The organism is Amycolatopsis sp. NPDC026612 (genome assembly GCF_040638285.1).
In the GTDB taxonomy this organism is placed as follows: domain Bacteria; phylum Actinomycetota; class Actinomycetes; order Mycobacteriales; family Pseudonocardiaceae; genus Amycolatopsis.
The window spans coordinates 57,672-270,154 of record NZ_JBEZYB010000007.1; the positions used below are offsets into that span (position 1 = coordinate 57,672).

The following is a 212,483-nucleotide window of genomic DNA, read 5'->3' on the forward strand; positions in this document are numbered from 1 at the left end:
CCACCGGCCCGTCCCGGCTGCAGCTGGACACGACGGGGCCGGGCACGCTCGCGGTGATCGTCAACGGCGCGGCCCCGATCGCGGTCACCGCACCGGCGGCGATCCCGGTGCCGCTGACCGCGGGCGCCAACACGATCAAGGTCTCCGGGACGACGGACCTCGACCGGATCGCCGTGGCGCCGATGCCGCCGGAGTCGTCCACGCCGAAGACGACGTTGACCGTGCAGCCCGCCGGCGTGCAATGGGTTTCACCGGGACAACAGTCCCTGACCATCACCGCGTCGCTGCGGCTGGACGTCGACGACCCGATCGACCAGGTGTCGCTGGCCCCGGTCGTCCCGGCGGGCTGGACGGTCACCGGCGGCCCGGCGACGGCGTCCGCCCTGGGGCTCGGCCAGGTGCTGAGCGGCTCGTGGACGGTGACCGCCCCGGCGGCCCAGGACGTGAGCATCCCGGTGACGGCGTCCTTCCGGACGCTCGGGCGCGCGAAGTCGGTGAGCAAGCCGGTGCAGGTCAAGCCACGGCCCGCGGACCGCGTGTTCATGCGCGAAGCGGAGGACTCGGCGAACGACATCGGCGACGCCGGCGTCACCGGCTGCTCGCCGTGCTCGGGCGGGCAGAAGGTGCGCAACATCGGCCCGGGAGCGGCGGTGACCTTCCCCGGCGTCACGGTGCCCGCGGCGGGCCGGTACACCTTGTACCTGGACTTCACCGTCAACGGCGACCGGTCGTACTTCGTGTCGGCGAACGGCGGCCCGCCGGCCGAGGTGAAGGTCAGCGGCGCCGGGAACAGCACCCCGTACACCACTTCGGTCCCGGTGACGCTGACCGCGGGCGCCAACACGATCCGGATCGGCAACGACCGCGCCGGCGCCCCGGACCTGGACCGGATTTCACTGGGTCAGCTCGCGCAGACACGCGAAAATGCCCTGCGCTGACGTCCCCCGACCGGGGAAGATCGGCGGTATGGAAGAGGCACTGAACCGCCGGCCACCGCGCCCACCGGTGGGCGCGGTGGTCGACCGTGACGGCCCGGTGGTGCGAACCCACTACGGCACCCACGGCGAGGTGAGTCACGGGCCGCTGCCCGAATGGGACCTCGAAGCGCTGGTGTCCCGGCAGATCGAGGCCTTCGCGCAACGCCACGAGCCGGTGCTCTGGCCGGTCTACGGCGACGCCCGGCTCGCCGAGGCCCTGCTCGCCGCCGGCTTCGCGGCGGAGCCGGAACGCACGGTCCTCAGCTGTCCGATCGGGACGGACCCCACGACGCTCCCCGTGGTCGGCCACGACTGGGCCGGGCACCGGCGGGTCGCGGAGCTGGCCGCGAAGACCGGCCCGCACCGCCGCCCGTTCTCGGAGTTCCTCGCCGACTCCGCCTACTTGGACCAGTCGGCCGCGGTCGTCCTCGACGGCGATCGCGCCGCCTGGCTCGAACAGTCCGGGGAGTTCATGGTGGTCGGCGGGGTCACCGACCCCCGCTTCGCCGCCACGCTCGTCGCCCACGACTGGCGGCTCGCCCGACCGCACCGGGGGGTGCGGTTCCTGCTCGCGGAAGCCACCGGCGACCTGCGGGACGCGTTCGAAGCCGCCGGGATGCGCGCGGTCACCACGGTCACCCGCTACCACCTGACCCCGCCCGGCGAACCGGCGCGGACCCGGCCGGTTCGGCAGCTGTTCTCCGAGCCGGAGTACGACGACATCTGGTCCCGCTTCGAGGAGCGGTTCGCCTTCCGGCCCGACACGCAGGAGTTCCCCGGCATCACCGAACCGGCGCACTCGGCGACCTGGCGCCTCGGCGCACTCGACGACCCGCGGCTCGACGGCATCGTCCACAAGGGACTCCGCGCGTCCGTCAAGCCCGGCGAGGAGCTGTACTGGCTCGACTGGCAGCACGCCGGCTACCGCTTCGACCCCGCCCGGGTCGACGGCGCCGGACCCCGCTGGCCCGGCGCCGTCATCCCGAACGGCGACTACTACAGCTACCTGACCGGCGACCTCCGGCTGGGCACCTTCGGGCACCCGTGGGAGGCGACGATCTGCGTCTTCGGCGACCTGCTCACGCGGATCGACGCCGAGCTGACCGCGGCGCTCGGCCGGCCGATCCGGCGGTCAGAAGCCTGACGTGCCGTTCGGCGTACCCAGCCCGGTCGGCCCGTCGTACCCGGCACCCGCCGTGCACAGGTAGCTGCCACCGCAGCTGCCGTTCGAGCCCGACGTCACGTCGTACAGGCCGCTGGTGTGCGCGTACGGGTACGACCCCGACGTCACCGAGTTGCCCGCCAGCGCGTACACGCTCGCGATCACCGGGGACGACAGGCTCGTGCCGCCGACCTGCACCCAGCCGTCCGCACCCTGGGCCAGGCCCAGCGACAGCAGGAAGTCGCACCACGACGAGCTGCCGCAGCTGTTGTACGTGTCGTACACCCCGAGCCCGGTGGCCGGGTCCGCGACCGCCGAGACGTCCGCGACCGTCCTCTTCGCACACCCGGCGTCGTGCTGCCAGGCCGGTTTCGCCTCCAGGGCCGAACACCCGCTGCCGCTGCCGTTCCACGCCGTTTCGGTCCAGCCGCGGGTGGTCGTCGCCGCCTTCTTCAGCGTCGTGCCGCCGACCGCCGTCACGTACGGCGAAGACGCCGGCCAGCTGACGCCGTAGCCCGAGTCACCCGAGGAAGCCGTGACCGCGATGCCCGGGTGGTTCAGGTGCGCGTCCGCGGCGAGGATCGTCGAATCCTCGGCGCCGCCGTAGCTGTTGGAGATCGCCACCACGCCCGGCGTCGCCGCGGCCGTGTCGACCGCCGTCATCAGCGGGTCGGTGTCCGGGGAATTGGCTTCCACCAGCAGGATGTGGCAGTCCGGGCAGGTCGCCGACACCGCGTCGAGGTCCAGGCTGATTTCCTCGGCCCAGCCGTAGTCGGGTGCCGGGAGCGGGCTCGCCGCGCCGTTCTGGTTGACCTTCTTGAAGCAGCCGTTGGCCGTCGTGCACGGCGAAAGGCCGCGCGCGGAGCGGAACTTGGCCAGGTCGGCCTCCGCGGTCGGCGCGTCCTGAGCGTCCACAATGGCCACTGTGCGGCCGTTCGCGTGCAGCCCGCCGAGGTGGTACGCGGCCTGGATCTCGACCGGCCCGTAGCCGACCGGGGTCGAGACGACCAGCGGGCCGTTGCCGTTCGGCGACCGGATCGCCTTGCCGAGGCAGTGCAGCTTGCCCGAGGTGGCGCAGCCGAAGTTCACGATGCCGCCGCTCTGCAGCGGCGCGGCTTCGGCGGTCGAGGTCGCGGCCACCGTCAGCGGGGCCGCGAGGAGGGAGAGGACGACGAGGGACCGGAACAACCGTCGAGGCACCATGGCCTACTCCTCGGTAGGGGGTGGCAGGGGATCGTCGCATCTCACCTCGGACGAGGTCACCCGACGGAAGAAGGTTCATCGGTTCAGTCATTCGCCCATCGGGTCGCCAACCCGACGAACAGCTACGAACCGCTTCACCCGTTCGCGCATTGGTCCAGACAAGTGTTACCCAACCGTGATGAACAGGCCGCTGAGCGGGAGCTACTTTGTTGCGACTGGCAACAAATTGCCTCGTGGATCCCCAACGGCGGAGGTGTCACGGCGTGAACCGGACCTTGGACAAGCTACGACGACGCGGCCCGGTGCTCGCGCTCGTCGCCTCGGCACTGCTGGTGGCGGCCGGGCTGACCGCCCCGGCCGCCCTCGCGGCCGACGACTACACCCAGAGCGTCAGCCAGCCCAGCTCGACGCAGGTGCAGATCACCTTCACCCCGACGACCCCCGCGCTGTACGTGGACATCCACTACACCGGCGTGCCGGGCGTCGGCCAGCAGAACGTCCGGATGACCAACGGTTCCGGCACCTGGCGCACCACCGTCAACGGCGTGAGCAGCGGAAACGTCCTCGACTACTGGTTCACCTACGAGAAGAGCGGGCCGCAGTACGACACCCCGCACTTCAGCTACACCGTGGGCGGTGGCGGCACGACGACGGTCGCCGCGCCGACGTTCAGCCCACCCGGCGGCACCTACGCCAGCGCCCAGACGGTGACGATCAGCAGCGCCACCGCGGGCGCCACCATCCGGTACACGGTGGACGGCTCGACCCCGACCGCGTCCTCGACGCTCTACAGCGGACCGATCAGCGTCCCGGACTCCCGCACGGTCAACGCGATCGCGCTCAAATCGGGTTCGACGACGTCCCCGGTGTCGAGCGCGAGCTACACGATCGGCACCCAGGCCGGCTGCCCCACGCAGTCCGACACCCCGAACTTCGGGCCGAACGTGCGGATCTTCGACCCCGGCATGTCCGCGGCGACCATCCAGGCGCAGCTGGACACCGACTTCAACAACCAGAAGGACACGCTGACCGCGCAGTTCGCGGACCGGCGCGTCGCCCACCTGTTCAAGCCGGGCACCTACTCGGGCGTGCACGACAACGTCGGCTTCTACACCTCGGTCGCCGGCCTCGGGCAGAACCCGGGCGACGTCCTGATCAACGGCGACGTCACCGTCGACGCCTTCAACGCCTCCGACAACGGCGTGGCGCTGCAGAACTTCTGGCGCTCGGCGGAGAACCTGGCGGTCAACCCCTCCGGTGGCCAGGAACGCTGGGCGGTCGCGCAGGCCGCGCCGTTCCGCCGGATGGACGTCCGCGGCGGGCTGCAGCTGTACCCGGCGAGCTACGGCTACGCCAGCGGCGGCTACATCGCCGACACGAAGGTGGCCGGTCAGGCGGCGTCGATCTCCCAGCAGCAGTGGTACACCCGCGACTCGGCGCTCGGCAGCTGGAACGGCGGCGTGTGGAACATGGTCTTCTCCGGCACCAGCGGCGCGCCGGCGACCACGTTCCCGAACCCGCCCGAGACCACGCTGGCCACGACGCCGGTCTCCCGTGACGTGCCCTACCTCTACGTCGACGGCACCGGCAAGTACCGCGTCTTCCTGCCTTCGCTGCGCACGAACGCGTCCGGCCCCAGCTGGGCGAGCGGCAGCACGCCGGGTACGTCGGCGCCGATGAGCCAGTTCTACGTCGTCAAGGCGGGCGACACGGCCGCGTCGATCAACAACGCGCTCGCCGCGGGCTGCAACCTGTTCTTCACGCCGGGCATCTACCACCTGAACCAGACGCTCAACGTGACCCGCGCGAACACCACCGTCCTCGGCATCGGTTACCCGACGCTGGTGCCGGACAACGGCGTCAACGCGATGCAGGTGTCCGATGTGGACGGCGTCCGGCTCAAGGGCCTGCTCTTCGACGCCGGCACGACGAACTCGCAGGCGCTGCTGACGGTGGGCCAGTCGGGCTCGTCGGCTTCGCACGCCGGAAACCCGACGACGGTCCAGGACGTGTTCTTCCGGATCGGCGGCCAGCTCGCCGGCAAGGCGACGAACAGCCTGATCGTCAACAGCGCCAACACGGTCATCGACCACATCTGGGCCTGGCGCGCCGACCACGGCAACGCGGGCACGGTCGGCTGGGGCACGAACACGGCCGACACGGGTCTCGTGGTGAACGGCGCGAACGTGCTGGCCACCGGCCTGTTCGTCGAGCACTACCAGAAGTACCAGGTGATCTGGAACGGCCAGGGCGGGAAGACGATCTTCTTCCAGAACGAGATGCCCTACGACGTGCCGAACCAGGCGTCGTGGAACGCCCCATCGGGTGTCGCCGGGTACGCCGCGTACAAGGTCGGGGCGAACGTGACGTCCCATGAGGCCTGGGGCCTCGGGAGTTACTGCTTCTTCGACACGAACCCGGCGGTGTCCAGCTACCACGCGTTCGAGGTGCCGAACAACGCCGGCGTGCGGTTCCACAGCCTGCTGACGGTGTCGCTCAACTACCGCGGCACGATCACGCACGTCATCAACGACACCGGCGGCGTCACGCCTTCGGGCACGGTGCCGGTCAACGTGGTCAGCTACCCGTAACCCGAGTGCTCGGCGGCGTCAGGCGAGGTGCCACACCGCGTCGGCGCCGTCGAGCAACTCCCGGTCGAGCCCGACGTAGCCGCGTTCGGGCTGGGTGTCGGTGCGCTTGCGGCCGGTGGGGACGCCGGCCAGCTTCCAGGTCTCCGTACCGCGCTGCAGCAGGCCTTCGTAGGTGTCCGGCTCCGGCTCGCCGAGGCCGAGGGCCTCGCTGTGGCCGAGGCTCCCGGCGACGAAGGCGTACCGGTCGCCGAGCAGGGACGCGACGATCGCGCCCGCGCCGGACCCCGAGCGTTGCAGGTGGCTGTTGTGCGCGAACACCAGTGTCCGGCCACGGTCGGCCTCGACGGCCCGGATGTCCAGCAGGTTCTCGGCCATGAGCACCGCCCGCATACCTGCGAGCCGCGCGATCCTCGTGTCCCGGTCGCCGGGTTCGGCCGATGCCGCGTGGTAGCGCAGCAGGCCGCGCCCGGCCGTGGCGTGCACCTTGGCCCGCTCCCAGCCGTCGCGGTCCGCGGTGCGCCGGGGTGCCTGGCCGTGGAGTGCGACGAGCAGGTCGTCCGCGATGACACGCAGCTCGCGGGCCTCGGCAGTGGCGCCGGGCGACTCGGCCGGGTCGAGGATCGCTTCCCGGCGGCTCCACCGCTCGTCGTCGCCGGCCAGTGCCGCGATGTCGGCGACGAGACCGAGGTAGTCACGGGCGTGCTCGAGGTAGGCGCGCGGGCTGGGAGCGCTGAACATCTCGGTGGGGGCGTCGAAACCGTGCCAGGTCAGCGGTTCACCGGCGCTCTCGTTGTACTGGCGCAGCCAGGCCAGCAGCTGCCGGTTGGCGTCCACTTCGCCCAGGCCGTGCGAAAACCCGCCGTCGAGCGCGGCCACGCGGTCGGTCTCCAGCGCGATCGACCGGAACCCGTGCGCGGCGAGCTGGGCGAAGAGGTCGTTGCGGAGCCACGCGCAAGCCGGTTCGAAGTGCGTCGGCTCGCCCAGGGCGAGCAGTTCGGCGGTGCAGTCGGTGAGGTCCATGTGGTTGAATCGTATCCTTGAAGACTCGGTTGAGACCTGCTGACCTCGCCCGTGAGCACGGCATCTCCACGCAGGCGGTCCGCAACTACGAGCGCGACGGCTTCCTGCCCTCTGCGGCACGCACCGAGAGCGGGTACCGGGTTTACACCGAAGTGCACGCGGCGGCGCTGCGCGCGTTCCTCGCCCTGGTCGTGGCCTACGGACACGCGACGGCGGGCGGGATCATGCACGCCGTGCACGCCGACGACGTCGAGCGCGCGCTGACGCTCGTCGACCGCGGACACGCCCAGCTGACCCGCGACCGCGAAACCCTCAACGCGGTCCGCACGGCGATCGGCTCCCTGCCGGTCGCGGCGATCCCGGAACCGGCCACGGCCGGCTGGTCGGTCGGCGAACTGGCCCGCCGCCTCGGCGTCACCGCCGCGACCGTCCGCGCGTGGGAACGCGCGGGCATCCTCGGGCCAGGGCGCAACCCGGCCACCGGCCACCGGGTCTTCCGCACGGCCGACATCCGCGACGCCGAGCTGGCCCACCTGCTCCGCCGCGGCGGCCACCCCCTGGACCACATCGCGACGGTGGTCGGCCAGGTCCGCACCGCGGGCGGCACCGAGCCGCTGGCCCAAGCCCTCGCCACCTGGCAGGGCAGGCTCACCGCCCGTGGCCTGGCGATGCTCGACGCGGCCGCCCGGCTCAGCGCGTACCTGGCCTCACGGCCGTGAGCGCGGGTGCAGCCGGTCGTACTCGTGCGCGGCCGAGCGCTGGGTGCGCACCGGCAGCACGTTTTCCTCGTCCTCGTCGTCGACGTCGTTGAGCCCGAGCTGCACGGCCAGCCGGATCTGCTCGCGGTTTTCGCGGACGACGGCGGAGAAGAAGTCGTCGATCCGCGGATCGAGCAGGACCTCGAGCAGCACGCGGAAGGAGGTGTCGACGCACGCGCGCACGATCTCGTCGTGGAAGGGCAGCCGCTTGAGCTTCCCGAGCTGCGGGTCCGCGGCGATCTTCTCGGCGATGATCGAGCGCAGCTCGTCCTTGTGGGCCCCGAGCGACTTGGCGAGGTTCTCGGGGTAGTTGCCGGTTTCCAGCACCTTGACGACCTCGTCGAGCACCGCGACGGTGATCGGTTTCTTGATGGCCTTCACGATCGGCTCGGACAGCTTGTCGACGAGCCGGTAGGTGAACTGCTCGCCGACGGCCCGGTCCGCGGCCCGCCCGATCCGGACGAGCAGCAGCACGACGCTGACGAACTTGTGCGCGACCATCGCGGGGTGCGCGACCGGGATCATGGCGAAGAGCTCGTACCAATTCCGGACGAGGAACTTCCTGGCCCACCGCCGTTTCCGCCACCGCCACAGGAATTCGAGGAGGAACACCCCGCAGATCCCGCAGTCGACGGCGAAGATCACGAGCCCGGCGTCCCGCGACGGCGGGCTGAGCACCATGAACCCCAGCAACCCGACCGACCCGGCGGCGAGCACGAGCATGATCCAGTCGTCGGCGCGCACGTTCCCGGGCAGCACCCCGCTGTTGAGCTCGGGTTCACGGGCGTCGCGAAGGGTGACCATGCCCGATGATGGCACGGACGGCCCTGATCAGCCGGTCCGCCTCAGGTGCGCCGCAGCCTCCTTGCACGAACAGCGAAGAGCGTCGTCGCCGCTGCCGCCGAGATCAGCAACGCCGCGGCGGACGCCGACCACCACGGCCAGTCGTGCGTCCACAGGCTGTCCGCCGGAACGGACGGCCCGTTCTGCCGGACATCCACCGTGGACGCCCCCGCCGCGTACCCCCACCGCGACGGCGCCAGCCACGACAGCTGGGCGAGAACGGGCCGGCCGGTCACCGGGATCATCCCGCCGCACAGCACCAGCTGGGCCATCACCGTCACGACCAGCACGGGTGTCGTCTGCTCGGTCGAGCGCACGAGAGCCGACCCAAGCAGGCTGAACAGGCAGGAGGCCAGCGAGGTCAGCCAGACCGCGACCGCGAGCTCGGCCGCCGGGCGCGGGAGCAGCACCGCGGAAACCGGCCCGGGCTTGACCGCCGTGACGACCCCGACGAGCACCGCGGACTGGATGGCGGCGACCAGTGTGAACACAGCCGCCTTGGCGAGGGCGTACGCCTCCGGCCGCAGCCCGACCGCGCGTTCGCGCAGGAAGATCGCGCGTTCGGCGACGGCTTCCCGTGCCGACGCCGCCGCACCCATGAACGCCGCGCCGACGAAGACCAGCACGAGCATCTGCGCGGCCTCCGTCGGGTGCTCCGGCGCGGACGGCCGCAGTCCTTCGTGTCCGGGCACCGCCAGCGCGAGGACGGCCAGCACGACCGGGACCAGCAGGAGGAACAGGGCGTAGCCCGGATCCGCGAGGATCAGCCGCAGGTGCCGGGCGGCCAGTGTGCCGGCCTGGTGCCACAACGCGGCGCGGACCGGCGGTGGTGTGACGGCCGCCTGCGGCGTGACCGCGGGCCCGGCGGGGGCGGGCCGGTGCGGTGGCGCGGTCCCGGAGATCACGCGCTGGAAGATCTCCGCCCAGTCGGCGGTGCCGAACCGCGCCCGCAGTTCCGCGGGCCGCCCGCTGAACACCGGGACTCCGCCGGGAGCCAGCAGCAGTACGAGATCGCAGTCGTCGAGGTTGGTGACGTTGTGCGTGACCACCACGACCGTCCGGCCGGCGTCGGCCAGCTCCCGGAGCCTGCCCATGATCTGCCGGTCGAGGGCGGGGTCCAGCCCGGAGGTCGGCTCGTCGAGCATCAGCAGTGACGGGGCGGTCAGCAGTTCGAGCGCGATCGACACGCGCTTGCGCTGGCCGCCGGACAGCCGGTGGATCGGCGTGCCCGCGTGCTCGCCGAGCCCGACTTCGGCCAGTGTCTCGGCCACGCGCCGCCGCCGGGCCGCCGCGCCGGTGTCGTCCGGCAACCGGAGCCGGGCCGCGTAGCTCAGCGCACTGCGCGCGTTCAGCCGGTGGTGGACCACGTCGTCCTGGGGCACCACCCCGATCCGCCGGGCGACCGCCGACCGCTGCCGGTGCATGTCGTACCCGTCGTAGGTGATCCGCCCGGTGCTCGGCGCGAGTTCGCCGGAAAGCACTTTCAGCAGCGTGGACTTCCCCGCGCCTGACGGTCCGACCACGGCGACCAGCTGCCCGGGACGCAGGTCGAGCGAGACCCCCGACAGCAGCGACCGGCCCCCGACGGCGAAGCCGACGTCCTCCGCCACCAGTCGCGTCCGTTCCCCGCCGGTCGCGATCAGGTGCTCGCCCTCGACCCTGAGGTCCGTGGCCCCCACCGTGATCCGGTCCCCGTCGGCGATGGGGGCCCGCCCGGCGACCGGGATGCCGTTGACGAGCGTCGGGTTCCGGCTGCCGAGGTCGGTCAGCCGCCACGCCCCGCCGACGCGTTCCAGCCGGGCGTGGCGCCGGGAGACCTGCACGTCCCCCAGCACGATGTCGTTGTCGGTGGCCCGGCCGATGGTGATCCGGACCCGGTTGCCGATCCACACGCCGGTCAGCCGGTCGTGCTCGGCGTCGACGTCGGGACTTCGCCCGGCAGTCCCAGCAGTTCCGCGGTCCCGAGGACGAGGTAGCTGCTGCGGCAGCAGATGGACCGGTTGCCGGAGACGCCTTCCCACTGGATCCGCAGCCGGAGCACGCCGCTGATGTCGAGGTCGACCGGGACCGGGGTGCCGTAAGGCACGGGCTTGTTGAAGACCTCCCGGCCGTCGGCGAAGACCTCCAGCTGCACCTTCAGCGTCGAATCGACGGCGTTGTCGTCGATGCCCGCGGTGGCGGTGAACCGGCGGAACCCCTTCGAGATGTTGTACTCGACGCCACGTGTGTCGCTGTCCGCCGACACCTCGATGCCGACCGCGTGCAGGTAGCTCTTGCCGGCGATGTTGGCGTTCTGGACGCCGCTGCTCCACTCACCGGCCGCAGGACGGCCGGAATCGAGGTAGACCAGCTGCGCCTGCCGGGCGACCGTCAGCTTCACCGGGCCGCCGATGGCCGCGCCGGCCGCCGGATCCTGCGCGATCACCGTGCCGTCGGCGGCGGTCGCGTCGATCTTGTCCTCCGTGGTCACCTGGATGCCCGGCAGCGCGTCCTGGGCGTCCGCGAGCTTCTTGCCCGCGACGTTCGGCATCACGGTCGGTTTCGCCGTCGTGGTGACCGCCGGCGAGTCGCTGGTGGACGCCACCACCGGCGCGGCCGTGGTCGGGGCAGCGGTGGTTTCGGCGGCGGTGCTCGTGTTCGGCGACGGCCGGAACACGAACCACCCGCCGAAGAGCAGGGCCAGTACGACGAACAGGGTCAGCGCGACCAAGCCGCGACGGCGTTTGCGGGGAGCCATGGTTCCTCCGGCCGCCAAGCCCGGCGGTGTGGTCGCGAGTGGTCTGGGCGGTGGGGCCGCGGGCACGCCGAGCACGGTTTCGGTGCCCAGGCCGGGTTCGCTGAGGGACACCGGCTGCGGCGGCGTGGTGAGCGGGAGGACGAGCGGGGAGCTCATCAGCTCCAGCACCAGCCCGTCGAGGATCGTCGCGACCTGCTGTGCCGATTCGGGCCGGTCCGCCGGCCGCTTGGCCATCAGCCAGGCGAGCACGTCCCACAGCTGGTCGGGCACCCCGGCAGGCCGGCCGGGCAGCGCGGTTTCGTGCAACCGGATCACGGCGAACGTCGACTGGCCGGCGAACGGCGTGACCCCGCAGCACAGCTCGTACAACAGGACGCCGAGCGAATACAGATCCGACGCCGGGGTCGCTTCGAGGCCCTTGCCCAGTTCCGGCGCGAGGTACTGCGGCGTCCCGACCAGCAGCGACCGGCGACCCAGATCGGTGGCGGTGACCAGCCGCGAAATGCCGAAGTCCGTCAGGCGCGGCACGGTCCCGTCCATCAGGACGTTCTCCGGTTTGACGTCGCGGTGCACGACCCCGGCCTGGTGCACCGCCGCGAGCGCGGCCGCCACGCCGGCGCCGATGCGGGCGACTTCGGCGGGGAGCAACGTTTTCTCGGCAGCGAGCCGGGCGCGCAGGTCGCCGCCGGCGACCAGGTCCATCACGATCGCCACGGTCTCGCCTTCGACGACCAGGTCGTGCACGCCCACCAGGTTCGGGTGCCGCAGACCGACCAGAATGGACCGCTCCTGCAGGAATCGCGCCACCAGTTCGGGGTCCTCGACGAGCTCGTCCTTCAGCACCTTGCAGGCGTAGGCGTTCCCCCGCTCGTCGGAGCCGGTGAAGACGCGGCCCATCGCACCCTGGCCCAGCAGCTCCCCCAGCCGGTACCGGCTGCCCAACGGCTTCTCCATAGCCCATCCTCCGCGCTTTCATTTCCCGATCGACGTCCCTGAAAATCATTCCGGAACCGGATTGTGTTACGCCCCGAATTGATACCGTGACAATCGAACGAGAAAGAGGACAAAAATACGACAGATTCAGTCCGGCTCGGGTTTTTTCTTCCCGAAAAGGGCGTCGAGGTGGGGGAAGAGCTGCCAGACGAACACCGGGAGGTTCATCAGTGCCCGGGTGACCCCGGCCCGGTTGCGGAGTTCGGACCGCCAGCCGAGGCATTCGCCGATCCGCCGCTCCGCCTCGACGACGAGCGGGACGGCTTCCTCCTTGCGGCCGGTCAGCGCGAGTGAAATGCCGAGATCGAGCTGGGTCGCCATGGTGTCGGGGTGGTTCGGCCCGATCGACGTCCGTTGCCTGCCCAGCAGCGGCCGCAGGATGCCGGCGACCTCTTCGTACTGCTTGAGCTGGGCGTGCGCCTGCGCGGTCGAATAGCACAGCCAGTGGTGGAGCGGGTGGTGGTCCCCGAAGACGTCCCGCACCGGCGGATCGAGCGCGGCGAATTCCCGCAGCGCCCGCTTCGGGCGGCCGCGCGTGACGGACGCGCGGGCGCACCGGACACCGGCCGCGAGGGTCAAGGGGCTCTCGGGGCCCAAGAGCCCGGCCAGGCTGTCGCGGGCGGACCGCAGGTGCACTTCCAGCGAGTCCCAGCCCTCGTCGTGCACTTTGAGCTCGGTGAGCTCCAGTGTCATCTCCGCTTCGGCGTGCACGCCGATCGCCTCCAGCCGCAGCGGGTGGCGCTCGTGGTCGGGCGAGTCGTGTTCGTGGATGATCGCTTCGGCGATCGTCCGCGCCTGCTTGACGTCGCCGGTGATGATCCGCAGCCGGGCCAGTTCGAGCCGCGCCCGCGAGTCCGGATCGCCGGTACCGAGGAGTTCGAGGGCTTCCCGGAACCGCCCGCGCATCCGGCGTCCCACCGCCATGAACACCCGGGCCTCGGCCTGCTCCACAGCCGGTAGCGCGTCCGGGATGTGGTCCGGCCAAACGGGATCCGCTTCCGGGTACCGGCCCGACTGGTCCAGCGCGCGAGCGGTCGTCAGCCGGGCGCGGAACGCGTCCAGCGGGTCGGGGGCGCGGGTGAGCGGCCCGCAGACGGCGGCTGCGTGCTCGAACTCACCGGACTCGAGCAGCACCGCGGCGGCGGCGATCCGGTCGGTCGCCGGCGTTGCGTCCGCGGCCAGGATCTCCTCCGCCGCGGACCGCGCCGCGACGATGTCGCCCTCCCGGCGGAACCAATCGAGCCCGATCCGCCGCAACCGGGCTCGCTGCGCCGCGGGCACGCACACGTGCTGGGCCAGCGCCGCGGCGTGCTGGTGGAGGTGGCCGGTGCCGGCCGCCAGTTCGAGGACCGCCGTTGCGCTGCGGCGGGTCAGCTCGTCGTCGACACCGGCGGCGTCGCCGACCAGGGCGTGCACGTCCCACCCGGCTTCGAGGTGGGTCAGCAATGCCCGCTGGGCCAGCTCGGCGACGGCGTCGGCGACCGGTTCGCCCGGCAGCACCCGGCGCACCAGCTCCGGCGGCACGGGTGCACGGGAGATCGCCGCCGCGATCCGCAGGATCCGCCGCGCGGTCGGCGAGCAGCCGCCGACCGCCTGGCGCAGGACGTCGACGACGCTGCCCTTCACCGAATCGAGGACGTCCGCGAAGCCCGTCTCGTCGATCGCGCCCCGCCGATCGCGCAGCGTGGCGACGGCGCTCGTGAGGACGAGGGGATGCCCACCGCACCGCTCGACGAGCCGGCGCACGGCGGCGAGCGCGCCGGGTGCGGTGGATCCGACGACCTCCGTGTACAGCGCGGCCCCTTCGTCCTCGGTCAGGCCGGCCAGCTCCACGACCGGCGCCGGCCAGTCCGGGTTGCCCGTCCTCGTCGTCAGAACCGTCCGGACGAAGGACGTCGGCATGACGAACTCGTCGAGCTCTCCGGCGGACAGCTCCGACGGGACGTCGTCGACGATCCACAGCTGCGACCGCTGTTCGGCTTCGACGCGGCGCGCAATGCGCGTCTTCACCTCGGCGGGCGGCAGACCGGTGACGTCGGCGCCGAGTTCGGCGGCGATCTGGCGGAGGCCCGAATGGAAGCGCGTCGGCACGCCGGCCGGGTCGTCCTGCCCGAACAAGCCGAGCCACCGCACGCCGCCCGGGAACGCGTCCCGGAAGAGGAAGGCGTACTGCTCGGCGAGGCTGGTCTTCCCGAGACCGGCGAAGCCCCGCACCACCACCAGCGCCGAAGACGTACGAGGCGTGGCGGGCGGCAGCTCGCGGGAATGGAGGGCGCTGTGGATCTGCCAGAGTGCCTGGTACCGGCCGACGAACCGCCGCGGCCGCAGCAGCCGGGGCAGCATCGGCGCAGTGCTGCGCACCGCGCCCAGCGGCACACCCGCTGCCCAGACCATCTCGGCGACCCGGCCGGCGATGCGGACGCGATCCCGCTCGTCCCGAGGGCGGCCGAAGTACGCGGCGTCCTGCAGTTCCACGGGTGCGATGTGGTTCCCGTCGGGTTCGGGGTTGACCACGAGCACCCGCTGCCGGGGGTCGCCGGCCGCCTGGGCCGCGAGAAAGGCCGAGGTCAGTTCCCACTGGCAGGCATACCGCGTCGGAAATCGCCGCGAGTAGTAGGCGAGCAGGACCGTCGACGAAGCCAAAGCGGCGTCGAGGCCTTCCGTGATGCCTTCGAACTCGCGGATTTCCTCGCTGTCCCGGAAGACTCGCAACCCGGCGGCCCGCAACGCACGCTCGAGCGCGAGCACCTCGTCGATGTCCGACCAGGTGAAACTGAGAAAGACGTCGTAGGACCCCATCACACCACCTCAGTGCGCCAACGTGCGGAGTTTCATGTTCGGCGACGAGCCGCACGCGTAGGTGGCGTTCTGCAGGATGAACGGGTCACCCGCCCGGTCGGCGTGGCCGGCCGCGAGGTACAGCTCTTTCACCACCGCCATCTGGGTGGCAGGATCGGCGCGCAGGAACTCGGTGCAGGTCGAGTCGGCGTCCAACGACGTGCCGGTCTGCGTTCCGCTGCCGCCGAACACGACCTTCGCCCCCAGCCCCAAAGCGATGAGGGCGACGATGGCGACCGCCGCCACGGGGAGACCGCCGAAGCTGGTCTTGCTCGTGCGCCGGCTCCGGTCGACGCTCAGGTCCCGGCCTGCCCCGTAGCTGTCCCGGCCCGACGTCTGGCGGAAGCCGCCGGACGTGGTGACCGACTGGTCGAGGCAGGCGGTGACCTCCCGGTGGAACACGTCGTTCGTGAGCTCGCGGGCAACACACTGCGTCAGGGCGTCGCGGTTCGCCGTCGACGCCGGGTGCTGCCGGAAATCCCGGACGGCTTCGGTCTGGCCCGCGCGGGCCAGCCGTCCGGACACGAGGTCGAAGAGCCGGTCCGCGGCTTCTTCCGCGCGACCGCTCAACGTGCCCGACAACAGCTCGGCCAAGAGCACCGTCACTTGCTTGGCGAGGTCCGCATGGGACATGGTTGCCTGCTTTCGTCGAAGTGGAGGAGTCACCGGCACCCCGCCGGTGCCTCGATGGAGCGCGTCCGCGGCTTGAACACGTTCGGCTTCCCGCAGCGCGATCACCTCGTCGAGCAGTGACTCGAGCTGCTCCAGCAGCGAAGCGGCCGGTGCGTCGCCCGCGTCCTCCACCGCGAGGAAGCGACGCCAGCTCGGCCCGCAGCGCCTCGGGCGTGTCATCGGGACGGGACGCGGCGGGTGGCGCCGCGTGACGGATTCGCGTGCCGTACGCGACAACCGCCGATGTCGACGGAACAATGATTTCCGTTACAGCCGGGTGATCTCCTGGATAATTCCGTTATCCACCGACCGGCAACGGATACCACCCAGTCGCCGAAGCCACTCGAGCTGTTACCGGCGAAGTACCGCTTGATCGGATCGTCACCATTACAGAATGGTGACCGCGAACCGGAAAAGACGCCATTCGGTCAAGGCCGGACGAAGGCATTGAAGTGTCGCGTTTTTGTCATGTTTTAACCGAGACGCCACCCGCCCCGATACGGCATCGTGGACGGTGGCGGTCAAGGCGAGGAGGAGTATGGAGCGCACACGGCTCAGCCGGTCCGCTCCGTCTCCCGGGGATGCGGTGGCTGGTAGCTCAAGAAGCGGGCTGCCAGCCCACACCGTAGGACCTCGCGGGCCGCAGGTCACGGAAACCGGTGCGCACCTCGCCCGCGTTGTCGAGGAAGAGCGGCTTGCGCGCCGTCAGCGGGTCCTCGGCGTCCTTGGAGAACTCGCCGTCGATGCGCCAGACGCGCAGCGGTGGCTTCCGCCGATCGAACCGGACGTTGAGGTCGAAACTCTGGCACGGGAATTCCGGCGTGCAGCAGTAGAAGGGCGCCGGCAGCTCGTCCACCCGGGTGCGGAAGAAGAACTCGTGTTCGTCCCCGGCGTCGAGCGGCTGCGGCGGACGCAGACTGAAGGCGACCCGGGTGGAACTGACCATCCGCACGGAATGCACCTCGCCGCCGGCGACCACGTCAATGCCGAGGCCCGACAGGTCCGGCCGGCCGCTCGTGCTGGCGGGCCGGGCAAGGGAGATCGCGTGCTCGACGTCAGCGAGCCCGGCGACGTGGCTGACCACCCTGCGGGTCTCGAAGACCTCGGCGGCGGCCGTGCCGGTCAGGGTGAGCCGGACGGCGAGGGCCGACGTGTGCCACGGGTCGTCCTGGCTGATGGCAGAGCTGCCCCCGTACAGCACCGGCTCTCCGTACGCGGCCTCGGCGATCAGGTAGATCACGTCGTCGGCGCGACGCTGCATCGTGCGCACGTTGCGGTCGGCTCCCGTGCCGAGCAGTTCGAGGCGCTGGGTGTAGCGCTCGTTCGCGCCGGTGCCGAAACCCAGGACGATCCGCGCCGTTCGCCGGTGCGATTCGGGCAGCTTCTCGATCAACCGGCGAAGCGTCTCGACGACCTTCCCGCGAACCGTTCCCGGGGTGTCCTCGTCGTCGACACCGCACACTTCGCGCAACTGTTCGCCGACGAGAGCGGGCAAGGTCTTCGCTTGGATGCCCAGCCCCTTGCGAAGAAGTTTCAGCTCCACTGAGAGAGCGTTGATCTTCGCTTCGGCCGCCTCCTGAGCCAAGCCGCACCTCCGTCTTGGTCGTTGCGGGGAAGTCTACCCAGCTCCCGCCGCGGCGCACGACGCCGTCGCCCGTTTCCCGGCCGTTTCCGGGCCCGGAAACAGCGCAGGTCACCGGTTTCCACCGAGAGGCAACGGGAAACGTCTACCGCCGGGAAATTCGCCGGGTCAAGCTTGCTTCGTCGAAATCCTTCGGCAGTCAAGGAACTCGCCGCACGAAAGCGGCGGCGAAGCGATCCGGAAAGGGTGAACGCGATGCACACGCACCTCATCATCGTGCTCGGCCAGCTGGTCTCCCTGCTGGGCTGACCACTTACGTGCCGGCGGTCCCGGGCCGCCGGCCGGCCTTCCCCCCGTTCGCCGAATACAGGATGATCGGCCCATGCCGGACTTTGGAGCGGAATTGAAGCGTCGACGGACGTCGGTCGGCATGTCACTCACCGGGCTCGCGGCCTCCGTGCATTTCACCAAGGGCTACCTGAGCAAGGTGGAGAACGGCAAGGTCCGGGTGAACCGGGACCTGGCCAAGGCGTGCGACCAGGCACTGAACGCCGGCGGAGAACTGCTCGCCCTCGTCGCGGAATCGACATTGACCGCGCGCCGGCGCGCCGGCGGCATAGCCGGGTTGCCGGACATCGGCCGGTACTTCGTCGGCCGCGAAACCGAACTCAAAGCGCTTTCCGCGCTGCTCCTCGGCCCGGACGACGCCCGGGTCGGCGTGGTGCACGGGATGGCGGGAGCCGGCAAGACGGCACTGGTCGTCGCCGCCGCCCGGCAGGTCATGGGCACCTTCCCGGACGGCTGCCTCTTCTTCGACCTCCGGGGCCACACCCCCGGGGCCGTCGAGCTTTCGCCCGGCGACGCCCTGCACCGGCTGCTGCGGCTGCTGGACGTCTCGGCCGACCAGCTCGCCGCCGACGAAGACGGGCTGGCCAACCTGGTCCGTGACCAGCTGCGCGGGCGGCGGATGCTCCTCGTGCTGGACAACGTCCGGTCGGCCGAGCAGATCCGGGCCATCGCCGGCGGCGAGACGCCGTCCCGGATCCTGGTGACCAGCCGGGGCCGGCTGCCCGCGCTCGACGACGCCTGGCACTTCCCCGTCGGGGTACTGCCGCTCGACGACGCCGTGCACCTCCTCCGGTCCGTCGCCGGCGACCACGCACCGGCCGACGACGAGGTGGCGACCGAGATCGTCCGGTGCTGCGGGCAGCTGCCGCTCGCGGTGCGCATCGTGGCCGCCCGGTTCATCGCCGGCGGGTGGACCGCGACGAAGCTGCGCGACCGGCTGGCCGACGAGACCACCCGGCTCGGCGCCCTCGAGGACGATGAGCGGAGCGTCGCCAGCGCCTTCGCCGTGTCGTACGAAGCGTTGCCCGGCGACCAGCGGCGGCTGCTGGGTCTGCTCGCCCTGCACCCCGCGGCCGCCGCGGAAACCGGCGCCGTCGAGGCGCTCGCCGGGCTCGGCCCGGGTGAAGCGGACCGGCTGGTGGACCGGCTGCACGACGCGAACTTGGTCGTCCGCGACGAGCGCGGCTACGTCGAGCTTCACGACCTGATGCGCACCTTCGCGGCGAAGCACGCCCTGCCCCGAGTCGAGCCGGAAGACAGCGACGCCGCCGTACGCAGGCTGGTCGAGCACCTCGTCGCGATGACCGTGGCGGCCGACGAGCTCGTCGAGCCTTACCGGTTCCGCCCGGACACCGGTCTGCCGGCACCTTCCGCCGTGCCCTTCTCCGACGCGGACAGCGCCCTCGCCTGGCTGGGCGTGCAGTGGCCGACGCTCGCCGACATCGTCGATTCCGCCGCCCGGCACCAGCTTCACGACCGCTGCTGGCAGCTCGCGTTCGTGCTCCGCGCGTTCTTCTTCCGCGAGAAGCTGTTCGAGCCCTGGATCCGGACGCACGAGCGGGCGTTGGAAGCCGCGCGAACGGCCGGCAACCCGAGCGCGACGGGCATGATCCTCAACAACCTGGGCATGGCGTACATCGAGTCGGGCCGCCCCGACGCCGCAGTCCGCTTCCACCAGCAGGCCCAGGAGCAGTTCGCACTGGCCCGCGACGACCGTGGCGCGATCGACGCGCTCTCCAGCCTGGCCTGGGCCCGCCTGTACCGCGGCGAAGCCGACTCCGCGCTCGCCGACCTGACTACGGTGCTGGGCGGCTACCGCCGGACGGGCCGCATCCGGAACGTGGCAATCGCCCTGCGCGGCATTGCGCTCGCCTTGGTCACCCTCGGCCGGTTTCCCGAGGCGCTGGCCGCCGCCCGGGAATCGGCCGAGCTCGCCCAGCTGCCGGTGGAGCGGGCGATGTCGGCCAACTGCGAGGCCTGGGTGCGGTTTCGCGCCGGCGAGTGGGACGAGGCCGAGCGCTGCTACCACCGCGCGGCCGAGGTGGCTGACGACGCGGGGAGTGAGTACGAGCGGGCTCGGGCATTGACGGGCTTGGGGAACACGGCGGCCGAGCGCCACGACCGGCCGGCGGCGGCTCGCTGGTGGGCGGAGGCCGCCGCGTACCGGGTGTCCCTCGACCCCGCCGTGCTCGGCGAGGCCGAATACCGCACCGCGTTCGCCGCAGGAACGAAATGATCAGAAGACGATGAAGAAGATGAGCCGCTTCGCTTGCCAGGTCCAGATCCGCCAGGCGTAGCGAAGGGCCAGGGCCGCCAGCCCGAGGCCGACCAGCCCGGAGAGGACCGAGCCGTTCGCCAGCTGGACGAATCCGCCGATGGTCAGCAGGACGGTCCACGCCGACCACAACAGGCCGTACCCGGCGCGCTTGCCCTCGCTGTACGGCCGGAGTTCGGCCGAGCCCGGGACCCGGCCCGCGGATGACTGCGGTTCCGCACTCATGATTTCTCCTTTCGGGGGTGGAATCGTGCTCACCGGAAGGTGAGCTCGAGATCTTTCAATTTGTCGTCCGAATGTGTCCGGCAATAACCGAGCAGGTCGCTCCGGTAGCGCGGAGCGACGATCCTCCCCGTCGCGTCGACGTGGTCGCGTGTGGGCGTTCCCCAGAGGGCGGCCAGATCCAGCTGTTCGGCCTCGCCGAGACTGAGGTACTTCTCGCAGGTCACGTCCAACGGGTCGGGGGTGCAAGCGGCCACGACTGCGCCCGTCAACACGATCACCACCGTGACGAGTGAAATCCTCGCATTCATCATTTCCTCGATTCTCCAAGCAACTCCAAGAATGGACATCACATTCATGGAAGCCAGTCGCCAACGCGACGAAATGTGTTGCGCGCGAATTCACATTGTTGCCCTTCCGTCACGTTCGGCAGCTACCGCGCAGCGAGGCGGCTCGTTTCTTGCCGTCCGGAAATGGGCCAAAAACTGGACACTTGTCGGCCACCCGGCCCACAGCGGTAGCGAAGGCGCCCTTCGCAGCGATCATCCACGGGAAAGCCGAAACCGTGGTGAGGGTGCCGCCATGACTACGCATTGAGCTCCGCAGACCGGCGAAGCTGCAGTGCCCGGCCGGTGCCACCGGACCGGGCCACCGCCGGAGTTTCCCCGTGGAAGCCGTTTCCAGCAACGGGAAACGACTTGTCCACCCCACCCCTCAGCAGACACCATCAATGCAGACCGCGATTTCGCGGACATCCGAGAAATTGATCTACCCCATTACGGGGAAATCGCGAGGAGCCTGCCATGATGGTCGTCTGTTCCGTTTCCGCCCTCCTTCGCACGGCCCTGTTCGTCGTCACGCTCGCGCTGGTCGCCGGCGTGACCCTGGCCGGACCCGCCGCGCCGTCGACCACGCCCGGCCCCGGCGCCGTGGTGTCGACCGCCACCGCGGAACCCGTCACGCAGTGACGCCCGTCAGGGCTTGTCCGGCCCCAGGTGCTCGACCAGCCGGGCCAGCTGGTCGGCGTACTGCCGGACGAATTCGGGCGAGCCGCCGTCGGTCCCGGTCAGTCCGTCCACCACGTGCGGCAGCGTCACCGGGGCCATCGCCGCCGCCATCAGCAGCACCGTCAGGCACGCCGGGTCGACCCAGTCCGGCAGGCGGCCGGCGGCTTTCAGCGCCGAGATCTGCTCCACCGTGCCCACCAGGCGCTGCGTGCGCGGCGCGTGGTCGGGGTCGGTGTCCGGGCCGTCGTACTCCAGGCCCGACCACGCCAGCAGCCGGACGCCGTCACGGCTGGCGAGTGCCTCCAGCGCCATCCGCCGCACCTGTTCGGACAGGGGCAGGTCCGGAGCCATCAGCTCGCTCTGCCGCTCCCCCCACCCCTCCGACATCGCCCGGTACAGGCCCTCTTTGCCCTCGAAGTAGTACGAGATCAGCTGCTGGTTGACCCCGGCCCGCGCCGCGATCGCCGCGATCCGGGCCCCGGCGTACCCCTTCGCCGCGAACTCCGCGGCCGCCGCCTCCAGGATCAGCCGGCGGGTCCGTTCCGGATCCCGTTGGCGCTCTTGGGGCTTCGGCGAACGGCGGGGCTTCGGCGCGGTCACGTCGCGACTATACGTCAACCAACCGCTTGACTCTGCGGAACAGAAGGTTGACGCACGGGCAGCGCCGCCGTCAGGAGGAGCGCCAGTACGAGGACTCCGGCGCTGACCGCGAGCGCTCCCGCCGTCGCGGCTGCGGAACCGCCGTCGAGCCGGGTGAAGAAGATGGTACCGGACAAGGCGATCCCGGTCGCCGTGCCGAGCTGGACCGTGGTGTTCACGATCCCGGACGCCGCACCGGCCTGCTCCGGCCGGATCCGCGCCATCGACGCGCCGAACAGCGCGTTCAGCACCGCCCCCATGCCGAGACCGACGGCGATCACGGGCATCAGCAGCACCCAGCCGCGCAACGCGGGCCCCGACCACGACACCAGCACCGCGAGCACCACCAGACCGGCCAGCAGTACCGCGACGGCGCCCGCGGTGAACGACCGCCCGAGCTTCGGGGCGAGGCGCATGGCCAGGACGTTGCCCGCGACGATGCCGAGCGTCGACGGCGCGAACGTCAAAGCCGCTTCCCACGGCGAGAAGCCGAGCCCGAGCTGCAGGTGCAGGGTCAGGACGAAGAACACGCCGACCGCGGTGTTGACGCACAGGAGAACCGCCTGGCTGCCGGCGAGCTGCCGCACCAGGTCCGGCGGGAGCAGCGGTTCACCACCTCGGCGGAACTGAAGCCGCTGGTGCCACGCGAACCCGCCGAACAGCGGGACGGCGGCGGCCAGGAGCACGATCGACCACGCCGGCCAGCCCAGCTCGCGCCCCTGCACCAGCGGGAAGAACACCGCGAACAACGCGGCCGTCAGCAGCGCCAGCCCGCCCGGGTCCATGCGGTGGCGGACGAAGCCCGGCCGGCCCGGCATGGTCACCAGGGCGCCGGCCAGCGCGAGCACCCCGATGGGCAGGTTCACCAGGAAGATCGCCCGCCAGCCGGTCCCGAACAGGTCGGCCTCGGTCAGCGCCCCGCCCAGCAGCGGCCCGGCGAGCCCGCCGAGCGGGAACGCCGCCGCGTACCAGGTCATCGCCCGGGGCCGCTCCCGCTCGTCGAACTCCGCGTGGACGAACGACAGGACCTGCGGCACCATCAGCCCGGATCCGGCGCCCTGCACCACGCGCGCGGCGATCAGCACGCCGACGTGCCCGGCGAGCCCGGCGGCGAGCGAGGCGGCCGTGAACACGACCATGCCCGCGACGAACAGCTTCTTCGTCCCGTGGCGGTCACCCAGCCGTCCGCCGGTGATCAGCGTGAGGGCGAACCCCAGCGCGTAGCCGGCCGAGATCCACTGCAGTGCGGACTCGCCGGTGCCGAGTTCACGCCGGATGGTCGGCAGGGCCACGGCGACGATCTGGTTGTCGATCATGTCCACCAGCACCGCGAGCACCACGACCGCCAGTGCCCACCACCTGAGCGCGTGCTTCTCCACGACGTACCCCTTCTCCCCGCAGCGACCGTGACGCAGCCATGGTCAACCAAGCAGACGACTCTGTCAACTAAACGTTTGATTGAGTCCGCCGGGCATTGGAGAGAGGGGAAGGTCAGCCTTCAAGCACCTCCCGGAGTTTCTTGGCGAAAGGCCTCCGGCTGACCGGCGTAGCCGAACTCGCCACCGAGGAAACCGCCGTGGTGGCCGGGGAACACGATCGCCTCCTGCCCGAGCAGTCCGGCGGTGCCGACCGCGGCACGCCCGGTGAAGACCTCGCGCGACTCCTCGCCGACGGCGACGACGATGCGCGTCGGCGCCGCGGCCAGCGCCTCGACGTCGGGCCGGTAGGTGGTCACCGCCAGGGAGCGGTCGGTCAGCAGCGGGTCGTCACGACTGCCGTCGTCGGCGGCAGGCAGGCCGAACCGCACCGGGTCCGCCGGCGGAAGCGCGAAATAGGCGTCGGTGAATTCGCCCTGCCACGACGTCATCGCCATGAACGCCGCCATCCCGGCGCCGAAGCCCTTGGCCTGTTAGGCATCCCGCACCGCTTGGCCGGCGCGCTCGGCCGCGGCGGCATCCGGGAGCGCCCCGATGAGCGGCGGCTCGTGGACGACCAGCGTGCTGACATCACCGGGGTGGGCGGTGACCAGCGCGAGCGTGGCGACCGCGCCACCGCTGCTGCCGAACACTTGACCACGGTGCGGTCGGGGAAGTGCGACACCAGCGTGCCGAACCCGTCGGCGGTCATGGGTTGCCCGGCCATGAGCAGGGGTGGCCGCGGGCTCTCGGCGGGCGCCGGCCCGTGGACGTCGTAGACGATGTCGGCTTCCGGTGTTTCCAGCGTATGCGTTGCGGCCACGGTTCCTCCCGTTCAGGTTCTGTTCGGGACACTGGACCGGGGCACCGACAGTTTGCCGATGCGACGATCCGCGCGGTCAAGGCGCGATGGTGCTCGGAGACCCGCCCGGGAGTCGAACCCGGCACCGGCGGCTTTGCAGGCCGCCCCATGACCGTCATGACACGGGTCGTGCGGTGGTGCAGTCGTGCGGTGGTGCGGTCGCGCGCCGTGGTGTCGATCCACGTTGGCGAGGCTTATGAGGCCCCGCTGGTTGCCGAACCGCGCGCGTGAGTGGCCGACCGGACTCGCACCGGCTTCACCCGGGGCCACAGCCCGGGGCCTCGTCTCCTTCGGCATCGGCCACGGTGGAAGACGTGGGTGTCGAACCCACCGAGGCGATCTTGCAAGGATCACCCGCGCTCCGGCGCGTCTCCCGTGGGAGCCGGCGCGCCCCCCTCGGCACGTCGGCTGGTGCCCCCGGCAGGAGTCGAACCTGCGACCTGCGGCTTCGGAAGCCGCTGCTCTGTCCACTGAGCCACGGAGGCGCACTCGCGTCGCCCGCACTGTTGCGGCCGAGACAAGCGCAGGGAAAACAGCATCTGGAAAGAATTGCGGCACAGAAAAGGAGAAAGCCGCCCGGATCGGTTTCCCGAGGGCGGCTCCCGTGCCATGACGCGGACTACGTCACGGCGCAGAGCCGGGAAGGTGGTGCCGCACGCAGGAACCCATGGACACGCAGGCGGCGACAGTGGCGGCGGTGCACCACTCTTCTCGCAGCTGCATGTGCATCATGATCACTCCTGTGGTTTCTTTCGTCTGGAACCATCCTCAGGCACCGGTCCGAGCGCGTCAACGCATTTAGCGGCGCCCGGAACCGGGCGAGCCGGATCGCCCCCGCAGGCCGGACGGCCGCGTGCACCGCGGCCGCCCGGTTGTCCGCTCGCCGACGTCGAGGGGCCGCGCGTGGCCCCGTCGGTCATCCGGGGTGGCCGGCAGGCGGCTCCGGTCCCGACGAAAGTATGGCAACGTCAATTTCTGATTCGTCCCTTTTACGGGTCACCGTCAGGAGATGGCCGGTTGATTCGTGCTCCATTCGGCGGCTTTTCCGGCAGTCCTGCCCGGCAAGATCACGGCACCGTCCGAAGGTGGCTATCCACACGGGACCGCGCCATGTAGACAGTGGACTCCCCGTTCACATGCATCTCTCTGGGAGGGATCGTGTCCCGTTCACCCCGAAGAATCCTCGCTGTCGCCGGACTCGCGGCGCTGGCACTGACCACCCCCGCCGTCACGGCAACGGCTGTCGCCGCGCCGGCGGCGGCCGCCGTCCACCCGACCTCGCGCGTCTGCGCCACGGTCGCAAAACCAGGTATGGCAACGTGTTTCGCGGAACGCCAGACCGACACCATGCACGCCCTGCTCGCACCGAACGCCCTGCCGGGCGGCTTCGGCCCGTCCGGCCTGCGCAGCGCCTACAACCTGACCGCGAGCGGCAGCTCGTCCGCCACAGTGGCCATTGTGGACTCCAACGACGACCCCAACGCCGAAGCCGACCTCGCCACCTACCGCTCCACCTACGGGCTACCGGCTTGCACCACCGCGAACGGCTGCTTCAAGAAGGTCAACGAGAACGGCCAGAGCAGTCCGCTGCCGACCGCCGACAGCGGCTGGGCCGGCGAGATCTCCCTCGACGTCGACATGGTCTCCGCCATCTGCCCGAACTGTCACATCCTGCTCGTCGAGGCGAGCCAGCCGAGCACGGCCGACCTCGGCACCGCCGTGAACACCGCCGTGTCGCTGGGCGCCAAGTACGTGTCCAACAGCTACGGCGGCAGTGAGGACGGCAGCGAAGCCGGCTACGACTCGAGCTACTTCCACCACCCGGGTGTCGCGATCACCGCGAGCACCGGTGACTCCGGTTACGGCATCAGCTATCCGGCCTCCTCGCAGTACGTCACCGCCGTCGGCGGCACTTCGCTGACCCAGGGTGGCGGCACCCGCGGCTGGACCGAGACTGCGTGGAGCAGCGCGGGCAGCGGCTGCTCGGCCAGCGTGGCCAAGCCGTCGTTCCAGAACGTCACCACCGGCTGCAGCAAGCGCGCCAACGCCGATGTCTCGGCCGTGGCCGACCCGCAGACCGGTGTCGCGGTGTACCAGACCTACGGCGGCAGCGGCTGGGCCGTCTACGGCGGCACCAGCGCCTCGTCGCCGATCATCGCCTCGGTCTACGCCCTCGCCGGCAACCCCGGCGCGTCCGACACCCCGGCCGCGTATCCCTACTCCCACACCGGAAACCTCAACGACGTGACCTCCGGCAGCAACGGCAGCTGCTCGGTCGCGGTGCTGTGCAAGGCCGGCGCGGGCTGGGACGGCCCCACCGGGCTCGGCACCCCCAACGGCACCGCGGCCTTCACCTCCGGCGGTTCCGGCCCCGGCCCGGTCACCGCGAACAACCCCGGCAGCCAGAGCGGCACCGTCGGCACCGCGGCGAGCCTGCAGCTGTCGGCCTCCGGCGGCAGCGGCGGCTACACCTGGACCGCCTCCGGCCTCCCCGCGGGGCTCTCCATCAGCTCCGCCGGCCTGATCTCCGGCACCCCGACCACAGCCGGCACCTCCTCGGTGACCGCGACCGCGAAGGACTCCACCGGCGCGACCGCGAGCACCACGTTCAGCTGGACGATCAACCCCACCGGCGGCAGTGGCTGCTCCGGCCAGCAGCTGGGCAACCCCGGCTTCGAAACCGGCACCAGCCCCTGGACCGCGTCCACCGGCATCATCACCACCTCCGCCGACGGTGAAGCCCCGCACACCGGCAGCTACCTGGCCTACCTCAACGGCTACGGCAGCACCCACACCGACACCGTGTCCCAGTCGGTGAGCATCCCCGCCGGTTGCCACGCCACGCTGACCTACTACCTGCACGTCGACTCCGCCGAGACGACCACGTCGTCGGCGTACGACAAGCTGACCGTCAAGGCCGGTTCGACCACGCTGGCGACGTACTCGAACCTCAACAAGGCCACCGGCTACCAGCAGCGCACCGTCGACGTCTCGGCTTTCGCCGGGCAGACGGTGACGCTGACCTTCACCGGCACCGAAGACTCGTCCCTGCAGACCTCGTTCTGCATCGACGACACCGCACTGACCCTGAGCTGACGGCTTCCGGGAATCGCCGGGATCTTTCCGGCCACAGCAGTTCCGCCTCGACGGCCGCTGCCTGACCGTTCCACCTCGAAGGGCCCGCCGGAGCACCCCTCCGGCGGGCCCTTCCGTCGTGCGCCGGTTCGCAAGAAAGTTCTGCGTGCCGGTACACGGATCCTGCGCGGCGGCAGTCTTCATAGTGATGGCTGACTACGAGGACTTCGTCCGGGCGCAGCTGCCGCGGTTGCTGCGCTACGCGACGATGCTGACCGGGGAGCGGGAACAGGCCGCTGACCTGGTGCAGGACGTGCTGGTCAAGGTGTACCGGCGGTGGTCGCGGATCAGCGACGCCGAGCACCCCGACCGTTATGTCCTGCGGATGGTGACCAACGGCTACCTGTCCTGGCGGCGCAGCGGGTCGGCGCGGCTGATCGCCGTGGGCGACCCGCCGGACGAGGCGCGGCCGGACGACTTCGCGTCGGACCACGCGGCACGCGAGGACATGTGGCAGCGCCTGGCGCGGTTGCCCCGGCGTCAGCGCGCGGTCGTGGTGCTCCGGTACTACGAGCAGCTCGCCGACGCCGACATCGCCGACCTGCTCGGCTGCGCCCAGGCCACCGTGCGGGCCCACGCCCGCAAAGCCCTGACCACCCTGCGACACGGCCTGAACATCGACCGGATGGCTCAGGCGAAGGAGAGCTGATGGACATCGAGAACCTGATCAAGGACACCTTCACCGCCCACGAGCCCGACGCCCCCGACAGCGACCAGGTGCTGGCGGCCACGCGTCAGCGCATCGACCGCAGGCGTGCCGTGGTGAGCCGTCCGCTCGCGGCCGCCGCCGGGGTGGTCCTGCTCGCACTGGCCGCGGTCGCCGCCGTCGCGCTGAACCGGCCCGCGTCCGACACCCAGGTGGCCACGGGCGCCGGCCAGGCCGGCGCTCCGGCCGCCGTCAAGGCACCGGACAAGGCGGCCATCGCGGAGCTGACCATGCCCTACTCGCTCGGCTGGCTACCGCCGGGCAAGGCCGACCACCTCGTGCGCCGGATCAACATCGGTGGCAGCGCGGCGAACCCCGACAAGCCGGTGTACGACGGCGAGTACATGCTGACCGTGACGTCCGGGCGTCAGGTCCTGCTCGTGGACGTGCAGGAAATGCGGATGATGCCGATCGGGCAGGCCGCCTTCAAGTCCGGTCCGGGCCGGCCCGTCACCATCGGCGGGCGCGCCGGCGTGGAGAGCTCGCACTCCGACGGCCCGGGCGGCTACGAGGTGTACCTGACTCACCCCGATGGCGGCTCGTTGTACGTCAACGTGGCCGCGCAGCCGGGCAGCACGGCGTCGGCGCAGCAGCTGATCGACGCGGGCCGCCGCGTCGCGGAGAACGTCACCTTCCCGGGCACCACCACCGTCGCCCCGGTGTTCGGCCTCGGCAAGCTGCCCGACGGCCTGCGGATGTGCACGTTCGACGTCGAGAAGGGCGGCCCGAGCGGTCCGCGCACGAGCTACTCGGTGGGCACGTGCAGCACCATGCCGCCGGTCCAGGTGCGCCTCGACGAGGCCGGCCAGGTGCGCGGCACCGCTGGGCAACCGGTCCAGGGACACGCGACCCGCTACCTCGACGAGAACGGTTACCGCACGCTCTGGATCCTCAAGGCCGTCCACGACGCGCCGATCGCCGTCGCGGGCACCAGCGCGCAGGCGGACCTGTACAGCATCGCCGACCACCTCGTCCTGCCCCGCTGAGGTGCCGTGGGTCCTCTTCGGACACGACCGGGGAGGACCCGCGGTGCGCGGTCAAATCTGCGCTGCGGGAAGCCCGAGAGCCGCGACGAGCTGAGGGACGCGGTAGCTCGCGCCGTCAGCTTGGCGGGGCTGGAAGTCATACACGTCGGACTGCCAGCTTTCGGAGTCTGGTAGCAGTAAGCGATCTCCCGCTCGGTCGGTGCCAGGAGACTGCCCGGCGCCGCGGCCTCCAGGGCGCTGGGTGCCCCGGCACCCAGCGATCGGTCACGACCCCCTCTCACCCGTACATACGAGACGGGGCCGGCAGACCGTTGCATGATCGCCGCCGAAGCTCGTCCGGTTCGAGTCGGAGCGGTCTTACCGGGGCTGCATCGCGTCGTAGAGAGCCCCTGCGATGACCTTGACCCTGTCCTTGCAGGTCAGTCCGTCTTCGCGCGCCGCCTTCCAGTCGTCGATCCCGGCCTTGAACGTCGCGTTGCTGTCCAGGACGAGCAAGTCACACGACTGCCCGCTGCCGGCCGGTCCCCACGCCGCACGCTCCCCCAGGTGTGTTGCCGGGTCCAGCACGTAGCCGGCCGACGAGGTCTGGACGTCGAATCCGGCGCGCTGCCGCTGCACGGTGTTCACTTCCACGTCGAGGTGAACCGTCACAGCGCCGGCCGGGTCGGTGAAGGTGCACAACCAGCCCTTGCTGCCCTGCAGCGGCGTATCGGAGCTCTTCGGCGGCAGGTCCCCCACCCGGCGGGCGACGTCGTCGCAGCCGGCCAGCGGCGCGGACCCGTACTTGCCGTCGACCGTGTCGTCGCCGCTGCCGCGGTTGAGCAGCACGAACACTCCCACGGCGACGCCGACCACCACGACCACGCCGACGGCCACAATGGCGATGATCCAGCCGGCGCGAACGCTGCGCTTCGGAGGTGGCGGACCTCCGCGCCCGTACTGCGGGTACCCGTGCGGGGTCGGTGCGCTCACAGCTGGGCCTCCCCGGTCACAGGTTGACCGCCTGCGGCCACTGGCCACCGGGCAGCCGGGGGTCGTTCATCAGTCCCTTGGCATCGCGGACGCCGGCCAGCGTGCCCATCAGCCGGGTGGCGATCTCGGCCAACCGGTTGATGCCGTTGGTGACGAGGCCCCCGATGGCGCCGGCCAGATCCTTGACGGCGAAGGGGATTTCGACGACGGTGGCGCCTTCGAGGCCGGCCGTGACCAGCGCCCCGAGGAAGTCGGCGACGATCTTCACCAGACCGGTCATGAACTCGACGTTGAGCTTGGCGATGTTCATCAGCCAGCTGCTGATCGCATCCGCCTTGCCGCCTTGGCCGCCGATCGCCTCCACCGCATCACGCTGGGTCTTGGCCCGGTTCCGGTACTCGGTCGCGGCCGCGCCCTCCCAGTAAGCGAGATTGGGGTCGGCGGGGGCTTCGACCGAGCCGACCACGGCGGAGACGTCCTTCTGCACGTGGTCCTGCCAGTTGAAGCTATGGATGATCAGCGACACGACCGGCGTGTGGTGTTCGACGGCGTACCGCACCAGCTTCACGACCTTGTCCAGGCCGTCCCGGATCTTCTGGAGTGCGTCGGAGATCCAGATCAGCGCCGGGCCGAGGACGTACTTCCAGTCGTTGATGTGGTCGACCGCGGCGTTGTACTTGTCGATGATCTTGTGGACTTCGCCCTCGATCCTGGCGAACATGTCCTCGAGGGGGCCGGTGTAGGCCTCGGGGCCCGCTGGTGTGGTCATGGCTACTGTGGTGCCGTTCCGTAGATCTTCTTCAGATCGATTTCGGTGACTTCCTCGGCCAGCTCGTACATCCGAGCCGTCTTCTGCAGCGCGTCGTCGATCTGGTCGAACTCGAGGATGCCCCCGTCCACGGCCTTTTCCACGTAGGAGCGAAGGGATTCGTAGGTGTCGCTCAGCAGCGACGCGTTGAACGCTTCCGTGGCCAGCGTGAGCGGATCGCCGACGAAGAACGCCGCTGGTCCCAGTGTCGCGTTCTTCACGACGGGGTTCACGCCGCCCAGGGTGTCGGCGAGGCCCCGCCACTTCGTTCCCTCGGCACGTACCGCCGAGGTGATGACCTTGTAGCCAACCATCGTGAGGCCCCTAATCGTCGTAACGGAACTCGAACACGTCCTCGTCGTCCGGTGGCGGCTGCCGGGCGGAGCGCGACGGTGCCTGAGCAGCGGACGTGGCCAAACCGGCTGCGGCGAACATCTGGAGGAAGTCCAGCCCGAGCCGATCCGAGCCGGCGTTCGCGAGCACGTCGACCGAGCCGGTCACCCCGGTGGGATTGCCCCCTCGCAGGTGCAGCACGAAGTACCCGCGCGGACTCCGGATGTCACCGGCCATCGGAGTCGCCCGGCTCGCCTCGAGCCGATGGATGCGTTCCAGCTGCGCGTCGACGTCGGCCATTCGCGCGCGGATGGCGGCGATCCATTCCTCGTACGGCAGGGATTCGTCGAGGACAGGGATCTGCTCAACGGGGTGAGCGGCGGCCGGCTCCGTGGCGTTGGCGAGTTCGACGACCGTGGCGCGCTGAACGGCTGTCACGTAGGTCTGGAACAGCACCCCGGCGAGCTGGGCGGCCGGAATCCGCGCTACCCAGCTGTGCCGGACGTCGACGTTGACCAACCTGCGTTGCGGATCGACCACGACCCTGACGGTGCCGCTCGAGTCCCGGGCTTCGTACCCGGCGGCGAGTTCGACTCGCTCACCACCGGGCTGCAGCAGCTCGTTCAGCTGCGCGTCCGCAACAGCGACATCGGGTACACCAAGCTCCGCGAGCACGACGTGGTCAAGACTGAACGCCAACGGCCCTCCCCTGGTCGCCATGGCCGGCTACACCGCCGCGAGGACGATACCGGGAGGAAGAATCCACCGCAGGGTTTCAGCCATAAGAGTGAGTCGAAGGACGCGTTCCACCGGCGGTCACTTTCCGAAGATCATGCGGTGCCCGCGCGCGGTGTCCATGTACTCGCGGACCCGGTGGATGAGGCCGTCCCGGAGCTCGAAGACCAGGCAGTAGTCGTTGGCGTAGTGGTTGCCGTCGGCCAGAATCGCCGTCATGGTTTCCTCGACGACCACCCGCGCACCATCGGCGTGGAAGCCGTGAAATGTGACCAAGACATCGCGCACGAACAACCGGGTGAAATCCTCGGCAAGGAAGTGCGCGATCGCTTTCCTGCCCACCATGTGGCTCGGGACATCCAGCGCGATCGCCGTGGCGTTCCCCGGCGGGGCGAGCCATTCGGCGTCCTCGGTGAAGACCGCAGCGATTTGATCGGCATCGTGACTGGCAAACGCCCGCCATGCGCTCTGGACGATGGCGCGACTGTCTTGTGACATACCGCGACGCTAGGCGGACACCGCACGCCGCGCTGGCAGCTTTCCGCCGTCATCACCGACTACGGTCGGCGACCTGCGCGCCCCCTCCGCAACGCGCAGGTTGCGGTGCATCCGGACGGTGTTGGAGAGGAACAGGTCGCGGGTGCCACTGCGGAGGAAGGTGGCCGCTCTCCGGTGTCGCCGACCGTTCCGTGCCCTTCTTCCGGACGGTCGCGGAATCACCGGTGCTCGTCGCGCGCGCGAGAGCCGTCATGTCCGAACTTCAGGGAGCGCTGGCCGAGGAGCTCGACCGCGACCCGACCTTCGAGGGCGACGCGACATTGCTCGCCGCGTTCTTCATCGCCGGCTACAGCGCGACACTGGTGGAGACCGCCCGCCGCCGCATCGCAGGCGAACCGGCGACCACCGTCGGGCAGGACCACCGCGCGCGCCTCGATCGGCTGTTCACCGCGCTGCGCAACGGCGTCGGCCCCGCCTCGTAGCGGCGCCCACCCGCGCCAGACGCCGGATGTCTACGACTGCCCGGCCTGCGGTTGGTCGTCGTCTGATCAATCCCCGACGAGGGAGAATCCGATGACCACACCCGCCGAGACGGTGATCTTGCCGGGGGTCAGGTCACCCTCGCCACCGCCTGCCCCGGATTGGGCATGGCTGCGGGAGGTGTTCGGCATCTGCTCGGAGTCGATGTCCTGGATGTGGATGACCGGGCCGAGCCGTACTCCTGCGGCGCGTGCGTACAGATCCGCCTTCTCTCGACCGGCGGTTACCGCGGCCTCACGTGCCTGCGCCCGCAGCTGCTTCTTGCCCCTCACGTCAAATTCGACCCCGTCGACCTGGTTCGCCCCGGCCTCGACCACGTCGACCAGGACCGTCTCCAGGAGCTCGAGCTCACGCAGCTCGATCACGAATGAGGCGGCACACTCATAGCCGATGAACTTGCGCTCGTTGCCGGTGAAGCCCCAACTCGATTTCAGGTTCAGCCGCGAGGTGGATACGGCCGTGTCGGGAATCGCGTGTCCGCGTAGCACCTCTCGGACCTGGTTGACCCCGGTGCGGGTGACCTCGAACGCCTCGGCGGGCGTCGGCCGGGTCTGCTTGATCGCCACCCGCAGCCGGGCCAGATCCGGGGCGGCATCCACGCTCGCCGCGCCGAACACCGAGGCACCCCACGGCCTGTCTATGGACTGAGTACCGTTCATTCCCCTATCCAACCAGGACGTCCCGTGGCCCGAGCTGCTCGGCTACGACGGCCCCGAACCCGCGTGGTCGTGACACCCTCGCAGACCGGTCGCTCGCTTGGGGGTGGCGCTGGCCCCGTCCAAGTTCTTGGATCAGTGGGTGACCTTCGCCATCGGCATATTCGACCTGTTCACCTACACGATCTCCGGTTCGATCTATTTGGCGTTCCTCGGCTACCTGGTAGTCAGGCTGCACTGGGTCGATATCGGCGCGCTCGCCGGCACACCGGTGCCGACGTTGATCGTTTTCGTGCTGCTGAGCTACCTGCTCGGATACGTGGCCTACCCGGTCGGCGCGGTGGTGAACCGGGTCGTACCGCGCAGGCGTGAGCGGCATCCACGCCAGGAGTTCCTCCGTCGTGTGCCGACGGCGCAGGACCGGGACTACGTCCAGGCCGATCCTTTCCTCCTGTTGTCCGCACTGCAGCTCCACGACAAGGACGCCGCGGCCGAGGTGACCCGGCTGCGCGCCAGTGGCCTCATGCTGCGTAACTGCGCGCCCCCGCTGGCGTTGGGGTTCGTCGCCGCGATCGTCGAGTTGTTCCTCAGCCGTACCCCGGCGATGGCGGCCGGATGTGCGGTGCTCCTGGCGGTCGGGTTCTTCTCGTTGATCGTGCAGGCACGACGTCTTTCGCACTGGGCGCGCATGAAGACGTTGGAACTCTGCTTCTGGCTTCCTGACATCGATGAGAGATACCGCGTGGACAGGAATGCCGGCGGGGGCTCGTCGCCGAACAACGAGTAGCGCAGGACCAGGTCCGGGGTGCCACCGGCTGGACGAACCGCGGGTAACCGGCTTTCGGCTCGTGCTGGTCCAAGATCACGATGGCCCAGCGCTACCAGCACGTGCCCGACGAGGCATCGCCACGCAGCTCGGCGGGCTGCTCTGGCAGGCACAGGGAGTCTCCCGAGAACGGAGACTCCCTGGTCAGAGCTGAGCCGCCAAGGGGGCTCGAACCCCTGACCTTCTGTTTACAAGCTGTCCGGTCCGCCGTTCACGTCAGTCCGCAGGTCACTGATCTCCTGGTCAAAGCGCGATCGAGTACCGGGACGGCCGACGCCGGACTGAGACGAACGAGACGACATATGAGACGCGGCCACTCCATCCCGAAGGCTCCGGGCGAGCGAGGGCCCCCAGGTCGGGAGCCCTACATGCTAGAGCACTCCACCACCTGTCCCATTGCGACTCACGGGCTCAGGAAGTCGCCTCAAGCCATCGATATATTCGTTTATAGTCATCTATTTCCCGAACCTTGACTCCTGGTAACGAAATATCAGCCACGGCCCCGACTGCAGGAAGACGCTGGTTTATCCAGTCTCTTTCCCTACGGGTGAGCATAGGAACATTGACAACCAGGGCATCATCTTCGCGACGCAGCTCTGCCAATTCTTCAAACCTACAGGAGTCCAACGTCTCTCGGAAATCGTCAGATCCCACTACGCCGACGATCATCTGCATCTTCGCCGCGTCTTGGTAGCGGAGATTGAGGATCTGGTTCCAATTTGTACCATCCCCGCGACTCGACATCGTTTCCGAGATAGCCGAATTTAAAACTTCCCACTGCACCTCAGCCATCCCCCAACCCCCCAGGCGACTCTCGGTCATCCTGAGCGGGACACGGTCAGGACCGATAGCAGAGTTCAACGCTTCGACACGTTCACCCAGATGAACCGGATGCGCATTCACAGTGACAGCTAGTACACTTCCAGGAATCAACACACGCAGCAGCATCTCAACATCTCGGATCACCTCTTTATTCAAGGTGTCCGTATAGTCAAGCCACACTATAGATAGCCGAGACCAGTCTAGGGTCGGCAAGATATCCGAAGAGGTTCCAGAGAGAATATCAATGCCATTGAAAGGTCGGTTCCATTCATACCTTTCAATATGAACGTCTCGCTCAATGCTAACCATGCTCTCGATACCCAAACTGCGGTGAGCCATATCAAAGTCAATGAACTCAAGGGCACCGAATCCGACGTACTGATAATCCGCGAAGGCCGCGATCACTTTAAGGTGACGTAACGACTCGAAGAAGACTCTTCGCACAACGGTTTTCGACGGCCTAGACTCATACGACATCGTCGCCATTATTCCTCTACTTCTCTCTCGTAGAAGTAGTCGAATGTTCGACGCCCAACGTCCGCCGCAGAGGTTGCGTCGGTCAAGTCAAATACCTCGCGATATCGGTCTAGTTCTACGTCGTACTGAACCTTTTGAGTTGATCGTCGCCTAGGGATCGGTCTAGGCAGTCTCCTCGGCGAGGGTGCATGCAAAGCTGACTGCGAGGGTAAGTCATCTAACGGTACGGGCTTAGCCTTACTCAACGCCGCAGAGATTGGCGTTTCGTCAAGGTCTTCACCAGACTCCCGCTCATTCTTCAAGCGGTTAAGTGCAGAGACAACTTGACCAAGGCTAACCTTGATCTCTGACTGAACGCGGCGCCACACCCGCGAATCCTGGTCAACGCCGGTCTTCGTCGTGTTCCACGGAAGAAGGTCTGGCTTTGAAGCACTCAGGTAAACGTAGCCGCGAAATCGCCGATATTGCGGGTGATAAGCTGGCGCCGGATCCCCCCACCCCGTCAGACTAGTTCTATCCGCGAATATCAACAACCGATCATTGCAAAAAATCCACCAACCAGCATCATTTCCCCCCTTGAATTCCTCCGCATCGCCATCGTCAGCATTTTCATTGGAGCCTGACGCGGCAATACCCGCCACAATACGGACCAGTACGTCGCCGCCGTCCACGGTGACGACAAAACGCCTATTGATCGGCGAGAACTCGGCACCCGAAAGCAGTGCTTGACTGCTAGGCCTAAGAACCTCTCCATTCAAGGTCATTTTGAGACCCTGACTAAGGATACTTTGATGACGAAGGCGTAACTGCTCTTTTAGCTGGCTGCCAATGCGCGAGTTAGCAAAATCCTCACGCACGGTTTCATGCAACTCGGAGACACGAATTGTAGTTCCCACGCCACCTTCGGCAGGATTATACTTCTCGTCGACCGAGCTCATCTTGAATTGCCAGTCAGAATTCTCATCTTCCAGCCAGTCGCTAACATTGACAGGCAATGAAAAAGCCGTGGATGAGGTCCTTGATTCGACCTCGAAGTTGTTGCCCAGCTTGAACAGGGCACGCTTCATGCCGACGCCAAATTGCCCAACAGACCCTTCGACACCGTCGTAGTCCTTCGGTCGCCCGAACCGAAAGGCATAGTGCCGAGCAATGTTTAGATCAATACCGCCGCAATCATCCTTAATTTCGAATCTTTCAGGAAGGACCGTCAATTCGATTGAGTGCTTGCTTAGGTTTCCTGGCGAAGTGGCTCGAGCTCCGTCTACAGAGTTGTCAACCAAATCGATAACGGCCGGTATAAGCTCGATATCTCTGATGAGCATCGACACAAACAGTCGTTTGTCTGCGCCTGCCTCGACCTTGTAAGGGTCTTCACCTGGCCCGGTCATGCACTCCCCGCCCCGTAGCTCGCCGACGAACCCAACTATGCTCTCACCGATCGAGGTCGTTTGGAATATCTTCCACCGAAGAGGCGTGGCGCCTTGGCTCCGAGTGGCCTGGTGTGCGATCGTCAGGAGCGACGCCGCGACCACCCTGGCCTGCGGCCCCGCAGGAAGGCAAACACGTGAGGCTGGGTTCGACGAGGCCGATCGTCGTCGATGTGTTCGCCGGCGCAGGGGGACTGAGCCTCGGCTTTGAGCAGGCCGGTTTTGACGTCGTAGCAGCCATCGAGTACGACCCGACTCACGCGATGGTGCACAAGTACAACTTTCCGGATACGGAAATCCTGTGCAGAGACGTCCGGGGGATCACTGCAGCAGACGTCTACGCGGCAGCGAGTCGAGGCGCCTCCAGGATGAGAGCCGTTCGAACCACGCTAGATACGATCGATGTTTTGATCGGCGGTCCATCCTGTCAAGGATTTTCAAGCATGGGCCGCAGGCAAGATGATGACGAACGCAACGACCTTTTGATGCATTTTTCACGCCTTGTGTGCGAGGTGCGTCCGCGAGCTTTTGTTCTTGAAAACGTACCAGGACTACTTGAGCCTCGCTTTGCAGATTTCCGCAATTCCGTATTCAAGAAGTTGCGCAACGCCGGCTATCATCTGACGGGAACCGATAAGTGGGTTGACGCTAGCGACTTTGGCGTCCCTCAAGTTCGCAAGAGGGTCTTAGTCTTCGGTTCACTGGAATCAGAAATTCCCGAGCTGCTCCCCACCCCCACAGTCCGCAAAATGACAGTACGTGATGCTTTCGACGGGTTACCTGAGATCGAAGCATACGACGATCTACTAAAGACGGATTCTGCTGCCTTGAACGCTGAAGACGTTCGACGCCGTATCGGTACCACATCTGCGTACGCGGCCAATCTTGCAGATATATCTGCCGTCGAAAACCTGGGGCGACCAAGGCTGTGGGACCACGAGCTTTTGACAAATTCACTCCGCACCGTTCATACCCCAGAGATCATAAAGAGGTTCGCCTCGACACAGCCTGGCAGCGTCGAGGCAATTAGCCGATTCTACCGCCTGTCACTAGATTCACCCTCGCGAACACTGCGCGCAGGCACCGGACGCGAGCGAGGAGCACACACCTCTCCACGGCCTATCCACCCGACACTTCCCCGGGTTATCACCGTGCGCGAAGCTGCTCGCCTGCACGGCTACCCGGACTGGTTTCGTATGTCGGGCACCAACTGGCATGGACATCGGCAGATCGGCAACAGCGTGCCGCCGCCGCTCGCAAAGGCCGCAGGCGATCTTGTTATTCGTTCACTGGGTCATCGTCCACGCAGGTTAAAGGCGAAGCGTCCACTAGGTGACTCGCTGTGGCTTTACGTCCGCCCAGACGAGGCCGCAAACCTCGTCGATGCACGCACGGCAGAACTCCCACCCATGCGAATTCGCAAGGAGAGCAAGAAGAAGATGGCCGCGCAACATTAACGGAAAGCTACGGTGCCTGACCAGTGGAAACACCGCTGACGAGCGTCCCCGTGGGGCACATGTGAGGCGGTGACGCCGCCTGGTCCCCTCCACCGCGGCGCGTCGCCATCGTCACCCCCATCCGGACGGCGATACTTGCCCGATGGCACTCGCAGCGCTCATCGTGTCGATCTTCGCCCTACTGGCCGCCGGAGCCAGCGCGTACTACGGACGCCAGCAGGCCGCCGCCGCGAAGGCAGCGGCGGACTCCGCGGCCGTCTCCGCAGAGGCAGCGGCAGAGACAGCGCGACTCGACAAGGACCGGCGACACGAGGAGCGCACGCCTAAGGTGAGCCCGGGCGAGCTGCAGAGCCATAACGGTGGAGCCTGGCACGTTCTGCACTTTCGCCTTCAGGAGTCTCCTCCTCTCGCGAGGATCGAAGCCGAGATTGTCGACAGCAGAGGCTTCTACTTCCGGTCTGGCATGAACGGCACATCTCCTCAAGGTCGCCCCTTGGCCGCCTTCTACTTACCCACCTTCGACAGCTCTCCCGACCGAGACCAGCTAACAACGGGGGACGCGGTCTACTGGGTAATCGATTTGGACGAGGAACGAGGAACCAAGCTACATATCCGACTGACTTGCATCGCACCGGATGGCGACCAATGGACCATTCATCGTGAAATATCGGTACCGCCGAGAGCGCGAATTATTGCATAGCCTGAAGGCAAGCCATGATCGAACGCATGTCATCAACAACGAGCGGAGAACTTGATTCGAACAACTCCCGCTTACCCGACTTATTTGCAAGCGCGACAGGTGCCACTCCCCCAGCCAACGCCACTTCAATGTCCGTTGCCGAGTCGCCAATGAACACCGCATCGCCCGGCTGCACGTGAGCGCCCATCAGAGCCTGCTGAAGCGTGTACTGGTGCGGCTTCATCAGCTCCGGCCTTCCATAAGGACGACCAACGACCGGCGCCACATCGGTCATCAATCCGGCCGTGAGCAGGAATCTGGCGATAGCCTCCGGAGAGTTGTTACTTAGCACACCAACCGATTTCCCTGCATTCAACGCGGCCCGCATCGACTCAAGACCGCCAGGAGTCGGCGTCGCAATGTCGACCGCTTCCAACTCGGCACGCACCAACTCGAACTCAATCGCCTGAACGACATCCTGACCGAATCGAGCCGACTCTTGAAGAACTCGCAACGGGTCATCCGAGTCAACGCGCTCGCCTAGAATTTGCTCAAGCCGACGCGCAATGGTTGCTGCGGGCAATCCCGCGAATACGTCGCAGATGGGACCGTCGAAGTCAAACAGGATCAGCTTGGCGCTGGCAAGCGTCTCGCGAAGATCGGTCACTAATTCTCCACATCCTTAGCTACCGAATTCCACACACTGTCGAACCACTTCTGCGCCTGGTCGACGTACTGCGATTCAATCGCGTCAGGGTCCTCGGACTTTGCGTAGTGGAACAGCACCGCGTCCTTACCCATGGGGTCGAAGATCTCGACAGGCTCTCCCCCGATGGCCACCGAGTGCTGAAGCACGGGGTAAAACCCGAAGAAGGCTTCAGCCTGGTTCAGCAGGAACAGCTTGAAGAGTGGCGGCGAGTGGTAGGTCCGGACCTGCGCCGACGCCGACTCGACCAAGCCCAGCGCAGCGAGCTCTTGCACCGTGTCCACGACCCCCTGCGTAGATCGCTGCACGATGCGCTCAGCACGCTTGCGGACGTCCGGCGAGTCCACGCCGTCGGGCGCGAGCGCCGGTAGCCCGAGCGGCTTCGACAGGTCGGGCAGCAGGATGCGAACCTGCAAGCTTTCTGGCTGGAGCCGGCCGGAGCGCACCTTGTCCAGCGGCTCGCTGATGACACCCTGCAAGGTCTCCCCCGAGAACCCGGCGAAGTCGATCGCAACTGCCCCACTCTCGAAGACGGCCTCTACGTGCGGCCTGAGACCGACGGACCGCTCCGTGCGCTGACGCACGAACGAGCCCTTCCCCTGCCGCGAAATGACCAGCCCCTCATCCCGAAGGAGGCCAACTGCCTTCTGGGCAGTCATCGGCGCCACGCCGTACTGCGACGCCAGGTCTGTGTACGAGGGCAGCCGGTCGCCCGGCCGCAACTTGCCGGTGACGATCGCGGCTTTGAGAACCGCTGCTACCTGCTGAAACGGGGGACGAGCGTCGTCCGGGTCGAGGGCATCCATGCGCACAGCATAGCTGTCACCCTGCTAGCCCAACTAGGTGAATGTGCGCACTTCTCTAGCTCTACTAGCTGAGTTAGGTTGACTCCACTAGCAGAGCTATGTGAGTCTTTGGTGGTCGCAACGACAGACCATCAGAAGGGCTTCCGATGAACTCCGCACGAATCACCAACCGCACCGCCTGGGCCGCCGTTGACGGCGTTCCTGCTGGTCAGGGCTACTACCCGGACGGACTTGACGAGTCGGCCATTGACGCGCTGCTCGCCGAGGTCGAGCAGGAGCTGACCGGCGCGACGACCGTCGCCGAAGTCCGTACCCGGCACGCCTTCACCGATTCCCAGCACGCCCACCGCACCCGCCGGCGCACCGACCGCGCGGCGCTGCGAGTGCTGCCGGTCCGGCTGGACATCTCCGCTGTGACCCGAGGGGAGGCGGCGTGAGCGGGCAGAACGACTCCGGCGCGTGGCACCGCGAGCTACAGCGCCAGCAGGAACAGATCCAGCGCAAGCAGCGCGAAACCCAGGGAGGCAACCGATGACCGTCCTCGCCGTGACCACCACGCCCTGCCCGTGCAGCAAGGGCAACCCGCCTTGCCCGGGTTGCGGATGGCCGACCAACGCCAACGGCAACTGCTTCAACGACAACTGCTGGAACGCCAACAGCAAACGCCACGACGGCATCGGCCGATGACCGAAGGAGAGCGACCCATGACCTACCCCGACGCGATGCCGCACGTCCACGTGGCTCACGAACAGGCCCGCGCCGAACTGGGCAAGGCCGACACCAAGGTCACCACGCTGCTCGGGCTGGTCGGACTGGCCTTCTCCGGCGTGGTGGCGCTGACCACCCGCCAGACCTCGGTACCGGCGACGGTCGGACTGTGGCTGGCCGCCGTGCCGATCTTCGCTGCCGTGCTGGTCCTGCTGTCGGCCGTGCGGCCCGGGCTCACCCAGTTCCCCACGCCGGGCACCTGGCTGGACGCCGCCTACAACGGGCCGGGCGCGCTGCTGGAAGCCGGGAGCGTCCCGGTCTCCACCACCCTCGCCGTCGACACCGTCCTGTTGGGCGGGATCGCGGTCCGCAAGTACCGGCAGATCTCCACCGCGATGGGACTGCTGGTGGCCGGGCTGTCGCTGCTGGCAGTCGCACTGCTGCTGGCGGTGCTGACATGACCGCCCGGCACGGCCCATGCGCCGTATCCGCCGTTTCTGACCCCAGCCTGGGCGGCTCGAACCGCCAAGAACGCTCCGACCAGGCCGGGACTCCCCACCACCACTCACATGGCGACTCGGAGAGGTTTCCCATGGTAGGCACCACCGCCGCGCCCGGCGCGGGACATTACAAGGACATTGCCGGGGGTGCGGCATGACCGCACGCACGACGCTCCGCCGCCGGATCACCGCGCGGCTGGTCCCGGCCACCAACGTCCCCGCCGCCGGCTGGCACGTGGTCCGGGTGGCGCTGACCTACCGGGTGTCCGACCCGTTCGCCGTGGCCGTCGAGATCCCGACCACCCCGGCGCCGGTGACGTGGCTGCTGTCGCGGGAGCTGCTGGCCGACGGGCTGGACGCCTGCTGCGGGATCGGAGACGTCCAGGTCGAGCCTGACCCGCTCGGTGACGAGGCGACGTGGATCGAGCTGCGTGACCCGTCCGGCCGGATCGGCCCGGCGCTGCTGCGGTTCTGCCGCGCCGACCTCGAACGATTCCTGGACAACACCGACGCGATGGTCCCGGCCGGCACCGAAGCCACCCGGATCAACTGGACCCGCGAACTCGAGCTGCTGGCCGGGGGTGAGGTGGCGTGAGCACCAAGAACCTGTCCCCGCGGGCGATCGAGCGGCTGGCGATGCGCCGGTTCACCGACCACACCGGACGGACCTGGGCCAAGGCCACTGCCACCGAACGCCGCCAGTGGCTGACCGACGAAGAGCCGGTCATCCGCGCGGAGCACGGCATCGCGCCGGACGCGGTGTGGCACGGCGGCGACTGGCAGGCCCCCGGGCAAGCCGACCTGTTCCCCCTTCCCGACGACGCTGCGGAGGTGGCGTGATGAACACCCAAGTCCTGATGGTCCTCGGTGGACTCGCGCTGGTCGGCACGCTGTCGGTGTGGCGGGCCGGCCGCAAGTCCGCCACCAAGTCCCTGCGCGGTGTCCGCGAGGTCACCCGCATGACCGCCAACCTGGTCCGGCTGGTGCTGTGCACGGCGGTCATCGCGTTCGTCCAGTGGCTCATCGTCGTCAAGATCGGCAACACCACGGCCACGTGGATCACGCTCATCGTCCCGGCCCTGCTCGCCGCCAACACGATCGTGCGGCTGATGGCCATCACCGAGATCGTCACGCACCACGGGGGTGGTCGCCGATGACCAGCACAGAAATCACCACAACGTCGGCCGACGCGCGCCACCAGCCGCTGACCGGGGCCGACAAGCTCGCCCAAGACGCCGCCACCGCCGCGAAGGTCCGCCGGCTGTCCAACCACCCCGACGTGGTCGCGCTGCGAGTGGAGAAAGTCCGCACCCAGATCGACGCCGTGATCTGGCTCGGGATCTTCCTCGGACTGGCCTTCACCATGGTCAACGTCCAGTCGTTCGCCGCCGCCGGGGCGGCCACCTGGTCCGCCGGGTGGCTGGCCGGATGGCTGCTGGACCCCATGGTGTCGCTGGTGCTGGTCGCGGTGCTGCGGGCGGAGCAGGTGACCGCCCGGTACCAGGTCGAGACAGGGGCGTGGGCGCATCGGACGAAGTGGTTCGCGTTCCTCGCGACCTACGTCATGAACACCTGGACGGCCTGGCAGCACGGCGACGTGGCCGGGGTCGTCTTGCACTCGGTGCCGCCGGTGCTGGTGTTCCTCGCGGCGGAGACCGCGCCCGTGCTGCGGGACAAGCTCACCGAGGCCGTCATGGCCGCCGCCAATGTCGCGTTCACCGGGCAAGCCGACCCGGCCCCCACCGCCGCCCCGGCCGACGTCCCGGCGGAGCCCGCCAGCGACACGGCGGACGCCTCGCCGGCCAAACCGGCCCCGGCTCCGCCGCGCCGCCGTCCGGCCGCCCGCAAGGCCACCGCCAAGCCCGCCCGCAAGCTGCGGGGGGACTACCTGGCCGAGGCCCGCGCGGCGTGGGCTCCGGGAATCGAGATCACCCCGGCCTGGGTCCGCTCGGTGTGCCCGGACATCTCGCGCGGCACGAGCAAGAACGTCGCTGACGACCTGACCGCCGAAACCACCACCCGCCCGGCCGTCGCGCCGGTGCCCGCCGACCAGCCGACCACCAGTGACGAGAGGGAGGCCGCCTGATGTCCACCACCGCCGACCACACGCCCGACCCGATGAACGGCCACGACCCCGAAGGGCTTCCCTCCGTGAACAGCACCCCGGAACCGTCCACGAACACCCCGGCCGACGCGACCGTGAACACCAGCGGCAGCGACGCCGTGAACACCGACCCGGCGGCCACCGACACCGCCACCACCCGCGCCGGGAACGTCGTCCCGATCCGCCCGGACACCGCCCGCACCGCTGAGGAGATCCCGGAGCAGGACCGGTTCGCCGACGCCGGCACCGCGCTCGACGGCGCGGACGTCGAGGCCGCCGACGCCAGCGGGCAGGCCGTGCCGCTCAAGCCGGTGGACCCGGTCGACACGAAACCGTCGTGGTGGGAGACCGTCTCCGACGCCACCGCCCGCCCGCTGGTCGCCAAGTGGCTCACGTCGGCGGAGGAGTTCAAGGCGCGGGCGCGGTTCCTGGTCCGCTACGCCGCCCACACCTTCGCGTTCCACGCACTGCGGGTGCCCGTGTACGTCCCGGCCGCGCTGGTCCGGGCGCCCGGTGCGCTGTGCCGGCTGACCGCCCGGGTGGGCCGGTGGGTGTACGACGCGGAGTCCAAGCCCGTGCGCATGAACGCCCGCGACCGCAACGACGCGGACGTGTACATGAAGCTGCGGCAGGCCCGCAACGAGACCGTGCGCCGCCGCTCCGCCCCGGTCATGGTCGCCATGCTGGTGCTGATCGCGACGGTGTACCTGTGCCTCACGTTCGTGACGCCGTTCTGGAACTGGACGTTGCTGCTGACCACGCTCACGGCCGTGGGCTGGTGGGGCGCCCCGCCGGACAAGCCGGTGGCCGGCCGCGCGGTGGACGCGGTCAAGACGCCCAAGCTCACGTCGGCGATGATCGAGGACGCGCTGTGCTCCCTCGGGATCGGCGGGCTCAACCAGGCCATCGCCAAGGGCAAGCGCATCGAGTTCCCGAACCCGATCGCCCGTGACGGCGACGGCTGGCGCGCCGACATCGACTTGCCGCTGGGGGTCACCGCCGGGGACATCATCGCCAAGCGGCAGGAGCTGTCCTCCGCGCTGCGCCGACAGATCGGGTGCGTGTGGCCGGAAGGGGACGCGAAGGTCCACGAAGGACGGCTGGTGCTGTGGGTCGGAGACCGCGACATGTCCAAGACCACGCAGAAGCCGTGGCCGCTGGCCAAGCCGGGCGCGACGGTCGACCTGTTCAAGGCTCAGCCGTTCGGCACCGACCAGCGCGGCCAGTGGCTGACCGTGACCCTGATGTTCGCCTCCATGATCATCGGTGCGGTGCCGCGCATGGGCAAGACCGTCACCCTGCGGGAACTGCTGCTCATCGCCGCTCTGGACCCGCGTGCGGTGCTCTACAGCTACGACCTCAAAGGCACCGGTGACCTGGCCGCCCTGGCGCCGGTCTCGCACGGCTACGGCGTCGGCGACGACCCCGACGACGTCGAGCGCATGGTGGTCGAGATGCGCGAGCTCCGCGAGGAGATGCGCCGCCGGATCAAGGTGATCCGCAACCTGCCGGAGTCGGTGTGCCCGGACAACAAGGTCACCCCGGAACTGGCTGCCCGCAAGGACCTCGGGCTCGCGCCGATCGTCGTCGGGGTGGACGAGTGCCAGATCTGGTTCGAGCACCCCGAACACGGCGACGAGCTGGAAGAGATCTGCACCGACCTGGTCAAGCGCGGCCCGGCGCTGGGCGTCATCGCCATCCTGGCCACCCAGCGCCCGGACGCGAAGTCGCTGCCCACCGGCATCTCCGCCAACGCCATCCTCCGCTACTGCCTGAAAGTCCAGGGCCACACCGAAAACGACATGGTGCTGGGCACCGGGCAGCACCGCAACGGCGTCCGGGCAACGATGTTCGCCCGCACCGACCTCGGCATCGGCTACCTCGCCGGGGAAGGCGACGACGCCAAGATCGTGAAGTCGGTGTACAAGGACGCCACCGAGGCCAAGAAGATCGTGGCCGGAGCCCGCGCCCGCCGCGAGGCCCTCGGCAACATCACCGGCTACGCCGCCGGGGTCGAGGTCGACGTGGAGGCCGCCCGGCTGGACCCGCTGGCCGACGCCATCGCGGTGTTCGAGCGCGGCGAGGACAAGCTGTGGTCGGAGACCATCGTGGCCCGGCTCGCCGAGCTACGGCCCGGCCAGTACCGGGGCTGGACCGCGCAGAACCTCGCCACCGCGCTCAAGCCGAAGGGCGTCAAGCCCAAGCAGGTGTGGAGCACCGACCCCGCCACGGGCAAGGGCGCCAACCGCAACGGCTACACCCGCGACGCCCTCACCATCGCCAAGACCAACGGAGCGTAACCGAACCGACGGCTAGGGGCGGTGGCCGTCCTAGGCTCCGCCGCCCCTAGACCTAGACCCCTCCTCTAGACCCCCGCAACGGCGTGACCAGCACCCTAGGCACCTAGACCTGTCCCGCGCCGACCAGCGGAAACACCGGAAATCCCGGGCTAGCCGCCAGCACCGCAGGCCCTAGCCCTGACCGACGACACCCTGAACCCGTCACGTTATGTGACCGACGTGAGGACCCCTCTTGAGCACGCACACCGACCCGCAGCCCGACCCGGAACCGCCCGCCGCCGTCGCCGTCCCGTTCCGCGAGTACCGCGCCCTGGTGCTCGACGCCGCCGCCTGGCGGCACCTCAACACCAGCCCGCACGTGGCGGAGCTGCTCGCCGAATGGGTCGAGTGGGACCGCCGCCGCACCACCCGCGAGACCTCGAACGCGGTGAGCGCAGCGGGGGACTGGCGGGCCATCGCCGCCGCGCCAACGTATGACGAGCTCGCCCGCCGCCGCGCCGTCGCCACCCGGCCGGCCCTGACCCCGCACCAGATTCGCGCACAGGCCGCCGCGTCGTGGGCGCGGGTTGACGCCTGGATCGCCAGCCGGGAGGCGGCATGACCACCGTGGACGGTGCCCTGACGATCGGGTCGTTGTTCTCCGGCTACGGCGGTCTGTGCGAACTCGCCGTCGCGCCGCTGCTCGGTGGCCGGGTGGTCTGGCACTGCGACATCGACCCCGCCGCGTCGAAGGTGCTCGCGCATCACTGGCCGGACACGCCGAACCTCGGGGACATCACCAAAGCCGACTTCTCCACCGTCCCGGCCGTGCAGATCCTGACCGGCGGGTTCCCCTGCACCGACGTGTCCAACGCCGGACGGCAGGCCGGCATCCGACCCGGCACCCGCTCCGGGCTGTGGTCGGTGATGCGCCACGCCACCGCCGTGCTGCGCCCCGAGCTCGTGCTCATCGAGAACGTGAGAGGACTGCTGCATGCCCCCGCCCATAGCGACGTGGAACCCTGCCCGTGGTGTCTGGGAGACGACCGTGGTGTCCCTGCTCTGCGGGCACTCGGAGCCGTACTCGCCGACCTGGCCGACCTCGGGTACGACGCGGCATGGTGTGGCCTACCCGCTTCCGCCGTGGGAGCCCCGCACACCCGCTACCGCATCTTCATCGCTGCTGCCGACACCCGACGCCACCCACGGCCGCAAGACCACGCGGACCTCGGTACTGCTGCCCGGCGTGGTCGAGCAGTTGCTACCGACCCCGACCGTGTCCGACACCAACGGTCCGGGCAGGCACGGGGACGGTGGGTTGGACCTGCGGACGGCGGTGACGCTGCTGCCCGCGGCAGCGTCCCGGCTCCGGCCGGGTGGGGCGAGTACGAGCCCGCCATCCGCCGATGGGAGCACCTGACCGGGCAGCCCGCGCCGGTCCCGACCGTGCCCGGACGGCGGGGCAACGCCGTCCTCAACCCGGCCCTGCCGGAATGGATGATGGGTCTTCCTGCGGGCCACATCACCGCCGTCTCCGGCTTGTCCCGCGCGGACATGCTCCGCCTCGCCGGCAACGGCGTCGTCCCCCGGCAAGCCGCCGCCGCGCTCGCCCATCTCCTGCCGCTGCTCGGCATCACCACCCTCGCCCTCGCCCCGACGGCCGCGGCCTGATTGACCATAGGTAGGGAGATCCACCGATGACCACCGTGGACAGCACCGTGTCGGCGATCGACTCCGCCATCGGCGAACCGGCCCGCGAGGGCACTTGCTGCCAGTGCGGACGTTCCCTCGCCGACTCGCCCTCCGAGGACTTCTGCACCGAGAACTGCCAGACGATCTGGCGCGCCGAGCACACCACCGTCCTGCCCGGACACGAAGTGCTGGACCGGGTCACCGCGTTCATCGCCCGGTACAACGCCTTCCCGTCCAAGCACTGCGCGCCCATGCTCGCCCTCTGGTACGCGCACACCCACGCCGCGGACCACTTCTACGTCACCCCGCGGCTGATCCTGTCCAGTGTCGAGCCGGGCAGCGGGAAGACGCGGGTGCTGGAAGTCGCTCAGTTCCTGGTCCGGGCACCGGAGATGACCATCTCCGCCACCACGGCCGCGCTGTTCCGGATGGTCAACGAGGGACCGATCACCATCCTGTTCGACGAAGTGGACACGATCTTCAACCCGAAGAACGGCGGCAACACCGAGGACCTGCGCGGCCTGCTCAACGCCGGCTACAAGCGCTCCGCCACCATCGCCCGCTGCGTCGGCGACGCCAAGGCCATGAAGGTCCAACGCTTCCCGGTCTACGCCCCGGCCGCGCTCGCCGGCATTGCCGGGAACATGCCTGACACCATCACCACCCGCGCCATCACCGTCCACATGCAACGGCGTCGCGAAGACGAAGAGGTCGCCGAGTTCTGGGAAGAGGAGGTAGAGGCTGAGGCGGCGCCGCTACGGGAACAGCTCGCCGCGTGGGTGGCCACCGTCACCGACAAGGTCGCCAAGGGCCGCCCGACCATGCCCGAAGGCGTCCGCGACCGGGCGGCGGAGATCTGGCGACCGTTGGTCGCCATCGCCGACGCCGCGGGCGGAGACTGGCCGGACACGGCGCGGGCGGCCTGCACTCACTTCGTCGCCGTCGCCGCGGCCGACCGCAACGGCGGTGGGCTGCGCATCCGGCTGCTTTCGGACCTGCGGGACCTGTTCACCGCCCGGGGCGTCGACGAGTTGCCGAGCGCGGAGATCATCGACGCACTGTGCGCGCTGGACGAAGCGCCCTGGGCCGACTTGAGCGGCAGGCCGCTCGACTCCCGCCGGCTGGCCAAGGAGCTCAAGCCCTACGGCGTCACGTCGAAGAACATCCGCCAACCCGGCGGTGCCGTCCCGAAGGGCTACGCCGTGTCCGGGCCGGGCGGACTCGCCGACGCGTGGAGCCGCTACCTGCCTGCAAGCGCTACGTCCGCTACAGCCGCTACGTCGCAGGTCACGGGCGTAGCGGATACGAGGGGTGTAGCGGACGCATCCGCTACAGCGGCCACGTCGCCTGCTGCCCGTAGCGGATAGAGCCGCTACACCCGCCGTATCCGCTACGCCTCTGACCAGGCATGTAGCGGCTGTAGCGGATGTAGCGGACCAGTCCAGCCATCCCCGTAGCGCTTCCGAGCGCTACGCACCCAACGGAGGAGCCCATGCGCATCACCGCCACCCGCACCGCCACCCGAAGGGCTCACACCACAGATGGCTACCGCCAACGAACTCACCCAGCTTGCCGCCACCCTCGCGAAGCTCGCCGAATCCCTCGCCACGAGTGAAGCCGAACCACCACCCGCGCCAGTCCGGCAAATGCCCGAACGCGTCCTGCTGACTGTCGAGGAGGCCGCGGAACGGCTCGGGATCGGCCGAACCCTGGCCTTCCGTCTGGTCAAGACCGGCCAGCTCGAATCCGTACAGATCAGCCGCCTTCGCCGCGTCCCTGCCTCTGCCGTGCGCGAGTTTGCAGAACGCCTCGTGACGGACTCCGCCGCCCAGAACCCAGCCGCCTGACCGAAGGGAACCAACATGCCTCGACGCAATCGCCCGGAAGGCACCCGCGCTCCCAATGGGGCCAGCAGCATCTACCTCGGCAATGACGGCTACTGGCACGGCCGCGTGACCGTTGGCGTCAAGGACAACGGCAAGCCCGACCGCCGGCACGTCCAGGCGAAGACGGAAGCGGGGGTGACGAAGAAGGTCCGGCAGCTCGAACGCGCTCGGGACGCCGGATCGCTTGAGAAGACCGGGCCGGACTGGACAGTCGAACGGTGGTTGCTGCATTGGTTCGAAACCATCGCCCTGCCCTCGGTCCGTTACAAGACACAGACCTACTACCGGACGGCAATCAGCAAGTACCTGATCCCCGGCATCGGCGCCCACAAGCTCAAGAAGCTTGAGTCGGAGCACATCGAGAAGTTGTACGCACGTCTGCGGAAGGAAGGCGCCAAGTCGGCCACCCTGCAACAGGTTCACATCACGCTGCGCGCTGCACTGAACGAAGCGGATCGGCGGGACCGCCTCGGCAAGAACCCCATTAGCGCCGTCAGGTCTCCCAAGATCGACGAGACCGAGATCGACCCGCTCACCGTCGCCGACGCGAAGGCGATCTTCGCGTCAACGCGGACGCTGCGGAACGGTGCGCGTTGGGCCGTCGCGCTCGCGCTCGGACTGAGGCAGGGCGAGGCCCTTGGTTTGAAGTGGACCGATCTTCAAGTCGAGTGGCACCACGGATGCGGGGAGCCGCGCTGCGCCGCGCGCACGCCGCAAGAATGCCCGAGCGCGCACGTCACCGGGCTGCTGGTCGTCCGCCGTGCCCTGCAGCGTCAAACCTGGCAGCACGGTTGCGGCGAACGACCCTGCGGCCGCAAGCGCGGCGCTGACTGCCCCCAGCGGCACAGCGGTGGGCTGGTGATGGTCGAGCCGAAGTCCCGCGCCGGCCGACGGGTGGTCAGCGTGCCACCCCCGCTCGTGCTGGCTCTGCTCGCGCACAGGGAACAGCAGGAGGCCGAACGGCAGATTGCCGCCGACCTGTGGCACGACGGGCAGTGGGTCTTCGCGCAGCCCACCGGCAAGCCCACCGACCCGCGGGCGGACTACGGCGAGTGGAAGGCCGTCCTCAAGGCCGCCGGCGTCCGGGAAGCGCGCCTGCACGACGCTCGCCACACGGCAGCGACGTTCCTGCTCGTGCTCGGGGTCGGTGAGCGAGCCGTCATGGACGTCATGGGCTGGTCCAAGATCACGATGGCCCAGCGCTACCAGCACGTGCCCGACGAGGTCCGGCGTGGCATCGCCACGCAGCTCGGTGGGCTGCTCTGGCAGGCACCGGGAGACGACGACGGAGAGCCGCCGACGGCCGCGCTCGTACCCGCGTAGATCGCCGAATGAGACTGGAACTGAGACGGAAGACGACCAGGGAGTCTCTCGAAAACGGAGACTCCCTGGTCAGAGCTGAGCCGCCAAGGGGGCTCGAACCCCTGACCTTCTGTTTACAAGACAGATGCTCTACCAGCTGAGCTATAGCGGCCTGGCGCCGAAGCGCCACTCACAGTCTATCGGGCCGCCCCCATGATCCGGTCGGGAGGCAGGATTGCCTGCTCCAGGCCACCATGGGGCAACGTGGTGGACGCCACTCCATGATCCGTGCAACGGTCGAAGCGCGGCTGTCGATGGTCCGGGAGGAGTAGAGCGAGGAGGTGGATCGATCATGAAGATCAGCGAGCGCACCAACGGGGGCAGGGCGACCAGATGGCCGCTCCTCGAACCCCCTGAGCAAGCGCTGCGGCCGCGCACGCATCGGCCGAACCTCCTCAAGCGGCGTCCGTGGCACGTTCTCGAAGCGCCCACCGGTGAACTGCCCGCCGTCGACGCCGACGAGGCCATGGGGCCGCGGCTGCCCGATGAGGCCACCGTCAACTTCGTGCTCGACCTCTCCCTGCGCATCGGGGAGGTCCAGATGGCCAGCGGCGCCGGCGCGTCCGACGTCACCGCGACCATCATCGCCATCGCCGGCGCGCTCGGGCTGCCGCACTGCGAGGTCGACGTCATCTTCACGTCGATCACCGTGACCTGCCACCGCGGGACCGACCTCTCGCCGATCACCGCACTGCGGGTCGTGCGGAGCCGGAGCCTCGACTACACCCGGCTGACCGAGACCGAGAAGCTCGTCCGCAAGATCGTCCGCGGGCACATGGGCGCCGAGCAGGCGCAGACCGGGCTGGAGCGGATCACCTCGGCGCCGCACCCGTACCCGCGCTGGGTGGCGACGCTGTCCTGGGGCGGCGTCGCCGCGTTCGTCACCATCCTGCTCGGCGGCGGGTTCGACATCGCGCTCGTCGCGTTCGTCATCAGCGGCGTCATCGACCGGGTCGGCCGGGTCGTGAACCGCTACGGGCTGCCGTTCTTCTTCCAGCAGGTGATCGGTGGCCTGGTCGCGACGCTGTCGGCGATGGTCATCGTCAGCAGCAACGTCCTGACCACCGACAAGCCGACGCTGGTCGTCGCGGCCGCGGTCACCGTGCTGCTGTCCGGGCTGTCCACCGTCTCGGCGGTGCAGGACGCCATCACCGGCTACAACGTCACCGCCGCCGGCCGCACCATGGAGACCGCGCTGATGTCGGCCGGCCTGATCGCCGGCGTGGTGCTCGCGCTGCGGATCGCCGTCATGCTCGGCCTGCCGCGCACCCCGCTGCCCGAGGTGTCCGGGTCGACGCCGCAGCAGCTGCCGCTGGTCGTGCTCGGCGGGGCGGGCGCCGCCGCGTGCTTCGCGCTCGCGAGCTACGCGAAGATGCGCGCCATGCTGGTCGCGGCGGCCGCGGGGGCCATCGGCGCCGCCGTCTACGGCTCGCTCATGCTGGCCCGGCTGGACGGCGTCAGCTCGTCCGCGGTGGCCGCGACGCTGGTCGGCTTCTGCGGTGGCGTGCTCGCGCGACGGCTCGGCGTTACTCCACTGGTGGTCGCCGTGTCCGGGATCACTCCGCTGCTTCCGGGCCTGTCGACCTACCGTGGTCTCTACCAGATCGGGGTCGAGCCGAGCGGCAACATCTCGACGCTCATGACGGCCGTCGCAATCGGGCTTGCGCTGGCAGCGGGCGTGGTACTCGGGGAGTGGCTCGCCCAGCCGGTCCGCACCGGCCTGGGCAGGCTCGAGCGGCGGTTCGCCGGACCACGCATGGCTGGTCCGCTCGAACCGACCGAACGAAGCTTGGAGTAACACGGCGGTCACCGGCTGTTCATCGCTCACGCGATAGGGTTTCACTCTGGGGCCGCGACCCAGGACGCGAGGAGCAAACAGCTGTGAGTGACCAGAAGGAGCACGGGAACCAGGCCGATTTCGTCGTGGTGGCGAACCGGCTACCGGTGGACCTCGAACGCACGGCCGAAGGCGAACGCCGCTGGACGGCCAGCCCGGGCGGGCTGGTGTCGGCGCTGGAGCCGTTCCTGCGGTCGAGGAAGGGCGCCTGGGTCGGCTGGCCGGGCGTGCCCGACGTCGACGTCGAGGAATTCGACGACGACGGCCTGGTGCTGCACCCGGTTTCGTTGAGCGCCGACGAAGTCCGCGACTACTACGAAGGTTTCTCCAACGCGACGCTCTGGCCGCTCTACCACGACGTCGTCGAGCGCCCGGTGTTCGACCGCGCCTGGTGGAACAGCTACGTCAAGGTGAACCGCCGGTTCGCCCAGGCCAGCGCCGAGGTCGCCGCCCCCGGCGCGACCGTGTGGATCCAGGACTACCAGCTCCAGCTGGTGCCGGCCATGCTGCGGGAACTGAGACCGGACCTGCGCATCGGCTTCTTCCTGCACATCCCGTTCCCGCCGGTCGAGCTGTTCATGCAGATGCCGTGGCGCGCCGCGATCATCCGCGGCCTCACCGGCGCCGACCTGGTCGGCTTCCACCGCCCCGGCGGGGCCCAGAACTTCCTCTGGCTGTGCCGCCAGCTGATCGGCCTCGAATCGACGCGCGGCGCGGTCGGCGTCCGGTCGCGGCCGGGCACCATGCAGGTCGGCGACCGGACCGTGCGGGTCGGCGCCTTCCCGATCTCCATCGACGCCGCCGGGCTCGACACCCTCGCCCGCACCAAGGGCGTCCAGGAGCGGGCGGCGCAGCTGCGGCGCGACCTGGGGAACCCCAAGACGGTCATGCTCGGCGTCGACCGGCTCGACTACACCAAGGGCATCGACCTGCGGTTGCAGGCGCTGCACGAGCTGCTGCACGAGGGCCGGTTGCAGCCGGACGACGTCACGTTCGTCCAGCTGGCCACCCCGAGCCGCGAGCGCGTCGAGCACTACCAGCGGATGCGCGGCGAGATCGAGCAGATGGTCGGGCGGATCAACGGCGAGTTTTCCCGCGTCGGTCACCCGGTGGTGCACTACCTGCACCAGTCGGTGGACCGCACCGAGCTGGCCGGGTTCTTCTCCGCGGCGGACGTCATGGTGGTGACACCGCTGCGTGACGGCATGAACCTGGTCTGCAAGGAGTACGTCGCCGCCCGGCACGACCTGGGTGGCGCACTCGTGCTCAGCGAGTTCGCCGGCGCGGCCGCGGAGCTCTCTAGCGCATTCCTCGTGAACCCCCACGACCTGGACGGGGTTAAGGACGCACTAGTGGCTGCCATTACGCTCGACCCGGCAGAGGGCCGACGCCGGATGCGCGCCATGCGTCGCCAGGTCCTCACGCACGATGTCGATCGTTGGGCGCGCTCGTTCTTGCAAGCGTTGGGTGCCGAGGGGGTCGACTGATCGTCCCGACCCATTGCACGAGCTCCTGAGGAGGAGTGTTGACTGCCGAGGCCCTGCCCGCCGAGCTGAGGCGTGCGATCGTCCAGATCGCCCGCACGCCGCGTCTGCTGGTCGCCTGCGACTACGACGGCACGCTGGCACCCATCACGCTCAACCCGGACGAGGCACGCCCGCTGCCGGAGTCCGTCGGGGCCCTCAGATCGCTCGCCGGTCTGCACGAGACCACCACCGCCGTCATCTCCGGTCGCGCGCTGCGTGACCTCGCCACGCTCTCGCGGCTGCCGGCCGAGGTGAACCTCGTCGGCAGCCACGGCTCCGAGTTCGACATCGGCTTCATCCACGCCCTCGACGAGAAGGCGCGGGAGCTGCACCGGCGGCTGGAGTCCGAGCTCGAACAACTGGTGCTGGACGTCCCGGGCGTGTCGCTCGAGGTCAAGCCGGCCAGCATCGCGGTGCACGTGCGCCGCGCCGAGCACGAGGCGGGCCGCCGGGTGCTCGCGGCCGTCCACTCCGGACCGTCCACGTGGGAAGGCGTGTCGACCACCGACGGCAAGGAGGTGGTCGAGCTGGCGGTCGTCCAGACGGACAAGGGCCGCGCGCTGGACATCCTGCGCCACCAGGTCGGCGCCACGGCGGCGATCTTCCTCGGCGACGACGTCACCGACGAGAAGGCGTTCGCCCGGCTGTCCGGCCCGGACCTGGGCATCAAGGTCGGCGACGGCGAGACCCTCGCCGCGTTCCGCGTGCCCGACACCGTGGACGTCGCGCTGGTGCTCGGCTTCCTCCTCGAGGAGCGCCGAAACTGGCTGTACGGCGAGTCGGCGCCGCCGATCGAGCGGCTGTCGATGCTGGCCAACGAGCGCTCGGTCGCGCTGCTCACCCCGGACGCCAAGCTGACCTGGCTCTGCCACCCCGGGCCGGACGCGCCCGCGGTGTTCGCCGACCTGCTCGGCGGCGAGGGCGCGGGCCACTTCTCCATCAAGCCGCACCGCAACGGCCTCCCGCTCGGCCAGCGCTACCTGCCGAACACGATGACGGTCGAGACGCGCTGGTCGCGCCTGCTCGTCACCGACTACCTCGAGCCGGAGAGCGCGCCCCACCGCACGGACCTGGTCCGGGTGATCTCCGGTGAGGCGGCGGCGAGCGTCAAGTTCGCCCCGCGCCCCGAGTTCGGCGGCGTGCCGGTGAAGCTGGAGATCACCGACGGCGGGGTGCGGGTGCTCGGCACCTCGGAGCCGTTCGTGCTGTACTCGCCCGGCGTCGAGTGGACCATCACCTCCGACGGCCTCCACGACACCGCGACCGCGCTCGTGCAGCCGACGCCGGCCCAGCCGGTCTTGCTGGAGCTGCGCTGCGGCACCACGGACCTCGGCGCGCACGAACTGTCCGAAGTGGAACGCCGGGACCGCGCGGGCCGCTACTGGAGCGACTGGACGTCGAAGCTGCAGCTCCCGGCGGTGCAGACCGACCTGGTGCGGCGCTCGGCCCTGACGCTGCGCGGGCTGGTCAACACCGACACCGGCGGGGTGCTCGCCGCGGCGACGTCGTCGCTGCCGGAGGAGATCGGCGGCGTCCGCAACTGGGACTACCGCTACTGCTGGATCCGCGACGCCGCGATGACCGTGCGGGAGCTCGTGCACCTGGGCTCGATCGAGGAGGCCGAGGGCTACCTGCGGTGGCTGCACGGCGTGCTCGCCACGCTGGCCGGCCCGGAGCGGCTGCACCCGCTGTACACCCTGGCCGGCAGCGTCATCGGTGCCGAAGCGGTCATCGAATCGCTGCCCGGTTACGCCGGTTCACGCCCGGTCCGGGTCGGCAACCTGGCGAACCACCAGGTGCAGCTGGACGTCTTCGGCCCGGTCGTCGAGCTCGTGCAGACCCTGGCCGCGGCGCGCGGCGAGCTGCGCGACGAGGACTGGCAGATGGTGCGCGCGATGGCGGAGGCCGTGACGCGGCGCTGGAACGAGCCGGACCACGGGATCTGGGAGGAGCGGCACGTGCCGCGCCACCGGGTCTACTCGCGGGTCATGTGCTGGGTGACGATCGACCGCGCGATCAAGCTGGGCGAGCAGTACAGCCGGGAGATCCCGGGCAACTGGCCCGGCCTGCGCGAGGAGATCAAGACCGACGTCCTCACGCACGGCTGGAACGACGAGGTCCAGGCGTTCACCACGGCCTACGACGGCACGGACCTGGACGCGGCGTCGCTGTTCGTCGGGCTCACCGGGCTGATCGACCCGGCCGACGAGCGCTTCCAGCAGACGGTGACCGCGATCGAGGCGGAGCTGCGCAGTGGGTCCACTGTGTACCGATACCGCCGCGACGACGGCCTGCCGGGCGGCGAGGGTGGTTTCCACATCTGCGCGGCGTGGCTGATCGAGGCGTACCTGCTCACCGGGCGGCGCACCGAGGCCCAGGAGCTGTTCGACCAGATCGTCGCGGCGGCCGGTCCGACCGGTCTGCTGCCGGAGCAGTACGACCCGATCGCGGAACGGTCCCTCGGCAACCACCCGCAGGCGTATTCCCACATCGGGCTCATCCGGTGCGCCAACTTGCTGGCGGCCAGTTAGCCCTTTCGGTCCGAATCTTCGTGAAGGCCGCCTTGAGGAACTCCGAGTTCCTTATGGTGGCCTTCACGGCGTTCGGAGGTGAGCTGGGTGCAGGGGACGTTCGGGCAGGTCGAGTTCGTGCCGCTGCCGCCCCGGTTCGCCGGCCGGGTGCGCTGGGGCTCGGTGGTCGTCGGGTGCTCGATGATCGCCGGGATGGTGCTGCTGTTCGGGCTCACGACGTTCCTGCAGGGTGTCGTCCACGGCCACGCCTTCCCGGAGACGCTGCTCGGCAAGGCCGCGGCGGTGCTGCCGCCGCTGGGTGTGGTGGCGATCGCGGTGCTGGTGCTTTCGTCCCGGCGATGCCTGCGCGGTGACTACCTGGTCGTGGCGAGCGCCGCGTCCGCTCGCCACGCGCTGCTGTTCACCTACGTGCTGACGCTGGCGCTGATCCTCGGGTCCTTCGCGGTGCCGATCGTGTTCCGGGTGTGGCGCGACACCTCGTCCCTGCAGGCGCCCGACCTGCTCACGACGTTCTCGACGCTCGCGTTCGCCACCACCGGCTTCCTGGCCGGGATGGTCTACGTGCGGCCGTCCGTGCAGACGCTCCGGAAGTACAGCGACCACCCGATCTGGTAACTCCGCTTCCGCCCCTGTCCGGCCTGGGTCACGCTGTGCCCGCACTTGCACAGATTTCTTTGCACAATTTTCTCTGCACGACTACTGTGGAGTCATGACCAGCGCTCCACCACCGGAAGAGCTCGACCCGGACGCCCTCAAGGCCGTCACGCACCCGCTGCGCCGCCGGATCCTCGGCGTCTTGGCGGCGGGCCCGGCGACAGCCACGAAACTCGCCAAGGCCTTGGGCGAGAACACCGGCGCGACCAGCTACCACCTGCGGGAACTGGCCCGGTTCGGGTTCGTCGAGGACGCCCCGGAGCTCGCGCGGGGTAAGGAACGGTGGTGGCGGACGCGGCCGCGGGACATCCGCTGGCCGCGCCGCAGCGAGCAGAGCGCCGAATCCCGGGCGCTGTTCGACGACATGCAGCGGCAGGGGTTCGAGGACGACCTCGAAAAGCTCAACCGGTTCGCGGAAAAGCGCGCGGAGCTGCCCGGCGGCTGGCCGGACGCACTGCTCTTCGCACGCGGCGCCACCTGGCTCACCGAAGAGGAAGTGCAGCAGCTTTGGCAGGACTACATGGAGCTGTTCCGCCGGTACTGGCGCACCGAGGACGACCGGTCACCGGAAGCGCGGCGCGTGCTCGTGCGCTGGCTCGCGTTCCCGGATCCAGGGGAATGACATGACACCAGGGGGTTTGGCATGCGAAGAGGGGTTCTACTGGCCGGGGTGATCCTGGCGGTCACGGCGTTGGCGCCACCGGCGTCGGCGGCCGACGTGACCAATGAAGACGTGACGTTCCAGAACGGCGGGATGACCTTGCACGGCACCGTCGTCGCTCCACCCGGCGGAACGAAACTGCCGGGGCTGGTGATGATCCACGGCTCGGGGGAACACCTCCGGGACGACTACCGGTTCGAAGCGGAAGCCTTTGCGCGGCAAGGGATCGCGACACTGATCTACGACAAGCGCACCGACGGCTATTCGCAGTTCGAGCGCTCGTACTCCACCCTTGCGGACGACGCACTCGCGGCGGTCGAGGCCCTGCGCAAGCGCCCGGAGGTCGATCCCGCACGGGTGGGCGTCTGGGGGTTGAGCGAAGGCGGCTGGGTGGCGCCACTGGCCGCTTCTCGCTCGTCGGACGTCGCTTTCGTCGTGACGCTGGGCGCGAACGGCGTCCAGCCGCCACGGCAGCAGGCGTGGGCGATCGAGAACCAGTTGCGGCGCTTGGGAATGGACGGCTCGATCGTGCGGATGGCGTCATCGACGATGATGCGCCAGCTCGTCGGTGGCGGGGTGTTCCCGGAGGCGCACCACGACCCCGTGCCGGTGCTGAAGAGCCTGCGGCAGCCGGTGCTCGGCCTGTGGGGCGCGAAGGACGTCCTGACGCCACCGGGCGAGGCGGTCCGGATCTTCCGGGCGTCACTGGCCCGGTACACGCTGCGGGTCTTCCCGGACGCCCAGCACCAGCTGCGGCGCACGACGGACGGGTTCGACAAGCTGCCCGGGTACGCGCCGGGTTACCTGGAGCTGGTGGGCAGCTGGGTGAACCACCCGCCCACCGGCTCCAGCGCCGACGCCCCGCCGGCGCAGGACCGGGCGAGCGTGGAGATCACGCCGTTGAGCTGGTACGAGGCAACCTGGCTCCAGCTCGCCGTACTGGCGCTGCTGCTGGCGGCGTTCGCCTCGTACCCGCTGCTCCGGCGACGCGGCGGTGGAGCGCGGCCGGCGCGCTGGCTGGCGGCGACGGGACTGCTCACCGTGCTCGGCTTGCTGGTCGTCGACGTGCTCATCCAGGTGACCATGGGCAAGGGGCTGGGGCCGGTCGTCGCGGGTCGTCCGCTGCCGTGGCCGGCGCTCCAGCTGCTCTCGCTCGGCACGGTGGTGGCCACGATCGGCACGGCGGTGGCGTGGTGGCGGAACCGCGGCCTCCGGCTCGGCGTGCTGCTCGCCGGCGGCGTCCTGTTCGTCCCGTGGGCGCTGTACTGGGGGCTGTTGGGCCTCTGACGTACGTTCGTCCGTGAACGCACGTGGGGGCTGCGGGCAACTGGGGGCATGCAGGTGATCCACGAGGGCTCGGAGCTCTGGGGGCAGGACCGCCCGGACCTGGGCGGACCCGAGCCGGGGCCGGCGTTCGGGCGGCTGTTCGACGCCCACGCGCCGCAGCTGCGCCGGTACCTGGCCCGCCGGGTCGGGCCCGAACCGGCGAACGACCTCGTCGCCGAGACGTTCCTGGTGGCGTTGCGCCGGCGCGAGAGCTACCGGCCGGAGCTGGGCACGGCCCGGTCGTGGCTCTACGGCATCGCCACCAACCTGCTGCGCCACCACGTGCGGTCCGAGATGCGTGGCCTGCAGGCCACGGCCAGGCTGGCGCGGGCCGGCGAAACCAGCCACGTGGGCCACGACGGCCGGGTCGCCGAACAGGTCGACGCCCAGGTGCGCGCGGCGCAGCTGGCCGGCGCGCTCGCCCGGCTCAGCCCGGCCGACCGCGACACGCTGCTGCTGGTGTCGTGGGCCGGGCTGGAGCCGGCCGAGGTCGCCGAAGCCCTCGGCATCCCCCCGGGTACGGTCCGGTCCCGGTTGCACCGGATCAGACGCTGGCTCAGGACGAACGCCCCGGCCCAAGAGGAGGTGCAGGACCTTGCGTGAAGACAACGTCCGGAAGATCTGGTCCGAAGCCGAACTCGACGCGGCGCTCGCGGACCTGAACAGCGACGAAGAAGCGGACGACGGGCTGGCCTTCGCCCGCGCGACCCTGATGGCGGCGGCCGGCGGCGAGGAAGCGCCACCCGTCGAGCCGCGGCGGTCCGGGACGTGGCGGTGGCTCGCGGTCGCCGCGGCCGTCGTCACCCTGGTCGGCGGCCTCGGCGTCGCCGCTGCCCGGTGGACGCCGGACGCACCGGAGCCGTCCCGGCCCGCCGCTGCGCTCGTGGACCTCGACCGCCCGCTCGCCCCGGGCGAGTTCCGCTACTCGCAGACGCTCGACTGGACGTACGAGCCCACCAGCGGGTCCACGTCCAGGCTCCAGCGGCGGGTCGAGCTGTGGATCCCGGCCGACCCCACCGGCGTGTGGCACCGGCGCACGACCTTGACGGCTGGGCAGCACTTCGTCGACGGCAGCGATCCCGAGCCCGTCGACGAGTACGGCCCGGGCGGTGTGTTCCCCGGCCATCCCGACTTTTCGGGGCAGGACAAGCCGACCTGGAACACGCCGTTCGCGAACTGGCTGAGCCCCGACGCGGCGTTCGTCGCCTCGCTCGTCCCCGACCGGGCCAAGCTGGCCAAGCGGCTGCGGTACGACACGATCGGCGTCAAAGACTCCGAGCGCGGCCGGGTGCACACCGCCACGGAAGCGCTCGACATGGTCCGGAGCGCGCTGGAGATCGGCCTGCTGCGGCCGGATGTCCGGTTCGCGCTGCGCGACGCGCTCGCCGAAGTCCCCGGCATCGGGGTCGTCCCCGGGTCGACGACCCCGGACGGCCGGGCGGCCACCGTGTACCTGGACCTCAAGCTGAACCTGCGGCTGTTCCTCGACCCGGTGACCGCGCGGCTGCTGGCCGCGGACACGGCACCGAGCCAGGGGATCACCCGCAGCAACGAGGTGCCGAGGAGCACGACCCCGGTTGCGCCGAGCTTGCAGAGCGCGCCGAACACCTTGACCACGCTGCGCCCCCTCTCACCGCAGCAGCGCCTGGACGCGGAGTACTCCTACGCCATCACGCGGACCTCGGGGTGATCAGCGCGCGTGACTGGCGGCGTTCAGCGCGTCCGCGACGTTCGCCACCTCCAGCACCCGGATCCCGGCGGGCGGCTTGCCCGAGTCCGGCGGCACCAGCGCGTACGTGAACCCGAGCCGGGCCGCCTCCGCCAGGCGGCGGCCCACGCTCGGCACGCGCCGGATCTCCCCCGCCAGCCCGACCTCGCCCACCGACACCAGCCGTGGCGAAAGGGCGACGTCTTCGAAGCTCGACGTCAGCGCCAGCACCAGCGCCAGGTCGATCCCCGGCTCGGTGATCTTCATGCCGCCGACCGTGGCCGTGTAGACGTCCTTGTCGCCGAGCTTCAGCCCGCCGCGCTTCTCCAGCACCGCCAGGACCATCGCCACCCGCGCGGAGTCGAGGCCGCTGACCGCGCGCCGCGGCTGGGGCGCCGACGTCGACGACACCAGCGCCTGGACCTCGCCCAGCAGCGGCCGCTTGCCCTCCATCGACACGGTGATCGCCGTGCCCGGCACCGGCTCCGCCGTGCGGCTGATGAACAGCCCCGACGGGTCCGGCACCCCGACGATGCCTTCTTCCTGCAGCTCGAAGCAGCCGATCTCGTCGGACGCGCCGAAGCGGTTCTTGATCCCGCGGAGCATCCGCAGCGTCGAGTGCTTGTCGCCCTCGAACTGCAGCACGACGTCGACGAGGTGCTCGAGCACGCGGGGGCCGGCCACCGAGCCGTCCTTCGTGACGTGGCCCACGAGGACCACCGCCAGCCCGCGCTCCTTCGCCAGCGCGACCAGCCCGGACGTGACGGCGCGAACCTGCGTCACGCCGCCGGGTGAGCCGTCGACCTGCGGGGACGCCATGGTCTGCACCGAGTCGACGATCAGCACCCCCGGCTTGACGTCGTCGACGTGCCCGAGGATGGCCGAAAGGTCGCTCTCGGCGGCCAGGTACATCCGGTCGTGGACGTTGCCCGTTCGCTCGGCGCGTAACCGGACCTGCCCGGCGGACTCCTCGCCCGTGACGTACAGGGAGCGGTCGACCGTCTTCGCCCACTGGTAGGCGACCTCGAGCAGCAGAGTCGACTTGCCGACCCCCGGCTCACCCGCGAGCAGCACCACCACACCCGGGACCAGGCCACCGCCGAGCACCCGGTCGAGCTCCGAGACGCCGGTGCGGCGAGCCCGCGCCGCTTCGACGTCGACCTCGCCGATGGGCCGCGCGGGCGCGCTCGGCGCCCCGGCGGCGACGCGCTGGATGGCCGGCTTGACCGGCGCGCCGCGCTCCTCGAGCGTGCCCCACTCCTGGCACTCCGGACAGCGGCCGAGCCACTTGGCCGCTTCGTAGCCGCAACTTCCGCAGCGGTAGGTGGTCCCCTTCTTCACCCCGCGAGGCTATCGGCGACCACCGACAAAACCGGGGACCTACCCCTTGTCGTGCGCCGGCGCCGCCACCGGCAGCTCGACGGTGACCGGGCCGGCGTTCTTGAAGACGAACGTGACCTTGATGACCTGGCCCGGCCAGAGCGGCTGCTTCAGTGCGGGGAGCGTCACAGTGGCCTGGCCGACCTTCTCGGGCGCGGTGGGCGTCGCGGCCGGGCCGGACGACGGGACCTCGGAGGTGGCCGTCGCGGTGAGGTGGCCCGGGCTGTTGGTGGCCGAGCTGCTGCCGGCCGGGGTGCCCGGGGACGTCGGAGCGCTCGAGGAAGAGGAGGGCGCGCCGGAGGAGGTGGGCTGCACCTCGTTCGTGGACTCGACGGCGTTGTCCGGGCCGATCACCAGGGAGTGCGCCGCGACGACGACCTTCGAGCCACCGATGGTCGCCTGGGCACCGTCTTCGGTGGTCACGGAGACGAGCGAGTCGTCCTGGGCGTCCCGGTTCACGATCGTCAGGGTCAGCGCGGGGGTCGCGCCGGCCGGGTAGCCCGGGCCGGACGTCGGGTACTGGACCGCGGCGTTGCGCAGGTCGATGTTCCGGACCTGGGCGTGCGTGCCGTTGACCGCGGCCTGCTGCGTCGCGGTCTGGGTGATCTGACCGGCTCCGCACCCGGCGAGCACGAGCGCGCCACCGAGGGCCAGCGCGGCCGCGCCGGACACCCGGCGATTCTGCAGCCTCACGTCGCAGTCCTTCCCTTTTCACGGCCTTTTCCCCGCGAAGACTAGCCGGGCGCGATCACCCGGGCAGAACCGGTCTGCGTTGCCACGGCGCCACGACCAAGATCAACCGTCCACAAAGGATTTCCCGGCCTGTGACGAAACGCTTCCCCGCTACCTGCGTGAGCACGGGGGTTCGACGTTTGTCAACCCCCGCCCAGGCCGCTGACCTGCGAGGACGAGTCCGGCCCGCTAGGTGGGCCCTGGCGGCCCGTGCTAGGATGGAGTCAGCGAAAGGGGCAGAGGACACATGGTTTTCAAGGTCGGAGAGACCGTCGTCTACCCGCACCACGGTGCCGCACTCATCGAAGCCATCGAGACCCGTGTGATCAAGGGCGAGGAAAAGAAGTACCTCGTCCTGAAGGTCGCGCAAGGGGATCTCACGGTTCGCGTGCCCGCAGACAACGCCGAGATCGTCGGCGTTCGCGATGTCGTCGGGCAAGAAGGACTGGACAAGGTCTTCGACGTTCTGCGTGCTCCGCACACCGAGGAGCCAACGAACTGGTCTCGTCGGTACAAGGCCAACCTCGAGAAGCTCGCCTCCGGCGATGTGAACAAGGTGGCCGAAGTGGTGCGCGACCTCTGGCGGCGAGAGAAGGACCGCGGACTTTCAGCCGGCGAGAAGCGCATGCTGGCGAAGGCGCGGCAAATTCTGGTCAGCGAGCTCGCGCTCGCGGAGGGCACCGACGAGGACAAGGCTGAGGTCCTCCTCGACGAAGTTCTGGAAACCGCGACGGTCTGAGAACCTTATTCAGCCGTCGGCCGGCGCAAAAGTCACCGCAAGCAGGCGACCTGCGGTCCGTGGCGCCGTCCTGACCAGAATAAGGTTCTGAGCCCAGGGCATCCGCCCGGTGGGCGGGTGCCTCTACGATCGCGTACCGATGAACGTCGTCGCGATCGTGACCGTCGCACATCATGCCTCCGACGGGGAGTCAGCTCTCACGCCGGTCCATGGTGAGGCGCTACTCACGCACACCGTGCGGGGGCTGCTCGACGTGCCGGAAATCTCCTCGGTACTCGTGGTGGCCCCCCAGCGGTGTGCTTCGTCGTTTTCCGAGGCGGTTCGCGGCCTCGGCTCAACCGTCGTCTCCGGCTCACTCAGGCAGGCCTTCGCCGCCGTCGAGCCGGGACTTTCCCGTGACTCAGTTGTACTCCTCCATGACGCTCTGCGTGCCTTCATTCCTGCGCACACGGTGCGTGACGTCATCAGCGCGGTCCGCGACGGCGCTCCCATCGCGGTGCCGGTGCTCCCGATGGCCGACACGGTGAAGGTGACCGACGCCGCTTCGCTGATCGTCGGCACCGAAGACCGGTCGCGGCTGCGCACGCTCCAGACGCCGATCGGCTACACGCTCGCGGCCTTCCGGTCGGCCGAGCCCTGGGACGTCGCCGGCGCGGCGACGGTCCCCGGCCACCCGGACGCGATGCGCGTCACGAGCGGTTTCGAACTGTCACTGGCCGAGGCGATCGCGGCGGCACCGAAGAACGAGGAGACGCTGTGAGGATCGGCAACGGGGTGGACGTGCACCCCATCGAGGCGGGCCGCGAGTGCTGGATGGCGGGCCTGGAGTGGCCGGACGCCGACGGCTGCGCCGGCCACTCCGACGGCGACGTCGCGGCCCACGCGCTGTGCGACGCTCTGCTGTCGGCCGCCGGCCTAGGCGACCTGGGCGCGGTGTTCGGCACGGGCGACCCGCGGATGAACGGCGCGCACGGCACCGACATGCTCGCCGAGGTCCGCGGCCTGATCGAGGCGGCGGGCTGGCGCGTCGGGAACGCCACGGTCCAGATCGTGGGCAACGCGCCCCGGGTCGGCAAGCGGCGCGACGAGGCCCAGAAGGTGCTCTCGGAGGCGGTGGGCGGCCCGGTGAGCGTCTCGGGCACGACGTCCGACGGGCTGGGGCTGACCGGACGCGGCGAAGGCATCGCCGCCTTCGCGACCGCGCTGCTGCTCGCGGCGGAATAGGTCCACGCCGGCGCCGGTTCGGCGTGAGATGGCCCTCACTCTTCCGGACGCCGTCCGCGCACTGATCGACGGCAAGAACTTCGCGACGGTCGCCACCCTCGACCCGGACGGCAGCCCCCAGACGTCCGTCGTCTGGGTGAGCCTCGACGACGGCGAGCTCGTCTTCAGCGCGACCGAGGACCGCCGGAAGGTCCGCAACCTGCGGCGCGACCCGCGCATCGGCGTCTCGATCACCGACGCGGAGAACCCGTACCGGCACACGCAGCTGCGCGGCACCGTGACGATCACCCCCGACCCGGGCAAGACGCTCCCGAAGGCGCTGAGCCACAAGTACCTCGGCCAGGATCCGCCGCCCGAGAGCGCCGACGTCGAGCGCGTCGTCGTCCGGCTGCACGTCGGGAAAATCGCGGGCAACGTGAAATAGGGTCCGGACCATGGGTGTCACTTTCAACGAGGCCACGAAGGCCCTCTTCGACGGCAAGAACTTCCCGGTGGTCGCCACCATCAACGCCGACGGCTCGGTGCAGACCTCCGTCGTCTGGGCGAAGCGGGACGGCGACACCGTCCTCTTCGCCACCGTCCGCGGACGGCTCAAGGAGCGGAACCTGCAGCGAGACCCGCGGGTCTCGCTGTCGGTGTTCGACCTCGAGGACCCGCTGAAGTACGTGGAGGTCCGCGGCCGCGCCGAGATCACCGACGAAGGCGGCCGGGAGCTCATCGACGAGCTCTCGAACAAGTACGACGGCAAGGACTTCCGCCCCGAACCGCCGGAGGTCGTCCGCGTGGTCGTGCGCGTGGTGCCGGACAAGATCACCGGTTACGCCGCGTGACGTGACGCGGGTCGCGGGCGCCGCTGCGGTGCCCGCGACCTCGCTAGGCTGACTCCCATGACGATCAGGGCGGTGTTGTTCGACTTCTCCGGCACGCTGTTCCGGCTGGAGCAGGACGAGTCTTGGCTCACCGAAGTGACCGATCACGACGGCGAGCCGCTCGACATCGAGGCGCAGACCGAGCTGATGCGCCGGATGACCGCCCCGGTCGGGCAGGTCGTCGAGCTCGACGCCGAGCACCAGCACGCCTGGCAGCACCGGGACCGCGATCCGGAACTGCACCGGAAGGTGTACCTCGAGGTGCTCAACAAGTCGGGGGTGCCGCAGCCCGAGCAGGCCGTCGCCCTGTACGACCGGCTCATCGATCCCAGCCAGTGGACGCCGTACCCGGACACGGAAGCGGCGCTCAAGGCCGCCGCCGAGCGGGGCCTCAAGGTGGCCGTGCTCAGCAACATCGCCTTCGACATCCGGCCGGCCTTCACCGCCCGCGGGTGGGACGCCTACGTCGACGAGTTCGTGCTGTCCTTCGAGGTCGGCGCGGTCAAGCCGGAGCTGGAGATCTTCCGCACGGCCGTCCGGAGCCTCGGCGTGCCGGCTACGGAAACGCTGATGGTCGGCGACAGCGAGGAGGCCGACGGCGGCGCCCGCGCGCTCGGCTGCGAGTTCGCGCTGGTCGACCCGCTGCCGACCGCCGACCGGCCGGATGCCCTGCTCACGGCACTGCGCGGCTTCGGCGTGGGCTGACCGCCTGCGACGCGGCTCACGCCGACCCGTACCCTTTCAGGGTGGCCCTTCACCTTTTCGACACAGCGACCCGGAGCGTACGGGAGTTCCACCCCGTCCGTAGCGGAACGGCGTCGATCTACGTGTGTGGCGCCACCGTGCAGGGCGTTCCCCACATCGGGCACATCCGCGGCGCGCTGAACTACGACGTGCTGCGGCGCTGGCTGGTCCACAGTGGACTCGACGTGCTGCTCGTCCGCAACGTCACGGACATCGACGACAAGATCCTGACCAAGGCCGCCGAGCACGAGCGGCCCTGGTGGGAGTGGGCCGCCACGCACGAGCGCGCCTTCGAGGCCGCGTACGAGCAGCTGGGCTGCCTGCCCCCGTCGATCAACCCGCGCGCGACCGGGCACGTCACCCAGATGGTCGAGCTGATGGAACGCCTCATCGAGAGCGGCCACGGCTACGTCGCGGACGGCGACGTCTACTTCTCGGTGAAGTCGTTCGACGACTACGGCAAACTCTCCGGCCAGGTGCTGGAGGACGTCCAGCAGGGCGAGACGCCGACGCGCGGCAAGCGCGACCCGCGTGACTTCACCATGTGGAAGAGCGCGAAGCCGGGCGAGCCGTCGTGGCCGACGCCGTGGGGGCCGGGCCGGCCGGGCTGGCACCTCGAGTGCTCGGCGATGGCAACGGCGTACCTCGGCGCGGAGTTCGACATCCACGGCGGCGGGATCGACCTGATCTTCCCCCACCACGAGAACGAGCGCGCCCAGTCGAACGCGGCCGGTGACGGCTTCGCCCGCTACTGGCTGCACAACGCCTGGGTGACCATGGCCGGCGAGAAGATGGCGAAGTCGCTGGGCAACACCGTGTCGATCCCGGCGATGCTCGAGCGCTACCGGGCGCCGGAGCTGCGGTACTACCTCGTGCAGCCGCACTACCGCTCGAACATCGAGTACTCCGACGCGGCGGTCTCCGAGGCCGCGCAGGGCTACCGGCGGATCGAGACGTTCCTGCGCCGGGCCGCGGCCACCGGCGACGTCACGATCGGCTCGCTCCCGGCGGGGTTCGTCACCGCGCTCGACGACGACCTGGCCACCCCGCAGGCGTTCGCCGTGGTGCACACCACGGTGCGGGACGGTAACGCCGCCCTCGACGCGGGCGACACCTCCAAGGCACTCGAATTCGCCGCGGCCGTCCGCGCGATGACCGACGTGCTCGGTCTCGACCCGCTGTCCGCGCGCTGGTCCGAGGCGGGCGGTTCCGACACGCCCACCAAGCAGGCGCTGGCCGAACTCGTCGCAGGGCTGCTGGCCGAGCGCCAGCAGGCCAGGGCCGAGAAGGACTTCGCCCGCGCGGACGCCGCCCGTGACCGCCTCCACCAGGCGGGCATCGTGGTGGAGGACACCCCCAACGGTCCGCAGTGGACAGTCAAGTCGGACTGATTTCGCACCAACGCAAGGAAACTTTCACCATGGCAGGCAACTCGCGGCGCCAGGGCGCGATCCGCAAGACGGGCACCAAGAAGGGTGCCGTCGTCGGCTCGGGCGGTCAGCGCCGCAAGGCGCTCGAAGGCAAGGGCCCGACCCCGAAGGCGGAGGACCGCCCCGGGCACAAGGCGTACCGCTCGAACAACGCCGCGACCAAGCGCGACCAGGCGCGGCAGAAGAAGGCCGACAAGCCGGAGCTGATCGCCGGGCGCAACCCGGTGGTCGAGGCGCTGCGCGCGGACGTCCCGGCGACGGCGTTGTACGTCGCGCTGAACATCGAGGTCGACGACCGCGTGAACGACGCCGTCCGGCTGGCGGGCGACAAGGGCATCTCGATCCTGGAGATCCCGCGCGAGGAGCTGGACCGCAAGACGAACCGGGCCATGCACCAGGGTCTGGGTCTGCAGGTCCCGCCGTTCGAGTACGCCCACCCGGACGAACTGATGGCGGCGGCCCGCAACTCGGGCGAGGTACCGCTGTTCGTCGCGCTCGACGGCGTCACCGATCCGCGGAACCTGGGTGCGGTGATCCGCTCGGCGGCCGCGTTCGGTGCCCACGGCGTGCTGCTGCCGGAGCGGCGCAGCGCGGGCATGACGGCGGTGGCGTGGCGGACGAGCGCCGGCACGGCGGCGAAGCTGCCGATCGCGGTGGCGACGAACCTGACGCGGCAGCTCAAGGCGTGGGCGAACGACGGCCTGATGCTGGTCGGCCTGGACGCCGACGGTTCGGTCGGCATCGACCAGCTGGAGCTGGCGGCCGACCCGCTGGTCATCGTGCTGGGCTCGGAGGGCCGCGGTCTGTCGCGCCTGGTCCGCGAGACGTGCGACGCGACGGTGTCGATCCCGATGGCGGCCGGTGTGGAGTCGCTCAACGCCTCGGTGGCGGCCGGCGTGCTGCTCGCCGAGGTGGCGCGGCGGCGCCGGGCCGCCGGCCGGGTCTGAGTCCCGCGCACCACCCGGTCGGGTTAAGGTCACCCTCGGATAAACCCGAGGGGACCTGACCGCCGATGTCGTTCGTTTCGCCGCTCTTCCTGTGGTACTTCCTGCCGGCGGTGCTCATCGCCGTGCTGGTGTGTCCACGGAGCTGGCGCAACGGGATCATCGCGGTCGGCAGCCTGCTGTTCTACACGATCGGCGCCGGCGGATTCGTTTTCCTGCTGCTCGGCTGCATGGTCGTCAACTTCCTGGCCGGGCCGCTGCTGGCGCCGAGCCCGTGGGACGTCCACGGCGTGCGCCGGCGGCGGATCCTCGTCGCCGTGGTCTCGCTCGACGTCGCGGTGCTGCTGATCTGGAAGTACGCCGGGTTCGCCACGCAGCAGATCGCCGCTGTCGCGCACTGGTTCGGCGGCAGCGTGCCCGTCGCGAGCCTGGTGGTGCCGATCGGCATCTCGTTCTACACGTTCCACCACATCTCGTACGTGGTCGACATCTACCGCGGCGAGCGGCAGGCGCTGCGGAACCCGGTGTCGTTCGCCGCGTACATCGCGATGTTCCCGCAGCTGGTGGCCGGCCCGATCGTGCGGTACCGCGAGATCGCCGACCAGCTGCCGCAGCTGCGTTCGCACCGGCTCGACGACATCGCGGCGGGCTTCCCCCGGTTCGCGCTCGGGCTGTGCAAGAAGACGATCATCGCCGACTCGCTGAGCCCGCTGGTCGAGGCGTGCTTCAAGGTGCCCGCCGACCAGATGACGTTCGCGACGGCCTGGCTCGGCGCGATCGGCTACACCCTCCAGCTGTTCTTCGATTTTTCGGGCTATTCGGACATGGCGATCGGCCTCGGCCGCATGCTGGGCTTCCGCCTGCCGGAGAACTTCGCGCGGCCGTACTCATCGGTGACGATCACGGAGTTCTGGCGCCGCTGGCACATGAGCTTGAGCCGCTGGTTCCGCGACTACGTGTACATCCCCCTGGGCGGCAACCGCCACGGCGCGGGCCGCACGTACCGCAACCTCTGCACAGTGTTCGTGCTGACCGGCTTCTGGCACGGCGCGCAGTGGACGTTCCTGGTGTGGGGCTGCTACCACGGCGCGCTACTGGTGATCGAGCGCCGTTTCGGCTTGGACCTGGATCCGGCGGTCCGCTGGAAGCGCTACCTCCGCCGGGCCCTGACGATGCTGCTGGTGGTGGTCGGCTGGGTGTTCTTCCGATCCCCGGACCTGGGCCACGCACTGTCGATGCTGGGCCACATGCTGCTCCCCGACTTCAACGGCCTCGGCGCAGGCGTCGAGCAGGCGTTCACGAACCAGCGCCTGGTCCTGATGCTGGCGGCGCTGACGGTGTTCCTGCTGCCGGCCCACCCGGTGACGGGCCCCCTGCTGGAGTCGTCCCGCAGCCGCCCGGCCACGGCCCTGCGCATCGGCGTGATGACGGTGGGCCTGCTGTACGCGGCGATCCTGATCGCGACGGGAACGTTCAGCCCGTTCTTGTACTACCAGTTCTGATCCACCCGGCGGCGGCGCTCCGAACTCGATCACCCGATCAGTACGCGGGGGAGTCACCCGTGAAAACCTGACCCCGTGTTGACCACGCGGTACCTCTTCCTCACCCGCCACGGTGAAGCGGGGCCGGCCGGGAGACTCACCGAAGCCGGGCAGCGACAAGCCGTTCTGCTCGGCCGGCGGCTGCGGGATGTCCCCGTCACCTCGATCCACCACGGTCCCCTTCCGCGCGCCGCCGAGACCGCCCGGCTGATCGCCACCCAGCTTCCGGGCGTTCCTCTCCACGTCGACGACGCGGCGGACGACTTCGTCCCCTACACGCCGAAGCGCGAGGAACTCCCCGAGACCTCCGGCGATCTGCTGCTCGCCTTCGCGCGGCAGTTCCCACCCGCCGACGAAGAGCTCGCCGCCGAAGCCGAACGGCGGTTCAGCGGGCCCGTGCCGGGGGCCGAGGCGCGGTACCAAGTGCTCGTCACGCACAACTTCCTCGTCGGGTGGCTCGTTCGCGCCGCGCAGGACGCGCCGCCGTGGCGGTGGCTCACCTTCAGCCACGCCCACGCCGGGCTCACCGTCCTCCAGTACCCGCCGGGGCGGCCCGCCTCGCTGCTGACCTACAACGACCTGAGCCACCTGCCCGCCGAACTGCGCTGGACCGGCTTCCCTCCCGACTTCTACGTTCCGTAATCGGCAAACGCGGAGCGTGGCCACGCGGAAAATCCGTCTCGCCCGAATGGCCGAACCTGTCAGGATGCGCGGATGAGTCCCGTTCCGCGGCCCACCTCCGATCGGCTGAGCGATTACCTCGCCGCCGACGCCGTCGTCGATCACCGGCACCCGTCGATCCGCGCGCTGCTCGACAGCTTGCGGCCCGCCGGTAACGATTCCGTCGAACGTGCGAAAACCGCGTTCCGCTTCGTGCGGGACGAGGTCGAGCACGTCATCGACGCCGGGGATCCACGGGTCACCTGGCGGGCGTCGGACGTCCTGCGCGAGCGCGTCGGGATCTGCTACGCGAAGGCCCACCTGCTCGCCGCTTTGCTGCGGGCGCAAGGGATCCCGGCCGGCTTCTGCTACCAGGAACTGTCCGCGCTGCACGGGCTGAATGCCGTGTACCTGCACGGCAAGTGGGCACGGCTCGACGCCCGCGGCAACCGCACGGGCGCCTCCGGCGAGTTTTCGCTCGAGGAGGAAAAACTGGCCTGGCCGGTGGACGCGGCTCGCGGCGAGCGCGACCACCCGGAGATCCACCCGGCGCCCGCCCCGGTCGTCGTGGATTTCCTGATGACCGCCGCACCCGGGCCCCGCTGGTACGAAAAGGGGCTGCCGCACACAGTTTGATCATGTTTTCCGCTATTTCCGGAAAATCAGTCAACACGGTGAATTATTGCCCAGAGTGACGCCTGTCCGTCAGCTCTGTCCCCCGAACTTCTTATATCGCACACCCCCAGAGGCGCGTAAAGTGACTCCCCGCGCTCGAACAGACACTTTACGCATTCGTCCGTTCGGGTGGTTCGAGGGAGGTGAAGCACGTGGCCGCGGCTGGCGGACGCCTCCGCCGTACCCCACTGCAAGAGATCTTCTGGACCAGGACGAGCCTGCTCCTCACGGTGCTCCTCGTGGTCGCCGGCCTGAGCCTGTGGATCGCCGGCCTGATGGAACCCGGCACCGGGAAGAACCTGGTGACGTCGTTGGGCACCGGCACCCTGATCTCCGCGATCGTCGGGTTCGGCCAGACGCTGATCACCGCCAGCGCCTCGCAGCGGGCGCTGGTGACCCCGGTGATCGAGGAGAGCCGGCGCGCCCTCGAAGACCTCAGCGCCGAATACCGGGCGCTGAACAAGGAGTTCTTCCCCACCGACGTCTTCGAGGCGACCACCGACCCCGATCCCGCGTTCAACCGCGCGCTGATGGCCGATCTCGACGCGACCCGGCAGTACTTCTTCCGCGGTTTCTCCGGGCGGCACGCGGCCGCCCGGCTGTTGCTTTCCCGCACCGAACGGGAACTGCGGGCCGTCATCGCCGATCCGCGCGACGCGAGCTCGATCAGCGGGCGCGCCCGGTACCTGTTGCGCCGCGAGGCCGCCGACGTCGACTACGAACAGATCCAGACCCGGCTCGACGAAGAGATCCGGATCGGGCTCGTCGGCCTCTTCCTGGCGCGCAGCCGATGTGCGCAGGTCGACATCACCGTGGTCGCCGACCCGCCGCTGGACCGGCTCGAAATGTTCGACGACAGCGTGTGGGTGTCGCTCTACAGCGACGTCCGCGGCGCCACGAAGCTGTACCCGCGGTCCCTGCGATTCACCGAAGGCTCCTTCCTCTACAACATGGAACGCGCCGAATTCGTGCGCGTCTCGCAATCCCGGACCGGCCGCCACTTCCGCATCACGTCCGCGACGACGCGGACGGATTTCCTGGCGCTGTTCGAGAAGATCACCGGATCCCCGTTGTCCGAGGAGCAGTTCCGCGAGCTGGAGGGCAAGTTCCACGCCTTCCGCGCGGAGTTCTCCGCAGTCGCCGAGCTAGGGAGCTGACCTTGCTCACCCGCCTGTCCCCCCTCTCCGAACTGGCCACGCGCCTGCGCACGGCCAGGTTCCCGCTCGCCGCGGACTGGCGCGCGGTCGACGGCTGGTTCCGGCCGTGGGCCACCGAGCCCGGGTTACGGGACGAGCTGCGCACGCAGCTGCGCACGCTGTCCGCCGCGCAGGCGGCCAAGGTGCTGCGCTCGTCACGGGAAACGACCACCCACTTCGCCTGGTGCCTGCTCGATTCGCCGGCCGACCCGTTCTCCTTCTGGCTGCACGAATACAAGGCGCAGCAGGATTGGCGGGAGGGGTACGCGGATTCCGTGCACAACCACAGGTACCACTTCTGCACCACGATTCTCCGTGGTGCCTACCTGCACGAGCGGTACGAGACGACGATCGACGCAGGAACCGGCCTGATCTCGTCCGCGCGGTTGCGCCGCCGGACGCGGTGCGCGGCCGGGGTGTGCGCCACCATGCTGGCCGACGAATTCCACCGGATCCCGGAGGCGGCCACCGGAACGATGACTTTCCTCGTGAAATCACGCCCCGTGAGCAGTTTCAGTTTGTCTTTCGACCCGGCCAGCGGAATCGGCCATCGTCACGTTCCGGTAGAGGACCGATTGGGGGACTTGGCCGACCGCATCTAGCTACACACCGGCGTCAGCGGCGCTTACCATTACTCCACCCGTCTGAACCCCACGGCCGGGATGGGAGAGGTGTATGCGCACGCAGGAAGGCACGATCGACCACGCCATTGTCGACGCCGTCGTCGGTGCCGTCGAAAGAAGGGTCCACCGGCTCTGCCGGCAGCACGCCGACCGGCTGCCGTTCCACGGCTGGCACCACGTCAATTTCGTCCGCACGAAGGCGGCCGGTTTCGCCCGGCACAACGGGGCCGACCCCGCGGTGGTGGAAGTGGCCGCGCTGGTGCACGACGTCAACTACCTGGTGCTCCGGAACTCGCCCGCCGCCGCGGGGCAGAGCCTGCGGCTCGAAATCCTCGCCGAGTGCGGCGTCTCCGCGCCCATCGCTCGGTGGATCGACGAGATCATCGACGAGGCGGAAATGGCCACGCGCGGCCGGGACATTTCCCTGGAAGCGCAGGCCCTGAGCGACGCGGACACGTTGTTCAAGGCGCTGCCGGTGACGCCGGTGGTGCTGGCGCACCGGTACCTGCGCGAAAACGGGCTGAGCCTGCGCGAACTGGCGCACAAGATCGTCGGCGAGCAGTGCGACGTCCACGACGAGGGGTACTACTTCTACAACCCGGAGGCGGCCGCGACGTACTCGCGGTGGGCGACGGCGAACCTGCAGCTGTGGCGGTGCATCAAGGAGGCGGTCGACGACCCGACGGTGGTCGAACTGCTGGACGCGGTCGCTTCCTAACCCTGCCCGTAACCGCGCAACCGCTCGACGACGTTGGCGACCTCGGGCGCCGGCAGCAGGCTGGGCCGGCCGGCGCTCTGCGCGAGCAGCCACACGCGGCAGGCCCATTCGAGCTGCTGGGCGCGGTGGTAGGCGGCCTCGAGGCCGTCGCCGTAGGTGAGGGTGCCGTGGTTGGCCAGCAGGCAGCCACGGCGCCCTTCCAGCGCTTCCAGCACGGCGGCGGCGAGTTCCGGCGTGCCGTAGGTGGCGTAGCGCGCGACGCGCACCGACGGGCCGATCGTGGCGACGATGTAGTGGATCGGCGGCACCTCGCGCACGAGCGTCGACACGGCGGTGGCGTGCGGCGAGTGCGTGTGGACGACGGCGGTCACCGGCTCACCGTCCGGGTCCCGGACGTCCCAGTACACGGACAGGTGCATCGGCAGCTCGCTGGTCGGCTTGAGCGAGCCGTCGACCACCGCACCCCCGAGATCGACGACCGGGATGTCGGCCGGGGTCAGGCTCGAGTAGGCGACGCCGGTCGGGGTGACGGCGACGAGATCGCCAGCCCGCAGGGAGACGTTCCCGGACGTGCCGACGACCAGGCCGTCACCGACCATCCGGCGCGCGTAGGCGCAGACGGCGGCCCGCTCGGCCTCGAGGATCATGCGCGGGGTCCCGTCTCGTGAGCTCACGCCCACCACTCTGGTCCACGCGCAGCCCCCACGCGTCCCGGGGGGTCTCCCTGTCCGGTCTATCGGCCCTGGGCTGCACCGCCGGAAATCTGTGGACAACCCGAGCCGATGTGGATGACTAGGCCTTCGCCGGAGCCTTCGCAGCCGACGCGGCCGGGACCGGCGTGGGCTTCCGGTCCCCGTTCGAGGGAGCCTCCTCGACCGGGGCCAGCAAGCGCATCGCCTCCTGGACGGCCACGTCCGTCGCCGCGATCCGCTCGGCGACCTTCGACCGCAGGTCCAGGGCCAGTTTCCGGTTCTGGTCGGCCGTGGCCTGCTGCTCCTTCGCCGAAGCCAGCGCCGCCTCCGTCTCGTTCTTCTTGCGCGCGAACTCCTCCTCGAAGTCCTTCTTCCGCCGGGCCAGCTCGGCCGACGCCACCCGGTCCGCCTCGGCGCGGGCGGCCGCCGCCTCGGCCTCGGCCTTGGTGTCCGCTTCCTTGCGGGCGCGCTCGGCCGCCGCGGCCAGCTCGACCCTCTTCGCGCCCGCCGCCACGTTCAGCTTCTCGATTTCGCTCTTCGCCTCCGACAGCAAGCGCGCACGCTCCTCCTCCGCGTCCTTCGCCAGCTTGTCGGCCGTGCGGCGGGTCTCGTGCGCGTACTTGTCCGCCTGCTCGCGGGTGGACGCCGCGTCGGCTTCGGCGGCCGAACGCAGGTCGGCGATCTCCTCCTCGGCGAGCTGCATCATCATCCGGACGCGCTCGGCCATCGCGCCCGCGCCGGACGGGCTCGAGCTCATCCTGGCCAGCGCGGCCTTCGTCTCGGCCAGCTCCTTCTGCGCGTACGAGAGGGCCTTCGTGAGGTCCGAGGACGTCGCGACGGCGTCGTCCCGGTTGCGGGACGTCTCGCGAAGCTCCTTGTTCAGCTCGGCGAGACGCTCGTCGACCTGGCGCTGGTTGTAGCCGCGGACACCCACGGCGAACTGGGCTGTCTTCGGAGCGGGCTGGGGCTTCTCAGGCGCGACCATCGGGCCACCTTAATGAGCCGGGGTCCGTGGAGACGTACCGCCAAACGGATGCATCACGAATTCGGGAACCCCCGGTGACGCATGGCATCGTGACCGCAGTTGACCAGCGGTTGACGCGCGAAGGCCACTGTGGACATCCCGGCCGTCCGCACGGACGCCCGCGTACACCAGCCGGTACGGTTTCGATCTCGGCACGGCGAGGGAGGTCGGAATGGACGCTGTCCTGCACGACCTCGCCCTGCACTGGCCCCTGTACGCGGCGATGCCGTTCGTCGCGGCGCTGATCGGGTACGTGACCAAGCGCGTCGCCATCGAAATGATGTTCCGGCCGCTGGACTTCATCGGGATCCCGCCGCTGCTCGGCTGGCAGGGCGTCGTCCCGAAGCACGGCGGGCGGATGGCCGCGGTCGCGACCGAGCTGCTGACGGCGAACCTGCTCGACCTGAAAGAGGTCTTCGGGCGGATCGACCCGGTGATCATCACGAGCGAGCTGGAACAACCGCTGCTGCGGGCGGTCGGCCACACCGCGCGCGAGGTGCTGGCCGAGCACCACCCGCGGCTGTGGGAGGTGCTGCCGACGCTCGCGCAGGAGATGCTGATCAAGCAGGTCCAGGCCTCGGCGCCGCGGCTGGTGCGGGACTTCCTCGACGACGTCCGCGAGAACCTCGACGAGGTGCTGGACGTCCAGCACATGACCGTGCAGCAGCTGACCCGCGACCGCGCGCTGCTGGTGCGGCTGATCCGCGAGACGTCCCGCCCGGAGATGGCGTTCATCGCGCGGATGGGGGTCTACTTCGGCTTCGGGCTGGGCCTGGTCCAGACGATCGTCTGGGCGTTCACGCGCGAGCCGTGGGTGCTGCCGCTCTTCGGCGGGGTCATCGGGCTGTGCACGGACTGGCTGGCGATCAAGCTGATCTTCGTCCCGCGCGAGCCGGTCCGCGTGGGCCGGGTGATCCTGCAGGGCAAGTTCCAGCGCCGCCGGGCCGAGGTGGCGCGGCAGTACGGCGAGCTGATCGCGACCGAGGTCCTGACGGTCCGGAACCTCCTGGACGCGGTCCTGCGCGGCCCCCGCGCCGACCGGCTGGCGGCACTGGTCGAGCACCTCGTTTCGGAGACGGTCGACGCGCAGGTGCCGCTGGCCCGGACGGTGGGCGGCACGCGCCTGCGGGAGATGAAGCACGCCGCCGCGGTGAAGGCGCTGGCGCAGCTGCCCGACACGGCGCGGTACGCCGAGGGCTACCTGACCGAGGCGATGGACGTCGCGAAGGTCATCGAGCAGCGGATGCTGGCCTTGACGCCGCTGGAGTTCGAAGGGCTGTTGCGGCCGGCGTTCCGGCAGGACGAGTGGAAGCTGGTCGCCGTCGGCGGGGTGATCGGGTTCCTGGTCGGGGAGCTGCAGGTCCTGCTGATGCTCGGCTGAGAAGCGGCACTTTCACGTGAAAGCTACGGTTTGCGTCACAAAGCGTAGCTTTCACGTGAAAGTGCCGCCTCAGACTGCGGCGGCGAGGTCGGGGGCCGGGTCCACCGACCGGACCCGGCTCCGGCGGTCGCGCTGCCAGGCGAGGACCCGGCACACCACGTAGATCAAGAACGAAATCGCCGTCACGAACGCACTCACCGGCAGGCCGGGGGCCAGCGAGAGCACGATCCCGCCGATGGCCGACACCTCGGCGAACACGACCGAGAGCACCGTGGCCTTCCACGGCGAGGCCGTCACGCGGGCGGCGGCCGCGGCGGGCGTCACCATCAGCGCCACCACCAGCAGCGAGCCGACCACCTTCACGCTCAACGCCGTCGAGACCCCCACCAGCAGCGCGAACACCACCGTCAGCGTCTTCACCGGGACCCCGCGCGCCACCGCCACGTTCCGATCCACCGACGCGAACAGCAGCGGCCGGTACACCAGCGCCAGCACCGCCAGCACCACCGCCGACGACGCCACGAACAACGTCAGGTTCGTCGAGTCGATCGTGATGATCTGGCCGGTGAGGATGCCGAACTTGTTCCCGGAGCGTCCTTTGTAGAACGACAGGAACAGCACGCCCATGCCGAGGCCGAACGAGAGGATCACGCCGATCACCGAGTCGCGGTCGGCGTCGCGCGCGCCGAGGATGCCCAGCAGCAGGGCCGCCACCACCGCGCCGATCAACGCGCCGTACTCGACGCCGATGCCGAGCAGCAACGCCGCCGCGCCGCCGGTGAACGCCAGCTCCGACGTGCCGTGCACGGCGAACGACATCCGCCGCATCACGATCAGCGGGCCGAGCACGCCGGCCACCAGGCCGAGGATCGCGGCCGCGAGCAGCGCCGTCTGCACGCCGTCGAGCTCGGTGATCAGTTCCCAGGTCTTGCCGAAGTCGAACAGATCCAAGACTCAGCCCACTTGTTCTTCGACGTCGTGTTCGTGGTGGTGCGGCTCCCCCTCGCACAACGCGCTCTGCGCGCCCGCGATGTGGATCTGGCCGCCGACCTTGAGCACCTCGACACGGGTGCCGTACAGCTGCGAAAGCGTCTCGGTGGTCATGACCTCGTCCGGTTTGCCGATCCGGAACTGGCCGTTGACCAGGTACAACACACGGTCGACGAACGGCAGCACCGGGTTGATCTCGTGCGTCACGAACAGCACGGCCGTGCCCGCCGACTGTCGCCGCTCGTCGATCAGCTCGCTGATCGCGCGCTGGTGCGCGAGGTCGAGTGACAGCAGCGGCTCGTCGCACAGCAGCACCTCGGGGTCGCCGACCAGGGCCTGCGCCACCCGCAGCCGCTGCTGCTCGCCACCGGACAACCGGCCGACGGGCTGTTTCGCGTACCGCGTGGCCCCCACCGCTTCGATCGCTTCGGAAACCCGGCGGCGGCGTGCCGCCATGCCGGCCAGCCCGAAACCCCAGCGGTGCCCGTCGAGGCCCAGCCCGACCAGGTCGACGCCGCGCAGCGTCAGCGACTCGTCGATCGCGCGCTGCTGCGGGATGTAGCCGATCTTGCGGTTCGCGCCGCCCGGGCGGCCGCCCGCGATCTCGACCGAGCCCGCCGACAGGTCCTGCATGCCGAGCAGCGCCTTGAGGAAGCTGCTCTTGCCGGAACCGTTCGGGCCGAGCACGGCGAGGAACTCCCCCGGCTCGACGACGAGCTCCAGCCCGGACCAGAGGGTGCGGGCGCCGAACGCGAGTCCCGCGCCACGGACCCGGACCGCGGGCCGTACGTCGTCCGATACGGGTGACATGGCTACTTCAACGCCCCAGCCAGCTCGTCGACTTCCCCGGTCATCCAGCCAATGTAGTCCGTCACACCCGCGGGAAGCGTTTCGGTCACGTCCACCACGCCGATACCGGCGGCCTTCGCCTGCGCGACGACGTCCTGGGTCAGCGGCGTCACCGTCTGCGCGTTGTTGATCAGGGCCTTGACCTGCTTGGTCGCGATGAGCTGCCGGTAGGCGCCGACGGCGTCGGCCGGGACGTCGGTGTCGTTCTCCACCGCGTCCGAGAACGCCTTCGGCGTCGCGTCGGTGATCTTCGCGCTCGCCAGCAGGTAGTGCGCGACCGGCTCGGTGACGACGACCTTCGTGCCCGGGCGGGTGGCGCCGAGCTCGCCGAGCCGCTTCTCGAGCGCGTCGACCTTCGCCTTGAACGCGGTCGCGTTGGCGTCGAACTGCTGCTTCGCCGCCGGCCGGAGCTCGCCGAGCCGGGCCGCGAGCTGGTCGGCGACCTTGCCGACGCCCGGCAGGTCGTACCAGACGTGCTCGTTCTCGTCGCCGGTCGCGGCGATGTCGTAGGCGACGAGCTTCTTGGCGTCGCCCGCCTGGCCGGTGAGCTTGCCGAAGAACTCGTCGTAGCCGCCGCCGTTGGACAGCAGCAGCTGCGCGCCCTTCGCCGCGAGCGCGTCGTCCGCCGTCGTCTCGTACGAGTGCGGGTCGGCCGACGGGTCGTGGATGATCGACTTGACCGCCACCTGGTCGCCGCCGACGGCGCTGACCACGCTGCCCCAGACGTCGGTCGACGCGACGACCTCGATCTTGCCGTCGCTGCCCGCCTGCGCGCCGCCGCCGTCGGAGGAGGTCCCGCCGGAGCACGCGGCCAAAGCGAACACGGACAGGGCCGAAGCGGCGGCGAGCACGCTCCTGGTGCGGCGGGAACTCATCTGAAGAACTCTCCCTGAAGGACACTGAACTGCTAATGGAAACCGTTGTCAGATTCACCTTACCCCATCCGGATGACTTTCTGTCCAGCAGCTGCCGCTTTGGTGTATGCACCTCCGCGCATGCGGATCGAGACATCGACCACGCGGAGTGTCTCTTCAGGAAACCGATCTGAACCGTTACGGTTTGCTGATGGGACGTCCTATTCGCACCCGGAGGCAGGCGACACTGGCGTCGCTCGCGGCGGAGCTCGGTGTGTCCAGGACCACGGTGTCCAACGCCTACAACCGGCCGGACCAGCTGTCCCCGGAACTGCGCCGCCGGGTCCTCGAGACCGCGCGGCGGCTCGGCTACCCCGGACCCGACCCCGTCGCCCGCTCCCTGCGCACGCGCCGGGCGGGTGCGGTCGGCCTGCTGCTCACCGAGAACCTCTCCTACGCCTTCCGCGACCCCGCCGCCGTCGGCGTGCTCGAAGGACTGGCCCTGGCCTGCGAAGACGCCGGCGTCGGCCTGCACCTCGTGCCGGCCAGCCCGGGCCGCGAAGACGTCGCCGCGGTGCACCGCGCGGGCGTCGACGGCTTCGTCGTCTACTCCGTGCCGGACGACGACCCGCACCTGGCCGCCGTGCTGGAGCGGCCGGTGCCGACGGTGATCATCGACCAGCCGAGCATCGAGGGCATCGACCGCGTCGGCCCGGACGACGCCGCCGCGGTCGGCAAGATCGCCGAGCACCTGGTCTCCCTCGGGCACCGGCAGGTCGGCGTGATCTGCATGCGGCTGGCCCGCGAACGCAACGACGACTTCGTCTCCGCGACGCGCCAGAGCGGCGCGCACTTCCACGTGCAGCGCACCCGGCTGGAGGCGCTGGCTGCCGCGTTCTCGGCGGCGGGCGTCGACTGGGCGGGTGTCCCGGTGGTCGAGCGGTTCGACCACACGGTGGACGACGGCGCGTCCGCGGCCCGCCAGCTGCTGGACGCGTACCCGCAGATCACGGCGGTGATCTGCACCTCGGACATCCTCGCGCTCGGCACCATGGCCGAGGCCGAGCGGCGCGGGCTGCGGGTGCCGCAGGACCTCACCGTCACCGGCTTCGACGGCATCGCCGAAGCCGAGCGGATCGGCCTCACCACGGTCCACCAGCCGGTCCTGGAGAAGGGCAAGACGGCCGGGCGGCTGCTGCTCAGCTCGGGTGAGCGCAGCGCGCCCAAGACGATCACCCTGCCGACCGAGCTGCGCATCGGGCGGACGTCGGCGCCGCCGCGGACGGTCGAGGAGCCGTGGTTCGGGGGCTGACCTCGTGACATTGCTCGTACTACGTTGCCCAGTGACATTGCCCGTACCGCGTTGCTCAACGGGGCACTGACCCGGTCAAATGGAGGGGTACGCCCGCGCCGCGGGGCCACTGGCCGGAAGGTGACCGATGACCTCGATCGACGTACTGCTCAAGCGCAACCAGGAACTCGGCGAGGTCACGCCCGGTGACCGGTCGTCCCCGAAGCCGTCACTGCAGGTGGCCGTCCTGACCTGCATGGACGCCCGGATCCGGGTGTTCGAGCTGTTCGGCCTGCTGCAGGGCGAGTCGCACGTCCTCCGCAACGCCGGCGGCGTGGTGACCGACGACATGATCCGCTCGCTGGCCCTTTCGCAGCGCAAGCTCGGCACCCGCGAGGTGCTGATCGTCCAGCACACCGAGTGCGGCCTCTCGATGGTCACCGAGGACGACTTCAAGGACGAGCTCGAGAGCGACACCGGGCTGCGGCCGACGTGGTCGGTCGAGGCGTTCCGCAACGTCGAGAACAGCGTCCGGACGTCGGTGGAGCGGGTGCGGCGCAGCGCCTACCTGCCGCACACGGAGAACGTCCGCGGCTTCGTCTACGACGTGAAGACCGGGAAGCTCACCGAGGTCCAGTAGGCTATCGTTCCCATTCAGATGTTCTGGACATCCGAATGGGAAGAGCATGCGCATCCTCTTTGCCGGGCTCGCGTCGGCCGGCCACACGTACCCGATGGTCCCGCTCGCGCTCGCGGCGCGGGACATCGGGCACGAAGTGCACTTCGCCGCCGGTGAGCACGTCCACCCGCCGCTGCGGCGGCTCGGGCTCAACCCGTTCCGGCCCGCGGATTCGTTCTACGAGATCTACGCCGAGGATCTCGAGCCGGACCTGGCGCGGCTGCGGCCGGACCTGGTCGTGCACGGGTGGGGCGTCCCGGAGGTGGCCGTCGCGGCGCGGCGCGCCGGGATCCCGGCGCTCTGGCACGGGTTCGGCCGGATGTTCCCGCGCGACATCGGGTTCGAGCGCCCCGACGGCGGCGTGCACCTCGACATCTGCCCGCCGTCGTTGCAGGAGGCGGACTTCCTCGCGACCGCCGGGCGCATCCCCCTGCGTCCCGTTCCGTTCTCCGAGCCGGGCGACTTCCGGGGGCCGCTGATCTACCTGACCCTCGGCACCGCCTTCGGCACCCCGGAGGTGCTCACGACGGCAATCCGGGGGCTGGCCCCCCTCGGCGTGCCCCTCGTGGTGGCCACCGGACGGGTGCCTCCCGAAGACCTCGGCCCCGTGCCGGACCACGTCACCCTGCGGGCCTGGGTGCCGCAGGCGGCGGTGGTGCCGCACGCCGATCTCGTCGTGCACCACGGCGGCAGCGGCACCACGCTCGGCGCGCTCGCCGCCGGCGTCCCGCAGCTGGTCCTGCCCCAGGGCGCCGACCAGTTCGCCAACGCCGAAACGCTCCTCGCCGCGGGTGCCGCACTGCGTCTCCTGCCCGGCGAACTGAGCGCGGACGCCGTGACCGAACAGGCCGGGAAAGCGCCTTCCCTCCGCGACGCGGCCCATGCGCTGGCCGAGGAGATCGCCGCCATGCCCGCTCCGGAGGAAGTGGCGCGCGAGCGCCTGGCCGAGGTGAAGTAGCCTCCCCGCGTGGCTGTGGACGCTGACGTACTGCTCGACTGGTTCTCCACGCACGGCCGGGACCTGCCATGGCGCGAGCCTGCCTGCTCGGCCTGGGGCGTCCTGGTCAGCGAAATCATGCTGCAGCAGACGCCGGTCGCGCGCGTGCAGCCGATCTGGCACGAGTGGATGGCGCGCTGGCCGGTGCCCTCGGCGCTGGCCGCGTCATCCCAGGGCGAGGTCGTCCGGGCGTGGGGCAAGCTCGGATACCCGCGGCGCGCCCTGCGGCTCCACGAGGCCGCCGGGGTCATCGCCGAGGAGCACGGGGACATCGTTCCGTCCGATGTGGACACTCTGCTCGCGTTGCCCGGCATCGGCGCCTACACCGCGCGCGCCGTCGCCGCGTTCGCCTACGGGCGCCGCGCGCCGGTGGTCGACACGAACGTCCGGCGGGTCGTCGCGCGGGCGGTACACGGGGCCGGTGACGCCGGACCCGCGTCCAACACCCGGGACATGGCCGACGTCGAGGCGCTGCTGCCTGCCGAAGACGCGCCGGCCGCGAAGTTCTCCGCCGCGATCATGGAACTCGGCGCGCTGATCTGCACCGCGCGCGCCCCGAAATGCGCCGATTGCCCGATCTACGCCGACTGCGCGTGGCAGCACGCCGGGCGACCCGAGTACGCCGGGCCGGCCAAGCCGGTGCAGCGGTACGCGGGCACCGACCGGTACGTCCGCGGGCGGCTGCTCGACGTGCTGCGCGGCACCGAAGGCCCGGTCGACAAGGCCCGCCTCGACCTCGTCTGGCACGACGTCGGCCAGCGCGACCGCTGCCTGGACTCCCTGCTGGTCGACGGCCTGCTCGAGCAGACCCGCGACGGCCTCTTCGCCCTCCCAGGTGAACACTAACGCGCTACAACCAAAGTTGGTCAATAGTTGTCATTGGCGCGTTCCGGAGTTACCGTTTCACGTATGGTCACTGTTGACCGCCGGACCCTGCTCAAGGCGGGGGTGACCGCGACCGCGGCCGGCGCACTGGGGATGACGACCACGGGGACGGCCACGGCGGCCGTGCCTGCTCCGACGATCCACCCGACGTCCGAGTGGGGCGCCCGGCCCGCCACGGGCACGATCGTGGTGGAGAACCACAAGCCGACGTACATCGTCGTGCACCACGCGGTCGACCCGCCGATGAACGACGACTTCTCGCTGGCGCGCGCGTTCTACGTCTCGCGGTTCATCCAGAACCTGCACATGGACAAGAACGGCTGGATCGACAGCGGCCAGCAGTTCACGAACAGCCGCGGCGGGTACCTCACCGAAGGCAGGCACCGCAGCCTGGAGATCCTGCGCGGCGGCACGCGGCACGTGCAGGGCGCGAACGTCGGGAACCACAACAGCGAGGTCATCGGCATCGAGAACGAAGGCCTGTACAGCACGGTGGACGTGCCGCCGGCGCTGTGGAACTCGCTGGTGTCGCTCGTCGCCTACATCGCGCACCAGTACGGCATCGCCCCGGAGTTCATCAAGGGCCACCGCGACTTCAACTCGACCGAGTGTCCCGGCCAGGTGCTCTACAACCGGCTGCCCGAACTGCGGACCGCCGTCGGCCGCGTCCTCGGCGTCGCGGTGGCGCGTTCCGAGGCCGGGTGGCCGCTGCTCAAGCCGGGCGACACGGGCAAGAAGGTCCAGCTGGCGCAGCAGTTCCTGCGCGCGTCCGGCTTCGGCGTACCCGCCGACGGCGTGTTCGGGCAGTCCACAAAGGACGCGGTGACCGCGTTGTCCGTTCAGGCCGGTTTGCCGCGCGACACTTGCCGGGCCGCGCGCGCGGCCGGCGAAACCGGCTTCCTCGGCGCGGACGTCTGGCCCCTGATCGTCCCGTCCGGCCGCTCGACGGCGGCCTGGCGAGCGGACCTCGCCCGCACCTGACAAAGCGGCACTTTCACGTGAAAGTGCCGCCCCCAGGTGGGCGCTTTCACGTGAAAGCTACGGCGAGGGGGTCGGTGCGCCGGGCTCAACGGCGCGCACGGTGCACCGTCCCTCTCGCCGTCAGCGGGCCAGGACCTGGGAGAGGAAGGCTTCGACGGCGCCGCGGTAGGTCTCCGGGGCCTCGTCGTGCGGCAGGTGGGCCGTGCCCGGCACCACGAGGTGGCGAGCGCCCGGGACCCGGCCGGCGACGAGCGCCTGCTGGCCCGGCGGCATCGCCGTGTGCTCGCCCTCGACCAGCAGCAACGGGCAGCGGATCGCCTCGACCACGGACCAGTAGTCCCGGCGGCCCCATTCGGCGGCGATGACGTACAGGTCCTCGAGGTCCGCGACCAGGTGGAAGCCGTCCTCGCGTTCCTCGACGCAGTCCGCGAAGTACTCGCCCGCGTCGCCGAAGAACTCCCGGACGTGGTCGAGCGACTTGAACGGGACCGGCCAGCTCTCGAAGTACCCGCGCCAGGTCTCCACGGTCCGGCCGCGCTGGTCCGGCGCGAAGTCCTCGGACACGACCGCGCGCACCAGCTCCGGGTACCGCGCGGCGGTCGCCCACGCGTGCAGGCCACCCATCGAGTGCCCGATCAGCACCGCCGGGCCCGCGTCGAGCGTCCGCAGCGCTTCGGCGATGTCGTCGGCGAAGCGCTCGGTCGTCCACGGCCCGACGCGCGGCCCGTTGCCGTGGCCCCGCGCGTCCAGGCCGTACACCGCGCCGTAGGGCCGGAGCCACTCCGCGACCCGCCACCACGTCCGCGCCCGGCCCATCAGGCCGTGCAGCAGAACGATCGGCACACCGCTGCCGCCGAAACAGAGCACGGGGCCACCTAACCACAAAACCCCTGGTGCGGAACGTGACGAAGTGATCGCAATCCATCACCTATGGTGGTTGGCATGCGCCGCCGACTCACCGCCCTCGCCGTCAGCGCCGCGGTGATCCTCGCCGCGGCGTGCGGTGGTGACGCCGTCACGGCGGCGCCCCCACCGCCGCCCCTGCACCCGCTTCCGGGCGCGTCCGGGGCCGGCGATCCGTACTACCCGGACGACGGCAACGGCGGTTACGACGCCCTCGGCTACCAGGTCGACGTCAGGTACGACCCCCCGAGCGGGCACCTCGACGGCGACACGACGGTGACCGCGAAGGCCACCCAGGACCTGAGCCGGTTCGACCTCGACCTGCGGGGACTGGACGTGCACCGCGTCGAGATCGACGGCAAGCCGGCGCGGTTCAGCCGCGAGAAGGCGTTCGAGCTGGTCGTCACACCGCCGGAACCGATCCGGGCCGGGACGGCCTTCCGCACGCGGGTGACCTACGGCGGCGACCCGGCGAAGACCCCGCGCGACGGCGGCAGCGAGAACGGCTGGAAGCACTCGGCCGACGGCGGCGCCTACATGGTCGGCGAGCCGCACTCGGCGGCGTTCTGGTACCCGGTGAACGAGACCCCGCGCGACAAGGCCACCTTCACGCTCACCGCGCACGTCCCGGCCGGGTGGACCGTCGTCTCCAACGGCCGTGAAGGCCCGCCGGGCACCTGGACCGAGGCCAACCCGGTCGCGAGCTACCTGACCACGATCGCCATCGGCAAGTTCGGTGTCGACAGGTCGACATTGCCGGACGGCACCCCGGTGGTCTCGGCGTACGCGCCGGGCGCCGAAGCCCGCCGCGCGATCGGCGACCGCCTGCCGGAGGTGCTCGGCTTCCTGGCCACCAAGTTCGGGCCGTACCCGCAGTCGGCGGCGGGCGGCATCTTCCTGAACGAGGACGTCCCCTTTTCGCTCGAGACGCAGACCCGGCCGACGTACGCGAAGTGGGCCGACCTGCCGACGCTGGTGCACGAGAACGCCCACCAGTGGTTCGGCGACTCGGTGTCGCTGCGGGACTGGTCCGATGTCTGCCTGAACGAGTGCTTCGCGTCGTACTCGCAGTGGCTGTGGGCCGAGCGCGAGGGTCAGAACCTGGACGACCGCTACCGCGCGGCCATCGAGATCACCCACGCCAGCACCGACTTCTGGGCGCAGAAGCTGGTCGGTATGGGTCAGGGGCACGAGTTCGAAGGCGTCTACAACAAGGGCATCCTGGCGCTGCACGCCCTGCGCCGCGAAATCGGCGACCCCGCGTTCGGCCGGCTGCTGCGCGAGTGGCCGTCCCGGTTCCGCCACGGCAACGCGACCTGGAGCGACTTCGAGGCGATGGCGACGCGGATCGACGGCAAGAACCTGCGGCCGTTCTTCGACACCTGGTTCCGCGGCACGAAGCTCCCGGCCGACGCCGACCTCTTCCCCGGCTCACTGCGTAGCTGAACTGCCCAGCAACGACCGCGTCAGCGCACTCCGCGCGTTCTTCATCTCCCGCAAGGCCGTCGTCAGCTCCAAGTCGCCGATGACGACGTCCTCGTCCGGACGCGCGCCCAGTGCCCGCAACGACGCTCGCCGCATGAGTTCCTTCGCGAACGATGCCGTGATCCCCGCGGTCGCCTCGACGATCGGGCCGAGGTCCGCCGTCAGCTCCAGACCACGCGAGTACAGGCGAAGCAGTGCTTCGCGCCCGGCCGCGTCCGGCAGCGGGATCTCGACCGCGAGGTCGACGCGGCCCGGGCGGTCCGCGAGAGCCTTCTCCAGCTCGCCGGCCCGGTTGGTGGTGAGCAGGAACGTGACGTCGGCGTCGCCGCCCACGCCGTCCATCGCGTCGAGCAGGGTGAACAGCAGCGGCTGGACCATCGGCCCGTAGCTGCGGTCCTGCGCGATCAGATCGACGTCCTCGAGCACGACCACGCTCGGCTGCAGCCGGCGTGCCAGCTCCGCGGCCTTGCCCACGAGCTTCATCGCCGTGCCGGTCAGGATGATCACCGTGGTGTCCGGCAGGCGGCCCATCAGGTAGCGGACCGTGTGCGTCTTGCCGGTGCCGGGCAGGCCGTGCAGCAGCAGCCCGCGCTTGAGGTGCTGGCCCGCGGCCAGCAACCGCTCTCCGTGTTCGGCGATGCCGATCGTGTGCCGCTCGATCGCGTCGAGCACACCGTCCGGCAGCACGACCTCCTCGCCGGTCAGCCTCGGCCGCGGCAGGAACGTGAGCAGCTCGTTGCCGCGGTGCTCGCTGGTGCCGAAGGCCAGCACCTGCCCCCGCAGGAGGTCGTGCTCGGCCATCAGCCGCTCGACGCGGTCGCGCACTTCGGTGGCCGTCGCCCGCGACGTCGCGAGGACCTCCAGCCGGCACTGCTCGAGCCCCCACTGCGGGGTCGCGCCGCGGATGGCGAGCAGCACCGGCTCGCCGCCCGGCGCGCTCGTGCCGACCAGCCCCAGCTGGACGGCTTCGGTCGCGTCGTCCGGACCGGTCGCCGTCGTCGTGTAGTCCACCGCGCCGAGTTCGTACATCCCTTGCCTGCGCGCGATGGCGAGCATCCCGATCAGGTCTTCGTGCGTGCGCTGGCCGCCCGCGATGCCGAACCACGCCACGGCCGTGCCGTGCTCGGCGAGGTAGGCGTCGACCCCGCGCTGGATGTTGGCGTGCTCCCACATCGGCCAGTTGCGGGTGACGACCACCACCTCCGGCAGCGGTGCCCCCAGGTGCCCGGTCACGCGCCCGATCAGTTCGTTCTTCTGACCGCCCGCCACCTCGTCGGCGGTGGCACGGACGATCCGGGCGATATCGGTGGCGAGGTCGCGCTCGATGCTCCCCATGTCTCCCACAGTGGCACGGATCACACCCGGCAGCCAACTAGTCTGGAGCCATGAGTGTCGTGAAGATCAACGCGATCGAGGTTCCCGAGGGTGCCGGACCCGAGCTGGAGAAGCGGTTCGCCGCCCGCATGCACGCGGTCGACCAGCAGCCGGGTTTCCTCGGGTTCGAACTGCTGCGGCCGGTTTCCGGCGAGACGCGCTACTTCGTGTACACGAAGTGGGAGACCGAGGAGCACTACCAGGCGTGGGCGACGGGCGGCCCGGCCGCGGCGGCGCACTCGGGCGAGCGGGCCAAGCCCGTGTCCACCGGGGCGAACCTCCTGGAGTTCGAGGTCGTCCTCGGCTCGAAGCCGGGTGAGTGAGCTCGCCAGGGCCGCGGAGCTCCTGGACAGCGCCGGCGCGCTCCTGATCTGCGCCGGCGCCGGCATGGGCGTCGACTCCGGCCTGCCCGATTTCCGTGGCGGAGAAGGGTTTTGGCGCGCGTATCCGCCGTACGCCCGGCTCGGGCTGCGGTTCGAGGAGCTCGCCGACCCACGACACTTCGCCGACGACCCCGAGCTGGCCTGGGGTTTCTACGGCCACCGGCTGCAGCTGTACCGGAACACGGTGCCACACGACGGTTTCCGGCTGCTCCTCTCGCTGGGCGCGGAACTGCCCGGCGGCGTCCGGGCCTTCACGTCCAACGTGGACGGCCAGTTCCAGCGGGCGGGCTTCGGGTTCGTCGCCGAGGCGCACGGCTCGATCCACCACCTGCAGTGCCTCGCCGGCTGCTCGCCGGACATCTGGCCGGCTGACGGCGTCACCGTGTCGATCGACCCGGAAACGATGCGCGCGGTGCCGCCGCTGCCGTCGTGCCCCCGCTGCGGCGGGCTCGCACGGCCCAACATCCTGATGTTCGGCGACCACGACTGGGTACCGGACCGCAGCCAGGCCCAGCTCGACGAGCTGACGGCGTGGCGCCGGACGGCCCGCGACCTCGTGGTCGTGGAGCTGGGCGCGGGACAGGCGGTCCCGACGGTCCGCCGCTACGCCGAACTGGCCAGCGCGGCGACCGGGGCGTTGATCCGCATCAACCCGCGAGAACCGGAGATCCGCCACGGCCGCGGGGTGTCGATCGCGGCCGGCGCCCTCGAAACGCTCACGACGCTGGCCGCAGCCAGAGATCGCGGTTCCCGGCGATGAGCACCCGGCCGTCGGCCAGGGTCGCCGCCACCCGCACCGGGGATTCGGAGCAGCCCAGCTCCCCACGCTGCCAGCCCTGGCCGGCCCGGACCAGCACGGACGAACAGTAACGCCGGTTCTGCTTGTCCTGCAGTGGTTCGGTATCCTGCCCGGCCAGCACCGGAGTGCCGTGCGCGTCCAGCGTGCCCGCCACGATCCCGCCGGGACCCGGAGTATCCACTGTGGACCACGCGCCCGGCTTGCCGGTGAGCACGAACGGTTTCCGCGAGAAGCCGTTCGAGACCTCCCCGTAGAGCAACCACTGCCCGCCGACGGGCAGGATCCCGTACACCAGCGTTTCATCCGGCGACGGCGTCGGCAGCTCCGACACCGTCCAGCTGCCGCCGCTGTCGTGGGACGCCCAGATCTGCAGGTGCGGTCCGGAGAACCCGGCGGCGAGCAGTTCCGGCCCGGCCGCCGCCACCGACCAGGGCCCGTTAGCGCCGTCCACCCCGGCGGTGACCGGCATGACGACCGTGCGTTCCGTCTCGCCTTCGTTGTCCGACACCCACGCCACCGGCCGGGTCGTCCGCCCGTCGAGGAACGCCGTGCCGACGGCCACGAGGTTGCCGCCCGAACGCGCCAACGCCGTCGTTTCGCGCTGACCGCGCAGGTCACCGAGCTCGGTGACCGTGCCGTCGGCGTCCCGGCGGGCGAACTTCGAGTGGACGCCGATCACCGAGCCGGCCGGCCCGGGCACCGACGCCACCGCGGGCAGGCCACCGCCGCGCCAGCCGCCCCTGATCGCTTCCGGGCCGGATCCGCCGGTGCCGACGCCAGGGTCGATCCGCAACGTCGTGCAGCCCGCGTCGCCGGTCCAGTTCGCGTTGACATCGCGGTAGCCGTTCGAATAGTTGCCGAGGCCCAGCACGCACCCGCCCACCGGAACCAGGGCCTTCAGCCCGACGTTCGAGGCCACCCAGTCGCCGTCGGCCGGGAACTGCACCGCGCCGGCGTGCGCCGCGAAGCCGAGGGCACTCCTCGGGCCGTCCGCCGTCGAGGCCGCGGGCTCCCCGCAGGCGGCGGCGACGAGCAGGACCAGGGCAAGCGGCACGAGTCTTCGCATACCGGTCAGCTTGCCAGCGAACCGTTCACGGCAGGCGGACTTCGGCGAAGACGGCCCGATGATCGCTGTCCGGGACGTCGAACACCCGGTAGTCCAGCACTGCCGCCCGGTTGTCCACCACGACGTGGTCGATCGTCACCACCGGCAGCGAGGACGGCCACGTCGGAGTCAGCCCCTCGCCGCGCTCCTCCGCCGCGTCGCGGTAGCCGCGGGCCAGCACCGTGCGGAACGCCACGTGGTCCAGCGTCGCGTTGAAGTCGCCGGCCAGGATGCGGAGGCCGTGCTCGCCCGCCGGGCGCGAGAGGTCCTTGATCTCGCGCTCCCACTGCGGGGTGTCGACGTCCGGGGAGATCGGGTGGACGGCGACGATCTCCACCACCACGCCGTCGCCGAGGTCGGCCTCGGCGCCCGGCTGCTTGGCCGCCGAGTCACCGGACAGGTTGACCTCCTTCAGCGGGAAGCGCGACACGATCCCCGAGCCGAACGCGCCGGGCGCGGGATGCAGCACCCGGTACGGCAGCAGGTCGAACAGCCCGGCCGCGGTGAGCCGGTCGACGACGCGCGGGGTCATCTCGACCAGGTTGAGCACGTCGATCCGCTGCTCGCGCACCAGGTTGACGACGGCCTTCGCGTCCGCCTGGCCGTAGAGCAGGTTCGAAGAGAGGACGCGCAGGGTCTTGCCGTGCAGGTCGCGCTGGTCGCTCGCCGACAGCCGCGGGACGACGAGGACGGCCAGCGCGATCGCCAGCACCAGCGCGACCCCGCCGATCCACCACCGCCGCAGCGCCAGCGCGACGCCGCCGAGCAGCAGCCCCGCGGCCGCCGCGTACGGCGTCAGCGACAACGCGATGAGGGTGTACCAGTCACCGTCGAAGCCGATCAAACGCAGCGCCGCCAGCACCGCCAGAGGCACCACCGGCACCACCAGCAGGCCTGTGACCAGCGGATTCTTCCGCCGGGACCGCGTCTCTTCCGCAAGCACCATGCTGCCGAGTATGCCCAGCCCGGCGCCGCGCGGCCCGGGCTCCGACAAGTCCTCCACAAGATCTCCACCAGCGGCTGCCAGCCGCTGACAGCGCGCTGTGCGCGGGCTACCAGCGCGGCCGTCCAGAGTTCAGCTCAACGCGACAGCAAAGGAGGACGCCCATGTCGCACGCGATCCAGGCCGAGGGCCTGGTCAAACACTTCGGGGACACCAAGGCGCTGGACGGGGTGGACCTCGAGGTCCCGTTCGGCCAGGTGGTCGGGGTGCTCGGGCCGAACGGCGCGGGCAAGACGACCGCCGTCCGGATCCTGGCGACCCTGATGAAACCGGACGCCGGGAGAGCCACGGTCGGCGGCTACGACGTGGTCGCGGACCCGGTGCGGGTCCGCAGCCTGATCGGGCTGACCGGGCAGTACGCGTCGGTCGACGAGGACCTCAACGGCCTCGAGAACCTCGTCCTCATCGGACGGCTGTACGGCCATTCCCGCGCCCAGGCCAAGGCGCGGGCCACCGAGCTGCTCGAGCGGTTCGAGCTGACCAAGGCGGCCAAGCGGCCGATCCGGACGTACTCCGGCGGCATGCGGCGGCGGATCGACCTGGCGGCCAGCCTCGTCGGCCGGCCCGAGGTGCTCTACCTCGACGAGCCGACCACCGGGCTCGACCCGCACGCCCGCAACGAAGTCTGGGACGTCGTCCGCGGCCTCGTCGCCGAGGGCGCGACGGTGCTGCTGACCACGCAGTACCTGGAGGAGGCCGATCAGCTGGCCGACAAGATCACCGTGTTCGACCACGGCCGGGTCGTCGCCGACGGCCGGGCCGACGAGCTGAAGCGCCGCGTCGGCGGGCAGACGCTGCAGGTGCGGCCGACCCGGCTGTCCGACATGGACGCCGTCAACCGGATCCTCGGTGACCTCTCCGGCGTCCGGCCGACCCGCGACGACGGGAGCGGACTGCTGACCGCCCCGGTCAACGACCCGGTGCTGCTGTCCACTTTGGTCCGCAAGCTGGACGAAGCCGGGATCACCGCGGACGAGCTGGCGCTGCGGCTGCCCAGCCTCGACGAGGTGTTCCTCGCCCTGACCGGGCACCCCGCCGACGAGTCCACCGAAGACACCACCCGCGACCTCGAAGGGAGCCTGGCATGACGACGCTGGCCCTCGACCGCCCGGCCCCGCCGCGGCACATCAGCCCCGGCAAGGGGTTCCAGCACGCGCTTTCGCTGGCGTGGCGCGGGATCCTGAAGATCCGCAAGAACCCCGAGCAGCTCGCCGACGTCACGCTGATGCCCATCATCTTCCTGGTGATGTTCGTCTACCTGTTCGGCGGCGCGCTGTCCGGCTCGACCGACGCCTACCTGCAGATGGTCGTGCCCGGCATCATGGTCATGAACATCCTGCAGGCGTGCCTCACGGTGGGGACGAACCTCAACACCGACGTCAGCAAGGGCGTGTTCGACCGGTTCCGCAGCATGCCGATCGCCCGCTCGGCGCCCCTGATCGGCGCGGTGCTGGCGGATGTCGTCCGGTACGTGGTGTGCCTGACGGTGCTGATGGTCGTGGCGACGATCATGGGCTACCGGATCGCCACCAGCCCCGGCGAATTCGCGGTGGCGATCCTGCTCGCGCTGGCGTTCGGGCTGTGCTTCTGCTGGAGCTCGGTGCTCGTCGGCATGCTCATGAAGTCGCCGGGCTCGGCGCAGGCGCTGATGTTCGTCTTCATCATGCCGCTGACGTTCGGCAGCAACGTGTTCGTGCAGACGTCCACCATGCCGGGCTGGCTGCGGGCGTGGGCGGACATCAGCCCGGTCAGCCTGATGGCGAACGCGCTGCGCGGCCTGATGAACGGCGGCGCCGTCGCCGGCCCGCTGGCCGGGGCGCTGGCCTGGATGGCCGGTGCCGTAATCGTGTTCTTCCCGCTGGCCACCTGGGCCTACCGCCGGCGGGTGTGAGGCGCGGACGCACGGGGGTGAGTCGCGCCAGGGGACGCTGAAGGGCATCTTCTTCGCATCAGCTGCGGGGAAGGTGCCCTTCAGCGCGTTCAGCCGAGGTCCGTCAGGAGCCAGGCGATCGCGTCCTCCTTGGACACCGCCCGGCCCTGTTCGTAACGGGTGTCGTAGTCCGGGAGCGCCACGCGGAGGTCGGCGATGAGCGCCCGCACCTCGGGACTGCCGAGGTCCAGCCGCCCGCGGACGACAGCGGACGCGGCGAGCAGCCGGACCGCCGTCTCGAACCGGCCTTGCCCCGCGCGGATCATCGCCAGCCGTTCCACCACCCCAGCCATGTCCGGCATGTCGCCGCGCTGGTTCGTCGCCCGGATCGCGATGGCGATGTGCGGTACGGCCTCGTCGATGCGGTCCTGGGCCATCAGGATCCTGGCCTCGAACGCGTGTATCCACTCGTCGCCGATCCCGCCGGGGAACCAGTCGTCGCCACCGAGCGCGGCGACGCGGTCCAGCAGCGCCCGCGCTCCGACCGGCTCGCCCGTGCGCAACAGCAGCTCGATCCGGCCGAACATCAGCATGGCGCGCTGCTGCGGGTTCGTGATGCTCTGGCCGTAGCGCTCCGCCGCCTCCTGGTCGCGCCAGGCACCGGCGAAGTCCCCGGCCCGCGCGCGTTCGACGGCCAGCCGCCACCAGTGCTGCACGGCGTCCTCGTGCGACCGCAGCTCCATCGAGAGCGCCAGGCCCCGCTGGTAGATCTCGATGGCCTTCGCGCTCTCGCCGTCCTGGGACAGCGCATAGCCCTTGAAGCTCAGCGTCATGGCGATGCCCCAGCGGTCGCCGATCGCCTCGAACCCGGCGTGGGCCAGGTCGCGTGCCCGGTCGGCGCCCTCGACGTCACCCTCGTCGTCGAGCAGGAAGCTGTCCACCCAGTACCCGCCGGCGCGGGTCCACGGGTCCGGGTGTTGTTCGGCCCGGCGCACCTCCCGGATGGCGACCTCGCGATTGCCGCCGAGGAAGGCCAGCATCGGCAGGGCCACCGCGAGCCCCGGGTAGCGGTCCACCGCGCCGGTGCGCACGCAGTCGTCGACCAGCGCCACGATTTCGGTCCGGTCCGCTCGCACCGGGATCGTGTCCATGAGGTACAGGAGTGCCCGGTAGGCGGCGTTGACCTGGGCGGGCAGCCGGTCGCCGAACCCGAGGGTGTCGCGGATCAGGCTGCCGACCCGGCCACCCTGGCCGAGAATGGTGAAGTACCAGAACATCCCGTCCAGCAGGGCGATCGCGTTGTCCACATCGGACATCTCGATCGCACCGCGCAGGGCCGCGATCATGTTCGCGCTCTCGGCTTCGAACGCGTCGATCGCCGTCAGCTGCTCGGCGGTGCGCAGGACCGGCTCCAGCCGCTGGGCGAACTCGGCGTAGTAGGACGCCATCACCCGGCGCGCCCGGTCGTGTTCGCCCGACTCCACCAGCCGCTCGGTGGCGTACGCCCGCAGCGTCTCGAGCATCCGGTACCGCGGCTCACCGTTCCCGGCGTCCACGGTGTCCACTATGGACTTCTCGACGAGGCTGCCGAGCACGTACGGCACGTCGGCGGCGGGTAGCCGCTCGTCCGCGCAGACGGCTTCGATCGACTTCAGCTCGGCGCCGCCGGTGAACACCGCGAGCCGCCGGGCCAGCACCAGCTCGGCCTCGGTCAGCAGGTCCCAGCTCCACTCGACGACCGCGCGCAGCGTCCGCTGCCGCGGCAGGGCCGTGCGGCTGCCCGAGGTGAGCAGCCGGAAGCGGTCGCCGAGCCGTCCGGCGATCTGGGTCACGGTCATCGACCGCAGCCGCGCCGCGGCCAGCTCCAGCGCCAGCGGCATCCCGTCGAGCCGGCGGCAGATCTCCCCGACCTGGTCCACAGTGGACTCGTCCAGCACGAAGTCGGGCCGGACGGCGGCCGCCCGGTCGAGGAACAGCCGGGTCGAGTCGAGTTCGGCGGCCTCCGCGGGCGCGGCGCGTTCCGCGGGCACCGGCAGCGGGCCGAGCGGGCACAGCGCCTCCCCGGTGATCGCCAGCGGCTCGCGGCTGGTCGCCAGTATCCGCAGCTTCGGCACCCGGTGCAGCAGTTCGTCGGCCAGCCGGGCGGCGGCGTCGACGACGTGCTCGCAGTTGTCCAGCACCAGCAGCGCTTCCCCGCCACCGAGCACCTCGACGGCCTGTCCCACCGGGTCCGGCTGGCGGCGGTGGACCTCGGTCTCCGTGCGGATGTCACGGACCTCGAGCGCACCGAGCAGCGCGCCGGCGACGTCGCCGGGGTCACGGACGCCGGCGAGCGCGGCGAACCAGACGCGGCCCTGCTGGTGCGCCGGGTGCCGCGACGCGGCTTCGGTGGCGAGCCGGGTCTTGCCCGCCCCGCCCGGACCGGCCAGGGTGACCAGCCGGGCGCCGCCGAGCAGCTCGGCCAGCAGCTTGAGCTCGTCGTCGCGGCCGATGAACGTGGTCAGCCGGGTCGGCAGGCGGTCGGCCACCGGTGACGGCGGCGCGAACTCGCCGCGCAGCGCGGCGACGTGGATCTCCTGCAGTTCCGCCGAGGGATCGACGCCGAGCTGATCGGCCAGCGTGCGGCGCAGCCCGGCGTAGACGCCCAGCGCTTCCGACTGCCGTCCGGCGGCGCACAACGCGCGGATCCGCAGCCCGGCAAGCCGTTCGCGCAGCGGGTCGGCGTCGGCCGCCGCGGTCAGGTCGGCCAGGACACCGGCGTGCTCGCCCAGCCGGATCAGGGCTTCGAACCGGTCTTCGGCCGCCTCGGCCCGCAGTTCGGTGAGCCGCCGGGCCGGTGCCGGCGCGAACGGCGCGTCGAGGACGTCGGCGAGCGCGGCGCCTTGCCACAGCGCGAGGGCCTCGGTGAGCAGGTCGGCGGCGTGGGCGTCGCGGCCCGCGGTCAGCTCGCGGCGGCCTTCCGCGGCCAGCCGTTCGAACCGCTCGGCGTCGACGTCGACGGCCGCCAGCGCGAGCCGGTAGCCCCCCGGCCCGGATTCGACGGCCACCGGCAGTGCCTTGCGCAGCCGCGAGACCAGTGACTGCAGGGCATTGGCCGCGTCCGCCGGTGGTTCGGCACCCCAGAGCCCGTCGACCAGCGCGTCGGCCGGGACGGCGCGCCCGGCGTCGAGCGCGAGCCTGGCCAGGAGCATGCGGAGGCGGGCGCCGCCGATGTCGATCGGCGTGCCGTCGTCTTCCGCCGCCCGCAGCGGGCCCAGCAGCGCAACGCGCATGTGTCCAGCTTTCCAGACGGCGGGGCAACGACGGGCCGGGGCGACGGAAGTGCTGATTATCCGGACAAATGCGACGCAGTCTCCCGGAGCGCCCGTTGGTGGCGATACGTTGCGGGCGAGGTCCACCTGACACGGACAGGAGCGTTCATGAGGGGACAAAAACCGGTCGTGGTGGCGGCCGCCGTGGTCGCCAGTCTCTGCCTCGGCGCCGGCGTCGCCGCCGCGGGCGAAGGCTGGGGCCCGGCAAAACCCGGCAGCGACGGCGCGGGCGACAGCTACTACCCGCAGGACGGCAACGGCGGCTACGACGTCGCCGACTACAACCTCAAGGTCACCTACGACCCGGCGTCGCACCAGCTCACCGGGAACCAGGAGATCTCCGCGCGGGCGACGCAGTCGCTCAGCTCGTTCGACCTGGACCTGCGCGGCCTGACCGTCGACTCGGTGAAGGTCGACGGCCGCGACGCGAAGTTCGCGCGGACCGGGGACCACGAGCTGGTCATCACGCCGTCGCGGGCGCTGTGGCGGAGCCAGCACTTCAAGGTCAAGATCGCTTATCACGGCGTGCCCGCGGCGATCAGCGACCCGTCGCTCGGCGACAACGGCTGGCAGTACGCCAAGGCGGGCGGCGCGTTCGTCGCCGGCGAGCCGAAGTCGGCCACCACCTGGTACCCGGTCAACGACACCCCGCTCGACAAGGCCACGTTCCACCTGGCGATCACCGTGCCCGACGAGTGGGGCGTGATCGCCAACGGCCGCGAACGCGGCTCGGTCAAGGCGCCGGGCGGCACCACGCACGTGTGGGCCGAGGAAACGCCGATCGTGCCGTACATGACGACGGTCGCGATCGACAAGTGGACCTTCGACCGCCAGAAGCGCAAGGACGGCACCCCGATCGTCAGCGCGTTCGCCCCGGGCGTGCCCGACTCGACGAAGCAGGCCGAGGCGCGGCTGCCGGAGATCCTCGATTTCCTCGAGTCGAAGTTCGGCAAGTACCCGATCGACGCGGCGGGCGGCATCTTCCTCAACGAGCAGATCGGCTTCTCGCTGGAGACGATGAGCCGGCCGATCTACTCCGCGGGCTGGGCCGGCACGGTGCCGACGATCGTCCACGAGAACGCCCACCAGTGGTACGGCGACTCGGTGGCGGTCGCGCACTGGCGCGACGTCTGCCTCAACGAGTGCTTCGCCTCCTACGCCACCTGGCTGTGGGACGAGGCGAAGGAAGGCGTCGACCTGAACACGCAGTACGCCGGCAACGTCAAGAAGGCGTCGGCGAGGTTCTGGGACGGCAAGCTCTACGACATGGGTGCCGGCAACGAGTTCACGTACGTGTACTCGAAGGGCCCGATGATGCTGCACGCGCTGCGCAACTACATCGGGGAAGCGGCGTTCGGCTTCGTGCTGAAGACGTGGCCGTCGCTGCACCGCGACGGGAACGCGAGCATGCAGGAGTTCCAGTGTTACACCGAACTCGTCGCGCACCGGAGCCTCAAGGGCTTCTTCGACGCGTGGGTGTACGGCACCGGCAAGCCCGCTGACCAGTACCTCTACCCGGGTGGGCTCAAGCCCGCTGCTTGATCGTCCGTGAAGGCCACCTCGAGGAACGTAAAGTTCCGGAGGTGGCCTTCACGGCTTTCGGGAGGACGGCATGGCCAGGGTGCTGATGACGGGGTTCGCGCCGTTCGGCGGCGAGTCGGTGAACCCGTCGTGGCAGGCGGTTTCGCTGCTCGCCGCGCGCCGGGACGACGTCGCCGCGGTCGAACTGCCCTGCGAGTTCGCGGCGTCGCTGCCCGCGCTGCGGCGGGCTCTCCGCGAGCACCGGCCGGCACTCGTGATCTGCGTCGGCCAGGCGGGCGGCCGGTCCGAGGTGACCCCGGAGCGGGTCGCGATCAACCTGATCGACGCCCGCATCCCGGACAACGCCGGCGCGCAGCCGGTGGACGCCCCGGTCGTCCCGGACGGCCCGGCGGCCTACTTCGGGACCCTGCCGGTGAAGGCGTGCGTGGCGGCGATCCGCGCCGCGGGCGTGCCCGCGGCGGTCTCCCACACCGCCGGGACGTACGTGTGCAACCAGGTCTTCTACGGCCTGATGCACCTGCTGGCCACGGAATTCCCGGGCGTGCGCGGCGGTTTCGTGCACGTCCCCTTCAGCCCCGAGCAGGTCGCGGCCGCCGGCGAGTCCGCACCCTCGTTGAGCGTGCCCCGGATCGCGGGCGCGCTGGAAGTCCTGGCGGACACGGCGTCGGCGGTCACCGAGGACCTGGCGATCAGCGCGGGCACCGAGCATTGAGCAGCGACCGCGACGTCTGGGCGAGGCCGGGAGCGGTGCTGACCGTCGGCGTCACGGCCCTGCTGACCGGCGCGGGCATCGGCGCGTTCGCGCACGTGGTCAGCACGTACATGAACCGGACCTGCGCGGCCGAGCGCGCGATCTACCCCGAAAGCATGTGCGGCCTGGGGGCGATCTTCTGGGTTCCGGCGCTCGTCGTGGGCACGGCGCTGTTCGCCGGCTTCGCGCTGTGGCCGGTGCTGTCCATCGCCGGCATCGAGCCGCGACGCCGGGTGCTGACCGGGGCGTTTCTGCTGCCGGTCGTCCTCGTCGAACCGTTAGGCGCCGCCGCGTCGGTCCACGCGCCGCCGGTCCTGGTCACGGCCCTCGCGTTCGGGATCCTGCAAGCGTGGATCGCCTTCGCCGCGGGGGCGCGGTTGACCCGCACCTAACCGCCGCGGCCGGTGAGCTCGACGAACGCCGCCGGGCCCGGGACGTTGTGGTGGATCGTCAGATCCGCGACGCGGTCGCCGGGCAGGCCCGGGGTGAAGCTGACCACCAGCGTGCACCGCCGCCCCGGCGCGACGTCGTGGCCGACGCACGCGCTCGCGTCCACCGCGAAGTCCGGGCTGTCCACCTCGATCCCGCTGACCCGCAGCGCGCTCGCGCCCACGCTGCGGACCGCCACCACGCAGGTCGTCGTCGTGTGCACGGGTGCCGCGCCGCACGGGACCGCCTCCGGCACGATCACCCGGGCATCGGCGGCCGCTTCCGGCACGCCGGGGAACGTCGCCGGGCGCCCCCGCACGAGGTCGAGCACGGTCACCCCGGTCACCGTCAGGACCAGCGCGCCCGCCGCCAGCAGCACGATCGCGATCGCCTTGATGCCGCGGGCGCTGCCGTCCTTGGCGGTGAACCCGCCGGCCGCCAGCACCGTGACCACCAGCGTCGAAACCAGCGTCGCGTCCGGGCCGGCCCCGATCGCGGCCGGGACGAGCGTGCCGAGCAGCGACGCCCCCACCGTGACCGCGAATCCGGTCCAGGAAAAGCGTTTCGCGTCGCGCAACCGGCTCCGCACGGTCGGCGCGCGAGGTTCGGTGATTGTGCTCATGCAGGGAGGAGCAGCGAAGACGGCCCGCACGGACGAGATTCGCCCGTTCGGCGGCATGCGGGTCGACCAGACCTGGTCAGCCGTCAGGCCGGCTTGAGCTCGCGGGTGAAGAAGGCGATCAGGTCCTGGTTGGGACGGGCCTCGCGCGCCCTGAAGAGCGCGAACGCCCGGCGGCCGTCCGCGCCGAAGAGCACGATCGACGAGGACATGCCGGGGCCGGCGACGTACTTGCCGTGCAGCCCGCCGCCGTCCCAGGTGCCGCGCTCGACGACGCTGCCGGGGGTCGGCAGCTTCGCGATCGGCCCGAACTCTTCGACGGTCTCGCCCTGGTAGTAGCTGACGCTGCCGCCGGTGACGTCGCAGATGACCGCGACCTGGGCGCGCAGCAGCTGGCCGATGTGGTCGATGGCCCTGCAAGTGCCCCGGTCCGGGACCGAACCGGCCAGCGAACGCAGGCAGGGGGTGAAGCCCGCCTGGTCGCGCTGCGCCGTCGTCGTGCAGTCCACTGTGGACTGAGCCGATTCGCTTCTGCTCGCGAGGAGGATCACGACGGCCGTCGTGATCGCGACCACCACGAGCACCGCGAGCGCGATGAGCAGCGCCTTGTTCCTCTTGCGCGGCTTGGGTTGTGGCGGCTGCGGCGGCGCGTACGGCCGGACGGCCTGCTGCCAGGGTTGCGGCCGCGGCGGCGTCACGGTCGGGCGGACGGGCGCGAACGCGGGCAGGGTGAGATCGGTGGTGGCACCCAGCGGAACGTGGTGCAGTCCGAACGCGACGGCCGTCTCGGGCTGGTCCTGCGTGGTCGGCACGACGCCGAGCTGCCGGCCGAGCAGGGCGGCCAGCAGCGGCATCCGGCTCGGTCCGCCGACGAGGTAGACACCGGCGAGCTGCGCGGGACTCAGCCCGGCCCGGCCGATCGTCGCGGCGAGCAGTTCGGCGCTGCGCAGCAGGCTGGGCCGCACGAGCGCTTCGAGCTCGTCCCGGCTGACGAGGACGTCGCCGAACGGCTCGGGCATCGGCACGTGGGTCCGCGCGTGCCGCGAGAGGCTTTCCTTGGCGTCGCGGACGTCCTGCAGCAGGGCCCGCCGGGAGCGGCGGTCGGCGGTGGTCTGCGGGCGCAGGAGGCGTTGCCACTGCGCCGGATCGGCGTGCGAGACCGAGCGGCCGATGTGGACGAGCAAGGCCTGGTCGATGTCGAGGCTGCCGAGGTCGGGCAGGCCGTCCTCGGCGAGCACGGTGAAGCCCTGCTGCGTCACGCCGACGACGGCGCAGTCGAAGGTGCCGGCACCGAGGTCGTAGACGCCGATGGGCCCCCTGGCCCGGCCCCCCAGGCTCGCGTAGTGCGCGGCGGCGGCCACCGGCTCGGGGATCAGCCGGACGTCGGCGAGCCCGGCCTTCACCGCGGCGGCCCGGAGGACTTCCTGCCGGTCGGCGCCCCAGCCGGCGGGGTGCGCGATCCGCGTCTGCGCGGGCGGACGGCCCAGCTGCCGTCCGGCTTCCTCGCCGACCCGGCGCAGAACCGCGGCGAAGGCGTCGGCGATGGCGATGTCGGCCTGGCCGAGCGTCAAGTGGCCTTCGTCGATGCGCCGCTTGGGGTTGGGTTCGAACCGGCTGGGATCGAGCCGCGCCCGCCGCTCGGCGTCCTGCCCGACGACGAGCAGGCCGTCATCGTTGACGTAGACGGCGGAAGACATGGTGGCGGACCCATCGACCTCGATGGCCCGCGGCCCGCGGCCGAAGGCGGAGAGGACACCGACCGTGCTGGACGTCCCGAAGTCGATCGACAGCACGTCCACAGCGGTCCCCTCCCAAGCCCGCGGGCATCGTCTCACGGGCGAGAGGCGCCGCTTCCCTCAGGCAGAGTCCCGTTCGGCGGCCGAGACGGTGCCGCCCCTCCGCCGCGCCGGCTCGGTCTGGCTGCCTCACGAAGCCGAGCCAGGCGAAAGCCCAGCACGCCGAAAGGGCGGCTCCCGCAGTGGGGAACCGCCCTTCCGGCGTTACTCAGGCGAACCGAGATCACTCGCCTTCGGCTTCGCCGCCCTGCTCCTCGTGACCGGCGCCGATGCTCACCGGCGGGGCATCCGGGATGGACGACGGACGGCGCTCACCGCGGAAGGTGAACTTCGCCTGGTCGTCCTTGTCCTCCGGGTTGCCGCTCCAGCCCTCGACGTCGACCAGGATGATCTGGCCGGGCTCGACCTCGCCGAAGAGGATCTTCTCCGACAGCTGGTCCTCGATCTCCCGCTGGATCGTGCGACGCAGCGGGCGGGCGCCGAGGACGGGGTCGAAGCCGCGCTTGGCCAGGAGGGCCTTGGCCTTCCCGGTCAGCTCCAGCTCCATGTCCTTGGCCTTGAGCTGCTTCTCCACGCGGCCGATCATCAGGTCGACCATCATGATGATCTGGTCCTGCGTCAGCTGGTGGAACACGATGATGTCATCGATCCGGTTCAGGAACTCCGGGCGGAAATGCTTCTTCATTTCCTCGTTGACCTTCTGCTTCATCTTCTCGTACCGGGTGCCGGTGTCGTTGGACCCGGCGAACCCGAGCGAGACGGACTTCGAGATGTCCGAGGTGCCCAGGTTGGACGTGAAGATGAGGACCGTGTTCTTGAAGTCGACCGTGCGACCCTGACCGTCGGTCAGGCGGCCGTCTTCCAGCACCTGCAGGAGCGTGTTGTAGATCTCCTGGTGCGCCTTCTCGATCTCGTCGAACAGGACCACCGAGAACGGCTTGCGCCGCACCTTCTCGGTCAGCTGGCCGCCCTCTTCGTAGCCAACGTAGCCCGGAGGGGCACCGAAGAGCCGCGAAGCGGTGTAGCGGTCGTGGAACTCGCCCATGTCGATCTGGATGAGCGCGTCGTCCTCGCCGAACAGGAACGCCGCCAGCGCCTTGGAGAGCTCGGTCTTACCGACACCGGACGGGCCGGCGAAGATGAACGAGCCCGACGGGCGCTTCGGGTCCTTCAGACCGGCCCGCGTACGGCGGATCGCCTGCGAGACGGCCTTGACCGCGTCCTCCTGGCCGATGATGCGCTTGTGGAGCTCGTCCTCCATGCGCAGCAGCCGGGTGGTCTCCTCCTCGGTCAGCTTGAACACCGGGATGCCGGTCCAGTTGGCCAGCACCTCCGCGATCTGCTCGTCGTCGACCTCGGCGACGACGTCGAGGTCGCCGTCCTTCCACTGCTTCTCCCGCTCGCCCTTCTGGCCGAGGAGGGTCTTCTCCTCGTCACGCAGGCGGGCGGCCCGCTCGAAGTCCTGCGCGTCGATCGCGGACTCCTTGTCGCGGCGGACGTTCGCGATCTTCTCGTCGAACTCGCGCAGGTCCGGCGGCGCGGTCATCCGCCGGATGCGCATCCGGGCGCCGGCCTCGTCGATCAGGTCGATCGCCTTGTCCGGGAGGAACCGGTCGTTGATGTACCGGTCCGCCAGGGTCGCGGCGGCGACCAGCGCCGAGTCGGTGATCGAGACGCGGTGGTGCGCCTCGTACCGGTCACGCAGGCCCTTCAGGATCTCGATCGTGTGCTCCAGCGACGGCTCGCCGACCTGGATCGGCTGGAACCGGCGCTCGAGGGCGGCGTCCTTCTCGATGTACTTGCGGTACTCCTCGAGCGTGGTCGCGCCGATCGTCTGCAGCTCACCGCGGGCGAGCATCGGCTTCAGGATCGAAGCCGCGTCGATCGCACCCTCGGCGGCACCCGCCCCGACCAGCGTGTGCAGCTCGTCGATGAACAGGATGATGTCGCCGCGGGTCTTGATCTCCTTGAGCACCTTCTTCAGGCGCTCTTCGAAGTCACCGCGGTAGCGGGAGCCGGCGACCAGGGAGCCCAGGTCCAGCGTGTAGAGCTGCTTGTCCTTGAGCGTCTCGGGCACCTCGCCCTTGACGATGCTCTGCGCGAGGCCCTCGACGACGGCGGTCTTGCCGACGCCGGGCTCGCCGATGAGCACCGGGTTGTTCTTGGTCCGGCGGGACAGCACCTGCATGACCCGCTCGATCTCCTTGCCGCGCCCGATGACCGGGTCGAGCTTGCCCTCGCGGGCGAGCACGGTCATGTTGCGGCCGAACTGGTCGAGGACCAGCGACGACGACGGGGTGCCCTCACCGCGGCCGGAACCGGTTTCGGTGGACTCCTTGCCGCCCTGGTAGCCCGAGAGCAGCTGCAGCACCTGCTGGCGGACCCGGTTGAGGTCCGCTCCCAGCTTGACCAGGACCTGCGCGGCGACGCCCTCGCCCTCGCGGATCAGGCCGAGCAGGATGTGCTCGGTGCCGATGTAGTTGTGGCCGAGCTGCAGCGCTTCGCGCAGTGACAGCTCCAGCACCTTCTTGGCGCGCGGCGTGAACGGGATGTGCCCGCTCGGCGCCTGCTGGCCCTGGCCGATGATCTCTTCGACCTGCTGGCGCACGCCCTCCAGGGCGATGCCCAGTGACTCCAGTGCCTTGGCGGCGACACCCTCACCCTCGTGGATCAGACCCAGGAGGATGTGCTCGGTGCCGATGTAGTTGTGGTTGAGCATCCTGGCTTCTTCTTGAGCCAGCACAACCACCCGCCTCGCGCGGTCGGTGAACCTTTCAAACATGTGCACTCCCTCGACTGCTGCGCCGGCGGCTCGTTGTCCATCGTGCTTTCACCGCGATGGATTCAGCACCGTGAGACCACTCTAGTAGCCAACTCGTCGCGCTGGCGTACCACTACGGCTGTTCGCGGTCTTTCCCGCACCCGGACGTGGGGTCTTCCGGATGCTTCCATCATCAGGTTGCCCTGCACCTTTACGTCAAGCACAACGTGCGAACGGCCACGTGGATTCCGCCATCCGCGCGGTGTCCGCTCACCGCGAACAGTCCGCAAGCTGGGAGTGCCGGCCGGGGCGGCCACCCGATTGGCGGAGAGCCCGGCACCGTGTAAGGTTAGGCAGGCCTAATCCACTACGGCGCTTCGAGGAGGGCCGCGGTTGAACCAGCAGCGGTCGTTCCGTGACGCACGTGAGGTCGGCGACGGCCTCGCGTCGTCGTTGCGGCGGGTCTCCGGCCTGCAGGAGCGCAGTGAGCTGCGCCGGGACGTCCCGGTGGGCTGGATCCGCTGCTCGGAGCTGCTGGAGACGCCCGCGTACTTCGACGAGTGGCGCGGCCTCCTCGGCGACTGGCTGCTGCGCGAGCACGACGCGACACCGTCCAGCACGACCGCCAGCTGGGTACTGACGTGGTACCTGCACGTACCGGCGTACGTCGGCGCGCTGCTGCTGCACCACGAGCGGCGTGTGCCGTCGCTGAAGCCGGCGGAGCTGGCGTTCCGCCTGGCCGACGACCGCCCGCACCCGGACGGCATGGCGGTGCTGGGTGACGCGTTCCACTGCCTCCCGACGGACCCCGGCTCGGCCCGCCCGGAGGCCACGGTGGTCCGGGACGAGCGGGCGCTGGCGGCGGTCCTGCGGGCCCGCTACCTGGCCCACGCGGCCCAGTTCGTCCGGGCGTACGCGCCGGTCAGCAGGCTGGGCCGCCGCACGCTCTGGGCCGCGGCCACGGATGCGCTGGAGAACTCGCTGTGGTGGGCGGGCCGCCAGGGCGGAACCCCGGAAGCGGAGGGCGCGGGCGTCGCGGACGCGGCCCTGGTGCTCGACGCGCGGTACCCACCGCTGACGTCGGCCTCGACGTTGCGCCTGGCGGAGGGCCCGGACGGCCACCGCGAGTGGACGCGCCGCCGCGAGAGCTGCTGCTTTTCGTACCTGCTCCCGTCGTCGCCGGAGTGCGACGGCTGCCCCCGCACCTGCCCGCGGTAGCGGACGGCCCCGCAACGGCCTGGTCTCGCCGTGGACAGCCGGGTCAGGCCTTCCAGGCCGGGTCCCGCCCGGCCGTACCCAGCGCCCGCTCCAGCGGCGAAGCATCGGCGGCCACCTCGACCGCCGGCCCGTACACCCCGGCGGACCGCGCCCGCTCGCCCATCGCCACCGCCGACTCGTGCACCACGGCCGCCGCCTCGGGAGCACAGCCGAACTCCTGGCCGCTCGCCTTGGCCAGGTCCCAGCCGTGCAGGACGAACTCGCCCAGGACCATCGCGCCGACCACCGCCGACGGCATCGGGGCCGCGCCCAGTGCGGTCGTGCCGGTCCACGCCGAGGGTGTCCCGAACACCTCCACGAGGGTCTCCGTCTGCTTCTCCAGTGCCGCGCGCCAGTCGCCGGTCACCAGCGCCGCCTCCGCCTCGCCGGCGGCCGGGGCGGGCGGGTCCTCGCGCCGTCCGGCGGCGATGAGCCACGGGCCCCAGTACAGAAGGTGGTTGAGCAGCCCGCGGACGTCGTACCCGGCGCACGGCGTGGGTGCGGTCAGGTCGGGGACCGCGTGGGCGACCCGGAGGAATCCGGCCGCGGCGGGGCGCAGCAACTCGGCAGTCATGCGGTGATCCAACCCTGCCGGCCGCGAAGCGTCTTGAAGGAACGCGACAGCTACGGTGGGCTGGTGACGCACCGGATCCCGCGCGGCATCGTGGCCGAGGCGACCGCGCGCACGATGTTCACGCTGACCCGGCACCCACCCGCGCCCGAACTCGCAGAATTCGTCGAATACCACTGGGTCCTGCGCTGGGACCGGCGCGGCAAACCGCCGTACGAGCAGCGGGTGCTGCCGAACCTCGCGGTGCACGTGACGTTCTTCCCCGGCGCCTCCGGCGTCCACGGCCCGGCCCGCGACGTCTTTTTCCACCGTCTGGAGGGCCGCGTCCAGGGTTTGGGTGCGCGATTCCGGCCGGGCACCTTCCGCGCGTTCCTCGGCGGCCCGGTGCGTGACATCGCCGACCGGGCTGTCCCGCTCACGGACGTTTTCGGACCGGCGGCCGCGGCGGCCGCGGAATCGGTGCGCACGGCCGACGACGACGCGCATATGGTCCATGCGGTCGACAACTTGCTGATCGCAAATCCTGTGAAGCTGTCGCCGGCCGCGCGGGAGGCAGCGGATGCGGTGGAAACAATCGCACGGGATCCGGGAATTACCCGGGTGGCGCAACTGTGTGCCGATACTGGACTAACCACCCGGTCTGTCCAGCGGGTGTTCGCCGAACACGTCGGCTGTCCGCCCAAGTGGGCGATCCGGATATACCGGCTCAATGACGCAGCGCAGCGACTCGTCACGGAAGGACAACCCGATTACGCCGGTCTGGCGGTTCGACTGGGCTATAGCGACCAGTCGCACTTCATCCGCGATTTCCGGACGGTGACCGGTCAGTCGCCCGCCGAGTACGCCCGAACAGCGCGAACCGTCCCCGCGGCGCCCGAACGGGCACCGGACAGCAATCGGACATGAAGAAAGCCGCCGGGCGAAAATTCGCCCGGCGGCCACCGCTGGAAACCCCGCGTCCACCAGATTGGCCACGCCCCACCGACGCACGGATAACTGCTGGTCAGCGACCCGCCGCCGACCACTCACGCGGCCGGTGTGAACAATCTTCAGTTTTTCTTGTGGTAAGCCTCGACGACCTCGGAGGGGATACGGCCGCGGTCGGAAACCGCGTAACCGTTCTTGCGCGCCCACGATCGGATGGCCTGGTTCTGCTCACGGTCGACGGCGGCCGGGCGAGCGGGGCCCTTACCCGCGACCGGGCGAACCGAAGCGCGCTTGCGACCGCCCGCACGACGAGCGTGCTCCACATACTGAGCGAGCGCGTCCCGCAGCTCCTCGGCGTTTTCCGAGGAGAGATCGATCTGGTAGCTGACTCCGTCCAAACCGAACTCGACGGTCTCTTCCGCCTCACTGCCGTCGAGGTCGTCGACCAGCGAGACGAGCACCTTCTGTGCCATCCGATTCCTCCTGCGGGGCTTACTCAATGATCTGGTACGGGGATCTGGTACGGGGCGAGCCCCGGGACAGAAGACTTTGTCTAGAACATTAGTACCCGCTTCGGGAGTGCAGCGCAAATCTCATATCCATAACCGGTCGCTATCCTCACACGGCCGGGTTATTCAGGTCGTACCAGCGGGAAGAGGATCGTCTCCCGGATACCGAGACCGGTCAGCGCCATGAGCAGCCGGTCGATCCCCATTCCGACACCGCCGCTCGGCGGCATTCCGTACTCCAGGGCACGGAGGAAATCCTCGTCCAGCCGCATGGCTTCGCTATCGCCCTGTGCGGCCAGCAGGGACTGTTCGGTGAGGCGTTCCCGTTCGACGACCGGATCGACCAGCTCGGAGTATCCGGTGGCGAGTTCGAATCCGCGCACGTAGAGGTCCCACTTCTCGGCCACACCGGCCCGGGAGCGGTGCTGCCTCGTCAATGGCGAGGTCTCCAGCGGAAAATCACGGACAAACGTCGGGGCGTGGAGGTGATCTCCGACGAGGTGCTCCCACAGTTCCTCCACGAGCTTCCCGTGCCCCAGCTTCGGGTCCACTTCCAGGCCCCTGGCCTGCGCGAATCCGAGCAGCTTGGCCGCGGGCGTCTCCGGCGTCACCTCTTCGCCGAGGGAATCGGACAACGACTCGTACATTCCGAGTGTGGTCCATTCGCCGGACAGGTCGTAGTCCGAACCGTCCGGCAGCGTGACGACCAGAGAGTCCAGCACCGACTGCGCGGCCTCCTGGATCAGCTGCCGCGTCATCACCGCGTTCGTGTCGTACGTGGCGTAGGCCTCGTAGTACTCGAGCATCGCGAACTCCGGCGAGTGCGACGAGTCGCTGCCCTCGTTCCGGAAGTTGCGGTTGATCTCGAAAACCTTCTCGATGCCGCCGACGACGCAGCGCTTGAGGTAGAGCTCCGGCGCGATCCGCAGGAAGAGTTCCATGTCGAACGCGTTGGAATGCGTGACGAAGGGACGGGCCGCGGCGCCGCCGTGCAGCGACTGCAGCATCGGCGTCTCGACCTCGGTGAATCCGCGGCGGTGGAACGACTCCCGCAGCGACCGGACGACGCCGGCCCGCGTGCGCACGACGTCCCGCGCGCGCGGGCGCATGATGAGGTCGACGTAGCGCTGGCGGATCCGCGTTTCCTCGGCCAGCTCCTTGTGGGCGGTCGGCAGCGGGCGCAGCGCCTTCGACGTGATGCGCCACGCGTCGGCCATCACGGACAGCTCGCCGCGCTTGGACGTGATGACCTCGCCCTGCACGAACACGTGGTCGCCGAGGTCGACGTCGGACTTCCACGCCGCCAGCGCGTCCTCGCCGACCTTCGCCAGGCTGATCATCGCCTGCAGTTCGGTGCCGTCGCCCTCGCGGAGGCTCGCGAAGCACAGTTTGCCCGTATTGCGCAGGAACATCACCCGGCCGGTGACGCCGACCTGCTCGCCCGTGGCGGTGTCGGCGGGCAGCCCGGAATGCGCCGCGCGCACTTCGGCGAGCGAGTGCGTCCGAGGTACCTCCACCGGGTAAGGATCGATACCCTCCGCGAGGATCCGGTCGCGCTTCTCCCGGCGCACCCGCATCTGCTCGGGCAGTTCGTCTTCGGCGGGCTCGCTGGTGGAAGCGGGGTTTTCGGTCATGGCCATAGCGTACGAACCCCGCTGCGCGCTACGCCAACCGGATTACCGATCCGGCCGAAAGCAGGCGGACACGGTCCGGCGCCAACCCGCTTACGGGCACCCGTTCCGCCGTGACTGCCGGCCGGATCGGTAACGATCGGCGCAGTACCTTTCCCCTTTCGCCGATTAACCTGGGACGGGTGAGCGAACCCACTCCCGGCCTCCGTGCGCAGCAGGCTTCTTCCTTCGGCGCCCGCGCCGCCGCGTACGCCCGGCACCGGCCCGATTACCCCCGGGAAGCGATCGAGTGGGGCCTTTCCGGGGCCGGCGGAACGCCGCGCCGGGTGCTCGATCTCGGCGCCGGAACCGGCAAACTCACCCTCGGCCTGGCCGCGCTCGGGCTCGACGTCACCGCGGTCGAACCCGACCCGGAAATGCGCGCGCAACTCGAGCGGACCGTGCCGTCGGCGAGGTCACTGGCGGGGCGGGCGGAGCAGATCCCGGTGCCGGACGCCGGCGTGGACGCGGTTTTCATCGGCCAGGCGTTCCACTGGTTCGACGTCCCCGCGGCAATGACGGAGATCGGCCGCGTACTGCGCCCAGGTGGCGTGTGCGTGCCGATGTGGAACTACGAAGACGAATCGGTGCCGTGGGTCGCCGAGTTCACCGAACTGGCCCGCGACGGCGGCCGCCGTCCGGCGAGCGTCGAAGATATGCGCGGGGCGACGCACCCGGCGTTCGAGCCGTTCGAAAGCGCTCGGTTTCGCCATGCGCAACGGCGCACCGCGGAGAGCCTGCTGGAAACGATCGCGACGTATTCACTCGTGATCGTCTCGGCCCCGGAGGAGTCGGCGGCGGTGCTGGGCCGGCTCCGGCGGTTCCTGACCACGAATCCGGCCACGGCGGACGGCGAGTTCGACCTGCCGTTGATCACCTGGGCACTGCGCGCCCGGCGGCGGTGAGCAGCTCAAGAACGGATGTTGCGCTCGTAAACCAGCCGCAGCCCGAGCAGGGTCAGATCCGGCACGTGCTCGGTGATCGTCTCGGACTCGCCGATCACCAGCGGCGCCAGGCCGCCCGTCGCCAGCACCGCCACCGGTTCCGTGCCGCCCGGGGACAGCTCCCGGACGATCCGGCGCACCAGCCCGTCCACCTGACCCGCGAAGCCGTACAGGATCCCCGACTGCAGGCACTCCACCGTGTTCTTGCCGATCACCGACCGCGGCGGGACCAGTTCGACCTTCCGCAGCGCCGCCGCGCGCGCCGCCAGGGCGTCCACCGAAATCTCGATGCCCGGGGCGAACGCGCCGCCCAGGAACTCGCCGCGGGCCGAGATCGCGTCCACGTTCGTCGACGTGCCGAAGTCGACCACCACGCACGCGGTGCCGCTGTGGAGGTGGTGCGCGGCCAAGGTGTTCGCCAGCCGGTCCGCGCCCACCTCCTTCGGGTTGTCCACCAGCAGCGCCACGCCGGTGCGCACGCCCGGCTCGACCACGATCTTCGGCACCCCGTCGTAGTACCGGCCGAGCATCACCCGCAGCTCGCGCAGCACCGCCGGCACCGTCGACAACGCGCTGATCCCGGACACGGCGTCCGCGTGCGGGCCGAGCAGCCCGCGGACCGTCAACGCCAGCTCGTCGGCCGTGCTGCGCGCGTCCGTCCGCATCCGCCAGTCACCGACCAGCGTGCTACCGGACCACAGCCCCAGGACGATGTTCGTGTTGCCGACGTCGACGGTGAGCAGCAAGCCTGTCAGCTTTCCGCGTGCAGCAACGCGTCGAGGCGACGGGCGTCCGCCGTCTCGGCGACCGGGAAGACGGCTGTCTCCTCGTCCGGCGGCAGGGTCACCGTGCCGGACAGCAACCCGGACCCTTCCGGCGCGTAACCCGGATCGGTGTGCCGGTGGACGATCCGGTTGTCCGCGTCGACGAACACCACGCGTGGTTCGTACGTCGCCGCTTCGGCGTCGTCCATCTGGCCGTACGAAATCAGGATGACCAGGTCACCCGGGTGCACCAGGTGGGCCGCGGCGCCGTTGATGCCGAGCACCCCGCTGCCCCGCTCACCCTTGATGACGTAGGTCTCCAGCCGCGCCCCGTTGGTGACGTCCACAATGGACACCTGTTCCCCCGGCAGCAGGTCCGCGGCCTCCATCAGGTCTTCGTCGACCGTCACCGAACCGACGTAGTGCAGGTCGGCCTGGGTGACGGTGACTCGGTGGATCTTCGACTTGAGCATCGTGCGGTACATCGTGGACTCCTATTCCCCTGCGTCCCACTCCGGGCGTGCTGGGTGCTCCACCGAAGCGCCGAGCAACACCGGAACGTTGTCGATCAGCCGGGTACTCCCCACCCGAGCCGCGATCAACAGTCGTGCTTCACCATCGACGGGCGCCGGCCCGAGGTCGGTTCCCCTCAACTCCAGGTAATCCACCTCGACCGCGGGACGCGCGGCGAGGGTCTTCCACGCGGTCTCGAGGACCGCTTCGGCACCGTCCCGGCCGACGAACGCGCCCGCGGTGAGCGCAGCCGACAGGACGATGGCGTCTTCCCGCTGCTCGGGCGTCAGGTAGACGTTGCGCGACGACAACGCGAGCCCGTCCCGCTCCCGCACCGTCGGCACCCCGATGACGCGCGTGTCGATGTTCAGGTCACGCACCATCCGCTTGATCAGCACCAGCTGCTGGTAGTCCTTTTCGCCGAAGAAGGCGTAGTCCGGGCGCAGCAGGTTGAACAGCTTCGCCACGACGGTGAGCACGCCCGCGAAGTGGCCGGGCCGGGCGGCGCCCTCGAGCTGGTCGCCGAGCGGGCCGGGGTGCACGGTGACCGTGGCGCCCTCGGCGTAGAGGGCGTCGGCGGCCGGGGTGAACGCGATTTCGACGCGGTCCTCGCCGAGCACGGCGAGGTCGGCCTCCAGCGGGCGCGGGTACGCCTCGAAGTCCTCGCCCGCGCCGAACTGCAGCGGGTTCACGAAGATCGAGGTGGCCACGACGGTGTTCGGCAGCCGCTTCGCACGGCGGATCAGCTCACGGTGCCCGGCGTGCAGGGCGCCCATGGTCGGCACGAGGGCCAGCTTGCGGCCGACGCCGTGCAGAGCCCGGCTGACCTGGCTCATCTGCTCGGGCGCCGCGAAGGTGTTCAACGTGCCGCGACTGAATTTCGGTGTAGTCACTGGTCTTGGTGCCCTTCGGCGGAATCGTCGAGGAGTTCGGTGAGGTCTTCGGCGGCCGCGGTGTCCAGCAGCCCGGCAGCCGTCGAACGCGCCACCGTGCGCTTGGCCAGCGCCCGGTAGGCCGGCGCCACATCCGGCGCCCGGTCCGCCAGCACCGCGAGGTGCTTGCGGACAGTGCCGAGATCGCCACGCGCGACCGGGCCGGTGAGGGCGCGGTCGCCGTGTCGCAGCACATTATCCAACGCCGCCGAAAGCAGTGGTGCCACCAGGCGTTCGGATTGCCCGATTCCGGCTTGGCGCAACAGGTCGGCGCAGTCGGCGACCAGTGCCATCAGGTGATTCGCGCCGTGGGCCAACGCAGCGTGGTAGAGCGCTCGCGCGGAGTCGGGGATCCGCACCGGCTCCGCACCCATCTCGACGGCCAGTGCTTCGCCGACGTGCCACGCCGCCTCGTCGTCCTCGGCCGCCGTGACGCCGATGCTGCACGCCGCCAGCCGCTCGAGGTCCTCCGCGCGGCCGGTGAACGTCATCACCGGGTGCAGGGCGAGCGGCAGGGCGCCGGCGTCGGCGACGGGGGCCAGCACGTCGATGCCGTGCGCGCCGGAGGTGTGCACGACGATCTGCCCGGGCCGCAGCGACTCGGTGGCGACGAGCCCGCGCACCATCCCGGCCAGCGCGTCGTCGGGGAGGGCGAGCAGCACCAGGTCCGCCAGCCGCACGGTTTCGTCGGGCGGCAGGAGGGGCACGTCGGGAAGGAGGCGTTCGGCTCGGGCCAGCGACGAAGCGGACAAGCCGGACGCGGCGACCACCGTGTGCCCCGCCCGGGCCAGCGCGGCACCGAGCACGCTGCCCACCCGGCCGGCGGAAACGACACCGACCGCGAGGCGAGCTGGCCTCATCATGGCGCGCGCCTGTGGACGCTCATGGTTCGCAGACTCCCTCTGCTCTCGTTCCAGTCCCGCTCCGGGTACCGGACGACGGCGCGAGACTAACTCGGGCAGGCAGGCGCCGTTGAGCCCGGGTGACCAGCTTCACCCGGACCGGTTCACCCGCGGCCGGCCTCGTCGGCGAGGCGCGTCGCCTCGGCGCGTGCGGCTTTCAACGTGCGCAGCAGCTCCTGCTGGCGTTGCCGGTCGGTGTCGCTGGTGAGCTGGTGCCGGTCGAGGAACGCCAGCTCCGTCACGCTCGCCTGGTACACGGCGACGGCGCGGGCAGCCCGTTTCCCGGACTGGCGTTTCGCCTGGCGGCGCCAGGCCCGGCGGCCGGGCAGGCTGGCCAGCAGGTCGACCTCCGACGGCGCGATCCAGCGCGCCGCGGCCATGTGCGGCAGGGCGGCGGCGATGATCCGCTGCTCCCGTTTCCGCTGCAGGACGACCAGGTAGACCACACCGAAGAACAGCGGCAGCATGATCAGGAAGTAGACGGTGAGGAACTTCGACCCGCCGAGCAGCGCGGCGCTGTTCCACAGAGCGTGCAGGCAGACGGCGGCGAGGTAGCCGGCGATCGGCGCGACGATCTTCAGCGCCTTGGTGGTCGTCCGCGCGGCGATGCCGATCCCGATGCCGGTGAGCACCGCGAACAGCGGGTGCGTGAACGGCGCGAGCACGCCACGCAGGAAGAACGCCGTGATGACGCCCTGGCTGTGCCCATCGCCGAAGCCGTAGTCGGCGAACGCGCGGCCGAAGTAGTAGATGTTCTCGGTGAAGGCGAACCCGGCGGCGCTGAACCCGGCGTAGACGACACCGTCCACGACGCCGTCGAACTCGCTGGAGCGCCGCCAGAGGATGAGCAGCACGAAGAGCGCCTTCGCGGCCTCCTCGACGACGGGAGCGGAGACGAGCGCGGCGAGCGTGTTGCCGTTGCCGGTGCCGAGCAGCTCGTCCCCGACGGCCTCGGCGGTGGTGTTGATGAGCAGTGCGGTGATCGTCGCGATGCAGGCGCCCCAGGCGAAGGCGAGGAGGAGGAACTTCGCGGGCTCGGGCTCCCACCGGTCGACCCAGAGAAAGCCCGCGACAACGCCGGCGACCGGCACGAGCGCGGCCAGCACCCCGATGGTGACGGCGAGTGGGCCGACCCGCGCGGTGACGAGCCCGAACAGGAAGAGGCCGCACAGGGCCACCACGATCAGCCCGAGCACCGGCAGCAACACGGTGACCCGGCGGGGCCGCCGTCCGCGATCCAGCCCCGTCGCGGGCGAGAGGGTTCCGCTCACAGCGGGTCACCCTACGCAGCGCGCAGAAGGACCGGAATGCCGCCTCAGCTCTCGCACGGCGGCGCCGGGTTCACCTGGGTACTACGGCCGCCGGTCCTCGCGCGCACCTGTGCCCGCCCGGTGCGGCAAGCCGCTGACCGGCGCTCCACCCAGGCTCAGGCTCAGTCCTCCGCGCGCCTGCGTCGACGCGGCGTCGCGCCGGTGCCGCCGTTTGCCGCCAGCAGCTCGCTCACCGAGCGGCCCGCCGCGTGCGAACCGCTGCCCGGTGCGGGCTCGGCCGCGCGACGGCCGTTGTGGGCGCCGTTGTGGGCGCCGTTGTGACCGTTGCCGTTCTGCTGCTCGACGTCCGCCGGGTCGACCGGGGTCATGTTGCGGCGGGACATCGAGGCCCGTTCGGCGACCATGCCTTCCCAGGCCGGCGGCTCGCCGTCCGGGCGACGGCGGCGGCCGGAGCCCGGTGGCTCCGGCGCGGGCACCGCGGGCAGCTGCTGCGAGTCGTCCGGCTTGCGGCGACGGCCACCGGATCCACCCTGGAAGTTGCGGACCGACTCCGGCAACGTCGGGTTCGCCGTCGGCGCGGCGGCCTGGGCGGCCTCCGCGGGCGCACGGTGCGAACCGTGCCGGGACGGCGGCGGCTCCTCGAGGATCGGCGACATGTCGGCCCGCGAGAACTGCTCCAGCCGCGACGGACGACGGCCGTCGGCGGCCGGGACCGGCGTGGTCGGCGGCACCACCGGGGGCAGGTCGGTGCGCGACGGCTGCCGCGGCGCCGGGTTGCTGCTCGGCACCGGCGTCGTCGGCGGGACGACCGGCGGGAGGTTGGTCCGGGACGCCGTGGCGTCCCGGGGCATCGGCGGCGGAGCCTGCTTCGGCTCGGGCGGCTTCGGCCGGTTAGGCCGCTGACGCTCGGCGAAGTCGTCGCGGTTCTGGAAGGCCGCGCTCAGGTCCTTGACCGGCCGGATGTCCGACCGCGACATTTCGGACGGCTTCGGCGGCGGCGGAGCCGCCGGACGGCCCGGTGCCGGTCGCGGCGGTTCAGGGGCCTTGCGAGGGTCGGGACGCCCGCCGTTCGGCTGGCCACCGTTCAGCTGGCCGCCACCGTTCAGCTGGCCTCCGCCGTTCGGCTGGCCGCCGACGCGGGGGATGTCCGGCCGGGACATTTCCACCCGCGGGATGTCCGGGCGCGACATCTCCACCCGCGGGATGTCCGAACGCGACATCTCGACGCGCGGAATGTCCGGGCGCGACATCTCCACCCGCGGGATATCGGGCCGCGACACCTCCACCCGGGGAATGTCCGAACGCGACATCTCCACCCGCGGGATATCCGGGCGCGACATCTCGACGCGCGGGATATCCGGGCGCGACATCTCGACGCGCGGAAGGTCCGAACGCGACATCTCGGCCCGCGGGGTCTCCGGCCGTGACGCCTCGACCCGCGGAAGGTCCGAACGGGACACCTCGGCGGGCCGCATCATCGGGCGGGACATCTCCGCCCGGCGCGCGGGCGGCGGCTCGGGACGGCGGATCTCCGTCTTCGGCTCCGGCGGGCGGCGGATCTCGGTGTTCGGGTCCGCCGGACGCCGGATCTCGGTCTTGGGCTCGGGGGGCCGCGGCGTGTCCCGGCGCTGCGGCTCGGCCGCGGCCTCCGGACGGCGCTCGGGCGGTGTCATGGCGACTTCGTCGGGCTTCGGCAAGCGCATCGGCTGCGACTCGGCCTGGCGGCGCGCCGCCTCGGCCCGCAGCTCGGCGGCCTTCAGCTCGCGCTGCGCGGCGTTCAGCGCCGGGTCCACCGGCGGCACCGGCGGACGGCGCTCGCTCAGCGGCTTCGGCCGGGCCATCTGCTGGGTGCTCTGCACGGAGACGTTCGCCGGAACCTTCGGGGCAGGCTTGCCGCCGAAGCCCTTCCCCTTGCCGAGGCCCTTGCCGTTCGCGGGCTTCCCGCCCGAGGCCTTGCGGCGGCGCTCGTCGAGGACGCGGTCGATCAGCTCGGTCGGCCGCTCGCCGCCCTCGACCACCGGCTTCTTCCCGGCCATCAGCTGGGCGGGCTTCTTCTTCGGCCCGCCGTCGGGGATCATCCGGTTCTCGTCGGACACCTTGCGCATCCGGGTCGCCTGCGCGGTCAGCGCGACGCGTTCGAGCAGCACCTCGCCGCCGAACAGTGACTGGAGACTGTCGCGTAGCGCGGACACCTCGGCGCGCAGCGCCTCCAGCTCCTCGCGTCCCTTGGAGTCGGCCACAGAGCTTTTCTCCGCCTCCATCTCCAGCTCGTACTCACGCCGGGCCGCGATCTCGCGTTCCAGCTCCAATTCGTACACAGCCTGCGCCTCGGCGACCGCGTCCTCGCTCTGTGCCGCGTGCTTGCGGTACTTCACGGCGAGGAAAGCGCCGATCAGGGCAGCCCAGAGGGCCGCGACGATCCCGAGCCGGAGATAGCGGAGATCGTCGCTGAGCACCAGTGCGAGAGTGGCTCCGATAGCGAGGAAAAAGCCGACGACGAGCCACGGCCTGCCCAGTAGGCGGCCGCGCGAGTCGTCACCCACGCCGGTCATGACTGACACCGTACCTGCTCGTAATCCGAACGAGACCTACTCGGTCCAGCGAGCGGTGTGATTCCAGCGCTAACCGGTCGTCCCGCGGGTGTGCTCGCGATCGTGGTCGCGGGGGGTCCGGCAGCAGTGTTCGAGCCACAAACCCGCTGCTACCAGGGCCGCGGCGGACACCACGCCGACGACCGCGGCGCGGGTGTCGAGCACCGCGGCGACGAGTTCGTCACGTCGGGGAAAAAGATAGGCGAGCGCGGCCAGCCAAGCGCCGGCCATGAACGCTCCGCCCAGTGACGAAGCCTTGGCGAGGGCCACCGATCGGGCGACCCCGATCGCGGCAACGAGGCGGCCGTTCTTGATCCGCGACCGGATCGAGAACGCCAGCCCGACCTCGATCACGGCCAAGACGGCGAAGGTGACGCCGGCGAGCAGCGGCAGCTGCGGCAGCGAACCGTAGGCCGTCTGGAAGAGCAGGTAACCGAGAACCAGACCGAGCAGCCCGGCCACCACGAGGTCACGGGGCCGAGTGAAGTGCATGCCTCGAATCGTACCGTGAAAGAGTTGACTCTCCACCGACTGGAGAGTTCATCATGCGTCTTGTGGGCACCACCGCAACCTTCACCATCGGCGAGCTGTCCCGGCGGACCGGCCTGCCGGTCAAGACGATCCGCTTCTACTCGGACGAAGGCCTCCTGCCGCCGACCGAGCGGACGGACGCCGGCTACCGGCTCTACGACGCGGCGGCGATGGCCCGCCTGGAGCTGGTCCGCACGCTGCGGGAGCTGGGTCTCGGCCTGGCCGAGGTCTCCGCCGCCTTGAGCCAGTCGACGACCGTCGGCGAGCTGGCGGTCCGGCACGTCGAGGCGCTCGACGAGCAGATCCGGCGGCTGCGGCTGCGCCGGGCGGTGCTGCGCGCGGTGGCCAAGCGCAATTCCGAACTGGAGGAAGTGAACCTGATGAACCGTCTCGCGTCGATGTCCGACGAGGAGCGCAAGCGGCTGGTCGACGAGTTCTGGGACGAGATGGTCGCCGGGCTCGACGTCGACCAGGAGTTCTACCGGCGGATGCGCTCGGGTAAGCCGGAGCTGCCCGACGACCCGTCGCCCGAGCAGCTCGAGGCCTGGATCGAGTTCGCCGAGCTGATCCAGGACCCGGACTTCCGGACCTTGATCCGCGGGATGAGCGAAACCCAGGCGCAGCAGATCAAGGACGGCGAGTTCCAGCAGCCGGCCGAGGCCTGGCGGACTCACTGGACGTCCTGGATCACCCGCGCTCAGGAAGCTCTGGACGCCGGGGAAAGCCCCACGTCGGAGCGGGGGCAAGCGCTTGCGGCCGACATCGCGGCGGCGTCCGCGCGCCCCGGCCAGGACGCGGAGCCGGCCTCGTTCCGCCGCGAACTCGCCGACCGTTTCGCCGCGAGCGGAGACGCGCGCGCCGAGCGCTACTGGCAGCTGCTGGCGACCATCAACGGCTGGCCGCCGGTCCCGACCACCCAGCCCGCCGTCGGTTTCATGATCGCGGCCTTGCGCGGCTGAGCGCACGAGGACGGCAGCTCGGCGACGGACCGGGGGTGAGCGGTAACAGCCACCTCCGGTTCACCGATATGTCGCCTTCGCGTCAGCGCAGGGCGAGATCGGTGCGGCGGACCGTGGCGAGCTCCGCGGCCGGGCGGGCCCGCAGCAGCGCCGCGATCGGGCCGTGGCCCGGCAGTACCGCGTCCGGGGCGATCTCCGCCCACGGCACCAGCACGCTCGCGCGGTCCGGCGTGCCCGGATGGGGCAGCAGCAGCTCCGGGTCCTCGGAGGTCACGCCGTCCACGGTGACCACGTCGACGTCGAGGGTGCGCGGGCCCCAGCGCAGGTCGCGGACCCGGCCGGCGGCCTGCTCGGCGGCCTGGCCGGTGCGCAGCCACGCCCAGTGGTCGCGCGCCGGGTCGTCGACGACGCACACGGCGTTCAGGAAGTCCGGCTGGTCCTCGACGCCCCACGCCTTGGTCTCGTACACGCTCGACACGGCGACCAGCGCCGGCCGCACCGCGTCCAGCGCCAGTCGCAGGAACCCCAGCCGGTCGCCCAGGTTGGACCCGAGCGAGAGCACCGCACGGCTCACCGGTCGCGCCGGACCGTGACGGCCACGTCGTCGAAGCTCAGCGGAATCGGCGCGGACGGCTTGTGCACCGTCACCTCGACCGCGCTCAGGCGCTCGTCCCGCAGCACTTCACCGGCGATCTTGCCCGCGACGCTCTCGATCAGGTCGTACGGCTCGCCCGCGACGATCCCCGCCGCCAGCTCGGCCAGCTCGCCGTAGTGCAGGGTCTTGGTCAGGTCGTCCGACGCGGCGGCCGGCCCGAGGTCCAGCCACACCGTGACGTCGACGACGAACTCCTGGCCGTCCCGCTTCTCGTGCTCGAACACGCCGTGGTGCCCGAACACGCGCAGGCCGGTCAGCGTGATCCGGTCAGCCATCCGTCCTCCAAGCGGCGGCCACCGCGACCGCGTCCAGCGACGCCCCGACCTCGTGCACGCGCACGCCCCACGCACCGGCCGCCGCAGCGAGCGCGGAGATCGCGGCGGTGGCGTCCTCCCGGCCGTCCGGCGGCCGCGGGGTGCCGTCCTTCCCGGACAGCAGACGACCGAGGAACCTTTTGCGCGAGGCGCCGACGAGCACCGGGAAACCGAGGGAAAGCAACGAGTCCAGCCCGCGCAGCAACGCCCAGTCGTGCTCGGCGTTCTTCGCGAACCCGAGCCCGGGGTCCAGCACGATGGCGTTCTCGGCGACCCCGGCCGCGAGCGCCTCGTCCACTCTGGACAGCAGTTCGGTGCGCACGTCCGCCACCACGTCTTCGTACTTCGCGAGCGCCTGCATGTCCTGGCTGTGCCCGCGCCAGTGCATCAGCACCCAGGGCACCCCGGCCTCGGCCGCGACCCGCGCCATGGCCGGATCGGCCAGCCCACCGGAGACGTCGTTGATCACCTTCGCGCCGGCTTCGAGCGCGGCCGTGGCGACGGCGGCCCGCGTGGTGTCGACCGACAGCGCGACGCCTTCGGCGGCGAGCGTCTTGATCACCGGCAAGACGCGCTGCAGTTCGGTGGCGGCGTCCACCCGGGACGCCCCGGGCCGCGTCGACTCGCCGCCGACGTCGATCAGGTCGGCGCCCCGCGCCCACATCTCGTGGGCGTGCTCCAGCGCCTGGTCGAACCCGAGGTACCGCCCACCGTCCGAAAAGGAATCGGGCGTCACGTTCAGCACGCCCATCACGACGCACCGGCCGGGCGCGGGAAGCCCCACGCTCACCGGCGCGCCTTGATGAGGTCGAGCGCCTCCGCCCGGGACGACGGCGAGTTCTTCAGCTGGCCCCGCACCGCCGAGGTGGTGGTGCGGGCGCCGGGCTTGCGGATCCCGCGCATGGCCATGCAGAGGTGCTCGGCTTCGATCACGACGATCACGCCCCGCGGCTCCAGCTTCCGCACGAGGGCGTCGGCCACCTGGGAGGTCAGGCGTTCCTGGACCTGGGGGCGCTTGGCGTAGAGGTCGACCAGGCGGGCGAGCTTGGAGAGCCCGGTGACCTTCCCGGCCGCGTTCGGGATGTAGCCGACATGGGCGACACCGTGGAATGGCACTAAATGGTGTTCGCACTGGCTGTACATCGGGATGTCCGTGACCAGCACCAGCTCTTCGTGCGACTCGTCGAACGTGCGGTCCAGCACCGAGTCCGGCTCGGTGTACAGCCCGGCGAACATCTCCTTGTACGCGCGGGCGACCCGGGCGGGGGTGTCCTTGAGACCTTCCCGCTCCGGGTCTTCGCCGCAGGCCAAGAGGAGCTCGCGGATCGCCTTCTCCGCCCGGTCGTGATCGAAGACCGGGCGGAGGGCGTCACTGGGGCTTGTCTGGTCCGTCCACGTCACGACGCTCCCCCTCGCTCTGCTGGTTGCCGGCTTGGTCGGCGAACCAGCCATGCTCACGAGGGCGTTCGTCACCACCGGGCCGCCACGACTGGCCCGGCTGTCCGCCCGGCGAGGTCGCGGGCGTCCAGCCCGGAGGGGCACCGTAGTTCGGCGGGCCGCTCTGGCCTGCCGGGCCGCCCGGCTGGCCGCCGTAGTTCTGCGGCCAGTGCGCCGAGCCGTTGGGACCACCGTTCGGGCCGCTGTGGGGACGGCCGCCGTTCGGGTAGGCGCCCGGCTGCGGCGGGGCGTACGGGTTCGCGTTCGGGTCGACCGGGGACGGCGACGGGTACGGCGGTCCGCCCGGCAGGTCGCCCGCGCCCTGCGCGGTGCCGACCGGGGTCGGCTCCGGCTTCAGGACCGGCTTCTCCTTCTCCGGCGGCGGCCACGGCTCGCCGCGCTCCATCGCCAGCTCGCCCGGGGTCTTGATCGGCGGCTTGTCCGACGGCGTCCGCTCACCGAACTCGTTGAACACGGTGATGTGCGGGCGCTTCTCGACCGTCGCGAAGATCCGCTCCAGGTCCTTGCGGGTCAGCGTCTCCTTCTCGAGGAGCTCGATGACCAGCTCGTCGAGCACGTCGCGGTAGGTGTTGAGCACGTGCCACGCCTCGGTGTGCGCCGTCTCGATGAGCTTGCGCACCTCCTCGTCGATCTCGTGCGCCACCTCGAGCGAGTAGTCCGCCTGCCGTCCGGCCGACCGGCCGAGGAACGGGTCACCCTGCTCCTGGCCGTACTTGACCGCGCCGAGGCGGGCGCTCATGCCGTACTCGGTGACCATCGCGCGGGCGATCTTCGTCGCCTGCTCGATGTCGGACGAGGCACCGGTGGTGGGCTCGTGGAAGACGAGCTCCTCCGCCGTGCGGCCACCCATCGCGAAGACCAGCCGCCCGATCATCTCGGAGCGGGTCATCAGGTCCTTGTCGTCCTCCGGGACGAGCAGCGCGTGCCCACCCGTGCGGCCGCGCGGCAGGATCGTCAGCTTGTAGACCGGTTCGATGTCCGGCATCGCCCACGCGGCGAGCGCGTGCCCGCCCTCGTGGTAGGCCGTGATCTTCTTCTCCTTCTCGGAGATGATCCGGCTCTTGCGGGCCGGGCCGCCGACGACGCGGTCGACGGACTCTTCGAGCTCGACGTCGCTGATCACGTGCCCGTTCTTGCGGGCGGTGAGCAGCGCGGCCTCGTTCAGGACGTTGGCCAGGTCGGCGCCGGACATGCCGACGGTCCGCTTGGCCAAGCTGCCCAGGTCGGTGCCCTGAGCGATCGGCTTGCCCTTGGCGTGCACCTCGAGGATCGCGCGACGGCCGCGCATGTCGGGCGCGGACACCGGGATCTGCCGGTCGAACCGGCCGGGACGCAGCAGCGCCGGGTCGAGGATGTCGGGCCGGTTGGTGGCCGCGATCAGGATGATCCCGCCACGGGCGTCGAAGCCGTCCATCTCGACGAGCAGCTGGTTCAGCGTCTGCTCGCGCTCGTCGTGCCCGCCGCCGAGGCCGGCGCCGCGCTGGCGGCCGACCGCGTCGATCTCGTCGACGAAGATGATGCACGGCGCGTTCTGCTTGGCCTGTTCGAACAGGTCGCGGACGCGCGAAGCACCGACACCGACGAACATCTCGACGAAGTCCGAGCCGGAGATCGTGTAGAACGGCACGCCCGCCTCGCCGGCGACGGCTCGGGCGAGCAACGTCTTACCGGTACCGGGCGGCCCGTAGAGCAGCACGCCCTTCGGGATCTTCGCGCCGAGCGCCTGGTAGCGCGCCGGGTTCTGCAGGAAGTCCTTGATCTCGTACAGCTCTTCGACGGCCTCGTCGGCACCCGCGACGTCCCCGAAGGTCGTCTTGGGCATGTCCTTGTTCAGCTGCTTGGCCTTGGACTTGCCGAAGTTGAGGACGCGGTTGCCGCCGCCCTGGGCGTTGTTCATCATCCACATCAGCAGGCCCAGGATGAGGGCGAGCGGGATGGCGAAGATGAGGATCTGCGTCAGCACGCCCTGCTGGGTCACCTTGGTGGTGAACTTGGCCCCGGCGTCGCCATTCTTCGCGGCCAGCAGCTTGTCGTAGATCTCAAGCGCCGCGTTGGCCGGGTACTGCGAAATGATCTGGGTGGTCTGCTGCCCGTCGACGTCGATCGGCTTCGAGAGGAGCAGCTTGACCTGCTGTTCCTTGTCCTCGAGGCTGGCTTCCTTGACGTTGTTCGAGGTGATCTGGGAGTTCGCCACCGAGATGGGTGCCTGGGTGTACCCACGATCACTGTCGAAGATCGTGTTGTACGCGAACAACGCCAGCAACCCCGCGACGATCCACAGCAGTGGGTTCCTGAGCACGCTCTTCCGGTTCATACGACTCGGCCCTGGTGGCCTCGACCCTCCCTGGTTGGGCGGCTCCTGTGATACCCGCCATCACGATCTTGACAACCCGTGGTGCCTGAACACCTGCTCATCAGGGTACCGTCCGCTGCCGCGTTCATCCCCTGTGAGCCTCTCGCAGGTCAACGGGCGATACCGTCCCCGGGTTCCCGGCCGGTGTCCGCGCCGGTCACGCTATCGCGTGCCCTCCGACACACTGCTCACCATCTCGCCCAGCCGGATCCGCAGCGTCGCCGGGTCGGCGGGGGCGACCGTGACCCACTCCCTGCCGTCCGTACCTGCGCGGGAGAGGCTCAGGTAGCGCCCGGTCGCGGTGTCGAACCAGGCCAGCACGCGGGACCGTTGCTTGGTCCCGACCGGCGACCGGCTGTTCGCTGCCAGCTGACCGCCTCGCTGCCGCGGCTGCCCGGCGATGCGGCCGTACGCCTCGCGCGGATCGGCCGTGAGGCGTTCGCTCAGCGGCGTCCGGCGCGTCCGGCCCCGCCGTTTGTCTTCTTCCTCACCCGGCGACGACGGCAGCGGCACCCGGATCGGCGCGGTGTGCAGGGCGTCGTCCAGCGGGAGCGTGAGCGACGCCTCGCTACCGCGTGGCGCGGCGGGCAGCACCCCGACGACGGCCGAGACCAGGCCGTCCGGCGGGACGTCCCGCAGCCAGATCCCGTCGGCGTCCTGGATCGCGAGCACGCCCTTGGTCTCGTCGGCCGCCGCGAGCACGCCGACCGTGGGGGTCTGGAACTGCGGGATGTGCAGCGCGTCGATGGTCAGCGGGGCGAAGGCCAGCAGGTGCAGGGCATCCTCGAACGGCGGCGCGAGCCTGCCGCGTGGGTCGCGGATGCCGCGCGCCTTCAGCTCGACGTCGGTGCGGTGACGCAGCGAGACGCGTTCGTTCTCCGTTGCGCCGTGCGACCGGATGATCAGCGGGTAGGGCAGCTCCCCGACCTGCGCCGACTCCCAGAGGAAGTCGAACGCCAATGGCGAGAAGAACTCTTGCATCATCACTCTCCCGAATCGGACTCTCGCTCAGCGTAGCCCGCACCACCGACAAAACCGGAGCGTTCCGGTGGCGGGCTGGGCACGTCCGAAGAACCCGGACCGATCCTCCCAGAGGCCGGCCGGGCTCGGCACGACGGTTCGGCACGTTCGGCAGGAACCGCCCACCGGGAGCCGAAACCCTGGTCGTCAGACCGGGCTGGTCGTCGCGGCTCCCGCGAGCATCTCGCCGAGGAGGTGGCGCAGCGTGGCGGCGTCGGCGGGGGCGATCGTGATCCAGTCCCGGCCGTCGTGGCCGCGGGTGCCCCTGGTGAGGTAGCGGCCGGTCTCGGTGTCGAACCAGCCCAGTACGGGCGTGCGGGTGCGTCCGCCCAGCCGGTTCCGGGCGTTGGCACCGATCTGGCCGCCGCGCAGCCGCGGCTGCGCGAGCAGCCGGGCCAGCGCCTTGCGGTCCTCGTCGGCCGAAACGCGTTCGCCGCCGTTGCCGCGTCGCTGCCGGAAGTCGCCGCCGGGGGTGCCCACCAGCTGATCCCGCGGCACCGTGATCGACTTCTCGCTGCCGCGCGGGGCACCCGGCAGCAACGAGACGATCGCGCCGGCGAGCCCGTCGGACGGGCACGGCTGCAGGTGCAGGCCGCGGGTGTCCTGCACGGCCAGCAGGCCCTGGTCGCCCAGCACGCCGGCGACCGCGAGCAGCGGTTCGGCGTCCGGGGCGATCAGCTGGACGGCGTCCAGGCTCAGGTCGGGCGTGGCCAGCACGCCGAAGTAGTCCTCCATGTGCGGCTCGGGCCGGCCGCGGCCGTCGGCGAGACCGCGCGCGGTGAGCCCCTCCAACGTGCGGCGGCGCAGCACCGCCCGCTCGTCGACGGTCGCGCCGTGGGAACGGATGCGCAGCGGGTACGGCAGCTCACCCAGCCCGGCGGACTCCCACAGGAAGTCCACCTCGACCGGGGTGAGCAGCTCAGCGTTCGGCATCGAGCCACCCCCAGGAAGGGACGAGCCGGGCGCGCGGCGCGCGCCCGGCTGCTGTCAGCGGTCTTCGTCGTCCGCGGACCACGCGCCGATGACCGGCGGCGGGGTCGCCTGGTTCGCTCCGAAGGCCTCGTCCGGGTCCGCCTCGATGAGGAAGGACGCGTGCGTGTGCTCCTCGTCCTGCTCGCCCTGGGCACCGCGCGGCGCCATGCCGCCCATGCCCGGGCTCATCGGCGGCGGCGTCTGCCCGCCGATGGTGCCCGCGGACGAGACGAGGCCCGGCTGCGGGCCCTGCGCCGAAGCGGCGCTCTGGCCCTGCCCTTCGGCCGAGGCCAAGGTCGTCTCGTTCTCGGCCTTCGCGCCGGACTTGCTGCCCTTGCCCAGCGCGCGGGACGCCAGCGCGCCGAGGCCGCCGGCGGCACCCCCGATGCCGAGGCCCATGCCGACCTTGCCGAGCGGGTTGGTGCCGCTGCCGGCGGGCTGAGCGCTGCCCGAGCCGACGTGGCCCGCGCCGGTGCCGGTGCCGGCTCCCGCGACCGTGCCGCCGGGTGCGTCGCTGCCGAGTGCCGCCGCGTCCTGGCCGAAGCCCGCACCCGCGACGCCGCCGTGTCCGCCGTTCGGGCCGACGCCGGCGTGCTGCGCGTCGAACGCGCCGCCGTGGCCGCCGAAGCCCGTGCCGTTCGCGGCGAAGACCGCGCCGCCCGCGCCCGGCAGGCTGCTCACCGAACCCATGCTGCCGACGGAGTTCACCGCGCCGAACGACACGGAGTTGTGCGACGCCGTCGGCTTCATGCCGAGCGACTCCGGGCCGAAGCTCGGGGTCGAGCTGTCGATCTCGCTCATCGCCTGCGTGTAGGCGTTGAACATCGCGACCTGCTGCGCCTTGACGTCGTCGGCCGCGTCGGACTGCACCTTCTGGTCGGCGAGCATCGCCGCCGGGCCGCCGGCCAGCGCGGCCGCCATGGCCTGCTTCGGGTCGAACTTCTTCGGCGGCGGCATCTGCTTGACCGCCGCGGCCGCCGTGGACTGCCGGTGGAGCCGGTCGGACATCGTGTGCGCGGCCTCGGAGGCCTGCGAACCGGAGTTCGCGATCGCCACGAGCGCGCCCTGCGCACCCGCGGCACCCTTGCCGACCCACGCGTTGCCCAGCTCGGCGATCGCGTTGTACAGGTGGTCCGACGCCTGCTTCAGCTCGGTACCGTGGTGCGCCCACACCTGCCCGGTCGCGTCCGCCGTGCCGGGCTCGTTGTTGTCGCGCGCGGCGTGGTAGAGCTCATCGCTCTCCTGGGCGTTCCAGTTCGGCGGGTTGGCGATCGCGCGGTCGTCGCCGACGTCGAAGCCGTCGGACCGGCCGCGGGCGTTCTCGACGATGTTCTGCGACGCCGAATTGTCACCGAGCGAGACCAGCGAGCCCGGACCAGCAGGGCCCGGAGTGGTCGTCGACGGCTGGTCGCTTTGGTTCGGAGCCATGACTACGAGTTCCCCTCTGGACTCAGGCGTTGCGGAACGGGTCGGCCGCGGCCTGGTCGATCTCGTGGTACCGGGCCATCGCCGTGACGATGCCCTCTTCGGCGGCGGAGTACTGGTCGAGCAGGTTCTTCAGCGCGGCGGCGTAGGAGTCGCCGCCACCGTCCGCGCGCTGCACGAACTTCGCGGCGATCGCGTGGCCGACCGGGTTGTCGCCGAGCTGCGGCGGCTGGGCGAGCGTGCCCGCGCCGGCGAGCAGGGCTTCGACCGCATCCTTGCCGGTGCGGATCTTGTTCAGCACGGTCTGCGCGGCGTCGGGGTCGATCCCGACCTGACCCGCCGCGGCCGCGGCCTTGAAGGCGTTCGCATCGGCAGCGCTGCTGTTCCCCATCTGAGCTCTCTCCCGTTCCCCCGACCCGGTCACCGCGGGCACGACTTGGTCTTCGCATAGGTTAACGCACGTGATCAGAGCCTATGACGCAATCGGCGAAGCCGGGGTTCCGCAAATCCGGTAGTTGCGGTGAACGGTCGGCTCAGGAGGCGTACACCTTCGGGTCGAGGGTGCCGATGTAGGGCAGGTCCCGGTACCGCTCGGCGTAGTCGAGGCCGTAGCCGACGACGAACTCGTTCGGGATGTCGAAGCCGATGTACTTCACCGGCACGTCCACCTTCACCGCTTCCGGCTTGCGCAGCAGCGAAACGACCTCGAGCGACGCGGGGTTGCGGCTGGCGAGGTTCTTCAGCAGCCACGACAGCGTCAGGCCCGAGTCGACGATGTCTTCGACGATCAGGACGTCGCGGCCCGCGATGTCGCGATCGAGGTCCTTGAGGATGCGGACGACGCCGGACGACGAGGTCGCCGACCCGTACGAGGACACGGCCATGAATTCCAGCTGCGTCGGCAACGGCAGCGCACGGGCGAAGTCGGTCATGAACATGACCGCACCCTTCAGGACGCCCACCAGCAGGAGTTCGCCCTGCCCGTTGGCCGGGTAGTCGGCAGCGATCTGCTCCGACAACTCCGCGATCTTGTCCTGGATCTGCTGCTCGGTGACGAGCACGGAGGCGATTTCGCCCTCGTACACGGGTCATTCCCCTCGGGTGGTGGGTTGGGAGATGACGCAGAGCCTGCCACGTGCCCGGCGCGCTTCCAAGTTGCCCGGCAACCAGACACCGCCTTGACCACGCCACCGGGCGACGAGCCCGTCGACCGCGCGGAGGTGCGCGTCAGTGAGCTCGCGCACACCCGATTGCAGCAGCCACCTGCGAAGAACCCGCCGCCGCAGTGCCGCGGGTTCGGCCGCGAGCACGGCGGCTTCCAGTCCTTCGGAGCCGCCCACGCGGGTGAAGATCAGGTCCGCCAGTGTGTCCAACGCCTCGTTGTCCTCACGCAGCTGCGCGGCCGTGCGGGCCAGTGCGGCGGCCACTCCGCCGTTGAGGACGTCTTCCAGGAGCGGCAGGACTTCGGTGCGCAGCCGGACGCGCGTGAAGCGCGGCTCGGCGTTGTGCGGGTCGTCCCACGGCTCGACGCCGAGCTCGGCGCACGCCGCCCGGGTGGTCGTCCGCGGGACGGCGAGCAGCGGCCGTCCCCACGGCGGGTCGTGCGGCCGCATCCCGGCGACGCTGCGCGGGCCGGAGCCGCGGCCGAGCCCGAGCAGGACCGTTTCCGCCTGGTCGTCGAGGGTGTGGCCGAGCAGCACGAGGCCGTGGCCGGCCAGCGACCGGTAGCGGGCCTTGCGCGCGGCGGCTTCCGGGCCGCCCGGGCCGGTCACGTCGGCCTGGCGCACCTCGGCTTCGTCGACGCCGAGCGACTTCGCCGCGGCCGCCGCGTCGAGCGCGATCTTGGCCGAACCCTCCTGCAGGCCGTGGTCGACGACCAGCGCGCGGACGACGTGCCCCCGGTGGTGCCCGACGTGCGCGGCCGCCTCGGCCAGCGCGAGGGAATCGGCGCCGCCGGAGACCGCGACGCAGAGCTCGGCCGGCACCTCGACCGTCTCCAGGAAGCCGCGCACGGCCCGGCGGACGGCCGCGACCGCCTGCCCGGTCATCCGTGCAGGCGCCGGACCCACGCGGCCGGGTCGGCGATCTCGGCCCGTGACGGCAGGGTGTTCGGCGACCGCCAGACGGCGTTGAAGCCGTCCATGCCGACGGCGTCCACGACGTGCTTCGTGAACTTCGCGCCTTCTTCGTACTGACGGATCTTCGCGTCGACGCCGAGCAGCGCCCGCAGCAGCCGGTCGAAGACGCCGCCGCCCTTGCGCCGGGCGGTGAACCGCGCGCGGATCGTGTCGACACTCGGCACGACCTGCGGCCCGACGGCGTCCATCACGTAGTCGGCGTGCCCCTCCAGGAGCGTCGAGAGCGCGAGCAGCCTGTCGAACACCGCGCGTTCCTTCGGTGACTGGAGCAGCTCGGCGAGGTTCAGCTTCGGACCCTGTTTGATCGCGTCCGGCAGCCTGCCGACCAGGTCGGCCAGGCTGTCGGTGCCGCCGCCCGCGAGGCCGGAGACGAGCCGCTCGACCTCGTCGGCGAAGTAGTCGCGCAGCCACTTGACCGCGGTGAACTGGAGCCGGTGGGTGCATTCGTGCAGGCAGACCCAGAGCCGGAAGTCGTGGCCGGGCACGTCCATCGCCTGCTCGGCGGCGACGACGTTCGGCGCCACCAGCAGCAGCGTGCCGGCGCGCTCGGGACCGCCGAAGGGGTCGTACTGGCCGAGGACGCGGCTGGCGAGGAACGCGAGCACCAGCCCGGTCTGCACGCCGGCGCCGCCGGCCAGGATCGGGCCGAGCGGGCCGCCCTGCTGCGGCAGCGCCCGCCCGGTCAGCGCGTCCAGCCCGGCCGCGGCGGACCGGACCCAGCCGGGGCGGTCGACGACTTCGCCGGGCAGCAGCGGCAGGTCGAGACCCAGGTTCGTCAGCTGCCGCACGTGCCCTTCGGCCTCGACGGTCAGCTCGCGCAGGTCGGTGACGGCCTCATCGGCCCGTTCGCGCGGCACCTGCGGACCGCCGCGCACCAGCAACGCGCCGGTCTGCGCGGCGATCGCCCAGTCGACCATGGGCCGGGTCTGCGTTTCCTGACTCACCCTTCCGACGCTACCTGCCCGGTGTCGGTTTCCGGCCACGATCTTCGTACGGTTCGGCGTCCGCCGCTACGCGCAGCCGCACTTGCGGAGGCTCGTCGCGAGGGCGTCGATGGCGTCGCGGCCGGGTTCGGTGTCGGAGCCGTTGGACATGAACGCGAACACCAGCACCCGGCCGTCCTGGTCGAGGACCAGCCCGGCGAGGGTGTTCACGCCGGTGAGCGTGCCCGTCTTGGCCCGCACCCAGCCCCGGCCCGCCTGCGATGCCGGCGTGTCGAACCGCTTGTCGGCGAGGGTGCCCGAGCCACCGGCCACCGGGAGGCCGGCCAGCACGGGGCGCAGCTTCGCCGTGCCCGGGTTCTTGCCCTCCGGGGCCGCCGCGGCCGCCAGGAGCTGGGTCAGCAGCCGCGCGGGGATGCGGTTCTGCGACGAGATGCCGCTGCCGTCGGAGAGCGTGACACCCGAGACGTCGAAGCCGTGGTCCTTCAGGACCTTGATCGTCGCCTTGGCGCCGCCGGCGTAGCTGGCTTCTTCACCGTTCGCGAGCGCGACCTGCCGGGCGATCGCCTCGGCGAGGACGTCGTCGGACAGCACCATCAGGTCGGACACCAGCTCGGTCAGCGGGGCCGACTTGACCTCGCCGACCACCTTCGCGTCCTTGGGCGCGGTCGCCTGGCCCCCCGCCGAAGCACCCAGCTTCGAGGCGATCGTCGACGCGAGCGCGCTGCCCGCGTTCGCCGTGCGCTGCGAGTTGTTGTCCTTGGCGTTGATGCGGCCGCCGTCGGCCATCACCGGGGACATCTGCGTCGCGTACGTCGACGGCGCGTCGCCCGCTTCCCAGCCCGGCGCGGTCGTCGGTCCCTTGAACAGCGTCAGGTCGACCTGCACCTTCTTGACGCCCGGCACCGCCTTCTTGACCTGCGCGACGAGGTCGTCGACGTGCGCACCGCCCGGGTACAGCGGGGAGTCGGTGCCCAGCGGCAGGCTGGTGAGCGTCGTGTCGCCGCCGCCGACCAGGATCACCGTGCCCGGGTCGGTGCCCTGCACGATCTTCGTCGAAAGCCGCAGGTCGTGATCCAGCGAGAGCAGCGCGGCCGCGGACGTGAGCACCTTCGTCGTCGACGCGGGTGTCACCGGCGTCGACGAGCTGTGGTCCCACAGCACGGTGCCGGTCACCGGGTCGGTCACGCTGCCGGTGAGCTGCCCGAGCGCGCTGTTCCCGGCCGCCGAGGCCAGCGCGGACTTGACGCCGTTCGCGGTCGGCGCCGTCCCGGACGTGGCAGGCCCCTGCAGCTGACGCGTGGCCGCGACCGGCGACGGCGCGTCGCCCTTGGGCGCGTTCGGCGCCCACGGCAGGCTCAGCCGGTTCGCCACCTTCGGCGTCGCCGCGGCGACCCCGGCCCCGGCCAGCACCAGGAGGACGACCACGGCGAGCGCGATCAGCTTGCCCTTGCGCCGCTTCTTCGGCGGCCCGTCGGTGGACGACGCCTCGGCCGCGGGCGGCGCCGGGGGCTCGGCGGGCGGTGGCTGGTCGGTCCGGGCCGGTTCGTTCCGGGGCTGGGGCTGCTGCTGGAAGACGCCGGGGAACTGGCTGGGCCGCTCGATCCCGACGGTCGCCTCGGCGTCGAACCGCTGCCCGTCCGGTTCGATCCGCTGCGGCCGGGCCAGCGACCCGGCGGACGCCGACGGCACCACCCCGCGCGGCGGCTCCGGCGGCAGCCCGGGACGGCGGTCACCCGGTTCGGCCGGACGGTCGCCGGCGCGGTCCTCCCGCAGCTCGATGCGCTGACTCCAGGGTGCGTCGGTGCGCTGCTCCGGCGGGGCCTCTTCGCGCGGAGGCTGTGCTCCCCCGCGGTTCAGCTGCTCGTCACGGCGCTGCTGCTCCGCACGCCAGTGCTGCAGCTCTTCACGCCACTGCTGCTGCGGCTCCTCCGGCTGCTCCGGAGGCCGGACCGGGCGCTCGACCGGCACCACCGGCGTCCGCTTCACCTCGATGTACTGGGTGCTCTCCTCGGCCGGCGCCGGCGCGGCCGGTTTCGGCTCGGGCTGCTCGACCTGGATGTACTGGGTGCCCTCTTCCGCGGGTGGTGGCTGCGTCGACACCGGCGGCTGCTGCTTCGGCTTGCGGCTGCCGAGCCGGTCGGCGAGGTCCTGCTTGGCCGGGGTCGGGGGCTCGGGCGCCGCCGCGGTCTCCGGCTCCTCCGCGGGCGCGTTGAGGCCGGGGACCGGCTCGGGCGGGACGTTCGGCGCGAACCACGATCCCTTCGGGGGCTCACTGCCTGTGACCTTGGGCACGCTCGCGCGATTCCCGCCGCTCTCCGGCGGGTCGGGCAGCGACATCGGGGTGGTCTTCCGCACGCCGGACGACGAGCGGTCTTCGTCCGACGAAGGCCACATCGGCTGATCGTTTTCCGGCACCCACCACTCCTTCTCACCTGCCCCGAGAGGGGCCAAGCTCACATGCCGCGTGGCCGACATCGATGCGGCCCCGCTGCAGGGCGTAGTCCACACTAGGAGACGTCAAGACAGTCATGAAGGTTGCCGCCCGCGACGCGGGGAGGTGACATCCGGGGCCCGGATCCGAGAAGAAGCAGCGAGGACGGCGTGGAGTTCGACGTCACGATCGAAATCCCCAAAGGGGAGCGCAACAAGTACGAGGTCGACCACAAGACCGGCCGCATCAAGCTGGACCGGACCCTGTTCACGGCCACGCAGTACCCAGCCGACTACGGCTTCATCGACGACACCCTCGGCCAGGACGGCGACCCGCTCGACGTGCTCGTCCTCGTCCAGGAGCCGACGTTCCCGGGCTGCCTGATCCGCTGCCGCGCGATCGGCATGTTCCGGATGACCGACGAGAAGGGCCCGGACGACAAGGTCCTCGCGGTGCCCAGCGCCGACCCGCGCCTGGAGCACCTGCGCGACATCCACCACCTGAACGAGTTCCACAAGCTGGAGATCCAGCACTTCTTCGAGGTCTACAAGGACCTGGAGCCCGGCAAGAGCGTCGAAGGTTCGTCCTGGGTCGGCCGCGCCGAGGCCGAGGCCGAGATCGCCCGGTCGTACGAGCGCGAGACCGACCGCCTGGCCAAGGAAGCGGCCAACGGCGGCTCGGCCCACTAGCCCGCACGGAAAAGGCCCCCTCGGGATCTCCCGAGGGGGCCTTTGACAACCGGGGCTTCGCCCCAGGTCGGGGGCTCCGCCACCCGGAGCCCCCGTAACACTTCATTTCCCGTGGTCAGTGCGCCAGGGCCAGCGCCGGAGCGGCGTCGGCCTCGGCGTCCGCGCGCTGCTCCATCGCCGACTTGTCCGACAGCGGCTTCTCCTTGAGGAACCAGACCAGCGCGAAGCCGACGGTCAGCACGATCCCGCCGACCAGGAACACCGTGCTCATCGACTCGGCGAAGCCCTGCAGGATGGGCCGGGCCAGCGTCGGGTCGAGGGTGGACAGGAACGACGTGTCGTTGACGTCCAGCCCGCTCTGCAGCTGCTTCGCGAACTCCGGGTGCTGCGCCAGCGCCGCCGTGTAGGCCGGCGTGGTCATCGCCGAGCGGATGGCGTTCGCGATCCGGTCGCCGACCGTGCCGAACAGGATCGACAGGAACACCGCGGTGCCCGCCGTGCCGCCGATCTGCCGGAAGAAGGTCGCCGCCGAGGTGGCGACGCCGATGTCCTGCGGACGGACGTCGTTGGTCGCGGCCAGCACCAGCGTCTGCATCGAGGCCCCGAGGCCGAGGCCGATCACGAAGGCGATCACCATGACCAGGGCCAGCGAGGTGTCGACGGTGATCGTCGACAGCGCGAACAGCGCCGCCGCCATCAAGCCGATCCCGGCCACCGCGAACATCTTGTACCGGCCGGTCCGGGAGATCACCACGCCGCTGCCGAGGCTCGCGATCATGATGCCGAGCGTCAGCGGAAGCATCTGGAGGCCGGCCTGGGTCGGCGTCGCGCCCTTGACGATCTGCAGGTACAGCGGCAGCGACATCATCGCGCCGAACATTCCGGCGCCCTGCACGACGGTGACGATCGTCGACATCCGGAACACGGACCGCCGGAACAGGCGCAGCGGCAGCAGGGCCGCGTCGCCCATCCGGCGTTCGATCCACACGAAGGCAGTCACACCCAGTGCGCCGACGACGTACATCGCGATCGAAGCGGCGGAGCCCCAGCCCCACTCGCGGCCCTGCTCGGCGACGACCAGCAGCGGCACCAGGCCCACGGCCAGCGCCACGGCGCCCCAGTAGTCGACCTTCTGGTCGACGCGGGTGTGCGGGAGGTTCAGCACCTTGGTGACGACGACCAGCGCGGCGAGCGCGATCGGGACGTTGACCAGGAAGACCCAGCGCCAGCCGGTGATGCCGGCGAAGGTGTCGATGCCGGCGAAGAACCCGCCGACGACCGGGCCGGCGACGCTCGAGATGCCGAAGACCGCCATGAAGTAACCCTGGTACTTGCTGCGCTCCCGCGGCGCGGTGATGTCGGTGATGATCGCCAGCGCCAGCGACATCAGGCCACCGGCACCGAGGCCCTGGAAGGCGCGGAACGCGGCGAGCTCGTACATCGACGTCGCCATGCCGCTGGCCAGCGAGCCGACCAGGAAGAGCGAGATCGCCGTCAGGTACATGGGCTTGCGGCCGTAGAGGTCGGACAGCTTGCCGTACAGCGGCGTCGAGAGCGTGGCGGTGATGAGGTACGCCGTGGTGGCCCAGGCCTGCAGGGACAGGCCGTGGAGCTCGTCGGCGATGGTGCGCATCGAGCTCGACACGATGGTCTGGTCGAGTGCGGCGAGGAACATGCCGAGCATCAGCCCGGACAGGACGGTGAGGATCTGGCGGTGAGTCAGTTTGCCGTTCGTCGCGGCTGCTCCTTCCGCCGTGGTGGTGTCGCTCATGGTGGTCTCCCTCGGGAAGTCTCCGCGTAGTTGCTTGTACCGCTCAACTACTTGCCTGAGCCAAGTATTCCTCGGGAAGCTTGTACTGTGCAATCAAATATTGTGTGAGCCGGGTCTCCTCGCCGCTTGACGGCTCGCGCGAGCACGGTGACCTCGGCGGACGGGACGTCGAGGCCGGTCACGAAGCCGTAGAGGCTGGAGAGCGTCGCGGAAGCGGCCGGGCGGTCGCTGACCGCGGTGCTCGGGGAAGTCGCGGCGGTGCGGAACCTCGGGCCGACGTCGTGGCAGGTCGCAGACGTCGCCGCCGGCCGGCTGGACCTGTTCTGGCAGTACGGCCGCGACGCGGCCAACCGAGCCGGCGCCGCCCTGATCGCGCGGGAGGCCGGCGCGGTCGTCACCGCCGCCGGCGGCGCCCCGTGGACGCCGTCGGCCGGCAGCTTCGTCGCGACCGCACCGGCCCTGCACGCGCTGGTGCTCGACGCGCTGGCTCAGGCGGAGTAGCCCGGGATGGGGAACGGCGCCAGGAACTCGCGGATCTCCGCGGCGATCGTGTCCAGCGCGGACTCGTCGTCGGCGGCCGCCGCGGTGATCGTGCGGTCGATCCACGCCGCCACCTCGACCTGGTGCTCCGGCCGGAGGCCGCGGGTCGTGATCGCGGACGTGCCAAGGCGGATACCGGACGGGTCGAACGGCTTGCGCGGGTCGAACGGCACCGTGTTGTAGTTCAGCTCGATGCCCGCGCGGTCGAGGGCCTGCGCGGCCGGCTTGCCCGCGACCCCCTTGTTCGTCAGGTCGATCAGCAGCAGGTGGTTGTCCGTGCCGCCGGACACGAGGTCGTAACCGCAGGCCAGCAGCGCGTCGGTCAGCGCGCGGGCGTTCGCGACGATCCGGTGCGCGTACTCGCTGAAGTCCGGGCGCTGCGCTTCGCCGAGCGCGACGGCGATCGCCGCGGTCGTGTGGTTGTGCGGACCGCCCTGCAGCCCGGGGAACACCGCCTTGTCGACGGCCTTGGCGTGGTCGGCGTCGGAGAGGATCATCGCGCCGCGCGGGCCGCGCAGGGTCTTGTGGGTGGTCGTCGTGATCACCTGCGCGTGCCCGACCGGCGACGGGTGCGCGCCGCCCGCAACCAACCCGGCGATGTGCGCGATGTCGGCGACCAGCACCGCGTCCACCTCGGCGGCGATCTCGGCGAACGCCGGGAAGTCGATCGTGCGCGGGATCGCCGTGCCACCGGCGAAGATCAGCTTCGGCCGGTGCTGCCGGGCGAGGTCGCGTACCTGGTCGAGGTCGACGCGGCCGGTCTCCTTGGCGACGCCGTACCGCACCGGCGTGAACCACTTGCCGGTGGCGGACACGCTCCAGCCGTGCGTGAGGTGGCCGCCGTCCGGCAGCGCCATGCCGAGCACGGTGTCGCCCGGCTGCGCGAAAGCGAGGTACACGGCCAGGTTCGCCGGCGATCCGGAGTACGGCTGGACGTTCGCGTGGTCGGCGCCGAACACGGCCTTCGCGCGCTCGATGGCGAGCTGCTCGACCTGGTCGATGAACTGCTGGCCCTCGTAGTAGCGCTTGCCCGCGTAGCCCTCGGAGTACTTGTTGGTGAGCACGGTCCCGGTGGCTTCGAGCACGGCCTGCGAGACGTAGTTCTCCGACGCGATCAGGCGGATCTTGTCGTGCTGCCGCTTGGCTTCGTCCTCCACGAGCCCGGCGATGGCGGGATCGCCGGCGGCGAGGGCATTCAGTTTCGGCTGGTGTGTCATGGCGTACTCCGGCTCTGGAGTGGCCTTCACCCAGGCGCGCGGTGCCGGCCTCGTCGTCGCTTCCCGGTGGTGCTCCACCTCGATGGCGCCAGTCGCTGCTGCGGGAACAGCGTAGTCCACACCGCTCGAACCTCGATTTACGCGCGGTTCAGGGCACGACCACGACACCCATCGACCGGGCCGTGCCCGCGATCGTGCGCATCGCCGCCTCGACGTCGGAGGTGTTGAGGTCCGGCAGCTTCCGCTCGGCGATCCCGCGCAGCTGAGCTTCCGTCAGCTTGCCCGCGACCTCGTGCCCGGGTCGCGAAGAACCCTTGTCCCCCAACGCTTTCTTGATGAGGAACGACGTGGGTGGCGTTTTGAGGCGCAGCGCGAACGAGCGGTCCTCGAACACCGAGACGACCACCGGCACGATGTCGCCGCGCTGGGCCGCTGTCGCCGCGTCGTAGGTCTTCTTGATCTCGACGAGGTTGACCCCGGTCTGCCCCAGCATCTTGCCGAGGTCGACGACCGGGGCGTTGCCCGCGGTGAGTTCCAGGGTGACCTGGTGGGTGAGTTTCTTCTTCGGAGCCATGCCCCGAAGCTAGGATCTCCAGTTACTGGAAGGTCAAACCGGTTTTGTTCCCGCGCGATGCCGGCGCGCCAGCTCCTGGTAGATCGCCGCGTTGTGCTCGACCCACATCCGTGCCGAGTCGGTCAGCGGGACGAACTTCTTCGCCGGGCTGCCCATCGCGATCACCTCTTCCGGCACCTCCGTCGACGGCGTGACCGTCGCCCCGGCGGCGACCAGTGCCCGCGCGCCGATCTTCGCCTTGTCGAGGACCGTCGAGCCGTTGCCGATCAGTGCCTGCTCCCCGATCGTGCAGTCGTGCACCAGGCACTGGTGGCCCACGGTGACGTTCTTGCCCACTTCGCAGACGCCGTCGTTGACGTGGATCACCGAGTTGTCCTGGATGTTGGCGCCCTCGCGGATGACGATCCGGCCGAAGTCGGCCCGGATCACCACGCCGTACCAGATCGAGGCGTCCTTCTCGACGACGACGTCGCCGATGAGGGTGGCGGTGGGCGCGATCCAGGCGTCCGGGTGGACCTGCGGGCTGAGCCCTTCGAACGAGAACAGAGGCATGCCCGCACCCTAAACCGCCTCAGCCGGTGATCGCGGCGTTGATCAGGATGTCGACGGCCTGGTCGTTGCGGGTCGTCTGCGGCCCGATCTGGGTGTCGCGCGGGTAGAAGCCGGGGCTGCTGCCCTTCGGGTACATCTCGAAGGTGAAGCTCCAGATCTTGTGCGTCGCCCACATCCAGTCGTTGACGCTGCCGTCGGTGATGTACAGGTCGCTGGACTGCTCCGGCGTGTAGCCGTTGGTCGCGGCCATCTGCTTGCCGAGCGTCTGGAACTTCTGCGCCTCGGCGGCGGTCAGACCCGGCGCGGTGTCGGCGTAGGTGTAGCCGAACGGCCAGAGCACCAGCTCGGAGTAGGTGTGGAAGTCGATGTGCGTCTTGATCTGCTGGACGCCGCCGACCACCCGCGAGTTCACCCAGTTCGAGACGGCCCGGGTCTCGGGCGCGGAGAACGCCGCCGTGCCGCGGTAGGTCTCGCTGGACGTCGAGCCCGACGAGCCGCCGCAGCAGCCCCACTTGTAGCCCCAGTTGCGGTTGGTGTCGGTACCGGGGCCCTGGCGGTTCTTGCGCCAGCTGTGGAACGTGCCGCCGGAGATGTCGTACTCGGAGCCGTCCGGGTTGACGCTGGGGATGACCCAGATCTCCGTGCTGTCGACGAGCCGCTTGATCGCCGGATCCGTCGCGTACCCGCTGGTCAGCCGCTGGACGATGTGCAGGCACATCTCCGTGGTGAGGTGCTCGCGCGCGTGCTGGTTGCAGGTGAAGAGCACCTCGGGCTCGTTTTCGTCGGTGGCGGCGTTGTCGCTGATCTTGATCAGCGAGAGGGCGCGGCCTTCGTACGAGGTGCCGGCGCTGCCCAGCTTGGTGAGCGCCGGGTAGTTGGCGACGGCCTTCTGCAGCTCGGTCTGCGTCTCCGCGTACGTGTGGTAGCCGGTGTAGCCGGCCGGGAAGTCCTCGACGGTGGCGGTGCCCTGCGGCCGGTTGACCTTGCCGAGTGCCTTGACGCCGAAGCCCAGGGCGCGCAGCCGGGTCGCTTCGCCGGGGTTGGCGATGACGGTGGTCGTCGCGCCGTCGGCGTCGAGGATGTCGGCGCCGGTCCGGGCGACCTCGGTGCGCTGCTGCGCGGTGGCGGCGCCGGTCACCTCGTACACCTGCGGTCCGCCGGGCTGGGCGGCACCGGCCGGGCCGCCGGTGGTGAGCACCAAGAGGACGGCCGCGGCCGCTGCCATGCACGTTCGTGTGCGCATCACGTCTCCTGCTCTCGGGGGTCCTTCGACCTTGGCCGGAGCCGGACGTAGTACGCAATCCGGAGCAGTACGGATCTATTGGCGGTTTCTACCCGTAGTTCGCGAAGCAGAGCGCCTCGATGTCGGCACGCAGCGTGGCGAACGACCGCGGGCGCACGCGTTGCTGGACGACCGTGCCGAGCAGGTAGGACAGGAGCGCGCGGGCCCTGGCGCGCGGGTCGTCGACGTCGAGCGGGGCGAGGAGTTCGGCGAGAAGTTCCGTGAGCGACGTGAGCATCACGTCGATGGCCTGCGGGTGCTGCGCGCGTCCGGCGGCGATCCAGTACTCGAACCAGAGGAACGCGGCGTTGGGGTTCGCGGCGAAGACGCTCAGGTACTCCTCGAGGACGGCGAAGAGCCGCTCGCGGGGTTCGTCGTGCTTCGCGGCGACCTCGCGCAGGCCCGCGGCGAAGGCGGTGATGTGCGCGGCCATCGCCCGGTCGATGAGGACGTCGATGTCGGCGAAGTAGTAGTGGATCGCGCTCTTGGTGAGCGGCCCGGCGTCGGCGATGGCCCGGACGGTGCACCCCGCCAGCCCGTCACGGGCGAGCACGACGCGGGCGGCTTCGACGATCTGGTCCTGCTTCGCCAGCTGGTTCGGTGAGAGCCGCTCGCTGCGACCGGGGACTGCGCTCACGGTGATTCTCGTTACCTTCTTCCTGGACGCCGAACCCGAAATCCTAGGGCAGACGTCCTGCGCGCGGCTTTCGGGTGAAAAACCGGATTGGCCACCCCGGTCCGTGCAGCGGACAATGCCCGGCATGGTGATCTCAGGGGACAAGGGGCTCAGCCCGGCTGCGCGCAGCCAGCTGGAGAAGGAAATCGCGAACTTGCGCTCACAGCGGGAAGCTCTCGCGCCGCAACCCGGCGAGCAGGAACGCACCGGGGACGCGGCGGACCAGGCGGACGTGATCGACCGGGCGGAGTCCGCCGCCCGGCTGGACCGCCAGATCGCCGAACTGGCGGCCAAGATGGAGCACGGCGGCTACGGCAACTCCCAGCTCCCGGACGGCACGATGGTGACCCTCCGCTTCTCCGACGGAGACGAAGAGACGTTCCAGGTGGTGACGGTCCCAGGCGAGGACGCGGACGCGATCACGTCGGACAGCCCCCTGGGCCTTGCCCTGGTGGGCCGCAAGGCCGGCGACGAAATCACCTACCGAACCCCCCGCGGCGACGCGAAGGCCACGGTGGTCAAGCTGATTCCCCCGAAGTAACCCCCAGCCACCCGAAGGGCCCCCAGCCACAAGCAGGGGGCCCTTCGCCGTCTCGTAGGTTGTCCCCGTACGGGTGGATCTCACACGGAGCTGCGCCTAACGACGCAACGCGACCAGACAGGAGGTCCGGGCGCTCGCCGCGGAGGGGTCCTGCGGGGGCTGCGCCCCGACAGGACGGGCGAAAGCAGGAAAGGCCCCCGCCCTCGGGGGCAGGGGCCAACCACTTGCTGAGCCACCTGATCGTCACCCTGTTCGGCGACGAGGTCCCGATGTGCCTGCCCGCGGGCGGGCCCCCGATCGGCCGCGACCTGCTGCGGGTGGACCCGGCGGACGGGTCGACCCGGCGGCTGACCACCGACCTGCCGCTGAACCGCCCGATCGACGTGGCGTTCGGTCCGGACGGCGCGCTGTACGTCCTGGACTTCGGCGAGTTCGAGATGTCCGACGACGGGGTGGTCGCCCGTGCCGGTTCGGGGTGCCTGTGGCGTTGGGACCACTGGGCCGCCTCTCCGCACGTTCGCCCGCGAAATCCGCATCGGCTGAGAAGACGGCTGCCGGTCGTGGCGGGACCATGGGTTCTGCCGTATAGAGGAGGAACTGTGACGACAGACTCAGGTGCGCCCACCGCCACGGACACCGACGAGTTCTACCAGTTGAGCAACAAGGTCGTCCTCGACGTGTGGGGCGAGAACTTCCACCAGGGCTACTGGGAGTCCGAGGAGGACCAGACCCCGATCCAGGAGGCGACCGAGCGGCTGACCGACCTGGTCATCGAGAAGTCCGGCCTCGGCAGCGGCCGTCTGCTCGACATCGGCTGCGGCGTCGGACTGCCCGCGTTCCGGCTGGCGCAGAGCTCGCCCGCGGAGATCGTCGGCATCTCCAACAACCAGGAGCAGATCGACGACGCCAACCAGCGCGCCGCCGACAAGGGGCTGGGCGAGCGCGTCCGGTTCGAGTACGCCGACGCCGCGAGCCTGCCGTTCCCCGACGGCTCCTTCGACGTGGTCTGGATCTTCGAGTCGCTGATGCACATGGACCGGCTGCGCGTGCTCCGCGAGTCCTCGCGGGTGCTGCGCCCCGGCGGCCGGATCGTGGTCACCGACCAGCTGCAGCTCGCCCCGATGTCCGAGGAGAACGCGCGGCTGGTGCAGGAGCACCTGGACGCCATGCACGCGAGCCCGCTGCTCTACGCCGACGCCTACCGCGAGCTGGTGGCCGAGTCGGGGCTGGAGCTGGTGGAGTTCAACGACATCAGCAAGCACGTCCAGCTGACCGGCTTCCGTGTGCTCGAGACCGTCGAACGGCGCTACGACGAGTTGTTGGCGCAGTACGGCGAGGCCGTCATCCCGATCCTCGACCTGTTCCGCGACCCCGCCGGTCTGGTGCCGGAACTGGGTTACCTGCTCTTCGTCGGCCGCAGGCCGGAATCTTTGTGAATTCCTCACGTCGGGCGGAGTCGTTCCGCACCAATGATGGACCGAAGTAGCGTGGTCCGGACGCATCGGGTTGAATACGCGCGTACCAATGCCGATTCTCGGGAGCTGTCCCATGCGCAAGGTCGTCGCCTGGCTTTTCTACACCCTGGACGGAGTCGTCGAGTCGCCGGACGTGTGGCAGTTCGACTACGACGACGAAATGGGCGCGGATCTGGCCGCGAAACAGGAATCACAGGACGCGGTGCTGCTCGGCCGCACGACCTATGAGGAGTGGGCCGGCTACTGGCCGACCGCCGAGAAGGGCATCGGGTTCAAGAAGTTCATCAACAGCACACCGAAGTACGTCGTGTCCACCACCCTCGACAAGGTCGAGTGGGAGAACAGCACGCTGATCAACACCGATGTCGCAGGCGAGATCACGAAGCTGAAGAACCAGCCCGGCAAGGACATCGGGGTCTACGGGAGCCCGGGCCTGGTCCGCTCGCTGATCGCCGACGGTCTGCTCGACGTGCTCACGATCCTGGTCCACCCGGTGTTCGCGGGCTCGGGCAAGGAGCGCTTGATCCCCGAGGAAGACCAGCTGCGGCGCCTGGAACTGCTCGACGTCACGCGCGGCTCCAGCGGCACCATGATCCTCAGCTACCGCCCGGTCTGAGGACTCCGCACGTTCGAAGAAGACGGGCTCGACGGCACTCGCGGAACGCAGCCGACCCTCGCTTCTTCGCTTGGACGGATCTGGTGCCCGTCTAGCTCAGAGCGGCTCGGAATCCTCTGCCGTGCCGTCGGGGCGACCTCTGGGAGTGGCTTTTAGCCGGTCTCCGCAACGGGTCATCCACACCGCCGGTCAGGTCTGCGTGCCGGAACGTCACGACGCGTATTCCGCGTCGAAAAGAGTTATACGCTTGGCAAAGATAAGCTCTCGCTCCGCTTTCCTTCCTTGCCCGAGCACTTCGGCATTCCGGTCAATACCCTCTACGAGTGACGCACCAAGGGCTAAGGCTCCACCCGGCCGCGCGAAGACCAAGAAGGCCAGGGCGCGATCCCTGACGATCGAGGAGCTGTTCGACCTCCTGGACAGGCTCGACACCGACGATGAAGCGATCGCGGCGGACCTCTCGGACCTCGTCCGCGGCTCCATAGGAGCCTGATCCAGGCGCGCGCAGGAGCGCGATCAAGAACGACGGGAAGACCACGAACGCGGAACGGGGCATCCCGCTTCCGGACTGGTACGTGGTGATGCTCGTGGACCGGCGCGACCGGCTCCGGGCGCCGAAACCGACCGGCCCGATCACCTGCAACAGCCGGGGCGGGTACCCGAGCTTCCAGAACCTGACCAACCGGCAATGGCTGCCATTCCGCCGGCGGGCCGGGTGCGAGTGGGTCGCCTTCAAGACCCTGCGCAAACGCTCACCACCTCGCTCGACGACGCCGGGCTCACCGCCCGCCAGATCGCCGCTCGGGCTTGGGGTACGCCGATCCAGGTGATCTCGCGGTTGGTCGAGCACAGCAGCATCGCCGTGACGAAGCTGGTCCATCGGAAAGCAAGATCCACCCGGCAGCCGTCGGGCGCGATCGCAACGGACTGGACTTCCCCGTGATGGGCGAACCTGCGGAACTTTCTCCACCCACCGACCAGGCGCCTTAGACGCCCACCAGACGAGTCAGGCCCCACCCGAGGTGTCTCGGATGGGGCCTGACCTGCGGAGCCGCCTAGGGGAATCGAACCCCTGACCTATTCATTACGAGTGAATCGCTCTGGCCGACTGAGCTAAGGCGGCATGTCTCCGGCTCGCGCCGGCGACGGGGTCCAGTGTAGCGGAGGCTGGCGACGTTACTTTTCGGGGGGACCGTCGTTAGGGCCCTATGACGTCGGTCTCACGTCCCGGTCGACACTATCTGGAGGCTCTGGCACATGCGGCGAACTCTGCCCCGTTCGGTGGCCCTGCCGGCGGCTGCGGCGTTGCTCCTGTTCAGCGCGGCGCAGGCCCATGCCGACCCGGCTTATCCGACCACGCCCATTCCGCAGCCGGCGCGTCCGGGGCAGGCGCCCATCTCGGCGCCGATCGGGCCGCAGCCGCTCGGGCAGGCCGTCGGGGATGCCGGGACCGCGCTCGGAATCATCCGGTTGCTGCCCAATGCCGTGCCGACGAGCACGATTTTGCCGGGGTTCGGGCAGACGCTGCCGAAGCAGTCGGCGCTCGAGGCCGGGATGGGCCTGTCGAGCGCGTCGGCGAACTCCGATGCCTATCTGAGCTATGAGAAGGCGATCGCGCAGGCGTCGCCGTTCGGGGTGTCGGTGGGCGGGAACGCGCCGCAGACGCCGGGGAGCGTTGTGCAGACGGCGTTGCCGGACAACCCGCAGCCGATCAGCGGTGGGCTCAACGCGCCGTCGAACCCGTTGCTCAACGTCGGTCTGCTCAACGGGAGCGCGCACGCGCGGTGGAGCCCGACGCTCGGGCCGTGCGTCGACACCATCGCCGACGCCAGCACGTCGGTGGCGAGCCTGTCGCTGCTGAACGTCGTGCCGTCGATGCCGAACCTCGGTCTGGACGCGCTCAAGCCGAAGCTCGACCCTGGCTCGCTGGCGAGCGGGTTCGACCTGGCCAAGGGCCTGCAGAGCCTCGGTGGCCTGCTGCAGGGCGGTGGGCAGACCGCCGCGGACGGCACCGGGTCGCTGCTGAGCCTGCCGAACACGCTGTCGTCGCGGTCGCAGGTGAAGCTGGTCGACATCCCGGGATCGAAGAACAAGGCCGTGCAGTCGACGTCGACGTTGCAGGCCGCGGACATCGAGATCCTCAAGGGCACGCCGCTGGCGTTGAGCGTCAAGGTGGTCAGCCAGCCGACGCTCAAGGTGACTTCCACCGGCGACGCGAAGACGTCCAAGGTCGAGTACACCGCGCCGGTGCTGACGATCGAGGCCGGCGGCAAGGTGCTCTACACGCTCGACGCGGCGCACCCCACGAAGGACGTCCCGATCGGGCTGCCGCTGAAGCCGCTGAGCGACCAGTTCGGCGCGGTCAAGGACATCCCGGTCGTCGGCGGCCTGCTCGCCACGGCGGCCGGGCAGGTCCAGCAGGTCGGGACCACCGCGGGCACCGTGCTCGACCTCGGTGTGCTGCGGCTGAGCATCGCCGGGCTCGACCAGAAGTCCGCGAACATGACCACGCCGTTCGCGGGCTTCCAGCTGGGTGCGTCGGCGCGGATGTTCGACCTGCAGCTGCTGCCGACGACGAAGCTCAAGAGCCTGCTGCCGGACGACCAGGCGAAGAACCTGCCGTCGTCGCTGGCGCAGCTGTCGCTCGGCGAGCAGATCGCCCGGGCGTACGCGCCGACCGGCGGCGTGGTCTGCGGCACGACGTCGCCGCCGCCGCCGGCGGGCGGTGAAGCGCCGAAGGGGCCGGTGAAGAACCTCGCCTACACCGGCGGCGCGTACGACACGGTCCCGCTGTTCTGGACGGGCACCGCGATGCTGCTGCTCGGCGTGGTCATGGTGGCCGCGATGCCGGGCGGCCGACGTCGTCCGCTGGCCGTCGCCGTCGCGGACAAGCCGTTCAAGCCGTCACCGCGTCCGCGCGACTGACCCACGGGGACCCCGCCGGGAACTTCTCGGCGGGGTTCTTCGCGTTCAGCCCTGGCGAAGCGTCGTGACCATCGCCTCGATGGCGATGCGCGGCTTCACGTTCAGGTCGATCGCCTCGCGGCATTCCAGCACCGCTTCGAGACGGCGGAGCGTCGACTCCAAGGTCCACGACGACGCCGCTTCGGCGATCTCGTCGGCGTGGTCCGGGTGGTTGAGCGTCGCGCCGGAGCGGGTCGCCGTCACCAGGACGTCGCGGTAGAACCCCAGGAGGTCGACCAGCGCCAGGTCGAGCGTGTCGCGCTGGGTCCGGGTGGCGCGGGACTTCTGCTTCTTCTCGAGCTGCTTGACGGCGGCTTCGGCGGCCCGCTTGGCGCCGGCGACGCCCTTGCCGATGCCGTCGCCGCCCATCGCGGTCCGCAGTTCGTTGCGCTCGTCCTCGTCGCGGTCCTTGCTCGCTTCGCCCGCGTCGGCCTCGGCCGCGCTGATCAGCTGGTCGGCGCACGTGAAGACGTCACTCGCCCGGCGAAGGCCGAGCGGGATCCGCAGCACGGTGGCCCGGCGCTGCCGCGCGGCCTCATCGGTGGCGAGCCGGCGCGCGCGGCCGACGTGGCCGCCGCAGACCGAAGCGGCCCACTGCGCGCGCTCCGGGTCGACGCCGTCGCGGCGCACCAGGACGTCGGCGATCGCCTCGGGCGGCGGCGTCCGGAGCGACACCAAGCGGCAGCGCGAACGGATCGTCACCGAGACGTCCTCGGGGTGGTCCGACGGCGCGCACAGCAGGAACACCGTGCGGTCCGGCGGCTCCTCGACGGCCTTCAGCAGGGCGTTCGACGCACCTTCGGTGAGCCTGTCCGCGTCCTCGATGATCACGACCTGCCACTTGCCGGTGGTCGGGCGGCGCGCGGCGGCCTGCACCAGCGCGCGCATCTCGGCGACCGAGATCGACAGGCCTTCCGGCACCACGAGCCGGACGTCGGCGTGGGTGCCCGCCATCGTCGTGTGGCAGCCCGGACAGGCGTCACAGCCGGTGCCGGTGCTGCACTGCAAGGCCGCGGCGAACGTCCGCGCGGCCACCGAGCGGCCGGAGCCGGGCGGGCCGGTGAGCAGCCAGGCGTGCGTCATGGCACCCGGCGGAGCGGGCTCGCCGGCGACGATCTTGGCCGCGGCTGATGCGGCCGCGCTCAGCGTTTCGACCGCAGGCTCCTGGCCGACCAGCTGGTTCCAGACGCCGATGCGTTCGGTCGTCGTCACTTCGCCTCCACGCGAGGCTCTTCCGGGGTCTCGATGGGCAGCGTTTCCAGCGGCAGCGTCACCGGCTTCTCCGTCGTCGGCGCCAGTGCGGCCAGGCGGCCGACGAACACGGCGCGCAGTGCGGTGCGGATGCGCTCGGCGACCTCGACGTCGGTGCCGTCGGCGTCGATCACGACGTACCGGTCCGGGTCGGCCGCGGCCATCTCGGTGAGCAGGTGCTGGACACGCCACTGGTCGTTCAGCTTGGCCGACTTGTCGCGGGGCATCCCGTTCGGGGCGGAGTCGAGCAGGACGGTCAGGTCCGGGCGCAGGCGACCGGTCGCCCAGTCGGCGAGGCCTTCGAGCTCGTCGCTGTCCAGCCCGGCGACAGCGGAGAGGTGCGCCAGCGGCGAGTCGACGAACCGTTCCATGACGACCACCGAACCGGCGTCGAGCGCCGGCTGGACGTGCCGCTCGACGATGTCGGCCCGCACCGCGGCGGCGGCCAGCGCCTGCGCCCGGGCCCCGGTGAGCGACGCGCCGGAGACGAGCGCCGTGAGCCGCTGGTCGTCGAGCGCCGGATCGGCGGCGACGACGACGGGTCGCGTCCCGCCGCGCAGCCAGTCGGCGAGGTTGACGGCCTGGATCGCGGTGTTGATGGCGGTGGTGCCCTCGACGGCGATGAGGAAGCCGTTGACCCGGCGCGGCGTGCGGCGCAGCGCGTTGCGCAGGTCCGACAGGATCGGCTCGGTGCGCTTGTCGTCCATCTGCCGGTAGGCGAAGAGTCCGGCGACCAGCGCGATCGCGGCGCCGCCGAGCATCACCGGGCGGGTGCCGTCGATGGTGACCTGGCCACCCCAGACGGTGACCTTCTGCTGCTGGATCAGCCCGATCAGCAGCGGCACGGTGACCGTGGTGCCGAACAGCACCAGCTTCATCAGCAGCTGGTAGATGGCGTTGATGCGGCCGCGGATGGCGTCCTCGACGCGGGAGCCGATGATCGTGACGCCGGTGAGGAATGCCGTCCCGGCCCAGATACCGACGAAGAACACGGCGATCAGCGAGACGGTCAGGTGCGGCGACAACGCCACCACCAGCAGTGAGAGTGCGGCGGCGATGATCGAGATGCCGAACAACCGGTCGTGCGCGAGCCGCCGGGCGAGCTTCGGCGCGGCCGCCATGCCCGTGGCCAGGCCGAGGAAGACGGCCAGCACCAGCAGGTTGAAGGCCGAGTCGCCGGCCAGCAGGCTCGAGGAGTACGGCTTGGCCGAGCCGATCACGGCACCACCGGCGGCGAACGCGCCGAACGCGCCGACCAGCAGCCCGCGCACGAGCGGCGTGCTGCGGATGAACCGGAAGCCGTCGGCGATCATCTGGCCGACGCCGAACTTCTCTTCGTCGGCCTGCTTGGCCTTCTCCTCCGGCGACGCGTGCACGTTGCGCAGCGAAAGCTCGGGGATCCGGGTGGCGATGATGATCGCGCTGGCCAGGTAGAGCAGGCCGGTGATGATGACGACCAGCTTCGCGATGCTGAGGCTCGCGTTGTCGTTGGGGAAGAAGTGGAACGTCGTGTTGAAGCCGGTGATGATCGCGTTCGCGCCGGCCGCGGTGATGACCGCGAGACCGTACGTCATCACCATGCCGAGCTGGTTGGCCGTCTCGACCTGGTCAGGCCGGCGAAGCAGGTTGGGGACCGCCGCTTCCTTGGACGGGATCCACATGCTCGACGCGCTGCCGACGAGGAAGTTGCCGACGAGCAGCCACCACGGCGCGCCGACGATCGCGATGGACAGCAGGAAACCGCACCGCAGCAGGTCGGCGACCACCATCACCTTGCGCCGGTCGAACCGGTCGGCGAGCAGCCCGCCGACCGGGGCGAACAGCAGCCCCGGCGCCAGGCCGGTCAGCACGACGCCGACGAACGCGAAGTTCTGGGCGAAGTAATTGTCGGTCAGCTTCGTGGCCAGGCCGGTGAGGGCCAGGATGTTCAGCCAGTCGGCCACGCTGCACAGGTACGTAACGCCCCAGAGCCGCCGGAAAGGTTTGATCGCCAGTACCCGACGGACCCGGTTGATCGTGGACGCCTCGGCGCCCGACGACGCACCCGGGCCCGCCCCGGGTACTGAACGCACGCCCTCGCTGATACGCCCACCCCACTAGTCACCGCGGCGCCGACGCCCTCATGAGGACCCGACCGTGAAGCCAGGGTAGCCCGATCGGCCTCTGGCGCGCGGCACGACCCCGTGGTGCGGGGCAGGTGACGAACAGCGAACGGACGCTAGTCGAACAGTCCGGTCACGCTGCTGACCAGGCTGGACACCATCTCGATGGCGACCAAACCGAACACGATCAGCAGCGCCACAGCGAGCATGACCCCGGCCGCACTCGACGACGGCCGGTTGAACGCCGGCATCGACACCGACGGCATCCTCGCCAGCTTCCGCCGTTTGACGGGCACGAAATCGACATCGTCGACGTCGTCCTCCACCAGCGGATCCTGCCGGACGGGCCGCATCAATTGCGGCGGCCGGGTCGGCCAGGTGCGCCGCCGGTTCCGCTGCCGCGGCAGCAACCCCAGCGGCTGCGCAGCGCCCTCGCCCAAAGTGCCCGCCGGCGGGATCGGCCCCGGGGCCCTGACCCCGGCGTTCTCCTCGCGGAGCGTCTCCTCGACCATCCGGCGCACGACTTCTTCGTCGGGCTGCACCGGCCCGGCCACCGGGACGGCGACCGAGTCGTGGCCATTCGGAATCGCGGTGCGTGGTTCGGGCGCCGCGGTGACCAGCCCGGAGACCGGATCCGCGAACATCTCGGCGGGAGCTTCGGAAAGAGTGCCGTCGCGCTGAGTGAGCTCGGGGGCATTGAAGAAGGGAGCCTCACCGTTCGCGCTCATGGTGACCACCTCACTACTGAATGTCCTCGCCTTTCCAGGGTAGCGACGCTGGCGGATAACGCATCCGCCCAATGGCTCTGTCTCCAGTGGATGGTCCGTCACGCAGCGCAAGCCCGCACCCGAACCCACTGCAGTGTCCAGCCCGCCGGTGGCCGGGTCGACCGCCGATGGTGACTGATTGTAGTGAAACCGATCACATCGACGCCGGGCGGTGTTGGCCAGGCGGCGGCCTGGGGTGGCCAGTTTGGCGGTGCGCGATCGGGCCGCGGACGGGGCGGCCTGGAGCCGGCGCGCGGGCTTGGCCGGATGCCTGCGCGCGGGCATGGATCGTGACAGCCCGGCTGACCTGCTGACCGGCTCCGGCCGCGGGAGCTCATGCCGTATCCCGCGGGACGGTGTGCCCAGGAGCGCGTTGCTCAGGGTTGCTCAGGCACCTCCTCGTGGCCGAGGTCGATCATCTTCCGGCACCAGTCGCGGAGCATGCCGCGGCTGAAGGGGCTCAGGACCAGCTGACGGCGCCCCTCTCCGCGGTCCAGTGCGGCCAGGGCGAAGCGGCCCAGGTCCGTGTCGACCAGGACGAACCCGTGGTCGGGGAACTCCGCGCACAGGCCGCCGAACGCCAGCATGTCCAGCACCGCCGTGCCCGACCGCGGGCGGGCCAGCAGCTCGCGCATCGCGCCCACGTCGTCGTCCTGGCCGTCGTGGACCAGGCCGTCTTCGTCCACCGAGACCCAGATCGCGCGAGCCGAATCGCCGAACGGGGCGTCCGGCAGCTCGGCCACCAGCATCTCCGGGAGGTCCTCGAAGTCGGCCAGGTGGATCGCCGTGCGGCCCGGAAGCGAGCCCATCATGAAGGCCCGCTCGCCGTCGGCGTAGCACCGGATGTCCGCGGTCTCCGGCCCTTCGTCGAATACGCCGCACAGCGCCGCCCGGACCGAACCGCGCAGCATCAGCGACACCACTTCGAAGCCGATCTCGTTGAGCTCGCCGTCCTCCCCGAACGGCGTGCCGTCGATCCAGGCGGCCCACGACACGTGCCGCTCGACCTCGGCGACCAGGTCCGCCGGGTCGTCCGACACCGGGCCGTGCACCAGGATGTCGTGGTCGCTGACGTCCGGGTTGTACAGCCGGTCGACCGGCTCACGGTCCGGCATCGCCACCAGCACCGGCCCGGCGGCCAGCTCGAGCAGCTCCCGCGCCGCTGTGCGCTCAGCCATGCCCTCCCACCTCCTCCCGATCGGCCGCCGCCAGCTTCCCGGCCGCCGCGGGGCTCCGCGGTATCGGCACATCGCTGATCAGCTCGGCCGCGGCGAGGATCGCGTCGCGGACCGTGAGACCCAGCTGCGCCGGCTCCGGGGACACGCGCTCAGGCATGACTCTGCACCGCCTCGACGATCCACTGCTCGGCCGTGCTCCGCGACGCCGGACCCCACGTGACCGTCCAGCGTCCGTTCCGGCCCACCGCGGCGCTGAACTGGTACCGGCCGAGGTCGTTGTCCACCAGCCCGAACGCGCCGTGCGGGTACTCGGCCAGGATCGCGTTGCGCACCGCGAGGTCGACCAGCACCGTGCCCAGCCGCGGCCGGGCGGCGCACTCCCGGATCAGCTCGACCGCCCGCTCGCACCGGCGTGGGATCAGACCGCGCTCGTCGGTCTCGATGCGCAGGTGCTCCCCCGGCCCCGGCGGCCGGTCGGGCAGCCCGTCGAACACCCAGCCCGGCAGCTCGCTGAGGAAGCCCGACCGCAGCCGCGCGCGGTTGCCCAGCTTGTGCAGGACCGTGGTGTAGTCCTCGTCGCCGAAGAACCGCACCTCCCACGGCTTGGCCCGGGCCGGGAAGACCCCGGTGACCACGCCGCGGATGAACCCACCGCGCAGCGCCCGGTACAGCCCGACGGCTTCCGCGGTGACCTCGCCACCCGGCGCGAGTCCGATCGCGGCCATTCCGGCGACGAACCGCGTGTACTGCTCCACCTCGTCCGCGAGGCTCCGCTCGGCCGGCGGTGCGGAGTGCCGGCCCGGCAGCGGTCCGGTGTCCGCCAGCACCGGCGGGATCTCGAACTCGGGGTCGTAGAACTCCATCACCGAGGGCCGCTCCGGCACCTCGGCCGACAGCGGGGCGATGACCTCGTCGATGACGTCGAAGACGGCGACTGCGTTGCTCACCCCTAGATTGAACACCCTGGCACCGACAATTTCTCGCACACGTGTTCGAGAGGGTGACATCGGTCGGTAAGCGGTCAGCGAACGCCTCAGGCATGCTCCGGCACCCGCCCCTCGACGAACTCCGCGAGCCGGCCCACGGTCCCGGGCAGCCACCAGAACCGGCGATGGCCCCCTCGCCGCTTGCCCAGCACCGCGAGGTGACGGCCGCGCTCGTCGTCGACGAACGCCACCATCTCCCACGGACGCCGCGAGCCGTCGCAGGCGATGTCGAGCTGCACGGTGCCGAGCCGCGGCAGGCGCAGGTCGTCCAGCAGGTCGAAGACCAGGCACTCCTGCCCGGGCTCGAGCACCCCGCGCTCGTCCGCGTCGAGGTACAGCCCCTCGCCCGGCGCCGGCGGGACAGGAGGCAGCCGCGTCAACGCCAGCCGGAGGAACTCGGCAACCGAGCCCGGCGAAGGCCCGGACAGCCGCAGACCGTCCCCGGCGATGCCGAACCGCGTCCGGTCGTCGAAGAACGCCGACGTCCACGGCTCGTCGAACACCGCGACGGCGACGCCGCAGACGCCGCCGCTGCCGGCGAATCCGGGGAGCGATTCGATCAGGTCCGCGGCGGTGGAACTCCCGGCGGCCGCCGCGCGGACCGGCTTGAGGATCTTGGTGGTCACCGTGTGCACGGTGCGTGGTGTCTTGGTCACGCGTTCATGGAACCCGGGACCACCGACAATTTCCCGAACATCCGTTCGAGGTGTCACCTGAAAGTGTGCCGGACGCCATGAAGGCCCCCGGCGCACCGGGGGCCTTCATGAGCGGTCTTACTTGGCCTTCGTCGCCGTCGAGCTCGCGCGCTTGGTCGCGGTCGACTTCGCGGCGGCCGCCTTCTTGGTCGTGCCCGCCTTGACCGTCTTCGCCGTCGTCGAAGCCGGCTTGCGCGCGGGCGCCTTCCGCTTCGGCGCCGGCCCCTTGGCCCGCTTCTCCGCCAGCAGCTCGGACGCCCGTTCCGCGGTCAGCGACTCGATTTCGTCGCCCTTCCGCAGCGTCGCGTTGTACTCGCCGTCGGTCACGTACGGGCCGAAGCGGCCGTCCTTGACCACCATCGGCTTCTTCGACACCGGGTCCTCGCCGAGCTCCTTGAGCGGCGGCTTCGCCGTCGCCGACCGGCCACGCTGCTTCGGCTCCGCGTAGATCTTCAGCGCTTCTTCGAGGGTGATCGAGAAGAGCTGGTCCTCGGTCGAGAGCGAACGCGAGTCCGTGCCCTTCTTCAGGTACGGCCCGTAGCGCCCGTTCTGCGCGGTGATCTCGTCCCCGGACTCCGGGTCCTTGCCGACCACGCGCGGCAGCGAAAGCAGCTTCAGCGCGTCTTCCAACGTGATGGTCTCGATGTCCATCGACTTGAACAGCGAGCCCGTCCGCGGCTTCGGCGCCTTCGCCTTGGCGGACTTCTTCTGCGCGGCCGTGGCGTCCTCGGGGATCTCGATCTCCGGCAGCACCTCGGTCACGTACGGCCCGAAACGGCCTTCCTTCGCGACGATCTCGTGCCCGCTCACCGGGTCGGTGCCCAGCGTGCGGCCCTCCTGCGGGGTCGCGAACAGCTTCTCCGCGATCTCCTGCGTGAGCTCGTCCGGCGGCAGGTCCTCCGGCAGGTTCGCGCGCTGCGAGTTCCCGTCGACCTCACGCTCCAGGTACGGCCCGTAGCGGCCGACGCGGACGACGACGGTGTGCCCGTCGGCGTCACTGAACAGCGGAATCGAGTTGATCTCGCGGGCGTCGATGTCCTCGACACTGCCCTCGACCAGCTTCTTCAGCCCGCCCAGGCGGCCGATCGAGCCGTCGACGCCCATGTCGCCGCCGAAGTAGAACTTCGACAGCCACTGGCCGCGCTGCTCGTCGCCGTTGGCGATGCGGTCGAGCTCGTCCTCCATGCCGGCGGTGAAGTCGTAGTCGACCAGCCGCTCGAAGTGCCGTTCCATCAGGCCGATCACGGCGAACGCGACCCACGAGGGAACGAGCGCGGAGCCCTTCTTCCACACGTAGCCGCGGTCCTGGATCGTCTTGATGATCGACGCGTACGTCGACGGACGGCCGATGCCGAGCTCTTCCAGCTTGCTGACCAGGCTCGGCTCCGAGTACCGCGCCGGCGGGGACGTGGTGTGGCCGTCCGGGCTCAGCTCGGTCGCGGTGAGGTCCTGGTCCTTCTCCAGCACCGGCAGGCGGCTCTGCTTGTCGTCGGCCTCGCCACCGGTCTCGGTGTCGACCGCCTCGACGTACGCCTTCAGGAAGCCCGCGAAGGTGATCGTGCGGCCCGAAGCGGCGAAAGTGCACTCCTCGCCCGAGGTCGCGTTGCCGACGATGCGCACGGACATCGTGGTGCCCTTGGCGTCCGCCATCTGCGACGCGATCGTGCGCTGCCAGATCATTTCGTAGAGGCGGTACTCGTCGGTGTCCAGCTCACTCGCGACCTGGCCCGGCGTGCGGAAGACCTCGCCCGACGGCCGGATCGCCTCGTGCGCTTCCTGCGCGTTCTTCACCTTGCGCGTGTACTGGCGCGGCGACGGCGAGACGTACTCCTTGCCGTACAGCTGCGTGGCCTGGCTGCGCGCGGCCGAGATCGCCGACTCCGACAACGTCGTGGAGTCGGTACGCATATAAGTGATGTAGCCGTTTTCGTACAGCTTCTGCGCGATCCGCATCGTGCGCTCCGAGGTGAACCGCATCTTGCGGCCCGCCTCCTGCTGCAGCGTCGAGGTCATGAAGGGCGCGTACGGCTTCCGCGTGTACGGCTTCTCTTCGACGCTGGAGACCTTGAAGTCACGCTGCTTCAGCGCTTCGGCCAGGCGCCGCGCGTCAGCCTCGGCCAGCACGCGGATCTCGTTGTTCGACGCCTTGAGCTGACCGTCCGAGCCGAAGTCGCGGCCGGTGGCCAGGCGCGCGCCGTCGACGGCGACGAGCCGCGCGGGGAAGTTCCGCGGCGAGGCCTCTTCTCCTGCGTCCATCGTCGCCGAGATGTCCCAGTACGACGCCGAGGTGAAGCGCATCCGCTCACGTTCGCGCTCGACCACGATCCGGGTCGCCACCGACTGCACGCGGCCCGCCGAAAGCTTCGGCATGACCTTCTTCCACAGCACCGGCGAGACCTCGTAGCCGTAGAGGCGGTCGAGGATGCGGCGGGTCTCCTGGGCGTCGACCAGGTCGACGTCCAGCTCACGGGTCGAGTCGGCGGCCGCGCGGATGGCCTGCTCGGTGACCTCGTGGAAGACCATCCGGCGGACCGGGACCTTCGGCTTCAGCGTTTCGAGCAGGTGCCACGCGATGGCTTCGCCCTCGCGGTCGGGGTCCGTGGCGAGGTAGAGCTCGTCGACGTCCTTCAGCAGGTTCTTGAGCTCGGTGACCTTGGACTTCTTGTCCGGGGTCACCACGTAGAGGGCCTTGAAGCCGTTGTCGACGTCGACGCCCAGGCGCGCCCACGCCTCGCCCTTGTACTGGGCGGGCACGTCGGCGGCACCACGCGGCAGGTCGCGGATGTGCCCGACGGAGGACTCGACGACATAACCGCCGCCCAAGTAGGGCGCGATCTTGCGGGCCTTGGTCGGCGACTCGACGATCACCAGCCGCCGGTGCCCGGCGCCGTTGTCCGCCCCGGCTCCGTCCTTCTTGGTCCGTGCTCCTGCCACGCTGTCCTGCTCTCCGCTCATCTCGTCCCGCCACCGCGGGACTGCACCGGGTCCTGCCCCGTGGGGCTCGGGCCCGCGTCTCGACCTGTCAGTGTGCACGCTGTTGCGGGCCGGACGGCGCGGAGGTGGCCCAACACGCCGCCGGTCCTGTGCCCAGCGCATCGCCGCTGACCTCGGCGATGTTTCCCCAACGTACCCGCCACGTGATTTCGGCCACGTCCTGCGCAGCCTAGCGGGTGACCGTCCGGATACCCTCCGTTCGACGGTGGTGGGCGCGGGGATGTCACCGCTTCACTGGTTTCCCCGTCCAGCCGAAAGGACCCGCCATGACCCGACGCCTGCTCGGCGCCCTGTTCACCGCCGTGACCGCCACAGTATTACTGGGAGTCACTCCGGCGAACGCCGCCGCGGCGAACTTCGCCGGTACCGTGGCCCTGTCCAACTGCTCGGGGTCGGTGGTCAAGCCGGCCGCGACGCCCGACACCGCGCCCGCGCTCGTCATGTCCAACGGGCACTGCCTCGAAACCGGCTTCCCGGCGCCGGGTCAGGTGATCACCAACCGCGCTTCCAGCCGGACGTTCACGCTGCTCACCGCCAGTGGCAGCAACAAGGCCACGCTCCGGGCCAAGAAGATCGTCTACGGCACGATGACCGACACCGACGTGTCGCTCTACCAGCTCACCACCACCTACGCGCAGATCAAGGCGAACTACGGGATCTCGCCGCTGGAGCTGTCCAACGTCCACCCGTCGGCCGGTGCCGCGATCGACGTCGTCTCGGGTTACTGGAAGCGCGTCTACTCCTGCAACGTCGACGGCTTCGTCTACCGGCTGAAGGAGGGCAGCTGGACCTGGAAGGACTCGATCCGCTACACCTCCGCCTGCCAGACGATCGGCGGCACCTCGGGCTCGCCGGTCATCTCCGGCGGCAAGGTCGTCGGCGTGAACAACACCGGCAACGAGGACGGCGAACGCTGCACGGAAAACAACCCGTGCGAGGTCGACCAGGCCGGCACCGTCACGGTGCACTACAAGACGAACTACGGCCAGGAGACGTACGGCATCCCGGCCTGCCTCACCCCCGCCAACGAAATCGCGCTCACGCAGGCCGGCTGCACGCTGCCCCGGCCCTGATCGGCTCTCGCACCCGGTCAGGCCGTGCTCGTCACGGCCTCCGGGTGCGGGACCGGTTCCGGCGCGGCGCCCGGCCACGCTGCCTCGGCGCCGGGTGGCGGCTCCCCGATCAGCTCCAGCAGCGCCTCCAACCGGCGTTTCCCGGTGACCTTGACGGCCGGGACCTCGGCCTTCGGACCGGTCAGCTTCGCTGCGACACCCAACGGCGTCAGCGCCTCGACCAGCCGCTCGTGCATGCCGGGGGCGAGCGGATCGACGCCCAGAAGGTAGCCCTGGGTGCCCGGACGGCCGCCGGCCAGCGCCCACATCCGCAGCATCGCGCCGCTCAGCCGGAACCCGGCCGGCACCGTCTTGCCCGAGTCGGCCTCGACGGGGCCCGCGCAGCCCTCACGCAGCCACCGCACCGCCAGCGGGAGCAGGTCGACCCGGAACGACGTGCGCACCTGCGGGCGGCCGCAGTCGGCCTTCGACACCTGGGCGTCCGCACCGCGGCAGCGCAACTCGCGCAGCAGGACGTGGGCCCGCCACGGCTCATCGACGACCACGGACAGCCGGGCGGCCGTGCGCCCGAAGCCGGTGATCTGGCCGTGGCAGCACAGCAGGCCGGCCAGGTCGCCCAGGCCCGGCCCGCTCGCCTCGGCGGAGAAGAGCGAGATCGTCCGATCCACCGCGCCATCCTAGAACACAAGTTCGATTGGTGGCGAGCCTCACGCCGAGGTTCAGCCGGCAGGCTGATCCAGCTCGTGGCAGCCTGGCGCGCGCTGTTCCGCCGCAGCCAGGGCCGGGACGTTCCGGAGGCCCTTGAGGTAGTCGAGTGCGTCGATGCGGTCGAGCGTCGCCCTGGCCTCGCCCAGGGCCGCCTTCGTCGCCGCTGCGTCGCCGCGGACCGCCTGGATGCGCCGGCGAGCGTTCTCGGCCTGTGTGCGGATTTCGGCGAACTGCGCGATGACGTCCTTGCGGCCGCCGTCCGCCGACGGCACCGGTGGCGCACCGAGCGCGTTCAGCCCGGCCAGGCTCTGGTCGAGCCCGCCGACCACCGACGCAAGCAGATCACTGGACGTCCGGGACGCCTGCTGGGGCGTGCTCGGATCGACGGCGGGCAGCGCCGCGAGCGCGCGGACCAGGTGCGTCACCGCTTCGCAATAGCTGTTCGCCCACGTCGTCGCAGGATCGGCCGAGGGCACCACGGTCGTCACCGACAGACCCTGGTCCCGCGGCGGCGGCTGCACCGCGGACGGCTGGCCGCACCCGGCGATACCGAGGGCGATCATCGTGGTCAGAGCGGCGAAAACGGTGGACCGCTGCCGCACCCGCACACCTCCTGCCCGACGCCGTCCCGGCAGCCCCGACGGTACCGACTCGGTGCTGCTTCGCAAGTCGCCAGGCCTTTCTGGGATGACCTGACCGGACCCGGGCAAACCCCGGGCCCGGCACGCGTCGCCGCGCACCGGGCCCGAGGCCGCCAGGAACCGGAAATCAGGCCTTGATCTCCGTCGGGGTGTCGGAAAGAACCGTCCCCCGGCGCTTCGACACCACGATCGCCGCCACGATGATGGCGACCGCGACCAGCGAGATGATGATGCGGACCGCGGTGTTCTCGTCCGGGCCGATCGAGAACTGCACGACGGCGGGCGCGATCAGCACGGAGACCAGGTTCATCACCTTGATCAGCGGGTTGATCGCCGGGCCGGCGGTGTCCTTGAACGGGTCACCCACGGTGTCACCGATGATGGTGGCCTCGTGCGCGGACGAACCCTTGCCACCGTGGTTGCCGTCCTCGACCAGCTTCTTCGCGTTGTCCCACGCGCCACCGGAGTTGGCGAGGAAGATCGCCATCAGGGTGCCGCAGGCGATCGCGCCGGCCAGGTAGCCGGCGAGCGCGCCGGTCCCCAGGCCGAAACCGACCGCGATCGGGGCGAAGACCGCCAGCAGACCCGGCGTCGTCAGCTCACGCAGCGAGTCGCGCGTGACGATGTCGACGACCTTGCCGTACTCGGGGCGGGTGGTGCCCTCCATGATGCCCGGGATGTCGCGGAACTGGCGGCGCACCTCGTAGACGACCGCGCCGGCGGCCCGGGACACCGCGTTGACCGCGAGACCGGAGAACATGAACACCACGGCCGCACCGATGATCACGCCGACCAGCGTGTTCGGGCTGACGATCGAGTTGACGAACGACTTGGCCGTGTCCATGCCGGTGGCCACACCGTTGCCCATGCCCGACAGCGTCTTGGTGATCGCGTCCGAGTAGGAGCCGAAGAGCGCGGTCGCCGCGAGGACGGCGGTCGCGATCGCGATGCCCTTGGTGATGGCCTTGGTCGTGTTGCCGACCGCGTCGAGCTCCGTGAGGATCTGCGCGGCCTTCTCGTCGACGTCGCCCGACATCTCGGCGATGCCCTGCGCGTTGTCCGAAACCGGGCCGAAGGTGTCCATCGCGACGATGACGCCGACGGTGGTCAGCAGACCGGTGCCGGCCAGCGCCACGGCGAACAGCGCCACGCCGCCGCCCAGCAGGTACGCGCCGAACACGGCCGCGGCGATCACCAGCGCGGTGTACACAGCGGACTCGAAACCGACCGAGATGCCGGAGAGGATGACGGTCGCGCCGCCGGTCTCCGACGTCTGCGCGACGTCCTTGACCGGCTTGTACTCGGTGCCGGTGTAGTAGCCGGTCAGCTTCAGGATGACCGCCGCGAGCACGATGCCGATGATCACCGCGATGGTCGCGATGACCGCCGGGTTGCCCGAGTTCTCGAAGCCCGCGCCGAAGTCGGAGAAGCTGCTCGGCAGGTACACGAACGCCGCGATCGCCGACAGCACGGCGGAGATGACCGCGGAGATGTAGAAGGAGCGGTTGATCGTGACCAGCCCGCCCTCACCGGCGCGCGCCTTGGTGATGTAGACGCCGATGACCGCGGTGATGACACCGATGGCCGGCACGATGAGCGGGAAGATCAGGCCGTGCACGCCGAAGGCGGTGCTGCCCAGGATCAGCGCGGCGACCAGCATGACGGCGTAGGACTCGAAGAGGTCCGCGGCCATGCCGGCGCAGTCGCCGACGTTGTCGCCCACGTTGTCCGCGATGGTCGCGGCGTTGCGCGGGTCGTCCTCCGGGATGCCCTGCTCGACCTTGCCGACCAGGTCCGCGCCGACGTCGGCGGCCTTGGTGAAGATACCGCCGCCGACACGCATGAACATCGCGATCAGGGCCGCGCCGAAGCCGAAGCCCTCGAGCACCTTGGGCGCCTGGCCGGTGTAGACGAGCACGACGACCGCGGCACCGAACAGGCCGAGGCCGACGGTGATCATGCCGACGACACCACCGGTGCGGAACGCCACGCGCATCGCGATCTCACGACCGCCTTCCTCGCGCGACGCGGCGGCCACGCGCAGGTTCGCCTGCGTCGCCAGCCACATGCCGAGGTACCCGATCGCGAACGAGAACACCGCGCCGACCAGGAAGAAGATCGAACGACCGATCTTCTCGTTCCAGTCGTCGGCGGGAAGTGCGAAGAGCAGGAGGAACACGATCACGCCGAAAATGGCGAGGGTGTTCCGTTGCCGCTTGAGGTACGCGGCCGCGCCTTCCTGCACCGCCTTGGCGATGTCCTGCATCTTGGCGGTGCCCTGGCCTGCGGCCAGCACCTCCTTGAGCAGGACGTAGCCGATGACGAGTGCGGCAAGCGCGACCACGGCGACTACACCGACAATCGTGTAGCCACCTCCGGAGAGCGCAATAGTGCCTGCGCCCTCCGCGAGGAACTGCCGTGACATTCGTCCTCCAGGAGACGTCGCCGTGCGCCAGCGTCGACGGCAGGCCGAGGGTTCGACACGGCCGGCGCTGGCATGGACCCTGTACGGAGCGACACGCTAGCCGGGCAGCAACGCACGTCTCACATGACGCTCACCACAGAGGGTGTGGATTGCGGGAGTGTATTGGTATCGCAACCAGCGTCTTCACGCCGTCCCGGTGACGGTACATTCCGTTACCTTGTGAGGCTCCTCACTTGATCGATCACTCTCGCGTCGATCCGTTGGCGCAGTTGGGGATGCCGGAACTGTCGGACCCCTGTGCCAAGCTCGGCGGGTGGACGATTCACGTGGGCAGCGGCTGCTGAGGCGGGTGACCGCCGGCATCCCGGCGCGCGAGCACCCGGTCACGCACGTCGCGGACCTGCCGGGTCGCGCCGCGCGCTACGCAGAGTGGCCGTCGTGGGTGGATCCGGCGGTGGTCGCTGCGCTGCGTGACTGCGGCGTCTCGGCGCCCTGGGCGCACCAGGCCGAGGCGGCTTCGCACGCGTACGAGGGCCGTCACGTCGTGATCTCGACCGGGACGGCCTCGGGCAAGTCGCTCGCCTACCAGCTGCCGGTGCTGTCCCGGCTCGCCGCGGGCGAGAAGGCGAACGCGCTGTACCTGTCTCCGACGAAGGCGCTGGGCGCGGACCAGCTGCGCGCCGTGTCCTCTTTGGACGTGCCCGGCGTGCGGGCGGCGTCGTTCGACGGGGACACACCGATGGCGGAGCGCGACTGGGTGCGCGCGCACGCGAACTGGGTGTTCACCAACCCGGACATGCTGCACCGCGGGATCCTCTCGGCGCACGGGCGGTGGGCGACGTTCTTCCGGCGGCTCGGCTGCGTGGTGGTCGACGAGTGCCACAGCTATCGCGGCGTCTTCGGCTCGCACGTCGCTCTGCTGCTCCGCCGGCTTCGGCGGGTGGCCGAGCACTACGGCGCTTCACCGGTGTTCGTGCTCGCTTCGGCGACAACGGCTTCACCGGCCGACTTCGCTTCGCGGTTGACGGGGGTTTCGTGTGTCGCGGTGACGGAGGACGCGTCGCCGCGCGGAGCCCGGACGGTCGCGTTGTGGGAACCGCCGCTGCTGGAGGAGCTGACCGGGGAGAACGGCGCGCCGGTCCGGCGCTCGGCCGGCGCGGAGACGTCGCGGATCCTCGCCGATCTCGTCGTCGAGGGTGCGCGGTCACTGGCCTTCATCCGGTCGCGGCGGGGCGCGGAGCTGGCCGCGCTGGGTGCGCGTCGCATCTTGTCCGAAGTGGATCCTGCCCTGACGGAAACCGTTGCCGCGTACCGTTCCGGCTACCTTCCCGAGGAGCGTCGCGCGCTCGAAGCGGCCTTGTTGTCAGGGCGGCTTTTGGGGGTGGCGACGACCAACGCCCTGGAACTGGGTGTCGACATCGCGGGGCTGGACGCGGTGGTGCTGGCCGGCTACCCGGGCACGCTCGCTTCGTTCTGGCAACAGGCCGGGCGGGCGGGCCGCTCCGGCGACTCGGCGCTGGTGGTGTTCGTCGCGCGGGACGATCCGCTCGACACCTACCTGGTGCACCACCCGTCGGCACTGCTCGATCGGCCGGTCGAATCGGCGGTGCTGGATCCGGCGAACCCGTACGTGCTGGCGCCGCAGCTCGCGTGCGCCGTGGCCGAGCTGCCGTTGACGCTCTCCGAGCTGGAGGTGTTCGGCGGTTCGGCGGCCCAGGACGTCCTCGCCGAGCTGGTGGAACAGAAGCTGCTGCGGCGCCGGTCGAGCGGCTGGTACTGGACTTCGCGGGACCGGCCGCACGCCGAGGTCGGCATCCGCGGGACCGGCGGCGAGCAGATCGCGGTGGTCGAGGCGGACTCCAGCCGGATGCTCGGCACGGTCGACCCGGGCTCGGCGTGCTTCGCCGTGCACCCCGGCGCGGTGTACCTGCACCAGGGGTCGTCGTACGTCGTCGACGAGCTGGACCTGGAAACCGGGCTCGCGCTGGTGCACGCGGAGAACCCCGACTGGACGACGACACCGCGCGAAATCGTGGACATCTCGGTGCTGAGCACCCAGGAGAAGCAGGACTACGGCGGGGTGAGCGTCTGTCTCGGCGAGGTCGCCGTGACGTCGCAGGTGGTCGGCTACCTGCGACGGCGGCCGTCCGGGGAGGTCCTGGACCACACGCCGCTCGACCTGCCGGAGCAGAGCCTGCGCACCCGCGCGGTCTGGTACACGGTCTCCGCGGAGCTGCTCGCGCGCGGCGCTTCATCCGATGGCAAGGCGGGGACCGGGGGCCATCGGGTGGGGACCGAATCTGCGGGGCCGGTGGGGACCGGGGAGGAAACCCTGGTGAGCGGTCGGGGGCCCGCCTACGAGGGTGGCAGGACACCGGGGGGTGCCGGATTGGTTCCGGCACGCGTCCCCGGTGCCCTGCATGCCGCCGAGCACGCGGCGATCGGCCTGCTACCGCTGTTCGCTACGTGCGACCGCTGGGACATCGGCGGGGTGAGTACCGCGTGGCACGAAGACACCGGGGAGGCGACGGTGTTCGTGCATGACGGCCATCCCGGGGGTGCGGGATTTGCCGAACGCGGTTATGCCGCGATTGTCCCGTGGCTGGCCGCAACGCGGGAGGCGATCGTCTCCTGCGAGTGCCCGACGGGATGCCCGTCCTGCGTCCAGTCGCCGAAGTGCGGGAACGGCAACGATCCGCTGGACAAGGCGGGGGCGGTGGCTGTTCTCGGAACCGTGCTCGGGGCGTTGCGTCAACACGGCGCCTAGAACGGCCACCTGGTGGCTCATGGAGTTGTGTCCTGCTCCGCCTCGGCCGGGCTGGGACCGGCCGACGGCGGTGGTTCGGGTGGTTCAGGCCGCGGTGGACTGGACCAGCTGCGGGGAGCGCTCGCCGGCCAAGGCGCGGACGAGAACGTCGTGCACCTCGGCGGCGTCCGGCAGCTGCCAGCCGCAGACCTCGGGCTTGACGCGCCAGTGCACGACACCGTGCTGGAACGGCGAAGGCGGCAGCGGGATGTAGCTGTCCTTGCCGTGCCACTGGATGGCGGCGCGCGCGGCCAGCTCGGCCGGAACGTGGTCGGCGACGGTGGTGAGGAAGAGCCAGCGGCCGTTCGGCAGCGCGATGATGGGCGCGGGGTGGCCGAGGGCACGCAGCAGGCGGCAGGCGCGCTTGCCCAGGTCGTCGTCGACCTCGATGGCGTCGAGCACGGTGCCGGTGGCGACGAGCAGGCTGTGGGTGCGGTCGGAGAACCAGGTGGCGACCTCGTGGGCGTGGGTGCCGAGCTGCTCACGCCAGGTGTCACTGGCCGGAACGGGACGGCGCCACGTGAGGTCGTCGCCCTCGGCGAGCGGAGCGGGGTTGACGCCCGGGAGCACCGGCCAGCCGCGCCAGGCGAGACCGATCGCCTCCGCCCGCAGTTCGATGCGGAAGGCACCGCGCCAGCTGTCCGGCCAATTCGCGTCCAACATTGTGTTTCCTGCCTTCAAGTTCCGGTTCGCCGCGGCCCGCTAAACCCTGTCGCGGTGTCGCACATCTCACTTAACGGCAAGTTGCACATTGCCCGGAACCCCCACGCGACAACCGGTGGTTACGAGGCGATGAACGCCCAGTGACCCGTACGGCCCGACCGAACCCCCCGGCGCGGATCGACGGTGAACGGTGCCCGCACAGGGACCGTTCGTCGCGAGAAACCCCAGGATGTGGCGGGTGCCGGGCGCGCAGCCGGCGGCCCCGGTGCCTCGGTTCGGCCCAGGTGAACAGCCAATTTGACCGCTCGCCGTGCACCAGCGACCGCTGCCCGTGACAATCGGCCGCTCATCGTCCGGCCTGGCGGAACAGCCGGTCATCGCGGCATACCGACCGGTCGGCGTCCGACGGGCGGTTCAGCTGGGCGTGGCCCGGTGGGCGGTCGCGATGGACGTGGGTGGCGGTGGCGTGCTGTCGCGGGCGGCGGGCAGCTGGGCTGCGTGCTATCGCAGTCCAGCCGGACGCCGGTAAGGGACGGTCGCCGCGCTGGTGGGCCGGCCGGGGCTGGTAGGCCGCCGCTCACTTGCGTGTCGTGGCTGACCACGGTCCGGCGGGATGAACGGGCCTGGTCGGCCTCGAACTGCGCGGCCGTGGCCGGCCACGGTGGCGGCTCGAGTCAGGCCGCCGGTGCGGCCGTGACCGGCCATTGGTCCGGGCCAGGCGGGTTAGTGCAGGCACGAATGCACCGTGGTGAGTCAGCCGCCGGTGCGGCCGTAGTCGGCCACGGTCCGGAGCGGGCGGACCAGCTGTGCGCCGCCGACCGTGGCCGGCCATGCTCGGCGCCTGCAGGTCAGCGTGGGCGCGCTGGCAGGAATGCCCGTGGCGAGTCAGGCCGCTGGTGCAGCCGTGGCCGGCCATGGTCCGGAGCGGGCGCGCCCCTGCGCGTGCCGCCGAGGGGCGCCCACCTGCGCAGCCGTGGCTGGTCATGGTGGTTCGTCCGTGGGTCCGGCGCGGGCGTGGGCAGATGGGCGCGCGAGGCCGGCGAGGGCGGGGCCGTGCGCCTCGACTTCGATCAGGGCGTCGAGGTGCTGCCATCGGCACGACAGGAGCGTCACTCCCATCCGGTCCGCGATCCGTCTGGCGCGTTCGCACGCCGGGGCGGGGCCTTCACTCGCGTGGGACGCCGCGGCCAGCGCGCCCAGGTCGGCCGCTGACTCGGCTCGGTGGCGCGCGATGACCGCCGATCCCAGCCAGAAGGCCAGGAGCGCCACGCCCGTCAGGGCTACTACCGCCATTGCCGTCCAGATCGTGGCCGCTCCGCTGTCCGGCCTGCACCCGGGGCCTTGCCGCCGGTCAGCCTCGGGCATTGGACGCCTCCGTGCCTGGCTCGGCCACCGCGTATGCCGTTGCGTTCAGGTGGATTGCCGGGAGGAGCCCGGCCGCCGGGTGGGCCGTTACCCGGACCGTGATCTCGTCGCCGATGTGCTCGACCGCGAGACTTGCTTCCGGTGGAGCGATCTCGTGGACCGCGGCCGCTGCCTCGTCGGGCTGGCCACTGGCCAGCAACCGCGCAGCCTCGCGCGCCGCGTCCGTGCAGCGCAGCTGGCTCGTCAGCACCGTGAGGCCCGCGACCAGCAAGACCGTCACCACGGTCAAGCCGGCCAAGCCGAGCGCTGCCTCGACGGTCACCGAGCCTTCGTCCCCGCGTCTCATGACGGCACCGACAAAGCCTTCATGACCAGGTTCGTCAGCCACGAGACGACCGAGTCTCCGGTGAGCAAGCTGTACAGGACGGCGGCGAAGGCCGCGACAGCGACAGTGACGATGGCGTACTCGACCGTCGTGGAACCGTCGTCCGGGCGGGGCCGGCGGTGGAACGCGCGCATGGGGTTTCCCTTCAGTACATGTCCGTGGTCAGAAGAGCGGGCCGAGCCGTCCGGCGAGACCGAGGACGACCGGCAGCACGCCCAGGCAGAAGAACGCAGGCAAAAAACACAGCCCGACCGGCAGAGCGAGCACCACCCCGGCCCGTTCGGCGCGTTCCTCGGCTTCGGTGGCCAGCTCGTCGCGCAGACGTCCGGCGAGGTCGCCGGCGGCCGTGGCGAACGCCGCGCCGGAGCGCGACGTCCGGATCGCCGCGCCCGCCAGCTCGCCGAGGCCCGGGACGGCCCGCACCGGCGCCCAGGCCTCGTCCGGCCGGGAGCCGAGGGCGAGCAGACCGGCTGTCGAGCTCAAGGCCGTCCTCGCCGCGGCCGGCGAGGTGCCGGCCACGGCGTCCAGGGCCGAAGGAACCGGCAGCCCGGCGCGCAGGCAAGCGGCCAGGAGGTCGAGCGTTCCCGCGAGCCGCAGCTTGGCGGCGATGTCCATGACCGGTGGTCGCGGACGCCGGGTGCGGCGGATCGCCCACCACCCGGTTGCGGCCACGATCGCGCCCACGCCCACCCCGGCGGCTCCGCCGACCAGCAACGCTGCCGAGACGCCGGACGCTGCCGCCGCGAATTGCGGTACCGCGCGGTGCCCCTTTCCGACCGGTTCCGGTCCGTCGGCCAGCCGGTCGAAGCGCCGCACGACGACGTCGTCCGGCCAGCTCAGCAACGCGCCAGCGAAGAACAGGAGTGCGGCCGTGTTCACCGGATCCGCACCCGTCCGGCCAGGGCTCGGCACCACGCCGTCCCCGCCCAGAGCAGGACGCACCCGGCGACCAGCAGCACCTGGCCCGGCGTGCTGCCGGTCAGCACGGGTAGCGGGGCCGCGCCCATGACCTGGCCGAGCAGCACGCACAGCACCGGGAGTCCGGTGAGCACCGCCGCGCTCGCCCGCGGCCCGGCCAGCTTGGCTCGCATCCGGCGGGCGAACGCCAAGCCGGCTTCGGCGTCGCGGCGGGCCGCGTCGAGGACGTCGGCCATCGGGAGGCCGTGGCGCTTGCCCAGCGTCCAGGCGTCGGCCAGGTACGGAAGAGCCGGTGCGCGCAACTCGGTGTCAAGCCGGGCCGCCGTCGCCAAGGCGCGGAGGTCGCCCGCCACGGCCGGGACCACGTCCGCGGCGGCTTCCGCTGCCGTGACCAGGTGAGCTCCGGACCGGAGTTCGGCCACCATCGTCCGCAACGCTGTGGCGGTGTGCGCGGCCATCGCCAGGTCCGCGGTGGCCCGGCGGTGCGCTCGCTGCTCCTGGCTCCACGCCAGTGTCAGTACGCCGGTGGCGATCGCGCCGCCGGCTCCCGCGAGCAAGCCGGCGAGCGCGGCCGGGAGCAGCCAGCGGACGACGCGCCAGACTTCGGGGATCCGGACGGTCACCGGCGGCTCGATCGCCGCCTGGAGCCGGTTCGGCGCCGCGGGCCAGCACGTCAGGGCCGCGCCCACGCACAGCGGGAACCACGGGGTGATCATCGCCGCCTCCTTCGCCGCCGCGGGAAAACGTTCACCAGCAAGGAGATGCGCACCAGCTGGAGACTCAGCACGCGATCGCCCCCGACATCGTGAACAGGTGCCGGTCGACCGTCCACCTGCCCGCACGCCACACCGGCACGACCCGGGCCCGGCCGTGTTCGGCGCGGAGCACGCCGACTTCGGACAGGCGTCGCCTGCCGCCTGGCTCGCGTCGCATGTGCAGCACCACGCGGATCGCGGCGACGAGCTGGCTGTGCACGGCTTCGCGGCCGAGGCCGCCGAGCGCGGCCAGTGCCTCGATGCGGGCGGGCACCTCGGCCGGGGAGTTGGCGTGGACGGTGCAGGCGCCGCCGTCGTGGCCGGTGTTCAGCGCGGTGAGCAGTGCGCCGACCTCGGCCCCGCGGACCTCGCCGACCACCAGCCGGTCGGGCCGCATGCGCAGCGCCTGGCGCACGAGCTCGGGCAGGCCGACGGCGCCCACACCCTCCACGTTGGCCGGGCGGGCGACGAGACCCACGAACTGCGGGTGCGCGGGCTGCAGCTCGCCGGCGTCCTCGACGCAGACGATCCGTTCGCCGGGGTCGACCGCGCCGAGCAGCGCGGCCAGGAGCGTGGTCTTGCCGGCGCCCGTGCCCCCGGTGACGAGGAACGCCATCCGCCGCGAAACGACGGTGCGGAGGAGTTTCGCGCCGGCCTCGTCGAAGGCGCCGAGTTCGCCGAGCGTGGTGAGGTCGTGGGTCGCCGGGCGCAGGACGCGCAGGGACAGGCAGGTGCCGCCGGCCGCGATCGGCGGGAGGACGGCGTGCACCCGGATCCGGCCGTGGGGGCCGGCGCCGGGCAGCCAGCCGTCCACATAGGGCTGTGCGTCGTCGAGGCGGCGGCCTGCCGCGAGGGCGAGGCGCTGCGCCAGTCGACGAACGGATTCTTCGCCGGTGAAGTGGATGCCGGTGCGAACGAGGCCTTCCGGGCCGTCCGTCCAGACTTCGTCCGGGCCGGTGACGAGCACGTCGGTGGTCGACGGGTCGTCGAGGAGCGGCGCCAGCGGGCCGGCGCCGACGAACTCGTCGCGCGCTTGGCGGGCCGCGTCGAGCGCCGCGTCGTGGCCGAGGACGCCGCCTGCTTCGGCGCGTACGGCGGTGGCGACGGCGACCGGGTCGGCCTGGCGGCGGTCGCCGGCGAGGCGGTTGCGGACGCGGTCCACGAAGTCGGCAGTCACGATTTCACCTGCCTGGCAAGGGAAGTGCGGCAATGAGATGCGGTGACGCGGGTGCCGGGTGACGGGCGCGTCTTCAGGTGTGGTCTCGGTGACGGCAGCAACGTCGAGAAGCTCTCCGCACTTGCCGGGCCGCGGCTCACCAGGACCACGAGCGTGGGCAGCAGGAGCTCGCCCACCTGGATCGGGCCACCCGCGGGGCGGAGGCCGGCGGGTGCGGTCATCGGGCGGCCGCCTGGGCTTCGCGGCGGGCCACCGTCAGAACCCGGGTGGCCGCCGACGCCAGCGGGCCCGTCGGTTTGGCCGGGAACTCGCCGCGCTCGACAGCTGCCGAAAGGCCACGCTCCGGGGGCATCGAGGCCAGTAACGGCGGCCCCAGCAGCCCGGCCGTCCGGACGCCCGGGACACCGCTCCTCGACCGTCCACACGCGACCACACCGAGGCGGGCCGTCAGTGTCGACAGCCGGTGCAGCACCTGTTTCGCCGCCAGGCACGCGCGGAACTCCAGCGGCACCACCAGGATCACGAGGTCGGCTCTGGCCACCGCCTCCTCGGCCGCCTCACCGAGGGTGCGCGGGAGGTCGCACACGACCGTGCGGCCCGAACGGCGACCAGCGGAAAGGATCGCCGACAGCGACTCGACCGCCGGGCCCGGCCCTTCGGGGCCGCACGCGAGCACCGGGAGGCTGCCGCCGCGATGCCTTCGCCGCGGCAGGGTCGCAGCCAGCGACGACACCGATGCGCGGCCGCTCAGCCGCACGTCCGGCCAGCGTGGTCCGGGGGTCTTTTCCAAGCTGAGCAACACATCCAGGCCGCCGCCCAGCGGGTCGCAGTCCACCAGGAGCGCGCCACCCGGATCATGGTCGGCCGCCAGTGCCAGTGCCGCGGCGAACACGGATGCGCCCGCGCCGCCCCGGCCGCCGACCACGCCGAGCACCAACCCGGGTTGCTCCGCAGGTGTCTCGACGACGTCGGCGAACGCGCCGGCGAGTGCCGTCTCCTCGTCGGGCAACGAGATCACGCGCTCGACGCCGACGCGGAACGCGTGCTCCCACGTCGCCGGCCCCGGGCTGCCCTTGCAGACCAGGAGGACCCCGCCGCGACGGGGCATTGTGGGTGGCAGCCGTGCGGCTTCTTCGTCGAGAACCACCAGCGGCGCACGAGCCCAGTGCCCGGTCGCCGCGGTCAGATCCGGTGCCCGGTCGAGTTCGCAGCCCGCGACCGCGGCCACGCGCAGTATCTCGTCGAGCACTGTCTCGTCCGCGGCGATCACCAGCGGTCGTTCCCCCGTCATGCGTTCCTCCCCCGTCGTCGGTGCGGGCCGTGGGTGGCCCGGCTTCCACCGTCGCGGGCGGGGCGGGGCGGCACAATGGGTCGGGCGGCCGACTGTGGACAACCGGGGTGTTGTGGACAACTTCCGCTCCTGGCCCGGCTCGCGGGCCGGTTCTGTCGGTGCGGTGTGGCATGATCGCGCCCCCGCCCGCGACGCATCTGCGGCGGGAACAGGCCCGGATATCCGCACTCGAACATTCCGCGAACCGGGATTCGGACGGCACCGGAAATCGAGAAAGGTAAGCAGAAGGCAAGAAGACGGCTTACGGCTGGAGAGCCGTCACGAAAAACCGGAATCCGGTAGGCGTCACGGATTCCGGGAAGGTAAGCCGAAGGTAAGAGGGCGGCCCCCGCCAGGGGGGAGGGACGGGGGCCGCCGTGGGTTCAGCCCCGGGGGGTCGGACTGAACCAGCCCGGTTGGACACCGGGCTCCCTCACTGTAACTCCGCCCAGCGCCGGTTCGCGCGCCGGATGAGGCACACAGTTCGATAACGGCACAGCGCGCCCGAAGTGCCTGCCTGTAATGGATTTTCCGTCCGTCGCGACGCGCGCGCGGTGGATCACCGGACACGGTCCGGGCAAGCCCTATCCTGGGCACGTGGCCGAACCGAGCAGCGCGCCGTCGCGCATCCGGAAGCCGGGCCCGGAGCACGCGGTGGCCGCGTTCTTCGACCTGGACAAGACGATCATCGCTTCGTCGAGCGCGCTGGCGTTCAGCAAGCCCCTCCTCAAAGAAGGACTGATCAACCGTCGCGCCGCGTTGCGCAGCGCGTACGCGCAGCTCGTGTTCTCCCTCGCCGGCGCCGACGAGAACAAGACCGAGCGGCTGCGCGCCGAGGTTTCCGCGCTGTGCGCCGGCTGGGACGTCGCCCAGGTTTCGGCGATCGTCCGCGAGACCCTGCACGACGTCGTCGACCCGCTCGTGTACGTCGAGGCGGCCGAACTGATCGCGCGCCACCGCGCGGGCGGGCACGACGTGATCGTGCTGTCAGCGACCGGCGAAGAGGTCGTCACGCCGGTGGCGGAGATGCTCGGCGCGACCCGGAGCGTCGCCACGCGGATGCAGATCGTCGACGGCCGCTACTCCGGTGAAGTCGACTTCTACTGCTACGGCGCCAACAAAGCCGTCGCCGCGAAGCAGCTCGCCGCCACCCACGGCTACGACCTCGCCGAGTGCTTCGCGTACACGGATTCGAGCACCGACATCCCGCTGCTCGAGGTCGTCGGGCACCCGCACGCGGTCAACCCGGACAAGCTCCTGCGGCGCGAGGCCCTCGACCGCGGCTGGCCGATCCTGGCCTTCGAGCGGCCGATGTCGCTGCGCACCCGGCTCCCGGCGCGGTCGGCCGGGATGGTGGCGCTCGGTGTCGGCGCGGTGGCCGCCGGCGCGACCTGGTACAGCCTCAGCCGCCGTCGTCGGTCCCGCTAGAGGCTCCCCGCCACCCACACGGCGGTACGGCAGGCACTTTGCTTGGCCCAGCCCCGAATTGTCCGTCGCGCAGGGTGCCGATGTCACCCGATCCAGCCTCTGTACCGGTGCACCCGTCCGCGCACTTGAAGTGCCCCGCCTCACGGCGTAGAAAGTAGGTGCGGACGTTCGGTCGGCCAGGGAACAGGTAGAAGAGAAGCCTGTTCCACCCCGGCAAACCTCCGTGCGCGGACTCCGGGTACCCACGCGCAGCGCGCCGCGGGAGGCTCGTCGTCTAGGGACTGCGTAGTGGGACGCCACACGCCGAGTCCATGTAGGTACGACCAGAGTTGCACGCTTGGTCGCCCGAGAAGTACGCGCTTGCAGGCGGCGCCCGTGGCCCTCGGCCACGGGCGCCGCCTCGTCTTATGCGGGGGCATCACACGTGACTGGCGGCGCATCCCACGTGAGCCGGGCCGGAACTCGCGTGACTGGGGCCGGGACTCGCGTGGTTGGGGGCGGGGTCGGCGGCCGTTCGGACCTGCTTGCACCTTGCGAACGGCGAATTTCCTACCGATCCGGGTACGACTGGACCGTTCGTGCGGTCGGTCGATGGACATCGCCGGATTCGGTGAGTAGCTTCCCGATATTGGCGCCTCCGAGTGGACTTCTGACGTCCCGACCGGCGCCCGCAACTTTCTGGGAGGCTGGTCGTGACGACCCGAAATCGGAGGTTCCATGCGCTCGCCCTGCCCGTCGCGGGGCTGCTCGCGCTCACCGGTGTGGGTGTCGCGACCGCGGCGAGTGCACCGCGGGTGAGCGCCGACGCGCAGGCGGAGGCCGCGGCGGCACTGGCGCTGCGCGGGCTGACGCTCGAGCAGAAGGTCGGGCAGCTGTTCGTCACCTGGGTGAACGGCAAGACGGCCGACGAGGTCCACCCGAAGAACCAGGCGGACTTCGGGGTCGACACCCCGGCGCAGGTGATCGAGAAGTACCACCTGGGCGGGGTCATCTACTTCGACAACGCCACGCGCGACAACTTCGACAATCCCGTGCAGGTCGCGAAGCTGTCCAACGGCCTCCAACGGGCCGCGGTCACGAGCGGAGCGCACATCCCGCTGCAGATCGCCGCCGACCAGGAGGGCGGCACCGTCACGCGGATGGGCGCGCCGGCCACCGAGTTCCCGAACGCCATGGCCATCTCCGCCGGGCGGGACACGAACCGCGCGACGCAGGCCGCGACGATCCTCGCCCGTGAGCTGCGGGCCGTCGGCATCAACCAGGACTTCGCGCCCGACTCGGACGTCAACTCCAACCCCGTCAACCCGGTCATCGGCGTCCGGTCCTTCTCCGGGCAGCCGGGCCTGGCCGGCGACTTCGTCAGGGCCGAGGTCAAAGGCTTCCAGAACTCGGGCCTCCCGTCGAAGACGGTCGCGGCGACCGCCAAGCACTTCCCCGGGCACGGCGCCGCGCCGACCGACAGCCACACCGGGCTGCCGCGGGTCGACAGCACCGAGGCGCAGTGGCGGGCCACCGACGTGCCGCCGTTCAAGGCCGCGATCGCGACCGGCGTCGCCTCGATCATGAGCGCGCACATCCAGTTCCCCAGCCTCGACCCGTCGCTCGAACCCGCGACGCTGTCGAAGCCGATCATCACCGGCAGGCTGCGCGACGAGCTGCACTACAACGGCGTCGTCATCACCGACTCCCTCGAGATGGAAGGCGTGCGCAAGCTGCACAGCGACGCCGAGATCCCGGTGCTCGCGCTGAAGGCGGGCGTCGACCAGCTGCTGATGCCCGTGCACCTCGACGTCGCGATCAACTCGGTGCTCACCGCCGTCAGGTCCGGTGACATCCCGATGTGGCGGATCGACCAGAGCGTGCTGCGCGTGCTGAAGCTGAAGTTCCAGCACGGCATCCTGTTCTCGCCGTTCGTCGACACCGGCCGGGTGATGAAGACCGTCGGCATCCCGCCGAGCCTCCGGACCGCCCAGGACATCGCCGACCGCGGCATCACGGCCATCGCCAACGACGCCGGTCTCCTGCCCCTGAAACAGCAGCCCGCGACGGCGCTCGTCACCGGCTGGGGCGTCTCCACGACGGCGACGCTCGCGCAGAAGCTGACGGCGCACGGCACCGCCGCGACGGCCTACCAAACCGGTCAGGTCCCGACGGACGCCCAGATCACGCAGGCCGTCGCGAACGCCGCGAACGCCGACCTGGTCGTCGTGCTGACCAACAACATCGCCACCTACCCCCGGCAGACCAAGCTGCTCGACGCCCTCCAGGCCACCGGGAAGCCGGTCGTCGCGGTCGCCGCGCAGATTCCGTACGACGCCGGTTACCCGACGACCGTGCGGACCTGGCTGGCCACCTACGGCTACATCACGCCGACCCTCGAGGCGCTGGCCAAGGTGATCCTCGGCGAGACGAAGCCGGTCGGGAAGCTGCCGGTCGACATCCCGGCGGGAGCCGACGTGCAGACCGTGAAGTACCCGTTCGGCCACGGGCTGACCTGGTGACGCTCAACCGGCGCCACTTCCTCGGCGCGAGCGCGCTCGCCGTCCCGGTCCTGGCGGGCGGTTCGGCCGTCGCGGGAGCCGAGCCCGAACAGGCCGAACAGGGGCGTGGGCGCGTCCTCACCGGCGCGGAGCAGCTGGCCGCGCAGGGCTGGCGCGCCTTCAAGGGCCGCAAGCTGGGCGTGCTGTCGAACCCGACCGGCGTCCTGCTGAACGGTGACCACATCGTCGACTCGATGGTCGCCGCCGGCGTGAAACCGGTGGCGGCCTTCGGGCCCGAACACGGCTTCCGCGGCAGCGCGCAGGCCGGTGGGTCCGAGGGCGACTACACCGACCCTCGCACCGGCGTGCCGGTGTACGACGCGTACGGCGTCGACGCGACGAAGCTCGCCTCGCTGTTCACCAAGGCGGGCGTCGACACGGTCGTGTTCGACATCGCCGACGTCGGCGCGCGCTTCTACACCTACATCTGGTCGCTCTACACCGCGATGGTCGCCGCCGCGAAGGTGAACGCGGCCCTCGTCGTGCTCGACCGGCCGAACCCGCTCGGCGGCCGGGCGGCCGGGCCGGTGCTCGACCCGAAGTTCGCCTCCGGGATCGGGCGGAAGCCGATCGCGCAGCAACACGGCATGACCGCCGGCGAGCTCGCGCGCTTCTTCGCCGAGGAGTTCCTGCCCGGCGAGGGGGTGAAGCTCGAGCATCTCGACGTCGTCCGGCTGCGCGGCTGGCAGCGCGACACGCTCTTCGCGCGAACCGGGCTGAACTGGGTGCTGCCGAGCCCGAACATGCCGACGCCGGACACGGCACTCGTCTACCCGGGCACCGGGATGTTCGAAGGAACGGTGTTCTCCGAAGGCCGCGGGACGACCCGGCCGTTCGAGATCATCGGCGCGCCCGGCCTCGACTGGCGCTGGCGAGAGAAGCTCGAGGACCTCGCGCTGCCCGGGGCCCGGTTCCGCGAGACCTACTTCGTGCCCACGTTCAGCAAGTTCGTCAACCAGACGTGCGGCGGCGTGCAGCTGAGCGTCGCCGACCCGCGGGCCTTCGACGCGATCCGGACCGCGGTCGCCATGCTCGTCACGGCGAAGTCCCTGCACCCGGACGTCTTCGCCTGGCGCCTGGACAACTACATCGACAAGCTCTCCGGGTCCGACCGGCTCCGGACCATGGTCGACGCCGGCGCGGGTGTCGACGAGGTCACCGGCGCCTGGCGGGCCGAGCTGGCCGAGTTCGACCGGAGACGCCGCCACTACCTGCTCTATCGCTGAGGGGGAGACTCATGCGTGCTAGGAAGGTTCTCGTCGCGGCCACCGGAGTGCTGGTCGCGCTGACCACGTTGACCGTGTCGGACTCGGGAGCCAGCGCCATCACCAGCCACGATCCGGCGGCCGGCCGCTTCGACCGGCCGCAGCACGGGTTCGCCCCGCCGTGGACGACGCTGCGCGACGGCCGCCCGGGTGACGTCGGCCTCGACCCGGCCCCGATCAAGGCGGCGGAGGACTTCCTGGCGGGCTGGACGCAGCCGGACGCCGTCACCGGGCACCCGCACTTCTCCGGGGCGGTCGGCCTCCTGGCGCACGACGGCGTGGTCGTCGACCGGTACGCGGTCGGTGGCGCGCTGCGCTACGCCGACGCCAAGGGCACCGAGCTGCCCGCGGACCAGCAGGTCCCGATGCGCGCCGACACCATCTTCGACATGGCGTCGATCTCGAAGCTGTTCACCTCGATCGCCGTGCTCCAGCTGGTCGAACGCGGGCAGTTCACCATCGACACCCCGGTGAGCCGGTTCTTCCCGGAGTTCGCCACCGGCGACAAGGCCGCCATCACGGTCAAGATGCTGCTCACGCACACCTCCGGGTTCGACGCCGACCCGATCCCGTCGCTCTGGGCGGGCTACCCGGACATCCCGTCGCGCCGGCAGGCCGTGCTCGACAGCCCGCTGAAGAACAAGCCGGGGACGACGTACCTCTACTCGGACATCAACCTGCTGACGCTCGGCTTCATCGTCGAGAAGCTGACGGGGCAGTCCCTCGACAAGGTCGTCCACGACCGGATCACCGCGCCGCTGGGCATGGCCGACACCGGCTACAACCTGCCCGCGGCGAAGCTGGCCCGGATCGCCGCGACGGAGTTCGAGGCGAACCCGCCGCGCGGGATGGTGCGCGGCAGCGTGCACGACGAGAACGCGTGGTCGCTCGGCGGCGTGGCCGGCCACGCCGGCGTGTTCAGCACCGCGAGCGACATGGCCACCCTCGCGCAGACGATCCTCAACGGCGGCGGTTACCGCGGGCACCGGATCCTCGGCCAGGAGACCGTCCGCCAGATGCTGACGAACTACAACCAGCAGTTCCCGGACGACGCCCACGGCCTCGGCTTCGAGCTCGACCAGCCCTGGTACATGGGTGCGCTGGCGTCACCGGTCACCGCCGGGCACACCGGTTTCACCGGAACGACGCTGGTCATCGACCCGGAGTCCCGGTCCTTCGCGATCTTGCTGACCAACCGGGTGCACCCGGCCCGGACCTGGGGCTCGATCAACACCGCCCGTCAGGTGTGGGCGACGTCGCTGGCGAGGGCCATGGCCGTGCGGCCGGCCGTCGGAAAGGACGCCTGGACGAGCACGCTGGGTAACGCCGGCGTCGCCACGCTCAGTACCCGGGCATTTACCACGCAAAGTGATCAAGCGCACGTCTCGTTCTCTGCCTTCGTGGACACCGAGGGCAGTACTGATCCACTTCAGCTGCAGGCCAGCACCGACGGCGTGAACTGGCAACCGGTCACCGTGGCTGTTTCCGGACCGGGGGCACCCTCCGGAACCACGACGTCGCTCTCCGGACACGGGCACCGTGCCTGGTGGAAGGTGGTGGGCACGCTGCCACAAGGCGCGTCGGTGAGCCTCCGCTGGCGTTACAGCACCGACCCGAGTTACACGGGCCGAGGAGTTTCCGTGGACGGTGTGAAAGTCACCGAGAGCGGCCGATCACTCCTCGACGGTGAACGGAACCCCTCGATTTTCGTCGCAGAGGGTTGGCAGTTGAGCTCTCGGTGACGGATCCATCGCCGGTTGTCGACGACAAGCCGAAGTTTACCGTCCCCTTGCCGCTTGCACCGCGACACTAAGTTGCCAAGTCGTTAGCTTGAGCTCGTTAACAAGGTCGACCCTGTTGGCGACTTTCTGGTCAACGATTAATCGCAAATCTAGATCCGCAGACACGGACGGGTTGCGATCGTACCGAAGGGTGTGGGTAGCCTTGTCGCAAATGCCAACGGTTAGTAACTTTCCGACGGTGAGTGATACCGAATCCGTAGCCGACTCGGCACCGTCCGAGCCCGTATCGGTCCAGACGGCCGTGCGGGACGCCGACTCCAGCCCGCTGGTGCGGATCCGGTCTCTGCTCCCCGGACTGGCCCGCGCCGAACAGCGCGTGGCCAAGGTGGTGCTGGAAGATCCCGCGCACGTGGCGCGGCGCAGCATCACCGAGGTGGCCCTGGCCGCCAACACGAGCGAGACCACGGTGACGCGGTTCTGCAAGGCCGTCGGCGTCGGCGGGTACCCGCAGCTGCGCATCGCGCTGGCCGCGGACACCGCCCGCACCGAGGCGCGCAGCTCGCGCAACCTCGGCGGCGAAATCGGCCCGGAGGACGACCTGGCCGCCGTGATCGGCAAGGTCAGCTTCGCCGACGCGCGGGCCGTCGAGGAGACCGCCGACCAGCTCGACGTCGCCACGCTGCAGCGCGTGATCGAGGTCGTCGCCAACGCCGGCCGGGTGGACGTCTACGGCGTGGGCGCCAGCGCGTTCGTCGCCGCCGACCTGCAGCAGAAGCTGCACCGCATCGGCCGCGTGTGCTTCGCGTGGTCGGACACGCACATCATGCTCACCTCGGCCGCGGTGCTCAGTCCCGGTGACGTCGCGATCGGCGTCTCGCACACCGGTGCCACCACCGACACCGTCGAGGCGCTGCGTGTGGCGCGTGAGCACGGCGCGAACACCATCGCCGTGACGAACTTCCCGCGCTCCCCGATCACCGAGGTCTCCGACCACGTTTTGACGACGGCAGCGCGGGAAACCACGTTCCGTTCGGGTGCCACGGCAAGCCGGATCGCTCAGCTCACCGTCATCGACTGCCTGTTCATCGGGGTCGCGCAGCGGCACATGGACGCGTCGGTCAACGCACTGGACGCGACGAGGGACGCAGTCGGATCGCACCGCTTGGGGGTCAGGCCGGACGGTCGTCGCCGTCCGCGGGAAACCGGCAAGTAATGCCCGGAGAAAAAGTGAGGCGCATGATGACCGTCCCCCTGCAGGCGGTGCACGTCGATTCGCCGACCGAGACCCGCAATCCCCGCACCAAGGACATCGACCTGATGTCCACCGCGGGGATCCTGGGCGCGATCAACGCCGAGGACCGTACGGTCCCCGGTGCCGTCGCCGCGGTGCTGCCCCAGATGGCGCACGCGGTGGACTACGCCGTGGACGCCCTGCGGGCCGGTGGCCGGGTGCACTACGTCGGCGCGGGCACGTCCGGGCGGCTGGCCACCCTGGACGCGGCCGAGCTGGTGCCGACGTTCAACGTGCCGGGCGACTGGTTCATCGCGCACCACGCCGGCGGCGAGCGCGCGTTGCGCCAGGCCGTCGAAAACGCGGAGGACGACTCCGCGGCGGGGGCCGCCGAGATGGCCGCGATGGTGCAGCCCGGCGACTTCGTGCTCGGGCTGACGGCGTCGGGCAGGACGCCGTACGTGCTGGGTGCGCTGGCCGCGGCCTCGCGCCAGGGCGCCCGGACCGGGCTGGTCTCGGGCAACGCCAAGGCCGCGAAGCCGGCCGGGGTGGACGTGCTCATCGCCGTCGACACCGGCCCGGAGGCAATTGCCGGCTCGACCCGGATGAAGGCGGGCACGGCGCAGAAGATGATCCTCACGTCGTTCTCCACAGCGACGATGATCAAGCTGGGCCGGACCTACTCCAACCTGATGGTCAGCATGCGGGCCACCAACGCGAAGCTGCGCGGCCGGACCATCCGGATCCTGCAGGAAGCCACCGGCATGACGATGGCGGACTGCTCGGACGCGCTCACCGAGGCCGGGGGCGACCTCAAGGTGGCGCTGGTGCACCTGCTCTCCGGGGAAGAGGTCAAGAGCGCGGCGAAGGCGCTGCACACGTCGGGCGGGCACGTGCGCAAGGCACTGGACACCCTGCGGGTGCGTGCGAGCTGACCCCCGGTTTTCGGGGGTTCCGGGTGGCGGACCCCCGGCCCTGGGGGCGAGAAGGGATCGGACAGGATTGCCCTTCATCTGTTCACCTGCCTAACCTCTCAGATGAGAGGAAAGGCGGGTGGGCGATGGCGGGCGCAGACACGGCCGAGGACTCGCGGCGCGGGCTTTCGCGTCGCGAGTGGGTGTCGATCGGCGGGATGGCCGGGTTCATCCTGCTGCTGAACGTCGTGGGCTGGGTCGTGCTGGCCGCGTTCGTGGCGCCGCAGCACTACGCGCTGGGCACGTCCGGCGTGTTCGGGATCGGGCTCGGCGTCACCGCCTTCACGCTGGGCATGCGGCACGCGTTCGACGCCGACCACATCGCCGCGATCGACAACACCACCCGCAAGCTGATGGCGGACGGGCGGCGGCCGCTGTCGGTCGGGTTCTGGTTCTCACTCGGGCACTCGACGATCGTCTTCGTGCTGTGCCTGCTGCTCTCCCTCGGCGTCCGCGCGCTGGCCGGGCAGGTCCAGGACGGTTCGTCGCCGTTGCACGAAGCCACCGGCCTGATCGGGACGTCGGTGTCCGGGGTGTTCCTGTACGTGATCGCGATCCTGAACCTCGTCGTGCTCGTCGGGATCCTGCGCGTGTTCCGGCGGATGCGCCGCGGCGACTTCGACGAAGCCGCGCTCGAACGCCACCTGGACAACCGCGGCGTGCTGAACCGGCTGCTGCGCGGCGCGACGAAGGCCGTGCGCAAGCCGTGGCACATCTACCCGGTCGGGCTGCTGTTCGGGCTGGGTTTCGACACCGCGACCGAGATCGGCCTGCTCGTGCTCGCCGCGGGCGCCGCGACGTTCGCGCTGCCGTGGTACGCGATCCTCGTGCTGCCGATCCTGTTCGCCGCCGGCATGACCCTGTTCGACACCGTGGACGGCTGCTTCATGAACTTCGCCTACGGCTGGGCGTTCGCGAAGCCGGTGCGCAAGATCTTCTACAACATCACGGTGACCGCGCTGTCGGTCGCGGTGGCGCTGCTCATCGGGACCATCGAGCTGGTGTCGATCCTCGCCGAGAAGCTGGCCATCACGTCGGGCCCGCTGGCCGCGATCGCTTCGGTGAACCTGGACTACGTCGGCTTCGGGATCGTCGGGTTGTTCGTGCTGACGTGGGTCATCGCGCTGGCGGTGTGGCGGATCGGGCGGATCGAAGAGAAGTGGTCGGCGAAGCTCTCCTGATCGCGACGCCGAGCGCCGCGACGGCGGCGAGCGCGCCGGCCGGCCCCACCCACGAGGGCCCGGCGGTGGCGAGGACCACTCCGCCCACCGCGGAACCGAGTGCGCCGCCGACGTAGATCGCCGAGCCGTTCAGTCCCAGTGCGACAGTCGGGGCGTCCGGCGCGAGCGTGAACAGCCGGTGCTGCTGCGGCACCATCAGCATCCCGACGAAGACCCCGGAGAAGAAGGCGAGCAGCAGCGCGCCGGGCAGCGACAGCACGGCGAAGTCCAGGACGGTGAGCACGACCGCGGTGCCCGCCAGCGAGAGCGCCAGTACCCGGGCCGGCCCGAACCGGTCGGTGGCGCGGCCGGTGAACGTCGTGCCCGCCACCTGGCCGATGCCGGACCCGACGAGCACCCACGACAGCACCGCACCGCTCGCGACCGGCGCGACCAGCACCGGCAGGTAGACGAACACGGTGAACCCGGCGAGCGTGCCGAGGACCGTCACCAGCAGCACGCGGGCGATCGGCGGCCGCCCGACCACCGCCAGCCGGGCCCGCAGGCCCGCGGCGGGCACGCGGACCTCGGGGATCAGCGGGATCAGCAGCGCGACGAGCACGGCGATCACCCCGATCCCCCACATCACCGCGCGCCAGCCGAGCCAGTTCCCGGCCAGCACGCCGATCGGGACACCCAGCACCATCGAAACGCTCATCCCGGCCGCGACGGTCGCGAGCGCGCGGCCACGGCGTGCTTCGGACGAAAGCGCCCCGGCGAGCACGTAGGCGTTGGACTGGAAGGCGGCCGCGCCGATCGCGGCGAGCAGCCGCGCGGCGGCGACCACCGCGAACGTCGTGCCGAGCGCCTGCCCGGCCATGCCGGCGGTGAACAGCGCCATGCCGCCGGCCAGCAGCCACCGGCGGTCCCAGCCGCCGGTGAACGCGGCGATGAGCGGCGACGCGATCGCGTACGTCAGGGCGAAGACGGTGGTGAGCTGACCCGCGACGGACTCCGTCACGTGCAGGTCGGCGGCGATGACCGGCAGCAGGCCGTTGAGCACGAACCCGTCGGTGCCGACGGTGAACGTGCCCACCGCGAGGACGAGCAGGCCCCCCGGTCGATCATTAGATGATCGTCGAATCGTCATGCGGCCATGATGGGGCTATACTTCGATTGTTGTCAAACGATCCAAGTATGGAGGGACGGGTGGCCAGGACACTGCCGCAGCCGGCGCGCGAGTCGATCGAAATCGTCACCGTGCTGCAGGCGCTCGCCGACCCCGTGCGCCTGGAGGTCCTCCGCGAACTGGCGAAGGTGACCGAGCCGCGAAGCTGCTCGCTCGAGGAGTACGACGTCGACATCACGGCCGCGACGCTGTCGCACCACTGGCGCGTGCTGCGCGAAGCCGGGCTGACGACGACGTTCGTCGACGGACGGCGCCGCTGGGTCGAGCTACGCCGCGACGACCTCCAAGCGCGGTTCCCCGGGCTGCTGGACGCCGTCCTCCGTTAGGAAGCCGCGTCGGAAATGCTCTTCGCTTCGCGAGCACCCGATTCGAACGCTTCGCAGCAGAAGAGCAGCCACGCGCGTACGCCTTCGGGTGTCCCGTGCGCAAAACCGTCCGCGGCTTCGAGATAGCGCGGCACGCGGCGGAAGAACGCGACCTCCGGCACGGTCAGCGCCTTCGGGTCGAGGCCCGTCGCGACCATCGTCAGCCGGGCGGCCGCGCGCGCAACGACGCCGTCCGCGCTGCCGAACGGCTTGAGCGCCAGCAGTTCCCCGTGCACCACGGCCGTCAGTACCGGGCCGGGCACCGACGTCGCCCCGGTCACCAGCTGGGCCAGCAGCTCGAGCCGGCCACCACCGGAATGCGGTCGCCCCAAGGCATCCGGGTCGTCGACGAGGTCCGCCGCGGCCAGGACGTGCAGCCGGGCGAGGGCCTGCATCGGCGCGCGGCGCCACGTCGGCAACAGCGATTCCAGCGTCTCCGCGACGCGCAACGCGCCGGCGAGGACGGGGTCGTCGACCGCGCCGTCGGCGGGCAGCTCGGGGTTCGCTCCCTCGATGCCGGCGGACGCGCGGGCGGCCCGCACCGACGCCTCGGCCGCGGTCGCCGCGCCGCCGCGGAGGTTCGCCGGGAGGCGGTGCACCGCGAAGACGGCGTCCTGGGCGGACTTCGCCGCCGCCGCGACGCCGTCGAGGTCGAGCAGGGGCTTCAGCGGATCAGGCATCGAGCACCTGGCCTTCGCGGGAGACCACGGGCGGCAGGACCGACCACGGGAAGTTGATCCAGCGGTCGGTGCGCCGCCAGACGTACTCGCACTTCACCGTCGAGTGCGGCTTCTCGTAGACGACGGCCGAGCGCACCTCGGCGACGTGGTCGAGGCAGAAGTCGCGGACCAGCTTGAGGGTGGCGCCGGTGTCGGCGACGTCGTCGGCGATCAGCACCTTCTTGCTCGTGAGGTCGACGACGTTGGGCACCGGCGGCAGCATCACCGGCAGGTCGAGGCGCTGGTCGATGCCGGTGTAGAACTCGACGTTCATCACGTGCAGGTTCTTCACGTCGAGCGCGTAGCCGAGCGCGCCGGCCACGAAGAGGCCGCCGCGCGCGATCGAGAGGACGAGGTCCGGCGCGAAGCCGTCTTCGGCGATGGTGTGAGCCAGTTCACGGCTCGCCGTGCCGAACAGCTCCCAGCTCAGCTCTTCCCGCTCTTCGGCCATCGAGCCCGCCCTTCGTCGTGGTCCGCCGAGCATAGGCAACTCGGAAGTGGCCTCTGAAAATGATCAGAAATTGGCCCTGCTGAGTAGCCACTGACCGGCCTACGGTGATCGCGTGAGCGACTGGACCACGCAACCGACCCTTTCCGGCGAGCACGTCCGCCTGGAACCCCTGACGCCCGAGCACGCCAAGGGCCTGCTCGAGGCCGGCGCCGACCCGGGTATCTGGACGTGGCTGAGCATCCGTCAGCCGGGGGATCTTCCCGCCGCGGAGCGGATGGTCGAGCAGGCGCTCGCCGATCCCGACCGCCGCCCCTTCGCGCAGATCGACGTCGCCTCCGGCCGCGTCGCCGGGACGACGTCGTACTACCAGGTCGTCGAGAAGCACCGGATCCTCTCGATCGGGCACACCTGGATCGGCGCGGACCGGCAGCGCACCGGACTGAACACGGAGTCCAAGCTGCTCCTGCTCACCCACGCGTTCGAAACCCTTGACGCGCAACGAGTCTCCTGGGAGACCGACATCCGCAACCTCCGCTCGCAACGAGCCATCGAGCGGCTTGGCGCGCTTCGCGAAGGCGTGCTGCGCGCGCACCGGATCCGGCCGGACGGTTCGTCGCGCGACACCGTCACCTACTCGATGGTGGCGCCGGAATGGCCCGCGGCGAAGGCCCGGCTGAACGAACGCTTAGTCACCAGCGCTCCCCTGGCTCGGTGAACCGGCAGGCCTACGTGGGTGCAACCTTTTACAAGGCGGACTAACGTCGCTAGCGTGCCGCTAGCCGTCGTTTCGGCGCACTACAGGAGGCCTTGCAACCATGACCGAGCAGTCCCCAGCCCTGGACAACCTGCTCACCGAGAGCCGCACCTTCCCGCCCAGCGAAGATTTCGCTGCTCAGGCCAACGCGAAGGCCGACCTCTACGCCGAGGCGGACGCCGATCGCGAAGCGTTCTGGGCGAAGCAGGCCGATCGGCTCACGTGGGACACGAAGTGGACCACGATACTGGACTGGACCAATGCGCCGTTCGCGAAGTGGTTCGTCGGCGGCAAGCTGAACGTCACCTACAACTGCGTCGACCGGCACGTCGAATCCGGCCACGGTGACCAGGTCGCGATCCACTGGGTCGGCGAGCCGGGTGACACCCGGGACATCACCTACGCCGAGCTGAAGACCGAGGTTTCCAAGGCTGCCAACGCACTCGCGTCGCTGGGCGTCACTGCCGGCGATGTCGTGGCGATCCAGCTGCAGATGGTGCCCGAGGCCATCTTCGCGATGCTCGCGTGCGCGCGGATCGGCGTGCTGCACAACGTCGTCTTCGGCGGCTTCTCGCCGACGGCCCTGCGGGCCCGCGTCGACGACGCCGCCGCGAAGGTCGTCATCACCTCCGACGGCCAGTTCCGCCGCGGCAAGGCCGCGCCGATGAAGGCCAATGTCGACGAAGCGCTCGAAGGCGCCGAAACCGTCGAGAAGGTCATCGTCGTCAAGCGCACGGGCGACAAGCTCGAGGGCGAGGTGCCGTGGACCGACGGCCGCGACGTCTGGTGGCACGAGCTCGTCGACGGACAGTCCGAAGAGCACACTCCCGAGGCGTTCGACAGCGAGCACCCGCTGTTCATCCTCTACACGTCCGGCACGACCGGGAAGCCGAAGGGCATCCTGCACACCACCGGCGGCTACCTGACGCAGACGGCGTACACCCACCACAACGTCTTCGACCACAAGCCCGGCGAGGACGTCTACTGGTGCACCGCCGACATCGGCTGGATCACCGGCCACAGCTACATCGTCTACGGCCCGCTCGCGAACCGCGTCACGCAGGTCGTCTACGAAGGCACGCCGAACACCCCGCACGAGGGGCGGCACTGGGAGATCATCCAGAAGTACAAGGTCTCCATCTACTACACCGCGCCGACGTTGATCCGCACCTTCATGAAGTGGGGCGCGGAAATCCCCGAGAAGTACGACCTGTCGTCGCTGCGGGTGCTGGGTTCGGTCGGCGAGCCGATCAACCCCGAGGCGTGGATCTGGTACCGCGAGAACATCGGCGCGGGCCGGGCGCCCGTCGTCGACACGTGGTGGCAGACCGAGACCGGCGCGATCATGATCTCGCCGCTGCCGGGTGTCACCGCGGCGAAGCCGGGTTCGGCGCAGAAGGCGCTGCCCGGGATTTCCGCGAAGGTCGTCGACGACCAGGGCAACGAGGTCGGCCCGGGCGGCGGCGGGTACCTGGTGCTCGACAAGCCGTGGCCGTCGATGCTGCGGGGCGTCTGGGGCGACGAAGAGCGCTTCAAGGACACCTACTGGTCGCGGTTCAAGGACCAGGGCTTCTACTTCGCCGGCGACGGCGCGAAGTACGACAAGGACGGTGACGTCTGGCTGCTGGGCCGCGTCGACGACGTCATGAACGTGTCCGGGCACCGCATCTCGACGACCGAGGTCGAGTCGGCGCTGGTTTCGCACCCGACGGTGGCCGAGGCCGCGGTCGTCGGCGCGACCGACCCGACGACCGGCCAGGGCATCGTCGCGTTCGTCATCCTGCGCGGCAACGCGGTCGACGGGGGCGAAGAGGCCATCCAGGCGCTGCGCAACCACGTCGCGAAGGAGATCGGGCCGATCGCGAAGCCACGGCAGATCATGGTCGTGCCGGAGCTGCCGAAGACGCGCTCGGGCAAGATCATGCGCCGCCTGCTGCGGGACGTCGCGGAGAACCGGCAGGTCGGCGACGTCACCACGCTGGCCGACTCGTCGGTCATGGACCTCATCTCGTCGGGCCTGAAGTCGGGCAAGTCCGAGGAGTGAGCTAGCGTTCTCGCTGTCAGAGCCCTTCCGGCTTCGCGCTGGGAGGGTTCTTTCATGAACCCCCCGAGCGGCGCACTTCGAACGCATGTTCTACACTGTGCCGCGAACCACACCCACTTCCCGGGCAAGGAGACGACACGACGATGACCGTGGATGTCCTGACGCACGACGAGGAAACGGCCGAGGCCCCGACGGCGGCCCCCGCTGTTGCCACCGACGAGGCGGCCGTCACCGAGTCCGCGTCCCCCTCCTCTTCGGAGGGCGAACCCACGCCCGCCGAGGAAGAGGCCCCCAAGCCGAAGCGCGGCCGCCCGAAGGGCGCGGCGACGGCGTCGACGGCGAAGAAGACCCGCACGGTCGAGCTGATCCTGACCGTCACCGGCACCGCCGACGGCGAGTGGCAGGCCGAGCTCAAGAACGGCAGCAAGTGGGTCGCGAAGGGCCTGGAGATCCCCGCCGCCGCGGTTTCGCGCGCGGCGAAGGAGCTGCACTCCGACCTGTCGGGCCCGATCGACGAGGTGATCAACCAGGCTCGCGAGGCGCAGGCCGCGAAGGTCGCCGCGCTGGAGGCCGAGCTCGAGAAGGCCAAGCAGGCCCTCGCCGAGCTGGACGCCTGAGCTTCTCCGAAGGCTGAGCTTCATCCCAGGAAGCGCCCGGGTCCGCGTTGGCGGGGCCGGGCGTTTCCGCTTTCCCGGAGGCCCCAAGCGCCCCAAGGCCACATTGGGTGCGTTCAACGCACCCAAGGTGGCCTTCGGTGCGTTGAACGCACCGAAGGCCACATTGGGGCGCTCAGGCGATCGGTGGGCGACCCGGCAGAGGCGACTTGAACTCGACCCACATCGAGTCCGTCAGCGCCTCCACCTGGTGGATCACCCCGCGCGGGTGCAGCACCGAGTCCCCCGGCTCGAGGACGGCCTCCACGCCGTCCACCACGCCCCGCAGCTTGCCCGACAGGACGTAGACGATGCTGTCGTGGTCGTGGGCGTGGGTCGGCGACGCCACGCCCGCCGGGTAGTGGATCAGGTACGCCAGGCCGCTCTCGGCCGTCTCCAGCAGCCGGAACCGGCCTTCGCCGCCGTGGAGCGGCAGGCCCTCGACCGTGACCAGCGGCTGCCACACTTGCTCGTCCATGCCGCCCATGATGACCCAGCAACGCTGAGAGTCCACACAGGACCGGCTTAGGCAAGGCATTCGTTAATTAGGGCGACCTGACCGGGAATGCGCGGCTCGCCACGATTCCCCGTTCGTGTTTCACTTGTCCCGTGACCGAAACTGCCGTGGAACACACCCACGAACCGCACCAGGGCGTCGGCGGGAAGCTGAACTGGCTGCGGGCCGGGGTGCTCGGGGCGAACGACGGGATCGTGTCCGTCGCCGGCATCGTCGTCGGCGTCGCCGGGGCGACCACGGAAAGCACGACGATCATGACCGCCGGAATCGCCGGGCTCGTCGCCGGTGCCTTTTCCATGGCCGGCGGGGAATACGTCTCCGTGAGCACCCAGCGTGACACCGAACAGGCCTTGCTCCGGCTCGAAAAACAGGAACTCAAGACGATGCCGGAGGCCGAGGAGCGCGAGCTCGCCGAGATCTACGAGGGCAAGGGCCTCTCGCCCGAGCTGGCGAGCCAGGTGGCCCGCGAACTGACCGAAAAGGACGCCCTGCACGCGCACGCGGAGGCCGAACTCGGCATCGATCCGGACAACCTGACCAGCCCGTGGCAGGCCGCGTGGGCCTCGCTGGTCGCGTTCTCGGTCGGCGCGCTGCTGCCGATCCTCTCCATCGCCTGGGCCGGCGTCTCCCTGCGGGTGTGGGCGTGCGCCGCCGCGGTCGTCGTCGGCCTCACGCTGACCGGGTGGATCAGCGCGAGGCTCGGCGACGCGAACGTGGGGCGCGCGATCGTCCGCAACGTCGGCGTCGGCGCCCTCACCATGGTCGTGACCTACTTCGTCGGGGTGATTTTCGGCGTCACCGTGGGCTAGTGAACGCCCTTCATCAGCTTGCGGATGAAGGGAATGCCCAGGAACAGCAGCAGCCCGATACCGATGGCGATCCCGCCGACCGTGCCGAAGTACGGCGCCTCGTCGTCGACCGAGTAGTACTCGGCCAGCTTGCCGGACATGGCCGTGCCCAGCGAGATCGACAGGAAGTTCAGCGCCACCATCTGCGTCCGGAACGCCGCGGGCGCGAGCTTCGTCGACAGCGAAAGCCCGACCGGCGAGAGGCACAGCTCCGCGATGGTGAAGACGAACAGGATGCCGACCATCGCCGGCAACGGACTGGCGTTCTTGCCGCTGCCCACCATCGGCAGGAACAGCAGGAACGCGACGCCCATCAGCACGGTGCCCAGCACGAACTTCATCGGCGTCGACGGCTGGCGCTCGCCCAGCTTGGTCCACAGCGCCGCCAGCAGGGGCGCGAACACGATGATGAACACCGGGTTGACCGAGTTGACCCAGGACACCGGCATCTGCCAGCCGAACAGGTCCCGGTTCAGCCGCTGGTCGGTGTAGGCGCTGACGACGGTGAACTGCTGCTGGTACAGCGAGAAGAACGCCGCGCTGGCGATGAACATCGGGATGAACGAGAACACGCGGCTGCGCTCGACGCCGGTGATCTTGCTGCTGGTCAGGATGACGAGGAAGTAGATCACCGAGATCCCGGCGACCACCCACACCACGACGTCGGCGAGGTTGCCCGGGTTGACGACCCCGGTCAGGACCAGGGCCACGATCGCGGCGACCAGCACGACGGCGGCCCCGATGGCCGTCAGCCGCCGCGACGCCGGCAGCGGGTTCGGCACCTCCTTGGCCTTCTCGCCGAGGTTCTTACGGCCCAGGGTGTACTGGATCAGGCCGAAGGCCATGCCGATCGCGGCGAGGCCGAAGCCGAGGTGGAAGCCGACCGCGGTCTGGGCGAGCCCGGTCAGCAGCGGACCGACGAAGGCACCCAGGTTGACGCCCATGTAGAAGATCGTGAAGCCGGCGTCGCGCCGCTCGTCGTCTTCGGCGTAGAGCGTGCCGACGATCGCGGTCGCGTTCGACTTCAGCCCGCCACTGCCGAGCGCGACGCACACGAGACCGACGCCGATGCCGGTCATTCCCGGCAGCAGCGCCAGGCTGATGTGGCCGATCATGATCAGGACGGCGCTGTAGAACAACGTCCGTTCCGAGCCGAGCAGCCGGTCGGCCACCCACGCCCCGACGACGGCGGAGAGGTACACCAGGCCGCCGTACGCGCCGACGATGCCGAGCGCGGACTCCTGCGGCAGGCCCAGCCCACCCTGGTCGATCCGGTAGTAGAGGTAGATGGGGAGGATGCCGAGCATCCCGTAGTAGGAGAACCGCTCCCACATCTCCACGCCGAAGAGGTTCGCCAGTCCTCGTGGGTGCCCGAAGAACCTCGTGTCCTGCTGGACCTCGGTGGGGGTGCTCACCACTGTCGTCTTCCTTCGTCTAGGGACTTCGTCGTCGATTGGCATGCTATGAGCCCACCGCGTGACCCACCACCGGTACAACGTGTGACAGCGGTCATGACAATCCGTGACAAAGAGCCGGTAAACTGACGTCCAGGTGCGCCGGGAAGCCTGGTCGGCAACAGTGATCAGCGACCCCTGGAGCCGCCCGTGTCCCGCCCGTTGACCGAGTTCGCCCGCTACCTCCGCACCGAAACCACCGGCGGCCTCATCCTGCTCGGCGCGACCGCGGTGGCGCTGATCTGGGCCAATTCGCCGCTGCGGGACAGCTACCACGCCCTGCGCGACTTCCGGCTCGGTCCCGGGTTCCTGCACCTGAACCTGACGATCGGCGACTGGGCGAAGGACGGGCTCCTCGCCCTGTTCTTCTTCGTCGCCGGGCTTGAGCTCAAGCGCGAGCTCGTCGTCGGCGAGCTGTCCCGCTTCAAGCAGGCGGTGCTGCCGGTCGTGGCCGCGATCGGCGGCATGGTCGTGCCCGCGCTCGTCGCCCTCGGCGTCGGCTGGGGAACGCCGGGGATCGAGCGGGCCTGGGCGATCCCGGTCGCCACGGACATCGCGTTCGCCCTCGGCGTGCTGGCGCTGACGGCGTCGAACCTGCCGTCGAGTGCGCGGATCTTCCTGCTTTCGCTGGCCGTGGTGGACGACCTCGGCGCGATCATCGTCATCGCCGTGCTGTTCACGACGGGCTTCGACCTGGTCGCGGTGGCGGTCGCCGTCGTGGCACTCGCGCTGTACGCGTACCTGCAGCACCGACGGGTCCGGACGGCCTGGCTGTACGTGCCGCTCGCGCTGGTCACCTGGGTCGCGGTGCACTCGGCGGGCATCCACGCGACGATCGCGGGCGTCGCACTGGGCCTGCTCACCCGGGTCCGCGCCGACGACGGCGAGGAGGAGGCGCCTGCCCTGCGGCTGGAGCACCGGCTCCAGCCGTGGTCGGCGGCCGTCGCCGTGCCCGTGTTCGCGCTGTTCGCGGCCGGCATCTCGGTCAACGGCGACGCGCTCGGCGCGGTCTTCACGACGGCGTTGCCGCTCGCGGTCCTGGCCGGGCTGCTCGGCGGCAAGGTCGTCGGGATCCTCGGGGCGAGCGTGCTCGCCGTGAAGCTGGGCGCGGCGGAGAAGCCGCGCGGGACGGGCTGGCGGGACATGGTCGCGTTGTCCGTGCTCGGCGGCGTCGGGTTCACCGTGAGCCTGCTGATCGCAGAGCTGTCGCTGCCGGAGGGCACCAGTGAACTGGCGAAGGCCGCGGTGCTGATCGCGTCGGCCGCAGCGTCCCTGCTCGCGGCCGCCTTGCTCCTGCGGCGGAGCCGGGCGCACGCCCGGATGAATTGATCGCCGACACTCAGTGACGCCGCCGCGCCTCGATAACGGACACATGGCACGATGACCCGGTGAGCAGCCCCAAGCACGAACGCACCGGCCCCGACGGCGTGGGGGCCGTGCCTTACCTCCCGCTGTCCTCCGCCACCGACGTCCCCGGCGACCAGTCGATCGGCCGCCTGGTCGGCGACGCGACCCAGCACATCTCCACCCTGGTCAGGGCGGAGATGGAGCTGGCGAAGTCCGAGCTGGTCGGCGAGGTGAAGAAGGGCCTCAAGGGGGCCGTCTACTTCCTGATCGCGCTGACGGTCTTCCTGTACAGCACGTTCTTCCTGTTCTTCTTCGCCGCCGAAGGCCTGGCCGAGTGGGTGCGCTACCGCTGGATCGCCTTCGGCATCGTGTTCTTCGTGATGGTCGCGGTCGCGCTCGGGGTCGGCTTCCTCGGCTACCGCAAGGTGAAGAAGTTCAAGGCACCCGAGCGGACCATCGCCAGCGTCAAGGAGACCGCCGCCGCGCTCAAGCCGCAGCGCGCGCCCGAAGCCGACTTGACCACGCGCGACTGAGTCGTCGTTGCACGCGTCCCCCGACCCGTCGATCGTCCGGCTCGACGGCCCGTGGGTCCACCGCGACGTCTCCGCGAACGGCATCCGCCTGCACGTCGCCGAGCTCGGTGACGGACCGGTCGTGGTGCTGCTGCACGGGTTCGCCGAGTTCTGGTGGACCTGGCACCACCAGCTGCGGGCGCTGGCCGACGCGGGGTTCCGCGCGGTCGCCGTCGACCTGCGCGGTTACGGCGATTCGGACAAGCCACCCCGCGGCTACGACGCGTGGACGCTCGCCGGCGACGTCGGCGGCCTGATCAAGTCGCTCGGGGCGCGGCGCGCGCACCTCGTCGGGCACGCGTGGGGCGGCATGCTCGCCTGGACGGTCGCGGCGCTGCACCCGCGGCTGGTGTCCTCGGTGACGGCGGTCGGCGCGGCCCATCCCCTCGCCCTGCGCTCGGGCGCGGCTCGCCCGTGGCGCGACCAAGGCCGCGCGGCCGGACACCTCTTCCGCTTCCAGGTGCCGATGGCTCCGGAGAAGTGGCTGCTGAAGGACGACGCGCAGGCCGTCGAGGACCTGTTCGGCGGCTGGGCCGGCCGTCGCTGGCGGTCCACTTCGGACTTCACCGGCAGCGTCGAGGCGTTCCGGCAGGCGATGCTCGTGCCCGGGGTCGCCCACAGCGCGCTCGAGTACTACCGCTGGGCGTTCCGCGCCCAGTTCCGCGGCGAAGGCCGCCGGTTCACCGACGCCGTCGGCGCCCGGATCGCGGCGCCGACGTTGCAGCTGCACGGCGCCGAGGACACCTGCATCCTGCCCGAAACGGCGACGTCGTCGATGCGCTGGGCGGGCCCGCACGCCGAGCCGGAGATCTGGCCGGACGTCGGGCACTTCCCCCACCTCGAGGCGCCGGACCGCACGTCGGCGGCCCTGGCGGACTTCCTCAAGCAAGGCTGATGGCGTTCTTCGCCCGTTCCACCGACTCCTCCGACGCCGGTCCTTCGGCGTTCTCGGTGGCCAGCGCCTGGTTGAGGGTGACGAAGGGCCGCATCCGCGTTTCATAGGCCGCGAAAGCCTCTTCGTACCCGGCCCGGCCGAGTTCTTGCGCGAGGACGTACGCGCCGACCAGCGCCAGGCTCGTCCCCTGGCCGGACAGCGCCGAGGCGCAGTAGCCGGCGTCGCCGACCAGCACGACCCGGCCCGCCGACCAGCGGTCCAGGTGGATCTGGGCCATGGCGTCGAAGTAGAAGACGTCCGCGGCGGCCATCGCTTCCAGCAGCTTCGGCACCTCCCAGCCGACTCCGGCGAGCCGCTCGGCGATCAGCCGCTTCTGCTCCGCGACGGCCATCCGGGGCAGCGGCTCCGAGCCGAAGCCGAGCGTGACGCGCAGCTCGGTGTTGTCCCGGACGGGGTAGATCGCCCCGCCGACGTGCTCGTGCCGGAACCAGACCTGCCAGTCTTCGAGGCCCAGGAAGTTGGCCGTCGGGAAGATCGCCAGGTACTGCCCGAGGTGGCGGGTGAAGTCCTCCTCCGGCCCGAAGGCGAGCCGCCGCACGGCCGAGTGCAAGCCGTCCGCCCCGACGACCAGGTCGAACGTCCGGAAGCCGCCGTGCTCGAATTCGACGCGCACGCCGTGCGCCTCTTCGGTCAGGGCCGTGATCGAGTCGCCGAAGACGTATTCGACGTCGGTCGCCTCGTGCAGGATCGTGACGACGTCGTCGCGCAGCACCTCGATGTCGGCGCTGTCGAGCCGTCCGCTGCTGAAGGTCTGCTCCTCCGACCGGAACAGCTCGTGGCCGTCCCCGTCCACCATGGACATCCCGCGCATCCGGGTGCGCACCGCCCGCAGCCGCTCGCCGAGGCCCATCCGGTCGACGACGTCGAGGGCGGCCCCGCGCACGTCGATCGCCTGCCCGCCGGTGCGCGGGCCGGGCGCGCGGTCCACCACGGTCACCGTCCAGCCTTCGCGGGCCAGGAACCAGGCCAGGGTGCCGCCGGCGACACCGGCGCCGGAGATCAGGACGTTCCGCATGTTTCCTCCAGAGTTGTACGCTTGCTTGCACCACAATGGAGGTATGCCAGCTCGAGGGCCACTTCTGTCCTAGCACAGCTGGTCGTCTGTACTAGGTCAGGAGGCAGTCTTGAAGTACGTGGCCATCGCCGAGGATCTGCGTGCGCGGATCGCCCGCGGCGAGCTCCCACCGGGGGCGCGGGTCCCCTCGACCCGGCGGCTCGCGACCGACCACGGAGTCGCGATGGCCACCGCGGCGAAGGCGCTGACCCTGCTGAGCCAGGAAGGGCTGGTCCGTGCCGAACCGCGGTCCGGCACGGTCGTCGCCGGCCGGGACCGCCGTGGCGGTCAGCGTGGGCTGAGCCGTGAGCAGCTCGTGCGGACCGCCATCGCCATCGCCGACGCCGAGGGCCTCGGCGCGTTGTCGATGCGCGGGGTCGCGGCGCGCCTCGGAGTCGCGGCGATGGCGCCGTACCGGTACGTGCGGGGCAAGGACGAACTGGTGCTGCTCATGGCCGACGCCGCGTTCGGCGAGCGCGGCTACCCGGCGAAGCCGTCAGGTGATTGGCGCGAACGGCTGACGCTCGGCGGCCGGACCCTCTGGTCGCTCTTCCGGCGCCACCCGTGGCTGGCGCAGCTCGGGCCGATCACGCGGCCACTGCCGCTGCGCAACCTCGCCGTGCACGGCGAGTGGGCCCTCTCCGCGCTGTCCGAGCTGGGCGTCGACGCCGCGACCCTCTGCAACCTGCACGTCCTGTTCTTCGGCCACATCCAGGGGATGGCGGTCCACCTGGAGCGCGAACAGAACGCGCTGGCGTCGTCCGGGCTGACCGAGGAAGACTGGATGGACCACCAGGGCCCCGCGGTGGCGGCGGTGGCCGCCGGGCACCCGACGTTCACCAGGATGCTCGCCGACCTGACCGAGACGGGCTACGACCTGGTGCTGGACGACATTTTCGAGCTGGGCATGCGGGCCCTGCTCGACGGCCTGGCGCTGCGCTTCGGGCGTTAGGACCTGGTCACCAGGATGTCGTGGCAGACCACTCGGCCCGGCCTTAAGCGGCGCAGGAGCCGGTCGACACGTTCGTCGTCTGCGACGCCGCCGCGTCCACCTCGGCGCGCACCTGCTCGGCCGTCAGCGTGAAGCCGGTCTCCGGGTCCTCCACCGCCGCGCCGAAGACGACGCCGATGACCTTTCCGTCCGGGGTCACCATCGGGCCGCCGGAGTTGCCGCTGCGGATCTCGGCGCGGACCGTGAAGACGTCCCGCTGCACGGTGTTCGCCTCGTAGATGTCCGGGCCGCGCAGGTTGATCCGGCCGCGCACGCGAGCAGGCGTCGCCCGGTACGGGCCGTCGAGCGGGTAGCCCAGCACGACCGCGCTGTCGCCCGCCCGTGCCGTCTCCGGCGCGAACTCGAGCGGCTCGGCCTTCAGACGCGGCACGGCGAGCACCGCGATGTCGACCTCCGGGTCGAAGTAGACGACGCGGGCCGGGTAGTCGCCCTGGGTCGTCTCGATGCCGACGGTGTCGGTGCCGGCCACGACGTGCGCGTTCGTCAGCACCCGCTGCGGCGCGATCACGAACCCGCTGCCTTCCAGCGACCGCGAGCACGAGCTGGCGCTGCCGCGGATCTTCACCACGCTGCCGTGCAGCTCCTGGACGATCCCGCTGCGCTGGAGCGCCGGGTCCGGCGGCGAGGTGTCCGCCGTCGGCGCCTTCTGGAACGGGTCCACGATGGACGGGAACCCGGACGCGTCGAGCAGCTTGCGCAGCTGGCTCGGGAACCCCTGCGCGACCTCGGGCATGGCGTCGTTGACCTTGCCGAGCACCACCGAGCTGTTGATCGCCTTGGGCAGCCACGGCACGCCGGACACGGTCGTCAGCGGCGTCGCGATCAGCCACGCCACGACGAACACGACCAGGGCCTGGACGACCGCACCGAGCGTCTTGTCGATGCCGGAGAGCTTGTCCGGGTTGATCTTCTGCCGGAGCCGGCGGCCAACGTAGACGCCGATCGCCTCGCCGAACGCGACCAGGAAGACCACCGTCGCCACCGCGAAGGCGACCTTCCAGACGGGGTCGTCGAAGAACGAGACCACCACCGGCGCGAGCTGGATCCCGCCGACCGCGCCGAGCACGACGCCGACGAGCGACGGCAGCGCGATGATCACGCCCTGGTATGCGCCGGACACCGCCGCCAGCACGGCCAGCAGCAGCACCAGCACATCGACCCAGTTCACTGCCTCACCCTTCGCCCATGAGCCGCGCCCGGAACGCCGCCAGTGCTTCGTCGAGGTCCCGGACGTCGCCCGAGTCCCATTCGCGCTCCCAGCCTCCCAGGCTCAGGAGGACCGACAGCAACCCGGCGGTGAACCCCCAGACGAACAGGCCGCCGACCTCGAAGGCCGGGCCCTTCCACGGCATGCCGGCCTTCTTGACCGTGAACCGGTTGGCCGGGTCGACCAGGTCGGCGATGGGAACGCGCGCGACGGACGCCGTCTCGCCCGGGTCGACCGCGTGCACCGGCGAGGGTTCCGCCCAGTGCGCCAGCACCGGCGTCACGGCGAAGCCGGACACCGGGACGAACAGCTCCGGCAGCACCGCGACCGGGCGGACGCCGGACGGAACCACGCCGGTCTCCTCTTCGGCCTCGCGCAGCGCGGTGCCGACCGGGCCGCCGTCGCCCTCTTCGGCGCCGCCGCCGGGGAACGCCACCTGCCCGGCGTGCGAACCCAAGGTGTCGGCGCGGCGCTGGAGCAGGACGTCCGGCTCGCCGTCGGCTTCGCGCTCGCCGAAGAGGATGAGCACCGCGGCGGGCCGGGTGAAGGCGTCCTCGGGCGGGCTGAACCGCGTGAACGTCTTCGAATCGACCTCGGCGCTGACCTTGACCAGCGGCCGGAGCCACTCGGGCACCGACTCCGGTTCGACCAGTGGTCCGATCACGCTGCCCCCTCGACTGCCACGCGCACCTGGTCAGTGTTCACGAACGTGCGGGGGTTGGCGATGAACCGCACGTCGCCCCGGGCGGTCACCAGGTAGGACGCCGGGAGCGACGAAGGCACGTTCAGCGCCGTCCGGACGGGCCCGCTTCCCCCGTCCCCGTCGAACACCGACGGCAGGTGCACACCCAGCTTCGCCAGCAGGTCCAGGCCGTCCTTCGCCGGGCTCTGCACCTGGACGCCGAGCACGCGCACGGCACCGGGCTGCTTCGCGTACTCCTGGAGCACGGGCAGCTCGGTCCGGCACGGCTCGCACCACGACGCCCACACGTTGACCAGCACCGGAGCCCCGGCGAGCGCGCGTCCGACGTCGACGCTCGCGCCGTCGCCGAGGCAGTCCGCCTTGACCCCTTCGAGCTGCTTGACGGGCTGCGCGGAGCCCGGCACCGGGCACGGCTGGAGCGCCGCCGCGGACCGGGCGGGCGCGAGATCCCCGGCCGGCTTGGCAGCGGTGTCGTCACCCCCGCGCGGCAGCAGCGCGACGATCAGCGCCACCGCCAGCACAGCGGCGGCCAGCGCCCACCGGGTGACTCTCGTCACCGGGGCGTCGCCAGCGCCAGGATGTGGTCCTTTTCGACGCCTTTGACCAATTTCGCGGCTTCCTCGAACCCGGTCGGGCCGGTGCCGTAGGAGGGGCAGTCCCTGGCCAGCGGGCAGGCGCCGCAGGCCGGCTTCTTGGCGTGGCAGACGCGGCGGCCGTGGAAGATCACCCGGTGGGAGAGCATCGTCCACTCCTTGCGGGGGATCAGCTCGCCGATCGCGTGCTCGACCTTGACCGGATCGTCCTCCGCCGTCCAGCCCCAGCGCCGGACCAGCCGGCCGAAGTGGGTGTCGACGGTGATGCCCGGCACGTCGAAGGCGTTGCCGAGCACGACGTTGGCGGTCTTGCGGCCGACGCCGGGCAGGGTGACCAGGTCGTCGAGCTTGCCGGGGACCTCGCCGTCGAAGCGCTCGACCAGCGCCGCGCCGAGGCCCATCACGGAGTTGGCCTTGGCCCGGTAGAAGCCGGTGCTCCGGAGGTATTCCTCCAGCTCGGCGCGGTCGGCGCCCGCGTAGTCGGCGGCGGTCCGGTAGCGCTTGAACAGCGCGGGGGTGACGAGGTTCACCCGGACGTCGGTGGTCTGCGCGGACAGCACGACCGCGACCAGCAGTTCGAGTGGCGTGGTGAAGTCGAGCTCGCAGTGCGCGTCCGGATACACGTCGTCCAAGCAACGCTTCATCCGCCTGGCGCGTCTCACCAGAGCTAACCGGCTTTCACCAGCGCCCTCACGGGGGGCGTTCGTGGTGGCAGGTGGCACCCCGATAGCCTACGGGCGCCGTCGGACGAGCCGGGCACTGCACCGGTGGACGACCGACACGCCAGAGCACCACCTCGGCGCGTTTTCCGGCCGCCATGAGCGAGGATCTGGAGTACATGCTTCTCACTGAGTGTTTCGGGGTCCGGTCATGACCGTCTGGTTCGTCATCCTGGTCCCCCTGGTCATCATGTTCTTCGCGCTCTTCATGGAGCGGGTGGAGAGCAGGCTCAAGCACGTCGCGGTGCAGGAGAACGAGGTCGAAGAGTTCCTCGAGCAGGCGCAGCCCAACGAGGTCAGGGCGCTCTACGGGCACGGCATCGGCCGTGCGCTGGAGCTGTTCCGGCTGCGTAGGCTGGGCGGACGGGCAGCCAGGCTACGCGCGCGTCGCGTGCGGAGTTAGGCTCCACGTTCGAACGAGATCGTTTCCGCCATGTGCGAGTCCGGCGGGCGATCTCGGGAGTACGCCCTAGACTGACGCGCAAGTGATCGGCGTCACGCTCCTTCAGTCACGGGGGAGCGTGATCGTTTCTCGACGAGGAGGCACCCGAGGTGGACGAAACCCTGGCCCGTGCGGGCATTTTCCAGGGTGTGGAGCCGGCAGCGGCGGAGGCGCTGGCCCAGACCTTGGAATCCGTGGAGTTCCCCCGCGGCCATGTCATCTTCAACGAGGGTGAACCCGGCGACAAGCTGTACATCATCCAGTCCGGCAAGGTGAAGATCGGCCGCAAGTCGCCGGACGGCCGCGAGAACCTGCTGGGCATCTTCGGCCCGTCCGACATGTTCGGCGAGCTGTCCATCTTCGACCCCGGACCCCGGACCTCGAGCGCGACCACGGTCACCGAGGTCCGCGCGGTCACCATGGACCGCCCGGCCCTGCGCCAGTGGATCTCGACCCGCCCGGAGATCGCCGAGCAGCTGCTGCGCGTGGTCGCGCGCCGTCTGCGCCGGACGAACAACATGGTCGCGGAACTGATCTTCACCGACGTCCCGGGCCGCGTGGCGCGGGCGCTGCTGCAGCTCGCGCAGCGGTTCGGCAGCCAGGAGGCGGGCTTGCTGCGGGTCACGCACGACCTGACGCAGGAAGAGATCGCCCAGTACGTCGGCGCCTCGCGCGAGACCGTCAACAAGGCTTTGGCGGACTTCGCCCACCGCGGCTGGCTGCGGCTCGAGGGCAAGAGCGTGCTGATCCTGGACCCGGAGCGGCTCGCCCGCCGGGCCCGCTGAGTCTCTGTCACGCCGAGTCTCCGTCACACTGAGTCTCTGTCATGAAGAAGGCCTCCTCACCCGCCGGGTGAGGAGGCCTTCTTCGCGTAACCCATAACAAAGAGCCGGGCGCCACCCCCGACGTGGCGCACCGGCTCTTCGTTGTTGCGCGGACCATCCCCCGACGATCCGCGCTCCCGCCCTCCGGGCCAGGCCCCGACCCGTGTGCCGGAGGGAGCTGGGTTTTTCTGTGCTGTTGTTCAACCATCACGGCCCATACCCACGAATTCAAGGCCATTCACTCTCAAGGACGCCATCTGGGCGGTTTCGTTGCAGGAGTCCACACAGAATATCCTGAGTGTTACCTGATCGAGATCTCCTGCGCCGTCCCCAAGATCCACAGTCCGGCCACCGGTGACGCACGTGACCGGTAAATAACTGGTACTGACGTACCACTCTGCGGCATACTGCTGTGGTGTCCCAGTCTGCCTCGAACCACGAAAGCCGCACGTCGCTCGCCGACTACCGCACCGCGCTGACGACCCGCGCCGCCCGGCGGCCCGCCGTCGCGTCCGTGCTCGCCCGCCTGCCGATCGCGATGATCGGCATCTCGGCGCTGCTCTACGTCCAGCGTGAGACCGGTTCCTTCGCCGTGGCCGGGCTGGTCTCGGCCGGTTCACTCGTCGGTGTCTCGGTGGGCGCCGTGGTGCAGGGCAGGTTGATCGACCGGTTCGGGCCGACCCGGCCGCTGCTCGTCTTCGCGCTCCTCTCGGCGCTGTCGATGGCCGCCTTGGTCACGGCCATCGAGTCGCACGCCACGACCGCCGTCATGGTCACGTTCGGCGCCGTCACCGGGCTGTCCGAGCCGATGGTCGGGTCGGCGTCGCGAGCGCTGTGGGCACGGCTGCTCCCGCCGGGTGGCGCGCGCAACGCCGCGTTCTCGTACGAGGCGATCAGCATGGAGGTGTTCTTCATCCTCGGTCCCGGCGTGGCCGGGCTGCTGGTCATGGCGCCGTGGGCGGGCACCGGCCTGGTGCTGGGCGTCGCGCTGCAGTTCACCGGCGCCCTGCTGTTCGCGTTGAGCCCGGCCGTCCGGGCGTGGGGTCCTTCCGGCGGCGCGCGGGGGTCGCTGCTGGGCGCGCTGTCGAGCCCGGGCATGCGGACGCTGGCGCTCGCCGCGCTCGGTTTCGGCGTCGTGATCGGGTTCGTCGAGGTCGCCGTGCCGGCGTCGGCCACCGAAGCGGGCCACGCCTCCGTGGGTGGCCTGCTGCTGTCCGCGTGGTCGCTGAGCTCGGTCGCGTTCGGCGTCGCCTACAGCCTGCGGCCGTGGCCGCGGCGGCTGGGCCTGCGGCTGCCGGCCCTGCTCGGCGGGTTCGGCGCGCTGGTCGCGCTGCTCGCCTGGCCGTCTTCGCTGTGGGGCCTGGCGCTGATGATGCTGCTGGCGGGCGCGTTGATCACGCCGCAGTCGACGGCCCACTCGGCGGCGATCGAGGTGGTCGCGCCGTCCGGGACCGCGGCGGAGGCGTTCGGCTGGGTGCTCACCGCCGTGACGCTGGGGCTGGCGGCAGGCCAGTCGATCAGCGGGTACGTCGTCGAGCACGCCGGTCCGGGTGCGGCGTTCCTCGCGGCGAGCGTGGCCGGGCTGGTGCTCGCCTTCGTCGTGTGGCTGCTACGCGGCACGGTACGGGCGCCCCGGTCCGCTCCGGTTCCCGAGCTGGTCAGCGCGTAGTTCGGCGGTTTTTGTCGGTGCCCGCCGCTAGCTTGTGGGCATGGACGTCACCGCGCCTGCTCACCGCCTCTCGGCGGCCGTCTCCGCCGCTTCGCGCCTGCTGCCGGCCCGCGCCGGGCTGCGGCTGGAAGCGGGCGCGGCCGGACTGACGGTCGCCGGGAGCGCGCCGGACCTGGCCGTCCGGTTCGACTGCCCGGCGACCACGCACACCGACGGCTCGGTCGTCGTGCCCGCGGCACCGCTGGCGGAGACGCTTCGGGCCTTGGACGCGGAGTCGGTGCGCCTGATCGTCGAAGGCACCCGCCTGGCGTTGCGGCTGGACAACGCCCGGTTCGCGCTGCCGCTGCTGCCCGAGTCCGGTCTCGCTTCGGACCCACCGGCCCTGGTGTCCGAAGTAGACGGAGCGGCGTTCGCCTCGGCGCTGCGGATCGTCGCGGGAACCGCGGCCAAAGACGACCCGCTGCCGCTGTTCACCGGCGTCCGGCTGCAGGGAGGCGACCGCCTCACCCTGACCGCGTCGGACCGCTACCGGATGGCGGTGGCCCGGCTGCCACTGCGCACGCCGGGTGCGCTGGACGTCCTGGTCCCGGCGACCCTGCTGTCCGAGGCCGCACGCCAGGCCGCCGGGGTGGTCGGGCTGCACCTCGGCCCTGGCCGCTTCGGCTTGAGCTGGTCAGGCGGCCTGGTCGCCACGGCGGTGCTCGACGCGGGCTTCCTGTCGGAGGAGTCGATCCCCTCGGGCGCGGTGGACACCACGGTGTCCCTGGAGGCGGACGCCCTGGCGGCGGCGGTCCGCCGCGTGGGCGTGTACGCCGAGGACAGGCGCGTCTTGACGCTCGAGGTGGGCGACGCGCAGGTCCGCCTGGCGAGCGCCCGCCAGGACACGGGCGAAGCGGAGGAGACGCTGAAGGCGGACGTCGGCGGCGGGCGGACGTCCCCGTCGTTCCAGGCTCGGTACCTGCTTGACGCGCTGCAGGCCTTCGCGGGTGAGCGGGTGGTGCTGTCGATCCAGCCGGGGATGCGGGCGTGCATCCTGCGGGCGGCGGAGCCCGGGGAGGTGGAGCTGACGTACTACCTGATGCCCATGCTCAGCCGATGAGCTCGCTCAGGTCCCGGAGGACGACGGTGGCCGCCGGTCCGGCGGTGAACTGGCTGACGGTCATGGCCGCTCCCGAAGCGCTGTTCGCAGGCGTGCCGGAGGTGCGGCGACGAGCCCCTCCAGCAGGGCTTCCATCCGCAGGCCCCGGCTGGAGAGACCTTCCCGAGCGAAGAACTCGTGCAGATCGACGAAGGACGTGGCCGCCGAGCGCAGGTCACTGCGCTACACCGGCTCCAGGGTGCCGAAGCGCTTCAACGTCCGGATCATCGGGGCCGTCTCCACCTGCTGGACCCCCGGCAACCCGCCCAGGTCATCGGCCAAATACGCATACAGGGCCGCGTCGTCGCGGCAGCCCACGTTGGCCACCAGGTTCGCCGGGCCCGTTGTGGCCGCCGCGAAGGCCACTTGGGGTGGGATGCCAGCGCCTGGCCGGCCGACTCCAGGGCCGATGGGGCCACCGTCAGCCAGAGCGTCGCCGTCAACGGGTAGCCCAGCAAGGCCGCGTCCACCTCCACGTCGAAGTACAGCGCTCCCGATGAGCGCAGGACCTCCAGGCGACGGCGGACCGTCGACTCCGACCGGCCACAGGCCGACGCCAATGTCGACATGTCGGCTCGGGCGTCGTGGGCCAGGGCGGCGAACAGGGCCGCGTCCTCCGGCTCGGGCCGGTACACGGCGTCCGGAGCCGGGTGGCGCAACGCCGCGACCTCCGCCGGCGACAACGCGTTCGACCGGCCCGGCCAGCCCGCCGGGCCGCCCGCGAAGCGGCGCAACAGCCGGTACGCCGTCATCGACACCACTCGAGGCGTCCGCGGCAACTGACCCAGCAACAAGCCGTCCGCCTGCTCCCGCAGCGGCGCCCGGACGAAGCACACGATCTCCGTCCCGCCGGACATCAGGCTCACCCACTGCGTGTCGTCCCGGCGGGCCAGCCCGGCCGCGATCGCCGCCGCCGCGTCGGGGACGCACCGCAGCCGGACCAGCCAGTGGACCTGGCCCAGTGGTGCCGCCTCCGGGACGCCGACCACCCGCAGCACCCCGGCCGAACGCAGCTTCCGGCCGGATTCCACCAGATCAGCCTAGGTGATGTCGGATTCCGCGCACGATCTCGTCGTGGATGGAACGCCGCCGCGGAGCCACCCACGCTGAAGGCATGCACATCGACCACACGGTCTTCCTGACCAGGAACTACGCGGACACCTGGCGTCGCTACGAACAACTCGGCTTCACGCTCAGCCCGCCGTCGCGGCACTTCGCGTCCGTCAGCGACCGGAGCGATCCGGTTCCGAGCTGCACGGCCAACCGCTGCGCCTACTTCGGTGGCTCGTTCCTCGAACTGATCGGGATCGTCGACGAGGAAGCCGGCGACCCGTGGCGCGTGCTGCCGATCCTGGACGCCCGCGGCGACGGCCTCCACGGCTGTTCCTTCGGCGTCGACGACTCCGCGGAAGCCGAGCGCCGGCTTCGCGAAGCCGGGCTTTCCGGCTCGGGCGTGCTGCAGCTGCAGCGGGACGTCGAGCTGCCGGAAGGCACGCGCACCGCGCGCTTCCGAAGTGTCCACATCAGACGGGACCGTACCCCCGAGGGCATCCTGCACACCGCCGAGCACCTCACCCCGGAGTACGTCCACCAGCCGCGCTACCTCGGCCACCCCAACGGCGCCCGCGGCGTCGCCGGGATCGTTCTCGTGGTCCCGGACAGCGAAACGGCCGTCTACCAGCAGCGTTATGACGTGCTCACCGGCGGGCGGCGGCTGGTCGACATCATCGGGACGAGCGACCTCGACGCGGTCCTGCCCGGCGAAACCCCGCGGAAGCTGCCGTACTTCGCCGCCCACGGGGTCGTGGTTGCCGATCTGGCGAAAGCGCGGAAGCTGATCGAGGAGCACGTTCCGACGAGCACGAACGACCGCGGATTCTTCGTCCGCGCCGAGGACGCCTTCGGAGCGGCCGTGTACTTCGAGGAGGCGCGATGATCGTCGAAACCACCGCCGGCCGGATCCACGGCACGCAAGGCGCGTTCAAGGGCATCCCGTACGCCACCGCGAAACGCTTCGAAGCCCCGAAGCCGCCGAAGCCGTGGAGTGGTGTCAAAGACGCGCTCGAAGCCGGGCCCGCCGCACCGCAGCCGCCGTCGCGGCTGGAGCGCGCCCTCGGGCCGATGCCCCTGCCGCAGAGCGAAGACTGCCTCTCCCTCAACGTCTTCACGCCGTCGACCACCGGAAGCCGTCCGGTGCTGGTGTGGATCCACGGCGGCGGGTTCTCCAGCGGCTCCGGTGGCCAGGTCTGGTACACCGGCACGCGCCTGGCCCGCGACGCCGACGCCGTCGTCGTGACGCTCAACTACCGCCTGGGTGTGCTCGGGTTCCTGAGCGCCGAGGGGATCCCGGCGAACCTCGGGATCGCCGATCAGCTCGCCGCGCTGGAATGGGTGCGGGACAACATCGCCGCGTTCGGCGGGAATCCGGCCGAGATCACCCTCGGCGGGCAGTCGGCCGGGGCGCAGTCGACGCTCGCCCTCTGGTCGGCGCCACGCGCGAAGGGCTTGGTCAAGCGGATCGCGCTGCAGAGCGCACCGCTCGGCATGCGACCGTCCACACCGGACGAAGCCGCCGGGCCCGCCGCGCGGCTCGCCGAAGCGCTGGGCGGCGCGCCGAAGCGCTGGGCGGCGCGGACATCCGGACCATCGGAACCGAACGGCTGATCGCCGCTCAGCTCGCCGTCCCCGGCAAGCCCGGCTCCATCGAACCGCCGTTCCAGCTCGTCGCCGACGACGACCTCGTGGCGACGGACCTCATCGACGCCGCGCCGGAAGGCCCCGCGCTCATCAGCTGGACGCGGGAGGAGCTGCGCGCCTTCGTCCCCGACGCGCCCCAGGGGGTCATCGACCAGGCGAACGGCTTCTTCACCAGCGAGCGGCTGGCGGAGAAACTCGGCGCCTTCACCTACCGCTTCGACTGGCAGGCTCCGGGCAACCGGTTCGGCGCCTGCCACTGCATCGACATCCCGTTCCTCTTCGGCACCCACGACGTCTGGAAGGCGCCGATGCTCGAAGGCGCACCGGCCGGCCTCGAGAACGAGACCGGTCTGCGCGAAGTGTGGGCCGCCTTCCTCCACGGAGAACGGCCCAGCGCACTCACCCCGCCGAAGCTGCCTTGACGGCGGCCTCGACTTCGGCGAAGGAGGGGTTCACCATCGCGGTCGACCCGACGATCACCGTCGGTACCGTCTCGTTGCCGTTCGCGACCTCGCGCACCCGTGCGGCCGCCGCCGGGTCCTCCCAGATGTTGATCGCGCGGACGGTGAAGCCGCTCTTCGACAACGGGCGCTCCAGCGCGGCGCAGAACCCGCACCCCGGGCGCCAGTAGAACTCGACCTCGACGTTGCTCATCCGTTTTCCTCCGACCGCAAGTAGTCCAGCTGTGCCTGCACGCTCCACTCGGCGGGCGCCCACAGCGCCCGGTCGACGTCGGCGTACACGACCTCGACGACCTGGCGCGGAGTGGCGTCCGCCCCGAGCGTCTTCAAGGCCGAACGCACCTGGTCGAGCCGCTGTTCCCGGTGGGAAAGGTACTCGCGCGCGGTCGCGGGCAGATCGAGGAGCTCCGGGCCGTGGCCGGGCAGGCCGACCGTCCCCGCCGGCAGCTCGATCAGCTTCCGCAGCGACCGCAGGTAGTCGCCGAGGTCGTGCAGCACCGTGGTGCCGCGCCCGAGGATGGTGTCGCCGGTCAGCACCTGCGAACCGACTATGAGCGACACCGAGTCGTCGGTGTGCCCCGGCGTGTGCAGGACACGGAGGGAGAGGCCGCCCGCCGAGATCACCTCGCCGTCCACAAAGGACGAAGCGTCGATGCACAGGGCGGGGTCGAACGCCCGCACCGGCGCGCCGACGCGCTCGGCGAACCACGGCGCACCCTCGGCGTGGTCGGGGTGGCAGTGCGTGAGCAGGATCAGCTCCACCTCGCCGGCCCCGGCCAGCAGCTCGAGGTGCTCGAGGTCGCGGTAGCCCGGATCGACGACCACCGCCGGGCTCGACGGCGTCGCCCGCAGCACCCAGCTGTTGGTGCCTTCGAGCGTCATCGACGACGGGTTGTTCTCCAGCAGCACCGAAGCCGTCTCGGACACCTGGCGCAGCACGCCGTAGGCCGGGGCGTTCACCGCGGCTCCAGGACGACGCGGACGTGACCGTTCTCCCGCACCAGCGTGGGCGCGATCCGGACGATCTCGCGTGGCGCGGCCAGCACGTCGTCGGCGGTGGCGAACTCCGCCAGCTCGCTCAGCGTCAGCCACGTCGGCGGCATCAGCATGCGACGCCCTTCGCGCGCGTCGACGATGGCGTCTTCGGGACGCTGCCAGCCGGAGCTCGACGCCTCCGACGTCGCACCGTCGGCCTCCTGGCCTTCCGGGAGCTTCGCGACGTAGAACCGGGTGTCGTACCGGCGCGGTTCCTGCTCGGGCGTGATCCAGTGCGCCCACGGACGCAGCAGGTCCGCCCGCAGCGTCAAGCCCGCGTCGGCGAGGAAGCCGGCCAGCGACACCTCTCGCGTCTCCAGGGCCTGGCGGGCGGCCGCGTACGGGCTGACGTCGGTGAGCACCGCGTCCGCACCGCCCGCGAGCAGCACGCCGGACTCCTCGAACGTCTCGCGCACGGCCGCGCAGGTCAGCGCCCGCGCGAGGGCCTCGTCGCAGCCGAACCGCGAAGCCCACCACGACGGCGCGGGACCGGCCCACGCCACCGACGTGTCGGCGTCGCGCTGGTCGACCCCGCCGCCGGGGAAGACGGTCATCCCGCCCGCGAAGGGCATGCCCTTGACCCGGTGCTGGAGGAAGACCTCGACGCCGTCGGCGCCGTCACGGACCAGGATCACGGTGGCCGCGTCCTTCGGCGTCGCCGGCGGGCCGTCGGCGTTGGCCCGGGTGGCTACCCCGGCGCCGACCGGGATGTCGAAGACAAACTCCTTTGGCTGCTCCACCCGGGCAACATACCTCCGCACCCCACCGCCCCGTCGCGCAGTTGTGGCATCCCAGAAAGCGGGAAAGCGGCACTTTCACGTGAAAGTGCCGCTTTGTACCGCAAACCTCAGGGGGCGGTCCAGCCGCGCTGGTCGCCGCCGGAGCGGGAAGCGCCGTTGAGGCGCATCTTCGCCGCCTCGGCCCGCTCGCGCTCGGCCAGCTCGGCGTGCAGCTCGCGCAGCAGCGCCCGGTCGCGTTCGCTCAGGCTCGGGTCGTCCAGGTCCAGCGCCGGCAGCTCGACGACCTCGTGCATGCTCGGCTTGCCCGCGGCGATCTCGCGGCCCTTCTCCGGGTCCTCGGCCAGCGCCTGGCGCAGCTGCGCCACCTCGGCCGGAGTCAGGTCGGCGGTGCGCTCGGCCCGCGTCTCGGCCCGCGCCTTGCGGGGCGGCTCGGGGACGGGCTGCGGCGGCGACACGATCGGCACCACCGGGGCGACCGGCTCGGCCGGCGCCGTCGTGGTGGCGCCGGACCGCATGCTGTGCCTGCTGCCCGACTCCGCGAGCGATTCCGACGTCACCGGGGCCGGCGGCTTGACGGGCTCGGACCGGTACGACGACGAGCTCGACGTCGTGCTCCCGGTCACCCAGGCCGGCGACGCGGCCGCGGAAGCGGCCTGGTGGTACTCGGAGTGCGCGACGCCGGGGCCGCTGACCTCGACGACCGAGTGGATCCCGGCCCGGCGCAACGCCGTGTCGACGCGGAACGCGACGGCGGGCGGATTGCCCTCCGGCCCCAGCTCGACGAGCACGACCCGCTGCGGCAGCGCGCCCGGCACGCTGCCGGCCGGGGTGTTGCGCCACACCGCGTGCACCGAACGGACGTCCGGCAGCACCTGCAGGGTCCGGTCGAGTGCCTCGGCGATGCCGAACTCCGGGGCGTTCTCGCCGGTGAACCGGTGCGTGCTGACCGGCTCGGCCTCGTCGACCAGCAGATCGTTCGCCAGCGTCGCGTCCGACCGGCTCATCTCGAGGACCAGCGCCAGCTCGCGCTGCTCGGCGGAGCTGACCGGGATCCGGCCCGCGATGAGCGTGCCGGTGGTCAGCTCGACCGCCTCGTCGATGTGGGCCCGGGCGATCAGCTCACGAGCTTCCGTGAGCGCGCTGTCGTCGATCCGGCCCGCCAGGGCCAGCAACAGGTTGTGCAGGCGCAGGGGCACCGAGAACCCGTCCATGGGCGGGCCGTCGTGGACCTCCACCATTGCCTTGCTCCCTCCCAGCTCGCTGGCGGGCGAGCGTTATGCGGCTACTAGCCGGCTTCCCGTCACCGCGCCCACGCAGACCAGCTCTGAGTCGGCCAGCGCGGCCCGGTGGTAACCCGGCAGGTCGAAGCGCGGCGGGATGACCTCGACGCTGGGCTCTTCGTCGCCCAGAACGCGCAGCACGCGCTGCAGTTCGCCGGTCAGCCTCGGCAGCCCCGCCTGCGCGGTGACGAGCAGGACGCGCTTGGCGGTCCCCTGCCCGACCACACCGACGTGTCGCCAGCTCTGCCGCACTTCCCCCACGTCCGGGCGACCCCGCAACGTTGCGTGGATCAGAACGGACACGGAGTCGACCGAGTTAACCCATTCGGGCGCACTCGACGTGAATGTGTACCGGTTCTCGGAGACGTCGTCTACCCCCAGCGTCGAACTGACCTGGTGCCAGTCGGCGCCGTGCGGGATGAGACCGGCCACGAGCAGCCGGTACTCCGTTTGGTCGAGGTCGATCCTGTGCTTAAGCAAAGACCTCGGGAGGGTCCGGGCGAGGGTGCCCATCGCGCCTTCGCCGAGCCAGTCCCGGAACCGCCACAGCAGCTGGTCGGGCAGCCGCCCGGCCAGCCGGATCAGCAGCTCGTGGGTGGACTGCTCGATGTCCGGGTCCATCACTGCACCTCCACGATGAGTTCGACCTCCACCGGCGAGCCGATGGGCAGCTCCGCGACGCCGACGGCCGACCGGGCGTGGATGCCCGCGTCGCCGAAGACCTCGCCGAGCAGTTCGGACGCGCCGTTGACGACCGCAGGCTGGCCGGTGAAGCCCTCCGCGGAAGCCACGAAGCCGACAACCTTGACGATCCGCGCGACGTTGTCAATGCCCACCAGCGCGTGCACGGCCGCGAGCGCGTTGAGCACCGACGTGCGAGCGTGCCCCTTCGCCTCTTCGGGGCTGATCTCCGCGCCGACCTTGCCGGTCGCGGCGAGCACGCCGTCGACGAAGGGCAGCTGGCCGGAGGTGTAGACGTGGTTGCCGCTCTGGACGGCGGGGACGTACGCGGCCAGCGGCGCCGCGACGCCGGGCAGCTCGATACCGAGCTCCTTCAGCCGTTCGCTCCAGCTCACCCCGGTCAGCCCTTCGGACGCTTCAGGTAGGCGACGTGCTGCTCGCCGGTCGGGTTCGGCAGCACGGTGACCAGCTCCCAGCCGTCCTCGCCCCACTGGTCGAGGATCTGCTTCGTGGCGTGGATCAGCAGAGGGACGGTGGCGTACTCCCACTTGGTGGTGCTCATAGCCGCCGAGCGTAGCCAAGCGGGCAAGTGCGCCCGGGGACACCGCCGGAAAACGGGACGCGACGCGCCGGGGTGTGGTTCATCTCACGCTAGCGTGGGCGCGTGGAAACGTGGCGCGTGCTCGCGACGGCGCTGCTCGCGGCGGCCGGCCTGCCCCTGGTGCTCGTCGTGATGGCGAAGGTGCGTGACCGGACGCGGAACTCGGGTCAGGTCGCGCTGGGTGGGGTGATCACCTTCACCCTGCTGGCGGTGGTGGGCGTGCTCACCCTCACGGTGCTGCCCGGCCTCGTGAGCTGGGCGCTCGTCGCCGTCGTCGCGGCTGCGGTCAGCGTCATGCTGCTGGCCGGTTGAGCGCTGAATTAGGGTGGTGAAGTGACCACTTCCCATGCCGGCTGGACCGACGAGCTTGCCCGCGCCCGGCTGCACTTCGTCACCGGCAAGGGCGGCACCGGGAAGACGACGCTCGCCGCCGCGCTCGGCCTCGCGCTCGCCCGCGAAGGCCGTCGCGTGCTGCTCATCGAGGTCGAAGGCCGCCAGGGCATCGCCCAGCTCTTCGACACCGAGCCGCTGCCCTACGCCGAGCAGCGCATCGCGTCCGTCCCCGGCGGGGGCGAGCTGCGTGCGCTGCACATCGACGTCGAAGCCGCGCTGCTCGAGTACTTCGAGATGTTCTACAACCTCGGCTTCGCCGGCCGGACGCTGCGGCGGATGGGCGCGATCGAGTTCGCGACCACGCTCGCGCCGGGCCTGCGGGACGTCCTGCTCACCGGGAAGATCAAGGAGTGCGTCGGCCGGACCGAGTCGGACGGGCGGCACACCTACGACGCCGTCGTCGTCGACTCACCGCCGACCGGCCGGGTCGTCAAGTTCCTCGACGTCACCAAGGCGCTGACCGACCTCGCGAAGACCGGCCCGATCCGCGGCCAGGCCGACGGCGTGGTCCGCCTGCTGCACTCCGGCGAGACCGCGGTGCACCTGGCCACGCTGCTGGAGGAGATGCCGGTGCGCGAAACCGTCGAGGCCGTGGCCGAGCTGGACGGCGCCGATCTGCGCCCGGGCGCGGTGCTGGTCAACCGGGTCCGGCCGCCGCGGCTGCCCGCCCGTTCGGTGACCGCCGCCGCGGACGGGCGCGTCGACGCCTCCCGCGTCCGCACCGGGCTCGCCTCGGCCGGGCTGAAGCTGCCGCAGGCGACCCTGGACGCGCTGGTCGACGAGACCGTCGAGCACGCCGTGCGGGTCGCCGCCGAGCAGCGGGCCCGCGAGCAGCTCGCCGAGGCCGACCTGCCCACGCTGGAGCTGCCGGACCTGACCGACGGCGTCGACGTCGCGGCCCTCTACGACCTGGCCGAAGCCCTGACCGACCAGGGAGTGCGGCTGTGACGACCATCGACATCGACGCGCTGCTCGACGACCCGGAAAGCCGCGTGATCGTCTGCTGCGGCTCCGGCGGCGTCGGCAAGACCACCACCGCCGCGGCGCTGGCCCTGCGCGCGGCCGAGCGCGGCCGCCAGACCGTGGTGCTGACGATCGACCCCGCGCGCCGGCTGGCTCAGGCGCTTGGCCTGCGAGAACTCGGCAACCACCCGAAGCAGGTGCAGGTGGAGGGCTTCGAGCCGAAGGGCGAGCTGTGGGCGATGATGCTCGACATGCGCCGCACCTTCGACGACATGGTGCGGGTGCACGCCGGCCCGGAACGCGCCGAGCAGCTGCTGCAGAACCCCTTCTACCAGACGATTTCCACGTCGTTCTCCGGCACGCAGGAGTACATGGCGATGGAGAAGCTGGGCCAGCTCGCGGCCACCGGCGAGTGGGACCTGATCATCGTGGACACCCCGCCGAGCCGGTCCGCGCTGGACTTCCTGGACGCGCCGACACGGCTCTCGTCGGCGTTGGACGGGCGGATGATCCGGCTCCTGACCGGCCCGGCGAAGGCCGGCGGCTGGGGCCTGCGCAAGGTCGTCAACGCCGGGTTCTCGATGTTCGCCAAGGCGGTGTCGACCATCATCGGCGGCCAGCTGCTGACCGACGCGTCGGCGTTCATGCAGGCGTTCGACAGCATGTTCGGCGGCTTCCGCGAGCGCGCGCGCAAGACGGCGGAGCTGCTGCGCTCGTCCGGGACGTCGTTCCTGGTCGTGGCCGCGCCGGAGCCGGACGCCCTGCGCGAGGCGTCCTACTTCGTGGAGCGGCTGTCGGCCGAGTCGATGCCGCTGGCCGGGCTGATCGCGAACCGGACGCACCCGGTGCTCGCGAAGCTGTCGAGCGCCGAAGCACTGGCGGCGGCCGAGTCGCTGCAGGAAGGCGACACGAACGCGCCGCTGGCCGAGGCGGTGCTGCGGCTGCACGCCGACCGCGTCAGCCTCGCCGCCCGCGAAGAACGGCTGCTCGCGCGGTTCACCCGCGCGCACCCCGAGGTGGCACTGGCGAAGGTGCCGGCGCTGGCCGGTGACGTCCACGACCTCGACGGCCTGCGCGACATCGGCGTGAAGCTCGCCGGCTGAGCCGCACTTTCACGTGAAAGTGCCGCCCGCAGGTGGTCAGTCGACGACCACGGCGAGGTCCACCGGCTCGTGCACGC

The 212,483-nt window shown here is 70.5% G+C and carries 206 protein-coding genes and 4 tRNA genes (1 of these 210 only partly in view); 101 read left to right on the top strand and 109 right to left on the bottom strand.

Going from position 1 to position 212,483, the window contains the following annotated elements; genetic code table 11:
- Both AB0F15_RS10005 and AB0F15_RS10010 read left to right on the top strand, forming a co-directional pair.
- Positions 1–938, top strand: partial view of an alpha-L-fucosidase gene (locus AB0F15_RS10005; protein ID WP_360268048.1) — the 3' portion only. It extends 1,906 nt beyond the left edge of the window; 938 of the gene's 2,844 nt are visible here — the last part of the coding sequence; its start codon lies off the left edge, out of view; its stop codon occupies positions 936–938.
- A 28-nt stretch (positions 939–966) separates the two neighbouring features.
- Positions 967–2,121: a DUF2716 domain-containing protein gene (locus AB0F15_RS10010; protein WP_360268051.1), complete on the top strand. Its 1,155-nt coding sequence runs from the start codon at positions 967–969 to the stop codon at positions 2,119–2,121.
- On the opposite strand, the gene AB0F15_RS10015 is transcribed toward AB0F15_RS10010, so the two are convergent.
- Positions 2,110–3,342, bottom strand: coding sequence for a peptidase S8 (locus AB0F15_RS10015; protein ID WP_360268054.1), 1,233 nt, complete (start codon positions 3,340–3,342; stop codon positions 2,110–2,112). The two genes, AB0F15_RS10010 and AB0F15_RS10015, sit on opposite strands and share 12 nt — an antisense overlap.
- Positions 3,343–3,605: 263 nt before the next feature.
- Between AB0F15_RS10015 and AB0F15_RS10020 the strand changes: the two genes are divergently transcribed.
- Complete coding sequence (locus AB0F15_RS10020) at positions 3,606–5,933, top strand: chitobiase/beta-hexosaminidase C-terminal domain-containing protein (RefSeq protein ID WP_360268057.1); 2,328 nt, start codon at positions 3,606–3,608, stop codon at positions 5,931–5,933.
- A gap of 18 nt (positions 5,934–5,951) precedes the next feature.
- Here AB0F15_RS10020 and AB0F15_RS10025 read toward each other — a convergent pair whose 3' ends face one another.
- The gene (locus tag AB0F15_RS10025) at positions 5,952–6,953 is read right to left on the bottom strand and encodes an erythromycin esterase family protein (RefSeq protein ID WP_360268060.1); all 1,002 of its coding nucleotides are present in this window, start codon (positions 6,951–6,953) and stop codon (positions 5,952–5,954) included.
- 17 nt (positions 6,954–6,970) lie between these two features.
- Here AB0F15_RS10025 and AB0F15_RS10030 point away from each other — a divergent pair, with 17 nt between their 5' ends.
- Positions 6,971–7,672, top strand: coding sequence for a TioE family transcriptional regulator (locus tag AB0F15_RS10030; RefSeq protein ID WP_360268062.1), 702 nt, complete (start codon positions 6,971–6,973; stop codon positions 7,670–7,672).
- Here the strand turns inward: AB0F15_RS10030 and AB0F15_RS10035 are convergent.
- The 6 genes from AB0F15_RS10035 to AB0F15_RS10060 all read right to left on the bottom strand — a co-directional run bounded on the left by AB0F15_RS10035 (position 7,661) and on the right by AB0F15_RS10060 (position 17,379).
- Positions 7,661–8,515: an ion transporter gene (locus AB0F15_RS10035; RefSeq protein ID WP_360268065.1), complete on the bottom strand. Its 855-nt coding sequence runs from the start codon at positions 8,513–8,515 to the stop codon at positions 7,661–7,663. The genes AB0F15_RS10030 and AB0F15_RS10035 overlap by 12 nt on opposite strands.
- Before the next feature lie 41 nt (positions 8,516–8,556).
- Complete coding sequence (locus AB0F15_RS10040; RefSeq protein WP_360268068.1) at positions 8,557–10,446, bottom strand: ATP-binding cassette domain-containing protein; 1,890 nt, start codon at positions 10,444–10,446, stop codon at positions 8,557–8,559.
- A 5-nt stretch (positions 10,447–10,451) separates the two neighbouring features.
- Complete coding sequence (locus AB0F15_RS10045) at positions 10,452–12,245, bottom strand: protein kinase (protein ID WP_360268071.1); 1,794 nt, start codon at positions 12,243–12,245, stop codon at positions 10,452–10,454.
- Between the two features lie 126 nt (positions 12,246–12,371).
- The gene (locus AB0F15_RS10050; RefSeq protein WP_360268074.1) at positions 12,372–15,083 is read right to left on the bottom strand and encodes a TIR domain-containing protein; all 2,712 of its coding nucleotides are present in this window, start codon (positions 15,081–15,083) and stop codon (positions 12,372–12,374) included.
- 9 nt (positions 15,084–15,092) lie between these two features.
- Complete coding sequence (locus AB0F15_RS10055; protein WP_360268077.1) at positions 15,093–15,974, bottom strand: hypothetical protein; 882 nt, start codon at positions 15,972–15,974, stop codon at positions 15,093–15,095.
- Positions 15,975–16,392: 418 nt separating this feature from the next.
- Positions 16,393–17,379, bottom strand: a complete 987-nt coding sequence (locus AB0F15_RS10060) for a hypothetical protein (protein ID WP_360268080.1) — start codon at positions 17,377–17,379, stop codon at positions 16,393–16,395.
- A gap of 379 nt (positions 17,380–17,758) precedes the next feature.
- Between AB0F15_RS10060 and AB0F15_RS10065 the strand changes: the two genes are divergently transcribed.
- Positions 17,759–19,960 carry a tetratricopeptide repeat protein gene (locus tag AB0F15_RS10065; protein WP_360268083.1) on the top strand — a complete coding sequence of 734 codons (2,202 nt, stop codon included), beginning with the start codon at positions 17,759–17,761 and terminating at the stop codon, positions 19,958–19,960.
- On the opposite strand, the gene AB0F15_RS10070 is transcribed toward AB0F15_RS10065, so the two are convergent.
- On the bottom strand, positions 19,961–20,224 hold the full coding sequence (locus AB0F15_RS10070; RefSeq protein WP_360268085.1) for a hypothetical protein: 264 nt from the start codon (positions 20,222–20,224) through the stop codon (positions 19,961–19,963).
- A gap of 29 nt (positions 20,225–20,253) precedes the next feature.
- Positions 20,254–20,571, bottom strand: a complete 318-nt coding sequence (locus AB0F15_RS10075) for a hypothetical protein (protein WP_360268088.1) — start codon at positions 20,569–20,571, stop codon at positions 20,254–20,256.
- Positions 20,572–21,024: 453 nt separating this feature from the next.
- Between AB0F15_RS10075 and AB0F15_RS10080 the strand changes: the two genes are divergently transcribed.
- Positions 21,025–21,189, top strand: coding sequence for a hypothetical protein (locus tag AB0F15_RS10080; protein WP_360268091.1), 165 nt, complete (start codon positions 21,025–21,027; stop codon positions 21,187–21,189).
- Positions 21,190–21,195: 6 nt separating this feature from the next.
- Here the strand turns inward: AB0F15_RS10080 and AB0F15_RS10085 are convergent, their stop codons facing one another.
- The 6 genes from AB0F15_RS10085 to AB0F15_RS10110 form a co-directional block, all read right to left on the bottom strand.
- Positions 21,196–21,828, bottom strand: a complete 633-nt coding sequence (locus AB0F15_RS10085; RefSeq protein WP_360268094.1) for a TetR family transcriptional regulator — start codon at positions 21,826–21,828, stop codon at positions 21,196–21,198.
- A 14-nt stretch (positions 21,829–21,842) separates the two neighbouring features.
- Positions 21,843–23,246, bottom strand: coding sequence for an MFS transporter (locus AB0F15_RS10090; protein WP_360268096.1), 1,404 nt, complete (start codon positions 23,244–23,246; stop codon positions 21,843–21,845).
- A 119-nt stretch (positions 23,247–23,365) separates the two neighbouring features.
- Complete coding sequence (locus AB0F15_RS10095) at positions 23,366–23,752, bottom strand: hypothetical protein (RefSeq protein ID WP_360268099.1); 387 nt, start codon at positions 23,750–23,752, stop codon at positions 23,366–23,368.
- A gap of 24 nt (positions 23,753–23,776) precedes the next feature.
- Complete coding sequence (locus AB0F15_RS10100; RefSeq protein WP_360268102.1) at positions 23,777–23,935, bottom strand: hypothetical protein; 159 nt, start codon at positions 23,933–23,935, stop codon at positions 23,777–23,779.
- Between the two features lie 266 nt (positions 23,936–24,201).
- Positions 24,202–24,274 (bottom strand) — tRNA-Cys (locus AB0F15_RS10105).
- Between the two features lie 279 nt (positions 24,275–24,553).
- Positions 24,554–24,629, bottom strand: a tRNA-Arg gene (locus tag AB0F15_RS10110).
- Positions 24,630–25,302: 673 nt separating this feature from the next.
- On the opposite strand from AB0F15_RS10110, the gene AB0F15_RS10115 reads away from it, so the two are divergent.
- From AB0F15_RS10115 to AB0F15_RS10125, 3 genes are all read left to right on the top strand, one after another.
- A complete protein-coding gene (locus AB0F15_RS10115; protein WP_360268104.1) occupies positions 25,303–27,240 on the top strand; it encodes a putative Ig domain-containing protein in 1,938 nt (645 codons plus the stop codon).
- 187 nt (positions 27,241–27,427) lie between these two features.
- Positions 27,428–27,928: a SigE family RNA polymerase sigma factor gene (locus tag AB0F15_RS10120; RefSeq protein ID WP_360268107.1), complete on the top strand. Its 501-nt coding sequence runs from the start codon at positions 27,428–27,430 to the stop codon at positions 27,926–27,928.
- On the top strand, positions 27,928–28,971 hold the full coding sequence (locus AB0F15_RS10125) for a hypothetical protein (protein WP_360268109.1): 1,044 nt from the start codon (positions 27,928–27,930) through the stop codon (positions 28,969–28,971). Before AB0F15_RS10120 ends, AB0F15_RS10125 begins: the two co-directional genes overlap by 1 nt.
- A gap of 357 nt (positions 28,972–29,328) precedes the next feature.
- Here the strand turns inward: AB0F15_RS10125 and AB0F15_RS10130 are convergent, their stop codons facing one another.
- The 5 genes from AB0F15_RS10130 to AB0F15_RS10150 all read right to left on the bottom strand — a co-directional run bounded on the left by AB0F15_RS10130 (position 29,329) and on the right by AB0F15_RS10150 (position 32,317).
- On the bottom strand, positions 29,329–29,943 hold the full coding sequence (locus AB0F15_RS10130; RefSeq protein WP_360268112.1) for a hypothetical protein: 615 nt from the start codon (positions 29,941–29,943) through the stop codon (positions 29,329–29,331).
- Positions 29,944–29,959: 16 nt separating this feature from the next.
- Positions 29,960–30,712, bottom strand: a complete 753-nt coding sequence (locus AB0F15_RS10135; protein WP_360268115.1) for a hypothetical protein — start codon at positions 30,710–30,712, stop codon at positions 29,960–29,962.
- A 2-nt stretch (positions 30,713–30,714) separates the two neighbouring features.
- Complete coding sequence (locus AB0F15_RS10140; protein ID WP_360268118.1) at positions 30,715–31,065, bottom strand: hypothetical protein; 351 nt, start codon at positions 31,063–31,065, stop codon at positions 30,715–30,717.
- A 10-nt stretch (positions 31,066–31,075) separates the two neighbouring features.
- The gene (locus AB0F15_RS10145; protein ID WP_360268121.1) at positions 31,076–31,783 is read right to left on the bottom strand and encodes a hypothetical protein; all 708 of its coding nucleotides are present in this window, start codon (positions 31,781–31,783) and stop codon (positions 31,076–31,078) included.
- Between the two features lie 117 nt (positions 31,784–31,900).
- On the bottom strand, positions 31,901–32,317 hold the full coding sequence (locus AB0F15_RS10150; protein ID WP_360268124.1) for a nuclear transport factor 2 family protein: 417 nt from the start codon (positions 32,315–32,317) through the stop codon (positions 31,901–31,903).
- Positions 32,318–32,568: 251 nt separating this feature from the next.
- On the opposite strand from AB0F15_RS10150, the gene AB0F15_RS10155 reads away from it, so the two are divergent.
- Entirely contained in the window at positions 32,569–32,799 is a 231-nt protein-coding gene (locus AB0F15_RS10155) for a hypothetical protein (RefSeq protein WP_360268127.1), read from the top strand.
- Between the two features lie 66 nt (positions 32,800–32,865).
- Here the strand turns inward: AB0F15_RS10155 and AB0F15_RS10160 are convergent, their stop codons facing one another.
- Entirely contained in the window at positions 32,866–33,474 is a 609-nt protein-coding gene (locus AB0F15_RS10160) for an SIMPL domain-containing protein (protein ID WP_360268130.1), read from the bottom strand.
- Positions 33,475–33,655: 181 nt separating this feature from the next.
- Between AB0F15_RS10160 and AB0F15_RS10165 the strand changes: the two genes are divergently transcribed.
- Positions 33,656–34,300 carry a hypothetical protein gene (locus tag AB0F15_RS10165; RefSeq protein ID WP_360268133.1) on the top strand — a complete coding sequence of 215 codons (645 nt, stop codon included), beginning with the start codon at positions 33,656–33,658 and terminating at the stop codon, positions 34,298–34,300.
- Between the two features lie 450 nt (positions 34,301–34,750).
- On the opposite strand, the gene AB0F15_RS10170 is transcribed toward AB0F15_RS10165, so the two are convergent.
- The gene (locus AB0F15_RS10170; RefSeq protein ID WP_360268136.1) at positions 34,751–35,647 is read right to left on the bottom strand and encodes an O-methyltransferase; all 897 of its coding nucleotides are present in this window, start codon (positions 35,645–35,647) and stop codon (positions 34,751–34,753) included.
- Positions 35,647–37,026, bottom strand: a complete 1,380-nt coding sequence (locus tag AB0F15_RS10175) for an ATP-binding protein (RefSeq protein WP_360268139.1) — start codon at positions 37,024–37,026, stop codon at positions 35,647–35,649. The genes AB0F15_RS10170 and AB0F15_RS10175 overlap by 1 nt, the downstream gene beginning before the upstream one ends.
- 176 nt (positions 37,027–37,202) lie before the next feature.
- Here AB0F15_RS10175 and AB0F15_RS10180 point away from each other — a divergent pair, with 176 nt between their 5' ends.
- Entirely contained in the window at positions 37,203–38,522 is a 1,320-nt protein-coding gene (locus AB0F15_RS10180; RefSeq protein WP_360268142.1) for a DNA cytosine methyltransferase, read from the top strand.
- 142 nt (positions 38,523–38,664) lie between these two features.
- On the top strand, positions 38,665–39,222 hold the full coding sequence (locus AB0F15_RS10185) for a hypothetical protein (protein WP_360268145.1): 558 nt from the start codon (positions 38,665–38,667) through the stop codon (positions 39,220–39,222).
- Here AB0F15_RS10185 and AB0F15_RS10190 read toward each other — a convergent pair.
- Positions 39,212–39,868: an HAD family hydrolase gene (locus AB0F15_RS10190; protein ID WP_360268148.1), complete on the bottom strand. Its 657-nt coding sequence runs from the start codon at positions 39,866–39,868 to the stop codon at positions 39,212–39,214. The two genes, AB0F15_RS10185 and AB0F15_RS10190, sit on opposite strands and share 11 nt — an antisense overlap.
- Complete coding sequence (locus AB0F15_RS10195) at positions 39,868–40,713, bottom strand: GntR family transcriptional regulator (protein WP_360268151.1); 846 nt, start codon at positions 40,711–40,713, stop codon at positions 39,868–39,870. Before AB0F15_RS10195 ends, AB0F15_RS10190 begins: the two co-directional genes overlap by 1 nt.
- A 146-nt stretch (positions 40,714–40,859) precedes the next feature.
- Here AB0F15_RS10195 and AB0F15_RS10200 point away from each other — a divergent pair, with 146 nt between their 5' ends.
- The 13 genes from AB0F15_RS10200 (at position 40,860) to AB0F15_RS10260 (ending at position 51,205) form a co-directional block, all read left to right on the top strand.
- Complete coding sequence (locus AB0F15_RS10200) at positions 40,860–41,150, top strand: hypothetical protein (protein WP_360268153.1); 291 nt, start codon at positions 40,860–40,862, stop codon at positions 41,148–41,150.
- A 94-nt stretch (positions 41,151–41,244) separates the two neighbouring features.
- Positions 41,245–41,400, top strand: a complete 156-nt coding sequence (locus AB0F15_RS10205; RefSeq protein WP_360268156.1) for a hypothetical protein — start codon at positions 41,245–41,247, stop codon at positions 41,398–41,400.
- 17 nt (positions 41,401–41,417) lie between these two features.
- A complete protein-coding gene (locus tag AB0F15_RS10210; protein ID WP_360268159.1) occupies positions 41,418–41,882 on the top strand; it encodes a Pycsar system effector family protein in 465 nt (154 codons plus the stop codon).
- A 193-nt stretch (positions 41,883–42,075) separates the two neighbouring features.
- On the top strand, positions 42,076–42,516 hold the full coding sequence (locus AB0F15_RS10215; protein ID WP_360268162.1) for an SsgA family sporulation/cell division regulator: 441 nt from the start codon (positions 42,076–42,078) through the stop codon (positions 42,514–42,516).
- Positions 42,513–42,761: a hypothetical protein gene (locus AB0F15_RS10220; protein WP_360268165.1), complete on the top strand. Its 249-nt coding sequence runs from the start codon at positions 42,513–42,515 to the stop codon at positions 42,759–42,761. The genes AB0F15_RS10215 and AB0F15_RS10220 overlap by 4 nt, the downstream gene beginning before the upstream one ends.
- Complete coding sequence (locus AB0F15_RS10225; RefSeq protein WP_360268168.1) at positions 42,761–43,078, top strand: hypothetical protein; 318 nt, start codon at positions 42,761–42,763, stop codon at positions 43,076–43,078. Before AB0F15_RS10220 ends, AB0F15_RS10225 begins: the two co-directional genes overlap by 1 nt.
- Positions 43,075–44,007 (top strand): hypothetical protein, encoded by a 933-nt coding sequence (locus tag AB0F15_RS10230; RefSeq protein ID WP_360268171.1) that lies wholly within the window; start codon positions 43,075–43,077, stop codon positions 44,005–44,007. Before AB0F15_RS10225 ends, AB0F15_RS10230 begins: the two co-directional genes overlap by 4 nt.
- Positions 44,007–46,325: an FtsK/SpoIIIE domain-containing protein gene (locus AB0F15_RS10235; protein ID WP_360268174.1), complete on the top strand. Its 2,319-nt coding sequence runs from the start codon at positions 44,007–44,009 to the stop codon at positions 46,323–46,325. The genes AB0F15_RS10230 and AB0F15_RS10235 overlap by 1 nt, the downstream gene beginning before the upstream one ends.
- 232 nt (positions 46,326–46,557) lie before the next feature.
- The gene (locus tag AB0F15_RS10240) at positions 46,558–46,926 is read left to right on the top strand and encodes a hypothetical protein (protein WP_360268176.1); all 369 of its coding nucleotides are present in this window, start codon (positions 46,558–46,560) and stop codon (positions 46,924–46,926) included.
- On the top strand, positions 46,923–47,975 hold the full coding sequence (locus tag AB0F15_RS10245) for a DNA cytosine methyltransferase (protein WP_360268178.1): 1,053 nt from the start codon (positions 46,923–46,925) through the stop codon (positions 47,973–47,975). The genes AB0F15_RS10240 and AB0F15_RS10245 overlap by 4 nt, the downstream gene beginning before the upstream one ends.
- A 26-nt stretch (positions 47,976–48,001) precedes the next feature.
- Positions 48,002–49,363 carry a DUF3631 domain-containing protein gene (locus AB0F15_RS10250; RefSeq protein ID WP_360268181.1) on the top strand — a complete coding sequence of 454 codons (1,362 nt, stop codon included), beginning with the start codon at positions 48,002–48,004 and terminating at the stop codon, positions 49,361–49,363.
- Positions 49,364–49,537: 174 nt separating this feature from the next.
- Entirely contained in the window at positions 49,538–49,843 is a 306-nt protein-coding gene (locus AB0F15_RS10255) for a helix-turn-helix domain-containing protein (RefSeq protein ID WP_360268184.1), read from the top strand.
- A 15-nt stretch (positions 49,844–49,858) separates the two neighbouring features.
- Complete coding sequence (locus tag AB0F15_RS10260) at positions 49,859–51,205, top strand: tyrosine-type recombinase/integrase (protein ID WP_360268187.1); 1,347 nt, start codon at positions 49,859–49,861, stop codon at positions 51,203–51,205.
- Between the two features lie 78 nt (positions 51,206–51,283).
- On the opposite strand, the gene AB0F15_RS10265 is transcribed toward AB0F15_RS10260, so the two are convergent.
- Positions 51,284–51,356: transfer RNA gene (locus AB0F15_RS10265), tRNA-Thr, on the bottom strand.
- A gap of 180 nt (positions 51,357–51,536) precedes the next feature.
- Here AB0F15_RS10265 and AB0F15_RS10270 point away from each other — a divergent pair.
- From AB0F15_RS10270 to AB0F15_RS10305, 8 genes are all read left to right on the top strand, one after another.
- Entirely contained in the window at positions 51,537–53,042 is a 1,506-nt protein-coding gene (locus tag AB0F15_RS10270; RefSeq protein WP_360268190.1) for a threonine/serine exporter family protein, read from the top strand.
- 83 nt (positions 53,043–53,125) lie between these two features.
- Positions 53,126–54,568, top strand: coding sequence for a trehalose-6-phosphate synthase (locus AB0F15_RS10275; protein ID WP_360268193.1), 1,443 nt, complete (start codon positions 53,126–53,128; stop codon positions 54,566–54,568).
- A gap of 35 nt (positions 54,569–54,603) precedes the next feature.
- Positions 54,604–57,138: a trehalose-phosphatase gene (otsB, locus tag AB0F15_RS10280; protein ID WP_360268196.1), complete on the top strand. Its 2,535-nt coding sequence runs from the start codon at positions 54,604–54,606 to the stop codon at positions 57,136–57,138.
- Between the two features lie 87 nt (positions 57,139–57,225).
- Positions 57,226–57,753, top strand: a complete 528-nt coding sequence (locus tag AB0F15_RS10285) for a hypothetical protein (protein ID WP_360268199.1) — start codon at positions 57,226–57,228, stop codon at positions 57,751–57,753.
- Positions 57,754–57,847: 94 nt separating this feature from the next.
- Positions 57,848–58,414, top strand: a complete 567-nt coding sequence (locus AB0F15_RS10290) for a helix-turn-helix domain-containing protein (protein WP_360268202.1) — start codon at positions 57,848–57,850, stop codon at positions 58,412–58,414.
- Between the two features lie 48 nt (positions 58,415–58,462).
- Positions 58,463–59,740, top strand: a complete 1,278-nt coding sequence (locus AB0F15_RS10295) for an alpha/beta hydrolase (protein WP_360268601.1) — start codon at positions 58,463–58,465, stop codon at positions 59,738–59,740.
- Positions 59,741–59,788: 48 nt separating this feature from the next.
- Positions 59,789–60,382: a sigma-70 family RNA polymerase sigma factor gene (locus AB0F15_RS10300; RefSeq protein ID WP_360268204.1), complete on the top strand. Its 594-nt coding sequence runs from the start codon at positions 59,789–59,791 to the stop codon at positions 60,380–60,382.
- Positions 60,375–61,469: a hypothetical protein gene (locus AB0F15_RS10305; protein ID WP_360268207.1), complete on the top strand. Its 1,095-nt coding sequence runs from the start codon at positions 60,375–60,377 to the stop codon at positions 61,467–61,469. Before AB0F15_RS10300 ends, AB0F15_RS10305 begins: the two co-directional genes overlap by 8 nt.
- Here the strand turns inward: AB0F15_RS10305 and radA are convergent, their stop codons facing one another.
- Positions 61,470–62,828 (bottom strand): DNA repair protein RadA, encoded by a 1,359-nt coding sequence (gene radA, locus AB0F15_RS10310; RefSeq protein WP_360268209.1) that lies wholly within the window; start codon positions 62,826–62,828, stop codon positions 61,470–61,472.
- Positions 62,829–62,867: 39 nt separating this feature from the next.
- A complete protein-coding gene (locus AB0F15_RS10315) occupies positions 62,868–63,560 on the bottom strand; it encodes a hypothetical protein (protein ID WP_360268212.1) in 693 nt (230 codons plus the stop codon).
- A gap of 286 nt (positions 63,561–63,846) precedes the next feature.
- Here AB0F15_RS10315 and AB0F15_RS10320 point away from each other — a divergent pair, with 286 nt between their 5' ends.
- The 14 genes from AB0F15_RS10320 (at position 63,847) to AB0F15_RS10385 (ending at position 74,962) form a co-directional block, all read left to right on the top strand.
- Positions 63,847–64,338, top strand: coding sequence for a CarD family transcriptional regulator (locus AB0F15_RS10320; protein ID WP_004559016.1), 492 nt, complete (start codon positions 63,847–63,849; stop codon positions 64,336–64,338).
- Between the two features lie 139 nt (positions 64,339–64,477).
- Positions 64,478–65,098: a 2-C-methyl-D-erythritol 4-phosphate cytidylyltransferase gene (locus tag AB0F15_RS10325; RefSeq protein WP_360268215.1), complete on the top strand. Its 621-nt coding sequence runs from the start codon at positions 64,478–64,480 to the stop codon at positions 65,096–65,098.
- Positions 65,095–65,562, top strand: coding sequence for a 2-C-methyl-D-erythritol 2,4-cyclodiphosphate synthase (gene ispF, locus AB0F15_RS10330; RefSeq protein ID WP_360268218.1), 468 nt, complete (start codon positions 65,095–65,097; stop codon positions 65,560–65,562). The genes AB0F15_RS10325 and ispF overlap by 4 nt, the downstream gene beginning before the upstream one ends.
- 28 nt (positions 65,563–65,590) lie before the next feature.
- Complete coding sequence (locus AB0F15_RS10335; RefSeq protein ID WP_360268221.1) at positions 65,591–65,986, top strand: PPOX class F420-dependent oxidoreductase; 396 nt, start codon at positions 65,591–65,593, stop codon at positions 65,984–65,986.
- Positions 65,987–65,996: 10 nt separating this feature from the next.
- Positions 65,997–66,392, top strand: coding sequence for a PPOX class F420-dependent oxidoreductase (locus tag AB0F15_RS10340; protein WP_360268224.1), 396 nt, complete (start codon positions 65,997–65,999; stop codon positions 66,390–66,392).
- 57 nt (positions 66,393–66,449) lie between these two features.
- Entirely contained in the window at positions 66,450–67,136 is a 687-nt protein-coding gene (locus tag AB0F15_RS10345) for an HAD family hydrolase (RefSeq protein WP_360268227.1), read from the top strand.
- Positions 67,137–67,177: 41 nt separating this feature from the next.
- A complete protein-coding gene (gene cysS / locus AB0F15_RS10350) occupies positions 67,178–68,566 on the top strand; it encodes a cysteine--tRNA ligase (RefSeq protein ID WP_360268229.1) in 1,389 nt (462 codons plus the stop codon).
- Between the two features lie 29 nt (positions 68,567–68,595).
- Entirely contained in the window at positions 68,596–69,552 is a 957-nt protein-coding gene (gene rlmB / locus AB0F15_RS10355) for a 23S rRNA (guanosine(2251)-2'-O)-methyltransferase RlmB (protein WP_360268232.1), read from the top strand.
- Positions 69,553–69,617: 65 nt separating this feature from the next.
- Positions 69,618–71,051, top strand: coding sequence for an MBOAT family protein (locus AB0F15_RS10360; protein ID WP_360268235.1), 1,434 nt, complete (start codon positions 69,618–69,620; stop codon positions 71,049–71,051).
- Positions 71,052–71,126: 75 nt separating this feature from the next.
- On the top strand, positions 71,127–71,732 hold the full coding sequence (locus AB0F15_RS10365) for a histidine phosphatase family protein (RefSeq protein WP_360268238.1): 606 nt from the start codon (positions 71,127–71,129) through the stop codon (positions 71,730–71,732).
- A gap of 72 nt (positions 71,733–71,804) precedes the next feature.
- Positions 71,805–72,386 carry a transglutaminase domain-containing protein gene (locus AB0F15_RS10370; protein ID WP_360268240.1) on the top strand — a complete coding sequence of 194 codons (582 nt, stop codon included), beginning with the start codon at positions 71,805–71,807 and terminating at the stop codon, positions 72,384–72,386.
- A 182-nt stretch (positions 72,387–72,568) separates the two neighbouring features.
- Positions 72,569–73,582: a hypothetical protein gene (locus tag AB0F15_RS10375; protein ID WP_360268243.1), complete on the top strand. Its 1,014-nt coding sequence runs from the start codon at positions 72,569–72,571 to the stop codon at positions 73,580–73,582.
- Between the two features lie 2 nt (positions 73,583–73,584).
- Positions 73,585–74,223 carry a hypothetical protein gene (locus AB0F15_RS10380; protein ID WP_360268246.1) on the top strand — a complete coding sequence of 213 codons (639 nt, stop codon included), beginning with the start codon at positions 73,585–73,587 and terminating at the stop codon, positions 74,221–74,223.
- A gap of 73 nt (positions 74,224–74,296) precedes the next feature.
- Entirely contained in the window at positions 74,297–74,962 is a 666-nt protein-coding gene (locus AB0F15_RS10385) for an HD family phosphohydrolase (RefSeq protein ID WP_360268248.1), read from the top strand.
- Here the strand turns inward: AB0F15_RS10385 and AB0F15_RS10390 are convergent.
- Both AB0F15_RS10390 and AB0F15_RS10395 read right to left on the bottom strand, forming a co-directional pair.
- On the bottom strand, positions 74,959–75,609 hold the full coding sequence (locus AB0F15_RS10390; protein WP_360268604.1) for a class II aldolase/adducin family protein: 651 nt from the start codon (positions 75,607–75,609) through the stop codon (positions 74,959–74,961). The genes AB0F15_RS10385 and AB0F15_RS10390 overlap by 4 nt on opposite strands.
- Positions 75,610–75,754: 145 nt before the next feature.
- Positions 75,755–76,639, bottom strand: coding sequence for a hypothetical protein (locus tag AB0F15_RS10395; RefSeq protein WP_360268251.1), 885 nt, complete (start codon positions 76,637–76,639; stop codon positions 75,755–75,757).
- A gap of 211 nt (positions 76,640–76,850) precedes the next feature.
- On the opposite strand from AB0F15_RS10395, the gene AB0F15_RS10400 reads away from it, so the two are divergent.
- Complete coding sequence (locus AB0F15_RS10400) at positions 76,851–78,059, top strand: DUF445 domain-containing protein (RefSeq protein WP_360268253.1); 1,209 nt, start codon at positions 76,851–76,853, stop codon at positions 78,057–78,059.
- A 69-nt stretch (positions 78,060–78,128) separates the two neighbouring features.
- Here the strand turns inward: AB0F15_RS10400 and AB0F15_RS10405 are convergent, their stop codons facing one another.
- From AB0F15_RS10405 to AB0F15_RS10415, 3 genes are read right to left on the bottom strand one after another with little or no spacing between them, the layout of a single operon-like run.
- Positions 78,129–79,010 carry a metal ABC transporter permease gene (locus AB0F15_RS10405; RefSeq protein WP_360268256.1) on the bottom strand — a complete coding sequence of 294 codons (882 nt, stop codon included), beginning with the start codon at positions 79,008–79,010 and terminating at the stop codon, positions 78,129–78,131.
- Between the two features lie 3 nt (positions 79,011–79,013).
- A complete protein-coding gene (locus tag AB0F15_RS10410; protein ID WP_360268258.1) occupies positions 79,014–79,859 on the bottom strand; it encodes a metal ABC transporter ATP-binding protein in 846 nt (281 codons plus the stop codon).
- A gap of 2 nt (positions 79,860–79,861) precedes the next feature.
- Complete coding sequence (locus AB0F15_RS10415) at positions 79,862–80,773, bottom strand: zinc ABC transporter substrate-binding protein (RefSeq protein ID WP_360268261.1); 912 nt, start codon at positions 80,771–80,773, stop codon at positions 79,862–79,864.
- A gap of 190 nt (positions 80,774–80,963) precedes the next feature.
- On the opposite strand from AB0F15_RS10415, the gene AB0F15_RS10420 reads away from it, so the two are divergent.
- The 5 genes from AB0F15_RS10420 to AB0F15_RS10440 all read left to right on the top strand — a co-directional run bounded on the left by AB0F15_RS10420 (position 80,964) and on the right by AB0F15_RS10440 (position 85,585).
- Positions 80,964–82,064 carry a LacI family DNA-binding transcriptional regulator gene (locus AB0F15_RS10420; protein ID WP_360268264.1) on the top strand — a complete coding sequence of 367 codons (1,101 nt, stop codon included), beginning with the start codon at positions 80,964–80,966 and terminating at the stop codon, positions 82,062–82,064.
- Between the two features lie 127 nt (positions 82,065–82,191).
- The gene (locus tag AB0F15_RS10425; protein WP_013230422.1) at positions 82,192–82,683 is read left to right on the top strand and encodes a carbonic anhydrase; all 492 of its coding nucleotides are present in this window, start codon (positions 82,192–82,194) and stop codon (positions 82,681–82,683) included.
- Between the two features lie 46 nt (positions 82,684–82,729).
- Complete coding sequence (locus tag AB0F15_RS10430; RefSeq protein ID WP_360268267.1) at positions 82,730–83,680, top strand: nucleotide disphospho-sugar-binding domain-containing protein; 951 nt, start codon at positions 82,730–82,732, stop codon at positions 83,678–83,680.
- Positions 83,681–83,689: 9 nt separating this feature from the next.
- Positions 83,690–84,565 carry an A/G-specific adenine glycosylase gene (locus tag AB0F15_RS10435; RefSeq protein ID WP_360268270.1) on the top strand — a complete coding sequence of 292 codons (876 nt, stop codon included), beginning with the start codon at positions 83,690–83,692 and terminating at the stop codon, positions 84,563–84,565.
- A 63-nt stretch (positions 84,566–84,628) separates the two neighbouring features.
- Positions 84,629–85,585 (top strand): N-acetylmuramoyl-L-alanine amidase, encoded by a 957-nt coding sequence (locus AB0F15_RS10440; RefSeq protein WP_360268273.1) that lies wholly within the window; start codon positions 84,629–84,631, stop codon positions 85,583–85,585.
- 120 nt (positions 85,586–85,705) lie between these two features.
- On the opposite strand, the gene AB0F15_RS10445 is transcribed toward AB0F15_RS10440, so the two are convergent.
- The gene (locus tag AB0F15_RS10445) at positions 85,706–86,452 is read right to left on the bottom strand and encodes an alpha/beta hydrolase (protein ID WP_360268276.1); all 747 of its coding nucleotides are present in this window, start codon (positions 86,450–86,452) and stop codon (positions 85,706–85,708) included.
- Between the two features lie 75 nt (positions 86,453–86,527).
- Here AB0F15_RS10445 and AB0F15_RS10450 point away from each other — a divergent pair, with 75 nt between their 5' ends.
- Entirely contained in the window at positions 86,528–87,934 is a 1,407-nt protein-coding gene (locus AB0F15_RS10450; RefSeq protein WP_360268279.1) for a M1 family aminopeptidase, read from the top strand.
- Here AB0F15_RS10450 and AB0F15_RS10455 read toward each other — a convergent pair.
- The gene (locus tag AB0F15_RS10455) at positions 87,920–89,308 is read right to left on the bottom strand and encodes an ATP-binding protein (protein WP_360268282.1); all 1,389 of its coding nucleotides are present in this window, start codon (positions 89,306–89,308) and stop codon (positions 87,920–87,922) included. The two genes, AB0F15_RS10450 and AB0F15_RS10455, sit on opposite strands and share 15 nt — an antisense overlap.
- Before the next feature lie 50 nt (positions 89,309–89,358).
- On the opposite strand from AB0F15_RS10455, the gene AB0F15_RS10460 reads away from it, so the two are divergent.
- Positions 89,359–89,670 (top strand): antibiotic biosynthesis monooxygenase, encoded by a 312-nt coding sequence (locus AB0F15_RS10460; RefSeq protein WP_331663276.1) that lies wholly within the window; start codon positions 89,359–89,361, stop codon positions 89,668–89,670.
- On the top strand, positions 89,663–90,490 hold the full coding sequence (locus AB0F15_RS10465; RefSeq protein WP_360268286.1) for a Sir2 family NAD-dependent protein deacetylase: 828 nt from the start codon (positions 89,663–89,665) through the stop codon (positions 90,488–90,490). The genes AB0F15_RS10460 and AB0F15_RS10465 overlap by 8 nt, the downstream gene beginning before the upstream one ends.
- Here AB0F15_RS10465 and AB0F15_RS10470 read toward each other — a convergent pair.
- Both AB0F15_RS10470 and AB0F15_RS10475 read right to left on the bottom strand, forming a co-directional pair.
- Positions 90,447–91,595, bottom strand: a complete 1,149-nt coding sequence (locus AB0F15_RS10470) for a hypothetical protein (protein WP_360268289.1) — start codon at positions 91,593–91,595, stop codon at positions 90,447–90,449. The two genes, AB0F15_RS10465 and AB0F15_RS10470, sit on opposite strands and share 44 nt — an antisense overlap.
- A gap of 25 nt (positions 91,596–91,620) precedes the next feature.
- Positions 91,621–92,637, bottom strand: a complete 1,017-nt coding sequence (locus AB0F15_RS10475; protein ID WP_360268291.1) for an endonuclease/exonuclease/phosphatase family protein — start codon at positions 92,635–92,637, stop codon at positions 91,621–91,623.
- Positions 92,638–92,741: 104 nt separating this feature from the next.
- On the opposite strand from AB0F15_RS10475, the gene AB0F15_RS10480 reads away from it, so the two are divergent.
- Both AB0F15_RS10480 and AB0F15_RS10485 read left to right on the top strand, forming a co-directional pair.
- Positions 92,742–93,725 carry an ATP-binding cassette domain-containing protein gene (locus AB0F15_RS10480; RefSeq protein WP_360268293.1) on the top strand — a complete coding sequence of 328 codons (984 nt, stop codon included), beginning with the start codon at positions 92,742–92,744 and terminating at the stop codon, positions 93,723–93,725.
- Positions 93,722–94,528 (top strand): ABC transporter permease, encoded by an 807-nt coding sequence (locus AB0F15_RS10485; protein WP_360268296.1) that lies wholly within the window; start codon positions 93,722–93,724, stop codon positions 94,526–94,528. Before AB0F15_RS10480 ends, AB0F15_RS10485 begins: the two co-directional genes overlap by 4 nt.
- A gap of 89 nt (positions 94,529–94,617) precedes the next feature.
- Here AB0F15_RS10485 and AB0F15_RS10490 read toward each other — a convergent pair whose 3' ends face one another.
- A complete protein-coding gene (locus AB0F15_RS10490; RefSeq protein ID WP_360268299.1) occupies positions 94,618–97,779 on the bottom strand; it encodes a BTAD domain-containing putative transcriptional regulator in 3,162 nt (1,053 codons plus the stop codon).
- Positions 97,780–97,926: 147 nt separating this feature from the next.
- Here AB0F15_RS10490 and AB0F15_RS10495 point away from each other — a divergent pair, with 147 nt between their 5' ends.
- From AB0F15_RS10495 to AB0F15_RS10505, 3 genes are all read left to right on the top strand, one after another.
- Complete coding sequence (locus AB0F15_RS10495) at positions 97,927–99,360, top strand: M1 family metallopeptidase (protein WP_360268302.1); 1,434 nt, start codon at positions 97,927–97,929, stop codon at positions 99,358–99,360.
- Positions 99,361–99,430: 70 nt separating this feature from the next.
- Complete coding sequence (gene pcp, locus AB0F15_RS10500; RefSeq protein WP_360268305.1) at positions 99,431–100,072, top strand: pyroglutamyl-peptidase I; 642 nt, start codon at positions 99,431–99,433, stop codon at positions 100,070–100,072.
- The gene (locus AB0F15_RS10505; RefSeq protein WP_360268308.1) at positions 100,069–100,503 is read left to right on the top strand and encodes a hypothetical protein; all 435 of its coding nucleotides are present in this window, start codon (positions 100,069–100,071) and stop codon (positions 100,501–100,503) included. Before pcp ends, AB0F15_RS10505 begins: the two co-directional genes overlap by 4 nt.
- On the opposite strand, the gene AB0F15_RS10510 is transcribed toward AB0F15_RS10505, so the two are convergent.
- The 3 genes from AB0F15_RS10510 to AB0F15_RS10520 form a co-directional block, all read right to left on the bottom strand.
- Positions 100,500–101,162 carry a hypothetical protein gene (locus tag AB0F15_RS10510; protein ID WP_360268310.1) on the bottom strand — a complete coding sequence of 221 codons (663 nt, stop codon included), beginning with the start codon at positions 101,160–101,162 and terminating at the stop codon, positions 100,500–100,502. The two genes, AB0F15_RS10505 and AB0F15_RS10510, sit on opposite strands and share 4 nt — an antisense overlap.
- An 83-nt stretch (positions 101,163–101,245) precedes the next feature.
- Positions 101,246–102,958 carry an Hsp70 family protein gene (locus tag AB0F15_RS10515; protein ID WP_360268313.1) on the bottom strand — a complete coding sequence of 571 codons (1,713 nt, stop codon included), beginning with the start codon at positions 102,956–102,958 and terminating at the stop codon, positions 101,246–101,248.
- A 220-nt stretch (positions 102,959–103,178) separates the two neighbouring features.
- Positions 103,179–105,737 (bottom strand): ATP-dependent Clp protease ATP-binding subunit, encoded by a 2,559-nt coding sequence (locus AB0F15_RS10520; protein WP_360268316.1) that lies wholly within the window; start codon positions 105,735–105,737, stop codon positions 103,179–103,181.
- Positions 105,738–106,109: 372 nt separating this feature from the next.
- Here AB0F15_RS10520 and AB0F15_RS10525 point away from each other — a divergent pair, with 372 nt between their 5' ends.
- Positions 106,110–106,934, top strand: a complete 825-nt coding sequence (locus AB0F15_RS10525; RefSeq protein ID WP_360268318.1) for a (2Fe-2S)-binding protein — start codon at positions 106,110–106,112, stop codon at positions 106,932–106,934.
- 43 nt (positions 106,935–106,977) lie between these two features.
- Here the strand turns inward: AB0F15_RS10525 and AB0F15_RS10530 are convergent, their stop codons facing one another.
- The gene (locus tag AB0F15_RS10530) at positions 106,978–107,547 is read right to left on the bottom strand and encodes a TIGR03086 family metal-binding protein (protein ID WP_360268321.1); all 570 of its coding nucleotides are present in this window, start codon (positions 107,545–107,547) and stop codon (positions 106,978–106,980) included.
- Between the two features lie 33 nt (positions 107,548–107,580).
- Here AB0F15_RS10530 and AB0F15_RS10535 point away from each other — a divergent pair, with 33 nt between their 5' ends.
- On the top strand, positions 107,581–108,450 hold the full coding sequence (locus tag AB0F15_RS10535; RefSeq protein ID WP_360268324.1) for a helix-turn-helix domain-containing protein: 870 nt from the start codon (positions 107,581–107,583) through the stop codon (positions 108,448–108,450).
- Positions 108,451–108,593: 143 nt separating this feature from the next.
- Here AB0F15_RS10535 and AB0F15_RS10540 read toward each other — a convergent pair whose 3' ends face one another.
- Both AB0F15_RS10540 and lysS read right to left on the bottom strand, forming a co-directional pair.
- Complete coding sequence (locus tag AB0F15_RS10540) at positions 108,594–108,944, bottom strand: Lsr2 family protein (protein WP_360268327.1); 351 nt, start codon at positions 108,942–108,944, stop codon at positions 108,594–108,596.
- 158 nt (positions 108,945–109,102) lie between these two features.
- Positions 109,103–110,614: a lysine--tRNA ligase gene (gene lysS / locus AB0F15_RS10545; RefSeq protein WP_360268330.1), complete on the bottom strand. Its 1,512-nt coding sequence runs from the start codon at positions 110,612–110,614 to the stop codon at positions 109,103–109,105.
- A 179-nt stretch (positions 110,615–110,793) separates the two neighbouring features.
- On the opposite strand from lysS, the gene AB0F15_RS10550 reads away from it, so the two are divergent.
- Complete coding sequence (locus AB0F15_RS10550; RefSeq protein ID WP_360268333.1) at positions 110,794–111,555, top strand: class I SAM-dependent methyltransferase; 762 nt, start codon at positions 110,794–110,796, stop codon at positions 111,553–111,555.
- A 5-nt stretch (positions 111,556–111,560) separates the two neighbouring features.
- Here AB0F15_RS10550 and AB0F15_RS10555 read toward each other — a convergent pair whose 3' ends face one another.
- The 7 genes from AB0F15_RS10555 to AB0F15_RS10585 form a co-directional block, all read right to left on the bottom strand.
- Entirely contained in the window at positions 111,561–112,340 is a 780-nt protein-coding gene (locus tag AB0F15_RS10555) for a type III pantothenate kinase (protein WP_360268336.1), read from the bottom strand.
- A 5-nt stretch (positions 112,341–112,345) separates the two neighbouring features.
- Positions 112,346–112,843, bottom strand: coding sequence for an aspartate 1-decarboxylase (panD, locus tag AB0F15_RS10560; RefSeq protein WP_360268338.1), 498 nt, complete (start codon positions 112,841–112,843; stop codon positions 112,346–112,348).
- Positions 112,844–112,852: 9 nt separating this feature from the next.
- On the bottom strand, positions 112,853–113,764 hold the full coding sequence (panC, locus tag AB0F15_RS10565; RefSeq protein ID WP_360268341.1) for a pantoate--beta-alanine ligase: 912 nt from the start codon (positions 113,762–113,764) through the stop codon (positions 112,853–112,855).
- Positions 113,761–114,666: a DUF2520 domain-containing protein gene (locus tag AB0F15_RS10570; RefSeq protein ID WP_360268344.1), complete on the bottom strand. Its 906-nt coding sequence runs from the start codon at positions 114,664–114,666 to the stop codon at positions 113,761–113,763. The genes panC and AB0F15_RS10570 overlap by 4 nt, the downstream gene beginning before the upstream one ends.
- Positions 114,667–114,809: 143 nt before the next feature.
- Positions 114,810–115,913 carry a PrsW family intramembrane metalloprotease gene (locus tag AB0F15_RS10575; protein WP_360268607.1) on the bottom strand — a complete coding sequence of 368 codons (1,104 nt, stop codon included), beginning with the start codon at positions 115,911–115,913 and terminating at the stop codon, positions 114,810–114,812.
- 224 nt (positions 115,914–116,137) lie between these two features.
- On the bottom strand, positions 116,138–118,528 hold the full coding sequence (locus AB0F15_RS10580) for a DUF6779 domain-containing protein (RefSeq protein ID WP_360268347.1): 2,391 nt from the start codon (positions 118,526–118,528) through the stop codon (positions 116,138–116,140).
- A 69-nt stretch (positions 118,529–118,597) separates the two neighbouring features.
- Complete coding sequence (locus AB0F15_RS10585) at positions 118,598–119,059, bottom strand: DUF3180 domain-containing protein (protein ID WP_360268349.1); 462 nt, start codon at positions 119,057–119,059, stop codon at positions 118,598–118,600.
- A gap of 62 nt (positions 119,060–119,121) precedes the next feature.
- Here AB0F15_RS10585 and AB0F15_RS10590 point away from each other — a divergent pair, with 62 nt between their 5' ends.
- Positions 119,122–120,057, top strand: a complete 936-nt coding sequence (locus AB0F15_RS10590) for a MerR family transcriptional regulator (RefSeq protein ID WP_360268352.1) — start codon at positions 119,122–119,124, stop codon at positions 120,055–120,057.
- A gap of 82 nt (positions 120,058–120,139) precedes the next feature.
- Here the strand turns inward: AB0F15_RS10590 and folK are convergent, their stop codons facing one another.
- The 13 genes from folK to dacB all read right to left on the bottom strand — a co-directional run bounded on the left by folK (position 120,140) and on the right by dacB (position 133,751).
- On the bottom strand, positions 120,140–120,631 hold the full coding sequence (gene folK, locus AB0F15_RS10595) for a 2-amino-4-hydroxy-6-hydroxymethyldihydropteridine diphosphokinase (protein ID WP_360268354.1): 492 nt from the start codon (positions 120,629–120,631) through the stop codon (positions 120,140–120,142).
- Positions 120,628–120,987: a dihydroneopterin aldolase gene (folB, locus tag AB0F15_RS10600; RefSeq protein WP_360268357.1), complete on the bottom strand. Its 360-nt coding sequence runs from the start codon at positions 120,985–120,987 to the stop codon at positions 120,628–120,630. The genes folK and folB overlap by 4 nt, the downstream gene beginning before the upstream one ends.
- On the bottom strand, positions 120,980–121,777 hold the full coding sequence (gene folP / locus AB0F15_RS10605) for a dihydropteroate synthase (RefSeq protein WP_360268610.1): 798 nt from the start codon (positions 121,775–121,777) through the stop codon (positions 120,980–120,982). The genes folB and folP overlap by 8 nt, the downstream gene beginning before the upstream one ends.
- 35 nt (positions 121,778–121,812) lie before the next feature.
- Entirely contained in the window at positions 121,813–122,427 is a 615-nt protein-coding gene (gene folE / locus AB0F15_RS10610; RefSeq protein WP_360268360.1) for a GTP cyclohydrolase I FolE, read from the bottom strand.
- Entirely contained in the window at positions 122,396–124,798 is a 2,403-nt protein-coding gene (gene ftsH / locus AB0F15_RS10615; protein WP_360268363.1) for an ATP-dependent zinc metalloprotease FtsH, read from the bottom strand. Before ftsH ends, folE begins: the two co-directional genes overlap by 32 nt.
- 201 nt (positions 124,799–124,999) lie before the next feature.
- The gene (locus AB0F15_RS10620; RefSeq protein ID WP_360268365.1) at positions 125,000–125,821 is read right to left on the bottom strand and encodes an ESX secretion-associated protein EspG; all 822 of its coding nucleotides are present in this window, start codon (positions 125,819–125,821) and stop codon (positions 125,000–125,002) included.
- 183 nt (positions 125,822–126,004) lie between these two features.
- Positions 126,005–126,790, bottom strand: a complete 786-nt coding sequence (locus tag AB0F15_RS10625; RefSeq protein WP_360268368.1) for an ESX secretion-associated protein EspG — start codon at positions 126,788–126,790, stop codon at positions 126,005–126,007.
- 54 nt (positions 126,791–126,844) lie between these two features.
- Complete coding sequence (locus tag AB0F15_RS10630; RefSeq protein ID WP_360268371.1) at positions 126,845–128,257, bottom strand: hypothetical protein; 1,413 nt, start codon at positions 128,255–128,257, stop codon at positions 126,845–126,847.
- 22 nt (positions 128,258–128,279) lie between these two features.
- Complete coding sequence (locus AB0F15_RS10635) at positions 128,280–128,645, bottom strand: hypothetical protein (RefSeq protein ID WP_360268374.1); 366 nt, start codon at positions 128,643–128,645, stop codon at positions 128,280–128,282.
- 142 nt (positions 128,646–128,787) lie between these two features.
- A complete protein-coding gene (gene hpt / locus AB0F15_RS10640; protein WP_360268377.1) occupies positions 128,788–129,339 on the bottom strand; it encodes a hypoxanthine phosphoribosyltransferase in 552 nt (183 codons plus the stop codon).
- 3 nt (positions 129,340–129,342) lie between these two features.
- Positions 129,343–130,302: a tRNA lysidine(34) synthetase TilS gene (gene tilS / locus AB0F15_RS10645; protein WP_360268379.1), complete on the bottom strand. Its 960-nt coding sequence runs from the start codon at positions 130,300–130,302 to the stop codon at positions 129,343–129,345.
- A complete protein-coding gene (locus AB0F15_RS10650; RefSeq protein ID WP_360268613.1) occupies positions 130,299–131,309 on the bottom strand; it encodes a zinc-dependent metalloprotease in 1,011 nt (336 codons plus the stop codon). The genes tilS and AB0F15_RS10650 overlap by 4 nt, the downstream gene beginning before the upstream one ends.
- Before the next feature lie 93 nt (positions 131,310–131,402).
- Complete coding sequence (dacB, locus tag AB0F15_RS10655) at positions 131,403–133,751, bottom strand: D-alanyl-D-alanine carboxypeptidase/D-alanyl-D-alanine-endopeptidase (protein WP_360268382.1); 2,349 nt, start codon at positions 133,749–133,751, stop codon at positions 131,403–131,405.
- A gap of 186 nt (positions 133,752–133,937) precedes the next feature.
- Here dacB and AB0F15_RS10660 point away from each other — a divergent pair, with 186 nt between their 5' ends.
- Positions 133,938–134,456 (top strand): inorganic diphosphatase, encoded by a 519-nt coding sequence (locus AB0F15_RS10660; RefSeq protein WP_360268384.1) that lies wholly within the window; start codon positions 133,938–133,940, stop codon positions 134,454–134,456.
- A 115-nt stretch (positions 134,457–134,571) separates the two neighbouring features.
- Here AB0F15_RS10660 and AB0F15_RS10665 read toward each other — a convergent pair whose 3' ends face one another.
- Positions 134,572–136,227: an MDR family MFS transporter gene (locus AB0F15_RS10665; protein ID WP_360268387.1), complete on the bottom strand. Its 1,656-nt coding sequence runs from the start codon at positions 136,225–136,227 to the stop codon at positions 134,572–134,574.
- Positions 136,228–136,464: 237 nt separating this feature from the next.
- Between AB0F15_RS10665 and AB0F15_RS10670 the strand changes: the two genes are divergently transcribed.
- Positions 136,465–136,728 carry an inositol monophosphatase family protein gene (locus AB0F15_RS10670; RefSeq protein ID WP_360268389.1) on the top strand — a complete coding sequence of 88 codons (264 nt, stop codon included), beginning with the start codon at positions 136,465–136,467 and terminating at the stop codon, positions 136,726–136,728.
- On the opposite strand, the gene glyA is transcribed toward AB0F15_RS10670, so the two are convergent.
- The 5 genes from glyA to AB0F15_RS10695 all read right to left on the bottom strand — a co-directional run bounded on the left by glyA (position 136,716) and on the right by AB0F15_RS10695 (position 141,029).
- Complete coding sequence (gene glyA / locus AB0F15_RS10675) at positions 136,716–137,984, bottom strand: serine hydroxymethyltransferase (RefSeq protein WP_360268391.1); 1,269 nt, start codon at positions 137,982–137,984, stop codon at positions 136,716–136,718. The genes AB0F15_RS10670 and glyA overlap by 13 nt on opposite strands.
- Positions 137,985–138,132: 148 nt before the next feature.
- Positions 138,133–138,558: a 50S ribosomal protein L11 gene (locus tag AB0F15_RS10680; RefSeq protein WP_360268394.1), complete on the bottom strand. Its 426-nt coding sequence runs from the start codon at positions 138,556–138,558 to the stop codon at positions 138,133–138,135.
- Between the two features lie 33 nt (positions 138,559–138,591).
- Complete coding sequence (locus AB0F15_RS10685; RefSeq protein ID WP_360268397.1) at positions 138,592–139,110, bottom strand: gamma carbonic anhydrase family protein; 519 nt, start codon at positions 139,108–139,110, stop codon at positions 138,592–138,594.
- Between the two features lie 19 nt (positions 139,111–139,129).
- Entirely contained in the window at positions 139,130–140,335 is a 1,206-nt protein-coding gene (locus AB0F15_RS10690) for a M14 family metallopeptidase (RefSeq protein WP_360268616.1), read from the bottom strand.
- A 106-nt stretch (positions 140,336–140,441) separates the two neighbouring features.
- The gene (locus AB0F15_RS10695; protein WP_360268399.1) at positions 140,442–141,029 is read right to left on the bottom strand and encodes a TetR family transcriptional regulator; all 588 of its coding nucleotides are present in this window, start codon (positions 141,027–141,029) and stop codon (positions 140,442–140,444) included.
- 124 nt (positions 141,030–141,153) lie between these two features.
- Here AB0F15_RS10695 and AB0F15_RS10700 point away from each other — a divergent pair, with 124 nt between their 5' ends.
- From AB0F15_RS10700 to AB0F15_RS10715, 4 genes are all read left to right on the top strand, one after another.
- Complete coding sequence (locus AB0F15_RS10700) at positions 141,154–141,609, top strand: GreA/GreB family elongation factor (protein WP_360268402.1); 456 nt, start codon at positions 141,154–141,156, stop codon at positions 141,607–141,609.
- A gap of 224 nt (positions 141,610–141,833) precedes the next feature.
- Positions 141,834–143,045, top strand: coding sequence for a methyltransferase domain-containing protein (locus tag AB0F15_RS10705; protein WP_360268404.1), 1,212 nt, complete (start codon positions 141,834–141,836; stop codon positions 143,043–143,045).
- A gap of 112 nt (positions 143,046–143,157) precedes the next feature.
- Complete coding sequence (locus AB0F15_RS10710; protein WP_360268407.1) at positions 143,158–143,700, top strand: dihydrofolate reductase family protein; 543 nt, start codon at positions 143,158–143,160, stop codon at positions 143,698–143,700.
- 688 nt (positions 143,701–144,388) lie between these two features.
- On the top strand, positions 144,389–144,643 hold the full coding sequence (locus tag AB0F15_RS10715) for a hypothetical protein (protein ID WP_360268410.1): 255 nt from the start codon (positions 144,389–144,391) through the stop codon (positions 144,641–144,643).
- 106 nt (positions 144,644–144,749) lie between these two features.
- Here the strand turns inward: AB0F15_RS10715 and AB0F15_RS10720 are convergent.
- Positions 144,750–144,823, bottom strand: a tRNA-Thr gene (locus tag AB0F15_RS10720).
- A gap of 134 nt (positions 144,824–144,957) precedes the next feature.
- Between AB0F15_RS10720 and AB0F15_RS10725 the strand changes: the two genes are divergently transcribed.
- A complete protein-coding gene (locus AB0F15_RS10725; protein ID WP_360268412.1) occupies positions 144,958–146,625 on the top strand; it encodes a hypothetical protein in 1,668 nt (555 codons plus the stop codon).
- 45 nt (positions 146,626–146,670) lie between these two features.
- Here AB0F15_RS10725 and AB0F15_RS10730 read toward each other — a convergent pair whose 3' ends face one another.
- The 8 genes from AB0F15_RS10730 to topA all read right to left on the bottom strand — a co-directional run bounded on the left by AB0F15_RS10730 (position 146,671) and on the right by topA (position 156,598).
- Positions 146,671–147,876, bottom strand: a complete 1,206-nt coding sequence (locus AB0F15_RS10730) for a DNA polymerase III subunit delta' (protein ID WP_360268415.1) — start codon at positions 147,874–147,876, stop codon at positions 146,671–146,673.
- A complete protein-coding gene (locus tag AB0F15_RS10735; RefSeq protein WP_360268418.1) occupies positions 147,873–149,987 on the bottom strand; it encodes a dTMP kinase in 2,115 nt (704 codons plus the stop codon). Before AB0F15_RS10735 ends, AB0F15_RS10730 begins: the two co-directional genes overlap by 4 nt.
- A gap of 146 nt (positions 149,988–150,133) precedes the next feature.
- Complete coding sequence (locus AB0F15_RS10740; protein ID WP_360268421.1) at positions 150,134–151,069, bottom strand: hypothetical protein; 936 nt, start codon at positions 151,067–151,069, stop codon at positions 150,134–150,136.
- A gap of 92 nt (positions 151,070–151,161) precedes the next feature.
- Entirely contained in the window at positions 151,162–151,962 is an 801-nt protein-coding gene (locus AB0F15_RS10745; protein WP_360268424.1) for a hypothetical protein, read from the bottom strand.
- Positions 151,955–152,119 carry a hypothetical protein gene (locus AB0F15_RS10750; protein ID WP_360268427.1) on the bottom strand — a complete coding sequence of 55 codons (165 nt, stop codon included), beginning with the start codon at positions 152,117–152,119 and terminating at the stop codon, positions 151,955–151,957. The genes AB0F15_RS10745 and AB0F15_RS10750 overlap by 8 nt, the downstream gene beginning before the upstream one ends.
- Entirely contained in the window at positions 152,112–152,909 is a 798-nt protein-coding gene (locus AB0F15_RS10755) for an ESX secretion-associated protein EspG (RefSeq protein WP_360268429.1), read from the bottom strand. The genes AB0F15_RS10750 and AB0F15_RS10755 overlap by 8 nt, the downstream gene beginning before the upstream one ends.
- 86 nt (positions 152,910–152,995) lie before the next feature.
- The gene (locus AB0F15_RS10760) at positions 152,996–153,604 is read right to left on the bottom strand and encodes a hypothetical protein (protein ID WP_360268432.1); all 609 of its coding nucleotides are present in this window, start codon (positions 153,602–153,604) and stop codon (positions 152,996–152,998) included.
- Positions 153,605–153,721: 117 nt separating this feature from the next.
- On the bottom strand, positions 153,722–156,598 hold the full coding sequence (topA, locus tag AB0F15_RS10765; RefSeq protein ID WP_360268435.1) for a type I DNA topoisomerase: 2,877 nt from the start codon (positions 156,596–156,598) through the stop codon (positions 153,722–153,724).
- Between the two features lie 305 nt (positions 156,599–156,903).
- On the opposite strand from topA, the gene AB0F15_RS10770 reads away from it, so the two are divergent.
- Complete coding sequence (locus AB0F15_RS10770) at positions 156,904–157,710, top strand: serine protease (protein WP_360268438.1); 807 nt, start codon at positions 156,904–156,906, stop codon at positions 157,708–157,710.
- A 17-nt stretch (positions 157,711–157,727) separates the two neighbouring features.
- On the opposite strand, the gene AB0F15_RS10775 is transcribed toward AB0F15_RS10770, so the two are convergent.
- The 3 genes from AB0F15_RS10775 to AB0F15_RS10785 form a co-directional block, all read right to left on the bottom strand.
- Positions 157,728–158,378, bottom strand: coding sequence for a hypothetical protein (locus tag AB0F15_RS10775; RefSeq protein WP_360268441.1), 651 nt, complete (start codon positions 158,376–158,378; stop codon positions 157,728–157,730).
- 51 nt (positions 158,379–158,429) lie between these two features.
- Entirely contained in the window at positions 158,430–159,020 is a 591-nt protein-coding gene (locus tag AB0F15_RS10780; RefSeq protein ID WP_360268444.1) for a hypothetical protein, read from the bottom strand.
- Positions 159,021–159,186: 166 nt separating this feature from the next.
- Positions 159,187–161,484, bottom strand: coding sequence for a sodium-translocating pyrophosphatase (locus AB0F15_RS10785; RefSeq protein WP_360268447.1), 2,298 nt, complete (start codon positions 161,482–161,484; stop codon positions 159,187–159,189).
- Between the two features lie 349 nt (positions 161,485–161,833).
- On the opposite strand from AB0F15_RS10785, the gene AB0F15_RS10790 reads away from it, so the two are divergent.
- Complete coding sequence (locus tag AB0F15_RS10790) at positions 161,834–164,251, top strand: DEAD/DEAH box helicase (protein WP_360268618.1); 2,418 nt, start codon at positions 161,834–161,836, stop codon at positions 164,249–164,251.
- Between the two features lie 84 nt (positions 164,252–164,335).
- Here the strand turns inward: AB0F15_RS10790 and AB0F15_RS10795 are convergent, their stop codons facing one another.
- The 8 genes from AB0F15_RS10795 to ssd form a co-directional block, all read right to left on the bottom strand.
- Complete coding sequence (locus tag AB0F15_RS10795; protein WP_360268450.1) at positions 164,336–164,953, bottom strand: bifunctional DNA primase/polymerase; 618 nt, start codon at positions 164,951–164,953, stop codon at positions 164,336–164,338.
- Positions 164,954–165,934: 981 nt separating this feature from the next.
- The gene (locus AB0F15_RS10800; protein WP_360268453.1) at positions 165,935–166,318 is read right to left on the bottom strand and encodes an Rv3654c family TadE-like protein; all 384 of its coding nucleotides are present in this window, start codon (positions 166,316–166,318) and stop codon (positions 165,935–165,937) included.
- A complete protein-coding gene (locus AB0F15_RS10805; RefSeq protein ID WP_360268456.1) occupies positions 166,305–166,640 on the bottom strand; it encodes a TadE family type IV pilus minor pilin in 336 nt (111 codons plus the stop codon). Before AB0F15_RS10805 ends, AB0F15_RS10800 begins: the two co-directional genes overlap by 14 nt.
- A 20-nt stretch (positions 166,641–166,660) precedes the next feature.
- On the bottom strand, positions 166,661–166,837 hold the full coding sequence (locus AB0F15_RS10810; protein ID WP_360268459.1) for a DUF4244 domain-containing protein: 177 nt from the start codon (positions 166,835–166,837) through the stop codon (positions 166,661–166,663).
- Between the two features lie 28 nt (positions 166,838–166,865).
- On the bottom strand, positions 166,866–167,582 hold the full coding sequence (locus AB0F15_RS10815) for a type II secretion system F family protein (RefSeq protein WP_360268462.1): 717 nt from the start codon (positions 167,580–167,582) through the stop codon (positions 166,866–166,868).
- Positions 167,579–168,337 (bottom strand): type II secretion system protein, encoded by a 759-nt coding sequence (locus tag AB0F15_RS10820; protein WP_360268465.1) that lies wholly within the window; start codon positions 168,335–168,337, stop codon positions 167,579–167,581. The genes AB0F15_RS10815 and AB0F15_RS10820 overlap by 4 nt, the downstream gene beginning before the upstream one ends.
- A 64-nt stretch (positions 168,338–168,401) precedes the next feature.
- Positions 168,402–169,553: a TadA family conjugal transfer-associated ATPase gene (locus AB0F15_RS10825; RefSeq protein WP_360268467.1), complete on the bottom strand. Its 1,152-nt coding sequence runs from the start codon at positions 169,551–169,553 to the stop codon at positions 168,402–168,404.
- Positions 169,554–169,770: 217 nt separating this feature from the next.
- Positions 169,771–170,844: a septum site-determining protein Ssd gene (gene ssd / locus AB0F15_RS10830; RefSeq protein ID WP_360268470.1), complete on the bottom strand. Its 1,074-nt coding sequence runs from the start codon at positions 170,842–170,844 to the stop codon at positions 169,771–169,773.
- A gap of 636 nt (positions 170,845–171,480) precedes the next feature.
- Here ssd and AB0F15_RS10835 point away from each other — a divergent pair.
- The 7 genes from AB0F15_RS10835 to AB0F15_RS10865 all read left to right on the top strand — a co-directional run bounded on the left by AB0F15_RS10835 (position 171,481) and on the right by AB0F15_RS10865 (position 181,244).
- Complete coding sequence (locus AB0F15_RS10835) at positions 171,481–172,311, top strand: HAD family hydrolase (protein WP_360268473.1); 831 nt, start codon at positions 171,481–171,483, stop codon at positions 172,309–172,311.
- 743 nt (positions 172,312–173,054) lie between these two features.
- Positions 173,055–174,812, top strand: a complete 1,758-nt coding sequence (locus tag AB0F15_RS10840) for a glycoside hydrolase family 3 protein (protein ID WP_360268621.1) — start codon at positions 173,055–173,057, stop codon at positions 174,810–174,812.
- Positions 174,809–176,077: a DUF1343 domain-containing protein gene (locus AB0F15_RS10845; RefSeq protein WP_360268476.1), complete on the top strand. Its 1,269-nt coding sequence runs from the start codon at positions 174,809–174,811 to the stop codon at positions 176,075–176,077. The genes AB0F15_RS10840 and AB0F15_RS10845 overlap by 4 nt, the downstream gene beginning before the upstream one ends.
- An 11-nt stretch (positions 176,078–176,088) precedes the next feature.
- Entirely contained in the window at positions 176,089–177,858 is a 1,770-nt protein-coding gene (locus tag AB0F15_RS10850) for a serine hydrolase (protein ID WP_360268479.1), read from the top strand.
- A gap of 211 nt (positions 177,859–178,069) precedes the next feature.
- Positions 178,070–179,071 (top strand): MurR/RpiR family transcriptional regulator, encoded by a 1,002-nt coding sequence (locus AB0F15_RS10855; protein ID WP_360268482.1) that lies wholly within the window; start codon positions 178,070–178,072, stop codon positions 179,069–179,071.
- 23 nt (positions 179,072–179,094) lie between these two features.
- Complete coding sequence (locus tag AB0F15_RS10860) at positions 179,095–180,024, top strand: N-acetylmuramic acid 6-phosphate etherase (protein WP_360268485.1); 930 nt, start codon at positions 179,095–179,097, stop codon at positions 180,022–180,024.
- Between the two features lie 125 nt (positions 180,025–180,149).
- Positions 180,150–181,244 carry a HoxN/HupN/NixA family nickel/cobalt transporter gene (locus AB0F15_RS10865; RefSeq protein WP_360268487.1) on the top strand — a complete coding sequence of 365 codons (1,095 nt, stop codon included), beginning with the start codon at positions 180,150–180,152 and terminating at the stop codon, positions 181,242–181,244.
- Here AB0F15_RS10865 and AB0F15_RS10870 read toward each other — a convergent pair.
- Entirely contained in the window at positions 181,180–182,373 is a 1,194-nt protein-coding gene (locus tag AB0F15_RS10870) for an MFS transporter (RefSeq protein ID WP_360268490.1), read from the bottom strand. The genes AB0F15_RS10865 and AB0F15_RS10870 overlap by 65 nt on opposite strands.
- A gap of 59 nt (positions 182,374–182,432) precedes the next feature.
- On the opposite strand from AB0F15_RS10870, the gene AB0F15_RS10875 reads away from it, so the two are divergent.
- Positions 182,433–182,738: a helix-turn-helix domain-containing protein gene (locus AB0F15_RS10875; protein ID WP_360268493.1), complete on the top strand. Its 306-nt coding sequence runs from the start codon at positions 182,433–182,435 to the stop codon at positions 182,736–182,738.
- Here the strand turns inward: AB0F15_RS10875 and AB0F15_RS10880 are convergent.
- A complete protein-coding gene (locus tag AB0F15_RS10880) occupies positions 182,735–183,457 on the bottom strand; it encodes an oxidoreductase (RefSeq protein WP_360268496.1) in 723 nt (240 codons plus the stop codon). The two genes, AB0F15_RS10875 and AB0F15_RS10880, sit on opposite strands and share 4 nt — an antisense overlap.
- Positions 183,450–183,947 carry a phosphoribosyltransferase gene (locus tag AB0F15_RS10885; protein ID WP_360268499.1) on the bottom strand — a complete coding sequence of 166 codons (498 nt, stop codon included), beginning with the start codon at positions 183,945–183,947 and terminating at the stop codon, positions 183,450–183,452. Before AB0F15_RS10885 ends, AB0F15_RS10880 begins: the two co-directional genes overlap by 8 nt.
- 112 nt (positions 183,948–184,059) lie before the next feature.
- Between AB0F15_RS10885 and AB0F15_RS10890 the strand changes: the two genes are divergently transcribed.
- The 3 genes from AB0F15_RS10890 to AB0F15_RS10900 all read left to right on the top strand — a co-directional run bounded on the left by AB0F15_RS10890 (position 184,060) and on the right by AB0F15_RS10900 (position 187,362).
- Positions 184,060–184,662, top strand: a complete 603-nt coding sequence (locus AB0F15_RS10890) for a GNAT family protein (RefSeq protein WP_360268502.1) — start codon at positions 184,060–184,062, stop codon at positions 184,660–184,662.
- Between the two features lie 100 nt (positions 184,663–184,762).
- Entirely contained in the window at positions 184,763–186,745 is a 1,983-nt protein-coding gene (gene acs / locus AB0F15_RS10895) for an acetate--CoA ligase (protein WP_360268505.1), read from the top strand.
- A 143-nt stretch (positions 186,746–186,888) separates the two neighbouring features.
- Entirely contained in the window at positions 186,889–187,362 is a 474-nt protein-coding gene (locus AB0F15_RS10900) for a DUF6319 family protein (protein ID WP_360268508.1), read from the top strand.
- Positions 187,363–187,534: 172 nt separating this feature from the next.
- Here the strand turns inward: AB0F15_RS10900 and AB0F15_RS10905 are convergent, their stop codons facing one another.
- Positions 187,535–187,876 carry a cupin domain-containing protein gene (locus AB0F15_RS10905; RefSeq protein WP_360268511.1) on the bottom strand — a complete coding sequence of 114 codons (342 nt, stop codon included), beginning with the start codon at positions 187,874–187,876 and terminating at the stop codon, positions 187,535–187,537.
- 131 nt (positions 187,877–188,007) lie between these two features.
- Between AB0F15_RS10905 and AB0F15_RS10910 the strand changes: the two genes are divergently transcribed.
- A complete protein-coding gene (locus AB0F15_RS10910) occupies positions 188,008–188,724 on the top strand; it encodes a VIT family protein (RefSeq protein ID WP_360268514.1) in 717 nt (238 codons plus the stop codon).
- On the opposite strand, the gene AB0F15_RS10915 is transcribed toward AB0F15_RS10910, so the two are convergent.
- Complete coding sequence (locus AB0F15_RS10915; protein ID WP_360268517.1) at positions 188,721–190,178, bottom strand: peptide MFS transporter; 1,458 nt, start codon at positions 190,176–190,178, stop codon at positions 188,721–188,723. The genes AB0F15_RS10910 and AB0F15_RS10915 overlap by 4 nt on opposite strands.
- 189 nt (positions 190,179–190,367) lie before the next feature.
- Between AB0F15_RS10915 and nhaA the strand changes: the two genes are divergently transcribed.
- The 3 genes from nhaA to AB0F15_RS10930 are packed head-to-tail and all read left to right on the top strand — an operon-like array spanning position 190,368 to position 193,031.
- Positions 190,368–191,546: a Na+/H+ antiporter NhaA gene (gene nhaA, locus AB0F15_RS10920; protein WP_360268520.1), complete on the top strand. Its 1,179-nt coding sequence runs from the start codon at positions 190,368–190,370 to the stop codon at positions 191,544–191,546.
- A 59-nt stretch (positions 191,547–191,605) separates the two neighbouring features.
- Complete coding sequence (locus AB0F15_RS10925; protein ID WP_360268523.1) at positions 191,606–192,097, top strand: phage holin family protein; 492 nt, start codon at positions 191,606–191,608, stop codon at positions 192,095–192,097.
- 7 nt (positions 192,098–192,104) lie between these two features.
- Positions 192,105–193,031, top strand: a complete 927-nt coding sequence (locus AB0F15_RS10930; RefSeq protein WP_360268526.1) for an alpha/beta hydrolase — start codon at positions 192,105–192,107, stop codon at positions 193,029–193,031.
- Here the strand turns inward: AB0F15_RS10930 and AB0F15_RS10935 are convergent.
- Complete coding sequence (locus AB0F15_RS10935; protein WP_360268528.1) at positions 193,018–194,106, bottom strand: FAD-dependent monooxygenase; 1,089 nt, start codon at positions 194,104–194,106, stop codon at positions 193,018–193,020. The genes AB0F15_RS10930 and AB0F15_RS10935 overlap by 14 nt on opposite strands.
- Positions 194,107–194,215: 109 nt before the next feature.
- Here AB0F15_RS10935 and AB0F15_RS10940 point away from each other — a divergent pair, with 109 nt between their 5' ends.
- On the top strand, positions 194,216–195,097 hold the full coding sequence (locus AB0F15_RS10940) for a GntR family transcriptional regulator (RefSeq protein WP_360268531.1): 882 nt from the start codon (positions 194,216–194,218) through the stop codon (positions 195,095–195,097).
- A 43-nt stretch (positions 195,098–195,140) separates the two neighbouring features.
- Here AB0F15_RS10940 and AB0F15_RS10945 read toward each other — a convergent pair whose 3' ends face one another.
- From AB0F15_RS10945 to nth, 4 genes are read right to left on the bottom strand one after another with little or no spacing between them, the layout of a single operon-like run.
- The gene (locus AB0F15_RS10945) at positions 195,141–196,325 is read right to left on the bottom strand and encodes a MarP family serine protease (RefSeq protein ID WP_360268534.1); all 1,185 of its coding nucleotides are present in this window, start codon (positions 196,323–196,325) and stop codon (positions 195,141–195,143) included.
- 4 nt (positions 196,326–196,329) lie between these two features.
- The gene (locus AB0F15_RS10950) at positions 196,330–197,028 is read right to left on the bottom strand and encodes a CoA pyrophosphatase (RefSeq protein WP_360268537.1); all 699 of its coding nucleotides are present in this window, start codon (positions 197,026–197,028) and stop codon (positions 196,330–196,332) included.
- A complete protein-coding gene (locus tag AB0F15_RS10955; protein ID WP_360268540.1) occupies positions 197,025–197,624 on the bottom strand; it encodes a TlpA disulfide reductase family protein in 600 nt (199 codons plus the stop codon). The genes AB0F15_RS10950 and AB0F15_RS10955 overlap by 4 nt, the downstream gene beginning before the upstream one ends.
- On the bottom strand, positions 197,621–198,304 hold the full coding sequence (nth, locus tag AB0F15_RS10960) for an endonuclease III (protein WP_360268544.1): 684 nt from the start codon (positions 198,302–198,304) through the stop codon (positions 197,621–197,623). Before nth ends, AB0F15_RS10955 begins: the two co-directional genes overlap by 4 nt.
- A gap of 226 nt (positions 198,305–198,530) precedes the next feature.
- On the opposite strand from nth, the gene AB0F15_RS10965 reads away from it, so the two are divergent.
- The 4 genes from AB0F15_RS10965 (at position 198,531) to AB0F15_RS10980 (ending at position 202,413) form a co-directional block, all read left to right on the top strand.
- Positions 198,531–198,782: a hypothetical protein gene (locus AB0F15_RS10965; RefSeq protein ID WP_013230551.1), complete on the top strand. Its 252-nt coding sequence runs from the start codon at positions 198,531–198,533 to the stop codon at positions 198,780–198,782.
- A gap of 149 nt (positions 198,783–198,931) precedes the next feature.
- Positions 198,932–199,606: a Crp/Fnr family transcriptional regulator gene (locus tag AB0F15_RS10970; protein WP_003081747.1), complete on the top strand. Its 675-nt coding sequence runs from the start codon at positions 198,932–198,934 to the stop codon at positions 199,604–199,606.
- 454 nt (positions 199,607–200,060) lie between these two features.
- Complete coding sequence (locus tag AB0F15_RS10975; protein ID WP_360268547.1) at positions 200,061–201,314, top strand: MFS transporter; 1,254 nt, start codon at positions 200,061–200,063, stop codon at positions 201,312–201,314.
- 40 nt (positions 201,315–201,354) lie between these two features.
- Positions 201,355–202,413 carry a DNA polymerase III subunit beta gene (locus tag AB0F15_RS10980; protein WP_360268550.1) on the top strand — a complete coding sequence of 353 codons (1,059 nt, stop codon included), beginning with the start codon at positions 201,355–201,357 and terminating at the stop codon, positions 202,411–202,413.
- 222 nt (positions 202,414–202,635) lie between these two features.
- On the opposite strand, the gene AB0F15_RS10985 is transcribed toward AB0F15_RS10980, so the two are convergent.
- Entirely contained in the window at positions 202,636–203,382 is a 747-nt protein-coding gene (locus AB0F15_RS10985) for an Lrp/AsnC ligand binding domain-containing protein (protein WP_360268553.1), read from the bottom strand.
- 184 nt (positions 203,383–203,566) lie between these two features.
- Between AB0F15_RS10985 and AB0F15_RS10990 the strand changes: the two genes are divergently transcribed.
- From AB0F15_RS10990 to AB0F15_RS11000, 3 genes are all read left to right on the top strand, one after another.
- Positions 203,567–204,388, top strand: coding sequence for a VOC family protein (locus AB0F15_RS10990; RefSeq protein WP_360268555.1), 822 nt, complete (start codon positions 203,567–203,569; stop codon positions 204,386–204,388).
- The gene (locus AB0F15_RS10995) at positions 204,385–205,116 is read left to right on the top strand and encodes a carboxylesterase family protein (RefSeq protein ID WP_360268558.1); all 732 of its coding nucleotides are present in this window, start codon (positions 204,385–204,387) and stop codon (positions 205,114–205,116) included. The genes AB0F15_RS10990 and AB0F15_RS10995 overlap by 4 nt, the downstream gene beginning before the upstream one ends.
- Positions 205,117–205,193: 77 nt before the next feature.
- Positions 205,194–205,571, top strand: coding sequence for a hypothetical protein (locus AB0F15_RS11000; protein WP_360268561.1), 378 nt, complete (start codon positions 205,194–205,196; stop codon positions 205,569–205,571).
- On the opposite strand, the gene AB0F15_RS11005 is transcribed toward AB0F15_RS11000, so the two are convergent.
- From AB0F15_RS11005 to AB0F15_RS11035, 7 genes are all read right to left on the bottom strand, one after another.
- The gene (locus AB0F15_RS11005; RefSeq protein ID WP_020642043.1) at positions 205,549–205,803 is read right to left on the bottom strand and encodes a glutaredoxin domain-containing protein; all 255 of its coding nucleotides are present in this window, start codon (positions 205,801–205,803) and stop codon (positions 205,549–205,551) included. The two genes, AB0F15_RS11000 and AB0F15_RS11005, sit on opposite strands and share 23 nt — an antisense overlap.
- Positions 205,800–206,570, bottom strand: coding sequence for an MBL fold metallo-hydrolase (locus AB0F15_RS11010; protein ID WP_360268564.1), 771 nt, complete (start codon positions 206,568–206,570; stop codon positions 205,800–205,802). The genes AB0F15_RS11005 and AB0F15_RS11010 overlap by 4 nt, the downstream gene beginning before the upstream one ends.
- Positions 206,567–207,385, bottom strand: a complete 819-nt coding sequence (locus AB0F15_RS11015) for an NUDIX hydrolase (RefSeq protein WP_360268567.1) — start codon at positions 207,383–207,385, stop codon at positions 206,567–206,569. Before AB0F15_RS11015 ends, AB0F15_RS11010 begins: the two co-directional genes overlap by 4 nt.
- Before the next feature lie 107 nt (positions 207,386–207,492).
- Entirely contained in the window at positions 207,493–208,623 is a 1,131-nt protein-coding gene (locus tag AB0F15_RS11020) for a hypothetical protein (protein ID WP_360268570.1), read from the bottom strand.
- 36 nt (positions 208,624–208,659) lie between these two features.
- Positions 208,660–209,286 carry a hypothetical protein gene (locus tag AB0F15_RS11025; protein ID WP_360268573.1) on the bottom strand — a complete coding sequence of 209 codons (627 nt, stop codon included), beginning with the start codon at positions 209,284–209,286 and terminating at the stop codon, positions 208,660–208,662.
- The gene (locus AB0F15_RS11030) at positions 209,286–209,741 is read right to left on the bottom strand and encodes a RidA family protein (RefSeq protein WP_360268576.1); all 456 of its coding nucleotides are present in this window, start codon (positions 209,739–209,741) and stop codon (positions 209,286–209,288) included. Before AB0F15_RS11030 ends, AB0F15_RS11025 begins: the two co-directional genes overlap by 1 nt.
- Before the next feature lie 5 nt (positions 209,742–209,746).
- Positions 209,747–209,908 (bottom strand): hypothetical protein, encoded by a 162-nt coding sequence (locus AB0F15_RS11035; protein ID WP_360268579.1) that lies wholly within the window; start codon positions 209,906–209,908, stop codon positions 209,747–209,749.
- Between the two features lie 102 nt (positions 209,909–210,010).
- Between AB0F15_RS11035 and AB0F15_RS11040 the strand changes: the two genes are divergently transcribed.
- The 3 genes from AB0F15_RS11040 to AB0F15_RS11050 are packed head-to-tail and all read left to right on the top strand — an operon-like array spanning position 210,011 to position 212,406.
- Positions 210,011–210,259, top strand: coding sequence for a hypothetical protein (locus tag AB0F15_RS11040; protein ID WP_360268582.1), 249 nt, complete (start codon positions 210,011–210,013; stop codon positions 210,257–210,259).
- 21 nt (positions 210,260–210,280) lie between these two features.
- On the top strand, positions 210,281–211,288 hold the full coding sequence (locus AB0F15_RS11045) for an ArsA-related P-loop ATPase (RefSeq protein WP_360268585.1): 1,008 nt from the start codon (positions 210,281–210,283) through the stop codon (positions 211,286–211,288).
- The gene (locus AB0F15_RS11050; protein WP_360268588.1) at positions 211,285–212,406 is read left to right on the top strand and encodes an ArsA family ATPase; all 1,122 of its coding nucleotides are present in this window, start codon (positions 211,285–211,287) and stop codon (positions 212,404–212,406) included. The genes AB0F15_RS11045 and AB0F15_RS11050 overlap by 4 nt, the downstream gene beginning before the upstream one ends.
- Positions 212,407–212,483: the final 77 nt, after the last annotated feature.

What these genes read in the sequence shown, in the direction of transcription:
- AB0F15_RS10540 (WP_360268327.1), bottom strand. Translation starts at nt 108,944, where the DNA reads ATGGCACAGAAGGTGCTCGTCTCGCTGGTCGACGACCTCGACGGCAGT.
- AB0F15_RS10620 (WP_360268365.1), bottom strand. Translation starts at nt 125,821, where the DNA reads ATGATGCAAGAGTTCTTCTCGCCATTGGCGTTCGACTTCCTCTGGGAG.
- AB0F15_RS10135 (WP_360268115.1), bottom strand. Translation starts at nt 30,712, where the DNA reads ATGACCACACCAGCGGGCCCCGAGGCCTACACCGGCCCCCTCGAGGAC.
- AB0F15_RS10630 (WP_360268371.1), bottom strand. Translation starts at nt 128,257, where the DNA reads ATGGCTCCGAACCAAAGCGACCAGCCGTCGACGACCACTCCGGGCCCT.
- AB0F15_RS10625 (WP_360268368.1), bottom strand. Translation starts at nt 126,790, where the DNA reads ATGCCGAACGCTGAGCTGCTCACCCCGGTCGAGGTGGACTTCCTGTGG.
- AB0F15_RS10210 (WP_360268159.1), top strand. Translation starts at nt 41,418, where the DNA reads ATGACCTACCCCGACGCGATGCCGCACGTCCACGTGGCTCACGAACAG.
- AB0F15_RS10990 (WP_360268555.1), top strand. Translation starts at nt 203,567, where the DNA reads ATGCACATCGACCACACGGTCTTCCTGACCAGGAACTACGCGGACACC.
- AB0F15_RS10400 (WP_360268253.1), top strand. Translation starts at nt 76,851, where the DNA reads ATGGACGCTGTCCTGCACGACCTCGCCCTGCACTGGCCCCTGTACGCG.
- AB0F15_RS10120 (WP_360268107.1), top strand. Translation starts at nt 27,428, where the DNA reads ATGGCTGACTACGAGGACTTCGTCCGGGCGCAGCTGCCGCGGTTGCTG.
- ftsH (WP_360268363.1), bottom strand. Translation starts at nt 124,798, where the DNA reads ATGAACCGGAAGAGCGTGCTCAGGAACCCACTGCTGTGGATCGTCGCG.
- AB0F15_RS10980 (WP_360268550.1), top strand. Translation starts at nt 201,355, where the DNA reads ATGGACGTCACCGCGCCTGCTCACCGCCTCTCGGCGGCCGTCTCCGCC.
- AB0F15_RS10885 (WP_360268499.1), bottom strand. Translation starts at nt 183,947, where the DNA reads ATGGCCGAAGAGCGGGAAGAGCTGAGCTGGGAGCTGTTCGGCACGGCG.
- AB0F15_RS10245 (WP_360268178.1), top strand. Translation starts at nt 46,923, where the DNA reads ATGACCACCGTGGACGGTGCCCTGACGATCGGGTCGTTGTTCTCCGGC.
- AB0F15_RS10485 (WP_360268296.1), top strand. Translation starts at nt 93,722, where the DNA reads ATGACGACGCTGGCCCTCGACCGCCCGGCCCCGCCGCGGCACATCAGC.
- AB0F15_RS10360 (WP_360268235.1), top strand. Translation starts at nt 69,618, where the DNA reads ATGTCGTTCGTTTCGCCGCTCTTCCTGTGGTACTTCCTGCCGGCGGTG.
- topA (WP_360268435.1), bottom strand. Translation starts at nt 156,598, where the DNA reads ATGAGCGGAGAGCAGGACAGCGTGGCAGGAGCACGGACCAAGAAGGAC.
- AB0F15_RS10585 (WP_360268349.1), bottom strand. Translation starts at nt 119,059, where the DNA reads ATGCACTTCACTCGGCCCCGTGACCTCGTGGTGGCCGGGCTGCTCGGT.
- AB0F15_RS10055 (WP_360268077.1), bottom strand. Translation starts at nt 15,974, where the DNA reads ATGACACGCCCGAGGCGCTGCGGGCCGAGCTGGCGTCGCTTCCTCGCG.
- AB0F15_RS10410 (WP_360268258.1), bottom strand. Translation starts at nt 79,859, where the DNA reads ATGTCACCCGTATCGGACGACGTACGGCCCGCGGTCCGGGTCCGTGGC.
- AB0F15_RS10725 (WP_360268412.1), top strand. Translation starts at nt 144,958, where the DNA reads ATGCGGCGAACTCTGCCCCGTTCGGTGGCCCTGCCGGCGGCTGCGGCG.
- AB0F15_RS10460 (WP_331663276.1), top strand. Translation starts at nt 89,359, where the DNA reads ATGAGTGTCGTGAAGATCAACGCGATCGAGGTTCCCGAGGGTGCCGGA.
- AB0F15_RS10225 (WP_360268168.1), top strand. Translation starts at nt 42,761, where the DNA reads ATGAACACCCAAGTCCTGATGGTCCTCGGTGGACTCGCGCTGGTCGGC.
- AB0F15_RS10750 (WP_360268427.1), bottom strand. Translation starts at nt 152,119, where the DNA reads ATGCCTGAGCGCGTGTCCCCGGAGCCGGCGCAGCTGGGTCTCACGGTC.
- AB0F15_RS10075 (WP_360268088.1), bottom strand. Translation starts at nt 20,571, where the DNA reads ATGTCCATTCTTGGAGTTGCTTGGAGAATCGAGGAAATGATGAATGCG.
- AB0F15_RS10025 (WP_360268060.1), bottom strand. Translation starts at nt 6,953, where the DNA reads ATGGACCTCACCGACTGCACCGCCGAACTGCTCGCCCTGGGCGAGCCG.
- AB0F15_RS10810 (WP_360268459.1), bottom strand. Translation starts at nt 166,837, where the DNA reads ATGCGCGCGTTCCACCGCCGGCCCCGCCCGGACGACGGTTCCACGACG.
- AB0F15_RS10395 (WP_360268251.1), bottom strand. Translation starts at nt 76,639, where the DNA reads ATGGTCGCGCCTGAGAAGCCCCAGCCCGCTCCGAAGACAGCCCAGTTC.
- AB0F15_RS10855 (WP_360268482.1), top strand. Translation starts at nt 178,070, where the DNA reads ATGCCAACGGTTAGTAACTTTCCGACGGTGAGTGATACCGAATCCGTA.
- AB0F15_RS10665 (WP_360268387.1), bottom strand. Translation starts at nt 136,227, where the DNA reads ATGAGCGACACCACCACGGCGGAAGGAGCAGCCGCGACGAACGGCAAA.
- AB0F15_RS10480 (WP_360268293.1), top strand. Translation starts at nt 92,742, where the DNA reads ATGTCGCACGCGATCCAGGCCGAGGGCCTGGTCAAACACTTCGGGGAC.
- AB0F15_RS10455 (WP_360268282.1), bottom strand. Translation starts at nt 89,308, where the DNA reads ATGGGGAGCATCGAGCGCGACCTCGCCACCGATATCGCCCGGATCGTC.
- AB0F15_RS10770 (WP_360268438.1), top strand. Translation starts at nt 156,904, where the DNA reads ATGACCCGACGCCTGCTCGGCGCCCTGTTCACCGCCGTGACCGCCACA.
- AB0F15_RS10260 (WP_360268187.1), top strand. Translation starts at nt 49,859, where the DNA reads ATGCCTCGACGCAATCGCCCGGAAGGCACCCGCGCTCCCAATGGGGCC.
- AB0F15_RS10230 (WP_360268171.1), top strand. Translation starts at nt 43,075, where the DNA reads ATGACCAGCACAGAAATCACCACAACGTCGGCCGACGCGCGCCACCAG.
- AB0F15_RS10470 (WP_360268289.1), bottom strand. Translation starts at nt 91,595, where the DNA reads ATGCGAAGACTCGTGCCGCTTGCCCTGGTCCTGCTCGTCGCCGCCGCC.
- glyA (WP_360268391.1), bottom strand. Translation starts at nt 137,984, where the DNA reads ATGACACACCAGCCGAAACTGAATGCCCTCGCCGCCGGCGATCCCGCC.
- AB0F15_RS10580 (WP_360268347.1), bottom strand. Translation starts at nt 118,528, where the DNA reads ATGACCGGCGTGGGTGACGACTCGCGCGGCCGCCTACTGGGCAGGCCG.
- AB0F15_RS10390 (WP_360268604.1), bottom strand. Translation starts at nt 75,609, where the DNA reads ATGATCCTCGAGGCCGAGCGGGCCGCCGTCTGCGCCTACGCGCGCCGG.
- AB0F15_RS10015 (WP_360268054.1), bottom strand. Translation starts at nt 3,342, where the DNA reads ATGGTGCCTCGACGGTTGTTCCGGTCCCTCGTCGTCCTCTCCCTCCTC.
- AB0F15_RS10680 (WP_360268394.1), bottom strand. Translation starts at nt 138,558, where the DNA reads ATGGCTCCGAAGAAGAAACTCACCCACCAGGTCACCCTGGAACTCACC.
- AB0F15_RS10255 (WP_360268184.1), top strand. Translation starts at nt 49,538, where the DNA reads ATGGCTACCGCCAACGAACTCACCCAGCTTGCCGCCACCCTCGCGAAG.
- AB0F15_RS10715 (WP_360268410.1), top strand. Translation starts at nt 144,389, where the DNA reads ATGGCTGCCATTCCGCCGGCGGGCCGGGTGCGAGTGGGTCGCCTTCAA.
- AB0F15_RS10490 (WP_360268299.1), bottom strand. Translation starts at nt 97,779, where the DNA reads ATGCGCGTTGCGCTGCTGGGCCCGCTGCGGGCGGCGGAAGACGACGGC.
- AB0F15_RS10195 (WP_360268151.1), bottom strand. Translation starts at nt 40,713, where the DNA reads ATGGATGCCCTCGACCCGGACGACGCTCGTCCCCCGTTTCAGCAGGTA.
- AB0F15_RS10270 (WP_360268190.1), top strand. Translation starts at nt 51,537, where the DNA reads ATGAAGATCAGCGAGCGCACCAACGGGGGCAGGGCGACCAGATGGCCG.
- AB0F15_RS10905 (WP_360268511.1), bottom strand. Translation starts at nt 187,876, where the DNA reads ATGGACGAGCAAGTGTGGCAGCCGCTGGTCACGGTCGAGGGCCTGCCG.
- AB0F15_RS10080 (WP_360268091.1), top strand. Translation starts at nt 21,025, where the DNA reads ATGATGGTCGTCTGTTCCGTTTCCGCCCTCCTTCGCACGGCCCTGTTC.
- AB0F15_RS10710 (WP_360268407.1), top strand. Translation starts at nt 143,158, where the DNA reads ATGCGCAAGGTCGTCGCCTGGCTTTTCTACACCCTGGACGGAGTCGTC.
- AB0F15_RS10070 (WP_360268085.1), bottom strand. Translation starts at nt 20,224, where the DNA reads ATGAGTGCGGAACCGCAGTCATCCGCGGGCCGGGTCCCGGGCTCGGCC.
- AB0F15_RS10795 (WP_360268450.1), bottom strand. Translation starts at nt 164,953, where the DNA reads ATGTTGGACGCGAATTGGCCGGACAGCTGGCGCGGTGCCTTCCGCATC.
- AB0F15_RS10495 (WP_360268302.1), top strand. Translation starts at nt 97,927, where the DNA reads ATGAGGGGACAAAAACCGGTCGTGGTGGCGGCCGCCGTGGTCGCCAGT.
- AB0F15_RS10745 (WP_360268424.1), bottom strand. Translation starts at nt 151,962, where the DNA reads ATGGCTGAGCGCACAGCGGCGCGGGAGCTGCTCGAGCTGGCCGCCGGG.
- AB0F15_RS10700 (WP_360268402.1), top strand. Translation starts at nt 141,154, where the DNA reads ATGGTGATCTCAGGGGACAAGGGGCTCAGCCCGGCTGCGCGCAGCCAG.
- folB (WP_360268357.1), bottom strand. Translation starts at nt 120,987, where the DNA reads ATGGCTGACCGGATCACGCTGACCGGCCTGCGCGTGTTCGGGCACCAC.
- AB0F15_RS10320 (WP_004559016.1), top strand. Translation starts at nt 63,847, where the DNA reads ATGGTTTTCAAGGTCGGAGAGACCGTCGTCTACCCGCACCACGGTGCC.
- AB0F15_RS10800 (WP_360268453.1), bottom strand. Translation starts at nt 166,318, where the DNA reads ATGCCCGAGGCTGACCGGCGGCAAGGCCCCGGGTGCAGGCCGGACAGC.
- AB0F15_RS10200 (WP_360268153.1), top strand. Translation starts at nt 40,860, where the DNA reads ATGAACTCCGCACGAATCACCAACCGCACCGCCTGGGCCGCCGTTGAC.
- AB0F15_RS10065 (WP_360268083.1), top strand. Translation starts at nt 17,759, where the DNA reads ATGCCGGACTTTGGAGCGGAATTGAAGCGTCGACGGACGTCGGTCGGC.
- AB0F15_RS10450 (WP_360268279.1), top strand. Translation starts at nt 86,528, where the DNA reads ATGCGCCGCCGACTCACCGCCCTCGCCGTCAGCGCCGCGGTGATCCTC.
- AB0F15_RS10335 (WP_360268221.1), top strand. Translation starts at nt 65,591, where the DNA reads ATGGCCCTCACTCTTCCGGACGCCGTCCGCGCACTGATCGACGGCAAG.
- AB0F15_RS10155 (WP_360268127.1), top strand. Translation starts at nt 32,569, where the DNA reads ATGTCCGAACTTCAGGGAGCGCTGGCCGAGGAGCTCGACCGCGACCCG.
- AB0F15_RS10740 (WP_360268421.1), bottom strand. Translation starts at nt 151,069, where the DNA reads ATGCCCGCGCGCAGGCATCCGGCCAAGCCCGCGCGCCGGCTCCAGGCC.
- AB0F15_RS10095 (WP_360268099.1), bottom strand. Translation starts at nt 23,752, where the DNA reads ATGGCGGCGTTCATGGCGATGACGTCGTGGCAGGGCGAATTCACCGAC.
- rlmB (WP_360268232.1), top strand. Translation starts at nt 68,596, where the DNA reads ATGGCAGGCAACTCGCGGCGCCAGGGCGCGATCCGCAAGACGGGCACC.
- AB0F15_RS11005 (WP_020642043.1), bottom strand. Translation starts at nt 205,803, where the DNA reads ATGAGCAACGTCGAGGTCGAGTTCTACTGGCGCCCGGGGTGCGGGTTC.
- AB0F15_RS10880 (WP_360268496.1), bottom strand. Translation starts at nt 183,457, where the DNA reads ATGCCTGATCCGCTGAAGCCCCTGCTCGACCTCGACGGCGTCGCGGCG.
- AB0F15_RS10345 (WP_360268227.1), top strand. Translation starts at nt 66,450, where the DNA reads ATGACGATCAGGGCGGTGTTGTTCGACTTCTCCGGCACGCTGTTCCGG.
- AB0F15_RS10205 (WP_360268156.1), top strand. Translation starts at nt 41,245, where the DNA reads ATGACCGTCCTCGCCGTGACCACCACGCCCTGCCCGTGCAGCAAGGGC.
- AB0F15_RS10870 (WP_360268490.1), bottom strand. Translation starts at nt 182,373, where the DNA reads ATGACGATTCGACGATCATCTAATGATCGACCGGGGGGCCTGCTCGTC.
- tilS (WP_360268379.1), bottom strand. Translation starts at nt 130,302, where the DNA reads ATGACCGGGCAGGCGGTCGCGGCCGTCCGCCGGGCCGTGCGCGGCTTC.
- AB0F15_RS10785 (WP_360268447.1), bottom strand. Translation starts at nt 161,484, where the DNA reads ATGTCACGGCAGTTCCTCGCGGAGGGCGCAGGCACTATTGCGCTCTCC.
- AB0F15_RS10340 (WP_360268224.1), top strand. Translation starts at nt 65,997, where the DNA reads ATGGGTGTCACTTTCAACGAGGCCACGAAGGCCCTCTTCGACGGCAAG.
- AB0F15_RS10965 (WP_013230551.1), top strand. Translation starts at nt 198,531, where the DNA reads ATGACCGTCTGGTTCGTCATCCTGGTCCCCCTGGTCATCATGTTCTTC.
- AB0F15_RS10425 (WP_013230422.1), top strand. Translation starts at nt 82,192, where the DNA reads ATGACCTCGATCGACGTACTGCTCAAGCGCAACCAGGAACTCGGCGAG.
- AB0F15_RS10510 (WP_360268310.1), bottom strand. Translation starts at nt 101,162, where the DNA reads ATGAGCACAATCACCGAACCTCGCGCGCCGACCGTGCGGAGCCGGTTG.
- AB0F15_RS10185 (WP_360268145.1), top strand. Translation starts at nt 38,665, where the DNA reads ATGGCACTCGCAGCGCTCATCGTGTCGATCTTCGCCCTACTGGCCGCC.
- AB0F15_RS10690 (WP_360268616.1), bottom strand. Translation starts at nt 140,335, where the DNA reads ATGGCAGCGGCCGCGGCCGTCCTCTTGGTGCTCACCACCGGCGGCCCG.
- AB0F15_RS10520 (WP_360268316.1), bottom strand. Translation starts at nt 105,737, where the DNA reads ATGTTTGAAAGGTTCACCGACCGCGCGAGGCGGGTGGTTGTGCTGGCT.
- AB0F15_RS10860 (WP_360268485.1), top strand. Translation starts at nt 179,095, where the DNA reads ATGATGACCGTCCCCCTGCAGGCGGTGCACGTCGATTCGCCGACCGAG.
- AB0F15_RS10175 (WP_360268139.1), bottom strand. Translation starts at nt 37,026, where the DNA reads ATGACCGGGCCAGGTGAAGACCCTTACAAGGTCGAGGCAGGCGCAGAC.
- AB0F15_RS10420 (WP_360268264.1), top strand. Translation starts at nt 80,964, where the DNA reads ATGGGACGTCCTATTCGCACCCGGAGGCAGGCGACACTGGCGTCGCTC.
- AB0F15_RS10570 (WP_360268344.1), bottom strand. Translation starts at nt 114,666, where the DNA reads ATGATGAGGCCAGCTCGCCTCGCGGTCGGTGTCGTTTCCGCCGGCCGG.
- pcp (WP_360268305.1), top strand. Translation starts at nt 99,431, where the DNA reads ATGGCCAGGGTGCTGATGACGGGGTTCGCGCCGTTCGGCGGCGAGTCG.
- lysS (WP_360268330.1), bottom strand. Translation starts at nt 110,614, where the DNA reads ATGACCGAAAACCCCGCTTCCACCAGCGAGCCCGCCGAAGACGAACTG.
- AB0F15_RS10250 (WP_360268181.1), top strand. Translation starts at nt 48,002, where the DNA reads ATGACCACCGTGGACAGCACCGTGTCGGCGATCGACTCCGCCATCGGC.
- AB0F15_RS10530 (WP_360268321.1), bottom strand. Translation starts at nt 107,547, where the DNA reads ATGACTGCCGAGTTGCTGCGCCCCGCCGCGGCCGGATTCCTCCGGGTC.
- AB0F15_RS10820 (WP_360268465.1), bottom strand. Translation starts at nt 168,337, where the DNA reads ATGATCACCCCGTGGTTCCCGCTGTGCGTGGGCGCGGCCCTGACGTGC.
- AB0F15_RS10635 (WP_360268374.1), bottom strand. Translation starts at nt 128,645, where the DNA reads ATGGGGAACAGCAGCGCTGCCGATGCGAACGCCTTCAAGGCCGCGGCC.
- AB0F15_RS10170 (WP_360268136.1), bottom strand. Translation starts at nt 35,647, where the DNA reads ATGGCGACGATGTCGTATGAGTCTAGGCCGTCGAAAACCGTTGTGCGA.
- AB0F15_RS10150 (WP_360268124.1), bottom strand. Translation starts at nt 32,317, where the DNA reads ATGTCACAAGACAGTCGCGCCATCGTCCAGAGCGCATGGCGGGCGTTT.
- AB0F15_RS10290 (WP_360268202.1), top strand. Translation starts at nt 57,848, where the DNA reads ATGACCAGCGCTCCACCACCGGAAGAGCTCGACCCGGACGCCCTCAAG.
- AB0F15_RS10865 (WP_360268487.1), top strand. Translation starts at nt 180,150, where the DNA reads ATGGCGGGCGCAGACACGGCCGAGGACTCGCGGCGCGGGCTTTCGCGT.
- AB0F15_RS10035 (WP_360268065.1), bottom strand. Translation starts at nt 8,515, where the DNA reads ATGGTCACCCTTCGCGACGCCCGTGAACCCGAGCTCAACAGCGGGGTG.
- panD (WP_360268338.1), bottom strand. Translation starts at nt 112,843, where the DNA reads ATGTACCGCACGATGCTCAAGTCGAAGATCCACCGAGTCACCGTCACC.
- ssd (WP_360268470.1), bottom strand. Translation starts at nt 170,844, where the DNA reads ATGACGGGGGAACGACCGCTGGTGATCGCCGCGGACGAGACAGTGCTC.
- AB0F15_RS10900 (WP_360268508.1), top strand. Translation starts at nt 186,889, where the DNA reads ATGACCGTGGATGTCCTGACGCACGACGAGGAAACGGCCGAGGCCCCG.
- AB0F15_RS11025 (WP_360268573.1), bottom strand. Translation starts at nt 209,286, where the DNA reads ATGGACCCGGACATCGAGCAGTCCACCCACGAGCTGCTGATCCGGCTG.
- AB0F15_RS10050 (WP_360268074.1), bottom strand. Translation starts at nt 15,083, where the DNA reads ATGGGGTCCTACGACGTCTTTCTCAGTTTCACCTGGTCGGACATCGAC.
- folP (WP_360268610.1), bottom strand. Translation starts at nt 121,777, where the DNA reads ATGGGCGTGCTGAACGTGACGCCCGATTCCTTTTCGGACGGTGGGCGG.
- AB0F15_RS10215 (WP_360268162.1), top strand. Translation starts at nt 42,076, where the DNA reads ATGACCGCACGCACGACGCTCCGCCGCCGGATCACCGCGCGGCTGGTC.
- AB0F15_RS10850 (WP_360268479.1), top strand. Translation starts at nt 176,089, where the DNA reads ATGCGTGCTAGGAAGGTTCTCGTCGCGGCCACCGGAGTGCTGGTCGCG.
- AB0F15_RS11035 (WP_360268579.1), bottom strand. Translation starts at nt 209,908, where the DNA reads ATGAGCACCACCAAGTGGGAGTACGCCACCGTCCCTCTGCTGATCCAC.
- AB0F15_RS10045 (WP_360268071.1), bottom strand. Translation starts at nt 12,245, where the DNA reads ATGGAGAAGCCGTTGGGCAGCCGGTACCGGCTGGGGGAGCTGCTGGGC.
- AB0F15_RS10440 (WP_360268273.1), top strand. Translation starts at nt 84,629, where the DNA reads ATGGTCACTGTTGACCGCCGGACCCTGCTCAAGGCGGGGGTGACCGCG.
- AB0F15_RS10325 (WP_360268215.1), top strand. Translation starts at nt 64,478, where the DNA reads ATGAACGTCGTCGCGATCGTGACCGTCGCACATCATGCCTCCGACGGG.
- AB0F15_RS10995 (WP_360268558.1), top strand. Translation starts at nt 204,385, where the DNA reads ATGATCGTCGAAACCACCGCCGGCCGGATCCACGGCACGCAAGGCGCG.
- AB0F15_RS10370 (WP_360268240.1), top strand. Translation starts at nt 71,805, where the DNA reads ATGAGTCCCGTTCCGCGGCCCACCTCCGATCGGCTGAGCGATTACCTC.
- acs (WP_360268505.1), top strand. Translation starts at nt 184,763, where the DNA reads ATGACCGAGCAGTCCCCAGCCCTGGACAACCTGCTCACCGAGAGCCGC.
- AB0F15_RS10140 (WP_360268118.1), bottom strand. Translation starts at nt 31,065, where the DNA reads ATGGTTGGCTACAAGGTCATCACCTCGGCGGTACGTGCCGAGGGAACG.
- AB0F15_RS11020 (WP_360268570.1), bottom strand. Translation starts at nt 208,623, where the DNA reads ATGGTGGAGGTCCACGACGGCCCGCCCATGGACGGGTTCTCGGTGCCC.
- AB0F15_RS10935 (WP_360268528.1), bottom strand. Translation starts at nt 194,106, where the DNA reads ATGCGGAACGTCCTGATCTCCGGCGCCGGTGTCGCCGGCGGCACCCTG.
- AB0F15_RS10430 (WP_360268267.1), top strand. Translation starts at nt 82,730, where the DNA reads ATGCGCATCCTCTTTGCCGGGCTCGCGTCGGCCGGCCACACGTACCCG.
- AB0F15_RS10010 (WP_360268051.1), top strand. Translation starts at nt 967, where the DNA reads ATGGAAGAGGCACTGAACCGCCGGCCACCGCGCCCACCGGTGGGCGCG.
- AB0F15_RS10685 (WP_360268397.1), bottom strand. Translation starts at nt 139,110, where the DNA reads ATGCCTCTGTTCTCGTTCGAAGGGCTCAGCCCGCAGGTCCACCCGGAC.
- AB0F15_RS10125 (WP_360268109.1), top strand. Translation starts at nt 27,928, where the DNA reads ATGGACATCGAGAACCTGATCAAGGACACCTTCACCGCCCACGAGCCC.
- AB0F15_RS10415 (WP_360268261.1), bottom strand. Translation starts at nt 80,773, where the DNA reads ATGAGTTCCCGCCGCACCAGGAGCGTGCTCGCCGCCGCTTCGGCCCTG.
- AB0F15_RS10235 (WP_360268174.1), top strand. Translation starts at nt 44,007, where the DNA reads ATGTCCACCACCGCCGACCACACGCCCGACCCGATGAACGGCCACGAC.
- AB0F15_RS10650 (WP_360268613.1), bottom strand. Translation starts at nt 131,309, where the DNA reads ATGGTCGACTGGGCGATCGCCGCGCAGACCGGCGCGTTGCTGGTGCGC.
- nth (WP_360268544.1), bottom strand. Translation starts at nt 198,304, where the DNA reads ATGAAGCGTTGCTTGGACGACGTGTATCCGGACGCGCACTGCGAGCTC.
- AB0F15_RS10300 (WP_360268204.1), top strand. Translation starts at nt 59,789, where the DNA reads ATGCAGGTGATCCACGAGGGCTCGGAGCTCTGGGGGCAGGACCGCCCG.
- AB0F15_RS10385 (WP_360268248.1), top strand. Translation starts at nt 74,297, where the DNA reads ATGCGCACGCAGGAAGGCACGATCGACCACGCCATTGTCGACGCCGTC.